Below are 171805 nucleotides of genomic sequence, written 5' to 3'. Positions count from 1 at the left end.
CACAGACGACGTTGTCAATGGATGATACCGCCGGTGTCATCTCTGCCTTGCGCGAGCGTTTCCCCAATATCGTGGGGCCGAAGAAAGACGATATTTGTTACGCCACGCAAAATCGCCAGGAAGCGGTCAAGAGTCTCGCCGCGAGTTGTGATGTAGTGCTTGTCGTCGGTAGTCCTAACAGTTCCAATTCCAATCGCTTGCGTGAGGTTTCCGAGCGACTGGGAACGCCTGCCTATCTAATAGATGATGCTGGTGAGATAGATCGCGCCTGGGTAGAGGGAAAAAATCGTATCGGTGTTAGCGCCGGTGCGTCTGCTCCCGAGATTTTGGTCAAACAGGTTGTCGAAAAACTCCAGGAGTTTGGCGCTGAAGTCGCACAGGAGGCAAGAGGCAAGGAAGAAAAGGTCACTTTCCCTTTGCCGAAAACCTTACAAAGCGTCTAAGCCAGGTAAACTAGTGTTTCATATCACTGGCTGATTTGCATTTCCGATTTCTTTTTGAATTCGTGATAGCTTTATAACTCTCTGTAAATAAAATTCTTTTAGAGAACGCGTCGCCTACATTCTGGCGTTTCTTTTTGTCTTCGTTTCATTCTTCGAACAAATCAAGTTTTCCATATTCACTGTCGATACCACCTGTGATGATGGCTCTACACGCATTTTCTGGGAACCATCTTTATCAAAACAAAAGGTTGTTTTTTTTGTTGGATAAACTGCATCAACTTTACACGCAATCGGATTTACGGTGACAAGATGGACGCTACTCCTAAAAAGATGACGGTTATCAACTGCGAACCCACGGTGGATATCAGCATCGTCGAAGAATTGCATGGTCACTTGAAAAAGGCTTTTGACGAGCGACATGTAGTGGAGATTGAGGGAGCACTGATTGAAAGAGTTGACGGAAGCGTATTGCAATTGTTCGCTGCGTTTTTCAGGGATGCAAAACAGGAAGGTCTGAAAGTGAGCTGGAAGACCACCTCCGAGGCATTGTGTAAATCGGCATGTTTGTTGGGTTTGACAGAAATTCTGGAATTACCTGCGACGGCATAGTCGGGGTTATATGTTGTTGGCTTATATAGGAGACAGGAGATAACAATGGCCAAAATACTTGCTGTAGATGACTCTGCGTCTATGCGACAAATGGTGGCTTTTACTCTTCGCGGCGCTGGCCACGAAGTTATAGAGGCTACTGATGGCGTTGAAGCGCTAGCGGCGGCTAAGGGTAATAAAGTAGATCTGGTTTTAACAGATGTGAACATGCCGAACATGGATGGAATTTCCCTTATTAGAGAACTTCGCGCGCTCGCAGATTACAAATTTACACCCATTCTTACGCTGACGACCGAATCCGGTGGCGAAAAGAAAACGGAAGGAAAAGAAGCAGGGGCAACTGGCTGGATAGTAAAACCTTTTAGTCCAGACCAGCTATTGGCAACCATTCAAAAGGTATTGGGCTGATAATTCATGACAGTCGACATCTCGCAGTTCTACCAGACATTCTTCGAAGAAAGTTTCGAAGGTCTGGACGTTATGGAAGCGTCTCTGCTCAACCTGGATGTGGGCGATACCGACGCTGAGACAGTAAATACGATATTTCGTGCTGCGCATTCTATTAAAGGTGGTAGTGCGACGTTCGGCTTTACCAATGTTTCCGATTTTACGCATGTGATGGAAACATTGTTGGACGAAATGCGAAGTGGGCAACGACAGGCGACACAGGATAGTGTCAATACCTTGCTGGAGTCCGTAGACGTACTGCGTGAAATGTTGACGGCTGTTCGTGATAGTACAGACGTCGATCTAGACCATGTCGCTGCTACCAAAGGTAAGTTGGATGCACTCCTACATGGGCACGCTGTCAGTTCGGCGCCAACGAAGTCGGAACCGCCAATAGTGGCACAAGCGGCTACTACCTCGGCAGTCAATTCCAATGCTAGTCCAGAAAGTGAAGGCTACCGAATTCGGTTCATGCCGCACGAACATCTTATGAGTACTGGAAATGATCCGGTACGTATGTTTCGTGAATTGGAAACGCTCGGGGAAGTTAAATCGATTGCGCTATTGGATAAGCTGCCTCCTTTTTCAGAAATGCAGGCAACCAGCACCTATCTTGGATGGGAGTTACATCTGATAGGCAATGTTACGCAAAAACAGATAGAAGAAGTTTTTGAATGGGTTGAGGGAGATTGCGATCTTGAGATTTCTCCGTTGGGAGCGGAGTCGGCTGGTGTTTCTGACGATGATGAACCGTCGCTAGATGTCTTGTCGCTGCTTGCGCCACAAGCCGAAGCATTTCCAAAACGTTTTTATGAGCAACTTTTTTCTGAATATCCTGGTGTGAAGCCACTGTTTGCCAAGACGGATATGGCGCAACAGCAGTTGAAACTATGGCAAGTGGTGAAAACGCTGGGTGAGCATCTGGACAATCCGGAAGCACTGAGGCCGGCACTAATTGATATGGGTAAGCGTCATCAGAAATATGGTGCAAAGACAGAGCACTATGTCGCGGTTGCCAATGTCATGATGGATAATCTTGCCCATTTCCTTGGTGAACATTTTACTGATGCAGTAAAAAATACCTGGCAACAAGGTTTGAATTTCGCTGCAGAAGTGATGCTCGGCGCATATGAACAAGTTGCGCCTGCTCCAACGCCAGCTGCCAGCACAAGTTCTACTCCACCTAAGCCGGCGAGCGCTCCCGTCGTTGAGCAGTCGAAAGCCACAGTCGCAAAGAAGGCGCCAGTCTCCTCTGGTGAAGCCACATCAATACGCGTAAGCATCGACAAGGTAGACGCACTTATCAATATGGTTGGAGAATTAGTCATCACCCAGTCCATGCTCGGACAGCTCGGTGATGATATTAATGTCGACAACGTGGAAAAGTTAAAAGACGGACTCGTCCAGTTGGAACGCAATACGCGTGAACTACAGGAAAGCGTCATGCGGATACGCATGCTACCTATCAGCTTTGCCTTCCAACGCTTTCCTAGAATGGTCCGTGATCTCTCGCAGAAATTGAATAAACACGTCGAACTGATTTTGTTAGGTGAACAAACAGAACTTGACAAGACGGTAATGGAAAAAATCGGTGATCCACTTGTGCATCTGGTGCGCAATTCTGTCGATCACGGTGTCGAAACGCCAGACATTCGCAAAGCCAATGGTAAACCTGAAACTGGAACCGTGACGCTCAATGCCTATCATCAAGGTGGTAATATTGTTATCGAAATTAACGATGATGGTGCTGGCATAAATAAAGAGCGCGTATTGGCGAAGGCGCGTGAGCGTGGACTGATTGCGCAAGAAGAAACGCCAAGTGATGAACGTATCTATGACATGATTTTTCATCCGGGGTTCTCTACGGCAGAGATTGTAAGCGATGTCTCAGGGCGTGGCGTCGGAATGGATGTCGTGAAAAAGAATATACGCGCGTTGGGCGGAACGATAGAAGTAAAAAGCACTCCAGGTTTGGGCAGTACGTTTACCATCCGTCTGCCACTAACGTTGGCAATTCTTGACGGGCAGCTCGTGCGTGTAGGTGAAAATACCTACATCGTTCCGCTGGTGTCGATTATAGAATCCGTGCAGGTAAAACAGGAACGCATAAATGCGATTGCTGGAAAAGCGGAATTATACAAACTTCGAGATGAGTATATTCCCATCGTCAGACTCTACGAGGTCTTTGATGTAGACCCCGACTCAACAAAACTTTCCAACGGCTTGCTGGTTGTTCTCGAAGGTGATGGACAGCGCGTGGCGCTATATGTTGACGACTTGCTCGGTCAGCAACAAGTCGTTATCAAGAGTCTTGAAACCAATTTTCGTCGAATCGAAGGTGTTTCCGGCGCAACAATACTCGGTGACGGTACTGTCGCATTGATATTGGATATCAGTGGTTTGATTAAGTTGTCCAAAGAGTATGAGGGTGGAGACGGCTCTCCTGACGGACGGCGTAGGATACGTGAAGAGAATTCGACGAGTGTTCCAGTTGACACCAAGGCCGAGGTTTCAACAGATTCTGACTCAGGCGACGCAATAGATGAAAACGACGCCGAAGCAGAAAAAGCGGCATAAAACTCAGGAGACTGATAATGAATAATGTTCAGACAGCCGACGGTGAGATAAATCTGGGCGCAGGAAGCGAAGGTCAGTTTCTCACATTCATTATGGCAAACGAAGAATACGGCGTTGACATATTGAGAGTACAGGAAATACGTGGATGGGATTCGGCCACGCCTATACCAAATACTCCGGCTTATATCAAAGGTGTAATAAATCTTCGCGGAACGATTGTGCCGATAATTGATTTACGCCAACGCTTTGGATTGAAGGCACAAGCATACGACGCAACAACAGTGGTCATCGTACTCAAGGTTTTGCGTGACGACCGTGAACGTATCATGGGAATCGTGGTGGATGCAGTTTCTGATGTGTACAACGTCGGAGAAGATGAAATGAAGCCACCACCAGACTTCGGAAGCGTAGTCAGCGTGGATTTCGTAAAGGGACTAGTGACGGTCGATGAGAAGATGTTGATCATCCTTGAGATCGACGAAATGTTGAACTCTGGTGAATTGGCAATCGCCGACAAAGTTAACGAGTAATCGAGGTGTCGATAGTGAGAGTCATAGCAGTTATTAATCAGAAAGGTGGTGTTGGAAAAACCACAACCGCGATGAATGTCGCACATGCTTTATCACTCGAGGGAAAACGAGTTCTACTGATTGATCTTGACTCGCAAAGTCATCTTACCGCCAGTCTTGGTCTCCTGAAGAGAGGCCAGCAGGGAATGGATGCGGTGTTAAACGGAGAAGCAGACATAGAAGATGTTATGCAGGAAGTGCGGAAGAAAATGTTCGTAATTCCAGCTGGTGAAAAGCTCGGTGAACTGGAGTTCGTGTCTGATGCGGACAAGAAACGAGGATTTCGCCTTACCGAGGCACTGGGCACAATAACGATGCGCTTTGACTTCATTATTATCGATTGTCCTCCTTCTGCTGGTTTGTTGGGAATGAATGCGTTGTTGGCGGCCAAAGAACTGCTGATTCCTGTTTCCAGTGACTTTCTTTCTTTGCAGGGACTGGCGCGATTGATGGGCATCATAAAGCACATCGAACAACGTCTAGATCTTAAGTTAAAAAAGTGGTTGGTAGTCACTCGATTCCAGTCACGTCGCAGATTAGCGCAAGACGTTGTATACAAGTTAATGGAGCATTTTCCAAAGCAGGTACTGCAGACACCAGTGCGCGAGTCTGTGTCTTTGGCGGAGAGTCCAAGCTTCGGCAAAACCATTTTTGATTATAAGCACAATAGCACCGGTGCACGCGACTATGGATCGCTTGCTCTAGACTTGGCCAAACGTCGAGTGATGGAAGCATGAGTTCTGTATTGGCGAGAAAAGTTAATAAAAAGCCCGCAGGCGTGATGCGCTGGATTGAGCAGATGTTGGCCGGCATGGCGTATCTGGGATAGCAGTTTGAGGAGTTAAAGATGTCTGACAGCGACAAGAAGTCGGAAAATGAAAATGGTGGACTGGGGTTTGATCCACTGGCATGGATGAATGACGACACGGTAAATTCGGCAGGTACTTCGGCAAGTCCGGCACAAGTGAAGAAGCCAGCCAAGAAGACAGGTAATAAAGACATGGGACTAAACGTAGAGTTATTAGAAAGTAGTTTTCAGGCGCTGGCGCCTATGGGCGAGGAGTTGACCAGACGTTTTTATAATGAATTGTTTGAACAATATCCGGGAGTGAAGCCGCTGTTCGCAAATACTACTATCGAAGAACAGCACAAAAAATTGCTCGCTGCGATAAGTCTTGTCGTCAACAGTCTTCGGAAACCCGCGGAATTACAAAAAGCGCTGAAGGCATTGGGTAAACGGCACAAGAATTACGGAGCAGTGGCTGAGCACTATCCGGCAGTCGCCAAAGTCTTACTTGGCGTAATGGAAGAACTGGCAGGCGATCTTTGGTCGGAAGAACTGGAAGACGCCTGGACGCAGGCATTAAACGTAGTAGCAGAGACAATGTTAAAAGCTTATAAAGAGGAAAAACCGATGGCAGCGAGTGCGAAAAAGATGATGGGTGTTTCAGGACCAGGAGGCGCAATATTTAGCGATCTTGGTGTGCTGAAAGGCATTATGGAGCATGCGCCACTTAATATCATGATTGCAGACGAAAACGAAAATATTGTTTTCGTCAATAGACGCGCTGTCGAAGTTCTCACTGAAATTGAAGGAGAACTCGCTTCCTATCTGCCAGGCTTCAGTGTTGGTAGCGTTATCGGTGGCAGTATTCATCGGTATCACAAAAATCCTCAAGCGATCAAAGATATTCTTCACGGGCTGCGTCCGGGAGAAAAGCGTAAAGGCGAGATTAAGCCAGGACGCTTTGTGTTCGAACATGAAACACGTGTTCTCTCGGATAATGACGGAAATCGTCTAGGATATGTTGTCCAGTGGCATGATGTTACTGAGCGTCGTATGAAAGAAGAAGACGCATTCCGTCTGCAGCGAGCTGTTGATGGCGCACAGACAGCGATGATGATGATAGATCGTGATTTCAATATCACCTATGCCAACGAGTCAACAAAGATTTTATTGTCCGAGCATGAGGCAACGTTGAAGACAATTTATCCGGGATTTAGGGTAGAAAAAGCTGTCGGTACCTGTATTGATACCTTCCATAAAAATCCTGCGTATCAGCGTCGCTTACTTGATGATCCACGCAACCTCCCTTATGAAGCCGATATTCAGGTAGGACCGCTGACTTTCCACATCCGCGTAGGCCTAATGCAAGATCTGGATGGAAACTATATAGGTAATACACTTGAGTGGTCAGATGTTACTGAGCTGCGCCGCAAGGAAATCGAAGTCGCACGTTTGACCTCAGCGGTTCAAGGTGCAACTGCAAATCTAATGTTGTGTGATGAGAATTTAAATATCACCTACGTTAACCCGGCCGTTGTCAATATGTTCCGTCTTCGTCAATCAGATTTGCGCCAGACCTTCCCTGGTTTTGACGTAAACAATATTGTTGGTCAGTGTATTGATCAGTTCCACAAGAACCCAGCCCACCAGCGTCAATTGCTTGCTGATATGTCACGCCTGCCTGCTTCAGCCGAAATGGAAGTGGCTGGACTAAGTTTCCGGGTAAATGCATCTGCGATCAAGGGACCAAGCGGAGAGTACATGGGTAACATGGTTCAGTGGGAAGACATCACTGAACAGAAAGACGCAGAACGTCAGATTGAACACTTGATTGGTTCCGCAATGAACGGACAATTGAATGAGAGATTGAGTGTTGACGACTATCAAGGATTTATGCGTAATCTCGGTACAGGTATCAACGAGCTACTAGAAACAGTTGTAAAACCGATTCGCGAGTCTACCCGCGTAATCAAATCACTTTCAGAGGGTGATCTGCGCGCTATGATGACGGGCGAGTATGAAGGTGAGTTCGCAGACATGCGCGATTCTCTGAATCAGTCGATGTCAAACCTGAAAAACATGGTTTCTCAGATACAATCTTCATCTGTCAATATCGTGAATGCTGCGGGTGAGATCGCACAGGGCAACTCAGATTTGAGTCAGCGTACAGAAGAGCAGGCATCTTCGCTTGAAGAAACAGCTTCAAGTATGGAAGAGTTAACCGGTACGGTTAAGCAAAACGCAGATAATGCGCGTCAAGCTAATCAGCTCGCTGCGGGTGCAAGAGAGCAGGCAGAAAAAGGTGGCGATGTGGTAACGAGAGCCATCTCTGCCATGACTGAAATCAATAGTAGTAGTAAGAAGATCGCAGACATCATCGGCGTAATCGATGAGATTGCCTTCCAGACCAATCTGCTTGCACTTAACGCCGCTGTGGAAGCTGCACGTGCGGGTGAGCAAGGACGTGGTTTTGCGGTAGTTGCGGGAGAGGTTAGAAATCTTGCGCAACGAAGCGCGGGTGCTGCGAAAGAAATCAAAGCATTGATTCAGGATAGCGTGGAAAAAGTCAGCGATGGAAGCAAGCTCGTCGATCAATCCGGGCAAACGCTACAGGAAATTGTTGCCGCAGTTAAGAAGGTAAGCGACATCATTGCCGAAATCGCTGCTGCAAGTCAGGAGCAGAGCTCAGGTATCGAGCAAGTCAACAAAGCTGTTACCCAGATGGATCAGGTAACTCAGCAAAACGCGGCGCTTGTTGAAGAGGCGGCAGCCGCCAGTGAGTCAATGGATGAACAGGCACGCGGTCTGAGTGATCTGGTTTCGTACTTCAAGATAGATGAGAGCTCATCGTTACCAGGCAGGATGGGATCAGCGCCTACGGCTAAACCTAAGGTTGCCAGCACACCACGACCCGCTGCGGCACCTGTAGCACGAGCAGCAGCCAAACCAGCAGCGCGTCCACGTCCGCAGGCTAGTGGCGATGATGATGGGCAATGGGAAGAGTTCTGATCCAAGTGAGTAGAATGCAATGTCAAATCAAGCACACGCCCTTAACGGGGACCGTGAATTTCACTTCACGGAGTCTGATTTCGCGAAAATAAGGACGTTTGTTAAAGAACAGACAGGAATAAATCTTTCTGACGCAAAAAAGAATCTCGTATACGGCCGCCTCACGAGGCGGCTACGAGAACTCGATATGCGGTCGTTCAAAGACTATCTTAAATTTGTACAAGGTGATACGACCGGCGAGTTAGTCAATTTCATAAATGCAATAACCACGAATCTCACCTCGTTCTTTCGCGAAAATCATCATTTCGAATTTTTGAAGAAAGTAGCCATTCCGGGTTTGATACAGGCAAATCAGCACTCGCGTCGATTACGAATTTGGTCGGCAGGTTGTTCCACAGGAGAAGAGCCTTATTCAATTGCGATTGCCTTGAAGGAGACGATTCAGGATATCGCAACCTGGGATGTGAAAATACTGGCAACAGATCTGGATACCAATGTACTCGCAAAAGGTAAGAGCGGTGTCTACGACGAAGAACGCATTGCCGGTTTAAGTGATCAGCGTAAACGTCGTTGGTTCAGAAGAGGTCGAGGTGATCACTCTGGTACAGTGCGTATTGCACGCGAACTTGGCGACCTCATCACGTTCAACCAGCTCAATCTGATGAAGGGCTGGCCAATGAAAGGGCCTTTCGATCTGATTTTTTGTCGTAATGTAGTGATCTATTTCGACAAGGAGACACAGCGTGGCCTGTTTGATCGTTACGCTGAAATACTTCGTCCCGATGGTTACATATTCCTTGGTCATTCAGAGTCAATGTTCAAAGTCAGCGACCGATTTAATCTGATAGGGAACACTATATATCAGAGAATTCGCTAATGGCCAATATGATACCTATGCCCACATATGATATGCCGAGAGTCCTGCGCGGATTCGAGCACATCAATCGTTACTGGGATAAAACGCGTGGACTTTGGGGCGCCAAGATTATGCCCGGACAATACTACGTAACAATTTCGGACGAAATCATTACAACTGTTTTGGGGTCTTGTATTTCGGCGTGTATCAGAGATAGGAAGCTAGGTGTAGGTGGTATGAATCATTTCATGTTGCCGGCGTCGGGTGATGATAGTGCCGCTCTGGGAAAATCGACTGATGCGGCGCGCTATGGAAACTATGCGATGGAACATCTCATAAACGCCATACTCAAGAATGGTGGGAAACGCGAAAATCTGGAAGTAAAAATATTTGGTGGCGGAAAAATTCTCACGAATATGACGGATATCGGACTGCGGAATATAGAATTTGCACACGAATATATCGCGACAGAGGGTATGAATCTTGTCGCAGAAGACACTGGCGATGTATATCCACGAAAGGTTGTATACCATCCTGCGACGGGTAAAGCACATATTAAGCGCTTGCGTTCCATGCACAACGACTCCGTTGTTTCACGCGAACGCGATTATATGCAGGATATCAACAAGAAACCTGTACAGGGTGATATTGAACTGTTCTGATGATTTCGTACTGAGGGTTTATGAGCAAGGTAAAAGTTCTAATTGTCGACGATTCAGCATTGGTCAGACAAATGCTGACCGAGATGCTAGAAGGCGACCCGGGTATAGAAGTGGTTGGTTCCGCGTCGGACCCTTTTATTGCGCGAGACAAAATTAAAAAGTTAAATCCTGACGTGTTAACACTAGATGTGGAAATGCCAAAGATGGATGGCGTTACCTTTCTTAGCAATATTATGCGCCTGAGACCGATGCCGGTCATTATGGTTTCTTCTCTGACGGAGCAGGGTGCGGATGTTACTTTGCAAGCATTGGAATATGGCGCAATCGATTTTGTCACCAAGCCGAAAATTGATTTAGCACATCAGCTCGCTGAATATGCCGAAGAGATACGCGCCAAAGTTAAAATGGCGGCCGGTGCGAACATCAAGGCGCGTGATTTGCAAATGCTTAATGCGCCAAAACGACATAGCGCAGATGCGGTCATCAAAAAAGCGCCGCCTCGTAACATCAAGCTGACGGACAAAATAATTGCGATAGGCGCTTCAACCGGCGGAACCGAAGCGATTAAGGAAGTATTGCAACGCATGCCAGCTGACGCGCCTGGTATCGTGATAACGCAGCACATCCCGGAAAATTTTAGTCGACCGTTTGCTGAGCGTATGAATCGGGAATCGGCAATGGTTGTGTGTGAAGCGGAAGATGGGCAACAAATTTTACCCGGACACGCCTTTATCGCGCCAGGGAGTAAACATTTAATCGTTGAGCGAAATGGTGCGCGATATATTTGTCGGCTCAGCGATGGCCCACCAGTGAATCGTCATCGACCATCAGTTGACGTTTTATTCCGATCAGTCGCTCAGAGTGCTGGAAAAAATGCTATCGGTGTGATACTAACTGGTATGGGCAATGACGGTGCCGAAGGTCTCAGGGAGATGAAAGAGGCTGGCGCATCAACGATTGCCCAAGATGAAAATACAAGCGTGGTATGGGGAATGCCCGGTGAAGCTGTTAAAGCAGGTGGCGTTGATGTCATCCTGCCTTTGGGTAAGGTAGCCGGTAAGATTCTCCATTTTGTATCAGAAAAATCGTAGGAGTCCGCTTAGCCTATGGATAATGTGCTGGACTTACAGGCACTCGAAGAGCTTAGGGAAGTCATGGAAGATGATTTCAGCCTTCTTATCCAAACGTTTCTTAATGATGCACCGGTCAGGATAGACGAATTGAAGTCTGCACTCAGTGCGGGAGACGTCCTTGGCTTGGAAAAGCCAGCCCACACGCTAAAGGGTAGTAGTAGTAACATAGGGGCGACCGCTTTGTCCCGAGCGTGCGCCAAATTGGTAGACGATATACGCGCAGGTACGGTGGAAAACCCTTCGGCAGACATCAAGAGCATCGAATCCCTCTTTGAACTCACCAACTCAGCTTTACAGCATTATCTATAATTTCTCTTCCAGGTCCTTGCTAAGGTTTGATTTAATTGTTTATTAAATTATGATAGCCGCTATACAGACGGCAGCTTGTGGACATATGTTGGAAAACCAGATCAGCACCAAACAAATACTGACTCGTGGGGAGCATAATATTTCGCGTTCGCGAATTAGCGAGAATGCGCTCAAGGTCTTGTATAGGCTTAAGAATGCCGGATTCGAAGGCTTTCTGGTTGGAGGGGGCGTCAGGGATTTATTGCTTGAACGAACGCCTAAGGACTTTGATGTTTCCACCGATGCGACGCCGGAGCAGGTTAAGGACTTGTTCCGTAATTGCCGTCTGATTGGACGGCGTTTCCGCCTGGCCCACGTCCATTTCGGACAGGAAATCATTGAAGTCGCGACCTTTCGCGGAGGGCAGGATAGCGAGGAGCCTCACGAGGAGCGTGAAATCGTCGATGGCATGATCGTGCGTGACAATGTTTTCGGCTCGATGGAAGAAGATGCCTGGCGCCGCGATTTTACGATTAATTCACTGTTCTACAATATCCAGGATTTTTCCGTCGTTGATTACGTCGGTGGCGTACAGGATCTGCGTGAACGTCGCATACGCATTATCGGCGACCCGGAATTACGCTATCGCGAAGATCCAGTGCGTATGTTGCGCGCTATCCGATTTGCCGCCAAGTTGGGATTTCACATCGAAGGTGAGACTGAAGAGTGGTTGTATAAACTGCAGTCATTATTGGAGGGCGTGCCTCCCGCTCGATTGTTCGAAGAAGTGATCAAATTGTTTTTGTCCGGCCACGGTGAAAACACCTTTCTTCTCGCGCGTAAATACGGCATGTACGTACAACTGTTTCCACAAACTGATGAGTGCCTGGAGACAGACGATGACGGAATCATGCATCGCTTCGTCATCAAGGCACTGCAGAATACCGATTTACGTGTTCAGGAAGGAAAGCCGGTTACGCCCTCATTCATCTTTGCCGTGTTTCTATGGGGGCCGATATCCCGTCTGAAGGCTCGATATCTGGAACGAGGTATGAGCGAAAGCCAGGCCATTTTTGCCGCTTCTGACGCGGTACTATCGGGGCAAAGCCTGCGTGTAGCAATTCCTCGTCGTTTTCATTCAGCCGTGCGTGAGATCTGGCAATTACAGGACAGATTGGCCAAACCTGCACCCAAACGCTCGCTACGCTTGTTAAAGCATCCACGCTTCCGTGCAGCCTATGATTTTATGTTGTTACGCGCGGATGCCGGTGATGTCGACGCGGAACTGGCCAGTTGGTGGGTGAATTTTCATGACGCCAATGAAGAGTCGCGCGAAAAAATGCTGTCCGGGCTTGATAAGGGGCGTCGCCGTCGCAAGCGCAGACGTCGCTCCTGATGTCCGCTAGTACTGTTTTCCTGGGGATAGGCAGCAATCTTGGTGACTCTATCGAGACATTACGTCGGGCGCTCGCTGAACTTGCCGCAAATCCTAAAATCAACATCATTCAATGTTCACCTATCTATCGCAGTCGCCCTCTGGCAGACATGGATCAACCGGATTATGTGAATGGGGTTGTGGAATGCGCAAGCACACTAACGCCACTGGAGATGCTGGATGCCTGCCAGTCGGTGGAAGAAAAACTTGGTCGGGTACGCACCGCCGAGCGTTGGCAGCCACGTACCCTGGATATTGATATACTCGCCTTCGATGCCATGCTCATCAAAAATTCTCGCCTGAGCGTGCCGCATCCAGGTATCGTTGAACGAGATTTTGTGTTGTACCCCTGGAATGATATTGCGCCGGATTTTCAGGTGCCCTTGTTAGGGACAGTCCGCGAGCTTAAACAGGCTTGCGAGGACAGAGGTTTGGAAAGGCAAATGGAGCCGCTAATATGATGACGACAATCAAGTTGCGCGAGAAGAAACAGGCAGGTGAAAAGATTACCTGCTTGACCGCTTACGACGCGAGCTTTGCCGCGATTGAAGAGAGCGCCGGTATCGACGCCATACTGGTAGGTGATTCATTGGGCATGGTGCTGCAGGGCCATACTTCCACCTTGCCTGTAACGATTGAAGACATGGTGTATCACACCTCATTGGTCAGACGTGGGGCACCCGCCAGCTTTCTCATTGCCGATATGCCTTTCATGGCGGATGCCTCAGTTGAATCCGCTTTGTTGAACGCCGGACAATTGGTTAAAGCCGGCGCCACCTGTATCAAGTTGGAAGGCGCACAAAGCTTTACCCTGGAAATTGTGACGGGGCTGGCGCAGAGAGGCGTGCCAGTGTGTGGCCATATTGGTCTGCAACCGCAATCGGTGAACAAGCTCGGCGGTTATCGCGTGCAGGGCAAAGATTCGCATCAGGCCATAAAATTGGTGGAAGATGCCCATGCACTAGAGCAAGCAGGCGCTGATATTATTGTGCTGGAGTGCGTTCCTGCCACGCTCGCCCAGGAGATCACGCGTAACCTGTCGATTCCGACGATAGGCATAGGTGCCGGTGCGGGCTGCGATGGCCAGGTGCTGGTGATTTATGATTTGCTCGGTATCACGCGTGGCAAGCGCGCCAAGTTCGTTAAGGATTTCCTGCAAGGTTGTGACAGCATTGAACAGGCTGTTTGTGCTTATCGGGACGCGGTAAAAAGCGGTGAATTTCCTTCGGTAGAACACAGCTTTCAGGCCTAAATGGAAATTCTGCAAGACCCACTATCCATGCAGTCGTGGTCGCTGGAGCAAAAGGCCAGAGGGCAGATTCTTGGTTTTGTGCCGACGATGGGAAATCTTCACGATGGACATTTGAGTCTGGTGGAAGAGGCCAGGCGCAGATGTGCCAGAGTCGTAGTCAGCATCTTTGTTAATCCACTGCAGTTTTCCGCGGGCGAGGATTTCGATAAATATCCGCGGACCTTTGAACAGGACCGCGACAAACTCGCACCATTTGGTGTGGATGCCATTTTTTTTCCAGACACGCAGGCCATGTATCCCGCCGGCAAGGAAGTTTCCACCCAGGTATATGTGCCCTCTCTTGGTGATATCTTGTGTGGCGCTTCCCGACCAGGACATTTTCAGGGCGTAACCACCGTCGTGGCCAAGCTTTTCACTATAGTCCAGCCCGATGTGGCGGTGTTCGGCGAGAAGGATTTCCAACAGCTCTTCCTGATTCGCCGCATGGCGGAAGATTTGTTTATGCCAGTGGAAATTGTTGGTATGCCCACGCATCGGGAGAAATCGGGGCTGGCCATGAGTTCCCGCAACGGGTATTTGAGCGAGGAACAGCGCCATGTGGCGGAAATAATTTTTCAGACCTTGCGTAGTGCGAGTGAGTCGATCAAAGAAAGTGACACACCGATCGAGCAAATTCTGGCTAACTCGCTGAGCGATATAGCGAATCGTGGACTCAAACCCGAGTATTTTGAGCTGCGATCGGCAGAAACCTTGCAAACTGTGAGCGCGCGCGGACAAGAACAGGAGCTTGTCCTGCTGGCGGCGGCAAAACTGGGTAATACCCGCCTCATCGACAACCTGCGCCTGTCGTTGAAGATACAGGCCTAAATAGGCATACTTACGCCTTTTTCAGGATACTCGGAAAGCAGATGCGACTTCACATGCTCAAGACCAAGTTACACCGTGCCTGTGTAACCCACGCCGAACTCGACTACGAGGGTTCTTGTGCGATCGATGGCGATTTGCTCGATCTGGCCGGCATCATGGAATACGAGCAGATACACATCTATAACGTAAGCAATGGCGAGCGGTTTATCACCTATGCCATCCGCGCGGAGCATGGTTCACGCATTATTTCCATCAATGGCGCGGCGGCCCATAAGGCCACCCCCGGCGATCGCATCATTATTTGCGCCTATGCGGAGCTGGAGGAGAGCGAGGTTTTGCATTTCAAGCCCAATATGGTCTATCTTGATGCTGACAACCGCGTGACCGGCCAACGTGATCATATTCCGGTGCAGGTTGCCTGTGGAGTCTCTGAATAATTCAAAAATCTGGTTGCACCCGAAAGCGGGAAAACAGTTGTTTGTGCAGCTGTCTGCTTTTTGAGAGGTTGAATCTGAGATTCCCAACAACAAGAATCAGTGAAATGGGAGGTCGTTTATGCCAAAACACTTATTTTTTATTCTATTAGGATTGTTAGCCACGTCGGTGGAAGCCAGAGAAGCGGAGCTGGAAAGCCGATATTCGGTGGATCAAACCCTGGAGCGCTATATCGCAGGCCTACAAAAAGCCGGTGTCCAGGTGTTTCGTAAAGAAGTTGCCACCAATCCCATCACGGGCAAGCCCGAGGCCAAAGTGGTTTTCGCCAACCCGTTTTATGGGACGCGTATCGGTGAGTGTCATAAAGGCATGCGCAAAGATGAACCGTTGCAAACACTCATACGACAGAATGGCAACGGTGAGGTCGTCGTGTTCTATCAGATTCCTGATACCCCTGTGAATTCGTTTGGCGTGATTGAGTGTGGTCATGAGGCCGACAATATCACCAGAACCCTTAACGATTTTGCGGCTGTAGCAACACACTAAATTCAGATATTCAAAACAGCCCCGGTACCCTGCCGGGGTTTATATGCGTAAAAAAATCTTTTAAATCGAAATTTCTTTTTTTTGTTCTATACTTTTCAAAAACGCTTCACGGTCTTACAGAATAACATCACTGTTTCTATTTAATCATTCAGATTATCGTTTCATAACAATTAACTAAAAATCAGGACACAAGCGCGACGCTGTGTGGAGAGGGATGGGATTTTGTATTCGCTTAGGGATGGCGAGTCTATGTATTTGTGGGCTCAGTTTCTTCACGTCTTGTGAATCGCCGCCGTTGTTTACTTCTGGATCAGATACTCGTGATCGTCAAGTTGGCAGATCCGATGATGATGCGGAGGTCGCTTCTGATGGTGAAAGACGTATAACCTTTATTCATACCGGTGACTTTCACGGGTCACTACACCCTCATCCCAATTTTCGCGCTGATAGTAATGGTCTTTTGGAAGGTGGACTGGCGCGAGTCTATACCGTGGTTCAAAACATTCGACGAAGTACAGCTTTCAGTTTTCATGTGCATACCGGAGACACGATTGCCGGTGGTCCTGAGGCGACATTCACGCGAGGCCAAGCACTCGTTGATGTCGTAAATCGTTTCGGAATCGATGTGTTCACGCCGGGGAACTGGGAATTTGCCTACGGCGTTGATCGCTTTTTGTATTTCTTTGGTGGCGAGAATCCTCGAGCAAATTGGAACACGGTTGCAGCGAATGCGTTTTACACAGGCGGTGAACCTTATAACAACAAAGTGGTTGGTGAAAATCTGGTGCAGCCATTTCGTATCTTTACGGTTAATGGTGTGAAGCTAGGTATATTTGGTTGTACGACGAACCGCGGACCGACGATAGTGAGTTCTGATATTACCAAAGGCGTTGAGTTCAGTGCATGTAAGGGTACAACTATAAATGCCGGCACTCCGGAAGAAAAAGTGATTCCGCCGGAGATTCCTTACTATGTTGATTTACTGCGCAATGAAAGAAATGTCGATTTGGTGATTCTGTTATCGGAAGCCGGGCTAGCCGAGAATATCTGGAATGCCGAACGCTATGACGGCATCGACATTATTTTTTCGTCTGATATGCATGAGGAAACGGCAGTCCCAATTGTGGTGAATACGCCTAATGGTGGAAAGACACTGATTGTGGAAGAAGGCGAAGATGGTAACCAGGTAGGTGAATTAACCGTTGAGTTGGACAATCGGCGCATCAGTGAATGGAAATGGGTAGCGCACAAAATCGATGAGCGAATTCGAGAAAATGAATTCATTGCCGATTTGATTGAGGATATTAGTGAGCCGTTTCTGAGTGAAGATTTTGAGCCGGGACGTTTCGTTAATCCATATAACGGCGCACGTTTGATGGAGCCACTGGACAAAGTGATTGGCTATACGGATATACCAATTGAGCGAAATGCATTTTCTAATGCGGCAAATCCCGCACTGCTTGAAGGTACGGGACACGATCTTATTGCCGATGCTTTCCGCGTGATGACGGGCGCGCAAATCGGTGCGATTCGTGGGTTTCGTTATACAAATAGCATAGCGCCTGGTCCGATCACCTATGGCGATTTATATCACTACATTCCGATTGGTCCGATGGTGGCGGTCGCGGAAATTCGTGGCGCGCAATTGAACGGGCAAATTGAAAACTCCGCCAACAGCTGTATGGACCCGGATGTAACAAACTGGCTTGGCGGATGGTTGTTCAATTTTAGTGGGATTACTTTTGACATAAACCCTTATTTGACACTTGAGCGCAGTCCGATCAGCGCCGGTCGTGCGTTTAATCTGATGCTTGATAATAACAGCGATGGCATAGGTGATGTGCCGGTGTCTGATAGCGATGCGTCTACGTATTACAGTTATGCCTCATATTTTTACTTGAACAGCCCCGATATGGTGAATCGCATTTCCATCGATGAAGAGAAGATTGCCGGAATCAAAGTGCTGGCAAAAGGAAACAATGATGAGCTTATTTTGCTGTCACCTGCTGAAATTACACCCGAGAATGTGGTTGGCGCGGTAGAGGTAGTCGCACGCTATCTGAAGACTTTGCCCGATCGTCGTATCACAAGTGAAAACCTGCCATTTCCGCGCATCAAACTTGTGGGTGATTTGCCCCTGCCGGATACCACTAAAAAATTTGGATTTCCTGTAATTGAACCATTGTATGGAATGGACCCGAGCAAATACTGAGTATGCCCTTCTGGAGGGATAGACGATGACTAAAGAGTTGATGGTGGTGTTGCAATTGATTTTGATTTCGGCATGTGGTGTCGGCGCCGACACGATATACAGCAATAATACCGACGAACCAAATGCAAGAAATCTGATACAGCCTCTGGATGATGATCGAAACTGCCCAGTGGGATTGGTGAGTGGTATACCACTGAATGAAGAATTCGGACCGGGCACGATGGTATTAACGCGTTGCCTGAATAGTCGGCGCATCCGTGTTGTCTATCAGATTAACAATACCTGCGCGAATCCAGACTGCTCAAAACCTTATGCTCTCGGCAATATCAATAATGCTATCAAAGACTACACGATAACGCATGGACTGGAGATGCGGGAAGAAGTCGATGTGGTTGCAATCGTTCTCGGTCCGGGTTATTCCCTGGTGTTGAACAATAATGCGGAACAAGCCTACACGGAAGAAAACCCATTTCAACAACAAGTGGAAGACCTTTTGTCGCAAGGCGTCAGAATATTTTTCTGTCAAAACACTGCCAGATCAAAAGGCATCAAGACGGCCAATTTGATACCGGGGATTCGTTATGTGACATCAGGCGTGACGGCTGTTGCCGACTTTCAGGATATGCGGTATTCCCTGGTCGTGCCGTAGCGGGCTTAGCAACCGTCGGAATGAGAAAAACAAAGCGGCGGCTCTTCTGCTGTTCGCAAAATCTAGTTGTTGTTTGCGTTCGCTGAAAATGGCCTAAAAGACAACGCCGAAATTCATCTGTACTAACGCAAATGACGGAAAGTACTTCAGGATATTTTCCGTTGTTCGTATGGTGTCCGTATTTGATGGGCTGCTGGCAAATTGAGATGAGCTGGTAATCACCTCACCGCTAAACGGGATGTCGAGAATTAGCCAGTCAACCGCAAAGGTATAGTGTTTTTTGAAATGCCATTGATTGCCAACGCCGATACGGGCATATCGGGTCTGTAACTCAGCGGCAGTCAATGAGTATTCGGTTGTGGCCAGGTCCAGCAGGTTATTAGGCAGTTTAGCGGTCAGGGTGCGTTGTCCAGCGCCAAATAGCAGGTTGAAACTATTGCCGAAAAAGCGTCGTGCAAGCAAGGTATGGCTGTTTTCGCTTATTTCGCCGACTTTGAAAGAAAACAGTCCAATGGCGCGTCCGCTGGAAAGATAATCATATCCAAGCTGCCATTTCTCATTAGCAATGAAATAGACATTCGCACCTAAGGCGTTAGGAAAAGGTATGTGGGCGGGTGACCAATACACATGGGCTGCAATCTTTCCCTTGCCACGTATGTCCTGAGAAGTTTCCTCTTGAGCCTGCGCAGTAAAACAAATGGAAGACAAAATCGCCAGGCCTATCCAAAGTCGTTTCATAAGGTAAATCCTTTTGCCCAATTGCTGCACGTTTTTTAACCGGTATTACGCATACCTGATGCAATCGCATTGATACTGCGCAGTAGCGGCGCCAGCCAGATGTCGCGATCGTCAGAATCTTCCGCAAGTTTACGATAACGCGCAATCATTTTAACCTGAATATGGTTAAGCGGGTCAAGATATGGGTTGCGGCGCGATAGTGATAGCGAAAGCGTAGGATTTTCCTCGATCAAATGTGTATTGCCAGTTACATGCAGTACCTGTTCGACGGTTCTAATATACTCGTCACGAATAATGACATAGATTTTTTTACCTACGCTCGGGTCTTCACATAGCTTGCTATATTCCTTCGCAATATCCATGTCTGCTTTAAACAGCGCCATTTGGGTGTTGCTCAGGAGGCTGCGGAAAAACGGCCATTCCTGATACATCTTCTGTAGTTTCGCCAAGTGTGAAGGATCGTTTGCACGCCAGCTTTCCAGTGCGGTGCCTATGCCAAACCAGGCGGGTAGAGTGTGTCGCGCCTGCGCCCAACCAAATACCCAGGATATGGCACGCACAGAACCTTTGGATCGATCACCTTTTTTGCGATGAGACGGACGCGAGCCGATGTTCATCATGCCGATTTCGGTAACCGGTGTGGCTTCATAAAAGTAATCCAGAAATCCCGGAGTACTTTCTGTCAGGGTGCGATAGGTTTTTTCACCCATTTTTGCGATGTCGTCCATGATACCGAGATAGTCCTTTCGGTCCTCGCGCAAGGTTTTGACAACGCCACGGCTGGCCATCATGAGTCCTGTTACGCCCATAGTCAGTTCGTATACAGCATTTTCTAAATTGCCATATTTAAACGACAGTACTTCACCTTGTTCTGTAAATTTTATTTGTCCACGCACGGTTCCAAGTGGCTGAGCAATAATGGAGTCGTGCGTTGGACCGCCGCCGCGTCCAACCGTACCACCGCGGCCGTGGAACAACCTAACCTCAACGCCTTTTTTGTCGGTGAGTTCGGTAATTTTTTTCTGGGCCTCGTAGAGATTCCATGCGGATGCGAGTATTCCACCGTCTTTACAGGAGTCGGAATAGCCCAGCATGCATTCCTGCCAGTTACCCGAAGCCTTAATCAAATTGGCGTAAACGCTGTCATCCAGCAGTTTGCTCATCACCGGTACGATGTGGGCAAGATCTTCTACGGTTTCAAACAACGGTGCGATGTGTATATGACAAAACCATTCGCCGCTGCTATAACCCGCAAGCCCGCTAAGTCTTGCCAGTAGCATGACTTCCATGACATGACTCGCTTCATGGGTCATAGAAATAACGTAGTTGCCAAAAGAGTTGGCGCTTAGTTCCTTGCGCAAGCGGTACATCACAAGAAATGTATCGAGAATTTCCTTGCTCTGCTCACTTAGCTCACTGGATTCAATTTTTGGTAAGGTGGATTCACTGATGTGCTGACCGAGAACAGCGAGTTTCTCGTCTTCAGATAAAGACAAATAGCCGCTGCGACCAAAAAACTTTTCAAAGATTTCGCTCACCGCCTCGGAATGTTTGGTGGACTCCTGGCGTAGATCAAGTCGATAGAGCGAGAATCCAAAGGACTCCACCAATCGGATGAGATCTTTGATGCGACCATCGGCACTGGCATTGTCACCATGACTGCGCAGGGATTGTTGCATGACGTGTAAGTCGTTTAGAAACTCTGATTCGTTGGCATAGATATACGGAGAAACCGTTTTGTCTTTGTCGTTTAAACGGTTCTTGATCGTTTCGAGATTGCGCTCCAGGCGATAGCGTATCATCGCCAGTTTACGTCGATAAGGTTCGCTACGATAGCGGTCCAGTTTGTTATTGAAGACGGTCTGTATAAATTCCGGATTGGCTTCTTCCGCCGCGAGCAATGCCTCAAGCGGCTCGCAAAAATGGCTGGAATGCGTGAGTTCTCGCATGAGCTGGCGGACGCGGTGAATATATTCGATTAATACCACCTGGGCGGCAAGGTGTACTGCAAATACAGTCGTCTCCGGTTTTACGAACGGATTGCCGTCTCTGTCGCCGCCTATCCATGAGCCAAAATGTATAAAGCTCGGTACGTTTATCGAAGGACTGCCGTCCTCATTTTCGCCATAACAATCGGCGACGGCGTTTTCCAGCGCGCGATAGACTTTGGGAACAGCATCGAAAAATGTGCGTCGAGCATAGTACAGACCCATGCGAATTTCATCGGCGACTTGTGGTTTCTGGTCGCGCACTTCGTCGGTGTTCCACAAGACGCGAATTTTATTTTTTAGTTTTTGCGTGGCGTCATCTTTTTCTTCGCGGCTTAGTCGCGGGTCGTCGATTAAATCATTTGCTTGATAAATCGCGCGTAAATTTTCCATAACGCTACGGCGTTTGGCTTCTGTCGGATGGGCCGTGATTACCGGGATATAGGCCAGGCGCGACAAAAGCGTACCGAGTTGTTCTGCGTTTACGCCGCTTTTGTGCAGTTGACGCACAATTTGTGGAAATGAACCGTAATGATCGACATGGCGACGCAATTGCGCGCGTCGCGTCTGGTGTTGATTTGATTCTTCGGCAATATTGACCAGATTGAAATAAATACTAAAGGCGCGAATCACTTGTGACAACGTGTCAGGGTCGAGATTGTCGATAATTCGGGCCAGTCGTTTGCGCTTGGACGAGCTTTCTGCATTACGCAGGCTGATATAGCCTTTGCGGAGTGTTTCGACGGCGGTGAACACATGATTGCCGGCTTGTTCACGCAGAACTTCACCTAACAGATTTCCAAAAAGTTTGACGCGTGAACGAAGCGCTTTGTCGCTAACTATCGACATTTTTTCTCTACCTTATTGAAACTCAAGGAGTTATTGCTCAAGACCGCGATTGGTCAACTTGATAGACCCAGTATTTCAGGGGGCATGTAGCTTGGAGCCGACACATTATACAGAAATTGCCAGATTACTGCCCGCTTTTAGATGCAGAGAGTCGTACAAACGAAGATAGTCTTCACTCGTTCGTTCCCAACTGTAGTTTGCCTGCATTCCTGTGCGCACCAATTGCCGCCACTTACGTGGTCTTCGATACAGTGCGAGGGCGCGTCTGACAGCGGCGATTAAAGATTCAGGGGTGGGTTGATAAAAATGAAAACCGCTTGCTGTGCCCGCCTGCAAGGTAAATTCATTGGTGTCGGTCACGGTGTCGATCAGACCACCTGTGTGGTGCACTATCGGCACGGTTCCATAGCGCTGGCTGTATATCTGGTTGAGACCACAAGGTTCATAGCGTGAAGGCATGAGAAAAATGTCTGCGCCTGCTTCGATTTGATGCGCAAGTGTTTCGCTATAACCTGTTTTGACAGACAATCGTCCGCGATATTTCTGCATGGCCTGTATGAGTCGAGCTTCAAGATACGGATTACCCGAACCGAGTATGACCAGTTGTATATTTTCTTCCAGTAGTGTCGGTAGGGCGTCGAGTATTAAGTCATAACCTTTTTGTTCGACGATGCGACCTATCGTGCCGATAAGAACGGTTTCATCATTTAATGGCAAACCAAAAATCTTTTGTAAGGCTATTTTGTTAATTTTTTTACGCGAGATGCTGCGATAGCTAAATATCTGCTCAATATGTTTATCCCGTTGAGGATTCCAGTTCTCATAGTCCACACCGTTGGTAATGCCACAGAGATCGTTTTGTCGATGGCGTAATAGTCCATCAAGACCATAACCAAATGCGGGCAAGGTGATTTCCTTGGCATAGCTTGGACTGACGGTGTTTACTTTGTCCGCGTAAACCAAGCCTCCCTTGATAAAGGAAAACTGACCATAAAATTCCAACGCATCTGGCGACCAGAACTCATCGGGCAATTGCAGCAGTTTAAATACGTCGTATGAAAATTGTCCCTGGTAGGCCAGGTTGTGTATGGTAAACAGGGTTTTTGGTTGCTGACTGTGTCGGTTCAAAAGTGCCGGTACCAAGGCAGTTTGCCAATCGTTGCAATGTACAATGTCGGGTCGCCAATCTGGTAGCAATTCACCAAGTGCAATCATCACGACTATCTTGCTGAACGCGCAATAACGTTGCGCATTGTCGGGCCAGTCGATACCGTCGTCGGTGGCATACGGGCCGCCACTGCGCTCAAAGCGCTCGGGTATATCTACTAAAATGACGGAAGGTCGGTGTTTGGTAGCAGGTACTTCGAGTAGCTTGCCTTTGAACGGAATATCGAACTCGGCAATAGTACGTAGTCTGCGGAACTGCCGTTTGACATCGAGATAGCCAGGTAAAATAACCTTGATATCTACACCTTTTTTAAACAACGCGCGCGTCAATCCATCGCTAACATCGGCCAAACCTCCGGTTTTTATCAGAGGAAACAGCTCGCTGGTTGCAAAAAGAATCTTGTCGTGTTGATATTGCATATAAGTTCTTGTGTAAACGGAATTATCCTTGCCTGTTTGTCTACTGGTGACAAACACATGTCATGATAACTTTCCGCGCCAACTGGCGTATATGTATTTCCGACAATACACAACTTTTGGTATTGCTAAAAGGTGCAACCATGGAACAAGGCGATATCGGTTTAATTGGATTGGCGGTCATGGGGCAAAACCTTGTCCTGAATATGGCCGATCATGGCTTTCACGTAGTGGTGTATAACCGTACCACTGCGCGCGTGGATGAATTTCTTAATGGCGCTGCGCAGGGTAAATCGGTCAGTGGCGCATATTCAATTAAAGAGCTTTGTTCCAATCTGGTGCCGCCGCGCAAAATTATGTTAATGGTGCAGGCCGGCCCCGTTGTCGATGATTTGATTGCGCAGCTCATGCCAAACCTCCAGGCAGGCGACATCATCATTGATGGCGGTAATTCCCTCTATACCGATACCCAGCGCAGAGTCGAACGCTGTCACCGCCAGGGCATACGTTATCTTGGGGTCGGTGTTTCCGGCGGAGAAGAGGGTGCGCGTCATGGTCCTTCTTTAATGCCTGGAGGTGATGCGAGCGCCTGGCCCGAGGTAGGACAGTTGTTTCAAACCATCGCGGCGAAAGCGGATGGCGAGCCTTGTTGCCAGTGGGTGGGCGAAGGAGGTTCCGGGCACTATGTCAAAATGGTGCATAACGGCATTGAGTACGGCGATATGCAGCTTATCTGCGAGGCCTATCACCTCATGCGTTTCGGTTTGGAAATAGAGCCGCATGAATTGTCGTCTATTTTCGACGAGTGGAACAAAGGTGAGCTGGATTCTTATCTGATCGAAATTACCCGCGATATTCTTGCGCACAATGATAGTGATGGTTCGCCTCTGGTAGACAAAATCGTCGACAGTGCCGGACAAAAGGGTACTGGCAAGTGGACGGCGATCAATGCACTCGAATTAGGCGTGCCGCTGACCTTGATCGGCGAAGCCGTCTTCGCACGATATCTGTCCAGCATCAAACTGGAGCGTATTGAAGCTTCGAGTATGCTCACCGGTCCGAAAAAGACAACTACGAGTGAAACGCGTGAGACCATGATTGCCGCCGTACACGATGCTTTGTATGCATCGAAAATCATCTCCTATGCCCAGGGATTTATGTTGATGCGTCAGGCGGCAAAGGAATATAACTGGCATTTGCACTATGGTGATATTGCGCTGATGTGGAGAGGTGGCTGCATTATACGGAGCCGATTTCTAAGTAATATCAAACAGGCATACACGAAAAATCCGGATATTCAAAACCTGTTACTTGATGACTTTTTCTGCCAGGCGATAAAAAAAACGCAGCATGGATGGCGTAAAACGGTGGCTTTTGCGGTGGAGCAAGGAATACCCGTGCCGGCATTTTCATCGGCGCTTGCATTTTACGATGGCTACCGTCATGACACCTTGCCGGCAAATCTGTTGCAAGCACAACGTGACTATTTCGGAGCACACAGCTATCGACGTATCGATAAGCCGATAGAGCAAAGTTTTCACACCGACTGGATCGGTACAGGAAAGGAGACGCCTGTATGAACGGTGTTACTAAACGGGTTGAACCCTGTACTTATGTTATTTTTGGCGCAACAGGAAATCTTGCGCAGCGTAAATTATTGCCAGCCTTATACCATTTGGAAGTGGATAAACGGATTCCCGATGGAACAATCATTCTGTCGTTGTCACGACGTGATGGTAGCGACGAGAGCTGGATTAATCAGGTTCGAGAAGTACTGGCACCGCTGGTGCGTGGTGGTGTTAAAGATGATGTTTTCTCGCGTTTCGCGGCACGACTACGCTATCTCAAAGGCGATCTAAAAGACGTCAACACCTATCACAATATTGGCAAGTTTCTGAATGATGATGATGACATGCCTTCAAACGCGGCGTTTTACATGGCAATACGCCCTGCGGAGTTTGGCGTTGTTATCGATAATTTGCGCGTTACTGGCTTGACCAATGAGGAACACGGCTGGCGTCGCGTTATCATTGAAAAACCATTCGGATACGATCTGGAAAGTGCGCAAATGCTGCAAACACGTTTGCATCGCTGTCTGGACGAACACCAGGTCTATCGTATTGATCACTACCTCGGTAAGGGTACGGTTCAGAACGTACTGGTATTTCGCTTTGCCAACGTCATGATGGAACCCTTGTGGAATCGCAATTATATCGATCACGTCCAGATCACTCATTCTGAGACGCTCGGCATAGGTGGACGTGCGGATTATTACGACGGCGCGGGTGCTTTGCGTGACATGATACAAAGTCACTTGCTGCAGTTATTGACCCTGGTTGCAATGGAACCACCCGCATCTATGGACGCGGAATCTCTACGAGATGAAAAAGTTAAAGTGCTGAAGTCAGTTCGTCCTATCCCGCAAAGTGCCGTACATGCCCATGCCTTTCGTGCGCAGTACAGCAGCGGGGTGGTCGAAGGTAAAAAAGTACAGAGCTATCTCGAAGAAGACGGTGTCGGTCATGATAGTGTTACCGAAACCTATAGTGCCTTGAGGCTGTATATTGATAATTGGCGCTGGCGTGGCGTACCGTTTTATATACGCACAGGAAAGCGCATGGCGGAAACCAAATCTGCCATTAGCATCCGTTTTAAGGAACCACCACAACATCTGTTTCGTAACACGCCAGTCGAGAAGCTCAAACCCGATTGGCTGTTAATGGGCATACAACCATATGAATGCGTGCGCATTGAAATGCAGGTCAAAGAGCCCGGCCTGGAAATGAAGACGCGTACCTCCAGTCTGGACGCCAGTTTTCGGCAAGACCACGAAGAGGCGTACGACGCGTATGAGGATCTCTTGCTCGACATTATTGAAGGCGATCGTACCTTGTTTCTGCGCTATGACGAGGTGGAATGGGCGTGGCGCGTGGTTGATCCGATACTGCGCGTGTGGGCGATGGAGCGAGATTTTATACATACCTATGCTGCCGGTACCTGGGGGCCGCAGGAGACCCGGAGGTTGTTCGAAAAAGAAGACCAGTTCTGGCGACATTCGCTTTTACCTGATCAGGATTGAGGGTTATCGGATCGCGCCCAAACCTTGCATGTGTTCATCTATTTTTCGATTGTGTCGATAGTATGTATGGTTTGATAGCGTGTGAAACCATGATTTTTTTCTGAAATTATGAAAGCTTTTATTAATCAAAAATTCAAACATCGTTTATCCGTCATACTGTTGTGTCAGTTCTTGGGATTCCATGCGTATGCAACTGGAACCCAACACCAACAGTTATTACCCGTGGATGAGGCGGATCGGGACCCTAGTCTTTTGCAGTTTCGTGAGCGCTTACTGACCGCTGCGCGTCACCACGAACCAGAACGTCTGGTTGAACTGGTCGATATTGGAATATTTAACGGTGTCAATCGACCTGCCGGGGCGCAAGAGTTTGCAGACATATGGCGCATTGATGCCTTCGAGTCGGACTTCTGGGATATTTTGCGCCGGGTGGTCAATTTAGGTGGTGGCTTTGTACGTTCTGAGAAAGGCGTGTTGTTTTGTTCCCCGTATATATTTACAGAATTTCCAGGGAATCTTGATGGACGACAGCATGGCGCGTTGATCAAAGAAAAAGCAGAATTGATGAGTCAACCGTCAAGCGCTTCTGATGTTGTGACCAGTCTGTCCTATAATGTTTTGAAAGTGCATGACTGGAATCCCGTGCCTGATCTAAACGGTACCGAGGGTTTGTTCTGGTTAAAGGTGAGCACCCTGGATGGGACGCCGGGATTCTTGCAGCGTGAAGATATCTACGGACCGAACGAACATTCTGCCTGTTTTTTACAGAATGACGCGGGGCACTGGAAAATGGTCTCTTTCTTTACACAGATTGGTCCGATGGCCGGCACACCCGGCGAGATGCCGAATTTTACGGCAACCGAAAATCACGTCGAGGAATAGGTTTCAGCTTTGCCGTTTCTTCCCTTTGCGAAATGAGTATTTCCTGGCGTTATACAGCTGGTGTAAGCACCGATATTTAAATCTTTGTACAGAAGAGTAAGTGTTGTGTGGGCTGTTGAATGCTACGGGCGATACCAGCGATCTCTCAACGCCGCCATTACCTTGTTCGGATAGCGATAACTGCCCAGACTACCGTTATAACGTCCCAGAGCGCGGATCAGATTGCCGTTTTCTTTATCGAGATAATGTTTGAGTATGGTGCAACCCATACGAAGATTGGTCTTGATGTGAAATAGATTGTCTTCAGGACGGCCGATCTCTTTTAACCAGAATGGCATGACTTGCATCAAGCCGCGTGCCCCTACTTTCGATATTGCCCACTGATCAAAATTGCTTTCAACCTGTATTACGGATAGGACGAGTTCTGGTGTCAGATCGACGCGGCGGGCTTCGTTGTAGACCATGCGTAAAAACGTCAGCCGGTCGTGGGTGTCCGGGAATTTCGTGCGTAGACGGTAAGACATATCGGTGAACCAGACTTCTGCCTCAAAACGGTCGCTGAAGGCCTCGGTCTGTTGAACGGCTTTTATCAAGGCATCACGTAGCTCGGGGTCTGGCGCATTGGCCAAGCTGTTTCCCCACATGAAAATACATATCAGACTTATGAGTAGACTACGCATCCGGCAAAGACTACCTTTCCAAGATTATTGTTTACTTAAATGGGCGATTTAATTGTTTATATGAATTTTTTGAATTTTGGAGGTCGTTGATATTTGTGTTATTTCGCCACCAGTTTTGAATGAGTTTAATACCCTTTCCAGCAATGGGCAACTACTCGGTAATGCCAGGCAAGAAGAGGTCTAAACGTTTAGACCTCTTCGATTGACAACTATGGACCCCATAGTGAAGTAGAGCGCTACTGAGTAACGACGGGGTTGGACGGGTCAAAGTAACCAACCAGCGTTACTGAATCGATGATGTGGTCCGCATAATCCTGAGCGAATTCTGCGCGAGTGATCAGTGTGCCAGCGACAACAGCAGGCATGGTGTCTTTGAGAGCGTAAAGAGTGAAGTTGTAATTATGGCCTTTTGGTGGGCACGGCCCGAAATAGCCTTGTGTGTTTGTGAGATTGTCGCCTTCGACTGCCCCCGCAATTTGCCCAATATCCTGTCCCGCTACGAAGGACTGCACACTCGCGGGGATGGCAAATACTGACCAGTGTTGACATGCTTGTGTTCCGGTTCCACAAGGAGAGTCTTCATCATCAACAACCAGTGCGAATTGGTCTGTTGTCGCCGGTTGGGCAGACCAGGATAGTGCAGGAGACAGATTGTCGCCTCCGAGCGTTGTACATGCGAACTTGAGAGGGATTTTGCCGTTTGATGTAAAGCTGGTGCTGCTGAGTTTGAATCCCGTCGCACTAGTACTTGTGTTGCCAGTGTCGTTTATGGATGTGAGACATCCCGATAAGGCGAGAGTGAATAGAAAATACTGTAAATGGGTTTTGTATTTCATTGTTTATGCCCTCGTTTGGGTGTCATCACACGTGATTTGAGAATCGAGAAAGAGCGCGGTTCAGTGCATGGATTGAGTAAATGCAGTCATCACCACTATTTTTCGAAAATACCAGGAAAAACTAGCATTTTTTATTCCACGTGAAAGACGCAGAATTCAAGGTGAATGACATAGGCCACGATAGAAGACGTTTACATGCAGACTATCGTGGCGTATGCCGAGCAGGCGCTGTTGAAAAAAATAATTTATTGCGCGAATTGAGCTAAAAGCGAAGCCACTAAATTATCCAGTGGCAATTCTTTTTTCGACATGTCTTTTCGATTGAGATACTCAATGACGCCATTGTCGAGGGATTTCTCACCCAGTGTCAGGCGATGCGGAATCCCTATCAGTTCCATATCTGCAAACATAACCCCAGGACGTTCTTTGCGATCATCGAACAAGACTTCTATGCCAGCGTCTTGTAACTGCTGGTATATGGCTTCTGCCGTGTCGCGTATGCGTTGAGACTTGTGCATATTCATGGGCAAAAGCGCGACGGTAAAGGGGGCGATGTTCTCTGGCCAGACGATGCCTTTTTCATCGTTGTTTTGTTCTATTGCAGAAGCAACGATACGGCTGACGCCTATGCCATAACAACCCATGGTCATGGTAACGCTCTTGCCGTTTTCGTCGAGTACTTGCGCCTTCATCGCCTCGCTGTATTTTTGTCCCAACTGAAAGATGTGGCCGACTTCGATGCCGCGACGTATGGACAGTGTTCCTTTCCCATCGGGGCTTGGATCCCCGGCAAGCACGTTACGGATATCGGCTGCTTGAGGCTCCGCGACATCACGTCCCCAGTTGACGCCAGTTAAATGTTTTCCGTCTTTATTTGCACCGCATACAAAATCACTGCATTGAACTGCGCTGTGATCGGCGACAACGGTAATCTTTAAACCGACAGGTCCTACCGAACCCGGGCGACAGCCCGTGGCCTGGATAACTTCCTCTTCGCTTGCCAGTGTGAATGGGCTGGCGACGCTGGCGAGTTTTTCCGCTTTGATTTCGTTGATTTCATGATCGCCGCGCACTATCAGTGCGACGAGCTGGCCTTTTTCAGCGCCTTTGACGATGAGCGTTTTAATAGTTTGTTCGGGCTTGATTTTTAACAGCGCACAAACCTCGTCAATACTGCGCTGATCCGGCGTGTCGATGGTTTGCATGGTCTGCGATGCTTCACCACGCGAGCGGGCAGGTGGCACCGCTTCGGCGAGTTCCACATTCGCGGCGTAATCACTTTCATTACTAAACGCGATATCGTCTTCGCCGGATTCGGCGAGTACATGAAATTCGTGCGAACTACTGCCGCCGATTGAGCCGGTGTCTGCGAGTACCGGACGATAATCAAGACCGAGGCGCTCGAAGATACGACAATATGTCGCATGCATTACATCATACGTTTCCTGTAGTGACGCCTGATCGACGTGAAAAGAGTAGGCATCTTTCATCAGAAACTCGCGTGCGCGCATAACGCCAAAGCGCGGACGAACCTCGTCACGAAACTTTGTTTGAATCTGATAAAAATTGGCAGGCAGTTGTCGATAGCTTTGAATTTCTCGACGAATCAAATCGGTAATGATTTCTTCATGCGTCGGACCAAAACAAAACTCGCGATCGTGGCGGTCGCGTATACGCAACAATTCTGGGCCGTATTTTTCCCAGCGTCCGGACTCTTCCCACAACTCGGCGGGCTGAACTGCTGGCATCAGGACTTCCTGTGCGCCGGAGCGATCCATTTCTTCACGGACTATACGCTCTACCTTGCGCAGCACGCGTAACCCCAGCGGGAGCCAGGTATAGAGACCGGACGCCAGTTTGCGAATCAGGCCGGCGCGCAGCATAAGTTTGTGACTGATAACTTCGGCGTCCGAAGGTGTTTCTTTGAGCGTGGCCAGTAGAAACCGGGAAGTACGCATAGTTTTCTCCAACAGTGGTTATTCGTAATCAAAGCGCATCGACAAGTCGATGGCTTTGATGTCTTTGGTGAGTGTCCCAACGGAAATAAAATCAACACCAGTCTCGGCGATCGCGCGTACAGTTTCCAGTGTTACACCGCCTGAGGCCTCCAGGCTGACACGACCGGCGTTAAGCGCCACCGCTGCACGTAGTTGCTCTGTTGACATATTGTCGAGCAACACGGCATTGGCGCCTGCATTGATCGCCTCTTCCAGCTCCATTAGGTTTTCGACCTCAACTTCGATCTTTACCTGGGTATTCAGTTGTCGCGCCTTTTGCATGGCCGCGGTGATAGAGCCAGCTGCCAGTATATGGTTTTCTTTAATCAGGATGGCATCAAACAGCCCAATGCGATGATTGGTGCCGCCGCCACAGGTAACCGCATATTTTTGCGCCTCACGCAGGCCGGGCAAAGTCTTACGCGTGTCGAGTATCCTGGCGTGGGTTCCTGCAATGGCATCAACATAGCTGCGAGTTCGCGTCGCCGTCGCAGAAAGTGTTTGCAAAAAATTCAGTGCTGAGCGCTCGCCGGTCAGAATCGGGCGGGCCAGTCCGCTGATTTCCACCAGGGTGGTATTGGCCTCAACGCGGTCACCGTCGCTTACTTTCCAGTCGATATCCAGTGTCGGGTCTAACAAGGCAAACACACCGCTAAACCAGGCCGCGCCAGCAATTACCGCATCTTCGCGGCAAATCACCCGTGCCGTCACCCTGGTGTCCTCAGGGACCAGGCCAGCCGTCAGGTCGCCCTTGCCAATATCTTCTTCGAGGGCCAGGCGCAATATGTGATGGAATTGGGTGCTTTGTTGGGACATGGCTGTCTTTCAAGGATTATGGCTGATTCAAAAGCGGCCTATTATCGGTGAATTGCCTCGGGGCGGCAATGGTTGGGCCGATAGCGGCTTAAACCCGGGAATGATCTGTATTAGAATGCGGCAACCTATGGATAACAGAATGACATTAATATGCTGACCGACAAAATCAGGAACCGGGAAAGCGGCATCATCGTATATGGCATTACGCCGCCGAAACAGGGCACCGATCCGGCGCAGGTGGCGGATATTGCCGAAAAGCAGATGGAAAGATTGCGCGAGCATCTTGTCGACGGTTTGATCCTCTACGATATTCAGGACGAAAAGACGCGCACCGATGATGAACGTCCGTTTCCGTTTATGGCCACGCTCGATGCCTATGAGTATAGTCGCGACTATCTGAACCAACTGGCCATTCCAAAAATCGTCTACCGCGCCGTGGGCAAATATAGCGCCGATGAATTGCGGGATTTTTTGCAAGTGCCATCAGCAAGTGATTTTCTGACGGTATTTGTTGGCGCTGCTTCAAAATCTCAGGATGTCAGCCTGTCACTGAAAGACGCCTACCAACTAAGAAGTAGTATGAGTAATCCGCTACTGCTAGGCGGAGTTACGATACCCGAACGCCACTTGAGCAAGGGTGATGAACACCTGCGCGTGATAGAAAAAATGAAACAGGGTTGTAGTTTTTTCGTATCGCAAGGCGTCTATGATGTAAACGCCTCGAAGAGTTTTCTCTCAGACTATTATTACTATGCGCAGGAGCATGATATTCCCCTGGTCCCGGTTCTGTTTACATTAACCCCGTGCGGTTCGGCGAAAACACTACAGTTTATGAAATGGCTGGGTATTAGTATCCCGCGCTGGTTGGAAAACGAAATGCTGCACGCGCACGACATTCTTCAACACTCCGTCGATTTTTCTGCACAGGCCTGGCGAGAACTCAAGGACTTTGCCGACGAAAAGCAAATCCCTATCGGCTGTAATATCGAAAGCGTTTCCATACGCAAGGTTGAGATAGACGCGTCCATCGAATTGTTAAACCTCGTCTCCCATACATGAATGCGTCTTAGACGCATTCATGTGAGTTTTGGGGCGATTTTCCCAATTGTTATTAAAACTGAGAACTCTGTCACAGGAGGATTTCGCTAAACGTCCGCTAACCTAGACATACATGGTTACAATTAGGGGTGCGTCATGTGGAGACAGTACATTTTCTACAGCATGGTTGCTGTTTTTGGGGTGGTTTTACTATTTACGTCGTTAACCTTGTACGGTGGTGATTCTTCTCATGTAAAGAAGGGATCAAACGGCAAGATGATTGGCTTTACCCATGTATGGGTTGCGAAATAATCTCATCCCGCCTTGCGTAATAGCATTTTCTGCAGGATTGTGGATGCTTTTTCGAAGTCGTAGCTTTTAATTGCCTTTTGCATTTCGTCAACATACCCTGCCAATCCATCAATATTGCTTGTGTTAAGCTGTTCTATCATGGCGCTGGCACGACTATCAGATTGTTCGAGTAATATCGAGAGTTCTTCGAGATGTGCGTTGATGTCTGTAATTGCCCCAGTCGAACTGTTGTCGTCATTATCAATAAATGATGGTTGATTCTTCACTAATACATTTATAGCGACGACGACATTTCTCAACTGTTCGCGTAACAGACTCTGGAAACTATCGTTTCGACAGTAGAACTCCAATGTGACCGCCTCCAAATAGACTTGGGTCGCGCCAACGTTTGCAGAGGCCCCTTTTAAGCTGTGTGCGAGGTGCATGGTCTCGTTTACATCACCTTTGTCCAAGGCCTTGCTTAGCTCACCCTCAAATCGTCTAATTCTTTCGTAGTATCGCTTTAACAGGCGTTTATAAAGGTCGACATTGCCCTCGCAGCGAGCGAGTCCCTCGCTGGTGTCGATGCCTTCTATTGTTTCTAAGGTTTGTTTAACGTCGTCATCGAAATAAATAGGTTCACTATGCGTGCTGTTGTCTTGGCCACTCTGAGATAAATCGCTCTGGTGGTATTTTGCGATGGTGAGATAGAGTTTCGCCGGATCAAGTGGCTTGGTAATGTAGTCGTTCATCCCGGCCTCCAGTGCGCGACGTCGATCCTGGCTAAGCGCGAATGCAGTCATGGCTATAATAGGCGTATGTTGAAACTGTTTGTTTTTACGGATTTCTTTCACGGCAGAAATTCCATCGAGTTTAGGCATTTCAATGTCCATTAGCACGACATCATAGTGCTGTCTGGTGAGAGCATCTATTGCCTCAAGGCCGTTGGATACCAGCGTGACATTTGCGCCACAGCGACTGAGAAGTTCGACCCCCAGTTCCTGATTGACCTCATTGTCCTCGGCAAGCAAAATGTTTGCTCCGCGAATCTGGCGGCGAGCATTCTTTATACGCGATTTGCTCCTGTTTTCCTTGTTTGCGGTGACTAAGGGCTTCCCAAGTAGCGTGAGAATATTGTCAAGCAATGTCGAAGGGGTGATTGGTTTAATTAGTATGGAATCTTCATCTTCTTTTTTGAAAAGATACTTTTCTCGCTCCGCTTCAAATCCATTCGACATTATCAGCACTTTGGGCTGTGTATCCAATTTTAATTCATTCAGCTGTGCTTTAAAAATATGGCTGCTAAAGTTCGTCGCGGACCAATCAAGCAAAATTAGATCGACTGGCTGAATAGCGCTTTTTTCCTTTATGGAGCTTAAGGCTTCCGAAGTTGAAGTGTAACACGATACTTTGTGCCCAAAGGCCTTCAGCATTTTTGTAAGTATGTCGCCGCTGGCAGTGTTGTCATCGACGATGACGGTATGAAATTTGTCAAACTCTTTAGGGATTTCGTTTCTAGTGAGCTCATGGTCTTTGTCGATCAAAAAAGGGAGTTCAAAAAAGAATTTGCTGCCTTTGCCTTCTTTGCTCTCGAATCCGATATTGCCATTCATTAACTCAACCAGGCTTTTGCAGATTGCCAGTCCCAGGCCAGTTCCGCCGTAAACTCGGGAAACGGAATTGTCTGCTTGAGAGAAGCTCTTGAATAATCGTGATGTAGCCTCTTCGGATATGCCAACTCCGCTATCCTCTATCTCGAAGCGTAGCCTGACAGTGGAAGCTGAAGAGTTAATCAATATCGCACGAACAATGATTTGGCCCTCTTTGGTAAACTTAAACGCATTTCCGCTAAGATTTACCAGGACCTGACCAAGTCGAAGCGGGTCGCCGACTAATCCATCGGGAATATTGGGATCCTTATCAAAGACAAATTCCAATTGCGTTTCATTCGATTTGATAGAGAGAATATTGTTGAGATTCTCGAATACATCGCTGAGCTCAAAAGGAATCTGCTCGATGGCCAATTGGTTGGCCTCGACCTTGGAGAAATCCAATATGTCATTTATTAGCGCCATTAACAGTTCTGACGACTGTTGAATGCGGCGTACAAATTTCTTCTGCTTTTCACTCAGCTCGCTCTGCAGTACAAGATAGGTCATGCCGGTGATTGCATTTAGCGGTGTGCGAATTTCATGAGACATATTGGCAAGAAACATGCTTTTTGCCTGACTTGCTTTTTCCGCCTCAAGTCGTGCCTTTTGTATTTCCTGTTTGGCGCGAAAATTCGCTAGATGTGTCTGTACCCTGGCGAGTACTTCTATTTCGTTAAAAGGCTTGGAGATGTAATCTACACCGCCTTTCATAAAGGCTTCGACTATGTCGACAGACTGATGCTTTTCGCTGATAAAAATAAGCGGAATCTCCGAAAGCGTCTTATCCTTTTTTAACTCGCGACTGAGATCAAGTTTTCCTGAGTTTAGTATGGAGAAGTCCATCAAAATAATATCAGGACGACTGTTTTGTATGTCTCGAAGCGCGCTCTCACTATTGGCTGTTGCCCTTACGGCATATCCACCCGTCTCCAATAAGCGTTGCAGAATCTGCAAGTACTCTGGATTTTCATCAATAATCATAGCCTGTGCAAGAGGTGGCATAGATTTACGGAAGCTCTATTCGTCTTTGTATTGGCTGGCAATCTTTATAAATTCATGTTCTTTAGCGACGAAGGCATCAACAACTTCTGGATCGAAATGCGTTCCCTTGCCTTCAAGAATTATGGATTTCGCCTTCTCATGACTGAATGCGGGTTTGTAGACTCGTTTGCTTATCAGCGCATCATAAACATCAGCCAGCGCCATTAATCGGCCACTAATGGGGATTTCGTCTGCCTTGAGACCGAGTGGATAACCGCTACCATCCCATTTTTCATGGTGTGATGCGGCAATTTCAGCGGCGATGCGTAAAAAGGAGTTATCCCCCAAACCCGTACTTGCTTTGAGTATGGCGTCTCTACCCAACACAGTGTGCGTCTTCATTTCAGTAAACTCATCGTCTGTCAAAGAGCCGGGTTTTAGAAGAATGTTGTCTCGGATACCGATTTTTCCGATATCGTGCAAAGGCGCTGACTGAAACAACATGTTAATAAAATCATCTGTAAGAACGCTATGGTACTTAGGAGCTCTCGACAGATGAATGGCTAAAACACGTACATAATTCTGCGTACGCAGAATATGCGCCCCAGTCTCCGGGTCGCGATACTCTGCCAGGGTACCCATGGCCTGCATGGTGACCTGTTTCATTACGAGTAGTTCTGAGGTTCTGTTTGCAACTTCGCGTTCAAGCTTGGCGGCATATTGTTTTTGCATGAGTTGATTGCGAATTCTCGTTTTTACGAGCCCTGGATTGAAGGGCTTATATATGTAATCCGATGCGCCAAGCTCCAGACCTCTACTCTGATCTTCATTGTTAGAGAGCGCGGTTATGAAGATTAAAGGAATATCACTCGTGGCAGGATTTTCCTTTAACCGTTTACATGCGGTAAAGCCGTCCAGATCGGGCATGATGACGTCCATGACCACGATATCTGGACTGTTCGGGCCTGTGCATATTTCAAGCGCTTTGACCGCCGACGTGGCAACAACGACGGTATAGTCATCCTCAAGAATTGAACATAGAAGGTCAATATTCTCCGGCATATCGTCCACCACAAGAACTCGATGGCGTACGTCCTCTTCGATCATTCTTAGATTGGCGTTTCTACTCATTTGTACCCCTATACTCCTCAAATACAGTACAGTTTCTTCCCTTCTCTTTAGCGCGATATAGTGATTTGTCAGCAAGTTGAATCAGTTCCGCAGGAGTGCAGGAGCTCGTGTCCGCACAATACGCACAACCGATACTTATGGTTAAACTGAAGTTTTTGGAAGTATCGAAGTCGCACTCGTGTGCACCGATGGCCCATATTTTTCGCCGTATAGACTCGGCTAACGTGTATGAATGATCCTGCGTCGGATTGCTTAGCATGATGACGAATTCTTCTCCACCGTATCTGGCAACAACGTCATCTGGACGATTTGTGCCGCCGACGTTTTTGATAGCCTCCGCTACCATCATTAGGCACTGGTCACCTTTCTGATGACCGAAGGTATCGTTGAATTGCTTGAAATGATCGACATCCAAGATCAGTACAGCAATATTCGTGTTATAGCGCTGACTCCTCTTCCACTCTTTTTGAATACACATATCGAAATGGCGGCGATTGGCCAAACCTGTCAGTCCGTCCGTTGTGGCGAGGACGTTTAGACTGCGATTGGCCATACTAAGTCTTTCTTTGGCTTCTTCGAGCTCTTTTTGTTTCTCCAATAGTGCTTCACGGTCGCTTTTTTCGAGAGTCATGTCTCTGATGTTGACGATGAATGCGATATTTCCCCGAATGATAGTCTGGCTAAGGCTCACCATAACAGGAATCAGTGTTTTGAATTTGTCGACAACCAGCGATTCAGCCTCGACAAGTTGGACACCACGCTGGAAACTGCCTTTTTTCAGAAAGTTTTGTATCATCATTCTGTGAGGGCTGGAAAACTCCTGGGGTAATATGGTGCTGATATTGCGATTGACGAGTTCCTTGGCCTCATAGGACAGTATGGTTTCAGCGCGGTTGTTGACTAGCTCAATATACCCATTACAGTCCGTCACAATCAGTGCACTTGAAGTACAGCTGACGATATCCTGAAGATATTCTCTAGATTCAAGCAAACTAACCATCGCGTTAGCATGCTGCCTGATTTCTTTGTTGAGCTTGACAGTTTCTTCATTGAGTCGATCCTCGGAAAGGCGCATACGACTGATTAGGCGATTGTTTCTTACTTCCAATATCAGGCGATGTTTTACCGAAAAATTCAATCGACGATGCGCAATTAGTAAAATCAATAGATAAAAGATAATGCATGTACCAATTAGCGCATTTAGGCTATCAGTAAGGCGAAAAAATAAAGCGCTGCTCAGAAGTAAGGGAGGTATCGAAAACGAGGGAAATACTTCGGCGCTGGAGGAAAACACTATGCAAGTGATTGAGCAGAAGCCAGCGGTAAATAGCGCATAGATAAGTGATAATACAGCATTGTTTTCGGGAACGAATAGGTAACCTCCCACACCCCAAATAAAACCCGCAACAGCACTGCCTAGCGCCAGTCGTGATTCCCAGGACCTGCTCTTTCGTGAGTTTCCCCTAATATCCAAAGGAAGTATTTCACTGAAATAGTACACAATGGCACCGTATAGCATAAGCAATAACGTCGCCCATGCGAGAGACATCAAGTCACTTGTCTCCCTATAAAGCAATATCGAAAATACCAGCGAGCTTAAGGCAATACCCTGCATTGAGAATGGCATATTTTTCGATATGTCACTCATCAGCAGAGGGTGAACAAATGGACGTGTAAAATTGGTTGTCATTTTGCCTTGAATTAAAAATGCGAATATTTAATAAGCTCTAGCGTCCGATTTGTGGCGTGGTTTATGGTTTAACAGAGATGGCTAGTTACAATTTACGACTGTTTACTTTTTTTAGTTGTTGTGCATTAAAATTATACAATTCATTGTTAATAAGCCGCTCTCACTTACGATAATTAACAAGAGCTGCGCATGGTTAATGTGCACGCGCTTATTTACACTTTCAATATAGTTGTTTTCTACTGCTCCATACGGTTAATGCCTAGGACGAATGCTAGATGAGTAAAGATTCACCTGTGATACTTGTGGTTGACGATAACCCTGACAATATAGACATATCGGTTAACACACTGCGGACACAATTCAGAGTAAAAGCAGCCACACGAGGCGAGAGAGCCTTAAAAATTGCGTTATCAAATGAGCCAGTGGATCTCGTGTTGTTAGATGTCGTGATGCCGGAAATGGATGGATATGAAGTTTGTCTCGCGCTTAAGAGTAACCAGAAGACTAGAGATATTCCCGTGGTATTTCTTAGCGCGCTCGGAGGCGATGGCGATTACAAAAAAGGACTTGAGGTTGGGGCAAGCGACTTTATCAAAAAACCCATAGTACCTTCTGAACTCCTGAAGTGCGTAAAGAAATTTGTCGCCTAGCAGAATTACAATGGTGAGAAAGCGCTATGAATGATCAAGTTCAACTACTTTCCATTCTGTATGACTTGAGTCAGGTCATGGGGTCGGAGATGAAATATCGCCCTATGTTGACGAAGGTGCTGCAGCGGTTGATGTTTCATACAGGATTCTCGACCGGACTAGTCGTACGTAACGACGAAGAGTTTGGTGACAGTGCCAATTGGTTGGAAGTGAGTATTGGTGATCCGATTGCCAAGGGAGCGCAAGGGCAGCCTTTTAAGACGCTATGGAAAGATAACGAATTTGTGCTTTCGTGTTTGCCTATCCGTCAGGACAGATATTCTATTCAACAAACGCTGAAAATTCCAGAGTACGGACATATTATCCTCCTTGGCGTGGGTGATAAGCGGGACACGAATATGTTTGCGCGAATATTTTCACCCATATTGTCAAATTTATCTAAGTCCATACGTCTTTGTTTGGCTAATGAGGCGTATACCGAAAGTCTTGTTGTCGAACAAGAGAAAATGCGAAACGTAAATGATCGTTTTCGTCTTGCACTGGATACGACTAGCGACTGTATATTTCTTATAGACCTGGTTTCCTATGAAATTGTCGATTGTAATCAAAGTGCACTAACACGATTTGGATACGAAAAAAATGAAATTCAACATATCAGGATTTCCGATGTGTTCGTCAATCACACGGATCACTCCATAGACAAGGTGGTTCAGCTATTGGAAGGGAAGTCCCTAGGTGAGACGCTGGAAGATGTCGCTTGCACAAGCTCAGGTAAACAATTTCCCATAGAGGCGAGATTCAGTATATTTTCCCAACCAAATGTTGCTCCTACGCTAGTAGCGGTAATTCGAGATATTACTCTGCGCAAACAAGAAGAGGAGAAATTGAAATCAGCTACTGACGCGATCGAGGCGGCGAATGAAGATTTGCGTCGATCTGAAACCTTTTTACGGAATATTCTACAAAATGCTACCGATGCAATTATTATAATCGATGAAGCTGGTACCATTGAGAGCTTCAATCATGCCGCAGAAGTTTTGTTTGGCTACACAGCCAAAGAAGTCACCAAGAAAAATGTCAGTATTTTAATGCCTGAATCTCATAGGACTAGGCACAATTCTTATATGGAACGCTACCTGACGACAGGGGAAGCAAGAATCATCGGGACAAGCAGAGATTTGATAGGGAGGAATAAGCAAGGTGATCAATTTCCAATCAGTCTTGGTATTAGCGAGATTGTGTATCGCGGCAGGAAAATGTTTACCGGTATGGTCCACGATTTGACGGAAAGGAGGGAATTCGAAGCGAATCTGATCAGAGAGCGCGAAAAGGCTGAAGAGGCTAGCCGTGCTAAATCAGAATTCTTGGCAATGATGAGTCACGAAATTCGTACGCCGATGAATGCTATTATCGGTATGTCTGCGCTTGCTTTGCGAACCGATCTTGATGCAAAGCAGCGCAATTATATCGAAAAAGTACATTTTTCCGCTGATTCTTTGCTTTCCATAATTAACGATGTCCTTGATTTTTCCAAAATCGAGTCGGGCAATATGGAAATAGAAAGTATTCCGTTTATGCTGGGCGATTTGCTGGAACGCTTAACCAACCTGGTGGGATTGAAGGCACAAGAAAAGGGGCTCGAATACATTCATCATGTGGCAGCGGATGTACCGTTGGAACTATTGGGTGATCCCAATCGCCTACTTCAAGTTCTTGTTAATCTCGGTGGCAATGCGGTGAAGTTCACTCACAAAGGCGAATTGCAGATACGAGTTTCGGTGAAGCGAACTGAAGAGAAGCAGGTAACGTTACTGTTCGAAGTGCAAGATACTGGTGTTGGCATAGATGAAGACAGTCGCAAGAAGCTGTTTCAGGCGTTCACGCAGGCAGATAGCTCTGTTTCACGCAAATTTGGCGGCACAGGACTGGGTTTGGTTATTTCACGTCGTCTGGTTGAGCTCATGCGCGGTGAGATCAATTTCGACAGCGAACCCGGACGCGGAAGCCGTTTCTACTTTACATCGGTGCTCGGCATAGGCGAGGCCGTCAACTCGGCACGTTCTGTTCTGCCTGCTGATGTACATACCATGCGGGTGCTCATTGTGGATGACAATGAAACTGCACGATTAACACTTCAAGAAGCTGTTGGAAGCTTCGGATTTAAAGTGAACACCTGCGAGTCCGGTAGAGAAGCAATTAAAGAACTGGCGTCAGCCGATGCAAGAGGGGAATTTTACAGCCTGGTATTGATGGACTGGAAAATGCCGGAAATGGATGGAATTGAAACCACAAAGGCCATTTTTCATGATGAGAATCTATTTCATGTTCCGGTTGTTATTATGGTAACCGCCTACGCGATTTCTGAACTTAAGAAACACATCGATAATCTCCCCCTGCGTGGAACATTGCTAAAACCTGTGAACCCGTCATCTCTACTCAATGCGCTGACTGACGCACTGGGAGGAGAGCATGTCGTTTCCGTAAAACAGGAAAAACAAGATGTGGTCTCATACGAAAATATTTTCGCCAGTCTGCGTGGACATCGTATTTTGCTAGTTGAGGATAACGAGATCAACCAGGAACTTGCCGTTGAGTTGTTAGAGGATGTGGGATTATCAATAGCGGTTGCCAATCATGGCAAAGAGGCCTTGACGTTTCTTGACAATTTGGAATTCGACCTGGTGTTGATGGATGTACATATGCCAGAGATGGACGGCTTTACGGCTACAGCAGAGATTCGCAAACAGCAACGTTTTTCAAAGTTGCCTATTATTGCGATGACCGCAAATGCCTTGGTTGGCGACAGAGAGCGTTGCCTCGCCGCGGGTATGAATGACTATATTTCAAAACCACTAGACATCGACAAAATGTATCAGGTTCTGGCGCGGTGGATTTGTCATACGGAAATTGACGCAAGTACGGTACAAAGGCGTCTGCAGTCTGTTGACGGCAGCTTGCTTCCAACGATTCAGGGAATTGATACGGCATATGGGCTACGTATTTGTAACAATAATCTTGATTTGTACAAAAAACTTTTGCTGAAATATAGAAAAAATTCCAGCTTTGTTAATGAGTTCATGGCGGCGTTCAACGTGGATGATATTGAGACTGCCCATCGTCTCGCGCATACATTAAAAGGCGTGTCAGGGAATATTGGCGCTTTAGAGGCGCAATCTCGCGCAGAGAAATTGCAAATGGCCTTTGCTGAACGTGTGGATACCGAGGAAATTCTCGTTCGTTTGAAATATCTGGAAGAAGAACTGAGCAGAGTTTTGGAAGCGTTATACCAGGCAGATCTGGATAGCGATGAGAAAGCGAATGACAATGTCATTTCTATCGATCAAGGGAAAAAGAATGTCGATTTGAAGGAGTTTGCACGAATGCTGGAATCCGGTGATACCGACGCAAGTGAAAAGATTGTAGAACTAAGGGCGCAATTCCAAAGAGACGTAATAGAGCCAGAAATTGTCGAGTTAGAACAGAATATCGCATCTTATGACTTCGATGCCGCGCTAGAGTCACTACACAAGATAGCCAAAAAAACCGGTACGGATATTTGAGATGATTTGAATGTGGGTAATTGTTTGTACAGTTTGTGATATTGATACAACAACCCCCTGATAGTCTCAGGGGGTTGTTGGTTTAAGGTCTTGATGAGTTCAGTGGAGTGGTTAACGCTGTGATTACATACCGCCGCCCATACCGCCCATACCGCCCATACCACCCATTCCGCCCATACCACCCATTCCGCCCATGCCACCCATATCTTTATCCTCCTCACATCACGTTGATGTTTTGTGTTGCTGTTTGAAAAACTCTCTCTATGGTTTTATTTAAACACCGCGAACTTAACCATAGCTGATAAATATTAGAGAATATTAATATACTATTTTGCTTAGTTATCTGAACGGTAATGTTTTGGAAATGTATTGCTAATATGTCTTTGTGTATCACAAATGTGCGCACCCTAATTTTATGGAGAAAAATCTCCGTCCCTTTGCAATACGTGGTTAAAAAATGAGATAAGCGATGAACTGCTCAAACGAAGCTCGCGACTCAAAGTGCGTTGAAAAACGTGTTAGCAATCTCATACCAGTTTCACGTAGCGTTGACATGCTTAAACGATCAGCGTTTTGTCGACGGGGAAAGGCGGAGCAATTTAGTTATGTAAGCTCGAAAACTATAAGGGAGTAAAAAATGGGAAAATTGACTTTTTTGATGTTTATTGTATTGGTGTCGCTGTTGAGTGCCTGTCAGCACACAGGCATGTATCGTCCATCATCGTCAAAAGCGGATGAGGCAAAGATCAACCAGGTGATTGCGCACTACCGCGACATGGTCAATCAAAGCAATGTCGATCAACTGGCAAAGCTCTATCGTGCCGAAGCAATACAGATTGCACCGCACGAGTCGGCGGTCATCAGCGCGGCCGATATCTATACAAGGGCACGTGCCCATCATGAGAGATACCGTTATGAATTGCAGTATAGCGAGCCTAGGATACGCATCTCAGGCGATATTGCGTATTTCAGATCCAATTATCGTGAAACCATGATGGAGAGGGATAGCAAAGAGGAGGCCTATACCGAGAGTGGCGTCTGGCTAGTCATCTTTCTGCGACAGGATGATGGAGAATGGCTGATAGACTCTGAGACGTGGAACGATGAAACACCGATGCAGGAACGCTTGAATCTGCTTCAATGAATGTTTATCCAGAAATTATCGTAAAAGAAGTGACTTAACAGAGTTTATGTATTGTCGTACAGTAAGCAAAGTGTATTGCAGCCATATGGAAGTGTCGTATGAAGGCCTTAGTCAAATCGCGGGCGGAGCAGGGCTTGTGGTTGGAAGATGTCCCAGAACCTAAACCTGGTACCAATGAAGTATTGATACGCATTCGTAAAACCGGAATCTGTGGGACGGATTTGCATATCTATAACTGGGATAGCTGGGCGCAAAGGAATATAAAAACACCACGTGTAATCGGGCATGAATTTGTCGGTGATATCGTCGAACTCGGCGAAGGCGTACACGGTTATGCGATTGGCGATCGCGTCACAGGCGAGGGTCATATTACCTGTGGAATTTGCCGGAATTGCCGTGCGGGCAAACGCCATCTGTGTGACCACACCGTGGGCATAGGCGGCGGCAGAGATGGCGCCTTTGCAGAGTACCTGGTGATGCCCGCACGCAATCTATGGCCGGTACACGATGATATATCCGACGATATCGCTGCTATACTCGATCCCTTTGGAAACGCCGTACATACCGCTTTATCGTTTGATGTTATCGGTGAGGACGTATTGATCACCGGCGCGGGGCCGATAGGTATTATGGCGGCGGCAGTCGCGCGTTTCGTAGGCGCTCGTCACGTTTTGCTGTCAGACGTGAATGATTTTCGTCTGATGCTTGCCCACCGCCTTGCCCATATCAATACAGTTAATGTCAGCAAGTCTTCTATCAAAACCGAAATGACCAACCTCGGCATGTCTAATGGTTTTGATGTCGGCATGGAGATGTCCGGCAATCCGCTGGCGTTTAACGACATGATCGCCAATATGTATAACGGCGGTCATATCGCGCTATTAGGTTTTTTGCCGCCGGAAACGGAAATTAACTGGGACCAGGTGATCTTCAAAGGTTTGGTATTGAAGGGCGTATATGGTCGTGAGATGTTTGAAACCTGGTACAAGATGACCCAGTTGATACGCAGTGGTCTCGATATCACTCCCGTGATCACCCATCGCTTTGGCATGCATGAATTCGATGATGGATTTCAGGTAATGCGTAGCGGCGAGTGTGGCAAGGTCATACTGGATTGGACGAGCATATGACATTCCGTGATTCGCGTTTTCAAACAACCTTGACGGAAATTGAGGCCGCCGGTCTTTATAAGCGCGAGCGCGTGATTACTACGCCCCAGGGCGTCAATATCGCCACACAGGTCTCGGGTGAGGTCTTGAATTTTTGCGCCAATAATTATCTCGGTCTCGCCAATCATCCCGATATCATCCAAGTCGCCAGCGATGCCTTACACAGTCATGGCTTCGGCATGGCCTCGGTGCGCTTTATCTGTGGTACGCAGGATTTACACAAGCAGCTGGAGCAGTCGATAGCCGGTTTTCTCGGGACTGAAGATGCCATACTCTATACCTCTTGCTTCGATGCCAATACCGGACTGTTCGAAACCCTACTCGACGAACAGGACGCAATAATCAGCGACGAATTAAACCATGCCTCTATCATCGACGGCATACGTCTATGTAAGGCGGCGCGTTTTCGCTATACCCATAGCGATATGAACGATCTGGAATCAAAATTGAAAGCGGCGCAATCCTATCGTACGCGGTTGATCGCGACAGATGGCGTGTTCAGCATGGATGGTGATATTGCCCGTTTAAACGACATCGTCGCACTGGCCGAAAAATATAAGGCGATGCTGATGGTAGATGACTCCCATGCCACCGGAGTGATAGGTAAAACCGGGCGTGGTTCTGCTGAATATCACAATGTGCTGGATCGTGTTGATATCTACACATCGACTTTGGGCAAGGCCCTGGGTGGCGGCTCGGGTGGGTTTACGGCGAGTCGCAAAGAGATTATCGATTTGCTACGTCAACGTTCGCGACCCTACTTGTTTTCCAATACGCTTACACCGGCGCTGGCAGCAGCAGGAATCAAAGCATTTGAAATATTGTCGACATCGACGAAGCTGCAACAGCGCTTGCGTGACAACACGCAGTATTTCCGTGAGCAAATCACCCGTGCCGGATTTGATATCAAGCCGGGCGAACATCCTATCGTGCCTATCATGCTTTATGACGCCAAACTTGCTCAGGCAATGGCCGCGGCGTTGTTGGAAAAAGGCATATACGTGGTCGGATTCTTTTATCCGGTTGTGCCTCAGGGCAAGGCGCGGATTCGTGTGCAGATTTCGGCGGCGCATACACGGGAACAGCTAGACACAGCGGTCAAAGCCTTTGTCGAAGTGAGAGCGGGTCTTGATGATAATTAATTGATCGGTAAGCTTAGTTTGGCAACATAGCCACTCACTTCCGAGCTGTCTGACCAAGAGTAGTATGCTGTAGCTGTATGAAGTATCTCGCCGCTTTTGTATTCCTCCTGTTTTCTAGTTTGTCATCTGTCATGGCGGCACCACTTGCGCCATTCGTCGAAATCGCCAGGAACGGCTCGGCCAGCTTATCCCAGTCTGCGTTTCTGCCTTCGCGCACACCGCCGTCTGCCGCGCCATTCGACTATCTCGAAGGGCAGGACATCGGTCTGGACCGGGGTTTTATGTACGGCATTCGAGACTATACCGATCCCTTCTGGTTTGGACGTGGCACCACTAGTGGTGATTATGATCGAGACGGTTGGCAGGATATTTTGTTGGCCGGTAACCAGGGCTTTTTTCTATATCACAATACCGGTGGAAAATTTGCGCGTGTATTACTTCCCGCGTCTATTGCAGATCGCCATGAAATATTCGCTATCGCCCTGGTCGACCTCAATCGTGACAACTGGCCAGATATCTTCTACACCACATTTGCCGACGGCAACTTTCTTGTTTTAAATCGTCATGGCGAATTTGATTTTGAGCACATACTCGCCGTGCCCAATCAAAAAGCGCTGTTGACCCTGAGCCCAGCCTTTGCCGATATTGATGGCGACGGTTTCGTCGACGTACTTAATGGCAACGTGGCGCTAGGGGTGGTTAGTGGTTTTCATCACATGAAAGCGGGGCGTAATAACTCCATCGTCTTCAATGGCAATTTGCAGTTTCGTGATGTGTTGATGGAATCTACTTCTGGCGAGACCATGGCGACATTGATTTCCGATATCAATAACGACGGCATCACTGATATCTACTTTGGTAATGACTTTTTTATCCCCGATAAAGTGTTGCTCGGCGATGGGCGTGGTTATAGCGAGGTCAAAGGCAATCGTCTGATTCCATTTACACCGTTTTACTCGATGGGTGCGGACACTGGAGATATCAACAACGATCTGGAATTGGATCTGGTGATGATGGGAACGATGTCCAGTGCGCGCAATGTTGGGAAATCGCTCATAGATAAGGTAAAGCCTGAAGTCTATACACAGTATCGCGGTGGTAAAGATAGCTGCGAAAAAATACGTCACGACGACTATCGGGAAAATTGCTCTGCCGTTCGCGCAAGTGGTTATGTGGAAAAACTGGACCAGCAAAATAATGTCGCCATGAAAGAGTGTCAGGCCATGTCTGGCGCGAAACAGGAGGTATGTTTGACTGAAGTGATGTGGCATCTCATTACCACGACGCCAACAATCGCAAACTGCCAAAACACCTACCACGGTGACAGACGATTGATACGCGTGTGCGAGGCCTTGAAACAACGGGACAGGGAATACGACAGGCGCAACATCTACGGCGCTATTCCGCAGGATGATCGTAATATGTTGTATCGCTTTGATCGGGCAACACAGGCATTTCAAACTGTCGAAGGGTTTCAACACCCGGGTGGCTGGACCTGGAGTACGCGTATCGCAGACCTCGACAACGACGGATGGCAAGATGTGTTCAACGCGGATGGCGCGGTCAGGAAAAGCGGCTATGGCTGGAATGTGCTTATGAAAAATCTCGATGGCAAACGCTTTGAACAAAGACAGTTTAGCGCGGGATTGCAGTCGGACTTTGGTTTGTACTCTTTTGTGCTGGTGGATTTCGATAACGACGGCGATCTGGATATTGTTGGCAATAGCGCCGAGGGCCCGGTTCAGGTCTTTCGAAATAACAACATTGATAAGCACCGCAGTATTGCGATCAGTCTTGATGATAGTCAGGGAAATAGGGCTGGCATTGGTGCAAAAGTCTTTATTCGCTATGAGCAGGGAAAGCAATCGCAAATGCGCGAGATAAAAGCCAGCGGTGGCTATCTGAGTTTTGATGCACCCATGGCCTGGTTTGGATTGGGCCGTCACGACAAGATCGAAGAGATACGCGTTCAGTGGCCAGATAAAAGCCAAACGTTATTCAGCGGCGAGTTTACCACGGGTAATCGTTTTCAGATCAGCCGTTGATCTACTCTAGCCAGGGCGCCATACACACAGGATTCTTTACGCAGGGATCGGTCAGCGATAACAGAAATGCGTGGAGTTGCTCCACTTGTGTTTCATTGTCATCAAACATCTCAACGAGCCCAGGGTTTTTCTTCACTAGCTGCTCAAAATGTTTTTGTACCTCGCGCGTATTTTCCCGTGCATGCCGGTTTATCACATTGGCGTCAAACTGTGTCAGGCGGAAGGGATAGCGGGCGATGGCGCGTATGGGGTTTAGCATATGGCGTATCATTTCGCGTAAGTCTTCATAGGCACCGTTATGTCCATATGGCCTGGTGACTTCGATATTAAGTAGCGTTGGCGTTCGAAAGGCGAACCTATCCTCGTCATTGCCAGTTTGTAGAAATCGCCCATAGTCGTGATCCTCGCGCGCACCGTCTTCCGTTCCTCGCCCAATTTGCGGCACGGCCATCACATAAAAATTCTCGTCGCTGAATAAATCCCCCCGATGACAGCGGGCGCAGCCGACGCCGCCTTGGGCCTTATCACGATAAAACAACAAGGCACCCCGTTTGGCATTTTGTTCTATCGCCTGGAGATTGCCGGCGACATATTTTTTCCACGGTGTATCAACAAAAACCTGGCTTTCCTCGTACGCCGCAATCGCAGCGGAAATGTTTTCGAATACGATAAGTTCAGACGCATTTCTATTGGACTTAAAGGCAATTTGAAAATCCTGTAACCAGTGTTCCTGTTTGTCACGCAGTCGTTTTGCCAACGCCTCACGCACCTCGTTACCGTGGGCGTCGCGCATGAATCGCGCGCGCATCTCGTCTTCCGCCGTAACAGGAAACCCCGCCTGCGCCTGTAATAAACTATCTGCGGGTGAAGCGGGCATGCCCCACATGGTATCCGGCGTACGCATAATGCTATTGTCCTGGCCGTTCATACCCGGAGTGGCACCCAGGCTTTCGATACGACAATCCCAAAACATGCAGCGGTTGTAAAAAACCGTATTAAACGTTGTCTGCGCGTTACGTGGTACGGTAGGCCCTCCATCAAAATCAAAACCCTTAGGCGAATGGCGTCTGCCGGGACCTATGACTGCGGGATCAATGGCGTTTACCCCGATAGAGAGTGAAAGATTGTCACCGCCACCTAACAGTGGGTGGTGGCAGGAGACGCATGCAGTGTCTTCCTGGCCACTTAAGGACATGGAAAAAAATAGGCGCTTACCGAGCTGTGCAAGCGGATCGTTGATTGTTGCTGTTTTCTTTGCGAGTAAGGGTTTACCAGTAAGCGCGTGCCGATCGATGACTTCACGCACATCACGGTCTAGTTTGCTGAGCTCTGCGGATGCCACTATTGGAGCAAGTGTTATGCATAATGCGCAAATTAAGTACTTTTTATAGTCTTGAAATCCTGTATTGATACGAAAAGAATATCCGATGGCGCTCGCGATATTTTGCGCGTAAGATTTTCTTGCCTCGGAAAGACAGGGATATGTCATGAATAGAAGAACCCTTTTACAACTTGCCGCATCATCGGCGTTTCTCACTATAAAACCATGGGCCGCATTTGCCGGCGTCTCGATGCAGCCGGATTGGCGACGCTATGAACTAACTTACGACATCAATCTCTCCGAGCACAAAGGCCCCGGACGTTTGTGGGTGCCGGTTCCTCATAGTGCCGGAAATTATCAGAAAGTGCAGTCCATAAATTGGGAAGGCAACGTCGATGCCGTTCTCTATCAAGATCCGCTTTATCACGCGCCAATAATCGTCGTCAACTGCGAAACACAGACGGCGCGCAAGGTGACAGTTACCTGCGTCGTCGATGTCGCTGTCAAGCGGATATCCAAAGAACGTGAGATGTTGCAAATCATCGACGAACAACACCTGTATTTGCGTCCGACCAAAAGTATGCCAACAGATGGCATCGTGTTGGAAACGTCTAGAGATATCGTCGGTAATCGCCTTGATGTAGACGAGAAGGCGCGGGCGATTTATGAGTGGGTGGTTGACAATACCTTTCGTGACCCAAAAGTGGAAGGCTGTGGCCTGGGCAATATTAAATGGATGCTCGAAACGGGAAACCTCAAAGGCAAGTGCGCAGACATCAATTCACTATTTGTCGGCCTTGCACGCGCCGCGGGTGTTCCCGCACGAGAAGTGTATGGCGTGCGGGTAGATGAATCCGTGCAATTCAAATCCTTGGGTCGTAAGGGCGACATCTCCACCGCGCAACACTGTCGCGCCGAGTATCTCTCGCCGCGCTTTGGCTGGGTACCCGTCGACCCGGCCGACGTGAGAAAAGTGGTATTAGAAGAAGGACTACCGGTGAACCATGCCGCCGTTAAACAATTACGTGAACGCCTATTCGGCAACTGGGAAATGAACTGGGTAGGATTCAACTATGCACGAGATTTTCATTTACCGAATCAGCGGGATGAGCAAGTACCGTTTTTGATGTATCCCTATGCTGAATTCGGCGGCACCAGACTAACCGGTCGTGATCCCGAAGCATTCACATACCTCCTGTCCAGCAAAAGAATCGCCTAATTCATGGAATTTTCCACAAATCCACACAAAAATCATTAAGCGTTTCGAAGGACTTTCCGCTACAGAAGCATATAGTGGGGAAAATTGTGCGCCTTATACGCGTGCTTTTCTAACGAGTCTAATAATTCTGGTAATGCGTTGAATCATGGGTACCAACAATAAAGGGGCCACTCAAAGCTATGAGGCTTTGGCGGAACAGGGGCGACGAATACGTGCGGTGCATGAAATTATTGCCCGCCCTGACCTGACGTTTGATCAACAGATTGATGAGGTGTTGCGTCTGGGGTGTAAGCTGTTCGGCACCGAGGTCGGCAAACTGGGGCGCCAGGATCCACAAAACAATCGCTCGGAATTTCTCAATACCATCGTCATGAGTGATCTCCCCGCACGCCGTGGTGTCGTGCTCCCGCTGGACAAGACGTTTTGCAATGTTACCTTCGCCTCTCCTGATACCATTTGTTTTCACGATGTCGACAACTCGGAATTTCGCGACCACCCGGCGGTGGAATTTCTTGGTATGAAGGTATATATCGGTTGCAGCATCAATGTACACGGTAAAAAGTTTGGTACGGTGAATTTCTCTAACCGAAAGCCACTGGAAAAACCGTTTACGGAAGAAGACAAAGAACTCGTCAGATTGATTGCGAATTGGGTCAGCATCATGATGGAGCGACATCTGGATGCAGAAGAGCTACGTGAGGCAAAAGAAAGTGCCGAACTGGCTAACATCGCTAAAAGTGCGTTTCTTGCCAATACCAGCCACGAAATTCGAACACCGCTGACGGCGATTATCGGCTTTGCCGAAATGGCCTTGGACGACGAGCATAGCGTGGAGCAAATGGCGTCTTCGCTGGAAGTGATACGCAATAGTGGAAAACATCTGCTAAATCTACTCAACGATATTCTGGATTTCTCCAAGATAGAAGCGGGCGAACTGGATATCTCGGAAGAAAACGTTGATGTGATGCAAATGCTCGAAGAAGTTAATGCGATTGTTGGCGGCCAGGCGCAACGCAAAAGATTAGACCTGGGTTTCGAGGCAATATTTCCCATTCCTGCGATTATCCGCAGTGATGCGCTTCGATTGAAGCAAATCCTTATCAACGTCATTAACAATGCCATCAAGTTCACCGACGAAGGTGGGATAAAGGTGTTGGCAAAATATGACAGGGATAAAAAGCAGTTTGATATTGCGGTAAGCGATACGGGCATTGGGCTCACCCAGGAACAACAGGGACGAATATTTCAACCCTTTAAACAGGCGGACTCCAGCACCACGAGAAAATATGGTGGTACCGGACTCGGCTTGTCTTTATCACGACGAATTGCCCATTTGTTGAACGGTGATTTGACTGTGGAAAGCACGCCGGGAAAGGGATCGACTTTTACCTTGTCACTCGGGCTGGGTGAGATACCGGAAATAGACATGCTTCAGTCCAAAAATTCAAAAGGCGAGGCGAATAAAAACAAAACGGATGCAGCACAATTGCCACAATTAAAAGGTAAGGTCTTGCTCGTGGATGATATCGATTTGAATCAGGCCCTGATACAACGTTACCTGGAAAAAATGGGTTTGAGTGTCACGATAGCAGCGAATGGCGCGGAGGCTGTGGAGATAGCGTCAAAATCGAATTTCGATTTGATCCTGATGGACATGCAAATGCCAGTGCTCAGTGGTGTCGATGCGGTAAAACAATTGCGTGGGCGCGGCTACGAACATCCTATTGTTATGTTGACGGCAAACGCCACCTTAGAGGATCGCACGCAGTGTGAAGAAGCGGGTAGCGACGGCTTTCTCACCAAACCTATCGTTAAGGGCGAACTCTATCAGGTCAGCGCCCATTTTGTTCCCCGCGCGTAAACCGGTTTCTCTCATCTGAAATAAATCCGATTAAATCGACAATGAAACGCCAATATTGATGGAGTCAAAATCATCGGCGAGTTTTTGTGGGGAATTGGTGTCTGGAATCTCAAACAGAGTTGCGTTCATCTGTAATTTCCAATAGTCGTTAATCGCGTATTGAACCGCCATCGCCGCGACAATATCACCGTAGTCCAATTGGTAACTACCGAAGCCAACCAGCATCAAAGTGTCGTGTAGAAAATTTTTTGACCAACGCAGGTTGACGCTAGTGCTCAGGGTTTGTACGCCGGGTAGTTGTGCGGTATCCGACAATACATATTGCGCACTTGCTTCAAGCGTGAGCGCGTGAGAATTTCCCGGGTTGTAATCGAATCCTAACGCGCCCTGGAGGACATCGGCTTTTAACGCAGTGCCCGGTGAAAGAGGCAAATCCTTTTTATAGGCACCTTCGCTCTTCCACAGAAAACTACCCCTGGCGATGTTAATACTCCCGGCTAGCATGTGATAAGCCGGGTAGGTGAGGGTGGTAAAGTTTTCCAGAACCGGATTGTCGCTGACCACACGTGCGGCATACAGCGCGACATCGCCAGGGCCGTAATTGTATTTTACGCGTGCGGCCAATTCATACTCATTGTCGACAGTGGATAAACTCGCAGCCGTTCCCGCAGGAAAAAGACTGGTCTGCGGAAACGGATTAAACACGACATTCAGGCGCGTATCCTTGAGATACAAATCGGTGCTAAGCAGGGCTTGTCCGATACGCGCATCTTCCGGCGCGGTAAATGCGTTCTCGGTATAGTCCCAGGGGCTGAGTACATCGACGATGCCGACAGTGTCCATCTCTCCCCAGGTGATCGTTTCAAACCCCAGCTTGGCGCTGAGCGGACCAAGATTGGTTTGCACCGAAAGCTTGTTCAGTTTTAGCTGCGCGTTGACGTCCTGGTCGGCTTCGAGTTGCTGGTCTCCCGGGCCACGTAACACGAGCTTGCCGTCGAGTTCGGTAAACAAACGCTTGCCGAGCAGGCCTTGCCAGATCAGGCGGCTGTCGAAGCGATGGCTGTTAATGTCTAGATCCTTGTTACTGCCCAAGCGAAAAGCAAAATCAAAACGCAGATTGTCCATCGCCTTGGCGACTGGCGTTGGCGTGCTTTCCGTTGGCGTGTCGGCAACAGGTTCTCCCGTCGGCACCTCGAAATCCAGCATCGCGTCCACCGGTTCATCCTGCGCTAATACGAGTTTGCTTCCGAGGAAAAAAGCCAAAACCACGACACCGGATATATTTGTGTAACTCATTTAGTGCTTCTCAGTGTCGACAGACGTTGTTCGCGAAACACGCCATCGGTCAAGGTTCGCTGCGACATCAGCTGGTCTTCGACCGGAATATTCAATGCGATGTTTTCCAGTTTCATGGTGCTGATGCGCTGGCTCTGCACGTTATTCATATTCATCTTGCGCGCTATCCAGATACCGTCTTGTTGCACAAAATCGGTCTGCACCATTTGTTTGATCAGTTGCCCGCGTCTGTCATACATATTGGCCTTGAGCATGAGCAAGCGTTCCTTGTCTATCCACTGTTCCGAGCGCGAGTAATTGCTTTTGCGCGCGTAACTCGCGGTGGGTCTGGACTCGATGACCCAACAGTCGCGTCCCTGGTAGCTTTCTTCTTTCACGATGGTGTAGGTGAAGTCATCGATGTGTCGCTGCTCGGTATCTTCGTAGCTGAACTCAGACCCGAATAAGGTGCCGGTTTTGGGCGCGTCCTCGTCGCCAGACACCACACGCTTAACCTTGCCCAATGCAGACAAATACATCCACTGATCGGAGTCCTTGCCAGCTTCGTCATAGTCGAACTGCAAGAATCCGATGCCCCGCTCTGATGGTGGTTCGAGGATAATCATTACCGACTTTTTGTCTTTACCGCGTTTGCCATAGTCTTTGCTGACGGCCTCAAGCGTTTTTCTGCGCGGTGATTCGACACAGCTAATACGGCGATCTTTGATCGCGTATTTACAGGTAGCAATCGTCTGTCGTGAGAACTGCGATTTTCCGTCGTCCCTATCGTTGGCCTGTTGTACGATGTCGCGCGCGCTCTGGGCATACGTGATCGGACTGATCAGAAAACTCAAAAAAACGATAGATATAAATTTCTTCACTTTATTCTCTCCTATACGGTAGCGCCTGCCGGTGATGCCCCGGTGCGCGTTTGTTTTCCCATGTCGGCATTCATTTTCACTAACAGGGCGGGCAACAGAAACAGTTCCGCCAGCAAGGCTGTAATGATAGTGATCGAGCTCAGTATGCCGAAATTCTTCAGGCCCTGATGATCGAGCCAGGCCATGGCCAGAAAAGACACCGCCAGTATGATGGAGGTAAAGGCGATCGCCTGCCCAACTTCGCGGAAAGCGATCTGTATACCTTTATACACATCACCGTGTTTTTGTACTTCAGCGCGATAATGATTCATAAAGTGTATGGTGTCGTCTACCACGATACCAATCATCAAAGGTGCGACGATAAGCGTGTCGACGTCTAGCGCGATACCGAGATACCCCATCAAACCAAACATCACCACCAGCGGGAAAATGTTAGGATAAATAGCGATCAAGCCCAGCTTGTAAGACGAAAACACAACAAACAGCAACACCGTAATCATCAACAGGGCGAGGCCAAAACCTTTCACCTGGGACCAGCTCAACATATCGAGCAGTTTGGCGTATATCGTCATGCCGCCGGTCAAGGTGATCTTCATGGAAGGATATTGCGCACGCAAGGGTTCGAACAAGGTTTCCAGTTCGGGCTCAATTGCGTTCAGGACTTCGATATAGCGTTTCGACCCAACATTGGCAAAACTCGCGCTGATGTGCGCCAGACGATAATCGTCGGAGACCACCAGACGTCTGTCCGAGGGATTGGCGTTATTAAACAGAAACAATGTTTGATCGAGCACACGCGGATCTTGTGGTATCACATAAAAATCCGAACGCCCTCCATTCAGCGATTTATTGGAATCGCGCACGATATTGACTAAGGAGTTAGTGCGTATCACCTCATCGGGGAAAGCCTGTACCAGGAATTCCTGATAGCCTTGCATGGCGTTCAGGACAACTGGGTCTTTCAAACCGTTTTCTCTGCCCATATCGATCATGACTTCGACGTTTTGGGTACCGCCCATATTGTCATCGACCAGACGGAAATCCTTAACGATGGATACTTCCGGGTCAAACAGACTCATGGGATTTGAGTCGACTTCTATCTTGCTCAGTCCAAAGGCGAATACGACAAGCAACACGGTGAACAAAGCGATATTGAGTCCCGGCCGCGCATGGCTATAGTGTTCGACCCGGCGCAATACACGTTGAATGATGTGGTGACGTGCGGTGTCGATGTCGCCTTCGCTGGCATCGAGTTTTTTATACGGACGCCAGATATCCAGCATCAATGGCAGCATGATTACCGATACGACAAAGGCAAACATCACCCCGACCGCGGCAGAAAAACCAAAAATCTGTATCGCGTCGATGGGCACCATAAACAGCGCCAGCATACCCATCGCGGTGGTGACGCTGGTTAACAAAATCGCGGTGCCCGCATTGCGGTAGGCAGAACGCAAGGCCTGTTCATGCGCCTGACCGTGATTGCGAAAATAGATATAGCCGGAGAGCAGGTGCACTGAGTCCGCGACACCAACCACCAGTACCAGAAATATTGTGATGTTGACCATCATGTTCATACGCAACTCAAACCAGCCGAGTGTGGCTAAGGTTAGCAGCGATGCGGAGCCAATAATCACAACCGGCCATATAACCGAAGACGCGGAGCGAAACAGCACCCACAACATCAGGATAATGAGCAGAACGGAAAAGCCCATCACGTTATTGATCTGTTCGAACATCACGTCCATGACATAGGTGTGCACAACAGCATTCCCAACGGGATGAAACTGCAGGTGCTCACGATACTGTGGTTTATCGAGATAGCTTTCAATGGTGTGAAAAAGTTCGACGTATTGTTTGGGATCGACAAATTCGAACTCGGGATTGGTAGGTAAGTCTGAAGGCGGTTTACTGCTTACTGCGTCAGTAATATCCAGCGCGTCGAGACTGACATCCAGATCATCCAGTGTTAACGGGCTTTCGTCCTGTTGCCCAGCCTGGACTACCGGTTTGCTGCCAAGATCGGTGCGTATCATGATCCCGCCATAGCTGGTGTCTTTCGACACATACAACAGCGGATAGTCGGGATGGGCAAGCGCGGCGCGACGGATCTCTTCCAGGGCTTGCTGATTCGAAGGAATATCTTCACCGATAAACTGACGTGAAATCAGGGCATCGGTTGATGCCTGCAGGTAGCTGGTATTGACGATGGTTTTGACATCGAGCACATGATCCAGCGGTGAGCTTTGTCCTGGCGCCAGCTGTAATCGATAATTGAGCAGCTCTTCCTGTAGCCCACGCACAGCCGTCAATGAGGCCTCAGAAAATACGTCGCCGTCTTTGGGTTTGTAGACGATGTAGATGTCGTCATTGCCACCGAATTGGGCGCGAAACTGATTAAAGGCCACCCGTACCGGGTCATCTTTACTGAAGAAACCCTCGTCTGTGAGGTCGAGTTGGAAGCGCCCGGCGCCTGAGCCATAACCTGCCAACACCAAAATAAAGGCTGTCCAGAATAGCCAGCGCCCACGGCGCACACGATCCGGAATAGTCTCGAAAAAGAGACTGAGGTGGGTGAGCAGATTTTTCATGTTGTGCCTCCGAAAGCGGCGTTAAGTTGTTTAATTCTCAGTAAATCGAATGACCGTTTTATTTAAGTTGCTGTGAAAATCTTATCTTTTTTCTTGAGTAAAACACGAATACGGGAGAAACCTGTTACCCGGCGCCGTCCTTGAGCCGGGTAAGATCGCCCATGATGATTGCACTGAGCGATTGAAAATACTTGTCCAGATCCATATCTGGATCGATGAGTTTCTGAAAGCCGATGCCATTGACCGTGGCAAATAGCACCTGCGCTGTGGCTCTTGGGTCGAGGGCTTTATTGGCATGTCCTTCACGCTGCCAGCTTTCCACCACCTGTTGCAGATGGCCAAGTATGGTCTCGTAATTGCGCTTGCCTGATTCACGCAGCCGTTCGTTGGTAAGCACCTCGGCGTGAAACATGATGTCGGCCTTGAGATAGGTCTCGGCCAGTGGGTCCTTGAGCATCTGGAGATAGCCGCCGAGGTTGAACTCGACCTGCTCGCGCATACTGCCGCCGAGTTTGCGCGTCTGTTCGAATAGCGCGCTGTTCTGCTCTTCGCCCATGCGGCAGACGGCCTCTACGATGTCATCCTTGCTTTCAAAATAATGATAGACGGCCCCCGGACTGAGCTGCGATTTATTGCAGATATCCTTCATCGACGTCTTGTGAAAGCCTTTCTCGGCGAAACAGGCAATCGCGGCCCCGAGTATCTGCTCGCGGCGGGCTTCCAGGTGTTCTTCGGTGACTTTAGGTGCCATATACCAACTTCATTTAAATCGAACGCTCGTTCTATTTGTAGACACTATGGCTTTAGATGTCAAGACGGGATTTTTATAATGGGCCTAGCTGCAAGGGCTAATCGGCATCTTTAAGTCGGATACCACGTTGATTGCATTCAAGTAAAAAGCTGGCCTGATGCGGTTCTTCGATACTGATATGGATCTCCACACCCTCGCCATAGTGTGTTGCCAATACTTCTCCGTTCACGCCGCTAAGAAGGTGGCGAACAAACTGCTCCTGCTGAAAATCCGCGTACAACTGCAATTCCACCCTGGCCCGGTGTTCCTCCAGCGCCAGGCCTGACACTACGGCCTCGGCCGCCGAGCTATATGCCCGCACCAAACCACCTGCACCGAGCTTGATACCACCGAAATAGCGGATCACCACCACCATGATGTCGCCGATGTGTTTGTGCTGGATGACGTTGAGTATGGGTTTGCCGGCGGTACCCCCTGGCTCGCCGTCGTCGTTCATGGCGGCGCTACAGGCGGCGTGAGGGTTGCCCAGGAGATAGGCCCAGCAATGATGACGGGCATCGGGAAAGTCGCGTCGGGCCTGATCGATAAAGGTCTTGGCTTCGGCCTTGTCGCGTACCTTGGCCGCTCGCGCAATAAAGCGGCTTTTCTTGACCTCGATACTGGTTTCGAGAAAGCTCTTGGGTGTGTAGTAAGACGGTTTCATTGGCGTAAGTATAACGCCGGTTGACGTAGAGTTTCTGAATCAAAGCGTACGACGACATATTTGAATTAAAAGGCAAAAGTGGCGAGTAAGACACGGATTAAAATGTATAAAAATGTAGCTGTGGGCCGATACTGTTACTTATTAATCAGTTAGCCGGTTTTTTATATGAAGTCAGGTGTGGTTGGAAAGGTATTGTCCCTCGTGGTCGGTGTCGCATTTGCGATGTTGCTGGTGGTGTTGGTTTCAAACTATTTAGGCAGTCAGAAGACTCGCCAGATTCTCGATGCCGACCGCTCCGCCACCTATAACAAAGTCTTCTGGGAGCAGGTGGAAAAAGATGCGGTATCTTTCGAAAAACTTCTGAGCATATTGACGCGGGACAAGGAAATCGTCGAGGCTTTTGCCGCCGAAGATCGCGATGCCTTGATTGAGGTCGCGGTTCCCAAATTTGAAGAACTCAAAAAGCTTTATGCGGTCACCCATTTCTATTTCATCAAGAGCGATGGCCACTCGCTGCTGAGGGCGCACAATCTAAAAAAATACGGTGATCCGATTAAACATGCGACCTATCAGCATTCGCGAGAGACTGGTGAGGTAGGCAAAGGCATCGAGATGGGAAAGAAATATTTTTCCCTGCGCGTGGTTATGCCGGTGCGCGTTGATGGTGAGGTCATCGGTCACTTCGAACTCGGCGAAGAACTCGACTATCTGGTTAGCGCCTTTCAGCGTGCGACCTCGGCTAATGTGAGTATGTGGATTAGTCGCCCTTATGTTGGCGAGAAAGGCGTCGAGGAGCACTTTCAGGCGACAGGTGACTGGTTCTATGTCATGTCGTCTGACGAAACATCGCACAAACAATTGATGGAGCAGTTCAGTCCAGAAATAAGCGATAGCACTGTATTTGAGGGCAATGCGAATATCGAAGGTGTGGGTTATCACGTCGCCACCTACCCGTTTACCGATGCGCGTAGCCAAACTGCGGGCGTGGTTATGATCACTTCCGACTCAAGTCACCTGAACAGTGTATTCAATTCTCACCTGTTTAGTGTGTTCGTGGTGTCCTTATTGATATTCGCTTTGGCAACCGGTGTTGCTTTCTATATGGTGAAAAACATCTCGCGACCACTACGCAATGTTAACCGTATGTTGGGCGAGATTTCGCAGGGACGTGGCGATTTGACGCGTCGCCTACCTGTCGAATCGAATGACGAATTTGGTGCATTCGCGACCAACTTTAATACGTTTATTGAGCACATCCAGCATCTCGTCAAGTCGGTGAAGGAAACAGTTGTAGATTTGTCTGCTTCTTCCAGCCACCTTTCCGATATAGCTTCTTCCGCAAAGAATAGCGTTGACTTACAACATAGCCAGAGTGCGGCGGTGACACAGGCGATTTCTGATATGAGCCGCATGGCGGGCGAGATCGATCAAAACGCGACATCGACGGCTTCATTTACTCGTGACGCCAACGAACAGGCATGTCAGGGACGTGAAGCGCTATCTGCCAGTATCGAGGCAATCAAGACATTGGCCACCAATATGGAGCACTCGGGACAAGTCATTGAGAACTTGCGTGTCAGCAGTGAAAACATCGGTGCGATGCTAGAGGTCATCAAAGCCATCGCAGAACAAACCAATTTGCTGGCATTGAATGCCGCGATCGAAGCCGCCCGTGCAGGCGAACAAGGTCGTGGCTTCGCCGTTGTTGCCGATGAGGTTAGATCACTGGCGCAACGCACCCAGGAATCCACTCGTGAGATCGAAGAAGTCGTTAGCAATATTCAGTCGGGTACCCAGGAAGCGGTAAACGTGATGTCTGTAAACCTGGAGCATACCCAGGTGACAGCAGGAAAAGCGGCCCATGCAGACGAGGTCCTGGATGCCATTGTTAGCGCTATCAGCCACATCGCGGAAATGACCATGAGCACCGCAAAAGCGGCGGAGATGCAGATCGACTCCACGCGCATACTTGACGACAACGTGAGTAGCTGGAGCAAACATGCAGATAGTGCCGCTAGCGACGCGCTGACAGTCTCTGAGGAAGGCGAGAAGTTGAGCAATATGTCCGGTAAAATCGAACAATTATTAGGACAATTCAAAGTTTGATTCGTGTTATGGCGTACATACACCGAGTACATTCGATACATAAAACACCGTTAGGTCATTGATAGCCCCCAAAATATCAAGTTAATCCATGCGATTCTTGTATCCGTCGACCAAGCACGGTTTGGATTGTAAAAAAATATCTCATGCCGCCGATACTGGTACTTGTAAACAAACCAGCAGGGTCGCTTCGCCGCCTTTAAAAACGGAATTGTCATGAGTGAACCCAATTTTAGTGAATCTCAACTCCAGCAACTCGTAAACACCGCGATTATCCGTCGTATATACGAACAAAACGGCGAGTGGGTGTTTGTGCATATGCCGTCGCTCATCAATGTGTTTGATCTCGGTTGGGATAGCGCCTTCTTCTTTCCCTGGTTTCCCTTTCGCAGTCTTGGCGACCATCTGGGCAGTCATGTTTTTCTGCAATATCGCATGTCTCAATACCTGGCTTCGAGCGGGGCGCGTGAATGGGGTACGTGGCAAGAGAAATATTTTCGATTCAAGCTGCCCTTTCGTACCCACGACAAAACCACGCGTCGCAATGTGGATGATTACAGCCAGTGGCAGAATTTGTCGACACTCGCAAAAGACGGCTATCCTGTCTTTTATACAACTCACACAACCCTGGACAGGCAAGACCTCAGCGATGCCCTGGCGAGTGGAGATTTGCTCGATAGAACGCCGGCGCTAGATGTGCGTGATGTTGTTTATCAACACGAGTTTGTTACGTTCACTGAATCCTCAAGCCATTTTCAGTTACACGGCAAGGCCGAACGCGTGGGCAAAAGCAGTTTGTCCGATGTGATTACGCGCAATTATGAATGGGAGTCGATCGACGATGCCAATACCCGTTTATTGCAAACGCTGGCAGTCTTAGGTGGTGAGGGTTCGTCGTTGTCGCGCGATGTAGAACGTATTCAACAGCAGGGCAGTGTGCAGTGCGAGAAGTTGCCAAAAGAAAAACTGCCTTATTTGATGCACGGCCTGATAGCGAGTGTGGTTCATAAGCATTTGGGTGCCAAGTTATTGTGGTTGCCAGCGGCGAACTGACACACCCATCCGTTTTATTTTCGAATTTTTCAAACAAAAAAAAGCGGCCAAGAGGCCGCTAGACATTTGGTAGTGAGAGTACCTGAAATCAGTCCGTGGCGCCGGTCTCGACAAAGACCGCGTGTTGTTTTTTGTGTTCCGCCATTCCTTTAAACAGCGCACCGAGTATCACCACGGCACCGATTACCAGAGCCAGTACCAGCGTGACAAAGCTTGCGCTGTCGAGCCATTGCGTCGTGTTTGCTGAAAGCGGTGCAATCCAGTGCATTTGATCAAGATAAACCGGTAGTTTGATCAGACGGCTCAGTAAGACGATGACCATGATGATGCCCATAACAAACTTGACGGTGTGTTCTTTTACATAGGTTGTACCGATTGCACCAACCTGTACGCCGAATAGTGAGCCGGCCAGAATAATCATCGCCAGTCGGATGTCGACAAATCCATCCCATGCGTACAGCATCGAACCGCCCATACCCATGATGAAAGCGACAACCAATTCTGTAGCGGTGGCCATGATGGCAGGTGCACCGAGCACATAAATCATTGCGGGTACACCGATGAAGCCGCCGACGGCGATGGTCGCGGCAAGCAGACCGGTGGCAAAGCCTAGTGGCGCGACGAACAATAGCGAGACTTTGGCCTTGATCGACGGGAAGTACATCATGGTGCCAGGGATGTGTATCGACTGTACCCAAAGCGCCAGTTTGCCGGCTTTGTGTTCCTCGTGGGAATCGGCGCTACGACGGCTGCGTATGGCATCGCGCAATACAAAGCCGCCAACAACGGCCAGCACCACGACGAATACCGCCGAGACATATAAGTCTGTTCCGACGTTGCCAAAGGCGTCGCGAATATCGGTCATGAAGTTCTTGCCTACCAATACACCGGCCTCGGCGAAGACGCCCATAACGATACCGAGCTTGATATCGACCTGTCCGTATTTGTTGCGTTTGATCGCTGCTACTAAGGCCTTTGGAAACTTGTGAGCCATATTGCTCGCCACTGCGACAATACCTGGCGCGCCGAAACTCATCATCGCTGGTGTTAGTACAAACGCGCCGCCCGATCCGATGAAACCGCTGACCATGCCGCCGACGAATCCGACCAGCAACAGGGCAATAATGTTGGTCCAGGTCAGATCTATAAAATTAATGATTTCCATTGATGCTTTCCTCGATTACTTCTTTTTGGTCGCAGCCTTAAAACCCAGCATGTCCCAGAACTTGCCGGTGAAGGCGCCGTGGACATACGAGAAGACGAAGGCAATCGCGATCGGCACCAGGAACAGGGTTTTATCGCCGTTGCGTACCTGTTGGGCAATGTTGAGTATCTCTTCGTTATAGGAATACAGGGCCCAATACAGCGCTATGCTGATAACCCCGAGGGTGACCACGCTGCTAACGCTTGCCTTGGATGTGCTCATATTGAAACCTCACTTTAGGGATAGATTTATTCAATTGCGGAATATACGAATCTTATTAACTTGATCGGCCGTTTTAAGAAAAAGTCGAGAAAATTAAAACATGCCAGTAAGTTGTGCCGGTATTATCGTTTGTAATGTGGAGGTTTTAAATTGAAAAAGTTTCCGCTAATATTCCTTTATGGAATATAGCAAGCTTCCGGATCTCAAATTTCTGGCTACTCTTCAGGCAGTGGTGGAACGTGGTGGCGTGAATGAGGCGGCACTGACGCTGAACATTGGGCAACCCGCGGTTACCAAGCGCCTACGGGCGCTAGAGGAGATTTACGAGGTTGAGCTAATGGAGCGGGTCAGCGGGCGATTACAGCTTACAGAAGCGGGTAAGCTGGTGTATCAGTTTGCAGCGCAAACCCTGGAATACGGCCTTGCACTGGAATCCGCTCTGGCCAATCTACGCCTTGGACGCAAGACCTTGCGCCTTGAGGTAACCATGGCGATAGGGGAGCACTTTCTTTCCGGCTGGCTGGTACGGTTTACAGATGCCTACCCGGAATATCGTGTCGAGAGTCGCCTCGCCTATGGTCGATTGATTGAGCCGCATCTGGCAACTGGTCAGACAGATTTGGCGGTTATGGAGAATGCGCCGGACCATCCGGACGTACTGGTGCAAAAGTGGCGGGACGATGAAATTTTGCTGGTGTGTGGGCGCAGTCACCCATACGCCCGAAGACAGGAAGTGAGTCAAAAAGAACTTGAGAGCCTGAGTTTTGTATTGCGTGAAAAAAACGCTGCCTTGCGTGAATATGTCGATAATATTTTCCGCACACTGACTAATTTTCGTCCCGAAGTGGCGATGGAGGTTGGTTCCACTGCGGCGATTATGAATATTCTATTGCGTGGACGTCATGTGAGTTTTCTTCCTCGGTTTGCTGTCACCGATCTTGTGGTGAAAGGCGATCTTGTTGTACTGAAAGTAGAGAATTTGCAGTTAAAGCGTACGCTGTGGATAGCGCGTAATCGCATGCATTTGGAACACCCCGTAGCGCAGGCTTTCATCGATATGCTGCATCAGGAATAGGTGAACGAATATGGATTTTGGGCTCATTGTTATCGGAGATGAAATTCTCAGCGGCTACCGACAGGATAAGCACCTGTCGCAGACTATCGAATTGCTCAATCGCTATGGACACCATCTCAAGTGGTGTTATCTGGTGGGTGATGAGCCTGAGCAGATAATTTCCACGCTACGAACCGCGCGCGAGAATGCTTCTGCGGTCTTTTGTTGTGGCGGGATAGGCGCAACGCCGGATGATTATACTCGGCAATGCGCGGCAAAAGCTTTTGAACTGCCATTGGTGACACATGCGCAAGCGTTGGTGGAAATTGAGGCGCAGTTTGGTGAAAAGGCCAGACCCAAGCGCATACTCATGGCTGAATTGCCAGAGGGCGCTAGCTTGATTCCGAATCCGGTAAATCGCGTGCCGGGATTTTCAGTAGGCCATGTTCACTTTCTTCCAGGCTTTCCAGAAATGGCAAATCCCATGCGTGAATGGATATTAGCGCAATATGTTGGTCGCGAAGATGTGCCAAGTGCGAAAAAAGTGCTGCGAGTCATCGCTGGACATGAAAGTGATTTTATCGACTTAATGGCGTCGCTTATAGAACAGGGATTAAAAGTCGCCAGCCTTCCTCATCTCGGCAAACCTGAGGGATATGTCGAATTTGTAGTCAGCGGTAATGCCTCGACAGTCGAGCAGGCTTTTTCAACTTTGAAGGATCATGCGAAGTCGCTCGGCTATCGCCTAGAGTATCCATAAGGCTAGTTACGCGATTTGCTTTAGAGGGAGTTCCACAACCAGACTGGCGCCGCCGCCTTGCGCATCTTCACACCAGATTTTACCGTGATGTGCACGTACAAGTTCCCGCGTAATCGCCAGACCTAACCCAGTGCCGCCGCTGCCACTGGGGTTCTTCGGGCTTTGAACGAATTTTTCAAAAATACTTTGTTTTTCTTCGTCCGCTACGCCCGGTCCCTGGTCATCTATCGTAAAAACCAAACTGTCCTGTGCCGTGTTTGTCGTGGCACTAATATGTATGTGTCCGCGGTCAGGGGAATACTTAATAGCATTGCTCAACAAATTCATGATGATTTGCCCGCAGCGATTTCTGTCGCAATCAATAGCCGGTAAATTTTCATCGAAATCATATTCAATAATGAGGCGATGCCCGGTAATCAAGACTTCTTGTTCCGCGACACACTCCTGTATGATTTCGCGGATATCATGTTGCTGAAAATTCAGCGACATTTTACCGGCTTCCAGTTTGCTCAGGTCGAGCAAATCATCGACTAGCGTCTTTAATCGTTCACCGCTGCTTTTTATTTGATGAAAAAATTTATTTAATTTTTCGTCGGTGGATTCGCTGCTGCGCAGAATACCCATTTGCGCAAAACCGAGTATGCCATGTAGAGGCGTTCTGAATTCATGAGACATATTGGCCAGAAACATGGATTTGGCGAGGTTGGCTTCTTCGGCCAGATCTTTTGCCTTTATCAGTTCACTTTCAAAATTCTTGCGTAAGGTAATGTCCTGGTAAGTCCCGAGCACGCCGTAAACAGTTCCGTCAGACTTGCGCAACGGAATTTTGCTGGTTTCCAGCCAGATGGTTTTTCCATCAGGCGTCGTCTGAGGTTCCTCGAAGTTGAGACGGGATTCGCCGGTTTGCATGACGGATGCATCGTCTCGTCGATATAGAGGCGCCTCTGATTTCCACGGCATATCGAAATCATCTTTGCCTATCATTTCAGACGGGGATTGTTTTCCTGCGTCGCGGGCGAAGGCGCTGTTACATCCCAAATAATTATTGTCCAGATCTTTCCAGAAGACGCGTGACGGTATGGTGTCGACTACCGCCTGAAACAAGAGATTCGACTGTTTCAATTCGTCGGCACGTTTTGCGACTTCCTCTTCCAGGTTTTCCCTGTAGCGACGAAGCTCCGACTTGGATTTGCGCAATTTGGCGGTGTAAATAACAAAGGCAACCAGTAGCGTCGTGGCGAATACCGCTATACCAAGAAAGGTGAACTCCATTTTTGTATAGCCTGAAATCAGTGGCGAGCCAAACCACTTGCTATAAATTCGGTCGTATTCTCCACTGTGTTTAATGGCAAGAATGCCTTCATTGAGTTTCTCTAGTAGCTCGGTATTGCCTTCCTTTACTGTCATCGACCAGCTTAAGCGACGCAATGGTTCACCGGTAATCTTGACTTCTCTGATGCGATCAAAGGTGTGCAGGAAATACAGTACAATTTCTTCCGGGTAGATGAAGGCATCAACGCGTCCGTTTATCAAGGCGTGTACACCTTCAGCCGGGGTGTTGACGATATGGCAGTTTATCCACGGGATTTGCTGGAGATAGAGATGCGTAATGTGTTTATTAACGCAAGCGACGCGTTTTCCCCTCAGTGACTCCAGATTTTGAATATCGAAACGATGGCTCTGTACAAAAATACTTTCGTTCATTTCAATAATGGGAACAGTATAGTCGAGAAATTTATCTCTATCCTCTGTGTAACCCGTATCATGAATGATCTGCGCCTGACCTTTTTCCAGCCAGCTAAGAACCTCAGTCCAATTGCCGCTGTGCAAACGTTTTGGGGTAATACCGATAGAGGCAAACACCGCATCTGACAGCTCACGACCAAATCCGGTCAGATTTTTATCCTTATCGAGAAAATTCAGTGGTGGAAAATTATTGCTTGAGGCGACGACAAAAGATTGTCTGGGGTGAGTTTCCCCAGAGCCGTGATCGGCGTATACCGGTATGCCGGTTATCAATGGGTAGATAAGCAGGGTGAGAAATATACTTTTTCTGTAGCGGATAAAATAGTCCATACGGATAGGTCTAACGCCAGTTCCTTCTGTTTGCAGTAACTGGAAAAATCACAAGCCTCAAACGAGCAAGGTTTACTATACAATTATCGGCTGTTTATGTAATACGTTTGTAAAAATAGATTGCCATTAGCGCATTTTTTAATAATGCATATTGATGGTCACGGTGGAATCTTCTGACACCTCGAAGGCGGCGTCTTTGAAACTGGGTGGGCCAAAACTGCCTTTGGCATCTTTTGAAACACCCAGACCTTCATCCGGTATCCCCAGCCAATTGGTGTCCAGCTGATTGTTCCCGTTTTCGTCGTGATAAACAGAGATCGCATAGGTGCCAGAGGCCAGTGCTGAAAAGCGAATTCTGCTTGTGCCCTGGCGAATATAATTGAGTGCCGATCTCAGTGCCATGTCCTGCTTGGTCGGGAAGGCATTAGCATTCGTCGCTTCGAATAAATGGACGGAAACCTGACCGTTGTCGGATTTCAGGCCTTGTATGTTAACGATGAGAGTGGATTCAGCCAGTGCGGTCTGAAATATGACGAAAGACAATATTATTGGCAAAATGAATACACGCATTTCAGACACCTTTAGACTGTGGTAATTGGTTTTCAATAAACAGACTTGTTCAAGAAATTCAACAAAACTGTCGCTATAAATAGTATGAATGTCAAGGTTAAGTCTACACTATTCGTGCTGGCAGTTTTGTTCCAGGCTTGGTGGTCGTCAAGCGTATTGGCGGTAACTGCCAATGATGTTTTGCTGCTGGCTGCCCGTGCTGGCGATATTCCACGTCTGAAATCGGCGCTCATGGATGGCGCGGATGTCAATTTTTCCAATGCCGCAGGTCGAACGGCACTTATGGCGGCACTACAGCTTAGAAACCCGCGCACGGTTGACTACCTGCTTACCGAAGGCGCAGATGTGGATAAAGCCGATGGTCGTGGGTCAACTGCATTGATGCAAGTCATCGCACGTGGCGACAAGAAAAATTTTGATCGTTTGATGAATGAAGGCGCGGATCCGACCATTCAAGACAAAAATGGCGAATCGGCGCTGATTACCGCTAGCTATTACGGTCATACGGAAATGGTGAGGGCACTGCTTTCGAGAGGCGTGGATACACGCGCCGCCCGCAAGAACGGTTTGACCGCTTTACACCATGCCGCGTATTTTGGGCACAAAGACATCGCCAATCTCCTGCTGGTCCATGGCGCAGACATCAATGTGGCGGCAGAAGATGGTTCAACGCCGTTAATGCTGGCCGTGTCCCAGGAGAAACTTGAGGTCGCGCAACTCCTCGTTAGTAATGGCGCTGATATCAAACTTGAGAGCAAGCTTGGCGGGAATGCACTGGCCAGGGCGAAAATTCTTGCCAATGACGATTTGATTGATTTGATCGAAGAGCGTGCTTCAGAACTCGAGGCCGAAGCGGCGGCAGCAGAGGCGGAAGCCGGTGGCAGCAAGAAAAAGAAATAAGACAGTCGCTAGCTATCTTCGTTACACTACGTAAAACAGTTTATCTTTCTGACGCATGTGGCCTTATATCGCCGGTTTTTTTGTTGTTTTTTCCATGTTCGCCGTTAGTCGTTTCTATCGCGCGTCGCGTAATGCCATTGAAGTGGACTGGGGCCGTCCGGGTTTGAATCTCATTGATGGCGCCCTGCGTCTGTTTTTGTATCGCTATCATCGTCTCGATGCGAATCAATACATCGACCTCCCTGAACATGGGCCGGCGATTATCGTTGCGAATCATATTTCCGGGCTTGATCCTCCCTTACTGATTGGTTTGAGCAAACGGCCTTTGCGTTTTTTAATCGCGCGTGAGGAATACAATCGTCTACCTTTTTTATTTAAGGCTGCTGGATGTATTCCCGTTGATCGTGAAACACGCCCTGAAAAGGCCTTGCGTGAGGCCTATGATGCTTTGGCCAATGGCGAAGTCGTTGTTGTTTTCCCGCATGGTGGCATACATTGGCCAGCAGACAAACCGCGTAAGGTAAAAGGCGGCGCCATTCGTATGGCGATGAAAAGCGGGGCACCGATTTTTCCGATTTTTATTACTGGAATCGGTCTGCCAGGATCGACCTTGCGAGCACTGCTCGTCAGAAGTCATGTGAAAGTCGAAATCGGTAGCCCGTTTTATTGTACGGATACAAATGGCTACGATGAGTACGTTAAAACACTGGATCAGTTATTAAATAGTGTTAAGCATACAACCTAATTAGCCGTTAGTAGTCAAAGAGGGTATTCGTAACTGGGATCGTAATGGACGAATTATTTTCCACTTTATCGACCATCATAACCATCATGGGCTGGTTAGCCGGCATTGTGATGTTGTTCCTGTCAGTGGTTTTTTTCTACGACATTTTCCAGAGTAAACATGCTGTTTTGAGAAATTTCCCGGTCATCGGGCATATGCGTTATTTTCTCGAACGTCAGGGTGAATTTTTTCGCCAATATTTCTTTGCCCACGATCGCGAGGAAATGCCGTTTAATCGCGCCACTCGCAGTTGGGTGTATAAAACATCGAAGGGTTTGGGCGGTGTCATCGGTTTTGGTTCGACGAATGATTTACGCGAACCCGGGACTATCATCTTTGTCAATTCTCCCTATCCCATGCTCGAAGAGGAATGTACGCCCTCACCTCAAATGACGATAGGCGAAGGTTGTGACAAGCCATTCGTCGCGCGACAGATCTTTAATATATCCGGCATGAGTTATGGCGCGATTTCCGGCCCGGCGGTCAAGGCACTGACGATGGGCGCCGCCCAGGCCGGCGTCTGGATTAATACCGGAGAAGGTGGATTATCGCCGTTTCATTTAGCTGCCGATTGTGATCGCATCTTTCAAATCGGAACCGCCAAGTACGGCGTGCGAGACGAACATGGCAAACTCAGTGATGAAAAACTGATTGAGATGGCGCAACACGTGAAAGCATTTGAAATCAAGATTTCTCAGGGCGCCAAACCGGGACGTGGCGGCGTTCTCCCTGCAGTCAAAGTATCGCCCGAGATCGCGCGCATCCGCGGCATACCCGTCGGCGTTGTTTCCAGTAGCCCTAACCGCCATCGTGAAATCAAGAGTCCGGATGATTTGTTGGACATGATTATGCGGATACGCGAAGTGACTGGACGACCAGTAGGATTTAAGGTCGTGATATCCAATCGGACATTTACCGATACGTTGTTTGAAGCCGTGATACGGCGAGGTTCGGATTCTGCGCCGGATTTTATTACCGTTGATGGTGGCGATGGGGGAACAGGCGCTGCCCCACAGATTCTTGCTGACCATGTCGGTTTGTCTTTGCAGGAAGCCTTGCCTATGCTGGTGGATTCTCTCATCGAGGCCGGCTTACGCAATCGCGTCAGAGTGATTGCCTCAGGTAAATTGGTCACCTCGGCGAAAGTGGCCTGGGCACTGTGTGCCGGCGCAGACTTTGCGACTTCCGCTCGCGGATTTATGTTTTCCCTAGGCTGTATACAGTCCATGCAATGCCATATGGATACCTGTCCGACGGGCATTACCACGCACAACAAACGACTTCAGCGTGGCCTGGTGGTGACGGAAAAATTCAAGCGTGTCGCTAACTATGCCCATTGGGTAAATGTCGAAATCGACAAACTTGCCCATTCCTGTGGCTTGAGCAATGCCAGGGAATTCCGTCGCGAACATGTGCGACTGGTAACCGCAGCCGATCAAAGTCTTCCTCTTGATCAACTCCATCCCTATCCCGTCGAGGGTAAGGGATTTGATACGAGTAACGTAAAAATCCTTCGTGAAGGGTAGTGGGTAATCGCTCACTTATCGTAATTACAATTCCTGAAATTTAATTCAAAGCATTCGGACGATAGGATTAAGTGCGTGGTTCCAAATCCATGGCCTTGAACTGAACGTCGATTTGCAGGCCGCCGAGTACGGCTTCGTCGAGGGTGATATTCAGACCGTAGAGATCTATGATGCGGGAGACGATAGACAGACCCAGACCACTGCCTGGTGACTTGGTGCCGAGGCGTCTGTAGAAGCGTTGGAAAATACGCTCTCTGTCTTCTGCAGGAATTCCTGGTCCGCTATCGGATACGCGGAACGTGATTTTGTCGTCGAAGCGTATGATGGAAACTTCGACCACGCCGCCTTCAGGCGTATAACGTATGGCGTTATCGATGAGGTTGCGCATCATCACGGCGACGGCGTCGCCATTACAATGTACGAATTTGCCGCGTGTTCCATTCAGGCTGATCTCAATGTCTTTTTCGATGGCAATCGCCGCTTCATCGCTGATGACCTGTTCGGCGACTATGAACAAGTCAAAACGTTTTACATTGGCCTTCCCCGTATCCGGATCGAGTCTGGCGAGAGTAAGTAATTGCTCCACCAGTCGTGTAGCGCGATCAACGCCACGCACGACCTGGCGCAAGGCCTGTTTTTTCTCTTCCTCGGTTGCGGCTTGCAAGGCCACTTCCGCATGAGTTTTCAGGGCGGCTAATGGGGTGCGTAATTCGTGCGCGGCGTCGGCAGTAAATCGTCGCTCCGTTTCCACGGCGCTTTGCAACTGGTCGAAGACATTGTTGAGCGAAGCCGCCAGCGTCTTGGCCTCGTCGGGCAGGTAGTCTGCGTCGATATGACGCAAGTCGTTGGCGCGGCGATTTCGCATTTCTTCTGCGATACGTCGCAAGGGACTTATGGCCTGACCAACGCCGTACCAAAGCACAAAGCCGGTTAGCGGCAAAATCATAATCATCGGTGCAAGCGTGCGCATCACAACGCCGTTAGCCAGTTTGTGGCGTATATCATTCATCTCGCCAATGTGTATGGTGATATCGCCGTCTTCGCTCTGAAGCGTGAACATACGCCAGGTATTGCCGCCAACCAGCTCTTCAGAAAAACCCTCAACACTGCGTGTCATGTGAACATCGGGGGCGTTATCTGAACGCATGGCGAGAATGTCGTCATTAATCCAGATCTGAAAGGCGAGCTTCTTTTCGTAGTTGTGCCCGAGTTGCCAGATACCTTCGCGTATGGTTTCTGTCACCGTGCCGGACAATTTGCCGAGCAGGCGTTGTTCCATGACTTCATGCATACTCAGGGCGAGCATGACGCGTCCGGATTGGGCCAGCTGGGCGTCAAAGAGTTTTTCGACTTCTATACGGGTATCGAGGTAACTGAACACAGCCGCAAGCAACCACAATCCGATAGACGCGGAAAGCAGTATCAGCAGCAAGCGGCGGCGTATCGAGTGGAACATAGGCCGCGGGTATTTTATTTCGAAGTGGGTTTGTCGATGATATAACCTACGCCACGTATAGTGCGTATCAGTTCAGCGCCTAGCTTTTTACGCAGGTGATGAATGTGTACCTCGACGGTGTTACTTTCGACCTCGTCATTCCACGCGTACAAACCTTCTTCCAAACGGCTGCGCGACATGACTTTGCCGCGATTGTCCAGGAGTAAGGTCAGGATGGTGAATTCGCGAGGGGAAATATCCACACCTCTGTCATCCTTGGTCACGGTATGTGACGCAGGATCGACGATCAGATCATAGTGTTCGATAACTGGCGATGTGCGACCACCACGGCGACGCAGCAAAGCACGGATACGCGCGGATAGTTCATCCAGATCGAAAGGTTTGGTCAGGTAGTCATCCGCACCGGTGTCGAGTCCTTTGATGCGGTCATCGATAGTGTCCTGGGCAGTCAGGATAATGACAGGCAGATCGTTGCCCCCGCCGCGTACATGCTTCAGGACTTCAAGCCCGGATTTTTTGGGTAAACCCAGGTCAAGTACCATGAGTTCGTATTCATTCGTCATCAGCGCGGTTTCCGCTGCCTGGCCGTCTTCCACCCAGTCTACGGCGTAGCCGTGTTGTGCCAATCCGGTGCGGATACCGTCGCCCAGTAGCGTGTCGTCTTCAACGATTAAAATGCGCATGCCTGTTCCTCCTGAAAAGTAACTATGCCTCTTCTCCTTTTTGGCCGTCGTCTGGCCGTGAAGAGGCTAAGTTACTTATCGGCTTAAGAACGGGGGTCTTAAGCTATCAGGCGAATTTTTTCAGGTTTTTTTCAATGCTTTAACCAGGAGAAATATGCCCGCGAGGATGAAGGGTACGCTTAGCCATTGCCCCATGCTCATGGCTAGCGGGGCATCGAACGAGGCCTGTTTGGTTTTAAAGCTTTCGAGGAAAATACGCGCACTAAACGCGATAATGAGATAACTGCCAAACAGCAAACCGGCGGCCGGTTTGCGCTGTTGTTTACGATACACAAAAAACAACAAGGCAAAAATGGCGAGATAGGCCATAGACTCATACAACTGTACCGGGTGGCGCGGAATCTGATCGATGCGGGAAAAAATAATTGCCCAGGGCAAATCGGATTTATTGCCCAGAATTTCCGAGTTGAAAAAATTACCTAAACGGATCAGGCTAGTGGTTAAGGCGATAGGAATCACCAGTCGATCCAGCAGCCATAAATAGGAAAACTGATGTTTGCGTACGAATAGAAACAGTGAAATCAGTACGCCCATGGCACCGCCGTGACTGGCAAGACCACCTTCCCAGATTTTGATGATTTCCAGAGGATTGGAAAGATAGTATCCAGGTTCGTAAAAGAGCACATGGCCCAGGCGGGCACCAATAACCGTGCCTAAAACCAGATGTATTAACAAGCTATCAAGTTTTTCCTCAGGCTTGTTTTCATGTTTGAATACATCGCGCATGATGTAAAAACCGGCGATAAAGCCGGTAGCAAACATCAGGCTATACCAACGTATTCCAAATGAACCGATGGAAAAAATGATGGGGTCGATGCTCCAAACAAAATAGTCAGTCATATGATGTTTTCGGGTTTGGGTGGATGAGGCATCATAGTATCAAACATGGTGCCGGAATGATAAACCTGATTGAAACTCTGCGGATTTAGTGCAGTAGCGACATGACTTGAACTCAAAGAGAGTGGCCCCATATAGGAAACAATTCAAATTCAGCCAGCAAGGTATTGATCCCATGAGAATGGACAAACTGACCAGCAAATTTCAGATGGCACTCGGTGACGCGCAGAGTCTTGCCGTTGGACGAGATCACCAATTTATCGAACCTGTACACGTGATGAGCGCGCTGTTGGATCAAGATGGTGGCACTGTTCCTTATCTTTTGACGCAATCCAGTGTCGACGTTAAGTCATTACGCTCAAAGCTTGGCGAAGCGCTTGACCGTCTGCCTTCGGTACAGGGGGCAGGAGGTGATGTGCACATCTCCAACGACATGGGACGACTGTTAAACCTCACGGACAAACTGGCGCAGCAACGAAAAGATGCCTATATCTCCAGCGAATTGTTTGTATTGGCAGCAGTGGAAGACAAAGGCCCATTAGGCGATTTGCTGCGTAAAGCGGGTGCCACCAAAGGTGGTTTGAGTGAGGCTATCGATGCACTGCGCGGAGGGCAAAAAGTTGAGAATCCGGACGCGGAAGAACACCGACGTGCTTTGGAAAAATACACCATAGATCTTACCGAGCGTGCCGAACAGGGCAAGCTCGATCCTGTCATCGGACGTGACGATGAAATTCGTCGTACTGTACAGGTTTTGCAACGTCGCACCAAAAACAATCCGGTGCTCATTGGTGAGCCAGGCGTGGGTAAAACGGCAATCGTAGAAGGACTGGCGCAGCGCATCATTAATGGCGAAGTGCCCGAGGGCCTGAAAAACAAACGATTGCTGTCGTTGGATATGGGCGCTTTGATTGCCGGTGCAAAATTTCGTGGCGAATTCGAAGAACGTTTGAAGTCCGTATTGAATGATCTCTCCAAGCAGGAAGGTCAGGTAATTTTATTCATCGACGAACTACATACCATGGTTGGCGCGGGTAAAGCGGAAGGGGCTATGGATGCGGGCAATATGCTCAAACCGGCTTTGGCGCGCGGCGAGTTGCATTGCGTCGGGGCGACAACCTTAGACGAATATCGACAATACATCGAAAAAGATGCCGCGCTTGAAAGACGTTTCCAAAAAGTGTTGGTCGATGAACCGAGTGTGGAAGACACCATTGCTATTTTGCGCGGGCTGAAAGAAAAGTACGAAGTGCATCACGGTGTGGATATTACCGATCCTGCGATTGTTGCCGCTGCGACCTTGTCTCACCGCTATATCACCGATCGTCAATTGCCAGACAAAGCTATCGATTTAGTCGACGAAGCGGCAAGTCGCATACGCATGGAAATTGATTCCAAGCCAGAGCAAATGGACAAGTTGGATCGCCGACTGGTGCAATTGAAAATTGAACGCGAGGCGCTCAAGAAGGAAAAAGACGAGGCATCAAGCAAACGCCTCAAGAATCTCGAAGACGAAATTTCTCGCCTTGAGAAAGAATATGCCGATCTCGATGAAGTGTGGAAATCAGAAAAGGCTTCGGTGCAGGGTAGCCAACACATCAAGGAAGAGATTGATCGTGTACGCCAGGAATTAGAAGCGGCTCGCCGCGCGGGTGATCTTGGCCGCATGTCTGAACTGCAATATGGCAAATTACCGGAGCTGGAAAAGCAACTCAGAGCAGCAGATGCCAATGCAGAAGAGGGTAAGGAAATGACCTTGTTGCGCAATAAGGTCACAGATGAAGAGATCGCCGAAGTTGTTTCCAAGTGGACAGGTATTCCCGTTAGCAAAATGCTCGAAGGCGAGCGCGAAAAACTGTTGCGCATGGAAGAGGAGCTTGCGACTCGCGTAGTTGGGCAACAGGAAGCGGTGGTCGCTGTGTCCAATGCCATACGCCGTTCACGCGCCGGACTTTCTGATCCTAATCGTCCTAATGGTTCGTTTCTATTTCTTGGCCCAACAGGTGTCGGTAAAACTGAACTGACGAAAGCGCTGGCGCAGTTTCTCTTTGATACCGAAGAGGCCATGGTCAGAATCGATATGTCTGAGTTCATGGAAAAACATTCCGTGGCGCGTTTGATAGGCGCACCTCCGGGATATGTTGGCTACGAAGAAGGCGGATATTTGACTGAGGCCGTGCGTCGCAAACCGTATTCGGTAATATTGCTCGATGAGGTGGAAAAGGCGCATCCCGATGTTTTCAATATCTTGCTACAAGTGCTCGATGATGGTCGTCTGACTGATGGTCAGGGGCGTACCGTTGATTTCCGCAACACTGTGATTGTGATGACGTCAAATCTTGGGTCTCAGCTGATACAGGAAATGGCGGGTGAAGAAAAGTATGAGGAAATGAAATCCTCGGTGATGGAAGTGGTTGGTCAACATTTCCGACCTGAGTTCATCAACCGTGTCGACGATGTCGTGGTGTTCCACCCGCTGGGACGAGAACAGTTGCGTTCAATTACCAGTATCCAAATCGATTATCTGCGTAAGCGTCTGGCTGATAGAGATATGGCGCTGGAATTGAGTAAGGCCTCGCTGGATTTTCTTGCGGAAGCGGGCTACGACCCTGTTTACGGGGCGAGACCGTTAAAACGCGCGATACAAACACGTATCGAAAATCCGCTGGCGCAGAAAATTTTGTCGGGTGCCTTCGGACCTGGTGATGTAATTGTAGTCGACAGGTCCGGGGAGGATCTGTCCTTTGTAAAAAAGCTTGAACAGCAGGCCGCCGTGGCCTGAATAAAAAAAGAGGGTGTCTCTCATAAGACACCCTCTTGTCTATCTGCTGTAGTCTATCGCGCGATAATGGCGCCCACTACGGGTTAATGCTAGTTTGCATCGACACAGAACATTGTCGAGAAAACGAATGTGGCGTTAAAACCAGGCTCTGAGTTCTCAGAAATTAAATTCAATTCCCGTTAACAATTTCATATCAGTTTGCTTTACTGTCGCCGGTGGCCGACTATCTTGACGCAATTCAAGGCTGATTTTTAACGCCAGGCGTTCCAGTATCTTTGCGCTCAGTGTCGCGGTTTCGAGTAGGCGATAGTCCGATAAACTGGTGGCATTGGGTTGCCAATAAAGTGTGTTAACGAAAGATGCATGATTCGACAGCGAGCGTTTGAATAAAAGATAGATGTTTCCTTTGACTTCTTGCGCCACTGTTTTCGTCGTATCGTTTATGAGTTCATGGCTATAGAAGGCCCCCACGCCAAGGAAGAAAGCCTGTTGCGGACGCTTTTGTCCCAGTTGTATGCGTACACCACTGCCACCCAGAGTGCGAAGGTTTAATCGTGCAAACTCTTCTCTCTCTAACTGCGCAAACACCTCCCAGGCAAGCATGTCCGAGATGTTCCCAATGCGACGGCCGTGCATAAACCACTCATTTTGATCACGAACGTTTTTACTTTCCCCGTAGGCCGCCGAGATAGACGAATAATAGATCGAACGAGAACGATTCCACTGCAGGGTTAGACCTCCTTTGGCGCGCATGCGCTCGGCATTGCCCCTGGCGACATCTATTGACAGGCTGCTACTGCCAAGAAAGCCCGGATTTTCATCACCAAAGTGAAGGCTTTCCATGCTTACAATAGCTTGCGCATTGGCGCTTAGCAGCATGAAAAAAATCGGACCCAGCACACGTTTTTTCATTTCCCAACTCCCTGTCATTATCAAGTTTCACTGTCTTCGTTCGTTACATCTATCTGATACGAACTGACGAACAGCGGAATTGCCTAGTTTAGCAACGTTTGTGGAAGACTTCTAAGTTCTGACGTACACTTACAACCACATTGGATACAGGGAGCATCGCAATGACAGCAGGCGGTAATTTGCCGGATTGGGGACAAATTGCAGAAAAGTTTGATCTGTGGTTACCCCACCTGGAACCTGTGGGTCATACCATGCTCAATGCGCTGGCCGTGGGCGCAGGCAATAAGGTACTGGATGTGGCAACCGGAACAGGAGAGCCCGCCCTGATGCTCGCACGTCGCACACGGGGCAACGCTGACATTGTAGGGGTAGATGCGTCCGAGGGCATGATCGCTGCCGCGAGAGCCAAGGTCGAAAAAGAAAACCTGAGCAATGTGCAATTCGACGTCATGCCAGCGGAAAAGCTGAGTTTCGATAATCACAGTTTTCATCGCATCATGTGTCGATTTGGCGTCATGCTATTTGACAACCCCGCACGTGGTCTAAGTGAAATGTCTCGCGTACTCAAGGTAGGCGGGCGTCTGGTTGTCGTAGTGTGGAGTCAGGCAGACCGTATGCCGAGTATGCGATGGTCGTACGAGGCATTCAAAGATCGTTTGCCAGAAGAAAAACACCCGCCATTAGTGCGCGGCACATCATTAGGCGACCCAGATGTATTGGAAAAACTGCTACAAGATAGCGGCCTGCACAGCGTTCGCGTAATGACCAAACAATTTAACTACTCATTTGATTCTTTCGAAAGTTATTGGGAGTTGGTGGATGCAACCGGCATATTAAAAGCCCAGTTCGATGCCTTGCCGGAAAACCAGCATGCGCAGATAAAGAATGAAATCCGTCAAATGGCGGAAGAATTCATGTCTGCAGATGGTCTGGTGGTGCCGCACGAATATCTAATCGCCTCCGGCGTCAAATAATCATCGAATTCTCTACTTAAGTCTTCTAGCAAGCGATAACTGCGCTAAAAACAATTTCGAAATGCTCATTTACTCTGTGTAAACAGTGCTTACTCATTTGTTTTTGCCTTGCTCTTCTCCCTCGCTAGCTAACATAATCAGTGGATTCCTTTTTAAGTAATACCTATCGATTTTCCCTGCGCGAAAGCGATAACAGAAAATTGTCGAGAAAACGATTCGTCGTATAACGGCGTAAAAATGCAAACATATATGCAGGGAAGGTTACCGGGTATCTTATTTTTGGTTTGCGACTTTCCAATGCATGTATCAGTTTCTTCAAGACCGCTTCCGGTGGCAGCGTAAACGGCTGCGCTGGCCCCTGTTTGGTCAAACGGCTTTCCATTCCTTCATATATCGCTCGATGCGGGCTCTTTTCCTTGTCGATATGTTTACGATACATGGCAAATGCATTGGCACGAAAACGACTGGAAATTGGGCCTGGCTCAATCAGGCTGACGAAGATGTTGGTGTCGCTCAATTCGAGACGCATGGCATCGGTGAGTCCTTCTAACGCATATTTGCTTGAATTATAGGAACCTCGATAGGGTAAGGATACATAGCCTAGAAGCGAACTGTTTTGAATGATGCGGCCATAGCCCTGTTTGCGCATCACTGGAATAATTCGACAAGTGAGTTCATGTGTGCCGAAGAAATTGGTTTCAAAGTTCTCGCGTAACATGTCCCTGCTTAAGTCCTCTACGGCACCAGGCATGGCGTATGCGCCATTGTTAAACAGGGCGAACAGCGTGCCATCAGTGCGTTTCAGGACTTCATCCACCGCGTTTTCGATGGAGGCACTGCTGGCAAGATCAAGTTGCAGACTCTCAAGCCCTTGTTGTTGCAAGTGTGCAACATCCTCGGTCTTGCGCGCCGTGGCGAAGACGCGATAACCACGTGTTTGCAATCCTTTTGCGCAACACAGACCTATGCCGCTGGAGCAGCCTGTAATCAAGATAGTTTTAGATTCTTTATTCGCCATGTCATCAACTGAGTAGGGCGGCAACAATGCCGGTAATAAAAATGCCGTCGAAAGTGCCCGCACCACCGATAGAGGCAACGGGCGCACCCATGTGGCGGATGTCTTTTAAGCGTAAAAGATCGGCGCCAATGAGAACACCAAAAGTACCGCTAATATACGCGACCGGCGCACTATACTCGGGCGTCAGTGTCAGCGCAATTATGGCTGCGGAAAGTGGCGCGATGAAGATCGGCATGCCTATGCCTAGCCCATGAATCGGACGACTGAAAAAAAATGAAATGCTTGTCATTAATATAGTGGCCAGTGCAACCGCGCGAAGATCGAGCTGGAGATGTTGGAGTAGAAACAGTGACACCGCAACAGGTGTGACGCAACCGCCGAAATTGGCGTATACGCGAGTATAACCCTGAAACGGTTGTGGCGCGTGGCGAAGTATGCCGCGAAAATAGAAAGGGAGTGTCTCGGGTTGGGACTCGTTGGCTTTTATACGGAACAGCGGGATGTTGACCAGGCTGCCAAAAATCGATAGCCCAATAATCAACAGCGCCATCTGTGGCGAAAGTCCGAGTTTGTCATAGGCCAGCGATAGCGCGCCGAATTGAATAACGACAATGAGTATCGCCAGTAAAATCAGAAAAAACAGCAATTGCCTGGGGGAGTACATGGCTAGTTGATTTTACGTATTGCTTCGGCGAGCAAATCGGTGAGCGCGATGTGATTTGTATGATGGGAAATACTGTCGCAACTGATGACAGTCGGTACACCTGCCGCCACGATATTTTTTTCGTCATCCGGGGAGCACAGACAATGGGTAACGATGCATGCTTTAATTTGCGCTTTTCGCGCCGTTAACTGCCTGGCGATATTTATGATGGTTCCCCCTGAACTGATCATGTCGTCGACAAGTACGATGTTACGTCCAGCATAGTCTTCTGAGGGGAGTTCGATCTCCACCTTCCGGTCTCCCATGCGAATCTTGCTTGCGACGCAATAATCAAGTCCCGCAATGTTTGCGGCAACAGACACCCACTGTTCAGACTCCTCATCCGGGCCGATCAATAAACATTTTGGAAAATTCTTCTTGAGATATGCGCCAATCAATTCGGCTGCGCTGAGACTCAATGCATGTTGTAAAGGATAGGCCTGGTGCAGATCATGTATGCGGTGTAAATGTGGATCGACAGTAATGATGTCGTCGATATATTCACTCAATAATTCACCGATAATAGACTGGCTGACGACTTCTCCCGGATGATTTTCTCTATCCTGGCGCATGTAGCAAAGGTAAGGCGTGATCAAGCTAATTCGCTGTACGCCTTTTTTTCGCGCGCTGGCACAACACAAAATTAATTCAACAATTTTTTCATTAGGGTGATCTAAGCCGCGATACATTAACAGATGTTGTGGTATTGCAGTGCTTAAGGTCAGAAGGCTTTCACCATCAGGAAAGCGATGTAAGTCGATCTGCGCACTCGAACATCCCAGCGCGTTTGCCAGCGCTAACGCTTGTGATTCCTCGTCGCGGAAATAAAACACACTTTGCTGCATAAGTCGGATCTCTTAGAAGGCCACGAAGGACGCAGGAATATCCTCGGCGTTGCCTATGTTGTAACCGTTGTTTTGGAGGCATAGGGTTTGCGAAAATTTATAGTCAGACTGAAACTCTGCATGTACGCGATACAGGATTTCACCTTGTCTTACCTTGTCACCGAGTTTTTTCAGCAGGTCTACTCCTGCGCGTTTGTCCATAGGCGCGCCTGCCAGTCTGGCGATTTTGGCTAATTGGTAATTATCGATATTGGTCACGACACCATCGTGTTGCGCGGCAATTTCGAAGGACAGTTTGCCGGGTTCTAAGCTGTATTCTTTTCGGCCTTGTGCATCAATCAGGGCGTCCATTTTTGCAATCGCTCGACCGGAATCGAGTATATCTCTGGCGATGGCATATCCCTGTCCGCCACGTACATCAGGGTCGAATTCAATTATACGTCCCGCCAGCTGCAAGGCTTTTTGGCGCAAATCATGGGGTGCCGCAGGATCGTTTTGTAAAACCTGCATCACATCTCTTGCCTCCAGTACCGGACCGATGCCGCGCCCTATCGGCTGTCGTCCATCGGTAATGACAACTTCAAGATGTATATTGAGTTGATCACCGACATATTCGAAGAGTTTGCGTAGCGCCAGCGCCTGTCGCATATGTCTGACCTTGGCTGTCGGTCCGACAGGGATATCGATCAGCAAATGGGTAGAGCCTGCGGCGAGTTTTTTCGACAGTATTGAGGCCACCATCTGGCCTTGTGAATCGATTCCAAGAGGGCGCTCAACCGAAATCAGCATATCGTCTACTGGCGCCAGTTTGGCGGTGCCTCCCCAGGCGAGACAACCCCGTTGCGTTCGCACCAGCTCCAGCAGATGTTGCGGTGGCAGATTTACTTCGGCCATTAACTCCATTGTATCTGCCGTACCAGCAGGGGAGGTTATGGCGCGACTTGAGGTTTTAGGAATTAACATGCCGTGGGCAGCGACAATAGGCACAACCAGCATAGAGGTGCGATTGCCGGGTATTCCGCCTATGCAATGTTTATCCGCAACCAGATGTTCCTTCCAGTCGAGTCGATCACCGGATTCGATCATTGCGCGTGTAAGAAACAGGATTTCGTCGCGGTCCAGATTCGACTGACCCGATGCAACTAGAAACGCCGCCATTTCCATCTTGGAATAACGACTATCGACAATGTCTCTCGCAATAGTGCTGAAGTCTTCCTGATTGAGTCGTTCACCATCTATTTTGCGACGAACGGCATCCATGGAAATCGGCGGCTCCGCGTGTCGAACCGTAACCATGGTTTGTTCGCCCGCGTTTAATTGTTCGTAGGCTTGCTCGCTAAGTCCAAGCTCGCCGGGAGACACCAGGCCGGGATCGTCTACAACATTAAGAACCGCGAGAATATGGTGTCCATCGGTAGATACTTCGATTTTTGATAGTGCCTGGAATCCTTCAGCACGATAAATGGCGCAGTCACGATGTAGATAGGCGACGTTTTCATGATAGGTATCGATTGCGACGCGTTTAAGGCAGAGCTGTTCCTGGTTGGTCACGGCACTCCTCCTTGTAGTGTGTTTCTATTGTGGCATATACCATTGCCGGGTGAAACAGGAAAAAAAACTGAGTTTATTCACCATATTCTTGCAGTGATTTACTTAGGTATTCTGATCAAAAGCTGTCTCACGCAAGCGGCTCATATTTTGCCACTCAGATAACGGTGTCTCTTTGTTTCCGGGAATTTTTCAATCGCGTATCGTAGCATGGTGCGAGGCATGGTCTGGTATCGAGGCTTCAGGAATTCTTCTTCCGTTTTCATGTGGCGGTTGCCAATTTCGCGCAACATCCAGCCGGTGGCCTTGTGTATCAAATCCTCGCTATCATGCAGAAGAATTTCAACCAGTGACAAGCTATCTTCAAAGTCATTTTGTTTGATGAAGTAAAAAGTTGCCATGATGGCAATTCGTCGTTCCCACAGGTTTTTGGAACGAGCCAGTTTATACAGCGGTTTGCGTGAGCGTTCGTAGAGATACTGCCCGACGATGTAGTGCGCCGAGCAATCGACTAGATCCCAATTGTTGATATGGGCCACATGGTCCAGATAGCTTTGATAGATCTGGCTCTGCCGGGCTGTGTCTCCTTTGTCAAATTGATGGCGCCAGATAAACAAGCCCAACATGCGTTCTTCGTGTATGGGTGATTGGATTAAGGTTTCCGCTTCTTGATCAGATAAAGATTTAGCCTTTTTCGCCAATGCGCGGATTTGCGGTACGCGCACGCCAATAAATGTGTCGCCTTCACCGTATTCACCCTTGCCGGTTTTGAAAAAGCGCAAGGCGTGCGTAGCGATTTTCTCGTCAGCAGTTTTACGTAGCTCTCGTTTTACGTCCTCTAACTTCATATGGGTACTCTACTAACAGTACATACTGCCGTAAAGTTTTTGTTGAACGACTGTTGGAGTTAGTGTACTTATATTCTGCCAAGTGCAAGAGTCACTATCATGGAAACCTTGACAGAATTGGCGTCACACATACACGAGCAACGTATGAGTCCTTCCGAACTGCTCGAACGAACATTCACACGTATTGAAGAACATAAAGAACTCAATTCCGTCGTCGCGTTGAATCGGAAACATGCGCAGGCATCCGCTGCTATCGCAGACAGGCAGATACGCGATTCCTATCGGGGGCCGTTGCACGGAATCCCCGTCACAATAAAAGACACCTTTGCCACGACACATATACCCACTACTTTTGGTATGCCGATACGTTATCGGTGCAAACAGAATGCAGAAGTTGTCACGCGATTGCAGAATGCAGGTGCAATCATAATCGGCAAGACCAATTTACCTGCTATGTCTTTCGATTGGCAGGCGCGTCATCCGCGCTATGGTCAGACGCGACACCCCAGTCACTCCGCTTTTAGTCCTGGTGGAAGTTCTGGCGGATCTGCCGCAGCATTGGCAGCAGGTATAGTCCCGTTTGAAGTTGGTAGCGATATTGCGGGATCATTGCGTGTGCCTGCCGCTTTTTGTGGTGTCAAAACATTGCGTCCTACCGAAGGCACGATTTCACTAGAAGGACATATGGCAGTACCGATGAGCAGACCGACAAAAAGTCTGCTTACTGCTGGCCCTATGGCGCGCAACTATGAAGATCTAAAGCTGGTATTTAGTGTTATTAGCGACCTGAAACCGCCCGAGGCACTTTCACCGCTAAAGCGTATTCTGGTGCAAACTGAATTTCCAGGTGTGCGTGTAGAGAGAGCAGTGCTTGATTCTATACAAGCGGCGATCGCAAAGCTAAAGGATGCGGGCATTGAAATTGTAAATGCAGAGTCGGGGATAGATTTCGAAGAAGCCTTGCGCTTGTGGAGTTTGATTTGCGGATATGAGTTGAAGGCATCTTCGCCGCTTTACATGCCGCGTTTTCTAAAGCCCATGTACCGTGCATTCTTTGAAAGACGTTACAGCCGACATCTCTTTTCCAGTGCCATCGGCGATGGCATGGCGATGTCACATCGGGAATATTTGTCGGCCCTGGAGCGGCGCAAACATTTCATGGCTGACTTCGATCGTTTTCTTGAAAGCGCGGATTTGTTGTTGACGCCGGTGAGCGGCATTAAGGGCATGCCTCTATGTAAAACAGGTTCAGATCTGACAGTGAACGGAGTGCCCGTACCCTACGCTGAGCCGCTGGCGCTGCTAAACTGTAGCTTTGCGCTATTCGGACACCCGGTTGCGATTGCGCACGCCAAAGAAACGCCTGACGGATTTCCTGTCGGAATGCAATTACATGGTCGTCGTTTTAGCGATTACCAATTATTGGAACATGCGGCTCGCGTGGAAAAAATTTTACGGAGAGATTAGGTTCAAAACCTTGGGTGTCGTAGTCGATTACGTTAATTCGGAGGTGTGTTTTTTTTCCTGTTGCAAGGCCCACATCTGTGCATACTGTTCACCTTTGTCGAGTAATTGCTTGTGACTGCCGCTTTCGACAATGCGGCCGTTCTCCATTACCAGTATGGTGTCGGCGTCTATGATCGTAGAAAGCCTGTGAGCGATGACCAGGGTGGTATGATTTTCGGCAATCTCTTTCAATGCCTTGAGTATGGCCTTCTCTGATTTTGAATCCAGTGCTGAGGTGGCTTCATCGAAGATGAGTATGCGCGGGTTTTTCAATATGGTGCGCGCTATGGCAACGCGTTGTTTTTCACCACCGGAAAGTTTGAGTCCGCGTTCACCAACCAGCGTGTCGTAAGCCGCAGGCAGGCTAGTGATAAAATCATGGATATGTGCCATACGCGCTGCCTGGTAGACTTCCTCGGCGCTGGCATCCGGTTTTGCATAATGAATGTTGTAGAAAATGGTGTCATTGAACAGCACGGTGTCTTGCGGCACGATGCCAATGCAACTGCGTAAGCTGTCCTGAGTGACTTGACGAATATCCTGCCCATCAATTTGGATACTGCCGCTGTCGATTTCGTAAAAGCGAAATAATAAACGGGACAAGGTGGATTTTCCCGCGCCACTCGAACCTACAACGGCCAGTTTTTGTCCCGGTTCGATAGTAAAGCTGACGTCTTGAAGAATCTGTCGTTCCTGTTCATAACTAAAACTTACCTGTTCAAAATTAAGTCGACCACCCTTGACCACTATCGCCTGCGCATCAGGACTGTCCTGGATTTCGCGGTTTTTGTACAACAGGCTGAACATCTTTTCCATGTCTGCCAGTGAGTGTTTGATTTCGCGATACACAAAGCCAAGAAATCCGAGCGGCATATATAGTTGCAGCAGAAAGGCATTGACCAGCACCAGGTCACCCATAGTCATTACCCCTTCAACGACGCGTTGAGAGGCAAGTATCATCAGCAAGGTCATGCCGATCGCAATAATCGCGCCTTGACCGAAATTCAAAACCGACAGCGCATACTGATTTTTGATTGCGGCCCCTTCCAGCTCCTGCATGTTCCGGTCATAGCGTCCGGCCTCAAATTCTTCATTATTGAAATACTTCACCGTTTCATAATTGAGCAGGCTGTCGATGGCGCGGGTATTGGCTTTGGAATCGAGTTCATTCATGACGCGGCGAATACGGATGCGCCACTCGGTTGCGCCAATAGACCAGGCAACATACAAGGCAATCGTCGTCAGGGTGATCACAGCGAACCAGGCATCGTACTTCACAAACAAAATGACGGTGACGAGGAGAATCTCGGCGATGGTAGGCAGGATATTGAACAGCATGAAGTTCATCAGAAAGGTAATGCCGCGTGTTCCTCTTTCGATGTCGCGCGACACCCCTCCGGTCTGGCGTTCAAGGTGGAAACGCAAGGAAAGGGAATGAAGATGACGAAAGACCTGGAGTGCGACCTGGCGCACGGCGCGCTGGGTGACATTGACGAACACGACATCGCGTAATTCACCGAAGAGGGTACTGGTCAGGCGCAAGCCACCATAGGCCAGCAATAAGGCCAGGGGTAAAACAATCAGGGTGGTCTGGGTGGTGTCCAGGCTATCGACGATATCCTTCAAGATCAGAGGTACGCCTACCGTGGCCAGCTTGGCAACAATGAGTAGACCCATAGCGATAATGACCCGCCACTTATAGACCCATAGGTAGGGGAGTAGGGTGCGTAATGTATTCAAGTCTCCGGGCTGAGACGAAGGCGAGGTTTGTGGCATATGGATAGGACTTGTTCTTGCTGATTCAGGCCCCATTCTATACGAAATCCGTGATTTTATGGGCTTCGTGCGATTATGCCTAAATGTAGTATAATGCGCGCCCCTGGATGGCAGAGGTTTGGCTTGATATCCCTCGGAAAACTGCTTGGAGCGGATATTAACCGGTTGTTTTGCTTATGTTTTATGGTTATACGTTGGTGAGAGTTTAGCAATGCCAATTTACGAGTACGAATGCAAAAAATGTGGTCACACTCTGGAGGCCATCCAGAAGATGAGTGATGCACCGTTGGTCGATTGCCCCGAGTGTGGCGACGCGGCCCTGAAAAAATTGATATCTGCGGCCGGTTTTCGCCTCAAAGGTGGCGGCTGGTACGAGACGGATTTCAAGAGCGGCAGTAAAAAGAATATTGCCGGAGACAAGAGCAAAAGTACCGAGAGCAAGAGCTCCGAAAGCAAAAGCTCGGACAGTAAGTCTTCGGCGTCCTCCTCGAGCAAGGCTTCAGGGGATTAGCCGGATAAATTTGACAACAGAAGTGGTCGGGGCAGATGTGTCCCGGCCATGTTTTTTATTTTTAGCACAATAACACAACAGGATGAGAGTCCATGCGCAGCCATTACTGTGGTGAGGTCAACGAGTCGTTGATCGATGAAATCGTCGAACTAAGTGGATGGGTCCACCGCCGCCGTGACCATGGTGGGGTGATCTTTCTCGATATGCGTGACCGCGAAGGTCTGGTACAGGTCGTGTTCGATCCCGATGTTCCCGATGTATTTTCCACTGCAGAGCGGGTACGCAGCGAATACGTATTACGCATTACTGGAAAGGTTAGACATCGTCCCGAAGGCACGATCAACGAAAATCTGCGTTCCGGTAAAGTGGAAATTCTGGGCAAGACTCTCGAAATTCTCAATGCCTCGGCAACGCCTCCGTTCCAGATAGACGACGAAGATGTCTCCGAAGAACATCGCCTGCGCTATCGCTATATCGATCTGCGTCGTCCCGAAATGCTGGAACGTATGAAATTCCGTTCTCAAGTGACTCGCTATCTGCGCAATTATCTGGATGAGCAAGGTTTCTTCGATATGGAAACCCCTATGTTGACCAAGGCGACGCCTGAAGGCGCGCGTGATTACCTGGTGCCGAGCCGTACCCACAAGAATTCATTTTTTGCACTGCCACAGTCGCCACAAATCTTCAAACAGTTGTTAATGGTGGCAGGCATGGATCGTTACTATCAGATCGTCCGTTGCTTCCGTGACGAAGATCTGCGCGCCGATCGCCAACCGGAATTTACCCAGCTCGATATTGAAACCTCGTTTCTTAACGAAGATCAAATCATGGGTACGATGGAAGAGATGATACGCAGCGTGTTCAAGAAGACGATGGATGTGGAATTGCCGAATCCTTTCCCACGTATGCCGTATGCGGAAGCGATGGACCGCTACGGTTCGGACAAGCCTGATCTGCGTATTCATCTGGAGCTGGTGGACGTTGGCGACGTGATGAAAAATGTTGAGTTCAAGGTGTTTTCTGGACCAGCCAACGATGCCAATGGTCGCGTTGCAGCCCTGCGTTTGCCAAACGGTGGCGAATTAACGCGTAAGGAAATCGACGATTACACCAAGTTTGTTGGCGTCTACGGTGCGAAAGGCCTGGCCTATATCAAGGTCAATGATTTGTCCCAGGGGCGTGAAGGTTTGCAGTCACCGATTTTGAAATTCCTGCCGGATGAATCGGTTGATGCGATACTGTCTCGCACAGGTGCGGAAAACGGTGATTTGATCTTCTTTGGCGCGGACAAAACCAAAATTGTTAACGAGGCGCTCGGTGCATTGCGCGTGAAACTTGGTCACGATCGCAGTCTTATGGATGAAGGTTGGCGCCCGCTATGGGTTGTCGATTTTCCTATGTTTGAATGGGATGAAGGCGCGAAGCGCTGGGTTTCATTACACCACCCGTTTACCTCTCCCAAGGAATCCGATCTGGATAAACTGGAGAGCACACCGGGCGAATGCACTTCACGCGCTTATGACATGGTGCTCAACGGTACTGAGATTGGCGGCGGTTCTATGCGTATCTATCGTCAACACGTTCAGGAACAGGTTTTCCGCGCACTCGGTATCGATGATGAAGAAGCCAAGTCTAAATTTGGATTTCTGTTAGACGCACTGAAATACGGATGCCCTCCACATGGTGGAATCGCATTCGGTCTGGATCGACTGGTTATGCTGATGGTTGGCGCCGAGTCCATACGTGATGTAATGGCGTTTCCCAAGACCCAGTCAGCGGCGTGTCTGCTCACAGGCGCACCATCCGAGGTGTCTTTTCAGCAGTTGCGCGACGTCGGGATCAAACTTGCGGCCTCTCCTAAAGCGGAGTAGATTGACAGCCACAAGACAAGAATCCGGTGCTCGGTTGTTAGTGGTTTAGCGTTGGTAACGGGGAAGTAATATGGCGGTTTCAGCAATTCATCTTCAGCCTTATGCGACTCTGGATGACAAAGAGTGTGAATCCAGAATTAAGGCAGCCAAAGAGGCCTTAGGGGATAGAGTCATTGTTTTGGGGCACCATTATCAGCGTGAAGAAGTATTCCGACACGCAGATTACTCTGGAGACTCTCTCAAGTTATCGCGTCTGGCCGCGCAATCCAAAGCCGAATTTATTGTATTTTGTGGCGTGCACTTTATGGCCGAAGTCGCTGATATTCTTTCTGGTCCAAACCAGGTTGCCATTTTGCCTGATCTGGCTGCCGGTTGTTCGATGGCTGACATGGCCAATCTTGCAAAAGTCGAAAGATCCTGGAAAGAGCTTGGTGAGGTGCTGGAAGATGTTGAATCCAGTGTCACGCCGGTAACCTACATAAATTCAGCCGCCGATCTGAAGGCATTTTGTGGTCGTCATGGCGGTATTGTGTGTACTTCAACCAATGCGCGTAATGTGCTCGAATGGTCTTTTTCGCAAGGCGAAAAGATTCTATTTTTCCCTGACCAGCACCTGGGGCGTAACACAGCGTATCGCATGGGCATACCGCTCGATGAAATGGTCGTGTGGGATTACGATCAACCCATGGGTGGTTTAACACCGGAACAGATCCGTAAAGCAAAAATGATTTTGTGGAAAGGCTTCTGTTCTGTGCACCAGATGTTTCGCCCGGAACACATCGACAACTTCAAGGCTAAATATCCCGATGCGAAAATCATTTCTCATCCAGAGAGTTCGTTTGAAGTCTGTCAGAAATCGGATTATGTCGGTTCGACCGAATACATAATTAAAACCATTGCAGACTCGGAACCTGGTACGCGATGGTTGGTGGGAACCGAATTGAATCTGGTCAATCGCCTTCATGAGCAGTTCAAGCATCAGGGCAAGCACGTGCACTTCATGTCGCCAACAGTGTGTATGTGTTCAACCATGTTTCGCATCAGTCCGCAACATCTGGCCTGGACGCTGGAGAATCTGGTGGAAGGCAATGTCGTTAATCGTATCCAGGTGGAAAAGAGCGAGGCGGCTGAGGCATTGCTGGCGCTGCAACGTATGTTTGATGTATCCCCTTAACGCAATCCCCGTTTTTGTAATTCCTTTTGTTGCCGCTCGTGAACTTTTGCTAGCGCGTCTTTAGCCGTGAGAGATAAATCTTCGGGCTCTGAAAGTTGTGACAGGCGGTAGTGTGGGCGTTTATTCTTAAATCGGCGGCGTGTCAGCATCAACGCGAAACGGCCGTTGAAAACCAATCCGAATATACAGGCGATACTGAGTAGCAGTACAAAGTGGTAGACCGGGCGAGGCATTATCGTGGGTAGAACCACCATTGCCGCAGATACGGCAATCAACATCACGCCAAAAACCGGTTTACTCCATTTTTTGTGGTGAAACTGATCCGCGCGCATTTCTTCTAATGCCATGATTTCACTACTATTATCCATTTATACCTCCTCATGGAAAGCGGTGATTTTAACAGAAAATGGGCTTCAGCAGGCGGGGGTTTTGAACGATAAATACCCTGAAGGACCGTGTTTATACAGGAAAAGTGGCTTGAAATTCCAAAAAATCATCTTCGAACGCGAGATCGAAAAAATTATGCGCGATCTCCATCATACGCGAGCAAGGCTCGTCGTAAGGTTTGAGGCGGGTAAGGATAGCTGTCGTTCGGAGGTGGTTGCCATTGATTCCAAGAGCGGTGTTTTAGGCGTATCGCCCTTCGTGGATAAACACAACGGTGAGCGTATCATGCCGCCGCGTGACAAGTTGACGATTGCAACAGTCGTTGGCGGGATGGAGTGTTTATTTGAAACCAGCATCGCCTATAAGGCTACAACGCGTGCGGCGCACGAAATCAATTTTCCAAAAGTCCTGCAGTACCAACAAAAGCGATCGGCTTATCGCGTCGATACCAGAACAGCCCGGTTACAAATCAATTGTGTTATGGACCAGAAGTCCCGTTTTGGTGGGAAGGTAATTGATATATCGGCAACCGGCGCGCGATTCATATTTGAGAACAAGCGTTGGGTAGAACTCGTCCCGGAGGGAAGTTTGATTAAGCAGTGTCGAATTGATTTGCCAATGGTTGGCACTGTGGAGTTTTCCGCCAAGGCGCGTTTCAAGGGAGAGATTGGTGAAGGTGAACCGTTTCTAGGAATCGAAATCCAGAATATCGACAACGCCAATCAAACGAAACTGGAGCGCTACATCCGTATGCGTGATATAGAATTGCGTCGCGAATCGATCGATATTGACGACGACTAGAGACCAAGCGCTTTGCGAAATTCTTTCTCTAATGCCTCCTGGTCTTTCTCTCTAAACCCTGCATGTTTTTTTATTAACTTTCCTTTTTTATCTACCAGGTAAGAGCTAGGCATTGCGCTAACGCCGTACGCTTCGGCGCTTTTTCCATCGGGGTCAAAGGCGATGGTAAAGTTGGCGGGATATTTTTGCAAAAAACGAGCAATATTTTTTTTGTCTTCGTCGAGATTAATTGCCACGATTTTCAAACCATTATTTTTGTACTTTTTTTGCATGTCGTTCATCCACGGAAAGGACTTTCGACAGGGCGTGCACCAGGTGGCCCAGAAATCCACATAGACCACCTGATTCTTTAGAGACTTGAGTGAGACCTTCCCGTTATCTGTTGGCAGATCAAAAGCGGGTGCGGTTTGCGCCGCGTAAGAATAGCTGACACTAACGAACAAAAAAATACCAAAGATATAGCGCATGCGTAAACTCCGGGAATAATAGGTTCTGCCTGGGTGGCAAGATATATACCGGCTTGGCGACTATCCCTGGTGTTACTTCAGTCGTCGTAAATGAGGCGACTACAGGTGATACTTTTTCATGCGATACAGAAAGGTATCGCGACTGATGCCAAGCAGGCGTGCAGCTCGCGACTGATTACCATTAGCCGTTTCCAGTGCCTGTTCAAACAAGCTGCGTTCAAGATCATTGAGAGAAATACCGCTCTCTGGCAACTTGAACAGTTTTTTCAAGCCATGTTCTGGTGCAGAAGACTTCATCTCGGCGGGTAAATTGCCAGGCAAGACTTCTCTTCCAGAAAATAATATCAGCATACGTTCTGCAAAGTTGCGTAACTCGCGTACGTTTCCAGGCCAGTTATATCGCTGAATTATTTTCAACGCTTCTTTGGTATAAACAGGTTCAGCCAACTGGTGTGTCTGTGCATGTTGTTGCGTTAGGTGACGGAGTAATACCGGTACATCGGAGCTGCGTTCTCTTAAAGAGGGAAGCTGTACGGGCACGACGCTCAGACGATAATATAGGTCTTCACGAAAATATCCGGTCTTGACCATGTCTTTCAGATTTCGATTCGTGGCCGTGAGAATACGGGCATCAACTGATATAGCGCGGGTATTGCCCAGCGGCTGAATTTCACGGGATTCGAGAAAGCGTAACAGCTTGGACTGGACAGGCATTGGTAGTTCGCCAATCTCGTCGAGAAACAGCGTACCCCCGTGGGCCTCTAAAATACGACCACCAAATTGTTTGTCGGCCCCCGTAAACGCACCTCGGCTGTGGCCAAAGAGTTCCGATTCGGCAAGATTCTCCGGGATTGCAGCGCAATTAATACTGACAAATGGCGCGTTGTGGCGCGGACTGGCGTCGTGTATGGCGCGCGCAATCAGTTCCTTACCCGTGCCGCTTTCACCCATGATGTGTACTGTGACATCAGTAGCGGCAATGAGAGATGTGGTGTTTACCACACTTTGAAAGGCCGGATCGTTACCAATCAGATCACGGCTGAATATGTGTTGGTTCATGTTCTGTTCCCCACGTAAATTCGCTGTTTTTATTATGATTATGGTGTTCCGGTCCAAGAGCGTAATAAGGGCTGAATATCGCGAGTGCAATCAATAACAGACCTGCCAGTCGTCTGAAATTGCGCTGTTGCGTCAATTCGCGCAGCCAGTTGGTTAAGATACCAGCTGTTACCACGGTCGGTAAAGTACCCAGTCCGAACATTAACATTAATAGTCCAGATTGCAGCGAATTGCCAGCTGACGAGGCCCAGATAAGGGCGGAATATACAAGTCCGCAAGGCAGCCAGCCCCAGATTGCGCCAAAAACAAAGGCCTGGGGCAAACTCTTCACCGGTAACATACGACGACCAACAGGTTCCAGAATGCGCCACAGTGGTTGGCCTAGCCGCTCAATAAGATTCAGTCTGGAAAACCAGCCGGACACATGCATCCCTATCAGCAACAAAACGGCTGCAGAAATCCATTGCAATACCTTGTGCCCATATTGTGGACTGATAAAACTGAACAGCTCCTTGGACGCGATTCCGAGTATGGCCCCGGCGATGGTGTAACTGAATATCCTGCCAAGATTGTAACTGAGAATAAAAGGAAACAGACGCTGGCGGTTTTGTTGCACGTCAGCGGGGAGGCTAAAACTTAACGCTCCCACTATACCGCTGCACATGCCAAGGCAATGCACGATACTGAGTAGGCCTATGCTGAATGCAACAAAAAAGGTGTAATCCAAAAGTTAGTCCACACGTTTTGATGGGAAGTATATCGATATTGTTTGATCGTTAGCTTAACAGACATTTGAGGGCGAAATAAAATGGGAGGGATAGAATCCCTCCCTAAACACACACCTTAACGCGGTGGGAACAATAACCGACAAGCGGTCGATCCATGGGAGCAGGATTCAGGCCAAAGAATTTGTGGAAAAGTGCGTCTATGGAACAGTGAGTTATCGGTTTCGTGCGACATAAGAGAGTGAGGAATTTGCCGCATGTGTGTGAAATGCAGCAGTTTGCAGCTTGGTGTCAGACGCGTCGGATACAACGTTTGATGACGGCTTCGATCTCATCGCGATCGATAGGTTTGGTGATATAAGCTGCTGCCCCTGCCTCGCGCCAGGCGCTTCTATCTTTGTCCATCATCGACAACATAATCGCGGGTATGTTTTTTAAATCGGAATCCGTTTTTAGCTTTTCAAGTACGCTCCAGCCATCCATATCAGGTAATTTGATATCGAGCGTAATGACATCCGGGCGGATTTCTCTGGCAATGGCAAGACCTGTCTCGCCTTCTGCAGCTACTGCCGTGTTGAATCCCTTACGGCGCAGAAAACGTTGCAACAGATCACGAGTTGCTGGGTCATCATCAATGATTAGTACAGTACTGATATGGGTGCGACGTTCTTGGCCTTGCCAGTTATTGTCAGTTCTTGGGATCACTTGTTCCTGTTTAATATGGGTATTGTCGAACGTGTTTGATTTGGGTCTTGATTTATGCGCTAGTCCGGCAGAAGCATCCAGGTCATACTGCGAAACCTCGGCCGGAAGCATGATTGTGAAGGTACTGCCTTCTCCCGGTACGCTATCAACTTCTATTTTCCCCCCCATCATGTGACAGAACAGGCGGCTAATAGTCAGACCCAATCCGGTTCCACCAAATTTGCGCGTTGTGGAGGCATCAGCCTGAGAGAATTCTATAAACAGTTTGTCGATCTGTTCTTTGCTTAAACCTATCCCGGTATCATGTACTTCAAAACAGACCCACGCTCTGTGGCAGTGCGTTTTTTTCTTTACGCGCAAGGTGATTTTGCCATCAGTCGTGAATTTAGCTGCATTGCTCAAAAGATTGAAAAGCGCCTGTCTGGTTTTTACGAGGTCGGCGTGTAGATTTCCAATGTCTTTCTCCATCACTAGTTCAAACTGGTTTCCCGATTGTTTCAATATGGGAGTTAGGATAGTGCTTATGTCTTGTACAAAGCTGGCAATCTCAAATGTTTCCAGAAAAATATCCATCTGACCCGCTTCGATTTTCGAAAGATCCAGAATATCGCTTATCAGAGAGAGAAGATGCTTGCTGGCATTCTGGATTTTTTCAATATCGCCTTGATATTCAATATGCCCGTTATGAATCGATTCTTCGTGAAGAATATCGCTATATCCAATAATTGCGTTTAAGGGTGTACGTAATTCGTGACTCATGTTCGCTAGAAAACTGCTTTTGGCGCGACTGGCTTGTTCGGCATCATCTACAGCTTGTTCAAGCCTGATATTGCTTTCTCGTAGTCGCTCGGTTGCCGTTGCTATTTTTTCCTGAAGAGATGTATTCAGGTTTCGTACTTGTGTGCGAGACGCGTTCAGGCCAGTGGTCAGAAGCGAAAGTGCATGACTTAATTCGACTATTTCGTAGGGCTCATTACCTAACGTGGGAGGGAGTCTTCCTTGAAAATCATTATTGATCAAGGCGTGCGTACCAGAGGCCAGCTTGCGTATCGGATGTACAACCCAACGCGCTATGGAAAGTCCAAGTATCATTGCCAGTAAAAGACCAAATGAGCCCCAAATAAATTGTGAAAACAAAAGCGCATTTACCTGGCTTTCCACTTCACTTTTTGGTTGTGGCACCATTATTCCCCAGCCTAATCCTGGCACTGAAGTATAACCCACGACCATATTTTCTTTGATGAATGGGGAGTAGAACTCTGTCGTTCCCGTTTTGCCCTGCATCATAGCTTGGACAACTTCAAGATGTGAGAGATCTTTGGCGGCTTTGGCCCAATCAGGATTAGGGTGAGCGATGACTCTGCCAAGTTCATCGACAAACGCTGAGTGTCCTTTTATACCAAATTGAATCGACTTGCGTAAATTCTCCAGAACATCGGCATTTAATTCAGCAAACAGAAATCCCTGGTTTTTTCCTGCATCGGAATGTACAGGCTGTAACATCAGCACCGCTTGCTTTCTGGAAATAGGGCTGTCGACAGAGTAGGCGACGCCCCAGCGATTGCTTGATAGGGTTTTTGAATAGAGTGGTAGCTCGCTGATAGTGTCCACGCCAGTTTTCAACTCACCGTCTCTGCTATCGGTGTGCGTGACTTTCCCTTTGATGTCGACCCAGCTGAGGGAGAGAAAATTGTGTTGTGCGCGCACTGTGTTGGAGAGTAGACGGGTATGTGTCGCATTCTCTTTCTGAAAACCCTGGGCGGAATATTCATATGAAAGTGAGGCAAGTAATGAATGCAGGCTTTCAATATAAATGCTGACGGGTTGGGCGAGATTTTGCGCAAGGAGTCGATGTTTTTCATCGATTTCACGCCAGGCATTGTCCCACGCCATGTGGTACAAGCGAAATCCGAGTATCGTGACTGGCACAATTGCGGTTAACAGAAATCCACTCAGCACAAGTTGCTTAATTGGTCGGGATGAAAGTTTCCGCAGCAATTTCATGTTATATGTTGAGAACGATAGCGTAGCAATTCAAATGTTGTTTTCGGTTCTTTTGGTGTAAGACTTTAAGAGGAATACATGCACAACTATTTTTCTGGTCCTCTGACAAGTCTGAGCGCGATTTGCGTACTGCCTTTGTCGTGGGTTTCGCTATACCCCGCCTGAAAGTGTACTTCCCACGCATCCGCGCCGGTATAAGTGCCATCGTCGGCTTCTATCAAACTGGTTTGTGAAGACCAGTAATCTGCGGTACTGGTATTTGGAAAGAAGTTTGTGTCTATCATGGGTGTGCCGCGCGGCATGCCATAGTGTATGAGTGATCGTAGTTCTTCGCGGGTCGGAACTCGCCAGTCTGACTTTCCGCACAAACCGGTTCCGTTCAGTGCATTGATTGCGGTTAAATAAGCCGCGGTATTACATTCGGTGAGTGTTAATTCACAGGTACTTCCGCTGCCAAGAGCGCCGGCATTGCCACCATTCTCCGTAGGATCAGGGTTATACCAGGTATATCGGAATCGCGTGTCCTGAAGACCAGAATAGGTTTTTACTTCCCATGTGAGTCCAGTGACCTTGTCGCTCACGCAGTACCAAGGTGTGCTGGCGTAATCGCTTTGTTGGTCACTTAAAGCATTTCCGTTACTGTCCAGTTTACTGAAATTAAATCCCAGGCTTCCGTCTAGATTGCCTGCGTATTCGACATCCCGGCCAGATTTGCCATCCTGCCCGGGTAAGCCGGTATCACTGGTTGAATCGGTTACGTAGCTGTAAGTGCCATCACCGTTGTTAATTTCTTCGAGAAAAAGGGCAACACCAGTGTCGTTGAGTGAAAAATTGCTGCTCAATTCATCGTTGGTTTTTGGTGGCGGCGTGACGTGGTAACAAGAAGTCGTTGCCAAAACTAACAGAACAATTCCGGCGGTAGCTTTTATCCATTTCATTGTGTTGTACCAGCGTTTCTAACCAATCTGGCAGCAGATAGCTGACTGATGCCCAGGGCTTGTTCCTGTGCGGTAAAGCTGAAATTTACATTCCAGGCTGCGTTTTCGAGAATAACTACGCCATCGACCAGGGACTGAACGGTGTTCGACATATAGGGCGTTGAAGACCAGTAACTACTCGCAGCATCGGGAAATATCTCGGTGTCGATAGATGGTGTAGCGCAATGCATACTAACGATAGACGTCAGCTCTTTTATATTCGGTAGTCGCCAGTTGTTATCACGTCCTAGCGCCAATTGCTCTTGATTGAAAAGTACAACAGAGAAAAGTGTGTCCCGCCAATTGGCTTGTTGGGGGTAGCCCAGGCATTGTTGTAGCTCTTCACTCCACGATTCGCCCAAACTGCACCGTTGCCATTCCAGGCCAGTAACGGTGTCGAATACACTACCATTCTGTTGAATTTCAAAACGATTTGGCACATAACCCGGAATCGAATAATCGCAACGATGCTGCGCATCGTGGCTGGCAAGCGCAGTCATTGGAATAAGCAGTAGCAAGCAGAGTGTTTTCACACAGATTTTCCAGGATAGTCTGTTCATCACAGTTAATCGGAAAAATCGGCGGAATCTTCAGTATTTCTCCTGCGGCTGAAGGCATAGAGGAATGATTCGAATAACTAAAACAACTGAATTTACAGGTGGTTGTTGGAGCTAATGCAAATGGCCTCCTGGCAAAAAGGAAAACAGGGATTCACCTGCTGGAATTAGTCCACGCGCGAATTGAGCCAGGCGGCACCTCTCACCCCGCTGGCGTCACCAAATCGGGCTTGAAGCAAGGGAGTATCAAACCCTTGGCTGAACACATAGCGATGCCAGCGTTTTGGGATTTCGTTGTATAGTTCCTGGATGTTGGACAAGCCCCCGCCCAATACTATCGCGTCAGGATCGAGAATATTGATGATATGCGCGAGTGATTTGGCCATACGTTCGTAGTAGTCGTCCATGCATGCGACAGCGACTTCGTCGCCTTGTCTCGCCAAAGCAATGATGTTTTCGGCCTTAGATAATTTGCCTGTTCGGTTTTGAAAATCCCTACTGATTCCTGGTCCCGATAAAAAGGTTTCGATACAGCCACGTTTTCCACAGTAACAGCTATTACCTGGAACTTCGTCGCTTCGTGGCCACGGCAACGGATTATGTCCCCATTCGCCAGCGAGGCCATTGCGACCGCTAATAACTCTTTTGTTCACAACCACGCCTCCACCCGTTCCAGTGCCAATGATTACGCCAAAGACGACCTCGCAATCAGCGGCGGCGCCATCAGTCGCTTCGGACAAAGTGAAACAATTTGCGTCATTGGCAATCGCTATCGTTTTGCCTAAGCGCTGTTGTAGATCTGCTTTGAAGGGTTTGTTGTTGAGCCAGGTAGAATTGCTATTCTGAAGTAAGCCGCTGAGTTGATTGACACTGCCCGGAGTGCCGATGCCAATGCTGCACTCATTGTGCAAACGGTTTTCGCACTCCGCTACCAGGTTCGCAAGCATCTCTATTGTTGCCGGGTAAGAATTCTGTGGTGATGACACTCGTTTACGAAACAACGTTTCTCCACCTGGATCGAGAGCAATGATTTCCGTCTTGGTGCCTCCCAAGTCTATACCGATATGTATCGAGTCTTTTCCCATAGTCCCACATGAAATCGTAGCTGATCGTTGATTTTTCAGGCCTGATAGAAATTATCCATCTTTTTTACCGTTTTGGATACGTTCAAGTATCCCGCGTGATTAGTCGATAATTTGTCGATGACACACCGCTTTTATGACTAAGACTTAGTAAAAGCGCACTCTTGGTTAGGTTTTCGTGCAAACAGCAAGAAACTACTTTTTTGCCCTAATAGCATGCGGTGCAGGTAGCAGCGGCGTGTGGGTATACCTGTTCGGAAATGTCTCCCAGCCATTTGCCTGGCTTGTTCCAGCGTTAGGTGTGCTTGGTGGCCTGGGAGCAGCGATAGCCTATTTGCGGGCAATGTCGAGTCGCGAAACCTCACGTCGAGACACAACCGAAATGCAAGAGCTTAAAGTGAATACCGTGGAAAATCTCAGCGAATATTTGTTTAGTAATGGGGAATTACTCACCCGTATGTTGCCCGTGCTTCAGCGACAGATAGATACATCCAAAGTCCAGACAGAAGAAGCTATCTTGTCTATGTCTCGCCGCTTTTACACCATAGTTCAGGGGCTGAACCAATCAGTCCACGCCTCGAATGCCGCAGTGGGTGGTGAGGGTGTGTCAGGAATCTATGAAGCCATCGCGCATAGTGGCAGGGATTTGGGGACTATCGTGAATGCGCTAGAGCATTCCAATGATGTAAAGCGTGAACTGAATGTAAAACTTTCACAACTGCGTGAATACGTATTGGAAATGGAGGAAATGGCGTCCGAGGTGGGCAAGGTGGCGGAGAAGACAAATCTTTTGGCCTTAAACGCGGCTATCGAAGCCGCTCGTGCAGGAGAGCATGGAAGAGGATTCTCAGTGGTGGCCGACGAAGTAAGGAATCTCTCGGCTATGTCCGGGCAGACAGGCGCAAAGATCGTACAACGTAGTGAGATATTGTTAAAAACCATGGAACAAGTGCGGCAAGCGGCTGAATTGAGTAGCGAACAGGATACCAAAGTGATGGCCTCGTCTAACGAGACCATTTCATCGGTTCTCCACCGCTTCGAAAATCTTGCCCGGGGACTGAGTAACTCAACAGAAATTCTGCAAAAAGAAAGTGAAGGAATTAAAACTGAGGTCGAAGATATATTAGTCAAATTACAGTTTCAGGACAGAGTCAGCCAGATACTGGCCCACGTCATGGATGATCTGGCTGAGCTCGAAGATTTAGCTATTGATCAGAAACAAAAAATTTCGAACGGCGAAGAAATTGTGCCAATTGATGTGAACGCATGGTCTGATCGAATGATGGCGAGTTATACCGTACAGGAGGAACGCATCAATCTGTCTGGTGGAAGATCTGGTGACGACGGTGGTGTGAAAGATATTGAGTTTTTTTGATGAAGGAGAACTAAACGATGGCCAAAACGATATTAATTGTTGATGACTCTGCTTCCTTACGGCAGGTAGTAAACATCGCACTTACAGGTGCGGGTTATGAAGTCATTGAGGCTGCCGACGGGCAGGAAGGACTGAATAAGTTAGATGGACGCAAAATTCACCTCGTCATTAGTGATGTGAATATGCCCAATATGGACGGCATCACTTTTGTTACGGAAGCCCGTAAAAAGAGTGAATACAAATTCACTCCTTTTATTATGCTAACGACAGAATCACAGCAAGATATGGTCGAAAAAGGAAAAGCTGCTGGCGCGAAGGCGTGGATGGTTAAGCCGTTCAAACCTGATCAGATGCTAGATGCCGTCTCGAAATTGGTGATGCCCTAATTAACAGGTTGAATGCAATATGAGTGATCAATATCGAATATCAGATCTCACCATCGCTAGCGCTGCGGCGAACAAAGAAGTTCTATTGCGCGCGCTCGAAGAGGACGTTGTAGAAGTTGATTTCTCTGACGTCAGTGAGATTGATACCAGCGGACTGCAATTGCTCATCGCAATGAAGAAACAGGCTGATGCTGAAAACAAGCAACTACGCCTGGACAACATCAGTCACCCAATTAAAGAGCTTTTCGAACAATATCAGATGTCTGGATTTTTCGACTAAAAGATGTAGTTTCAAAGTATAGAGGTTAAGATATGTCATCCATGGATCAGGCTGTACGCGCATTTCAGGTAGAAGCGACGGAACTGCTGGAAAATATGGAAGAAGGCTTGCTTCTTCTGGAAACAAGTCCAGACGATGAGGATGCGATAAATTCAATCTTTCGCGCTGCTCATACTATTAAAGGAACGGCAGGTATATTTGGGTTTGACTACGTCGAGTCCTTTACGCATATCGTCGAAAATCTTCTCGATGAGATTCGCGGCGGTAATATCAAGATAAATGAAACATTGATCGCAGCGCTATTGCAGTCACGCGATCATATTGGTTCTCTCGTAGAGTTCGCCGTTTCCGATGAAGATCCTGATGATCAGACGCTTCTGATTCATGATGATATCCTCTCACAGTTAAAGACATTTTTAGGTAAAGACGACGATGCGTCGTCTAAAGCAGCATCAAAACCCGAACCGGCTAAAGCGACCAAATCCGCTGAGCCTCGGTATAGTGGCCCTGAAGAGTGGATTATTGATCTGCGTTTCAGTCGTGATGTTCTGCGTAGTGGTATGGATCCCATTTCCTTCTTTCGCTACCTCACCAAACTGGGAGAAGTAAAATCAATAGAGGTCGACCACGACGAAATTTCCTCTCTGAAGGAAATGGACCCGGAAAGTTCCTACCTGAACTACCTGGTGAAATTTCACGCCGAAAATGTAAACAAGGAAAAAATTGAAGCTGTTTTCGAATTCGTTAAAGAAGACCTGGAATTATCGATTCTTCCTCCTGTGCAACGCGTTTGGGATTATATCTCATCGATAGAGCACTTACCCGACGAAGTCTATTCCTTGGGCGAAATGTTACGAGAATCTGGCACGCTTACCCAGGCAGAGTTGTTAAAGGCGCTGGAAAAACAACATGTCTTGCGCGAAAAAGGCGTCCCGGTTGACGACACCGTGTTAGGTAAGATTTTGGTCTCAGACAACCGCGTCCACGAGGAGGTTGTCGAGGCAGCACTAAACAAACAAAAACAGAGTAGTAGTCGTAAAGTGTCTGGTCCGCGTCAACTGCGAGTCGATGCGGACAAATTGGACGGATTAATCAATCTTGTCGGTGAATTGGTTATCGCGGGGGCTACCGCTAATTTGCAGGCTGAGCGTAGCGGCGACGCAAATTTGCTCGAATCTATTGCCTCAATGTCGCACCTGGTCGAAGAAATTCGTGACAGCGCCTTGCGCCTGCGCATGGTTCAAATCGGCGAAACCTTCAACCGTTTCCAACGTGTCGTTCGCGATGTCAGTCTCGAACTCGGGAAAAATATTCGATTGAAATTGAATGGTGGCGACACCGAACTTGACAAGACTATGGTCGAAAAAATCGGTGACCCATTAATGCATCTCGTTCGCAATGCAATGGACCACGGTATAGAACCTTCTGGCGAACGTTTGAAACAGGGAAAATCTCCCGAAGGGAATTTGACTCTTAATGCGTATCACGACTCGGGAAGTATTGTCATCCAGGTAATTGATGACGGACGCGGTCTGAATGCCAAAAAAATCTTTTCCAAGGCAGTCGAAAAAGGAATTGTTGAAGCCAATGCCGTGTTGACAGAACAAGAGATGTACCGGCTTATATTTGAGCCAGGTTTTTCCACCGCCGAAGCGGTTACAAACTTGTCGGGGCGTGGTGTCGGTATGGACGTGGTAAAGAAAAATATCGAGGCACTGCGCGGTACAGTCGATGTAAGCAGTCGCCCGGGTGCGGGTACGACTATCAATATCCGACTGCCTCTCACGCTGGCCATAATCGACGGCTTTTTGGTCGAGATTAATGGTCTTTCCTATGTCATTCCACTCGATATGGTCGTCGAGTGCATAGAAATGAACGAAGATGACGAGGAAATCTCTGTCCATAGCAATTACATCAATCTGCGTGGAAAAGTGCTTCCCTTCCTAAGATTGCGAGACCTGTTTGGTGACGCAGATGAATCTACCGGGCGCGAAAATATTGTCGTTGTCCACAATGGAAGCCAGACAGCGGGTCTGGTGGTGGATGAATTATTGGGTGAATTTCAAACTGTGATCAAGCCGCTGGGCAAAATGTTTCAGCAGCTTAAGGGGATTAGCGGGTCGACGATTTTGGGTAGTGGTGAAGTCGCCGTGATATTAGACGTGCCTGGTCTGATGCAGAAAGCGATTTCCCAAGCAAGTTTGAGTAGCAGTAGTTTTGTTCAAATGGACGCTGGTAAACAAGGGCCTCAGCCGACGCTGCACTAATAGGGATACGTATGTTTAAGAACATGAAAATCAGTACTCGATTGACCACGCTAGTGGTAGTTGGATCATTGATGTTGGTGTTGACCGGCGTACTCGGTGTGCGTGGCATGTCTCTTATTGTTGATGAGCTGGAATCAGTTTACCAGAATCAGGTCGTCCCGCTGCATGCGTTGAAGACTGTTGCTGACGAATATGCGGTAAATGTAGTCGATACAGCGCATCAGGTGCGTAACGGAAATTTTTCCTACGAAAAAGGACTGGCTAATCTGGAAAAAGCCCGTAGCGTGATTTACGAGAAGTGGACAGCTTACCTTGGCACGCGATTGACAGTGGAAGAGAAACGTCTGGTCGAAGAAATATCGCCACGTATGGCCATGGGCGATCGGGCAATGAATGAGATCGAAATTTTGTTCCGTGAGAAGGACGCAAAAAACCTGGCGAAATACACTGTTGAAAGTCTCTACCAAAATATTGACCCCGTGGGCGAAAAAATTTCGGAATTGATCGAGCTACAACTTTCAATGGCAAAAACGGAATTCAACCAGGCTGAAGCGCTTTATGCGTCTAGCCGATTCACCACGCTGTTGATACTCGTGCTGGGTGTCGGTGGCTCGTTGTTGTTTGGCACGTTTATAAGTCGCAGTATCAGTGTACCTATGCGTGAGATGCTGATCGCCGCGCGCGAACTGCGTGACGGCGATGGCGATATGACGCGCCGCCTGCCGGATTTCGGTAGGGATGAAGTAGGGCTCACCGCAAGCGCATTCAATGGCTTTGTCGAAAAGATTCAAAATGTGCTGATTGAAGTGCGGTTGGCTGTGGAAAATATGTCAAACGCTGCCACGCAGGTCAACTCGACTGCGCAATCATTGAGCCAGGGCGCGAGTGAGCAGGCAGCGAGCGTGGAGGAAACCAGCGCGTCACTAGAGCAGATGAGTGCATCAATCAACCAGAATACAGAGAACGCGCGTGTCACGGATGATATGGCCACGTCGGCTTCCAGTGAGGCAAGAAAGGGCGGCGAAGCAGTGTTGGAAACCGTGGAGGCAATGCGTCGCATTGCGGACACTATTGGTCTGATCGAAGACATTGCATACAAAACCAATCTTCTTGCTTTGAACGCAGCGATTGAAGCGGCGCGTGCGGGAGAACACGGTAAAGGCTTCGCTGTCGTCGCCGATGAAGTGCGCAAACTCGCCGAGCGCAGTCAGACCTCGGCACAAGAGATCGGCCAGCTCTCAAACAATAGCATGAAGATTGCGGAAGACGCCGGGCGTTTGCTGCAACAGATAGTCCCATCCATACAGAAAACAGCTGACTTGGTTCAAGAGATTTCCGCTGCCTCGATAGAGCAGTCATCCGGCGTACGCGAAGTCAATTCGGCAATAGGGCAACTGGATAAAGTGGCGCAGACGAATGCCGCTTCTTCGGAGGAGCTGGCTGCGACATCAGAAGAGCTAACGACTTATGTAGAAAGTTTGAAGCAAACCATAGGGTTCTTTACTCTGGAGAAGGGAAAGACAAATACCGCACCAGCGAACGAAAAAGAAAACAAGATAAAACCTTCTGTGTTTAACAAGCGGAATTCGGTGCCTAAAGTCGCTCCAGAAAAGTTGTCCAAGCAGAAAACTGAAAGTACCGTCAGGCACATTGCTAAGCCTGTAAGCGCCAAGCGCGGCCAAGATGTTGCGTCAAAACCAACCGTGAGAAATGAAGTTGTCAAGCCAGTCGAAAAGCTAAAAATTAATCGTCATGTTGTTGTAGATGACTCCGACTTTATACCGTTTGGCAACGAAGACAAGTAAGAGACTAAACCTATGCATAGCAAGAAAGAATTGACCAGGGAAGGCGAATTGCACAAATTCCTGTCTTTTCGTCTAGGGAAAGAAAATTTTGGCATAGCCATACTGAATATTAAGGAAATCATAGAGTACGGGTCGATCACGGAAGTGCCCATGATGCCAGAGTTTGTGCGCGGCGCGATAAACCTGCGTGGCCATATCGTTCCGGTTATGGATCTGGCTATTAGGTTATCTCGTCAATCAGATGAAATCAGCAAGCGTACCTGTATTGTCATTGTCGAGGTGGAGACCAACCAGGTTGTGTTGGACGTTGGCATAGTTGTGGATGCGGTAAATGAGGTAATGGATATACATCCTGAGGATATCGATCCAGCACCCTCATTTGGCGGCTCTTTACGTACGGATTTTATCCGTGGCATGGGAAAGATGGGTGAAAAATTTATCATCCTATTGGAAATCGACAAGGTTATTTCACTCGAAGATATGCATGCCCTGCAGGCTGCTGCAGGCGATATGATTGATGCAACCGACAAACACGACGGTAGTGCCTTGGCATAATGGCGAAAACGCTAATTCCTGGTGTGGTCAAAGGCAAACGATAATATTTACAGCGAGGTTAACAGATGGAAAGTGCGGCACGAGACAAATTAGTGAGTCAGGCACTGGAAGATGATGCTGCCGACGATGCGAAAAAGTATCTTTCTTTTACTGTTGATAATGACTCCTACGCTTTTGATGCGCTATCAATAAAAGAAATCATCGAATATGCGAACGTTACTCGCATACCGATGGTGCCTGATTTCGTACGCGGAGTCACCAATCTGCGGGGTAGCGTGGTACCAGTCATTGATCTCTCTGCAAGAATGAGTAAGCCTTCGTCTCCTGTTACAAAGCGCACATGTATTATCATAGTCGAAGTAGCAAGTGATGAAGAAAAGATTACCGTTGGCGTGGTAATCGATGCAATCAACGAAGTATTTAACTTGCGCGAAAATGACATCGAGGCCGCGCCAAGTTTTGGTGCAGGGATACGGGCGGACTTTATCAGCGGCATGGGCAAGATTAATGGCCGTTTTGTGATTCTGTTGAATATTGAGCGGGTGCTGGCAATAGAAGAGCTTGCTGAACTGATTGGTAAGTCAAGCAAGCATTTCGAGCGTAAACTGAGCAGCAAAATGAAAAGTGATGCAGAAGAAAAGATGCGTCAATCAGCGCAGGAAAGGCAAACGGATGCATCTGAATAAATCCGACAAGTATTCTTACACGCAAAGCCGTTGGAGGATACTCGACGGCTTTTGTGTTTGTATCAAAGTATATACGGGGCATGAAAGGTTAGTTTCCTATGGCGGCAAGTGAAGTCCGTGTTGACAGTATTGGAATCGTTCAATTCTCCATCACTGATGTTGAGTTTGAACGGTTTCGTAAACTGATATATGAACTCGCAGGGATTAGCTTGAGTGATGCGAAGCGTTCGCTGGTGGTGTCGCGTTTGAGTAAGCGTCTCCGTCATCACGGATTGACCAAGTTTATGGATTACTATCGTATGATCACCGATGGAGGCAATATCGGTGAACAGCAAATTATGGTTGATTTGCTAACTACGAACGAAACTTACTTTTTTCGTGAGCCCAAACATTTTGAATTGCTCGAAGAAATTGCGCGCAGCCACCAGAGCTGGAGTACGCCATTCAGAGTCTGGAGTGCTGCCGCGTCTTCTGGCGAAGAGGGTTATACCATTGCCATGGTTTTGGACAATGTTATCGGCGATAAGCCATGGGAAGTCTTGGGGACCGATATAAGTACACGGGTATTAGAGGCGGCAAGATTAGGTCTGTATACAGAGCAACGTACGAGTAGAATTCCGTCAAACTATTTGTATAAGTATTGTTTGAAAGGTGTACGATCTCAGCAAGGTATGGTGCTCGTCGACAAAAAGCTACGGGATAAAGTGACGTTTAAACACATGAACCTGTTGTCGGAGTGGGGGCATATGGGGGAGTTCGACGTCATTTTTCTACGTAATGTGATGATCTACTTCGATCTCGAAACAAAACAAAAATTAGTCAATAAAATTTCGTCACAGCTAAAACAAGGTGGTTACTTTCTCATAGGGCATTCTGAATCGCTGAATGGTTTGCACCACACGCTTGAAACAGTGCAGCCATCGGTATATCGGAAGAAAGTGTAGAAATCCAGCGAGGCAGGGGATGAAAAATGTCAGCTGTTAAGGTACTGGTAGTAGATGACTCAGCCGTAGTGCGTAATGTGTTGAGTGAAATCTTTAATTCAGCTCCGGGTATCGAGTTGCTCGCGGCCGTACCCGATCCATTGTTTGCCATGAAGCGCATGGAAATGCAATGGCCGGATGTCATTGTGCTTGATATCGAAATGCCTCGAATGGACGGGCTAACCTTTCTTCGTAAGATCATGAGCGAACGCCCCACACCGGTGGTTATTTGTTCCACTCTCACGGAGAAAGGCGCGGAAACGACAATGAGCGCGATGTCGGCCGGTGCGGTAGACATAGTGACCAAGCCTAAGCTGGCCCTGAAAGAGTTTTTGCAGGAACAAAAGTCGCACCTCATCGAGGTCGTTAAGGCTGCTTCTCATGCGCGCATGAGCCGTGTAACAATACCCTCGTCGACAGTGTCAGCACCGTCGAACAATACCCGGCAAATACAAAAGCCCGCTGGGAAATTCAATGCCGATGTCGTCCTGCCACCGCCTGTCGGTAGCGCAATGCTTAAGACCACGGAGTCCATCGTCGCCATAGGGACATCGACGGGCGGGACTCAAGCTTTGGAATTAATCTTGACCCGGCTCCCTCGCGTCTGTCCCGGGATTGTGATAGTGCAGCATATGCCCGAAAAATTTACGCGGGCGTTCGCGGATCGATTGAACACTATCTGTGAAATCAAGGTCAAAGAAGCAGAGCATGGTGATAGAGTAATACCCGGTCAGGCTCTTATTGCCCCCGGGGGCAAGCACATGGTAATACAGCGTAGCGGAGCCCATTATTGCGTGGAAGTGGTTGATGGGCCTCTGGTTTCTCGTCACAAACCTTCGGTTGACGTGCTTTTCCGTTCGGTCGCCAAGGCCGCTGGAAAGAACGCGTTGGGTGTTATCATGACAGGCATGGGTGATGATGGAGCCAATGGTCTGTTGGAGATGCGCCAGGCAGGCGCCGATACTATAGCTCAGAATGAAGACAGTTGTGTTGTCTTCGGTATGCCCAAAGAAGCGATTAAGCGGGGTGCTGCTTCGAGAATTGTCGGATTGGATGAGATTCCATCTGAGATCATTAATCGATCCAGTCATTTAGAAGACAAGCGAGCCTCTTAGAGGTTAGATGTACACAGGGGGCCGGGTTCCAATATGCTTCGATCTGAAATTTCAGTACGCAGGATTGCAAGTATGCGATTGCGCCTTGCGGCGTTATGGCTATTATTTTGGGGCAGCGCCTGTTTTCACTCTTCAGATGAAGGCAAGCCCGTCGCGTTACAGGTGGAAACCGAGAGTCACCTGATCTGGAAACTCGAAGAAAGCGTACAGCTATCGGCCTATACCGTCGACGCAGGGGGTAACAAGACCGCGGGTCAGGCTACGCCGGTGTGGACGAGTTCCGATGAAAGCATTGCCAGCGTAGATGCGAATGGACTGGTGACTGCCCACAAAGTGGGGCAGGTTACCATCAATGTTTCGACGGGAGATTTTAAAGAGTCCGTCACCATTCTGATTGATTTAAACGTCAAAGAAGTCAGTGTCAAGGTTAGCTACGAAGACCGTCTCTATGGCGCCAACGGATTTTACGCCAACGCCTACAAAGTGGTTCGGTATGCGGAAGTTGAAATTTTGAACGAGGGTTCATTGCTTATCAGCAAAGGCGTTCTGGATGGAAGTGGCACGGTTAGCGCGACCGTTCCAGTCAAAGGCGACATAGGTATACGCGTCAAGTCTCAAATCAATAATTCCACCATCAAGCTTAGCGTACACGATTTAAGCAAGAATCTTTTTTCGGTATACAAACCGCTTGCTGCCAGTAGCGAAAGCCAAACCAGTTTTGAAGTGAATATTCCACTGAGCGTAGAGGTGACTGGCGCTTTCAATATTCTTGACGTGTTTGCTCTGGGTTCTGAATTTGTACAAAGCTTTAACAGTACCGCAGTCACTGATCTGAAAGTCTATTGGGAGCCAGGGAGTTTAAGCGGCACGTTTTATTGCGCAAACATCGGTGATCCGGCGTGCAGGAATGGAAACGGTATTTATGTATTGAGCCAAACCGGCGCAGATACCGACGAGTACGACGATGATGTTTTATTGCATGAGTTTGGTCACTACGTCGCCACACTGGTGTCGCGCGACGATTCACCCGGCGGTTGTCACTTTTTTGCCAATAACGACCTGGATTTGCGTTTGTCCTGGAGCGAAGGTTGGGGAGATTTTTTCCCTATGGCGGTAAAAAACTGGGCGCGACAGGATGCGTCGCGTGCCTCATTGCTTTCTATGAATCCGGATATCACGGCTTCAAATTACATTGATACTTACCAGGATCAAAGTCAGCTTAGCTTTGATGTGGCGAATCTCCAAAACACAGTGATCGACGAAAACACGCATGAAACACTCGCTGCCGTACATGTGTATTCCAGTAGTGAGTTAGCCGTGAACAAGATTTTGTGGGAACTGCAGGAACAGTTTGGCATGTCCGCGATATGGCAAGTTGTTGATGATTACCTCCCTGCGCTAGGCCCAAATCTTTATGTCAATCTTGAAAGCTTTTGGGACGGCTGGCTAGAAACTCAGACGCCGGATGCATCGGCATTGACCGCGCTACAAACTATATACGATGAACGCAAAGTGTATTTTCGCGACGACGATTTTGAAAACGATGATACTACCGGTCTTGGACGCAAACTCGCGTTAGACACGGCGGAATCCCATACCCTGTATAACTCCGGCAAAGCCTTTGATATCGACTATGTTGGTTTTGATGTCGTTGCCGGCCAACGATACGAGGTGCGCACTGATAAACTGAGTAGCGGCGCAGATACCTTCATAAGAGTTGTAGACGACGCGGGTGTGACGGTTTCCATCGCGGGTGCTGTTCTGGAAAACGATGATTGGCAACCGAAGAACGCATATGAATTTAGCGAGCCAGGTTGTGGCTATGTGGTATCAAATAATGACATTGCCTTGTCCTCGCGCCTCGAATTCGTCGCGGAGCAAAATAAGTCTTATCACGTCGAAGTTCAAAACACAGCCGCCCGCGACACGGAATATTATCCCTCCGCCGGACGCTATGGCTCGTATGAATTGAAAGTGAGGAAACTACAATGAAATTGCTTCGACTGTTAGTGTTGGGGTGGTGTAGTTTGATGGTTGCCGGGGTTGTACATGCGGCCAAACCCGTATCGCCTATTCAGGTTTTTATACTTCCGAATGCCGAGCCTGTCGCTGGCGCCTCCATGGAGTTGAGTATCGGTGTTCGTTCCCATGTTTCGCTTTCGCGCCTAACAATGACATTCAAATATCCTTCGGGCGCGGTATTGACGACAGGTAAGGCCCAGCAGCAGCTCTCACTCAAGGCTGGCGAATATGTGGAGTTGCCCTATAGTCTGCAGCTTCCGCAGACCTTGTCCGGGCAAATCAGCGTTGAAATCATCAGCGACGATGGCGCCGGGGTGAGCTACGCGGCGAGGGATGTGTTGCCGCTTGGACGCCGCACTATCAGAGGTTATGCGCGTGGCGTTGAGATTAGCCCCTATGTGATTCGAGAGCGCAATGGTACGCATTTGCGCGAATATCCTCTTCCATAATCACGGCAATCCTGTATTGTCATGTTTCTTTCGGTATAATACTTGCCTTTTCAGTATCTTGCTTTTAGGACTTTCGAGCGATTTGTGGATAAACTTTCACCGCTCAAGACTGTCATAAGCAATTCGAGTCGTTCCGCCAGGGTTTTACGGCGTTATGCGCATGTTAAAAAGAACGGAGTTCGCAGACCAAGTTCATGTTTTCTATTGATATTCAGCGCCTGAAGTTACCATCGGACTGGAGTCCCCATCTGGCTCGTCTGCCATTGGCTGCGAATGTGCTGATGGTTGTCATCATTGCAGGCACTTTTGCGGAGTTGACATGGAAACTGATTCCCCAGCCTTCATTGCCCGACGTTCCTGGCGCCCTGTTGCAGTCGCCTCGTTCCCCCTCGCCTGATACCAACGTGGTATCAAGTGTTCAGCACAATATCGCCAGCTGGCATTTGTTTGGCGAGGCCCAACAGCAAATTGAGGCACCGACAGTCGAAGACGTGCCGGAAGAAGCCCCTGACACCACGTTGGCGCTAACCTTGCTCGGCGTTATCGCAGGTGGTAGCAGTTCCTGGGCGATAATTGCTGATCGTGGCGGAAACGAGGATACGTATGGAATCAATGCGCCGTTGCCTGGTGGCGCGGTAGTCAAAGAAATATTTGCGGACCGCGTGATACTCCTTCATAACAACCGATTTGAGACTTTGCGTTTGCCCGAGGACAAGGAAGCTGGCACCATGGATTTCGGTAGTCGAAACATCGCGCGGACAGCTCCGTCCCCGAGGCAGTCGTCACGTCCGGATCGTCCCCGAGGAGCGGTCACCAGAGTAGGGCCCGAGGTGACCACGGTTGTAAAGGAATACAAACAAAAGCTCATGAGCGACCCTCAATCTGTAATGGGCGTCGTACGCGCGGAGCCTTACCGTCGTGGGGGCAAACTCTCAGGTTATCGAATATTCCCCGGACAGGATAAAGAATTGATGAACCGCGTGGGCTTACGCCCCGGTGATGTCGTCACTGCGGTCAACGGCATCGAGCTCGATAGCCCATTAAAAGGGCTGGAAATCATGCAACAAATTACCGATGCCACCGAGGTATCTGTGGACGTGCTACGAAACGGCTCGACCCAAACCTTCGTGGTACCTATGAATTAACGGAAAAGGCGGAACACAACAACAATGCAAGGCGATATGCGAGTAATGGTAAAGAGACAGGCTGTCGCGCAGGCCTGGCTAGGAAGACGAACGAAAAAGCTGGCGGCGTTATCCCTGTTTTTGCTGCTTGTCAGTCCTATGGCATCGGCGCTGACCCTCAATCTCAAGGGCGCGGATATTTCATCAGTCATCAGCACCGTCGCAGAGGCGACAGGCAAAAACTTTATTATCGACCCGCGAGTCAAGGGCAAGGTGACGGTAATCTCTTCCCGCGAGTTGAACAAGAACGAACTGTATCAGGTATTTCTTGCGATATTGGAAGTGCACGGGTTTACGGCAGTACCTGCCGGAAAAGTGATAAAGATACTTCCCGATGCGGATGCCAAACATAACGGCGTACCTTTCGATGGCGTAGGTCAGGAAGTTGTCACGAGAGTTCTCGATATCAAACATATCGCTGCGGCGCGACTGGTGCCGATACTTCGCCCTCTCGTACCTCCACAAGGTCACCTCGCCGCGCACGCGGAAACCAACACCCTGATTATTTCTGATCGCGCGGCGAATGTGGATCGCCTGGTGCGTATTATCGAGCGTATCGACGAGTCGAGTGGCGCGGAAGTTGAGGTGGTGCAACTGGGGAATGCATCGGCTGCGGAAGTCGTGCGTATTCTGCAAAGTCTTGAGCGTAGCAACAAAGGTAAAGAGCCACAGAGCGAAGGCGTTACCATGGTTGCAGATGAGCGAACCAATAGCATTATCCTTGGTGGCGAGAAGAGTTCGCGTTTACGTATTAAAACCATTATTGCCCATCTCGATACGCCGTCTGAAATGACTGGTAACACGCACGTCATCTATTTGAAATATGCCAAGGCCAAAGATCTGGTGAGTGTATTGACCGGCGTGGGCCAGACTGAAGCCAAGGAAAATGCCAAGGGCAAGGCAGCAAAAGGGGGATCAAAGGGAAATAGTGATTTCAATATCCAGGCCGACGAGAGTTCGAATGCACTGGTTATTTCCGGCCCGCCCGATATATTCCGTTCCCTGGAGGCGGTTATCCATAAGCTGGATGTGAGACGCGCTCAGGTTTTGGTAGAAGCGATTATTACCGAGGTTTCAGCCTCGAAGCAGTCGGAAATGGGTGTGCAGTGGTTTGGTAATGGTGCCTCGCTAGGTCTGCCTATCGGGATGACCAATTTTGGCAATCCGTCAATTACCCAGGTTGGCCAAAATGTGGTCACAGCTGGCGGTGGGGATCCTACCAAGTCTCTGCTAGCAGGTGTGGGTGCCATGGGTGAAGGATTGTCCATCGGCGCAATGATTGGTGATGTTACCCAGGACGTTTTATCTGTTGGCGGCTTGATCAAACTGTTGGCCAGTCACAGCGGCACCAATGTTTTGTCCACGCCTAACATTGTGACCATGGATAATCAGGAAGCGGAAATCTTTGTCGGTGACGAGGTGTCCGTACCTACAGGAAGTTTTACCTCTACCGGTACAGGCAGCACGCCTACCAATCCATTTACGACATACAAGCCGAAACAAGTCGGTATACGTCTCAAGGTCAAGCCACAGATTAACGAAGGTGATGCGATCAAGCTGGAACTTGATGCCAGCGTGGATTCCATTACTTCAGGTTCTGCGGGTACTGCTGGTCTGGTAACCAGCCAGCGTACACTCAAAACATCGGTCATGGTTGATGACAAACGCATCGTCGTACTTGGTGGTTTGATTTCCGACCAGGAAGACGAAATCGTTTCCAAAGTGCCTTTGCTTGGTGATATCCCATTGTTAGGCAGTCTGTTCCGATATAAAAACAAGCGTAAATTGAAAAAGAATCTGATGGTGTTTTTACGCCCGACGATTTTGCGTGACGCGGCAGTTACAGCGCAAATCTCCGGTGGCAAGTATAACTTTATGCGAGGCATACAGGCCGACGCGCGCAATATGGATGATGAGGATATACAAAAAATTATGCCCTTTATCGAGATACCGCCAGATCGCGTAAAAGACAGTAGTGCAAGTGAATAACGAGCGGGCGCGAGCGTGAACATGCAGCAGACCAGTCAACCCAGTAGCCATTTCAGCGAGTTTGAAGAAGAGCATCCTTCGGAGGCAGCGCAATTTGATGATGGGGCGCATAAGAAAATCAGCTTCGCTTTTGCTCGGCGGCACCATATCGTGCTGGGCGATGAGGAAGATGGGCAAGTTGTAGTTTTTTGTGGCCCCAAAGTCAGCTCGCAAACCCTGATCGAAATTCGCCGATTTCTACAGCAACCGGTACGTCTGCAACGTCTGGATCTCGAAGAATTTGAACGGCGTCTGCAACAAAAATATGAACGCGCAGACAATCAATCCATGGCCATGGCCGATGCAGGTGACGAGTTAGATCTGCAAAGCGTGGCGCAGGAGCTGGCCGAACCCGAAGATCTGCTAGAGACGGCCGATGATGCGCCGATTATTCGTCTCATCAATGCGCTGCTAGCCGAAGCTATTAAGGAAGGCGCATCTGACGTCCACATTGAACCCTTTGAAAACCGGCTGGTGGTGCGCTTTCGCGTCGACGGCGTGTTGCACGAAGTACTGGAACAGAAGAAGGCGGTTACGCCGCTCATTGTTTCGCGTATCAAGGTCATGGCCAAACTGGATATCGCTGAAAAACGTATCCCTCAAGACGGCCGTATTTCCCTGCGTATCGCCGGACGCGCGGTAGACGTGCGTGTTTCCACCATGCCTTCTGGTCACGGCGAGCGCGTGGTATTGCGTCTACTGGATAAGCAGGCCGGGCGTATTGATCTCGAACAATTGGGCATGGACAAGAAGTCTTTCGAAGTCATGCAACGCATTATTCTTCGGCCACACGGGATTATTCTGGTAACTGGGCCGACCGGTTCAGGTAAAACCACCTCCTTGTATGCGGTGCTGTCAAAACTCAATGATCGCCGCCGTAACATCATGACGGTGGAAGACCCTATCGAATATTTTCTCGATGGCGTCGGTCAAACCAACGTCAACACCAAAGTGGATATGACCTTCGCGCGCGGACTGCGCGCCATACTGCGTCAGGACCCGGATGTGGTGATGGTCGGTGAGATACGTGATCTGGAAACCGCCGAAATCGCGGTGCAGGCGAGTTTGACCGGACACCTGGTGTTGTCCACCCTGCATACGAATACCGCTGTTGGTGCGGTTACGCGTTTGCGCGATATGGGCGTCGAGCCCTTTCTTATATCGTCGAGTTTATTGGGCGTGGTCGCTCAGCGACTGGTGCGTTTGTTATGCCCGGATTGTAAGGAAGCGGTTACTGCGAGTCATTCCGACTGTGAATTGCTCGGTGTTGCTACCGACAATCCTCCGACGATTTATCGTCCCAAGGGATGCAAAGTCTGTAGCTATCTTGGTTATCGCGGACGTTCCGGTATTTATGAAGTCGTAGAAATCGACGAGTCGATCCGCGGCATGATTCATGACGGCGACAGCGAACACCGCATGGAACAGCAGGCCAGAACCCGTACGCCGGGTATACGTGATGACGGGATGCGTCGTGTGCTCAGTGGGCATACGTCGCTGGAAGAAGTTTTGCGCGTTACTCGTGAAGGCTGATAACAGTCATGGGTGCGTTTGAATACAAAGCGCTAAACGAGAAAGGCAAAGAGACCAAAGGCGTACTTGAAGGCGACACCGCGCGTCAGGTACGTCAGCAATTACGTGATCGCGGCTGGATGCCTTTATCTGTCGAGGAAGTGCGCCAGAAAGAGGCGCGCGCAGGGAAACGTCAGTTTTCATTGACTCGCGGAATCAAGGCAACCGATTTGTCACTCATCACCCGTCAGCTCGCAACGCTGGTGCGCTCCGGACTACCTATTGATGAAGCGCTCATGGCGGTCTCGGAACAATCCGAGAAAACGCGTATACGCAATATGGTCATGGGTGTGCGTTCGCGAGTTCTCGAAGGCCATACCATGGCCTCTGCTCTGGGCGACTACCCTCATATCTTTAACGAACTCTTTCGCAGCACGGTTGAGGCCGGAGAGCAGTCGGGTCATCTTACCGGTGTGTTGGGGCGATTGGCGGATTACACCGAAGCGCGTCAGAAGCTCAACCAGAACATTGTCATGGCATTAGTCTATCCGATCATGATTGTGTTGGTGGCGATAGCGGTTGTAATGCTTTTGCTGGCCTATGTCGTACCGCAAGTGGTACAGATGTTCGAAACGATTGGCCAGGAATTGCCGCTGCTGACACAGGGCTTGATTATGGTCAGCGCCTTTGTCTCAGGTTTCGGGATTTATGTTTTCATTTTGCTGGTGATGGCGGCCGCGCTGTTTAGCTACATGATGCGCATAGAATCCTTTAAACGTCAGTTTCACCACCTGCTGCTGCGTATTCCTATAGTGGCGCGGCTCACCCGCGCAATGAATACCGGGCGATTTTCTCGCACCTTTAGCATACTCACCGCCAGTGGCGTGCCGGTACTGGAGGCGATGCGTATCTCTGGACAGGTTATCGTCAATCTCCCCATGCGTGACGCCGTCAATGAAGCAGCGCGTAAGGTTCGCGAAGGTACCGGTATCAGCAAGGCCTTAAACGCTTCCGGTTATTTTCCGCCGATGGCGATACACCTGATTGCCTCAGGTGAATCATCGGGAAATCTTGAAGAGATGTTAGAACGCACCGCGGAAAACCAGGAACGGGAGGTTGAAACCATGATTACCGGCATGATGAGTCTGTTCGAGCCCTTGATGATACTGATCATGGGTGGCGTGGTTGTCACTATCGTATTGGCGATCATGTTGCCGATACTGGATATGAACACCCTGGTTAAATAAACCTGCTTTTTTCGCGATAATGCGTTTCCCTTTCTTCGCTGACTAATAGATTCGATTTTTACGCCGATATATCAACAAAGATTATCGGTGTAATGACCATGCGTATAGACCAGCCTCGTAAGCAAACAAACTCAGATCAGCCCCCCAGTAAGCGGGTATGCCCGCATTGTGATGTGGTTTGCCCGAGTTGTGGCGCGAAAAGCTGTGACTGTCAATGCAATATGGATTGCAGCGGCATAGCGCGTGCCATGGTGGCCGAACCCGACCGTTTTCCCATCGAGTCGCAGGTGTTGCCGTTAGTCTATGCAATAGCAACAAATTCGCCCTGGCAACCGATCTGGTCGTGTGAGGGGCATGCGCAGCAGGATGGTGAATTACTCCGCCACCCGCAAGTCTGGTTTTATGCCGAAAATCACATCCGTATTGATTCGGTCAAACAAGTGCTTGATCAGCTGGGCGCTCAATTAAAGGCGAAGTGGCGAGTCGAGTTCTCCGAGCTACGCCAAAATACCCCGGTTTATATCCTTGAAGCCTATGACAGTGAAAGCGTAGCGCTTAAGGACATGCAGCGTGATATACAGCTATTGGCCAAACATCTGGATAACAGTTCCAAGTCTGCCAAATAAGTCTAATACCTCTCTTTATCCTCATGAATAAATGATAATTATCGCGTGTCTATATCGCGTTTTACGTTCTGTGACCCAGATCGCAGTTTTTCGATGAATCCCCTTTTTCGGCGTGTCGATAGCCTAACAGGAACAGGGCGGTATCCCGCGACTTGCGGGGAAAATCGAGCACCGGCTCTATCGGTCTATTCCTCTTTTTTTACACATGCATTTCTCAAGTGTGGGGAATATGAGGGAAAGGAAGAGAGGGTATGGAAATAGCGGTCACTTCAAGGTCTCCTGTGTAGAGGAGCCTCTGGCGACCCTGCGTTTAGGCAGGGCCGCCAGTGAAGTGGCAATACGCGCGAGTCTTCGCTTGCGCAGTCGGCCCTGAGCAAGGTGGCCGATATTATGCTCCGTGTTCTAATTTTACTGCTAAGCGTTTTCTTTTTTACCTCCACCTATGCCGACTCTCATCCGCCCACGCGCCTGATCATTAAATTCAAAACCGAAACCGGTCAAAGCCAGAAAATACTCAAGCGTGATCATCTTGCTGAACTTGGATTGCGTATGGGGCTGGCGTTTTCCAAGATACGCACCATGAGTGATGGCGCGCAGATTGTTAATCTTGATAGCAAGGACTCGTACGGAGTGGAAGAAGTTATCGCGCAGCTGAATCGCGATGATGAAATCGAGTTCGCTGAAGTCGACCGCTGGGTGCGTATTGCCAAAACGCCTAACGACAGTCGTTTCGTTGACCAATGGAGCCTGAGAGATAGCGATGTCGGTGGTATTGGAATGCCTGCGGCATGGGATATCACAACGGGTAGTAGCGATATCGTTATTGCCGTTGTTGATACCGGAGTGCGCGCGCACGCGGATTTGAGTGCGCGACTTCTGCCAGGTTATGACTTGATTTCAAGCACAACGGTTTCCAATGATGGCGATGGTCGTGATGCCGATGCCAATGATCCCGGTGATTGGAGTAGCAGTGACGATTTTTGTGGCGCGGGTTATAGCACGTGGCACGGCACTCATGTTGCGGGCATTATCGCCGCTGCAAGTAATAATGAAAAAGGCATTGCCGGCGTTAACTGGGTTTCGAAAATCTTGCCTGTGCGCGTTTTGGGACGATGTGGTGGATACATGTCGGATATTGCCGCAGGTATCCGTTGGGCTGCTGGAGTACATGTCAGTGGTGTTCCCGATAATCCAAATCCCGCGCAAGTTATAAATTTGAGTTTAGGTGCCGCCGGTGCGTGTGGATACACAGAGCAAAACGCGATTAACGATGCAGTAGCGGCAGGCGCTTTCGTTGTTGTTGCAGCAGGTAACGCTGGCGGTGACGTCGCATATGGATCACCCGCATCGTGTGATAACGCCTTTACTGTTGCGGCGGTAACGCGAGACGGCAAACTGGCGTCTTATAGCAATACGGGTGAAGAGGTCGCCATCGCCGCACCGGGTGGTGGCTATAGCGGCGCGATCGTATCGACATATAACAGTGGCCTGAAAGAAGCGGGGGACGATTCCTACTACAGCATGCAAGGCACCAGCATGGCCGCGCCGCATGTTGCCGGTGTTGCATCTCTTATGCTGTCAGTGTCGCCATCGTTAACACCTGCAAAATTGCGTGAACATTTGTTAGCGAGCGTGAAAACATTTCCAACGGGAACGAGTAGCGACTGTACAACGAATAAATGCGGCGCAGGCATATTAGATGCGGCCGCTGCCTTACGCGCGGTAAGCGGAAATCAGGCACCACAAATCAGTGTCATGGCGAATAGACGCGCGAATCCAGGGCAGGTGTTGAACTTGACGGCAACGGCTTCTGATCCGGAAGGCAAGGCGATGAGTTATTTATGGACTCAGGTTTCCGGTCCGTTAGTTTCTATTTCCCAATCGACCACGACGAATGCTGTAATCACGGTCCCTGCGGCAACAGGCAGTATGGTTTTTCAGTTCAGTGCCAGCGATGAAAAACTGTTGTCAGCAAATGCCAGTGTGACGATAAGCATTAACCAGGCACCCATCGCACACGCGGGAAGAGATCGCGCAGTTGCGACTGGGCAAACGGTATTTCTCGATGGAACTGAGAGTGGTGATGATTTGGGTATCGCTTCGTATTCGTGGCAGCAAATTGAAGGCATCGCGGTCAGTCTTTCTAACTCCGCAACGGTATCGCCGCAATTCCTGGCGCCCGCTACATCGCAGGTCTTGCGATTTCGTTTAACCGTTAGCGACGGCGATGGTTTGCAGTCGGGTGCGACGGTGAGCTTGAACGTCAATCACGCCCCTGTTGCCGTAGCGGGGCCCGATGTCGTGGTCAATCCCGGTGATACGGTCACGCTGAGTGGCGCGGGTAGTTATGATACCGATGGTAGTATTCGATACCATGTATGGCAGCAAGTAGCCGGTGAAACCGTGGAACTGTCGACATTTATCGCGCCGGTTTCCTCCTTTGTTGCGCCGCAATTGCCAGGCTGGTTAAGTTTCGATTTGTCAGTACAGGATGACAGCGGGCTTGTGGCTACCGATCGTGTAAGTGTCTATGTCAATGAGGCACCACATATTCAGATCGTGGGTGACTTGATCGGCAATGTCGGTGACCAGCTCACGCTTATCGCTGACGTGCAGGATGCGGATGGCAGTGTCTCAAGTATCGATTGGCTGCAGTTGGATGGACCAGGCGTGGCTTTGTCGGCTTCGAGTGGCGACCGGCAATCTTTTGTCTTACCCAGCGATACTCGCGATGTCGTATTACAGGTCACAGCAACCGACAATATGGGGCTCACAGCGACTCATGACGTACATATACAAATCAATCAGGCGCCCCGCGCATTTGCGGTTTTTCCGGCAAAAATAAATCCCGGCGCAAATATTTCACTTGATGCAGTCATCAGTGAAGACCCTAATAACAATATTACACAATACCAGTGGCAACAATTGAGTGGACCCCCGATTACTCTTCTCGATGCGGATAAAGTGCGCGCTAATTTTGTTGCGCCAACAGGTGAAGGACATCTAGATTTCTTACTTACGGTAAGCGATGCGCTTGGCCTAACAGATGAAACGACAATATCGCTTTTAATCAATAAAGGGGTTGTGATAGCGATAGATGCGCCAACGACAGTGAATATGGGAGACTGGGTAAATCTTGATGCTGCGCAAAGCGCCGACCCTGATGGTTATATCACGCGCTTTGAATGGACCCAGTTAAGCGGCACGCCGGTGGATTTCGTAGGGAGAAATAGTATGCTGGCCGGCTTCTATGCACCGTATAAGGCGCAGTCATTGCGATTTCGTTTACGTATCACGGACGACAATTTTTATGCCGTCGAACGGGAAGTGTCAGTCAATATCAATCAAGCGCCAGTGGCGAAAGCCGGAGCGGATATTCGTGTTACTCCGGGCTCGCGAGTTACACTTGATGGCACGCGTAGTCTGGATGTCGATGGATCTATTGCATCCTATCAATGGCAGCAGTTTCTTGGTGAATCCGTGGTGGTGAATAATGCATTGTCATCGCAGCCGTGGTTTATCGCGCCGGCAATCAATGGTGTATTGCGTTTTCGTCTTACAGTGGCAGATGACAATGGCGAATTACATGAAGATGATGTATCCGTCGTCGTCAGTACAAACAATTTCGCTTCCGCCGGCAATGATCAAACGGTTTCACCCGCGGCGACGGTTAATTTAAGGCCTGCGATATTGCCCTCGCAATACAGCGTAGAATGGACGCAACTCGACGGTCCGGTTTCCACTCTTCACCGCGATGGCAATAGCGTCAGTTATGTCGCGCCCGCACGTAGCAGTCAGCAGGTATTTCTAATGAAGGCGAGTGACGGACAAGGACGTGTTTCGTTTGACGTGGTGGAAGTTACCGTGACAAACAAAGCGCCGGTATACGATATGCCGTCCTTTGTTACCGTGAACGCTACCGAAGACGTGCGCATAAGCGTGAATGCCCAGGATGACAACCAGACCAAACCCGTTTTCAAGGTGATAGAAATTCCTGCTGGCGCGGGTTTTGATGAGCAACTGGGCGAGTTTTACTGGAACGGTCATAAGTCATCCGGCGCATACCGTTTTGTATTCTCGCTAAGCGATGCAGATGACCCCAGTTTGTTCAGTGTGCATACGATGGACATACGCGTCATTCAACCGGGTGAAATTCGTTTTAGCAACGACGCAATGACGGTGAACGAAACCGATGGCAATATTATGATACCGGTAACGCGTCAGCGTGGAAGTGAAGACGAATACAAAGTGAAGGTCAGAATCCATTATGATCTGTCCGGCCCCGAAGATGCGATGTCTTTGAGTCGAGAGTTACGCTGGCAGGATGGTGAAGACGGATTACGCTATGTGTTTATGGCGATCATTGATGACCTGGTTGGTGAAGGCACAGAAAAATTGACCTTGCAACTATTGCATAGCGAGGATGATCGCTTGCTGGATGAAATGGCTTTATACATTGTTGACGACGACGTAGATGACACGGGCTTGATTGATTTTGAAGTGACTCAGCTCGATATCAACGAAGGTGATGGCAAGGCCATAATTAAAGTGCGACGCAAGGGCGGCGCCCATGGGGAGGCGCGCGTTTTATTCCATACCGAGGCAGGTAATGCTGATGCCGGTACTGATTACGTCGAAACAACGGGAGAGTTGTTCTGGTCTGAAGGTGAAAACGACGACAAGATTATCGCCGTGGAAATCTACGACGATGACATTGGCGAAAACGATGAGGCCTTAAAAGTACATCTCAATTCTTTCGGCACTATCAATGTATTGAGCAACGCCTCGACGGTCGTGATTAAAGACAATGATCCAACCTGTTTTATTGCAACCGCGGCTTATGGCACAGGTATGGCCCCTGAAGTTCGTTATCTACGTGCTTTCCGAGACGAATTTCTACTAAGTAATTACCTGGGAAGAAAATTCGTCGAGTTCTATTACGACGTCAGCCCGCCCATTGCCGACTATTTACGACAGCACACGTCACTGCGCGAAACCATGCGTACTTTACTTGAGCCGCTAATCGCGTTCAGCAAGTATGTCGTGTCAGATGAAGCGTATGTCGCACAGACGGATGATAAACGTTAGTATGCGACGCAGGTACTTTGATGGGTTACTCATCGTGTTTTGCGGTGTTTTTTAAACGACTGTAGTCGATAAACATTCGGTCCGTTTGCAAAAGAAAACCAATAGCAAGGTTTGAGATTGATTGTCTGAATATGGTTCGTGCGATAAGCGCGTATATCTGAAAGCTAAGCTCGAATTAACTGTCTGCTTGTTCTAAATCGGTAGAGCGTTTTAGAAGCCTATTTACATTCCCCAACAGACCCAGGTCGGCAGCGTTTGCGGTTCACCCAAATTGCATTATCGAGTATCGCATTGTCAAAACGGGCATTGGTGATGTCAGCGCCGTGTAAATCGGCGCCACTGAGATTGGTATTGGTAAAATCCGTATCGCTCAGATTGGCATTACTGAGTTTTGCCTTTTGTAGCGAGGCGTCTTTCAAACTAGCCCCTTCGAGATTGGCCTTGATTAATTCCGCTTTGTCCAGAATGGCTTTACCGAGATCGGCTTGACCTAAGTCCGTCTGTTCCATCAATGCGCCGGTGAGATTCGCTTGCTGCAACTGCGCCTTATGAAAATTGGTGTTATACATCCTGGCCTCAGTCAATTGCGTCCCTTTCAATGTGGCAGCACTGAAATTGGCGCGATCGAGGCGTGCGTAATTCATGCGCGCGCCGTTCAAATCTGCATGCTGCAAATCGGCGCCGATCAGACGAATATTATTTGCACGCGCGTTGCGTAGATTGGCTTTCTGCAAAGAACTATATCCCATGTCCGCGTCATCAATTAAGGCCTTCTCGAATTTTGCCCCGTCCAGATTCATGCGTGTCATCACGGCATGTCTCAGGCTGGCGCCACTGAGATCGGCTCCCGCCATATTGCAGCCCTCCCACATAACGCGGTCCTGCGCCGGTGCTTCACATTGGGCATGGGCATGGAAAGAAACCAGCATCGCGCACAGCAATACCATCGTGTGTGGTGTGAGGAAAATCCGCTTAACTTTCATATTGCCACTATGCTTGAGATAACCATGTCGGATTCTAGCACAGTCGATGAAATGCGCTAAAAATGACTGAAATTTCAGGCTGTTTGTTTTGTCCATACCCCTTATAATGAGCACACAAAATTCGCCAGAATGTACGGAACACTTTTTGCCGTCTAATGTCACACATTACACCCGGCGCGGCATCGGATTTGGAATAGGAGCAGGAATGAGAAGCAAATCAGCAGGATTTTCCCTTATAGAATTAATGGTCGTTATCGTCATCCTCGGTATCCTGGCAGCGGTGGTGGTGCCACGAGTCATGGATCGCCCGGATACCGCGCGTATCGCCAAGGCCAAGCAGGATATCCGCACCCTGGAAGCTGCGCTAAATCTCTATAAGCTGGACAATTTCAACTATCCGTCGACAGATCAGGGTCTGGAGTCGCTGGTGCAGAAGCCTTCCGGCACGCCGGAACCTCGCAATTGGAAAGATGGTGGCTATATCGACCGCCTGCCCAAAGATCCCTGGGGAAATGAGTATCAATACCTGATTCCGGGCGTGAACGGCTCGTTCGACATTTACTCTTTTGGCGCGGATGGCGTTGAAGGGGGCGACGAGATCAACGCTGATATCGGGAACTGGAATCTGGACGAATCCTGATATCCCCGTCTTAGGTTCACATGACCAGTCAGATTATGAAGCCACGTGGACGCAACACCCGTGGCTTCTCGCTTTTAGAGTTATTAGTGGTCATTTTCATCATTGGCATGATCATGACCTTTGCCGCGCTGTCTGTCGGTGGCAACGCCGACCGCAAGGTGGAGGAAGAGGCTCGGCGTTTGACGGCCTTGCTGCGCTTGGCAACGGAAGAATCGGTCATGAACTCACGCGATCTGGCGGTGCAGCTCACTCGCAAGTATTACGATTTTATGACCCTCGGCATTGATGGAAAGCTGGTGCCTATGGACAAGGACGAAGAAACGTTTCGTCGACGAGAATTGCCCGACGACATCATGATTAAAGAGGCCGAGATCGAAGGTGAGAGCGTTGCGCTATCACTCGACCCGGGTGAAACCGATGAAGTGCCGAGCATCTTTATACTTTCCAGTGGTGAGATGATTCCTTTTGCCTTGAGCATCGGGCGTGACGAGGGCACGGATTATCAGATCGAGGGCGATTACAGCGGCAAGGTTGAATATGCCACCAAGGAAAAACAGTAATCCCATAGGCCAACAGGGCTTCACACTGATGGAAGTGCTGGTGGCGCTTGCTGTATTAGCGATTGCGCTGGGTACGATTATTCAGAGCATCGGCACCAATGCCTCCCACGCCAGTTATTTGCGCGAGAAAACATTTGCTCATTGGGTGGCGATGAATCGCGTTGCCGAGATACAGATCGAAAATAAATTTCCTCCGGTGGGTTCAAATACTGGCACTGAAGAAATGGCCGGGCATGAGTGGCACTGGAAAGTAAACGTCGTAGCCCTGAACGACGAAATGGCCAATATCCGCCAGATACAGGTTGAGGTGCGTACCAATCGGGAGAGCAAGAGTCCGGTCGCCACGGTATTGGCCTTGATAGGGAAGCCGAATTCATGATTGCGTTAAAGCGTCAAGCGCGCGGTTTCTCGCTCATTGAACTGTTGATCTCGCTGGCGGTGTTTTCCATTCTGTCTGTTATGGCCTATTCCGGTTTGCAGATTGTGCTCGATTCCAAAGGTCATACCGAACAACAGGCGGATCGATTAGTGGAAGTTCAACGGGCCATGACGATCATCCAGCGCGACATCGAGCAAGTGATAGGACGAAGTATTCGGGATAGCTATGGCGATCGTAAGCCTGCCCTGGAAGGCAGCTTTTTCGGCGAGTTTCCATTGAGTTTCACCCGCGCAGGCAAACGTAATCCTATGAAGCGTGTCCGCAGCACAATGGAGCGCGTCAGTTATCGCCTGGCCGAGGAAAAACTGGATCGACTGTCAGTGGAAATGCTCGATCAGCCGCATGTAGTTGAACCACTGGAACGGCATTTGCTCAGTGATGTTAAGGAATTAAAATTTCGCTATATGGATAAGGACTTACAGTGGCAAGATGCGTGGCCGCCGCAATTCGGTGAACAGGCCAATCCCAGTGCGCTTCCCCGTGGCGTGGAAATGACGATTAAAGTCGAAGGAATCGGTGAGATCAAACGGCTGTTTCGTGTGACGCCAGGGGAATACGCTGGAAACAAGAGACAAAAGCAGTCAACTCAGACGAATGGCGGCAATAATGCCCAAGGGAATCAGAATACTGGTGACAATCAAAATACCGACCAGACTCCCGACAACTCGGGAGACACTAACAACACAGACACTAGCGGCACAAATAGTGGTGGTACAGACACTGGCGGTACAGATAGTAATGGTACTGAAGACGCTGGCGGTACAGACAATACCCCATGAACAAGATATTTAGCCCAAAACAGACACCGATACGACAGCAACGCGGCGTGGCCTTGATCACTGCGATGCTGGTTGTGTCGATTGCAACGGTAACCGCAGTTGCACTTTCTTCACGTCAGGGCCTGGACGTACGCCGCACTGCAAACGTGCTGGAATCTGATCAGGCATATCTGTATGCATTGGGAATAGAAAGTGTAGCCAAAGAGCTGTTGCTGCAGTACACCAAGCAGGGTCCTAAATACGATGACCCGGAATTATTGTTCGTGCCCTATACCTATCCTGTTGAGAACGGTACGGTAAGTGGTAGCCTGCTCGACCTGGAAGGGCGCTTTAATGTTAACAATTTGGTCGACGATAAAGGAAAGCCGGTACCGCTTGCGGGAGAACGTTTTCGTCGGCTGATTTCAATCGTTGCCGACCAGTTGCGTTTGTCCATATCGGCAGAGGCTCTGGTCAATGCTACCCTCGACTGGCTGGACGAGGATCAGGAGCTTCGATTCCCTGGCGCCGAAGACAGCGAGTACCTGGCCAAACTTCCGCCGTATCGTGCGGCCAATCGCATGTTAAGCAGCACCTCCGAGTTGGCTTTGATCGAGGGGTTTACCCCGGAGCTGCTCAATGGCGCAACAATAGAGGATGAACAGGTACCGGGTTTGCTAGAATACGTGTCCGCTTTGCCTGAGCATTACTCGACGATTAATCCAAATTCAGCGAATAAGCTGGTTTTACAGGCGTTGTCTGGCTATCTGGATGCGCGCGTGGTGGAGCAGATGTTGGCGAGCCGTCCGTTTAAAAGCGTGTCTGATTTTACAGAGCACACTGAAATCAAAAATATCAAGGACGGCTTGAAGAACAACAATACGCAGAAGACTTCATTTGAAAATGACTTGCAAGGACTGGATGTGCAGAGTAGCTATTTTATGATCAGGGCAACCACACAGGTGGGCAAGATCACCTTGCTTTACAACAGTATTATTTATCGCGATACCGGCGGCCGTAGTGAGTTGCTCACGGTGTCGCGCGCATTTGGAACCGATGGAATCTGATTATGGCGACTCAATTAATCATACAACTGGCGCGTGAGCCCTTTCAGAGTGTGCACTGGGTGCGCATCGATCCCGGCGTTGGCGCGACGCCTGTCGCCAGCGGTTCACTTTCAGATCTGGCTTCTCAAACCAGTGGTGCACAAATCATCGTCATGGTGCCGGGAACGGATGTTAATCTGACTCGCGTGAACGTCCCGACCACTAACAAGCAACGCATGCTCAAGGCCATACCTTTTGCAATTGAGGATCAGGTTGCCGACATCGTCGAGGATACGCATTTTGCCGTAGGCGCCCGTGGTAGTGATGGCGCGGTGAACACAATCGTGGTGGCGCGCCACAAGATGGATGAGTGGATGGCGGCCTTGAGCGAGGCCAGTATTTATCCGCATGCATTGCTAGCAGATATATTGTCTTTGCCCTCAATGGATGATACCTGGGCCTTGTTTGCCGACGGTGATTTACTCTATGTGGTGAGACCGGATCAGCAGAACATGAGTTTCGACATCGATAACGCAGCCTTTATGTTGAGTTTGATGCTGGAAGAGGCTGAAGATAAAAAGCCTGCGCAATTGATTTTTTATGGTGCCGAGTCGATGGTGGAGTTGGTGCGTCCCGATGTGGAAGACGTGGCATTTGAGCAGCGGGAATCCACCGGTGGAATTCTGGATTATTTGGCGCGGGAACGAAAAGGCATTGCGCTGGACAAGAATATTAATCTGCTTCAAGGCGATTATAGTCGTCGCGAACAAATCGGAAAAATTTTACGCCCGTGGCGTTTCGCTGCGTCCCTGGCCGGGGCATGGTTTGTTTTGCAATTGGGTATTTCCATTTACGACGTTTCAGTGCTTGATGCCGAGAAAGAGCGACTCAACGCGGAAATTGAAAAGACTTATCGAAGCGCATTCCCCGACGCCAAAAAAGTCGTCAATCCCAAAGTGCAGATGCAGCGACAACTCGAAGCTTTAAAAGGTGGCGGTACGGTAGAAAACGGTTTTCTAAATCTGCTCGGTGATACTGGCAGTGCTTTCCGTCAGACCAGCGGGCTGGTATTGCGCAGTGTGCGTTTTAAAAACGACACGCTTGACGTTGAACTTGAAGTAAACAATTTGCAGGTGTTAGACGAATTGAAACAACGACTGGGCGCCGACGGTAAACTTAAGGTGGAAATTCAATCTGCGGCTGCACGTGATAACAAGGTGCAAGGCCGGATCAATATCAAGAAGAGTTAGCGTATGGATGAGATCAAGCAGTATTGGCAGCAACTTAATCCGCGCGAGCGTCTCTTGCTTGGCGTTGCCGGAGTCGTGCTCGGGCTGATGATTCTTTTTCTTGGTATCCTCGAACCCGTCATGGACGAGGCCAAAAGTCTGGAAAAACAGGTGGAAGAGCAGCGTAAATTGCTCAAGTGGATGGAGGATTCAGCGCAGGAGGTCAAGCGTTTAACGCGTTCTTCCGGTACACGCAAGGCCGCGGTCGGCGCCGGTGGTCAGTCATTATTGGGTGTGATTGATCGCACTGCCAAGGCCGGTAATCTTGGCGACGCCATGAAGCGGGTTGAACCCGATGGCGGCGACAAAGTGCGCGTGTGGTTAGAGCAGGCCTCTTTCGATGACGTCGTTACCTGGCTGGAAAATCTTGAGCGCAACTACTCTCTTCAGATTGAATCCGTAGCCGTTGATAAAGAGAATGCACCTGGTCGCGTAAATGTGCGTCTGGTCTTCGCAGGGGGAGCATCGTGACGCAGTACTGGAAGCGCTACACACTTTTTGGCGTCGTTCTTTATCTGGTCTTTCTGATTACTCAGATTCCTGCCACATTGGTTTATGGATTGTTTTCGGACACCTTGGAGGCATTGCCTGCAAAGGTAAAGTTGTATCGCGTCAGTGGTACGGTCTGGTCTGGAAAAGCAGCTTTTGTCAGCGCTTCAGGTAATACCTTACGGGATTTAAGTTGGGAGTTATATCCAAGTTCTCTGCTGCTTGGACGCGTCGGACTGGGTTTGAATTTCAAGCTGGGTGACGGTAGCGTCAAGGCGGAACTGTATCGCACCTTGGGTGGCGATATGCTAGCTAAAAATATCCGCGCGCGTATGCCGATGAGTGACATCGTCCGTATGGCGAGATTGCCGGCGATAAAACTCGAAGGCGATCTTGGTTTAAACCTGGAATCACTGGTTCTGAGTGACGGTCTTGTCAGTGAAGCACAGGGCCGCGTAGTTTGGAATAGCGCTGAAACCCGCTTTCCTCAACGCATAGTGCTCGGCGATTTAAGTGCAAACCTGCAGACGACCGATGCCGGTATTGAAGCCACGCTTGGCGACGGTGGCGGGCCTCTTGAAGCTAGCGGTAAATTAACCCTGGCGCCGGATGGTGCATATAATTTCGATGGCGCATTCGCCTCTCGAGAGGGTAGCAATTCGCCCCTGGCCCGTTCTCTGAGCATGATGGGACGGCCGGATGCACAGGGCAAGGTTCAGATTAAGAACGCTGGAAATATCAAAACCTTGGGATTTCTTTTCAAATAAGCCACATTCTATCGTGCGTTTGAAATTTGTATTCTAAGTGTGGACCGTGCCTGGTTCACATTTCGCCTCTGCATGGTTCACAACTCAGTCTTTTCCCCCTTGGATGATTTAAGGTTTTTCCGATAATTCTATTTATAGATGTTTCAATTGCGAAAACCCCGGATGTTACGGACGGCATCAGATAGTTGTAACAGGTCTGAGTATGCGCCGAAACCAAGGTGTTACCACCTTAGTTCTAGTTAGCTTTTTTCTGAGTGCTTGTTCCCTGGTCGGGGAACCAGAGCCTTTTCAGAACGTACTGCGATATTCCAAGCCTATTGCTATTTCAGGCGAATTGGATGGTGCGCTTGTGGGTGAGGTGCCCCTGCCACTCGGCGGTGCCGAAGTTATCTTGTTCAAGGTTCAAGGTAAGCAGCGCGAGGAGCTCCAGCGTGTAGTCAGTGATGCCTCCGGCATGTTTGCTTTCTCGGATGTGGAAAGCAGCGTCATGACCAATGGTATTGGGTACGACTATTACTACGAGTTTGAAAGTTCGCACCGTGGCTTCCACCTGATGGCCTCTATTGCACCGCGAGAATCGGCGTACATACGAATCGATATCCTCAGTACAGTTCATACACACCTGTTACGCGAAACAATATCGCGCTTACCTGAAAACCGTTGGGCATTACCGTCTCCCGAAACGTTTGATCTCGTTTCGCGGATGGTGAATGAAGAATTACGCTACATGAAAGGCGATATTGAAAAACTGTCAGCAAAGCGTTCCAGATCGCATCGATTGGAAAAGTTCGGTCAGGGCTTGCTACACGCGGCGAACAATAGCGCGCTCGCGGCGCATCGGTTTTACTTTGAAGCCTGGTGGTACGGCTTGCGCAACAATGAGGCGACAGTGGATGAGTGGGCGGTATATATGCGTGACATAATGCAGACTGCCTGTGCGCCGCTAGACGATTTTGTGGCCTTACCATTTGGCATTGCGCAGGCGGTTGGTGCGTCGGCACAGGCAGGGCGGACATTTAGTGTGCAAGAGGTGATAGATGCCTATGTCAGTGCCAATCAAAATCAGATTGATCGTCATCCCGAAGAAGTGTTGGCGGATTTTCAGGCGCAAATTCAACAGGGATACGCCGCCCTGAATGATGAAGGTGTCGACTATCGTCATGTTGAGCGTATGCAAAAATTGTTTGTTTACTCACTGAGACGGCTGGGTGTAAATGACATAGATTTTTATACGCGCCTCGACCCGGATCAGGCAGTGGTGTTGTGGATGTATCTGGAATCAGGTGGGGAAACCATCCGTTTGTGCAAGCCTGCAACGAAAATGCTGGCCCATAGTTTTTTTCTGTTAACACAGGATGCGCGTCTCGACAGACCCGCCGTGATGGAGGCTCAGATTTATCATGTCGACAGTCAGGACTGTAGACGGGTTAAGAAAGTCGCCTTGCAAGCGCGTGTTTTTGTAAATGCACCCGCCCACTCCGACGAGGACAGATTACATTCCGTGCGAGTGAAATCCTCTGATGAAACAGCATTGATAACCAATAGTACGCACCAAGCATCCATGTTTTTAAAGGACGGTGATAGAGACAATATGTATGCGGAAGAACTGGATGATGCCTGCGTTTCACCGGACAAGGACGTAAGCTATACCGTTGAGGCACGCATGTTCGCCATGGACACACAACAACGTCAGTTAAAGGCTGCGACCCACACGCTAAATACCCGACACTGGACACTGAAAAAACCGCAAATCAGTTATGCCGACGGAGCGCCTGTCAGTTATTCCTACTCCAAACCGACGCGGGTTGATGAAAAACGTCCGGTGATGCATTTGCCTGCGCAGGACGAAATGCTTTCGGGATTAGAAGGCGTGCCAGAAGGGGCGAAGATAAAATACAGTTATCGCTTTCGTCTGGAGCGCCTGATTCGTTATTACTCCTCAGGTACCAGCGAATGCGAAACACCAGCCACCTCCACATTGTTTGAAGGTGAGAATGTTCTCATCTCCGATGTGTGTGACACGCAACGGTGTGCCGATCTAAACTCCATAGCCGATAGCATGGTGCAGTGTCGCATCGATGTGTATGCGCATTTAGTGGACAGGGAAAATCGCATTTTGTCTCGTTCTCCTCTTAGCTATGGCTATTTTCGGGTGAAACCGGAATAAGCTTGTCACATAAGCATGGCTGGATTACCCTTGGCACATGCACAAAGACAAGCTGCCACACGATAAAGATCCTGTTCTTCGATTAATGCCTATGCCTCGGGATACCAACTCCGCAGGCAATATTTTTGGTGGGTGGATTATGTCGCAGGTGGATATCGCCGGAAGTGTAGTGGCGATACGTCGCGCTAAAGGACGCGTTGTCACCGTTGCTGTCAGTGAGTTTCAATTTCACAAACCGGTTTTCGTTGGCGATCTGATTTCCTGTTATGCCGATGTAACGAAAGTCGGCAATACCTCGTTGACGGTGTTTGTCGAAGTGTTTGCCGAACGCGGCCGGATGTCTGAGATTATCAAAGTTACAGAGGCTACTTTGACGTATGTGGCTGTTGACGACGAGGGCAAGCCTCGCCTGGTGGAACAGGGATCCTAGGCCGCGCCATACCTTAACACCTCGTTCACATCATTCCGAGACGATCTATGGTGAATAGCGTTTCCCGCCAATGACTGATTGATTCTGTCTGAATCAAACGAATACAACGACCGACTTCGTTTTCATACCAGGAAATATCGGCAATGTGGGGCTCGGCTTCAAACGCCCACCAATACCCATCTTCGTCCTGTGCGACCCAGTTTGCCCAATCCGGCACCAGGGAATTTATCAGTGTATTTATATCTTCACTCATGCAAGACAACCATCACGCTATTGAAATCCTCGCCTCTCTAAAAAATAGTCGAATTTGACTATCGTTTCAGGCACAGCGGGTTTATTCCTGATCTCCATTACACTATGATGACACAACCAAGAAAAATCCAGAATGGTGAGGGACGCAGGATGATAAGGCGGTGTGTTTCAGCAGCAATGCTGTGGGTATTGTTCGGTTTTTTTTCCGCGAATCTATGGGCCGCAAAGGCCATGCATACAGAAAGCGAGTTTGTCTATTCGGCAAATCAAGGCAGTAACACGCTTTCCGTGTTCAAAGTCGCTCCAGACGATGGTCGTTTGTTGCCAGTCAAAGGCTCTCCATATAAAACAGGTCGCTATCCGGTTTCAGTTTTTTCGGGCCGGTCCGGGCGCTTTGTGTATGTAGTCAATCAGGGTTCAAAGAATATATCTGGATTTGAAGTCAGGAATAACGATGGCGAGCTAAAAGAGATTGCGGGTTCGCCTTTTGATGTTGGTACTTATCCTGATGCCATTGTTGTCTCGCCTGATGGTCGCTTTGCCTATGTGACGCGAGAAGACGATGACAAGGTAAACGTCCTGAGTGTTTCCGAGCAAGGTGAACTGAAGACCACGTCTATGTGGGCGCCAACAGGCAAGCACCCGATTTCGATTAATATTAGCCCTGATGGCCGTTTTGCCTATGTCACAAATTTTTATGGCCATTCTGTCAGTTGCTATTTGATAGACCCGAAAACCGGCGAGATTTCTTTACAAGGCAAGGAAGTGGGTGCGGACGAGCGTCCTATCTACGTAAAAGTCAGTCCAGATAATCGTTTCGCCTTTGTGAGTAACTATGGCTCGACGACAGTGTCAGTTTATAAAATCAACCAACATACCGGAACCTTGCGAGAGGTAAAAGGCTCACCCTTTTTCTCTGGCGCCCAACCCTATTCGGTTACCATAGACGCGTCACAGAAGTATGTCTATGTTGCCAATTGGGGAAGTCATAATGTGACAGCGTTTGAGCTGGATAATGAGACCGGTGTCTTGGCCGAAGTGCAGGGCTCACCCTACGATGCAGATTGGTTTCCCTACGCAGTCGTCGTCGACCCCAGTAATCGCTTTGTTTACGTTATTAACAATGGTTCGGATACTGTTGTGGCATATAACCGAAACGCAAATAACGGAACGCTGGCACGCATAGAAGGTGAACTCGCCAAGACGGGAGAAGGACCTTATGCGATGACAGTAAGCGGTTTTGCCGAACAATAGCTCATGACCACCTCCCTAATAAGGGAGTGTGGTCATATATACATAGCTTAACGTCGTGGTGGACGAGAAGGACGACTCTCACGAGGTTTAGCTTGATTCACCTTTACATTGCGACCGCCAAGTGGCTTTTCATTTAACCCGTCAATTGCCGCCTGGGCTTCCCTGTCATTTGGCATTTCGACGAATGCAAAGCCTTTTGACTGACCGGAAAATTTGTCTTTGATGATGCTTGCACTGCTGACTTCGCCATAAGCTCCGAACGCCTGACGTAAATCTTCTTCTGTGGCCGAATATGCCAGATTTCCAACGTAAATATTCACTATAGTTACTCTCAAAAAAGTGACCTGTCGAACATTCGCATTTTCGAATAACCGGGCCACTTAATTACTCGAAAATGTCGACCCTTCTGGGTCAAATTTAAAACTGTGCTCTATAGCTTTTCGATCTTGGCCAGCTGTTCTCTGAGGCTGTCCATAGATGCCTGCAATTCGGCCAGTCGGGTACGCTCCTTGTTGACCACGTCCTCGGGCGCACGATCAACAAAATTCTTATTACCCAGTTTACCTTCTATCCCCGCGATGTTCTTCACAAGTTTTTCTATTTCCTTGTTCAGACGCGCCGTTTCCGCATCCTTGTCGATCAGGCCAGCCAAGGGGATTAAGACCTTCATATTGCCCACTAGCGCCGTTGCCGACTCCGGGGCGTCTTCGCCTACCGGGTTAATGCTTTCCAGTTTGGCTAGACGTTGTACAAACAGACTGTTGCTGCTGATGAATTTCTCATCCTGCGCAGACATGTTTTGCAACAATACCGGCAATGGTTTTCCCGGTGCGATATCCATGCCGCTTCGTATTTTACGTACACCGAGGATGAAGCTCTTCACCCAATCCATTTCGGTTTCTGCCGTCTCGTCTACAAAGCTTTTATCATATTGAGGATAAGACTGCAGCATAATCGTTTCACTATCCACCCCGGCAAGTGGTGCTACGCGTTGCCAGATTTCCTCAGTGATAAAAGGCATAATCGGATGCGCCAGGCGCAATGTCTGATCAAGAACTCTTACCAGAGTCGCACGAGTACCGCGTTTTTCCGCTTCGCGACTCTGTTCACTTTGCAAGACTGGCTTGGATAATTCCAGATACCAGTCACAATACTCATGCCAGATAAATTCGTATATCGCCTGGGCCGCATGGTCAAAGCGGTATTGACTCAAGGACTCATTTACCTGTTTCGCGGCCTTCTGAAACGCCGAGCTAATCCAGCGGTCAGCAAGTGAAAATTCGAGCGCACCGCCGGATTCACCACAGTCCTGACCTTCCGTATTCATGAGCACGTAGCGTGCCGCGTTCCATATTTTGTTGCAAAAATTGCGGTAGCCATCGACGCGATTGAGATCGAAATTCACATCGCGTCCGGTAGAGGCGAGTGCGGCAAAGGTAAAGCGTAAGGCATCTGTGCCGAATGCAGGTATGCCATCGGGGAATTCTTTGCGCGTTTGCTTTTCGATTTTTTCGCGCAGATGGGGTTGCATCATGCCGCTGGTGCGTTTTTGCAATAAGGCATCGAGCTCAATTCCGTCAATCAAATCAATCGGGTCAAGGACGTTGCCTTTGGACTTTGACATCTTCTGGCCCTGCGCGTCGCGCACCAGACCGTGGATGTAGACCTCGTGAAAAGGAACGTCGTCCATGAATTTCATGCCCATCATGATCATGCGTGCGACCCAGAAGAAGATGATGTCGAAACCGGTGACCAGAACTTGCGTTGGATAAAACGCTTTGAGTCTATCGGTGTTTTCGGGCCAGCCGAGGGTCGAGAACGGCCATAGCGCCGAAGAGAACCAGGTGTCGAGGACGTCTTCGTCCTGACGCAGCGCGACTTCCGCACCAAGTTTGTGCTTGCTGCGGACTTCCTCTTCGGAACGACCGACAAAGACATCACCGTTTTCGTCATACCAGGCGGGGATGCGATGGCCCCACCAGATCTGGCGTGAAATACACCAGTCTTCGATATTGCGCATCCATTCGAAATAGGTGTTCTTCCAGTTGTCCGGGATAAATTTAATTCTGCCGTCTTCAACCGCCTTGATCGCCGGTTCGGCGAGAGGTCCAGCCTTGACGTACCATTGATCGGTTAAGAAGGGCTCAATTACTGCGCCGGAACGATCCCCTCTGGGGACCATGAGTTTGTGATCGTCAGTTTTTTCGAGCAGGTTTTGCGCGTCTAGCGAGGCGACAATTTTCTTACGCGCCTCATAGCGATCCAGGCCATGAAAGTCTTGCGGGATGAGATCACCGTGTTCGTCTGTCGCACCGATAATGGCGGCGTCCTTGGTAAAAATATTGATCAGACCGCCATTGGGTAAGCTCGCGATATCGGATTCATCGCGATGGCGATTCCATACCTGATAGTCATTAAAGTCATGGGCCGGGGTGATTTTTACACAACCGGTCCCGAATTCGGGATCGACATAGTCGTCGGCAATGATAGGAATGAGGCGGTCGGTAAATGGCAGTTTCACCTTCTGGCCAATCAAATGCTTGTAGCGATCGTCGCCGGGGTGAACGGCCACTGCCGCATCACCCAGCATGGTCTCTGGCCGGGTGGTGGCAACGACTAAATACCCTTCACCATCGACGAGAGGATATTTCATGTGCCACAGAAATCCGTTTTCCTCTTCCGATAATACTTCGAGATCAGAAACCGCCGTATGCAGCACCGGGTCCCAATTGACCAGGCGTTTGCCGCGATAAATCAGACCTTCTTGGTGAAGACGTACGAAGACTTCTTTGACCGCTTCCGACAAACCATCGTCCATGGTGAACCGTTCATGCGCCCAGTCCAGTGAAGAACCGAGGCGGCGTAGCTGACGGGTAATATTGCCGCCGGATTCGCCTTTCCATTCCCATACGCGCTTGATGAAGTCTTCCCGTCCCAGGTCGTGGCGGGTTTTTTTCTGTGCCGCGAGTTGACGCTCGACGACCATTTGGGTTGCGATCCCGGCGTGATCGGTGCCCGGCTGCCACAGGGTTTTCTTACCCAGCATGCGGTTATAGCGGGTCAGCGTATCCATCACCGTATTATTGAAACCATGTCCCATGTGCAGGCTGCCGGTCACATTAGGTGGTGGAATCATAATGCAATAGTGATCAGTATTCGCTGCATTGGCTTTGGGCTCGAAATAGCCTTTATCCTCCCAGGTCTTGTACCACTTTTGTTCTATGGCTTGGGGGTCGTAGGTTTTATCCATGGAATCCTTCAACAGTGTTCTTTTGTATACAGAAAATAGCCGCGATTATAGCCCAGTTTGTCCGGACATGCTCTTTTGCCGCGTCACTTTTCGGGCTCGGGTGGAAACCTTGTGGAAAAGAAGGCAAAGACATTGAGGGCGGGGTGGATCTATTTTTCGGTGATAACCGCGGATGCCCGGTACGCGAGACTTATTTACGCGTCTTCAGCCAGAACACCATTTTCTTTTTCGATTCCTGGTCTTCATCAATCTCTTTCCAGGTGAAAAAGGTATGCAGTTCGGGGTGTTTGACGTAACCGCGGTGATTCCAGAAATCATCGAGCGGCGCGAAATCGGCTGGTCGTCGAGGATGATCAACAGGACGATCGACTGCGCAAAAAGTGTAGATGGGAAAATCACCAAGGCTTTGGGCGTGTGCTTCACGGGCCGTGAAAAACGCCACCCCCAGACCCTGGCCGCGATATGATCGGCGCAACACGGATTCACCAAGATAAAATACCTGCGGGATATCGTATCCGTGCTGACGAAACGGTTGTTGAAATTCTATCGTCTCATCGCGCAGTGGAAGTGCGGTAGAGGCGCCAATCGCCTCTTCGCCATCAAGGGCAACGACTATCACGCTGTCGGGAGACTGTATATAGGTCTTCAGATATTTTTCTTCATACGCCATGCTTCCATCATACAAATAGGGAAATTCGCGGAAGACTTCGATACGGAGTTTTGCTAATGCCGGTAGGTAAGAGAGTGCTTCTTCACCCTTTAGTGAAAGTATGCGTATGGATGACATATCTCGTCTCAGAAAACTATTTTAATCGCTTGGTTTGAGTTAGGTAGTTTGCAATGCCTGCTGGAGATTTTCAACGTTACAACTCAGTTAGGCTTATGAATTAGTTAGCTAGCCGGGAGGCGCGTTGTCACATATCTCGAATGTGGGAGATTGCAGGGCAAAAAAAGACTCCTCTTCGTTCAGATGATTACTCTTTTGTTGAACGAAGAGGAGTATATAGGGGCCACTACGCTGAAATGGCCCTCCGTCAGGAGAAGTAAAAGCGTAAAACCGTACATCCTTCAACCGAAGACAGGGTGATGTGGCCACCCTCCCGGTGAAGTATGTCCTCCAAAGAGAACATGGCAGTGTGACGTCCCATCTCGGTTTCGCGATAGTACGGCTTGAACAATAAAGGAATGGTGCTTTCCTCTAATTGTTCGCTTGAATTATCTTCAATGTCGATGACAAACCACTTACCGATTATGGCCTGCTGACAACAACAGCAACGGTCGTCGACCTTGGCTAGTTTGGCTCTTATGCGTATGCGCCCGAGCTTGCCTATGGAGTGGACGGCGTTGCCAATGGCTATCGTCAATAAACGATCAATCATGCCTATCGGCACGAGAATAGATGTGTCTGTCGTATCGATGTCCGTTACAAACTCAATGTCTTCACTGATATGGCAAATGGTTGCTGATAGTGAGGACTCAATCGCTTTTATAATATTTATTTTTCGGGTTTGAAAATTTTCAGATGTGGTGCTCAACATGTTGCACAATTTGTGTAGAAGCTCATCAATTTGCACACTTTTTAATTGCGCGCGAAAGATCTCATTTTCCGCGCTGTTGGTATCGCTTCGGAGAAAATAGCGATTGGCTAGAAACAGGTTGTTTTTTATCGCTTGAAAACAATTGTTGATTTCGTGCGCCAAACCCTTCGCTCGACGGCTGTGAATTAAGTTGTCTGCGTTGTTCTCTGTTTCTATGGTTGTATTGTCAGTCACTCTTTGCGCTCTTTTTGATTTTTGTCGTTTACAGGTGAGTGATAGCCATACCAGATTGCGTGCGTGGGGACATGCGATGTGCGAGCAGATTGCTCCTGGAGAGTTGCCAGATTGTCTTCCCGATACGCGGGAGCCCCATTTGTTCCACAAGCGCGTAGGATACGGTTATCGAATACCAGCCATTCAAATCCATTGGCAAGCTGGTCGAATTGTTGGATAGCCTTTTTTGCGTCCATGAGATAAAAGATATTGCTTCGCTCGGTAATCACTTCCCGTAAAGAGTGATGGGAACGAGTGTCTCCAACAAATAGTATTTTCATGTTAGTTTCCTATGCCGCCTTTCTTGGATAAACCACGTTGTGGAATTGTTCGTTGATGTCTACCCAGCAGGCAACGGACAGCACATTTCCTATGCGTGTAGCTTTTCCGTCGCCGAAGCGTCGAACGGGTAGACCGATTCGGTGTACCAGCTTTTCCATTGATACGCTGGTCACTACAATGTAGTGCGAGATATTGTGTTCTACTGCATAGTCGTATGCGTATTTGATTAAACTTATCGTTGACTCATTGGCGTATGCTTGCGCGCGCCGGTTGCTTGGACAGGATACCGCTGCCCAGCGGCTGATCTCCCAAATGCCGGGAGAGCGCGGTATTTCTTCGCCCCGAAGCAGAAAGGGAAACACATTGGCCAGCATATAGGGGCCATCTGTTGGGAGCATGCGCCAGCTCGCTTCCAGTTGTTTCGAGGAATTTGTCGCCATCATGTAAACAGGGTTGAGATCGTCGAACCCATCGATTTCCAAGCCATCTTTGGATTGGACATCCCATCCCAGTCGTTCTTTAAACACTGTATTACGCAATCGAAACATTTCCTGAAGTTGGTTGTTTTGTCCGTCGTTTTTCAAATGTATTGAAATATTGATCATTTGTGTTGTCCCCCACACTGAAGTTTTGTTTTATTAGAAAGACATATAAAAGCGGATTGAAGCGAAAGGGGGTACTCCAAGAAAATACAGGTCCGAGTGCGAGGGACTCGAGATAAACTAAGGTGTTTAAAGTGAGAAAGGTGAGATTAAATTCTCAACAACGGCTCTTGCCACCGCCTGAGACTTGTTTGCGACATTGAGTTTGCCGACCGCATTGCTGAGGTGAAAGGTCACGGTGCTCTCGGCAATATTTAGAATCTGGGATGTTTCCCAGGTGGTTTTTCCTTCGGCAGCCCAGAGTAAACATTCTTTTTCTCGGCGAGTCAGTTGTCTTGGGGTCTGTTCGAATCCTTCCAGAATAATAACCCGGCGCACGGTTTCATGAACAAAGCTTGCAAATATCAGCAGGCTACCCAATTCGGCATTGAATAGGTTCGTGCTGGGTTTGCTTTGATGCTCGCATGCGACACTAAAAATGGCCTTTTCGCCAGTTGCGCCATGAACAGGTACGCTAATGCCTTGGTGCAGTCCAAATTCACGCGCCTCGTTGATGACTTTGTGTCGAGAGCCGCTCATTTGTTGCCAGAAAAATGGCGTTACATGGTTAGCGCAATGTATGACGGTAGGATCTTCATAGAGATAATTGTTTTGGGTGTAGCGTTCCCACCAGGGATCCGGATATCCGCTGACAAAAACAAAAACCGGTTTCGAAAAACTAACCGGGATTTGCGCGCCATAGTGAAAATAATCGTAATTAATAGACTTACAGAACTTTGTGCAAACCGCATGAATTTCTTTGAGCGAGTAGCATTCGCCGAGTTCTTCAATAAAATCGTATACCGAGCTCAATATATCCCTCCAGTGTCAGTGGTGACTGAAACGGATAGTTCTATTTGAATTATCTGAGCTGAAAAATACTATGTGTTAGGGAGGGTTTAGTCAATCCTTCCACTTGGTAGTTAATTGGAGTAAGTTAAAATTATTATATACCAGTTTGTTTTTAAAGTTTTTTTGAGATGTAACTAGTCGACTTCCTCAGTTAAACGGGCATTGGCCAGTACGTCTTTTATCATCTGTGGAATCTGGGCTTTTACTTTTGACTTTACTTCCGTGCGTAAACCTTGGGCCAATTGCTCCATCAGACTGGGGAGAACCGATTCGACCGCTTCGGTCAGTAATTTATCCATGCGTTGGGTCAGTTGGTGGTGAAGCTCGTTCGTGATAGACGTGGTGGCTTCCACTACCAGATTGTCGATTTTGCGTGAAAGCTGGGCGTGGAGCTCTTTTGGCAGATTAATATCGAAGGTGCCAGGATGGGAGAGGCCAACACTATGTTCAACTGTGCGTGCAATTTGCGACAGTTGTTCCGCAAAACCACTCTCATTGTTTATCGTGCTAACCTGAAACTCTGATGCTTCCGGTCGGGACATGGGATCTTCGTGTTGTGCGATAGTGGATTTATCCATAGGCATTTCCAACAAATGTTCACTGATCTGACTCGCCGATACATTTCCGCTTGAAATCGCATCGTCCATGTTCAGTAATGAGCTCGCCAGATCATCCAGGTCGCCGTGTGAAAAGCCCGTTTCTCCAGCAATGTCTTCCAGGACTGGAATCGAGCCGTCCATGTCTAAATTGTCATGCTGTTGCCGGTTGAATTCGATCACCGTATTGGTCAGGTCTACGGCATCATCAAGGACAGGAATTTCATTTTCGTCACCCAAATCATACGGTGATACTTCCGAAGAAAGATGAGATCCCAGTTCTTCCTCATCTGCTTCGGTTTCCAATTCGGCGATGGCCTCTTCCAGGAGGGAGATATCACCCAATATCTGGCTTTCTTCCTCGTTTTCCTGAGGCGATGAACGGCCTACGCTAGGCGTGCTTTTTTGATCGAGATCAAAGTCGTCGAGATCTCCCAGAGAGGGTTCAAATTCTGCCATGTTATCTTCCTTTGCGACGGTCTTTTTGCAATCACACCTGGTGAGTATGGAGGTCGTGTCCCATTTCCCGATAGTCACGGTATCGTGTCCTCGCCGTGGCGCGGCGTTCGGGAAGGTTGCTGACAATTTCCATCACTCTTTCGTTGTCAGGCGATGTCTGTGGCAGCTTGTCGGTGAGATTTATCAAAATGGCGCTATCGCGAATGCCATCTTCGTGACTGATAAAAACAGGCGTCTCTGACTGAGATGGATCGACAGTATGAGGCACGAAGCTACCTTGTGAAAAAGTCCACAACAAGTCATCAATACGTTTGCTCTGCTGAGCATCACGGGTTTTTACCTGAATTTTGTAACCCTGCTTGTAAGCTTTTTCGGTCAGGCGGCAGGCCAGGATATCGCAATCTCTTTCACTATCGCTGTTCATTAGATAAAAGTCGACGCGCGCCATAGCTTCGTCACCTCGTGTGTTTCTTACTGGAATCAAGCAATGTGTATGCCCCGGGTTGCTTATAAGTTGTTCAATGCGTATTGCACCAATAAGCTTACCGGACGACCTGTCGCGCCTTTTTCGGCGCCGGTGTTCCAGGCCGTGCCAGCGATATCCAGATGAGCCCATTTATAGCTCTTAGTATAGCGTGCGAGAAAACAGGCGGCGGTAATCGTACCTGCCTGTGGGCCGCCGACGTTTGCCATGTCAGCGAAATTACTCTTCAATTGTTCCTGATAGTCTTCCCATAACGGTAATTGCCACACACGGTCGTAACTGTCTTTGGCTGCCTTACGTATAGCGTCGGCAAGATCGTCGTCATTACTCAACATCCCGGTCGCGTGTTTACCCAGGGCAACCACACAGGCTCCCGTGAGCGTGGCGATATCAATGACGACTTTCGGGTCATAACGCTCGATATAAGTCAGCGCATCACAAAGTATCAATCGGCCTTCAGCGTCGGTATTGAGAACCTCGATGGTTTGGCCGGAGAGGCTGGTGACGATATCACCAGGTTTGTTGGCGTCGCCATCCGGCATATTTTCAGAACTGGGAACCACGCCGACGACGTTGATGGGTAAGCCAAGTTCTGCAATCGTATACATCGTGCCCAATACTGAGGCGCCACCGCACATGTCGTATTTCATTTCATCCATAGAGGGTGAGGGCTTGATGGAAATGCCGCCTGAATCAAAGGTCAGGCCTTTGCCCACATAGATAATAGGCTTGTCGCCTTTCTTGCCGCCTTTGTATTCCATAATGATGAGTTTGGCAGGCTGTCGACTGCCACGACTCACGGACAATAAGGCTCCCATGCCCAGTTTTTCCATGTCGGACTCTTCGAGCACGGTGGTGTCGATTTTGTCGTAACGACTGGCAAGATTAATGGCAGTCTCCGCCAGATAGGACGGTGTGCAAATGTTTCCCGGTAAATTGCCCAGTTCGCGCGCCAGATTGATACCTTTGCCCAGTGCAATTCCCAAGGCAATAGTGTCAGTCATCATGGCGTGTTCCGCGTCTTCGGCATACCAGTTTACTGTGCCGATGTCTTGTTCTGTATTGTCTTCCTTTTTACTTTTCAGGTGGTCTGCGCGGTACGTGCTTGCCTGGAAGGCAATGGTGCCAGCGCGTACCGCCCAGGCCTTGTCTTTACCTTTGATTTTGACATCGCCGAGATATACCGTGCATTCATTAGCGGCACTGGCCTTGAGGGTTTCTACGGCCTTGTTGACGGCCTTGTTAAACTGTCCTTCGTCGATACCTTTTTCATCGTCGCCACAACCTACTAGCATTACGCGTGGCGCCTGGATGCCAGGCACTTTGTGTAACATGGTTACCTGACCGATCTTGCCCTTGATATCCCCATCCTGAACGATGGAGGAGATATGGCCATTGCTGGCTTCATCTATTGATTTCGCGATTGCGCCGAGCTTGCCTTTCTCGAAGACACTGACGATCAGGCAGGCACTTTTCTGATGTTCAGCTTCGGTCGACGTCACATTGAAATCCATATTTACTCCTCTTTTAGACGGTTTGCCGTTGACAGTTTTTCGTCTGTGGATAATAAACCACTCATGTTAGACTTGATTGTCCGTTAGCGCGCTTAACTTGATGAATCGACTTAATGTCACCAGGTTGTTGGTGAAAGTCGACCATTTTACTCGCTTCCTTATCGGTGTAAACACACCTTGGCTTACGACTGGACGATGACCCTGCGTGATCATTGAGCGATACCTACTAAAAGAAATTACCCTGAATTTCTTGTCTGTATTGGCGGTAATCTTGTTAATCTTCGGTGGACATCATTTCGTCCGCTTTATGGAGCATGCGGCTAGCGGCTCTCTTCCTGTTGAGTATATCTTCAAAATTCTTTTTGTATTTATTCTGGCGCAGATGATGTTGCTGCTGCCAGGTGCGATGTTTATTGCCTTTCTTGTCAGTTTGGGGCGATTTTATCGCGATTATGAAATGACGGCGATGTTTGCCTGCGGTGTCGGCTTGCCTCGTCTACTGCGATCGTTGGTGCTGTATGCGCTCGTGTTTTCACTTATTGTGGGAGTGATGTCGATATGGGTAGCGCCCTGGGCGGAACGCACCACACGGGAACTGCGCTTTGAAGCAAGTCTGGTGGCGGAATTTAATGCGCTGACGCCGGGGAGATTTCATCCGATCAGCAAGAATCGGGGAGTATTTTATCTCGAAAAGACAACGGGTACAGAAGGCCTGGAACGTGTGTTCGTTTTTCTGGAAACTGAACGCGGGATGGAGGCCTTCTCCGCGAAGCGCGGCCGAAGAGAGAATAATGCGCAGGGTGACTTCCTGGTATTAGAGGATGGGAGTTTGTTACAACGCAACGCCAAGGAAGATAGTTGGGCACTGCTACGCTATGGGGACGCGCAGTTGCGGCTGCAAACACCGATGGACGCCGGTCAGCTTTATCGCGTGCGAGAAAAAAGAATTGAAAGCCTGTTCGATGAATTTAATCGAAAAAATATTGCTGAGTTGTACTGGCGTTTTTCGATTCCATTCGCCAGTGTGATTCTTTTGATTCTGGCAGTTTTCGTCAGCAAGAGTGAGCCCCGGCAGGGGCGTTTCGGCAAATTGTTTTTCGCCATACTCATCTACATTTTTTATATTTACGGCATGATTATGAGTAAGAACTGGTTGCGGTCAGATACCGTGCCTTTATTGCCAGGCATAGTTGGACTGCACATGATTTTTGTCGTTGCGACGATCACGATGGCCTGGCGGCAATTAGGCATTCGATTGCGTGGAGTAGCGTGATGCGCTTGCTGAAGATATACGTCGGCCAGGAAATCATTAAAGCCAGTTTACTTGCCGCGCTAGGGTTATTGAGTTTTATTTTGCTGATTATTTTCGTCGACGAGATGGGGCGAACTGGCAAAGGTCAATACAGCAGTAGCGAGGCATTACTCTATGTCTTGGCGACTGTGCCTAGACATATCTACCATATTTTTCCCCCGGCGGTGCTCATCGGAACCATGTTAGGGCTTGGGGTATTGGCATCAAACAGCGAGTTGGTGGCAATGCGCGCCTCCGGTATTTCTCGTTTGCAGATTGTCCGAATTGTTATCAGTGCGGCATTGTTATTGATGTCGGTCAGTATCGTTCTGGGAGAATTTATTGCGCCCGGTCTGGATAGTTATGCTGAAACGCGACGATCGCTGGTTATGAATGATGGCAAATCCCTAAAGACAAACAAAGGTATTTGGGTGAGGGACGGCAATGATTTTATTCGTGTTGATACGGTGTTAAATCATGGCGAACTTAAAGGCGTGCAGGTGATTCAAACCAGTGGAAAAGCTCAGTTGCGTCGCTATCTGTATGCCGAGTTGGCAAGCTACCGCTCTCCAGGAGATTGGCTATTACAAAACGTTGATGTGGTGACTGCCGACGGGGACGATTTGCGAACCGTGCAGATGGCTGAGATGGTGTGGCAAAGTCATCTAAATCCGGATGTGATGCAAGTCGTGGTGGTCAGGCCAGAAGTGATGGCGGCCGATGACCTGTTTGAGTACAGCCAGTATCTCGAACAAAATGGTATCGACGCACGCAAATATCAGTTGGCTTTTTGGAGTAAGCTGGCTACTCCGTTTGCGACGCTGGTCATGGCGATACTGGCAATACCCTTCGTGCTCGCCTGGCGTAGAAATGTTTCCACCGGAAATCGCGTACTTGTTGGTACGATGTTGGGCGTGACGTTTTATATTCTCAATCAGTTTGCGGGCAATGCCAGCATGGTATATAACATTCCGCCCGTCTTGGGCGCATTTCTTCCGTCTTTATTGTTTTTCGCCGTAGCGCTAGTCTTGTTTAGAAAATTAAATTGACGTCGTCGATTTTTCCAGTGATGTTTCGATATTTTCCGTGAGATTCAGTCCGAGATGTGTATGTGCGTGTGGGAAAAATTTCTGCATGATAGGGATACGAGCTTCTGCGTTTCCCGTTGTACATAGCGTGATCTGACCGACATTGGCTGTTGACCAGGTATGTCCGGCGTTTTTTAGGCGCCGTTCCGTTTCTTTGGCAACGGCAGCTCCCGTGTCGATAATATTTAGCGTCGGGGCCGTGGCGCGAATTTGATCTAAAATTAAAGGGTAGTGGCTACAGCCCAATACAACCGTATCAACGTTTTTTTCGACTAACGTCGGCATAATTTCTAACAGGCGTTGACGAATATTGAGGGCATCTGGATCACCTTGTTCGATCATTGATACCAGGTCAGTGCACGCCTGAACCAAAACGGTTTTCTCTGCGGCAAATCGCGCGGAAAGCTGTTCGAATTTTTTACTAGCCAAGGTATTATCGGTTGCCAGTATGGCGATCACGTCACTGCGTGTCTGCTCAATGGCGGGCTTTACTCCGGGTTCCATTCCGATGATCGGGATAGCGGTATGTTGACGAAGTTCTTCGATGGCCGCTGCTGTTGCGGTATTACATGCGACAACGATGGCATCGACGTTTTTACCAAGCAAGTAATCGACAATGCTGAAGCATCGTTGGCGAATTTCCGCAGCAGGCCGTTTACCATACGGGGCGTAGGCGTGGTCAGCGATATACAATAGATCGGCATTGGGTAGTCGTTCGTGGATGTGTTTTAGAACAGACAAGCCACCGACGCCAGAATCAAATACGCCGATACTCAAATTTTTTAACACGTCGCGGTAGACCCTTTAAGAAACCAGATTCAAGCCTATGCAAAAAGTGTAGCGGTATGTTGGCGACGAAGCTGTGGCTTCGTCGCCCTGCATATTAGGCGTCTGCCATTCCGGGATTGCCAGACATATTTTTTATTACCGGCATATTTAATTCAGGAACGCTGGCAACTTTCTTGTGGCGAAGATATTCTGCGACGACATCCCAAATAGGTTTGCCCTCGACGTTCTCCTGTACACTGGCCCAACCAGCGACCGCATATTTTTTCTTGGGGTCTATGGGCTTGCCATTCAATTCCATGTCGGTAATGCGCTCGCCGATCTTTTTGTTCGGATCGATCGCATACTTCAATCCACCCACGCGTACCATATCGCCACCTTGTTGGTAATACGGATCATCATTGAAAAGATTGTCCGCCACGTCCTCCAGTACTTCTTTGATAAAAGAACCTTCCATATGATTCAACGTGGTTTGCGGGTAGGTGATAGCGGTTTGTGTCATCACGTCTTCAAAGGTAATCGCTTCACCTGGCAGTTTACTAATGCCCCAGCGGAAACCTGGCGAAAATGCGATCTCAGCGCCTTGTACTTCCAGCATGGCGTTCATGATTAATTGGTCAAACGTACCGTTGAAGTTGCCGCGTCGATACAGTAATTCATCAGCAACGGCCAATTTTTCCTCCAGTTTGGCTTTGAATGGCGCGCGAACGTCAGTAATGAATTTCTCCATCTCGGCATCAGCGGCCAGCAGGTTAGAGAATACTGGCAACATGCGGAATTGATGTCCCTTTACTTTGCCATTCTGGACATTGAAATCGAGTACGCTGAGGAATTTTCCATTGGAACCTGTATTGACTACCAGCGTAGTGCCCTTGGCGTTTTTAACTTCTATCGGCGCTGGAATCGCATCGTGTGTATGTCCGCCCAAAATAGCGTCTATACCAACAACGCGGCGGGCCATCTTTAAATCAACATCCATACCATTGTGAGAGAGCACAATGACGACTTGTGCACCTTCTGCGCGCGCTTTATCAACCTGGTCCTGCATGCGTTGATCACGAATGCCAAAACTCCATTTCGGAACCATGTGGCGCGGATTGGCAATCGGAGTGTAAGGAAAGGCCTGTCCTATTATCGCTACCTGAATGCCGTTTTGTTCTTTCATCGTATAGCCTTTGAATACAGGCTCTTCCCACTCATTGTCGATAACATTCTGGGCGACGAAATCGATGTGTCCTTCCAGATCTTTCTCGATGATTTCTTTGACGCGCTCCTCGCCGTAGGTAAATTCCCAGTGAGCTGTCATTACGTCTACGCCAAGCAACTTACAGGCGTCGACCATGTCCTGGGCGTTTGTCCAAAGAGCAGTTGCTGAGCCCTGCCAGGTATCGCCGCCGTCTAGCAGTAATGCGTGTGGGCGCTGGGCTCTAAGCTGCTTGACCAAGGTTGCCAGGTGTGCAAAGCCACCAACTTTTCCATATTGACGTGAAGCCTCGACGAAATCGAGATGGGTGAAGGCATGAGCATTGATCCCACCCGCGGGAATGTTGAAATGATCGAGAAAATTCTTGCCCACCAGATGAGGGGGGTGACCCGCCATACCCGCAACACCAATATTGATGTTCGGTTCTCTAAAGTAAATGGGAAGCAATTGTGCATGGCAATCCGTGAAGTGTAGGAAAGACACATTTCCATAGTTGGGAACTTCGTAAAAGTTGGAGGGGGCTGCAGCCATTTGTCTCTTAGGCGCCACAGAACAACCTGGTAGTGATAAACCTGCTGCTCCGGCCATTGCTAACATCTGAATGAATTCTCGACGAGAAATGCTCATTTTTCCATCACCTTATTTAAAAGCTTGACACAAAAGAATATACGTCGACTTCGAAGGTCGATCTTTACGCAAATTGCGCTAATACTTGCATGTATATATAGGTCTTTCAATAACAAAGATTTAATGGATACTTATGCGGGATTAATGATATCGGAAAAGGTTTTGAAAACAAAAAGAAAAACCCGGAGCTGCTTCACCGCAACTCCGGGTTTTGTAGGCGCATCTATTTACTTACGAGAACCAGGTCCATTCCACTCCAGACCGTTGCTCATATAGGTCAAGAAATATTCGAGATTGCGATATTCCTTGCTCTGAGCCTTGAATGGCTTGGCGCGTACCTGCTTGTTACAGCCGCCAAAGCGACGATGCAAGGTACCCAAACCACCCCATTTTGAGCGATATACCGGGAAGTGAGTTGGATGTCCAAGTCCTGGGCTTAACAAGTCTGCACGAATACGCATACCGGCATTGTCAATATGACAGTGAGCACAGGCCATATTCAGCTGACCGCGACGAGTATAGTAGAACTTCTTGCCATCCTCGTAGGCCGCTTGCGCTGCTTCATTAGGAACTTTAACATCGACTTTCTTACCGCGAGACTGATATGCCATATATGCAGTCAACTGGGCTATTTTACCTTTCTCATACTTCATAGGTTCCTTGCCAGCAGCCTGAAGGCAGTTGTTAATGGCAAGTGGCAAGGTGATAACTTCACCTTTGCTTGTGTCAAAGTACGGATACTTGTGTGCAACGCCACTCGGTGCATCAGGAAAACAGCTCTTTAGTTCTGCACTCTTGTTATAGATTTCCTCGCCTTCTGATATATCCAGCTCGTACGGTGGAAATTCTTCGATGGTTTCCCACTGCTCGCGAGATGCCGCATCAATCGAATAAACGCCGTTTGCGAAATCAGAAAACTTGGTTTGAGGAAATTTATTTTTGTAGTAGTTCTGAAAAGCCTTTTTGTCGCTTTCTGGGGAAGCAGAGGCAATGTTCACACTGCCAAGTATTCCAACCAGAGCAACGGCAACTGCCATCATCTTTTGCATGATTTTCTCCCTAGCTTCTATGTCAGTGATAAGACAAAATCAGTCGATCTTGCCTTCCGCAGTATCACTATCACCTTTGTTGTCTGTCCAACTAATCTTGATTGTGTCCCCTTTGCTTGCACCAGAGAAGCGGAAGGAGATGTAGGGGTTTTTCGAAACTGCAACACCCCAATTGGCAGTAAGAACCTTATTGCCATTGTGTTCACATATTACTTCCTGGATAAAATGCGCAGGGATTTTTTCCCCTGTTTTTTTATCTTTCGCCAGGCCGGTTTCCATTTCGTGTTTGAAGAGTGCTTTGACATTGGCTTTGCCGCCTTTCATCTCAGCTCTGATCTTAATGGTGTTTTTTGCCATCTGTGTATACCTTTGCTATATCGTGTTACGACACTGTTTGCTACGGTGTATTAACCGCCGCAACCGCCGATAGTGACCTTGATCTGCTTCTTAGCCATATAGTTTTTGCCGCCTGCTCTTACAATCGCAGTTACGTCAGATGTCTTACGCATCTTGATACGGGCAGCGATATAACCATCGCAGTTGCTGGTCAACAAATACTGACAAGCTAGAGGAGAAGGGTTGTTCTCAACAAGTACGGATATAGCCTCGATGTCACTCAGGCTGGTTTCGATGTTTATAGGTACTACGTTACCGTTCTCCGCGATTTCTGGAGTTTTTACAAATTTGATTTTGTCGGTTTCAGTAGCGCCACCACCATCAACGGCGGAAATTGCGCCATCCATTGAGTCAGCCTTGAACGCGGCCTCTGGCCACGCAGCGAGCACCGTATTCGGCTTTAACAAACCGGCGCCGACAGCGACACCTAGTGCGCTGGTCATCAGGCTGCCTTTCAAGAAGGTTCTGCGTTTCATACTCACAGTGTTTCTCCTGTTAGATTCAAAAAAACTTAGAGCGAATAGATGAATTCAACAACTTTATCCAGCTCACCGCCTGACAGAATGTTGTGTCTGCCAAAAGGTGGCATGATGGTGTTTGGATTGTTTACCGTGGCGTCATAAATCTGCGCACGTAATTTTTCCTTGCTGGCAAATCTATCTTTGATGTTTTTCAATGGCGGGCCGATATTGCCTGGCAGGCTGGCGCCCTTTGCATCAATGGCGTGACACGCCAGACAGTTCCCCTTCTTACGGTCAAAAGCGATCTCGCGACCTTCTTCAACCACATCCGCAACAGCCGATTGTGCCCCCAAGCTACCGATAACGATAGCAACGGCGCTGATCGCTGAAACGAGCGTTCCCTTGGATTTCATGCATCACCCTCCTCGATCATATAAAAACCAGAGATTAGTTTTCTTTGGTAGCAGATTTGCATTCAGAAAAATTTGGAATTACTGCAACCTAGTTTGACTAAAAGACTCTAGTACCAACGTGTTATCAGGGCACACTAACTCTTTTAATTATAATTCTCAAGTGATTTTAGCTTATTGGCCCATAAAGAAAGTGGAGAGAAAAATAAGCATTCGGTGAATTACCGAAATTCTTTTTCGATAATTGCAATGCGCTTCAGTTCGGCGATACGTTGCTCGATTCTGTTGGCTTCAGACGCGGAAACATCTTTCTGGCGTAGGGCAAGACTCAATTGTTCAATGGCAGTATGAATCTGACCAAACATAAAATAATATTCAGCAAGCATCGCCAAGGCGGCGCCAGGTCTATCATTTTCACCTTCAGCTTTAGCTAAAAGCTCGAATACAACCGGTGATGGGCGTTGATCGAGCTGGGTTTTAAGGAGATTGATTGCTTTCGCTGCCTGGTTGGAGGCGAGTAGCATCTCTACATAATATTGCGTGACGGTGCGATTTCGAGGATAGAGCTGCCATGCGTCGTGGAAAATCTTTTCACTCAAGGCCTGGTTGCCATCGGCAAACTCGATTTGGGCAAGCAATACGCGGTAGCTAATGCGCTCCTTGTCATTCTTGATGAGTTGATTGAGGATGTTGCGCGCCTTTTTAAACTGACCATCGGCATGTAGTGCGAGGGCGTAGCCATAATCGTGAGCAAAACGGTGTTCTGCAATTCCAGCCTCTTTATTGGCAGAATAAAATTTCACCAGTTTGCCAGGATTGGTGCTATTGGCGACACGTAACTTTTCTCTTATCAGCTGATATTGGATATCCGAGCTTTTGGGCTTAAGTAAATACTTACTTGCTCGATCTTTCGATTCAGCAATGCGATTCGTTGTCACTGGGTGAGTGCGTAGAAATTCGGGTAGTTGATCATCATATAGCCGATCTTGCTGTTGGAGACGCTCAAAGAAACGCGGCATCGCATGTGGATCAAATTCTGACGCGACAAGAATCTGCATGCCAATATGGTCGGCCTCCAGTTCATGTTTGCGCGTAAAATTGAGTTGTGTCTGTATGTTGGCGGCGAGCGTGGCGGCAAGAGCGGCCTCTGCAAGATTAATATCTTTCCCGCCCAGTAATATGGCCGCAACAATGGCGGCGGCTGTTGGTAGCGTGAGTTTCTCCGCGGCACTAAACGCACGATCGAGGTGGCGTTGCGCGATGTGCGCGATTTCGTGTGCAATGACGCCAGCCAGTTCGTGTTCATCCCGTGACGCCAATATTAGTCCTGCATTGACACCAATATAGCCGCCAGGACCTGCAAAAGCGTTGATGATGGATTCATTGACGACGAAAAAATAAAAGGGACGGGTGTTGAAATTACTGCTGGAAACCAGTTGAAAGCCAAGATTCCATATATAGTCGATAACTTCAGGGTCACTGGAAACCGGCAAATGTAGGCGAATACTACGCATGAAGGCCGCGCCAAGCTGCTCTTCTTCTTCTACCGATAGACGTGTGTTGGCTTCGGTGCCAATCGTCGGCAAATTAATATCGTTTGCAGACACTAGTGCGGACGGCAGGGACAATAGCAAAATTCGGAAAATCAAATACCAGTGCTTCAAAGGGTACGTCCGTTTCCTATCTACGATCAGGAGATACTATATTCGCTACCTTAGCATGATTCCTTTAGTGTCGGCCAAATGTTGGTTTCCAGTAATTTGTCGATTATTTTCCAGCGTGAGACATGGATGAATAGTGAATTAGCTCTTCGCGTTCTTTCCAGTGTTTCTCGTCAAGTAGCGCAGCCGGCATGTGATAGCGGTTTTGTTCCGGGACCGGGTGTTTGGCAACAATCTTGACTACATTCTCGTAAGCGATCTTGCGTATGCCGCCGTCACCGTCGGTGAAGCGAACTATCATATTGTCTTTGTGGCATTTCAATAAGTAGAACTTTGCAGGCCGAACTTTACCCGCGTTGTCTTTAAGGCTTACCACGTAGCGAGTATCTTCTTGAAAATCATCTTTTTTCATAAATTTCTCCTGGTTGCGTTGGCAGGTAGATAGATGTTGGTGCCCTGTATAGTGTCGAGCGATTTCGCAGAAAATCAAGCTCTTCAATAGTTGGGTTTGAATATAGGTTAAATATTCGTATATTTTAATATTAAGTTTTTGTGATATTCTTCACGGCTGTTGGGATGAGTTTTGGATCGTGTATCACTTCTTTTGTAACTTATTGTGAACTTAGCATAAGCTACTGAACGGGTGTGTTAATCTTTTCTCTACCCGAACGATATAAAGTGGGTGATGCATACGACCTATGGGTTATGTTACCTTTGACTCTCAACAAATTTTCTATAATCTATCTTTAAAGTATAAATATTGGAGTAAGGAGCTGAAGCATGGCGAATTTTGATCAGGAACTGGATGCATCGGGTTTGAATTGTCCACTACCTATCTTGCGTGCCAAGAAATCGCTGGCGACGTTATCTGCAGGGCAGGTATTACACGTTATTGCCACCGATCCGGGTGCGGTAAAAGATTTTGAGGCGTTTGCAAAGCAAACCGGTAATGAGTTGATGGAGTCACGTGAAGAAGGTGGCAAGTTTTACTTTCTGATCAAAAAGAGCTAAGGACGCAGCGGCTTTCAGTTTGGTTTTACCACACGGAAGCGGTGGCCCAACGCCAATAGTACGAGGCTATCAAAGGGGTACCGTGTATGGACGAAAAAAAACTCGCGATTATCGCAACCAAAGGCTCGCTTGATTGGGCATATCCCCCATTCATTCTCGGGTCAACGGCGGCCGCGCTGGGTTATGAAGTGCAGATATTCTTCACTTTTTATGGGCTGCAATTGTTAAAGAAGAAGCTGGATCTGAAAGTGACATCGCTGGGAAATCCTGCGATGCCTATGCCTATGCCAGTCCCAGTAATGATGCAGGCTTTGCCGGGCATGCAAGCCATGATGACTTCCATGATGAAGGCAAAGATGAAGAAAAAGGGTGTCGCAGATGTGCTCGAACTGCGCGATCTTTGCATAGAAGCAGACGTAAAGATTATTGCCTGTCAAATGACAGTCGATTTGTTTGATTTCAAACATAGCGATTTGATTGATGGGATTGAATATGGCGGCGCAGCAACTTTTTTTGAGTTTGCCGGCGAATCTGACGTCAACCTTTATATGTAGTTTCGGCCGTAGAAGAAAGGGTGATGATAAATCGCCCTTTTTTATCGGTGTTATTATCAGAATATAATCATATAGTGGATGAGTTGGGATGGTTTGTTTTCGGTATTAACTGAACGGAAGGAGCAATCTAAGGCATGGCTACCTACGCACAAATGCAGCAGATATTCGACGATATCCGCAGCGATTTCCGCTATGATCACGAACTCAATGGGTGCTTAAACTGCGGTATTTGCACCGCCACCTGTCCTTCCGCGCAATTCTACGACTATAGCCCAAGAGAAATTGTCCAACTGCTTTGGACAGAAAACGTCGATCAGATTTACGATGCAATGCAGGAAAAAATCTGGGCATGCGCGCAATGCATGACTTGCGCCGCACGTTGTCCGTTTAAGAATTCTCCCGGCGGTCTGGTGGCTATCATGCGTGAAGTCTCCATCAAACACGGCATGCAATCGGCAAAAGATGTGTTGCGTCCGTTTGGCCGCGTCATGCTTAAATTGATTACCACCGGCAATCAGCTTTCCCCCGACATGATACAACCCGATCACTTTCCCGATTGGGGTCCCAATATTCAAAAAGTTGAAGGCAATCTCAAAACGCTGCGCAAAGCGATTCCAGTAAAAACACTGCAGACGACGGATACCGCTTGGGAAGTCAGTCTCAAGACATCTGTCGAAATGTATACCATTTGGGAAATGACAGGCGTACTGGACGCGCTGGAGTTAATGGATGAGAACCTCTTCGATGTCATCGAAGATTTCATCGATGAAAAACGCGAAGAATACGAAGAATGGCTTGAAGAACAGGAAGAAGACGACGATTGAGTCGTCGTTTCTTTTCGTACTAAACGTTTTATAACGTGGAGGTTTTGCCATGAGCAACGACACCAACAAACCTGGTAATCACAATACTGGCCCCGATGGCGCCGGTCCTGGGACCATGAAGCCAGGGTTTCATAACACCGATGGCCAAGGTATTGCTGGCCATGGCTCGTTCTTTCAGGCATCGAATCTTTCTGGCGAAGATGCGATCAAGGCGACAGAGTGGGTGCGAAAACATGTGGACCGTCGCACCGTCGATCTTGGTGAGCGTATGGATGATATACGCGAACACATGTGGGAACTGGAAAAAGATGGCGAAATCATAGTTCATCGCATAACCGATGATCACAAACCTGAAGTCGTAAAGACGCTTTTTGGCTGGGATAAAAAAGTCCCGGTTACTCAGTTGTGGCATCACAAATCTTGCGGCCAGTGCGGCAATATTCCCGGTTATCCGACTTCGTTGATGTGGTTCATGAACAAGTTTGGTTTTGTCCCCGGTAAAGATTATCTGGACGAAACAGATCAGACCTCCTGTACGGCATGGAACTATCACGGTTCAGGCATAGGCAACGTTGAATCACTCGCTGCCGTATTCTTACGCAACTTTCATCAGGCCTATGTCTCAGGTAACCGCATGGGTTACAAACCAGGTCATTTTTATCCACTTGTCCACTGCGGTACTTCTTTCGGAAATTATAAAGAAATTCGCAAGTATCTGGTCGAGTCGAGTGCACTCCGTGAAAAGGTAAAAAAGATACTGGGTAAGCTTGGTCGTCTGGTTGACGGCAAGCTGGTGATACCGGAAGAGATTATTCACTATTCGGAATGGGTTCATGTAATGCGTAATCGTATTGCCAATGAATTACAGACCATCGATGTTTCCAATATTCGTACAACCGTGCACGCGGCGTGTCACTACTACAAGATGGTACATGAAGATGCGATTTACGACCCAGATGTACTCGGTGGTAATCGTACTGCACCGGGTACTTCCATCGCTCAGGCGCTAGGCGCTGATGTTATTGATTACTCAACCTGGTATGACTGTTGTGGATTTGGTTTCCGTCACATCATTTCAGAGCGCGAATTTACCCGTTCTTTCACGATGGATAGAAAAATCAAAGTCGCACGCCAGGAGGCAAATGCTGACGTGATGTTAGGCATAGACACCGGCTGTATTACAACAATGGATAAGAATCAATGGATAGGTCGTTCTCATAATCAGGAATTTAATTTACCGATTATGGCCGATGTGCAATTTGCCGCACTCGCATGTGGCGCCGATCCGTTCAAGATTGTACAACTGCAATGGCACGCCTCACCATGTGAAGAAGTCGTGGAGAAAATGGGAATTAGCTGGGGTGACGCCAAGGTTAAATTCGAAGCCTATCTGAAAGAAGTTGAAGCAGGCAAAATCGAATATCTCTATGATCCAAAACTCGCGATTGGGGGCTAACATCAATGTCTGATACGGTACTGATAGTAGGTGGTGGACCGGCTGGTTTGTCAGCAGCGGCAGCGGTAAGCGCAGCGGGCAAGAAAGCTGTTCTGGTTGAAATGGAAGACAAACTGGGTGGGGCGCCAATACTATCCGGCTACGCCAAGCTAGTACCGTCTGGTGAATGGGCCAAAGACGCAATAGGTCGCATGGTCAGTCGTGTAGAAAATGATGGCAACATCGCAGTCCACAAGGGAAGTAAAGTTACTAAGTTAGACGGGGACGTGGGTAAATTTACCGCAACCTTGAGCAACGGTAAGACAGTCAATGCAGGGTCAGTGGTGTTAGGCACAGGGTTTACACACTTTGATTCGATAAATAAGCCCGAGTGGGGTTTCGGTACATTTCCAGATGTGTTGACGACGACGCAAATGGAACAAATGGTGAGTGCAGGCAAGATTGCCTGTCCATCTGATGGACGAGTACCTGAGCGCGTGGCAATTCTTTTATGCGTTGGTTCGCGCGACCGTCAAATTGGTCGCGAATGGTGTTCAAAGATTTGTTGTACGGTGTCCGCAAATCTGGCCATGGAAATAAAAGAGATGTCTCCGCAAACCGATGTCTTTATCTACTACATGGATATTCGCACCTTCGGTTTATACGAGGATCGTTTTTACTGGCGTTCGCAGGAAGAGTTTAAAGTCAAATACGTCAAGGCGCGTATTGCCGAAGTTACACGTTCTGCGGATGGTCGTTTGCTGGTTAAGGGTGAAGACACCCTGGTTAAACGTCCCATTGTTATCCCGTTTGATATCGTTGTTCACGCGATAGGCATGGACCCTAATGAAAACAATCCCGAAATCTCCAACGTGTTTGGGGTTGGTCTCGAAAAACATGGCTATATCGAGCGCGCAGAGCATTATACCAACACCTGCGGGACGACACGAAAAGGTGTATATGCGGCAGGTGCTGCTTATGGTCCGGAAACAATAGATGATTCGATTTCGCAGGGCGCGGCTGCGGCTATGCGCGCTATTGCGGATCTAAAATAGGTTTCCAAAGGCAAACGCGCATGCTGTGGTTCAAGAAAAACTCTGCGGCACTTCATGATGTCAATGGCGATCGTGTTGCTCCTGTGCCACTACAGGTTGAGCTCGATAAGAACATTTGCGCTCATAAATTAAATCAACTGATCGAAGCGGCGGAAGAACGTGGTGGACTGGAACAATATATTGAAGCGCTGAATACCAAGCACCACTTGTTTCAAGATGCCTTGTCCGCAAGTGAATTGCCGGAACTTGATGCTGAGGGATTTGCGATTTTGTTGGACGCGGTGTTTCCCGCGCGTAGAAAATTGCCAACTGGAACAGACGCCGTTTCTCATGAAGCGTTGTTAAAGCAGATGTCGATCCTGATGCATGGAAGAGAAAACGTTAGCGAACGTATGGGGTCATTTGCCGATTTGTTTGCTACCGACAATCGCAAAATAAAACGGGCCGCCTGGGATTTTGCGGCGGAAGCCCTGCATTTTTTTGCGCCAGGTAAATACCCGTTAATGACACGCTGGGTATGGGATAGCGGATCGGTGAGCGGTGCCTTGCGAGAATTTATTCGCAGCAATGATGGGATGTCTGATGTTCCCATTAGTAATGAGCCGGGACAGTTTGAAGCCGCACGGGTCTGGTTGGCGGAACAAATTGCCGAGCAAGGCTATTACCGGGATGTACCATTCATGGTCGATCTCTTATTGGCTCAGGCATACGCCGACTATTTTATTGCGATGTCGAGTGGTGTCGGCATGATGGCGGGTGAGTTTGGTGGAAGAATAGAACCGATAGATTTTATTTGTAAGTTGTTGGGTATAGAAGCGGGTAAACGGAGTGGCAGGCTGCGGGTCAAACAAAACGTGATTCACTAGCGAGACCGGCAGCGTAAACAGCGGAAAACGTAAGTAACGGAGAAATGCATGGCTATCCATGAAAAATCCTTGATTGATGCGGAACGTTTGCATACCAAAGATAATCTGGTCATCGAAGGCGTGGATGTTTCCGGGCACTGGAACACTATGATTACGCCACGCACTCTGCGTGACTACAATGAACATTTCGAGAAAACCATACAGGCCTACGGCGGCGGAGAGAATGTACATCGCTGCTGGCAATGTGGTTCGTGTACCAACTCCTGTACCATGTACGCGCAAAACGTGAACTTCAATCCACGCTACTGGATTTATCTGACACGACTCGGTCTGACCGACGAAATCATCAAAGACAAAGACATTATCTGGCAGTGTGTTTCCTGTAACAAATGTACGCATATCTGTCCTAAAGACGTACGCCCCGAAGGTGTGATGAAGGCACTCTCTCATTGGATGGAAGATCAGGGCATTACCGAAAAGAGTCCGGCCGCGCACTTCGATGAAGAATTCTGGGATCAAATTCAAAAACGCGGACGCATAGAAGACAGCGCGGTATTGAAAAACTTTTTTGCCAAGACAGGCCAGGCGCTGATGCAGGACTGGTTTGTGGAAATGGTTAAGCGCATGATTAAGCATCTACCGCTAAAGCATTTGATTCATTCCGGCTTGCATGTGTTGTTTCCACCCAAGACCAAATCCTGGGGTAAGACAGGCGAAGTGCTAAAGCAATATGTGAAGGAACAAAAGGAGGCTGCACATGGCTAAGGTGGCATATTATCCCGGCTGTGCATTGGAAGGTACCGGTGGGCCTTACGACAGATCTACGCGCGCGATTGTAGGTGAGTTAAAGCTGCAAATGGAAAACCTGCGCGACTATAACTGTTGCGGTGCTATGGAAGTAAAAAATGTGCACCCCATGTTGCAGACCTATTTGTCGGCACGTAATCTGGCGATCGCCACTGAGCAGATGGGTTTCGATACGGTGATGGCGCCATGCAACGGTTGCTATCACAATCTCAAAAAGGCTGAGTATGAACTGGCCACCTCGCCGGACGCATTGAACACGGTTCAGGACTTGGCCAAGAAGGCCAATGACCCGGTATATAAAGGCGATGTGCGCACCGTGCATTTACTCGAGTGGCTGATGGAGGAAATCGGCTCTGAGGGTATTAAGGAGCGCATGAAGAAATCGCTCAACGGAATTAAAATCGCCAATTACTACGGTTGTATGTATACGCGACCACGCCAGATCTTTCCCGAGAAAGATGCCGGCCCAGGATCGGAGTCTACTTATAAGCCACATTATATGGATGATTTGCTCGGTGCCGCCGGTGCTGAAAACGTGGATTATCCGCTCAAGACTGCCTGTTGTGGTGGTGCGCACACTTTGTCTGATGCAGACACGTCTACACAACTGGTTTTGAACCTCCTGCAAGCCGCAGAAGACTCCGGTGCGGAAGTGATTGCAACCGAATGTCCTACCTGTCACTCTGGCCTGGAAATGCATCAGGTGCGAGCGGAGAAGGTGTTTGGTATTAAAACCAACGTCAAGATACTCTATTTTACTCAATTGCTGGGGCTTTCCCTGGGGATGTCCGCACGCAAATTGGGTATACACGAGAATGTCAGCGATTCGATCGATTTCCTGAAGCAAAAAGGTGTGTTGTAATTACTCACTCTGGATTGCGCGCAGAGAGAGCGTTCTAGTTCTCTCTGTTTTGCCTGTCGAAAAGGGAACGTTTTAAATGATCGAATGCAACGGATGCGAATTTATTCCCGAACTTTACTATGATGATCAATACCAGATCTGGGTATCTGTCGATACTGACGGCACGCTCAAAGTTGGTATGACCGATATCTCCCAGTCTATTGCGGGAAGAATTCTGCATGTTCGGGTACGTAAACCTGGCACCCTCCGCCCCGCAGGAAAACCTGTAGCCACTGTGGAAAGTGGCAAGTGGGCAGGCCCCGTGCCCAATCTGATTGATTGCGAAATTCTTGAGGGCAATAGCGCAGTACTGGATGCTCCCGGCTTGTTGAACTCTGATCCTTATGGTGCCTGGATTGCCCGCGTTAAACCGGCGTCAGGTCAACAGGATTATCTGTCGGTTTTTAAAACCGGTGATGAAGCGAAACAGGGTTATTGCGCACGGGTGGCGAAGGAAGATATACAGTGTGAGAGAAAATAGCGATGGCTGACTCCCATTATATTGATAGCGATGAAGAACAAAGTGTCATGATTATGATGACGAGCGGACCAAGTACGCCGCATCGATGTGCGACGCCATTTTTTGTAGCGACAGTATTAGCGGCGATGGATGCGGAGGTTAAACTCTTCTTCACCATGGAAGGTGTGAATCTTTTGCGTAAAGGTATCGCCGATACGCTGGTCGCAATGGATGGTGGCAAGCTGATAATTGATTTTTTGCGCGACGCCAAGCAGGCCGGTGTTAAAATCGTTTGCTGCATGCCTGCGCTACCGGGTTATGAAATCGATCCTGATATTGATTTAATCGACGAAGTAGATGAAGTCGTTGGCGGCGGTGTGTTTGCGGACTTGATACTCAGTGCCGATAAGGTATTATCCTTCTGAACAGTAGACGCACGATCGAATAATTTGCTAAAGAAAAATAGCGAGGGGCGTGGAAATCATTTCTGCGCGGAAACGGGTTTTACCACATTTATTTTGTATATTAATCCGGGAGGAGTGCATCATGGGTGCAGTTCGAGGCTGTGAAATACCTGAAGATCTGAGTTACAACGTGGACAATAATGTATGGGCGCGCAAGGAAGATGACGGCACCATCACGGTGGGCATGACATCATATGCAGCGGCGCTTGCGGGTCAAATCGTTTCTTATACCCCGAAGAAAGTAGGTAAGGATGTCAAGAAAGACAAATCCTGTGCTACGGTCGAATCCGGCAAATGGGTAGGTCCGGCGAAGTCTCCTGTAGCGGGTGAAGTCGTTGCAATCAATGACGCGGTTTCTAGCACTCCCGGCTTAATCAATAGCGACCCGTATGGCGACGGTTGGCTGGTAAAGATCAAACCTGAAGATTGGGATGGCGATTCCTCCGATCTGGTTACCGGTGGCGCAGCCACAAGTGCTTTCGAATCGAAGATGAATTCGGAAGGTTTCGACGGTTGTAATTGATGCATTGTTGTCGTCTTGTGTCACTGGAAATGGTGGCACAAGACCGCAATATCTCTCCGCTGTTTTCAAGTCGTGATTAACGAGGTTGGGTATGTTTGACTGGATGGGCGCCGCGCAACGTGTCGAAGCCTTAGAAGATATCGAACTGGACTCGGATCTCATTCAATATATGGAATCACACTGGTCGGGATTACCTGATTCGGCCAAATTAAATGGCATAAATTTCTATACCCCGACGTTTAAAACCTATCTCAGCTCGGAACTCAGTGCATGCAGTAGCAGTAGTGCCTGGCCAGCGGTATCGATTACTGGAGCCAAGTGCAAACTGCAATGCGATCACTGCAAGGCGAAAATACTCGAGCCGATGATAGCGGCGGAAACGCCGGAAGAATTATGGCGCGTAGTCAATCGCGTGATTGAACAGGGTGGCCGGGGTATGTTGATAACCGGCGGTTCAAATCACCGTAATGAAGTCGAATACGACTCGTACTATTCCACAATACGACGCATAAAAGATGAATTTCCGTTTTTTAAAATAGCCATGCACACCGCCCTGGTGAATGATGATATCGCCTTGTCCATGGAGCAATCCGGCATAGACGCTGCGATGATGGATGTGATTGGCGCTCAGGAAACCATTACGCAGGTTTATCATTTAAAACGTACAGTTGATGATTTCGAAGCGACGCTGGCTTCACTGGTCAACACCAAAATGAAAGTCGTTCCCCATATCGTCATCGGGTTGCACTATGGACAATTGCTCGGTGAATGGCAGGCCCTAAAAATGTTGCAACGCTATACACCTGATGCGGTCGTGCTGGTGGTGGTCATGCCACAGTATGCGCCTGAAAAGCGTCCGTTTAAAACACCTGATACTACCGAGGTGGGTCGCTTTTTTATGGATGCTCGTGAGGCATTGCCAAATACACCCTTGTTACTGGGATGCGCACGTCCGCCAGGACTGGCCAAGGTTAAAATCGACAGCTATGCGGTTATGGCGGGAATGAGCGGTATTGCGCATCCAGCCGAAGGCGTTGTTGAACTGGCGGCACGTCTGGAACGACAGGTAAAGGTTACGCCGGCATGTTGTTCAATCGCGGTGGGCGAAGAAGTTATGTCCATGGACGAAACTGCGGATACGCTTGAACTCAATTTGGAGCAAGTGCTTGCACATGAGCGTGCGAATAAACGGCCTGCTTTTTTTAATCGCGGCCATGCACTACAAAATATAAAGATAGTCTCGGGATAACTCTTGGGCGCAACCCGAATAGATTTTGTATATTGCATCCAGCCGATGTTCACGGATGCGGACTAAAATTAGATGAGTATAAGGAGAGTAGGGATGAGAGATCAAAAACGCTGGAGACTCCTGGATACCGGCTTGCGTTCAGCGGCCGAAAACATGGCTTTAAATAAAACCTTATTGGAGTTGCATCAGGAAGGTTTTATACCCAATACACTGCGGTTCCTGCAATTTCCCCCCAGCGCCCTGATAGGCTTTCATCAAAGCGTCGAACAAGAATTGCGTGAAGATTATTGCAAAGAGAACGGTATCGAGATCCAGCGACGTATTACCGGAGGTGGCGCGATCTATTTCGATCAGACACAAATAGGCTGGGAGTTGTATCTCGATAAACAAACCCTCGGCACCGCCGATATGGGCGAAATTGCCAAAAAAATCTGCACAGCGGCAGCGAAGGGGATTAGCGCACTCGGTGTGAATGCGGAGTTTCGTCCGCGCAATGATATTGAGGTGGATGGTAAAAAGATCTCAGGAACTGGTGGCGCATTCGACGGTAATTCGATTCTTTACCAAGGTACCTTGCTGGTAGATTTCGATGTTGAGCGTATGCTGCGCGTTTTGAAAATCCCTGCAGAAAAACTCAATGACAAAATGATTGAATCCGCACGCGAGCGGGTTGCCAATCTCAAAGATTTGCTTGGTGAAGCGCCGGCTCTGGATAAAGTTAAGAGCGAAATGATGAAGGCCTTTGCTAAAGAACTCGACCTGGAATTCTTTGTAGCGGACGAATTGAGTGAAGTTGAAAAGAGACGTTTCGCCGAAAACCTGACTGATATCGATACGTCGGAATGGGTTTATCTGAATCAAAAACCTGCATCGGCTTCGGTCAATATGGACGGAATCAGTAAAACCGCAGGCGGCTTGATGCGCGTCACCGTCGGGTTAGACACGGAACGCAACCACATCAAACAGTTGTGGATTACGGGTGATTTTTTTGTAAATCCACGTCGCATGATCATAGATTTGGAAGCGGCATTGAAAGACACGCCCGTCGCGGATTTGCGTGTGAATGTGAATCGCTTTTTTGATAATTACCCGGTTGAAATGTTGATGTTGTCGCGCGCAGATTTTATTGCAGCGATCGAGTCAGCATTGCAGCTGGAAACCTTGGAAGAATCTGTTGGCTGAGACATTTGGTGTTCGCCTGGATCGTCGGCATATAGCCGTTGATGTATTAGTGGTTGGCTTGGGACCGGCAGGGAGTAGTGCGGCCTGGGCAGTAGCCAAGGCGGGCTTATCGGTTATTGGAATCGACAAAAAACGCCACCTGGGTGAGCCCGTACAATGCGCAGAGTTTATTCCCATGCCCTTAGGCGCTTATGCAGCATCGTCGCCGGTGCGCGTACAAACCGTTGAAGGTATGAAGACATACCTGCCCTCAGGCGCGGTAGAAGAGTCTCCCTTTCCTGGGATTATGATTGATCGCGCCCAGTTTGATCGCGCGCTCGCGGCCAAGGCTCGGCAGGCAGGTGCAACGTTATATGACGACACACGCTTAACCGATATTGATCCCGTTGGACATTCCGCAACGATATTGTTTCGCGATCACATGGCCGATGTACATTATCGCTATCTGGTTGCCGCCGACGGACCGCATTCGATTGTTGCGCGTTTTCTTGGTCTCGATGCATTGGACACGGTGAATACGCGCCAGTATACCGTGCCCTTGTTAAAGCCATACTTCGACACCGATATCTGGTTATCCGATAATTTTCCGGGCGGCTATGCCTGGTTGTTTCCCAAGGGCGATGTGGCCAATATCGGAATGGGTGCAGACAAACTTTTCCAACCGGATTTGAAAATTCCCTTGGATGATTTGCATCGCCAACTAGTGCTTGAAGGGGTGCTAGGTGAAACCATATTATCGCGCACAGGCGGTGCCATTCCTGTTGGCGGCATACGCAAAACCCTGGTGGAACAAGATGTGGTTTTCGTAGGAGATGCGGCAGGTTTAACTCACCCGATCACCGGGGCAGGTATTGCATCGGCAGTGCAATCCGGCGAGTGGGCAGGTAGTGCCATCGCCGACACCATTAATGGTGATACCGAAGCGTTAGGTGAGTATGTCGACGAGGTGTTTGAACAATACGGTACGACAATAGGCCGAGCGGTAGAGCGTCGACTATGGTTGAAACATTTCTGGCGCGGCGATCGGGCCAATGATGATGAAATCATGCGTCGTGGATGGATCGCCTTCGACGAGTATTTTGAAGAACAGCATCAGGAACTGGCGGCAGTTTTATAGACATACGGGTAAATCGTTTAAACAGAACGCCAAACAGAGCAACAGTGTTGAGTGAGGGTATCGAATGAGTACGACGGCGGAAAACGTTACAGCACCACTGAATTTTTACAAACCAGATTATTTTGTAAAAACTCCGAACATGCGCTCGCCAGAATATGTGCAAATGTCTACAGCGGCAGCCATAACCCTGGGCCTGGTGCCGGGTAATATGCACCGAACCTCGTGTACTCATTGTCTTAATTTGTTAGTTACCTATCCTGAGGGTTGTCGTGCCAATTGTTCTTACTGTGGTCTGGCGCGACATCGTGAGGAATCGCGAGACTACGCGGATAGAAATTTCATACGCGTTGATTGGCCGACCGCGAAATATGATGAAGTCATCGAAAGAGTAAAAGCCGGCCAGGACAAGGCCGCGTTTGAACGTATGTGTATTTCCATGATCACCCATCCGAACTCCGATGATGACTCGATGGAAATGTTGAAAAAGTGGGTCAAAGAAGTGCCGCATATTCCGGTATCGATATTGTCCAATCCCACTACCATGTCGTATGAATATATTCGCGAAATGAAAGAGGTCGGTGCGGATATTTTTACCGTTGCCCTTGATGCAGTCACGCCAGAGATATTTGAACGTACCCGAGGCAAAACCGTAGACAGTCCCCATACCTGGGAGCGTTATTGGCAGGCAATTGAGTGGGCCGCGGAGATATTTGGTCCCGAAAAATTCGGTGCACATTTAATCTGTGGTATGGGCGAAACCGAACAAGAGATTCTTGATATCTGCCAACGCATACGCGATATGGGCGGGCATAATCACATGTTTGCCTTTTTCCCCGAGCAAGGTTCGATGATGGAAGACTGGGAAGCGGTCTCTCCCGATCAGTGGCGACGTGTACAACTGGCGCGTTTTATTATCGATTATCGCGGCGGCAATGTGCGTAATATGACGTTTAATAGCGCCGGTCAGGTCGTCGACTACGGAATCGAAAGATCCGAGCTGGAAGAGCTAATCAGTACCGGCGTACCTTTTCAGACCTCGGGTTGTCCAGGTAAGGACGACGAAGTGTCGGCCTGTAATCGACCCTACGGTGATTCCTCACCTACCAATATCTATTCTTTTCCTTTCGCGCTAAATGACAAAGATGTCGATGTCGTTCGGCGACAAATGGCGGGAGAGCAAATCGGAACCTTTCACGAAGATCTCGATGATTAGTTGAAAAAAAAGGGCCTCTCAAAGGCCCTTATTAATTTGTTCGGCTGTATGCTTCGCGTTTATCGAGCGAGTAGGTTTGTTGGGGCGCTCGACAACTTCGAAAATTACTAGCCTTTAGACTTTAATTAAATCAGTTTAGTTAAAGTCGTAGCGGTTCTTCATATTGTCTTTGATGATATTTCCGATCGATGCAGACACGCTTTCACACTGCGTCCCTTCATCCAGGGTAATGTGATTTTTGCTATCCATCAAACCTGCTGAGGCAATACAACCTGTCAGATCAATCTTGGTGCCAGCGTTAGCTGCATCCGGATCTTCCAACCAGTCTGTAACATTAAATGTCAGCGTCACATTCGCGCCAGCATCGGTATCAACAACAATACCGTTCGTGGGCTCAAAGCGAATGTCTTCTGATACTTTTACCGTCAGCGTGAAGGTGCCATCGGTGACACCGTTGTAGTTGTGGGTTCCCTTTACCACCAGGGCATTGCCCAGTAATGCGTCGCCCGTCGTAACCACGCCATCTTCAATATTTGATTCGTCGAGGCGTATATCGACGCGTTTATAGTTGCCAGTTGGCGCGTCAAACGAAATATTTTGCGGTAAAGCAGTTCCGTCGATTAGATTCATGACATATGGGCCGCCGGGAACAGTGTAGTCTTCGGCGTTTCCAGCTGTCGTACTGGTATTGAATCGGATGTCGCGGATATTCATACGTGCTTCGGTAATGGTGAAAGTAGTGGCTCCATCACTGAATTCGATAGTGTGCGAAGTGCGCGGCTGTAACTTGGCACTAGCCGCACTGTCACTCAGCATCATCTTGAGTGATGAGGAACTACCTGTACCGGCGTCGTGTTTACAGGCAAGAAAAATACTCGAACAGGCAACGAGGGTAACCAGTCCTTTTGCGATGTTGTTCATTTCCAGTGAGCTCCTTGTATTGGGGTGTGAAAAGTTACCCAAAAATTATCGGTATCAGATCGGTATTCTTTATTTTCAAATCCACAGAGTCATAGTGGAAGAATGTAAAGGATGCTTGACATATCTGTATTGCCAACTATAATGTAAAGCATGCTTTACATTAAGGTTTGGGATGAAACTCGAAAACAGACTCAAGGAAGTGCGTAAGAACAAGGGTTTAACCCAACAGGACCTCGCTGAGCAGGTGGATGTGAGCCGGCAAACTATCATCGCGATTGAGAAAGGAAATTATGAGCCCTCAGTAAAACTAGCCTTACGCATTGGTGAGTCGCTGGGCTTGCACGTGGAAGAAGTCTTTTTCTTGGTGGTTTAGGGAGTAATCGGATGAATAAATCTTACCTTGTCAGAAATATTGTGATTGCACTGTGTCTAGTGGCAATAGTTAGCTTAGTTAGCAAGTCCTTGCTTGCTGGATTGGCCGTGGGATTGTTGCCACTGGTTATCGCGCTTGCATGGTATCCACGGCGTAATCGGCTTGATAATGAAGGTAGGCCAAAGTTTGATGAGCGGGAAATTCTCGTACACTATCGAGCGGCACGGATATCGTGGGCCTTTTTGTGTATCTCGCTGGCCTCAATTATTCTGTACCAGGATGTGTATATCCAGCAGAATCACGCACCAACGTCGGCATTGAGTGGGATACTGATGGCAAGTATCGGAATTTATACGGTTCTGAAATTTGTATTTAAAAGAACGTAAATTCACCCCGACAAACATTGAAATTCAAAAAATACATATTTTTTCTGGTTTCTAAACCTTTCTGAGTCCAGCAACTGCATCTGCTCCTGAAGATGTTTAATCTTTTTGCGAAATGCCCAATTAACCAGGCTATAAATGCGTGGATGCCGGCGTTTGGGCTTCTCCGTCAGAATTTCCAGCGCGATCTTTGCGCGGTCCGCAAACTGTCTACCAAGGTCGAGAGTCTTGATGGTGCTGTGGGTATAATCCAGCTCACGTAAAATTCGGAACCCGGTATTGTTGGCGCTCTCTACGAATTTTCGATAATTGTGGCCGCTTTTGGCAAAGATGCCCTGGGCATGGTCATTAATAAAATAGTCGAATACCAGTAGATGCCCGCCAGGAGCGAGGTGGGTTCGCGCATTATCGAAAAGCTGTTTTAACGGAATATATTGCGCCGATTCGCTCATAATCAGGCAATCATAGGTACGGTTGGTCGAGAAATTTTCGAAACGGGTGTGATGAAATGGCACCTCCAGCGTGGACGTGAAAAGGTCTTTCTGCGTCTGGTCCGGTGATAATCCCTCAACCTCTAGACCTCTATCCAGCAGGCGCTTGGTCAAGGCAGATGTGCCACAACCGACGTCCAGTATGGATTTGGCATTTGTCGGGATGTTGTCCACCAGAAAGTCTTCATACCGCTGTTGGGCGCGTTTCAAATTCTCGAACGTGAGGTCGTCATCATCGTTCCAAAGACCATAATGCAAATGATCTAATCCCAGGACCTCGTGATAGAAGCGCAGTGCGTGGTCATTTTCACGGGACATATGAAGACTCCATTATTGTTGTGGCCGTCTTCATCTTACCCTTATCAGGAAGCCATCTTCAAGCAATAGAACCCAGGTTGACGATGCCTTTTCCCAGGGCTTGTACAATCGCCTGAGATCGTGAGCTGACCCCCATCTTGCGATAGATGTTAGTAAAATGAAATTTGACTGTCCGCTCCGTAATACCGAGTATTGTGCCGATTTCCCATGCACTTTTTCCTTCCATAGCCCAGCGCAGAACGGTTTTCTCGCGAGAAGTCAGTAGTGATTTTGGCGTCTGTTGTTCCATGTGTTTGCAACCTCTGGCATAAAAGTATTTTTGCCAGGATTGTGCCAATGATTTGACTATTGCTTCACCGGATACAGAAACCTGTACTCTCGTTCAGTAAACGAAGTGTATTCACACAAAATGATCAATTTGAATAACTAGATAAACGGCAATAAGACGCGTAACGCGGCAAAACTTTTCCTAAGCTCGCGGTATGAAGCAAATCATGTTGAGTATGTCCGACAAATTGGATTCTATATATCCCGCAGTATTTTGCTATACACGCACCTGTACGTCCGAACATATTTTGATCAATTGGGAAGTGGTGTTGCATAAACCGTCTCCAGGCAAACCAGACAGGAGAAATTGTATGTCATCTGAAATGCACTGCTGTTGCGATATGAATAGTATGAGTGTTACTAAAACGCAGTATACTCATACCGTGGTGAGTACGCAGATATCTGTTTCCAGTTTTAACCAATCGCTTGCCACCGAGCTATTGAAACCTGAAGCCGATATGGATAGCGTTGCTCAAACAAACCGACAGATGAAATATCGTATTGGCGAGCACAAAGGAATGCTGGATTTGATTCCCGTAAGTTCATCGCCATGGGCAAAGCAGGGACTGGAGCGCTTTTTTCTTTTAGCCAGCATGAGCTCGGAATCTACCGCTGAAACCAAGGTAAATCATTTGGTTAAAAATAGCCATGCAAATTGCGTTCTTGAGTATCTTGCGCAAAGCGGACAAAAATGTCACGCAGAAGATGTATAAACGTGGTTTTTCACGCTGCGCATTGCGTGGCCAAAGACGCGTTGGGAGTGTAGCTTCAAATCATGTGGAGTGAACGGTAATGAAAGATATCAAGGTTACAGATATCGGCGCAATTAAGAATGAATTGCGCAAGTATAAAGCTGGGGCGAAGCTGGATATCAATCAATTTAACCAGGTGGCGAGAATTGCCTGGCTGGGCAAGTTAGTGATGCAGCCTTTAGACCCCATGGATGCTAACGCGAAGTCGTTTCTTGTTTATGTAGATGATAGCGGCGAATTTATCGAGCATTTTTTGCGGACAGATCAGGATTTGCTCGGGCGTATGCATATCGTTGATGGCGATCAGGCGCAGGCATTGATAAAGGTGATGGAGCAGGGCTTTGCGGAAAGAAGTTTGTTATATCAGGATCTCAAGCAGCGTGATTTTTATTTCGAACATTTCTACCAGCAGGATGCCGGGGATTCCGACGGTGCGTGAGCTATGCAGTATGGTCCAGCTTGAAGGTTCGAATAATAGTGTTGAAGTCCTCTATATGCCTGGTTAATGTTTTACTTTGATCCAGGGTTTCGTGACTGCCGGTATTTGTGGCTTCAAGTATGGCTTCAATTTCCTTGACCTTATCGAAGATGTGTAAAACGGCTGATTTTTGTCTGTTACGAGCGCTTTCCACGACTTGTTTCAATTTGGAAATATCATTTGTGTTGTCATCTTGATTGTGATTTTGTAGTGATGCCAGCGCATTTTCGGAATGCTTACTGAGAATCGCACTATTGCTGAGAACATCGTTTGTCGCTTGCTGGGTTTTACCGGCGAGTTGACGGATTTCTTCCGCCACTACCGAAAACCCACGCCCCTGTTCACCAGCGCGCGCCGATTCAATAGAGGCGTTAATTGCCAGGATATTGGTTTTACTTGTGATTCGAGTGATATTTTCCAGCATGTTTGAAATGTCTACGGTATGGGAAGCTAGCACCCCAACAGAGGAAGACATTTCGGACATTTTGCTTTCCAGAAAATTTGCGGATTGTTCGGCTGCCTCCAGCGAAGATTCCGATATAGCCTCTATACCACGGAGTTCCTGATTAATATCCTCAATTTCACGTAGCTGAGACGCCACGCCGTCACTGGTTAGCTTGGCTTTGTCTGCCAAGATGCTAGAGACCGATTGCAAGTTTTTAGAAAGCTCGTTGATTTCGGACACCACTTCATTCAGGCTATCCGCCATGCCATTCA

157 protein-coding genes and 2 pseudogenes (1 of these 159 running past the window's edge) are annotated in these 171805 nt (G+C 48.6%); 96 read left to right on the top strand and 63 right to left on the bottom strand.

The features are described 5' to 3' along the window. The 20 genes and pseudogenes from ispH to OEZ43_09370 all read left to right on the top strand — a co-directional run. On the top strand, window positions 1-443 hold a 443-nt coding region (gene ispH, locus OEZ43_09465; GenBank protein MDH5545809.1), incomplete at its 5' end, for a 4-hydroxy-3-methylbut-2-enyl diphosphate reductase. 309 nt (window positions 444-752) lie between these two features. Continuing rightward, window positions 753-1052 carry an STAS domain-containing protein gene (locus tag OEZ43_09460; GenBank protein MDH5545808.1) on the top strand — a complete coding sequence of 100 codons (300 nt, stop codon included), beginning with the start codon at window positions 753-755 and terminating at the stop codon, window positions 1050-1052. A 45-nt stretch (window positions 1053-1097) separates the two neighbouring features. Continuing rightward, on the top strand, window positions 1098-1460 hold the full coding sequence (locus OEZ43_09455) for a response regulator (GenBank protein ID MDH5545807.1): 363 nt from the start codon (window positions 1098-1100) through the stop codon (window positions 1458-1460). A gap of 6 nt (window positions 1461-1466) precedes the next feature. Then, entirely contained in the window at window positions 1467-4076 is a 2610-nt protein-coding gene (locus OEZ43_09450; GenBank protein MDH5545806.1) for a chemotaxis protein CheW, read from the top strand. Between the two features lie 17 nt (window positions 4077-4093). Beyond that, window positions 4094-4606: a chemotaxis protein CheW gene (locus OEZ43_09445; GenBank protein ID MDH5545805.1), complete on the top strand. Its 513-nt coding sequence runs from the start codon at window positions 4094-4096 to the stop codon at window positions 4604-4606. Window positions 4607-4620: 14 nt separating this feature from the next. Beyond that, on the top strand, window positions 4621-5382 hold the full coding sequence (locus OEZ43_09440; protein MDH5545804.1) for a ParA family protein: 762 nt from the start codon (window positions 4621-4623) through the stop codon (window positions 5380-5382). A gap of 263 nt (window positions 5383-5645) precedes the next feature. After that, window positions 5646-6251: pseudogene (locus OEZ43_09435) on the top strand (globin domain-containing protein). A gap of 1074 nt (window positions 6252-7325) precedes the next feature. Continuing rightward, window positions 7326-8276 (top strand): annotated as a pseudogene (locus OEZ43_09430) (methyl-accepting chemotaxis protein). 184 nt (window positions 8277-8460) lie between these two features. Then, window positions 8461-9318: a protein-glutamate O-methyltransferase gene (locus tag OEZ43_09425; protein MDH5545803.1), complete on the top strand. Its 858-nt coding sequence runs from the start codon at window positions 8461-8463 to the stop codon at window positions 9316-9318. After that, window positions 9318-9959, top strand: coding sequence for a chemoreceptor glutamine deamidase CheD (cheD, locus tag OEZ43_09420; protein ID MDH5545802.1), 642 nt, complete (start codon window positions 9318-9320; stop codon window positions 9957-9959). Before OEZ43_09425 ends, cheD begins: the two co-directional genes overlap by 1 nt. 20 nt (window positions 9960-9979) lie before the next feature. Continuing rightward, window positions 9980-11050 (top strand): chemotaxis response regulator protein-glutamate methylesterase, encoded by a 1071-nt coding sequence (locus tag OEZ43_09415; protein MDH5545801.1) that lies wholly within the window; start codon window positions 9980-9982, stop codon window positions 11048-11050. A gap of 15 nt (window positions 11051-11065) precedes the next feature. Further along, window positions 11066-11401: an Hpt domain-containing protein gene (locus OEZ43_09410; protein ID MDH5545800.1), complete on the top strand. Its 336-nt coding sequence runs from the start codon at window positions 11066-11068 to the stop codon at window positions 11399-11401. A gap of 49 nt (window positions 11402-11450) precedes the next feature. Further along, a complete protein-coding gene (pcnB, locus tag OEZ43_09405) occupies window positions 11451-12776 on the top strand; it encodes a polynucleotide adenylyltransferase PcnB (GenBank protein MDH5545799.1) in 1326 nt (441 codons plus the stop codon). Beyond that, window positions 12776-13276 carry a 2-amino-4-hydroxy-6-hydroxymethyldihydropteridine diphosphokinase gene (gene folK / locus OEZ43_09400; protein MDH5545798.1) on the top strand — a complete coding sequence of 167 codons (501 nt, stop codon included), beginning with the start codon at window positions 12776-12778 and terminating at the stop codon, window positions 13274-13276. The genes pcnB and folK overlap by 1 nt, the downstream gene beginning before the upstream one ends. Next, window positions 13273-14067, top strand: a complete 795-nt coding sequence (gene panB / locus OEZ43_09395) for a 3-methyl-2-oxobutanoate hydroxymethyltransferase (protein MDH5545797.1) — start codon at window positions 13273-13275, stop codon at window positions 14065-14067. Before folK ends, panB begins: the two co-directional genes overlap by 4 nt. After that, on the top strand, window positions 14068-14934 hold the full coding sequence (panC, locus tag OEZ43_09390) for a pantoate--beta-alanine ligase (protein MDH5545796.1): 867 nt from the start codon (window positions 14068-14070) through the stop codon (window positions 14932-14934). Window positions 14935-14975: 41 nt separating this feature from the next. Next, window positions 14976-15371, top strand: coding sequence for an aspartate 1-decarboxylase (locus OEZ43_09385; protein MDH5545795.1), 396 nt, complete (start codon window positions 14976-14978; stop codon window positions 15369-15371). A 118-nt stretch (window positions 15372-15489) separates the two neighbouring features. Further along, entirely contained in the window at window positions 15490-15915 is a 426-nt protein-coding gene (locus OEZ43_09380; GenBank protein ID MDH5545794.1) for a hypothetical protein, read from the top strand. A 214-nt stretch (window positions 15916-16129) separates the two neighbouring features. Then, window positions 16130-18127 (top strand): 5'-nucleotidase C-terminal domain-containing protein, encoded by a 1998-nt coding sequence (locus tag OEZ43_09375; protein ID MDH5545793.1) that lies wholly within the window; start codon window positions 16130-16132, stop codon window positions 18125-18127. A gap of 25 nt (window positions 18128-18152) precedes the next feature. Next, window positions 18153-18776 (top strand): DsrE family protein, encoded by a 624-nt coding sequence (locus OEZ43_09370; protein ID MDH5545792.1) that lies wholly within the window; start codon window positions 18153-18155, stop codon window positions 18774-18776. Window positions 18777-18869: 93 nt separating this feature from the next. Here the strand turns inward: OEZ43_09370 and OEZ43_09365 are convergent, their stop codons facing one another. From OEZ43_09365 to glgA, 3 genes are all read right to left on the bottom strand, one after another. After that, complete coding sequence (locus OEZ43_09365; protein ID MDH5545791.1) at window positions 18870-19514, bottom strand: hypothetical protein; 645 nt, start codon at window positions 19512-19514, stop codon at window positions 18870-18872. A gap of 35 nt (window positions 19515-19549) precedes the next feature. Then, the gene (gene ppc, locus OEZ43_09360) at window positions 19550-22351 is read right to left on the bottom strand and encodes a phosphoenolpyruvate carboxylase (protein MDH5545790.1); all 2802 of its coding nucleotides are present in this window, start codon (window positions 22349-22351) and stop codon (window positions 19550-19552) included. A gap of 105 nt (window positions 22352-22456) precedes the next feature. Further along, window positions 22457-23938: a glycogen synthase GlgA gene (gene glgA / locus OEZ43_09355; GenBank protein ID MDH5545789.1), complete on the bottom strand. Its 1482-nt coding sequence runs from the start codon at window positions 23936-23938 to the stop codon at window positions 22457-22459. Window positions 23939-24078: 140 nt separating this feature from the next. On the opposite strand from glgA, the gene gnd reads away from it, so the two are divergent. The 3 genes from gnd (at window position 24079) to OEZ43_09340 (ending at window position 27896) form a co-directional block, all read left to right on the top strand. Next, window positions 24079-25515, top strand: a complete 1437-nt coding sequence (gene gnd, locus OEZ43_09350; GenBank protein MDH5545788.1) for a decarboxylating NADP(+)-dependent phosphogluconate dehydrogenase — start codon at window positions 24079-24081, stop codon at window positions 25513-25515. Continuing rightward, entirely contained in the window at window positions 25512-27014 is a 1503-nt protein-coding gene (gene zwf / locus OEZ43_09345) for a glucose-6-phosphate dehydrogenase (GenBank protein MDH5545787.1), read from the top strand. Before gnd ends, zwf begins: the two co-directional genes overlap by 4 nt. Before the next feature lie 108 nt (window positions 27015-27122). Continuing rightward, a complete protein-coding gene (locus tag OEZ43_09340; GenBank protein MDH5545786.1) occupies window positions 27123-27896 on the top strand; it encodes a hypothetical protein in 774 nt (257 codons plus the stop codon). Window positions 27897-28018: 122 nt separating this feature from the next. Here the strand turns inward: OEZ43_09340 and OEZ43_09335 are convergent, their stop codons facing one another. From OEZ43_09335 to nadC, 4 genes are all read right to left on the bottom strand, one after another. Further along, window positions 28019-28540 carry a lytic transglycosylase domain-containing protein gene (locus OEZ43_09335; protein MDH5545785.1) on the bottom strand — a complete coding sequence of 174 codons (522 nt, stop codon included), beginning with the start codon at window positions 28538-28540 and terminating at the stop codon, window positions 28019-28021. Between the two features lie 272 nt (window positions 28541-28812). Then, complete coding sequence (locus OEZ43_09330) at window positions 28813-29412, bottom strand: YbhB/YbcL family Raf kinase inhibitor-like protein (protein MDH5545784.1); 600 nt, start codon at window positions 29410-29412, stop codon at window positions 28813-28815. A gap of 245 nt (window positions 29413-29657) precedes the next feature. Then, the gene (locus OEZ43_09325; protein ID MDH5545783.1) at window positions 29658-31370 is read right to left on the bottom strand and encodes a proline--tRNA ligase; all 1713 of its coding nucleotides are present in this window, start codon (window positions 31368-31370) and stop codon (window positions 29658-29660) included. Between the two features lie 18 nt (window positions 31371-31388). After that, on the bottom strand, window positions 31389-32225 hold the full coding sequence (gene nadC, locus OEZ43_09320) for a carboxylating nicotinate-nucleotide diphosphorylase (protein ID MDH5545782.1): 837 nt from the start codon (window positions 32223-32225) through the stop codon (window positions 31389-31391). Between the two features lie 150 nt (window positions 32226-32375). On the opposite strand from nadC, the gene OEZ43_09315 reads away from it, so the two are divergent. Both OEZ43_09315 and OEZ43_09310 read left to right on the top strand, forming a co-directional pair. Next, on the top strand, window positions 32376-33284 hold the full coding sequence (locus OEZ43_09315) for a methylenetetrahydrofolate reductase (GenBank protein ID MDH5545781.1): 909 nt from the start codon (window positions 32376-32378) through the stop codon (window positions 33282-33284). Between the two features lie 135 nt (window positions 33285-33419). Next, window positions 33420-33575 carry a hypothetical protein gene (locus OEZ43_09310; GenBank protein MDH5545780.1) on the top strand — a complete coding sequence of 52 codons (156 nt, stop codon included), beginning with the start codon at window positions 33420-33422 and terminating at the stop codon, window positions 33573-33575. Between the two features lie 2 nt (window positions 33576-33577). Here the strand turns inward: OEZ43_09310 and OEZ43_09305 are convergent, their stop codons facing one another. From OEZ43_09305 to OEZ43_09295, 3 genes are read right to left on the bottom strand one after another with little or no spacing between them, the layout of a single operon-like run. Further along, on the bottom strand, window positions 33578-36208 hold the full coding sequence (locus tag OEZ43_09305) for a response regulator (protein ID MDH5545779.1): 2631 nt from the start codon (window positions 36206-36208) through the stop codon (window positions 33578-33580). A 15-nt stretch (window positions 36209-36223) separates the two neighbouring features. Further along, window positions 36224-37318 carry a response regulator gene (locus OEZ43_09300; protein ID MDH5545778.1) on the bottom strand — a complete coding sequence of 365 codons (1095 nt, stop codon included), beginning with the start codon at window positions 37316-37318 and terminating at the stop codon, window positions 36224-36226. Next, on the bottom strand, window positions 37311-38867 hold the full coding sequence (locus OEZ43_09295) for a sensor domain-containing diguanylate cyclase (GenBank protein ID MDH5545777.1): 1557 nt from the start codon (window positions 38865-38867) through the stop codon (window positions 37311-37313). Before OEZ43_09295 ends, OEZ43_09300 begins: the two co-directional genes overlap by 8 nt. Before the next feature lie 416 nt (window positions 38868-39283). Between OEZ43_09295 and OEZ43_09290 the strand changes: the two genes are divergently transcribed. The 6 genes from OEZ43_09290 to OEZ43_09265 all read left to right on the top strand — a co-directional run bounded on the left by OEZ43_09290 (window position 39284) and on the right by OEZ43_09265 (window position 48718). Next, window positions 39284-39658: a response regulator gene (locus tag OEZ43_09290; GenBank protein ID MDH5545776.1), complete on the top strand. Its 375-nt coding sequence runs from the start codon at window positions 39284-39286 to the stop codon at window positions 39656-39658. 26 nt (window positions 39659-39684) lie between these two features. After that, window positions 39685-43218 (top strand): response regulator, encoded by a 3534-nt coding sequence (locus OEZ43_09285; protein ID MDH5545775.1) that lies wholly within the window; start codon window positions 39685-39687, stop codon window positions 43216-43218. A 637-nt stretch (window positions 43219-43855) separates the two neighbouring features. After that, entirely contained in the window at window positions 43856-44362 is a 507-nt protein-coding gene (locus tag OEZ43_09280) for a nuclear transport factor 2 family protein (GenBank protein ID MDH5545774.1), read from the top strand. A 98-nt stretch (window positions 44363-44460) separates the two neighbouring features. Continuing rightward, window positions 44461-45492 (top strand): L-threonine 3-dehydrogenase, encoded by a 1032-nt coding sequence (tdh, locus tag OEZ43_09275; GenBank protein ID MDH5545773.1) that lies wholly within the window; start codon window positions 44461-44463, stop codon window positions 45490-45492. Further along, complete coding sequence (kbl, locus tag OEZ43_09270; protein MDH5545772.1) at window positions 45489-46673, top strand: glycine C-acetyltransferase; 1185 nt, start codon at window positions 45489-45491, stop codon at window positions 46671-46673. Before tdh ends, kbl begins: the two co-directional genes overlap by 4 nt. A gap of 77 nt (window positions 46674-46750) precedes the next feature. Next, entirely contained in the window at window positions 46751-48718 is a 1968-nt protein-coding gene (locus tag OEZ43_09265) for a CRTAC1 family protein (GenBank protein ID MDH5545771.1), read from the top strand. A gap of 1 nt (window position 48719) precedes the next feature. On the opposite strand, the gene OEZ43_09260 is transcribed toward OEZ43_09265, so the two are convergent. After that, window positions 48720-50207 carry a cytochrome-c peroxidase gene (locus tag OEZ43_09260; protein MDH5545770.1) on the bottom strand — a complete coding sequence of 496 codons (1488 nt, stop codon included), beginning with the start codon at window positions 50205-50207 and terminating at the stop codon, window positions 48720-48722. Here OEZ43_09260 and OEZ43_09255 point away from each other — a divergent pair. Together OEZ43_09255 and OEZ43_09250 are read left to right on the top strand one after the other, a co-directional pair. Next, a complete protein-coding gene (locus OEZ43_09255) occupies window positions 50206-51258 on the top strand; it encodes a transglutaminase family protein (GenBank protein MDH5545769.1) in 1053 nt (350 codons plus the stop codon). The two genes, OEZ43_09260 and OEZ43_09255, sit on opposite strands and share 2 nt — an antisense overlap. A 145-nt stretch (window positions 51259-51403) precedes the next feature. Continuing rightward, window positions 51404-53119, top strand: a complete 1716-nt coding sequence (locus OEZ43_09250) for an ATP-binding protein (GenBank protein ID MDH5545768.1) — start codon at window positions 51404-51406, stop codon at window positions 53117-53119. Window positions 53120-53149: 30 nt separating this feature from the next. Here OEZ43_09250 and OEZ43_09245 read toward each other — a convergent pair whose 3' ends face one another. The 5 genes from OEZ43_09245 to OEZ43_09225 all read right to left on the bottom strand — a co-directional run bounded on the left by OEZ43_09245 (window position 53150) and on the right by OEZ43_09225 (window position 59320). Next, a complete protein-coding gene (locus OEZ43_09245; GenBank protein MDH5545767.1) occupies window positions 53150-54415 on the bottom strand; it encodes a hypothetical protein in 1266 nt (421 codons plus the stop codon). Continuing rightward, a complete protein-coding gene (locus OEZ43_09240) occupies window positions 54412-55275 on the bottom strand; it encodes an outer membrane lipoprotein-sorting protein (protein ID MDH5545766.1) in 864 nt (287 codons plus the stop codon). Before OEZ43_09240 ends, OEZ43_09245 begins: the two co-directional genes overlap by 4 nt. A gap of 11 nt (window positions 55276-55286) precedes the next feature. After that, on the bottom strand, window positions 55287-57866 hold the full coding sequence (locus tag OEZ43_09235) for an MMPL family transporter (GenBank protein ID MDH5545765.1): 2580 nt from the start codon (window positions 57864-57866) through the stop codon (window positions 55287-55289). A 124-nt stretch (window positions 57867-57990) separates the two neighbouring features. Then, the gene (locus OEZ43_09230; GenBank protein ID MDH5545764.1) at window positions 57991-58617 is read right to left on the bottom strand and encodes a TetR/AcrR family transcriptional regulator; all 627 of its coding nucleotides are present in this window, start codon (window positions 58615-58617) and stop codon (window positions 57991-57993) included. A gap of 97 nt (window positions 58618-58714) precedes the next feature. Next, window positions 58715-59320 carry a YigZ family protein gene (locus tag OEZ43_09225; protein MDH5545763.1) on the bottom strand — a complete coding sequence of 202 codons (606 nt, stop codon included), beginning with the start codon at window positions 59318-59320 and terminating at the stop codon, window positions 58715-58717. 165 nt (window positions 59321-59485) lie between these two features. Here OEZ43_09225 and OEZ43_09220 point away from each other — a divergent pair, with 165 nt between their 5' ends. Both OEZ43_09220 and OEZ43_09215 read left to right on the top strand, forming a co-directional pair. Continuing rightward, window positions 59486-61426 (top strand): methyl-accepting chemotaxis protein, encoded by a 1941-nt coding sequence (locus tag OEZ43_09220; protein MDH5545762.1) that lies wholly within the window; start codon window positions 59486-59488, stop codon window positions 61424-61426. 213 nt (window positions 61427-61639) lie between these two features. Continuing rightward, entirely contained in the window at window positions 61640-62476 is an 837-nt protein-coding gene (locus OEZ43_09215; protein ID MDH5545761.1) for a hypothetical protein, read from the top strand. A gap of 88 nt (window positions 62477-62564) precedes the next feature. Here OEZ43_09215 and OEZ43_09210 read toward each other — a convergent pair whose 3' ends face one another. Both OEZ43_09210 and OEZ43_09205 read right to left on the bottom strand, forming a co-directional pair. Beyond that, window positions 62565-63641, bottom strand: coding sequence for a sulfite exporter TauE/SafE family protein (locus OEZ43_09210; GenBank protein ID MDH5545760.1), 1077 nt, complete (start codon window positions 63639-63641; stop codon window positions 62565-62567). A gap of 15 nt (window positions 63642-63656) precedes the next feature. After that, the gene (locus OEZ43_09205) at window positions 63657-63902 is read right to left on the bottom strand and encodes a hypothetical protein (GenBank protein MDH5545759.1); all 246 of its coding nucleotides are present in this window, start codon (window positions 63900-63902) and stop codon (window positions 63657-63659) included. 178 nt (window positions 63903-64080) lie between these two features. Here OEZ43_09205 and OEZ43_09200 point away from each other — a divergent pair, with 178 nt between their 5' ends. Next, on the top strand, window positions 64081-64977 hold the full coding sequence (locus OEZ43_09200; GenBank protein MDH5545758.1) for a LysR family transcriptional regulator: 897 nt from the start codon (window positions 64081-64083) through the stop codon (window positions 64975-64977). 10 nt (window positions 64978-64987) lie between these two features. Beyond that, complete coding sequence (locus OEZ43_09195; protein MDH5545757.1) at window positions 64988-65716, top strand: competence/damage-inducible protein A; 729 nt, start codon at window positions 64988-64990, stop codon at window positions 65714-65716. A 6-nt stretch (window positions 65717-65722) separates the two neighbouring features. Here OEZ43_09195 and OEZ43_09190 read toward each other — a convergent pair whose 3' ends face one another. Continuing rightward, on the bottom strand, window positions 65723-67792 hold the full coding sequence (locus OEZ43_09190) for a transporter substrate-binding domain-containing protein (protein MDH5545756.1): 2070 nt from the start codon (window positions 67790-67792) through the stop codon (window positions 65723-65725). 138 nt (window positions 67793-67930) lie between these two features. Continuing rightward, on the bottom strand, window positions 67931-68362 hold the full coding sequence (locus tag OEZ43_09185; GenBank protein ID MDH5545755.1) for a DUF2141 domain-containing protein: 432 nt from the start codon (window positions 68360-68362) through the stop codon (window positions 67931-67933). Between the two features lie 84 nt (window positions 68363-68446). Between OEZ43_09185 and OEZ43_09180 the strand changes: the two genes are divergently transcribed. From OEZ43_09180 to OEZ43_09170, 3 genes are read left to right on the top strand one after another with little or no spacing between them, the layout of a single operon-like run. Beyond that, on the top strand, window positions 68447-69262 hold the full coding sequence (locus OEZ43_09180) for an ankyrin repeat domain-containing protein (protein ID MDH5545754.1): 816 nt from the start codon (window positions 68447-68449) through the stop codon (window positions 69260-69262). 55 nt (window positions 69263-69317) lie between these two features. Next, window positions 69318-70007: a 1-acyl-sn-glycerol-3-phosphate acyltransferase gene (locus OEZ43_09175; protein ID MDH5545753.1), complete on the top strand. Its 690-nt coding sequence runs from the start codon at window positions 69318-69320 to the stop codon at window positions 70005-70007. 44 nt (window positions 70008-70051) lie between these two features. Then, window positions 70052-71572 carry an FMN-binding glutamate synthase family protein gene (locus OEZ43_09170; protein ID MDH5545752.1) on the top strand — a complete coding sequence of 507 codons (1521 nt, stop codon included), beginning with the start codon at window positions 70052-70054 and terminating at the stop codon, window positions 71570-71572. Window positions 71573-71639: 67 nt separating this feature from the next. Here OEZ43_09170 and OEZ43_09165 read toward each other — a convergent pair whose 3' ends face one another. From OEZ43_09165 to lgt, 3 genes are all read right to left on the bottom strand, one after another. After that, the gene (locus OEZ43_09165; protein ID MDH5545751.1) at window positions 71640-73028 is read right to left on the bottom strand and encodes an ATP-binding protein; all 1389 of its coding nucleotides are present in this window, start codon (window positions 73026-73028) and stop codon (window positions 71640-71642) included. A gap of 14 nt (window positions 73029-73042) precedes the next feature. Beyond that, the gene (locus OEZ43_09160) at window positions 73043-73711 is read right to left on the bottom strand and encodes a response regulator (GenBank protein MDH5545750.1); all 669 of its coding nucleotides are present in this window, start codon (window positions 73709-73711) and stop codon (window positions 73043-73045) included. Window positions 73712-73831: 120 nt separating this feature from the next. Next, window positions 73832-74611: a prolipoprotein diacylglyceryl transferase gene (gene lgt / locus OEZ43_09155; protein MDH5545749.1), complete on the bottom strand. Its 780-nt coding sequence runs from the start codon at window positions 74609-74611 to the stop codon at window positions 73832-73834. Between the two features lie 178 nt (window positions 74612-74789). Between lgt and clpB the strand changes: the two genes are divergently transcribed. Then, the gene (gene clpB / locus OEZ43_09150) at window positions 74790-77390 is read left to right on the top strand and encodes an ATP-dependent chaperone ClpB (GenBank protein ID MDH5545748.1); all 2601 of its coding nucleotides are present in this window, start codon (window positions 74790-74792) and stop codon (window positions 77388-77390) included. A gap of 156 nt (window positions 77391-77546) precedes the next feature. On the opposite strand, the gene OEZ43_09145 is transcribed toward clpB, so the two are convergent. Further along, window positions 77547-78302, bottom strand: coding sequence for a DUF481 domain-containing protein (locus OEZ43_09145; protein ID MDH5545747.1), 756 nt, complete (start codon window positions 78300-78302; stop codon window positions 77547-77549). Window positions 78303-78463: 161 nt separating this feature from the next. Between OEZ43_09145 and OEZ43_09140 the strand changes: the two genes are divergently transcribed. Further along, window positions 78464-79276 (top strand): class I SAM-dependent methyltransferase, encoded by an 813-nt coding sequence (locus tag OEZ43_09140; protein MDH5545746.1) that lies wholly within the window; start codon window positions 78464-78466, stop codon window positions 79274-79276. Between the two features lie 163 nt (window positions 79277-79439). On the opposite strand, the gene OEZ43_09135 is transcribed toward OEZ43_09140, so the two are convergent. From OEZ43_09135 to OEZ43_09115, 5 genes are all read right to left on the bottom strand, one after another. Beyond that, the gene (locus tag OEZ43_09135) at window positions 79440-80294 is read right to left on the bottom strand and encodes an SDR family oxidoreductase (GenBank protein ID MDH5545745.1); all 855 of its coding nucleotides are present in this window, start codon (window positions 80292-80294) and stop codon (window positions 79440-79442) included. A 4-nt stretch (window positions 80295-80298) separates the two neighbouring features. Next, window positions 80299-80958 carry a DUF1614 domain-containing protein gene (locus OEZ43_09130; GenBank protein MDH5545744.1) on the bottom strand — a complete coding sequence of 220 codons (660 nt, stop codon included), beginning with the start codon at window positions 80956-80958 and terminating at the stop codon, window positions 80299-80301. 2 nt (window positions 80959-80960) lie between these two features. Continuing rightward, on the bottom strand, window positions 80961-81842 hold the full coding sequence (locus tag OEZ43_09125; protein MDH5545743.1) for a ribose-phosphate diphosphokinase: 882 nt from the start codon (window positions 81840-81842) through the stop codon (window positions 80961-80963). Window positions 81843-81854: 12 nt separating this feature from the next. Further along, window positions 81855-83393, bottom strand: a complete 1539-nt coding sequence (locus OEZ43_09120; GenBank protein MDH5545742.1) for a thymidine phosphorylase family protein — start codon at window positions 83391-83393, stop codon at window positions 81855-81857. A 140-nt stretch (window positions 83394-83533) separates the two neighbouring features. Beyond that, on the bottom strand, window positions 83534-84238 hold the full coding sequence (locus tag OEZ43_09115; GenBank protein MDH5545741.1) for a DNA alkylation repair protein: 705 nt from the start codon (window positions 84236-84238) through the stop codon (window positions 83534-83536). 99 nt (window positions 84239-84337) lie between these two features. On the opposite strand from OEZ43_09115, the gene OEZ43_09110 reads away from it, so the two are divergent. Beyond that, on the top strand, window positions 84338-85705 hold the full coding sequence (locus OEZ43_09110) for an amidase (protein MDH5545740.1): 1368 nt from the start codon (window positions 84338-84340) through the stop codon (window positions 85703-85705). Between the two features lie 27 nt (window positions 85706-85732). Here the strand turns inward: OEZ43_09110 and OEZ43_09105 are convergent, their stop codons facing one another. Continuing rightward, a complete protein-coding gene (locus OEZ43_09105; protein MDH5545739.1) occupies window positions 85733-87520 on the bottom strand; it encodes an ABC transporter ATP-binding protein/permease in 1788 nt (595 codons plus the stop codon). Between the two features lie 211 nt (window positions 87521-87731). Between OEZ43_09105 and OEZ43_09100 the strand changes: the two genes are divergently transcribed. The 3 genes from OEZ43_09100 (at window position 87732) to nadA (ending at window position 91076) form a co-directional block, all read left to right on the top strand. Beyond that, window positions 87732-88031 (top strand): zinc ribbon domain-containing protein, encoded by a 300-nt coding sequence (locus OEZ43_09100; protein ID MDH5545738.1) that lies wholly within the window; start codon window positions 87732-87734, stop codon window positions 88029-88031. A 92-nt stretch (window positions 88032-88123) separates the two neighbouring features. After that, complete coding sequence (aspS, locus tag OEZ43_09095) at window positions 88124-89902, top strand: aspartate--tRNA ligase (protein ID MDH5545737.1); 1779 nt, start codon at window positions 88124-88126, stop codon at window positions 89900-89902. A 70-nt stretch (window positions 89903-89972) separates the two neighbouring features. Beyond that, window positions 89973-91076 (top strand): quinolinate synthase NadA, encoded by a 1104-nt coding sequence (nadA, locus tag OEZ43_09090; protein MDH5545736.1) that lies wholly within the window; start codon window positions 89973-89975, stop codon window positions 91074-91076. Here nadA and OEZ43_09085 read toward each other — a convergent pair. Further along, window positions 91073-91444, bottom strand: a complete 372-nt coding sequence (locus OEZ43_09085) for a hypothetical protein (GenBank protein MDH5545735.1) — start codon at window positions 91442-91444, stop codon at window positions 91073-91075. The two genes, nadA and OEZ43_09085, sit on opposite strands and share 4 nt — an antisense overlap. Window positions 91445-91553: 109 nt before the next feature. Here OEZ43_09085 and OEZ43_09080 point away from each other — a divergent pair, with 109 nt between their 5' ends. Next, on the top strand, window positions 91554-92264 hold the full coding sequence (locus OEZ43_09080) for a flagellar brake protein (protein MDH5545734.1): 711 nt from the start codon (window positions 91554-91556) through the stop codon (window positions 92262-92264). On the opposite strand, the gene OEZ43_09075 is transcribed toward OEZ43_09080, so the two are convergent. The 7 genes from OEZ43_09075 to OEZ43_09045 all read right to left on the bottom strand — a co-directional run bounded on the left by OEZ43_09075 (window position 92261) and on the right by OEZ43_09045 (window position 99843). Further along, window positions 92261-92731: a TlpA family protein disulfide reductase gene (locus tag OEZ43_09075; GenBank protein ID MDH5545733.1), complete on the bottom strand. Its 471-nt coding sequence runs from the start codon at window positions 92729-92731 to the stop codon at window positions 92261-92263. The two genes, OEZ43_09080 and OEZ43_09075, sit on opposite strands and share 4 nt — an antisense overlap. Before the next feature lie 99 nt (window positions 92732-92830). Further along, window positions 92831-93790, bottom strand: a complete 960-nt coding sequence (locus OEZ43_09070) for a sigma-54 dependent transcriptional regulator (protein ID MDH5545732.1) — start codon at window positions 93788-93790, stop codon at window positions 92831-92833. Continuing rightward, window positions 93765-94517, bottom strand: a complete 753-nt coding sequence (locus OEZ43_09065; GenBank protein MDH5545731.1) for a sulfite exporter TauE/SafE family protein — start codon at window positions 94515-94517, stop codon at window positions 93765-93767. Before OEZ43_09065 ends, OEZ43_09070 begins: the two co-directional genes overlap by 26 nt. 289 nt (window positions 94518-94806) lie before the next feature. After that, entirely contained in the window at window positions 94807-97224 is a 2418-nt protein-coding gene (locus OEZ43_09060) for an ATP-binding protein (GenBank protein MDH5545730.1), read from the bottom strand. Between the two features lie 86 nt (window positions 97225-97310). Continuing rightward, window positions 97311-98162, bottom strand: coding sequence for a DUF1566 domain-containing protein (locus OEZ43_09055; protein MDH5545729.1), 852 nt, complete (start codon window positions 98160-98162; stop codon window positions 97311-97313). Then, the gene (locus OEZ43_09050; protein MDH5545728.1) at window positions 98159-98734 is read right to left on the bottom strand and encodes a DUF1566 domain-containing protein; all 576 of its coding nucleotides are present in this window, start codon (window positions 98732-98734) and stop codon (window positions 98159-98161) included. Before OEZ43_09050 ends, OEZ43_09055 begins: the two co-directional genes overlap by 4 nt. A 191-nt stretch (window positions 98735-98925) precedes the next feature. Next, window positions 98926-99843 (bottom strand): ROK family protein, encoded by a 918-nt coding sequence (locus OEZ43_09045; GenBank protein ID MDH5545727.1) that lies wholly within the window; start codon window positions 99841-99843, stop codon window positions 98926-98928. Between the two features lie 175 nt (window positions 99844-100018). Here OEZ43_09045 and OEZ43_09040 point away from each other — a divergent pair, with 175 nt between their 5' ends. The 17 genes from OEZ43_09040 (at window position 100019) to OEZ43_08960 (ending at window position 123448) form a co-directional block, all read left to right on the top strand. Beyond that, window positions 100019-101215 (top strand): methyl-accepting chemotaxis protein, encoded by a 1197-nt coding sequence (locus tag OEZ43_09040; protein ID MDH5545726.1) that lies wholly within the window; start codon window positions 100019-100021, stop codon window positions 101213-101215. Between the two features lie 17 nt (window positions 101216-101232). Then, window positions 101233-101601, top strand: coding sequence for a response regulator (locus OEZ43_09035; protein MDH5545725.1), 369 nt, complete (start codon window positions 101233-101235; stop codon window positions 101599-101601). A 19-nt stretch (window positions 101602-101620) separates the two neighbouring features. After that, entirely contained in the window at window positions 101621-101881 is a 261-nt protein-coding gene (locus OEZ43_09030) for an STAS domain-containing protein (protein MDH5545724.1), read from the top strand. A gap of 32 nt (window positions 101882-101913) precedes the next feature. Further along, window positions 101914-104148 carry a chemotaxis protein CheA gene (locus tag OEZ43_09025; protein MDH5545723.1) on the top strand — a complete coding sequence of 745 codons (2235 nt, stop codon included), beginning with the start codon at window positions 101914-101916 and terminating at the stop codon, window positions 104146-104148. A gap of 11 nt (window positions 104149-104159) precedes the next feature. Next, window positions 104160-105953, top strand: coding sequence for a methyl-accepting chemotaxis protein (locus OEZ43_09020; protein ID MDH5545722.1), 1794 nt, complete (start codon window positions 104160-104162; stop codon window positions 105951-105953). 12 nt (window positions 105954-105965) lie between these two features. After that, entirely contained in the window at window positions 105966-106508 is a 543-nt protein-coding gene (locus OEZ43_09015; GenBank protein MDH5545721.1) for a chemotaxis protein CheW, read from the top strand. A gap of 65 nt (window positions 106509-106573) precedes the next feature. After that, window positions 106574-107194 carry a chemotaxis protein CheW gene (locus OEZ43_09010; GenBank protein MDH5545720.1) on the top strand — a complete coding sequence of 207 codons (621 nt, stop codon included), beginning with the start codon at window positions 106574-106576 and terminating at the stop codon, window positions 107192-107194. A 98-nt stretch (window positions 107195-107292) separates the two neighbouring features. Beyond that, window positions 107293-108138: a protein-glutamate O-methyltransferase CheR gene (locus tag OEZ43_09005; GenBank protein ID MDH5545719.1), complete on the top strand. Its 846-nt coding sequence runs from the start codon at window positions 107293-107295 to the stop codon at window positions 108136-108138. Between the two features lie 26 nt (window positions 108139-108164). After that, window positions 108165-109292, top strand: a complete 1128-nt coding sequence (locus OEZ43_09000) for a chemotaxis response regulator protein-glutamate methylesterase (GenBank protein ID MDH5545718.1) — start codon at window positions 108165-108167, stop codon at window positions 109290-109292. A gap of 72 nt (window positions 109293-109364) precedes the next feature. Continuing rightward, the gene (locus tag OEZ43_08995; protein MDH5545717.1) at window positions 109365-111284 is read left to right on the top strand and encodes an Ig-like domain-containing protein; all 1920 of its coding nucleotides are present in this window, start codon (window positions 109365-109367) and stop codon (window positions 111282-111284) included. Continuing rightward, the gene (locus OEZ43_08990) at window positions 111281-111763 is read left to right on the top strand and encodes a hypothetical protein (GenBank protein ID MDH5545716.1); all 483 of its coding nucleotides are present in this window, start codon (window positions 111281-111283) and stop codon (window positions 111761-111763) included. Before OEZ43_08995 ends, OEZ43_08990 begins: the two co-directional genes overlap by 4 nt. A gap of 194 nt (window positions 111764-111957) precedes the next feature. Further along, window positions 111958-112908 (top strand): type II secretion system protein GspC, encoded by a 951-nt coding sequence (gene gspC / locus OEZ43_08985; GenBank protein MDH5545715.1) that lies wholly within the window; start codon window positions 111958-111960, stop codon window positions 112906-112908. Window positions 112909-112944: 36 nt separating this feature from the next. Then, on the top strand, window positions 112945-114936 hold the full coding sequence (gspD, locus tag OEZ43_08980) for a type II secretion system secretin GspD (GenBank protein MDH5545714.1): 1992 nt from the start codon (window positions 112945-112947) through the stop codon (window positions 114934-114936). 21 nt (window positions 114937-114957) lie between these two features. Continuing rightward, entirely contained in the window at window positions 114958-116508 is a 1551-nt protein-coding gene (gene gspE / locus OEZ43_08975) for a type II secretion system ATPase GspE (GenBank protein MDH5545713.1), read from the top strand. Window positions 116509-116516: 8 nt separating this feature from the next. Beyond that, a complete protein-coding gene (gspF, locus tag OEZ43_08970; GenBank protein ID MDH5545712.1) occupies window positions 116517-117734 on the top strand; it encodes a type II secretion system inner membrane protein GspF in 1218 nt (405 codons plus the stop codon). Between the two features lie 98 nt (window positions 117735-117832). Next, on the top strand, window positions 117833-118360 hold the full coding sequence (locus OEZ43_08965; protein ID MDH5545711.1) for a hypothetical protein: 528 nt from the start codon (window positions 117833-117835) through the stop codon (window positions 118358-118360). 390 nt (window positions 118361-118750) lie between these two features. Continuing rightward, window positions 118751-123448: a S8 family serine peptidase gene (locus OEZ43_08960; GenBank protein MDH5545710.1), complete on the top strand. Its 4698-nt coding sequence runs from the start codon at window positions 118751-118753 to the stop codon at window positions 123446-123448. A gap of 218 nt (window positions 123449-123666) precedes the next feature. On the opposite strand, the gene OEZ43_08955 is transcribed toward OEZ43_08960, so the two are convergent. Then, complete coding sequence (locus OEZ43_08955; protein MDH5545709.1) at window positions 123667-124431, bottom strand: pentapeptide repeat-containing protein; 765 nt, start codon at window positions 124429-124431, stop codon at window positions 123667-123669. A gap of 205 nt (window positions 124432-124636) precedes the next feature. Between OEZ43_08955 and gspG the strand changes: the two genes are divergently transcribed. The 10 genes from gspG (at window position 124637) to OEZ43_08905 (ending at window position 133016) form a co-directional block, all read left to right on the top strand. Then, window positions 124637-125071, top strand: a complete 435-nt coding sequence (gene gspG / locus OEZ43_08950; GenBank protein ID MDH5545708.1) for a type II secretion system major pseudopilin GspG — start codon at window positions 124637-124639, stop codon at window positions 125069-125071. 35 nt (window positions 125072-125106) lie between these two features. Next, on the top strand, window positions 125107-125631 hold the full coding sequence (gspH, locus tag OEZ43_08945) for a type II secretion system minor pseudopilin GspH (GenBank protein ID MDH5545707.1): 525 nt from the start codon (window positions 125107-125109) through the stop codon (window positions 125629-125631). Beyond that, entirely contained in the window at window positions 125609-126010 is a 402-nt protein-coding gene (gene gspI, locus OEZ43_08940) for a type II secretion system minor pseudopilin GspI (GenBank protein ID MDH5545706.1), read from the top strand. The genes gspH and gspI overlap by 23 nt, the downstream gene beginning before the upstream one ends. Next, window positions 126007-126849, top strand: a complete 843-nt coding sequence (gene gspJ / locus OEZ43_08935; protein MDH5545705.1) for a type II secretion system minor pseudopilin GspJ — start codon at window positions 126007-126009, stop codon at window positions 126847-126849. Before gspI ends, gspJ begins: the two co-directional genes overlap by 4 nt. After that, window positions 126846-127895 (top strand): type II secretion system minor pseudopilin GspK, encoded by a 1050-nt coding sequence (gene gspK, locus OEZ43_08930; protein MDH5545704.1) that lies wholly within the window; start codon window positions 126846-126848, stop codon window positions 127893-127895. The genes gspJ and gspK overlap by 4 nt, the downstream gene beginning before the upstream one ends. Window positions 127896-127897: 2 nt before the next feature. Further along, window positions 127898-129124, top strand: coding sequence for a type II secretion system protein GspL (gene gspL, locus OEZ43_08925; GenBank protein ID MDH5545703.1), 1227 nt, complete (start codon window positions 127898-127900; stop codon window positions 129122-129124). A 3-nt stretch (window positions 129125-129127) separates the two neighbouring features. Then, window positions 129128-129634 carry a type II secretion system protein M gene (locus OEZ43_08920; protein ID MDH5545702.1) on the top strand — a complete coding sequence of 169 codons (507 nt, stop codon included), beginning with the start codon at window positions 129128-129130 and terminating at the stop codon, window positions 129632-129634. Next, window positions 129631-130419 (top strand): type II secretion system protein N, encoded by a 789-nt coding sequence (locus OEZ43_08915; protein ID MDH5545701.1) that lies wholly within the window; start codon window positions 129631-129633, stop codon window positions 130417-130419. Before OEZ43_08920 ends, OEZ43_08915 begins: the two co-directional genes overlap by 4 nt. 202 nt (window positions 130420-130621) lie before the next feature. Next, the gene (locus tag OEZ43_08910; protein ID MDH5545700.1) at window positions 130622-132586 is read left to right on the top strand and encodes a hypothetical protein; all 1965 of its coding nucleotides are present in this window, start codon (window positions 130622-130624) and stop codon (window positions 132584-132586) included. 37 nt (window positions 132587-132623) lie between these two features. Next, a complete protein-coding gene (locus tag OEZ43_08905) occupies window positions 132624-133016 on the top strand; it encodes an acyl-CoA thioesterase (protein ID MDH5545699.1) in 393 nt (130 codons plus the stop codon). Between the two features lie 25 nt (window positions 133017-133041). Here the strand turns inward: OEZ43_08905 and OEZ43_08900 are convergent, their stop codons facing one another. Next, entirely contained in the window at window positions 133042-133269 is a 228-nt protein-coding gene (locus tag OEZ43_08900; protein ID MDH5545698.1) for a hypothetical protein, read from the bottom strand. Between the two features lie 230 nt (window positions 133270-133499). Between OEZ43_08900 and OEZ43_08895 the strand changes: the two genes are divergently transcribed. Next, a complete protein-coding gene (locus tag OEZ43_08895; protein MDH5545697.1) occupies window positions 133500-134522 on the top strand; it encodes a beta-propeller fold lactonase family protein in 1023 nt (340 codons plus the stop codon). 47 nt (window positions 134523-134569) lie between these two features. On the opposite strand, the gene OEZ43_08890 is transcribed toward OEZ43_08895, so the two are convergent. From OEZ43_08890 to OEZ43_08840, 11 genes are all read right to left on the bottom strand, one after another. Further along, window positions 134570-134842: an RNA-binding protein gene (locus OEZ43_08890; GenBank protein ID MDH5545696.1), complete on the bottom strand. Its 273-nt coding sequence runs from the start codon at window positions 134840-134842 to the stop codon at window positions 134570-134572. A 110-nt stretch (window positions 134843-134952) separates the two neighbouring features. Next, window positions 134953-137772 (bottom strand): valine--tRNA ligase, encoded by a 2820-nt coding sequence (locus tag OEZ43_08885; protein ID MDH5545695.1) that lies wholly within the window; start codon window positions 137770-137772, stop codon window positions 134953-134955. A 190-nt stretch (window positions 137773-137962) separates the two neighbouring features. After that, window positions 137963-138559: a GNAT family N-acetyltransferase gene (locus tag OEZ43_08880; GenBank protein ID MDH5545694.1), complete on the bottom strand. Its 597-nt coding sequence runs from the start codon at window positions 138557-138559 to the stop codon at window positions 137963-137965. 247 nt (window positions 138560-138806) lie between these two features. Continuing rightward, a complete protein-coding gene (locus tag OEZ43_08875; GenBank protein ID MDH5545693.1) occupies window positions 138807-139544 on the bottom strand; it encodes a hypothetical protein in 738 nt (245 codons plus the stop codon). Further along, on the bottom strand, window positions 139541-139864 hold the full coding sequence (locus OEZ43_08870) for a hypothetical protein (protein MDH5545692.1): 324 nt from the start codon (window positions 139862-139864) through the stop codon (window positions 139541-139543). Before OEZ43_08870 ends, OEZ43_08875 begins: the two co-directional genes overlap by 4 nt. A gap of 9 nt (window positions 139865-139873) precedes the next feature. Further along, complete coding sequence (locus OEZ43_08865; GenBank protein ID MDH5545691.1) at window positions 139874-140470, bottom strand: autoinducer synthesis protein; 597 nt, start codon at window positions 140468-140470, stop codon at window positions 139874-139876. A 126-nt stretch (window positions 140471-140596) separates the two neighbouring features. Beyond that, window positions 140597-141319 carry a LuxR family transcriptional regulator gene (locus tag OEZ43_08860; GenBank protein ID MDH5545690.1) on the bottom strand — a complete coding sequence of 241 codons (723 nt, stop codon included), beginning with the start codon at window positions 141317-141319 and terminating at the stop codon, window positions 140597-140599. Between the two features lie 173 nt (window positions 141320-141492). Then, window positions 141493-142413 carry a hypothetical protein gene (locus OEZ43_08855; GenBank protein MDH5545689.1) on the bottom strand — a complete coding sequence of 307 codons (921 nt, stop codon included), beginning with the start codon at window positions 142411-142413 and terminating at the stop codon, window positions 141493-141495. A gap of 31 nt (window positions 142414-142444) precedes the next feature. Beyond that, on the bottom strand, window positions 142445-142861 hold the full coding sequence (locus OEZ43_08850; GenBank protein ID MDH5545688.1) for a DNA polymerase III subunit chi: 417 nt from the start codon (window positions 142859-142861) through the stop codon (window positions 142445-142447). 59 nt (window positions 142862-142920) lie between these two features. Then, a complete protein-coding gene (locus tag OEZ43_08845; GenBank protein ID MDH5545687.1) occupies window positions 142921-144411 on the bottom strand; it encodes a leucyl aminopeptidase in 1491 nt (496 codons plus the stop codon). Window positions 144412-144477: 66 nt separating this feature from the next. Further along, window positions 144478-144624 (bottom strand): hypothetical protein, encoded by a 147-nt coding sequence (locus tag OEZ43_08840; GenBank protein ID MDH5545686.1) that lies wholly within the window; start codon window positions 144622-144624, stop codon window positions 144478-144480. Between OEZ43_08840 and lptF the strand changes: the two genes are divergently transcribed. Together lptF and lptG are read left to right on the top strand one after the other, a co-directional pair. Then, on the top strand, window positions 144617-145684 hold the full coding sequence (gene lptF, locus OEZ43_08835; GenBank protein MDH5545685.1) for an LPS export ABC transporter permease LptF: 1068 nt from the start codon (window positions 144617-144619) through the stop codon (window positions 145682-145684). The genes OEZ43_08840 and lptF overlap by 8 nt on opposite strands. Beyond that, the gene (lptG, locus tag OEZ43_08830) at window positions 145684-146751 is read left to right on the top strand and encodes an LPS export ABC transporter permease LptG (GenBank protein ID MDH5545684.1); all 1068 of its coding nucleotides are present in this window, start codon (window positions 145684-145686) and stop codon (window positions 146749-146751) included. The genes lptF and lptG overlap by 1 nt, the downstream gene beginning before the upstream one ends. Here the strand turns inward: lptG and murI are convergent. The 8 genes from murI to OEZ43_08790 all read right to left on the bottom strand — a co-directional run bounded on the left by murI (window position 146743) and on the right by OEZ43_08790 (window position 153796). Continuing rightward, window positions 146743-147579 (bottom strand): glutamate racemase, encoded by an 837-nt coding sequence (gene murI, locus OEZ43_08825; protein MDH5545683.1) that lies wholly within the window; start codon window positions 147577-147579, stop codon window positions 146743-146745. The two genes, lptG and murI, sit on opposite strands and share 9 nt — an antisense overlap. 94 nt (window positions 147580-147673) lie before the next feature. Continuing rightward, window positions 147674-149407, bottom strand: a complete 1734-nt coding sequence (soxB, locus tag OEZ43_08820; protein ID MDH5545682.1) for a thiosulfohydrolase SoxB — start codon at window positions 149405-149407, stop codon at window positions 147674-147676. Window positions 149408-149634: 227 nt separating this feature from the next. Continuing rightward, complete coding sequence (gene soxA / locus OEZ43_08815) at window positions 149635-150456, bottom strand: sulfur oxidation c-type cytochrome SoxA (protein MDH5545681.1); 822 nt, start codon at window positions 150454-150456, stop codon at window positions 149635-149637. Window positions 150457-150495: 39 nt separating this feature from the next. Next, the gene (gene soxZ, locus OEZ43_08810) at window positions 150496-150813 is read right to left on the bottom strand and encodes a thiosulfate oxidation carrier complex protein SoxZ (GenBank protein MDH5545680.1); all 318 of its coding nucleotides are present in this window, start codon (window positions 150811-150813) and stop codon (window positions 150496-150498) included. A gap of 50 nt (window positions 150814-150863) precedes the next feature. Then, a complete protein-coding gene (gene soxY, locus OEZ43_08805; protein ID MDH5545679.1) occupies window positions 150864-151328 on the bottom strand; it encodes a thiosulfate oxidation carrier protein SoxY in 465 nt (154 codons plus the stop codon). A 35-nt stretch (window positions 151329-151363) separates the two neighbouring features. After that, window positions 151364-151726 carry a sulfur oxidation c-type cytochrome SoxX gene (gene soxX / locus OEZ43_08800; protein ID MDH5545678.1) on the bottom strand — a complete coding sequence of 121 codons (363 nt, stop codon included), beginning with the start codon at window positions 151724-151726 and terminating at the stop codon, window positions 151364-151366. 218 nt (window positions 151727-151944) lie between these two features. Continuing rightward, a complete protein-coding gene (locus OEZ43_08795; GenBank protein ID MDH5545677.1) occupies window positions 151945-153387 on the bottom strand; it encodes a M48 family metalloprotease in 1443 nt (480 codons plus the stop codon). 103 nt (window positions 153388-153490) lie between these two features. Next, on the bottom strand, window positions 153491-153796 hold the full coding sequence (locus OEZ43_08790; protein ID MDH5545676.1) for a hypothetical protein: 306 nt from the start codon (window positions 153794-153796) through the stop codon (window positions 153491-153493). Window positions 153797-154164: 368 nt separating this feature from the next. On the opposite strand from OEZ43_08790, the gene OEZ43_08785 reads away from it, so the two are divergent. From OEZ43_08785 to OEZ43_08715, 15 genes are all read left to right on the top strand, one after another. After that, a complete protein-coding gene (locus tag OEZ43_08785; GenBank protein MDH5545675.1) occupies window positions 154165-154395 on the top strand; it encodes a sulfurtransferase TusA family protein in 231 nt (76 codons plus the stop codon). 86 nt (window positions 154396-154481) lie between these two features. Continuing rightward, window positions 154482-154949: a DsrE/DsrF/DrsH-like family protein gene (locus tag OEZ43_08780; GenBank protein MDH5545674.1), complete on the top strand. Its 468-nt coding sequence runs from the start codon at window positions 154482-154484 to the stop codon at window positions 154947-154949. 152 nt (window positions 154950-155101) lie between these two features. Next, window positions 155102-155773, top strand: a complete 672-nt coding sequence (locus tag OEZ43_08775; GenBank protein MDH5545673.1) for a 4Fe-4S dicluster domain-containing protein — start codon at window positions 155102-155104, stop codon at window positions 155771-155773. A 49-nt stretch (window positions 155774-155822) separates the two neighbouring features. Then, window positions 155823-157229: a heterodisulfide reductase-related iron-sulfur binding cluster gene (locus tag OEZ43_08770; protein MDH5545672.1), complete on the top strand. Its 1407-nt coding sequence runs from the start codon at window positions 155823-155825 to the stop codon at window positions 157227-157229. 5 nt (window positions 157230-157234) lie between these two features. Continuing rightward, complete coding sequence (locus OEZ43_08765; GenBank protein ID MDH5545671.1) at window positions 157235-158263, top strand: FAD-dependent oxidoreductase; 1029 nt, start codon at window positions 157235-157237, stop codon at window positions 158261-158263. A 20-nt stretch (window positions 158264-158283) separates the two neighbouring features. Then, complete coding sequence (locus tag OEZ43_08760; GenBank protein ID MDH5545670.1) at window positions 158284-159129, top strand: hypothetical protein; 846 nt, start codon at window positions 158284-158286, stop codon at window positions 159127-159129. A 48-nt stretch (window positions 159130-159177) separates the two neighbouring features. Beyond that, a complete protein-coding gene (locus OEZ43_08755; protein MDH5545669.1) occupies window positions 159178-159894 on the top strand; it encodes a 4Fe-4S dicluster domain-containing protein in 717 nt (238 codons plus the stop codon). Beyond that, window positions 159887-160798: a CoB--CoM heterodisulfide reductase iron-sulfur subunit B family protein gene (locus OEZ43_08750; protein ID MDH5545668.1), complete on the top strand. Its 912-nt coding sequence runs from the start codon at window positions 159887-159889 to the stop codon at window positions 160796-160798. The genes OEZ43_08755 and OEZ43_08750 overlap by 8 nt, the downstream gene beginning before the upstream one ends. A gap of 79 nt (window positions 160799-160877) precedes the next feature. Beyond that, window positions 160878-161318, top strand: a complete 441-nt coding sequence (locus OEZ43_08745; GenBank protein MDH5545667.1) for a glycine cleavage system protein H — start codon at window positions 160878-160880, stop codon at window positions 161316-161318. A gap of 2 nt (window positions 161319-161320) precedes the next feature. Beyond that, entirely contained in the window at window positions 161321-161722 is a 402-nt protein-coding gene (locus OEZ43_08740) for a DsrE family protein (protein MDH5545666.1), read from the top strand. A 121-nt stretch (window positions 161723-161843) separates the two neighbouring features. Next, window positions 161844-162284: a glycine cleavage system protein GcvH gene (gene gcvH / locus OEZ43_08735; GenBank protein MDH5545665.1), complete on the top strand. Its 441-nt coding sequence runs from the start codon at window positions 161844-161846 to the stop codon at window positions 162282-162284. Between the two features lie 91 nt (window positions 162285-162375). After that, a complete protein-coding gene (locus OEZ43_08730) occupies window positions 162376-163533 on the top strand; it encodes a radical SAM protein (protein MDH5545664.1) in 1158 nt (385 codons plus the stop codon). 93 nt (window positions 163534-163626) lie between these two features. After that, entirely contained in the window at window positions 163627-164715 is a 1089-nt protein-coding gene (locus OEZ43_08725) for a lipoate--protein ligase family protein (protein MDH5545663.1), read from the top strand. Next, window positions 164708-165832 (top strand): NAD(P)/FAD-dependent oxidoreductase, encoded by a 1125-nt coding sequence (locus tag OEZ43_08720; GenBank protein ID MDH5545662.1) that lies wholly within the window; start codon window positions 164708-164710, stop codon window positions 165830-165832. The genes OEZ43_08725 and OEZ43_08720 overlap by 8 nt, the downstream gene beginning before the upstream one ends. 64 nt (window positions 165833-165896) lie before the next feature. Then, window positions 165897-167045 (top strand): radical SAM protein, encoded by a 1149-nt coding sequence (locus OEZ43_08715; protein MDH5545661.1) that lies wholly within the window; start codon window positions 165897-165899, stop codon window positions 167043-167045. A 135-nt stretch (window positions 167046-167180) separates the two neighbouring features. On the opposite strand, the gene OEZ43_08710 is transcribed toward OEZ43_08715, so the two are convergent. After that, the gene (locus tag OEZ43_08710) at window positions 167181-167966 is read right to left on the bottom strand and encodes a hypothetical protein (protein MDH5545660.1); all 786 of its coding nucleotides are present in this window, start codon (window positions 167964-167966) and stop codon (window positions 167181-167183) included. 172 nt (window positions 167967-168138) lie between these two features. Here OEZ43_08710 and OEZ43_08705 point away from each other — a divergent pair, with 172 nt between their 5' ends. After that, window positions 168139-168339: a helix-turn-helix transcriptional regulator gene (locus OEZ43_08705; GenBank protein ID MDH5545659.1), complete on the top strand. Its 201-nt coding sequence runs from the start codon at window positions 168139-168141 to the stop codon at window positions 168337-168339. Window positions 168340-168350: 11 nt separating this feature from the next. Then, window positions 168351-168725: a hypothetical protein gene (locus OEZ43_08700; GenBank protein MDH5545658.1), complete on the top strand. Its 375-nt coding sequence runs from the start codon at window positions 168351-168353 to the stop codon at window positions 168723-168725. Between the two features lie 2 nt (window positions 168726-168727). Here OEZ43_08700 and OEZ43_08695 read toward each other — a convergent pair whose 3' ends face one another. Continuing rightward, complete coding sequence (locus OEZ43_08695) at window positions 168728-169531, bottom strand: class I SAM-dependent methyltransferase (GenBank protein ID MDH5545657.1); 804 nt, start codon at window positions 169529-169531, stop codon at window positions 168728-168730. 58 nt (window positions 169532-169589) lie between these two features. Then, complete coding sequence (locus OEZ43_08690; protein ID MDH5545656.1) at window positions 169590-169820, bottom strand: helix-turn-helix transcriptional regulator; 231 nt, start codon at window positions 169818-169820, stop codon at window positions 169590-169592. 349 nt (window positions 169821-170169) lie between these two features. On the opposite strand from OEZ43_08690, the gene OEZ43_08685 reads away from it, so the two are divergent. Next, the gene (locus OEZ43_08685) at window positions 170170-170571 is read left to right on the top strand and encodes a hypothetical protein (GenBank protein ID MDH5545655.1); all 402 of its coding nucleotides are present in this window, start codon (window positions 170170-170172) and stop codon (window positions 170569-170571) included. A 79-nt stretch (window positions 170572-170650) separates the two neighbouring features. Continuing rightward, window positions 170651-171049: a hypothetical protein gene (locus OEZ43_08680; GenBank protein ID MDH5545654.1), complete on the top strand. Its 399-nt coding sequence runs from the start codon at window positions 170651-170653 to the stop codon at window positions 171047-171049. Between the two features lies 1 nt (window position 171050). Here OEZ43_08680 and OEZ43_08675 read toward each other — a convergent pair whose 3' ends face one another. Then, window positions 171051-171805: the 3' portion of a methyl-accepting chemotaxis protein gene (locus tag OEZ43_08675; protein ID MDH5545653.1), read on the bottom strand. 310 nt of this gene lie beyond the right edge of the window; the window shows 755 of its 1065 coding nt (coding positions 311-1065); the start codon falls outside the window, past its right edge; the stop codon is at window positions 171051-171053.

Source organism: Gammaproteobacteria bacterium, from assembly GCA_029881255.1.
Classification (GTDB): Bacteria; Pseudomonadota; Gammaproteobacteria; order S012-40; family S012-40; genus JAOUMY01.
Note: the sequence above shows the minus strand (reverse complement) of the source record. Positions and strands in the feature narration are given on the sequence as shown.

Bases quoted from the DNA above. Each gene is read 5' to 3' on its own strand.
- OEZ43_09145 (MDH5545747.1), bottom strand. From the start codon at position 78,302: ATGAAAAAACGTGTGCTGGGTCCGATTTTTTTCATGCTGCTAAGCGCC.
- gspK (MDH5545704.1), top strand. From the start codon at position 126,846: ATGAACAAGATATTTAGCCCAAAACAGACACCGATACGACAGCAACGC.
- OEZ43_08790 (MDH5545676.1), bottom strand. From the start codon at position 153,796: ATGAAAAAAGATGATTTTCAAGAAGATACTCGCTACGTGGTAAGCCTT.
- OEZ43_08965 (MDH5545711.1), top strand. From the start codon at position 117,833: ATGCGTATAGACCAGCCTCGTAAGCAAACAAACTCAGATCAGCCCCCC.
- panB (MDH5545797.1), top strand. From the start codon at position 13,273: ATGATGACGACAATCAAGTTGCGCGAGAAGAAACAGGCAGGTGAAAAG.
- OEZ43_09285 (MDH5545775.1), top strand. From the start codon at position 39,685: ATGAATGATCAAGTTCAACTACTTTCCATTCTGTATGACTTGAGTCAG.
- OEZ43_09185 (MDH5545755.1), bottom strand. From the start codon at position 68,362: ATGCGTGTATTCATTTTGCCAATAATATTGTCTTTCGTCATATTTCAG.
- OEZ43_08700 (MDH5545658.1), top strand. From the start codon at position 168,351: ATGAATAAATCTTACCTTGTCAGAAATATTGTGATTGCACTGTGTCTA.
- OEZ43_09160 (MDH5545750.1), bottom strand. From the start codon at position 73,711: ATGCGCATTTTAATCGTTGAAGACGACACGCTACTGGGCGACGGTATC.
- OEZ43_09045 (MDH5545727.1), bottom strand. From the start codon at position 99,843: ATGGGAAAAGACTCGATACATATCGGTATAGACTTGGGAGGCACCAAG.
- OEZ43_09210 (MDH5545760.1), bottom strand. From the start codon at position 63,641: ATGGAAATCATTAATTTTATAGATCTGACCTGGACCAACATTATTGCC.
- soxY (MDH5545679.1), bottom strand. From the start codon at position 151,328: ATGAAACGCAGAACCTTCTTGAAAGGCAGCCTGATGACCAGCGCACTA.
- OEZ43_09085 (MDH5545735.1), bottom strand. From the start codon at position 91,444: ATGGATAATAGTAGTGAAATCATGGCATTAGAAGAAATGCGCGCGGAT.
- gspH (MDH5545707.1), top strand. From the start codon at position 125,107: ATGAAGCCACGTGGACGCAACACCCGTGGCTTCTCGCTTTTAGAGTTA.
- OEZ43_08905 (MDH5545699.1), top strand. From the start codon at position 132,624: ATGCACAAAGACAAGCTGCCACACGATAAAGATCCTGTTCTTCGATTA.
- OEZ43_09290 (MDH5545776.1), top strand. From the start codon at position 39,284: ATGAGTAAAGATTCACCTGTGATACTTGTGGTTGACGATAACCCTGAC.
- OEZ43_09425 (MDH5545803.1), top strand. From the start codon at position 8,461: ATGTCAAATCAAGCACACGCCCTTAACGGGGACCGTGAATTTCACTTC.
- OEZ43_09300 (MDH5545778.1), bottom strand. From the start codon at position 37,318: ATGAGTAGAAACGCCAATCTAAGAATGATCGAAGAGGACGTACGCCAT.
- folK (MDH5545798.1), top strand. From the start codon at position 12,776: ATGTCCGCTAGTACTGTTTTCCTGGGGATAGGCAGCAATCTTGGTGAC.
- OEZ43_09070 (MDH5545732.1), bottom strand. From the start codon at position 93,790: ATGAACCAACACATATTCAGCCGTGATCTGATTGGTAACGATCCGGCC.
- OEZ43_08900 (MDH5545698.1), bottom strand. From the start codon at position 133,269: ATGAGTGAAGATATAAATACACTGATAAATTCCCTGGTGCCGGATTGG.
- OEZ43_08840 (MDH5545686.1), bottom strand. From the start codon at position 144,624: ATGATCACGCAGGGTCATCGTCCAGTCGTAAGCCAAGGTGTGTTTACA.
- OEZ43_08995 (MDH5545717.1), top strand. From the start codon at position 109,365: ATGCGATTGCGCCTTGCGGCGTTATGGCTATTATTTTGGGGCAGCGCC.
- OEZ43_08855 (MDH5545689.1), bottom strand. From the start codon at position 142,413: ATGGCAGAATTTGAACCCTCTCTGGGAGATCTCGACGACTTTGATCTC.
- OEZ43_09055 (MDH5545729.1), bottom strand. From the start codon at position 98,162: ATGAAATGGATAAAAGCTACCGCCGGAATTGTTCTGTTAGTTTTGGCA.
- pcnB (MDH5545799.1), top strand. From the start codon at position 11,451: ATGATAGCCGCTATACAGACGGCAGCTTGTGGACATATGTTGGAAAAC.
- OEZ43_09100 (MDH5545738.1), top strand. From the start codon at position 87,732: ATGCCAATTTACGAGTACGAATGCAAAAAATGTGGTCACACTCTGGAG.
- OEZ43_08765 (MDH5545671.1), top strand. From the start codon at position 157,235: ATGTCTGATACGGTACTGATAGTAGGTGGTGGACCGGCTGGTTTGTCA.
- OEZ43_09165 (MDH5545751.1), bottom strand. From the start codon at position 73,028: ATGTTCCACTCGATACGCCGCCGCTTGCTGCTGATACTGCTTTCCGCG.
- OEZ43_08880 (MDH5545694.1), bottom strand. From the start codon at position 138,559: ATGTCATCCATACGCATACTTTCACTAAAGGGTGAAGAAGCACTCTCT.
- gspI (MDH5545706.1), top strand. From the start codon at position 125,609: ATGCCACCAAGGAAAAACAGTAATCCCATAGGCCAACAGGGCTTCACA.
- OEZ43_09305 (MDH5545779.1), bottom strand. From the start codon at position 36,208: ATGCCACCTCTTGCACAGGCTATGATTATTGATGAAAATCCAGAGTAC.
- OEZ43_09130 (MDH5545744.1), bottom strand. From the start codon at position 80,958: ATGTACTCCCCCAGGCAATTGCTGTTTTTTCTGATTTTACTGGCGATA.
- OEZ43_09015 (MDH5545721.1), top strand. From the start codon at position 105,966: ATGCATAGCAAGAAAGAATTGACCAGGGAAGGCGAATTGCACAAATTC.
- OEZ43_09195 (MDH5545757.1), top strand. From the start codon at position 64,988: ATGGATTTTGGGCTCATTGTTATCGGAGATGAAATTCTCAGCGGCTAC.
- zwf (MDH5545787.1), top strand. From the start codon at position 25,512: ATGAACGGTGTTACTAAACGGGTTGAACCCTGTACTTATGTTATTTTT.
- OEZ43_08730 (MDH5545664.1), top strand. From the start codon at position 162,376: ATGTTTGACTGGATGGGCGCCGCGCAACGTGTCGAAGCCTTAGAAGAT.
- OEZ43_09010 (MDH5545720.1), top strand. From the start codon at position 106,574: ATGGAAAGTGCGGCACGAGACAAATTAGTGAGTCAGGCACTGGAAGAT.
- OEZ43_09135 (MDH5545745.1), bottom strand. From the start codon at position 80,294: ATGGCGAATAAAGAATCTAAAACTATCTTGATTACAGGCTGCTCCAGC.
- OEZ43_09230 (MDH5545764.1), bottom strand. From the start codon at position 58,617: ATGGCACCTAAAGTCACCGAAGAACACCTGGAAGCCCGCCGCGAGCAG.
- OEZ43_08705 (MDH5545659.1), top strand. From the start codon at position 168,139: ATGAAACTCGAAAACAGACTCAAGGAAGTGCGTAAGAACAAGGGTTTA.
- OEZ43_09460 (MDH5545808.1), top strand. From the start codon at position 753: ATGGACGCTACTCCTAAAAAGATGACGGTTATCAACTGCGAACCCACG.
- soxA (MDH5545681.1), bottom strand. From the start codon at position 150,456: ATGCAAAAGATGATGGCAGTTGCCGTTGCTCTGGTTGGAATACTTGGC.
- OEZ43_09220 (MDH5545762.1), top strand. From the start codon at position 59,486: ATGAAGTCAGGTGTGGTTGGAAAGGTATTGTCCCTCGTGGTCGGTGTC.
- OEZ43_08870 (MDH5545692.1), bottom strand. From the start codon at position 139,864: ATGAAAATACTATTTGTTGGAGACACTCGTTCCCATCACTCTTTACGG.
- gspD (MDH5545714.1), top strand. From the start codon at position 112,945: ATGCGAGTAATGGTAAAGAGACAGGCTGTCGCGCAGGCCTGGCTAGGA.
- OEZ43_08740 (MDH5545666.1), top strand. From the start codon at position 161,321: ATGGCTGACTCCCATTATATTGATAGCGATGAAGAACAAAGTGTCATG.
- OEZ43_09200 (MDH5545758.1), top strand. From the start codon at position 64,081: ATGGAATATAGCAAGCTTCCGGATCTCAAATTTCTGGCTACTCTTCAG.
- OEZ43_09315 (MDH5545781.1), top strand. From the start codon at position 32,376: ATGCTGACCGACAAAATCAGGAACCGGGAAAGCGGCATCATCGTATAT.
- ppc (MDH5545790.1), bottom strand. From the start codon at position 22,351: ATGTCGATAGTTAGCGACAAAGCGCTTCGTTCACGCGTCAAACTTTTT.
- OEZ43_09365 (MDH5545791.1), bottom strand. From the start codon at position 19,514: ATGAAACGACTTTGGATAGGCCTGGCGATTTTGTCTTCCATTTGTTTT.
- gspC (MDH5545715.1), top strand. From the start codon at position 111,958: ATGTTTTCTATTGATATTCAGCGCCTGAAGTTACCATCGGACTGGAGT.
- OEZ43_09190 (MDH5545756.1), bottom strand. From the start codon at position 67,792: ATGGACTATTTTATCCGCTACAGAAAAAGTATATTTCTCACCCTGCTT.
- OEZ43_08715 (MDH5545661.1), top strand. From the start codon at position 165,897: ATGAGTACGACGGCGGAAAACGTTACAGCACCACTGAATTTTTACAAA.
- OEZ43_09110 (MDH5545740.1), top strand. From the start codon at position 84,338: ATGGAAACCTTGACAGAATTGGCGTCACACATACACGAGCAACGTATG.
- OEZ43_08850 (MDH5545688.1), bottom strand. From the start codon at position 142,861: ATGGCGCGCGTCGACTTTTATCTAATGAACAGCGATAGTGAAAGAGAT.
- panC (MDH5545796.1), top strand. From the start codon at position 14,068: ATGGAAATTCTGCAAGACCCACTATCCATGCAGTCGTGGTCGCTGGAG.
- gspG (MDH5545708.1), top strand. From the start codon at position 124,637: ATGAGAAGCAAATCAGCAGGATTTTCCCTTATAGAATTAATGGTCGTT.
- lgt (MDH5545749.1), bottom strand. From the start codon at position 74,611: ATGACTGACTATTTTGTTTGGAGCATCGACCCCATCATTTTTTCCATC.
- OEZ43_09170 (MDH5545752.1), top strand. From the start codon at position 70,052: ATGGACGAATTATTTTCCACTTTATCGACCATCATAACCATCATGGGC.
- OEZ43_08990 (MDH5545716.1), top strand. From the start codon at position 111,281: ATGAAATTGCTTCGACTGTTAGTGTTGGGGTGGTGTAGTTTGATGGTT.
- nadC (MDH5545782.1), bottom strand. From the start codon at position 32,225: ATGTCCCAACAAAGCACCCAATTCCATCACATATTGCGCCTGGCCCTC.
- OEZ43_08865 (MDH5545691.1), bottom strand. From the start codon at position 140,470: ATGATCAATATTTCAATACATTTGAAAAACGACGGACAAAACAACCAA.
- soxB (MDH5545682.1), bottom strand. From the start codon at position 149,407: ATGAGCATTTCTCGTCGAGAATTCATTCAGATGTTAGCAATGGCCGGA.
- OEZ43_08895 (MDH5545697.1), top strand. From the start codon at position 133,500: ATGCATACAGAAAGCGAGTTTGTCTATTCGGCAAATCAAGGCAGTAAC.
- soxX (MDH5545678.1), bottom strand. From the start codon at position 151,726: ATGAAATCCAAGGGAACGCTCGTTTCAGCGATCAGCGCCGTTGCTATC.
- OEZ43_09245 (MDH5545767.1), bottom strand. From the start codon at position 54,415: ATGAGTTACACAAATATATCCGGTGTCGTGGTTTTGGCTTTTTTCCTC.
- OEZ43_09310 (MDH5545780.1), top strand. From the start codon at position 33,420: ATGTGGAGACAGTACATTTTCTACAGCATGGTTGCTGTTTTTGGGGTG.
- OEZ43_09335 (MDH5545785.1), bottom strand. From the start codon at position 28,540: ATGTGGGGAAACAGCTTGGCCAATGCGCCAGACCCCGAGCTACGTGAT.
- OEZ43_09060 (MDH5545730.1), bottom strand. From the start codon at position 97,224: ATGAAATTGCTGCGGAAACTTTCATCCCGACCAATTAAGCAACTTGTG.
- lptG (MDH5545684.1), top strand. From the start codon at position 145,684: ATGCGCTTGCTGAAGATATACGTCGGCCAGGAAATCATTAAAGCCAGT.
- OEZ43_09325 (MDH5545783.1), bottom strand. From the start codon at position 31,370: ATGCGTACTTCCCGGTTTCTACTGGCCACGCTCAAAGAAACACCTTCG.
- OEZ43_08755 (MDH5545669.1), top strand. From the start codon at position 159,178: ATGGCTATCCATGAAAAATCCTTGATTGATGCGGAACGTTTGCATACC.
- OEZ43_09260 (MDH5545770.1), bottom strand. From the start codon at position 50,207: ATGACATATCCCTGTCTTTCCGAGGCAAGAAAATCTTACGCGCAAAAT.
- gspL (MDH5545703.1), top strand. From the start codon at position 127,898: ATGGCGACTCAATTAATCATACAACTGGCGCGTGAGCCCTTTCAGAGT.
- gspJ (MDH5545705.1), top strand. From the start codon at position 126,007: ATGATTGCGTTAAAGCGTCAAGCGCGCGGTTTCTCGCTCATTGAACTG.
- OEZ43_08680 (MDH5545654.1), top strand. From the start codon at position 170,651: ATGAAAGATATCAAGGTTACAGATATCGGCGCAATTAAGAATGAATTG.
- gspF (MDH5545712.1), top strand. From the start codon at position 116,517: ATGGGTGCGTTTGAATACAAAGCGCTAAACGAGAAAGGCAAAGAGACC.
- OEZ43_08920 (MDH5545702.1), top strand. From the start codon at position 129,128: ATGGATGAGATCAAGCAGTATTGGCAGCAACTTAATCCGCGCGAGCGT.
- OEZ43_09175 (MDH5545753.1), top strand. From the start codon at position 69,318: ATGTGGCCTTATATCGCCGGTTTTTTTGTTGTTTTTTCCATGTTCGCC.
- OEZ43_09410 (MDH5545800.1), top strand. From the start codon at position 11,066: ATGGATAATGTGCTGGACTTACAGGCACTCGAAGAGCTTAGGGAAGTC.
- OEZ43_08760 (MDH5545670.1), top strand. From the start codon at position 158,284: ATGCTGTGGTTCAAGAAAAACTCTGCGGCACTTCATGATGTCAATGGC.
- OEZ43_08775 (MDH5545673.1), top strand. From the start codon at position 155,102: ATGCAGCAGATATTCGACGATATCCGCAGCGATTTCCGCTATGATCAC.
- soxZ (MDH5545680.1), bottom strand. From the start codon at position 150,813: ATGGCAAAAAACACCATTAAGATCAGAGCTGAGATGAAAGGCGGCAAA.
- OEZ43_09075 (MDH5545733.1), bottom strand. From the start codon at position 92,731: ATGCGCTATATCTTTGGTATTTTTTTGTTCGTTAGTGTCAGCTATTCT.
- OEZ43_09450 (MDH5545806.1), top strand. From the start codon at position 1,467: ATGACAGTCGACATCTCGCAGTTCTACCAGACATTCTTCGAAGAAAGT.
- OEZ43_09415 (MDH5545801.1), top strand. From the start codon at position 9,980: ATGAGCAAGGTAAAAGTTCTAATTGTCGACGATTCAGCATTGGTCAGA.
- OEZ43_09445 (MDH5545805.1), top strand. From the start codon at position 4,094: ATGAATAATGTTCAGACAGCCGACGGTGAGATAAATCTGGGCGCAGGA.
- OEZ43_09005 (MDH5545719.1), top strand. From the start codon at position 107,293: ATGGCGGCAAGTGAAGTCCGTGTTGACAGTATTGGAATCGTTCAATTC.
- OEZ43_09385 (MDH5545795.1), top strand. From the start codon at position 14,976: ATGCGACTTCACATGCTCAAGACCAAGTTACACCGTGCCTGTGTAACC.
- OEZ43_09340 (MDH5545786.1), top strand. From the start codon at position 27,123: ATGAAAGCTTTTATTAATCAAAAATTCAAACATCGTTTATCCGTCATA.
- OEZ43_09025 (MDH5545723.1), top strand. From the start codon at position 101,914: ATGTCATCCATGGATCAGGCTGTACGCGCATTTCAGGTAGAAGCGACG.
- nadA (MDH5545736.1), top strand. From the start codon at position 89,973: ATGGCGGTTTCAGCAATTCATCTTCAGCCTTATGCGACTCTGGATGAC.
- OEZ43_09125 (MDH5545743.1), bottom strand. From the start codon at position 81,842: ATGCAGCAAAGTGTGTTTTATTTCCGCGACGAGGAATCACAAGCGTTA.
- OEZ43_09330 (MDH5545784.1), bottom strand. From the start codon at position 29,412: ATGAAATACAAAACCCATTTACAGTATTTTCTATTCACTCTCGCCTTA.
- OEZ43_09020 (MDH5545722.1), top strand. From the start codon at position 104,160: ATGTTTAAGAACATGAAAATCAGTACTCGATTGACCACGCTAGTGGTA.
- OEZ43_09205 (MDH5545759.1), bottom strand. From the start codon at position 63,902: ATGAGCACATCCAAGGCAAGCGTTAGCAGCGTGGTCACCCTCGGGGTT.
- OEZ43_09180 (MDH5545754.1), top strand. From the start codon at position 68,447: ATGAATGTCAAGGTTAAGTCTACACTATTCGTGCTGGCAGTTTTGTTC.
- OEZ43_09105 (MDH5545739.1), bottom strand. From the start codon at position 87,520: ATGCCACAAACCTCGCCTTCGTCTCAGCCCGGAGACTTGAATACATTA.
- OEZ43_09455 (MDH5545807.1), top strand. From the start codon at position 1,098: ATGGCCAAAATACTTGCTGTAGATGACTCTGCGTCTATGCGACAAATG.
- tdh (MDH5545773.1), top strand. From the start codon at position 44,461: ATGAAGGCCTTAGTCAAATCGCGGGCGGAGCAGGGCTTGTGGTTGGAA.
- OEZ43_09255 (MDH5545769.1), top strand. From the start codon at position 50,206: ATGAATAGAAGAACCCTTTTACAACTTGCCGCATCATCGGCGTTTCTC.
- OEZ43_08770 (MDH5545672.1), top strand. From the start codon at position 155,823: ATGAGCAACGACACCAACAAACCTGGTAATCACAATACTGGCCCCGAT.
- OEZ43_08845 (MDH5545687.1), bottom strand. From the start codon at position 144,411: ATGGATTTCAATGTGACGTCGACCGAAGCTGAACATCAGAAAAGTGCC.
- cheD (MDH5545802.1), top strand. From the start codon at position 9,318: ATGGCCAATATGATACCTATGCCCACATATGATATGCCGAGAGTCCTG.
- OEZ43_09140 (MDH5545746.1), top strand. From the start codon at position 78,464: ATGACAGCAGGCGGTAATTTGCCGGATTGGGGACAAATTGCAGAAAAG.
- OEZ43_08685 (MDH5545655.1), top strand. From the start codon at position 170,170: ATGTCATCTGAAATGCACTGCTGTTGCGATATGAATAGTATGAGTGTT.
- clpB (MDH5545748.1), top strand. From the start codon at position 74,790: ATGGACAAACTGACCAGCAAATTTCAGATGGCACTCGGTGACGCGCAG.
- OEZ43_09250 (MDH5545768.1), top strand. From the start codon at position 51,404: ATGGGTACCAACAATAAAGGGGCCACTCAAAGCTATGAGGCTTTGGCG.
- OEZ43_09235 (MDH5545765.1), bottom strand. From the start codon at position 57,866: ATGAAAAATCTGCTCACCCACCTCAGTCTCTTTTTCGAGACTATTCCG.
- OEZ43_09265 (MDH5545771.1), top strand. From the start codon at position 46,751: ATGAAGTATCTCGCCGCTTTTGTATTCCTCCTGTTTTCTAGTTTGTCA.
- glgA (MDH5545789.1), bottom strand. From the start codon at position 23,938: ATGCAATATCAACACGACAAGATTCTTTTTGCAACCAGCGAGCTGTTT.
- aspS (MDH5545737.1), top strand. From the start codon at position 88,124: ATGCGCAGCCATTACTGTGGTGAGGTCAACGAGTCGTTGATCGATGAA.
- OEZ43_08695 (MDH5545657.1), bottom strand. From the start codon at position 169,531: ATGTCCCGTGAAAATGACCACGCACTGCGCTTCTATCACGAGGTCCTG.
- OEZ43_09380 (MDH5545794.1), top strand. From the start codon at position 15,490: ATGCCAAAACACTTATTTTTTATTCTATTAGGATTGTTAGCCACGTCG.
- gspE (MDH5545713.1), top strand. From the start codon at position 114,958: ATGCAGCAGACCAGTCAACCCAGTAGCCATTTCAGCGAGTTTGAAGAA.
- kbl (MDH5545772.1), top strand. From the start codon at position 45,489: ATGACATTCCGTGATTCGCGTTTTCAAACAACCTTGACGGAAATTGAG.
- gnd (MDH5545788.1), top strand. From the start codon at position 24,079: ATGGAACAAGGCGATATCGGTTTAATTGGATTGGCGGTCATGGGGCAA.
- gcvH (MDH5545665.1), top strand. From the start codon at position 161,844: ATGGGTGCAGTTCGAGGCTGTGAAATACCTGAAGATCTGAGTTACAAC.
- OEZ43_09215 (MDH5545761.1), top strand. From the start codon at position 61,640: ATGAGTGAACCCAATTTTAGTGAATCTCAACTCCAGCAACTCGTAAAC.
- OEZ43_08725 (MDH5545663.1), top strand. From the start codon at position 163,627: ATGAGAGATCAAAAACGCTGGAGACTCCTGGATACCGGCTTGCGTTCA.
- OEZ43_09295 (MDH5545777.1), bottom strand. From the start codon at position 38,867: ATGTCTCTCGCATGGGCGACGTTATTGCTTATGCTATACGGTGCCATT.
- OEZ43_09035 (MDH5545725.1), top strand. From the start codon at position 101,233: ATGGCCAAAACGATATTAATTGTTGATGACTCTGCTTCCTTACGGCAG.
- OEZ43_08955 (MDH5545709.1), bottom strand. From the start codon at position 124,431: ATGAAAGTTAAGCGGATTTTCCTCACACCACACACGATGGTATTGCTG.
- OEZ43_08960 (MDH5545710.1), top strand. From the start codon at position 118,751: ATGCTCCGTGTTCTAATTTTACTGCTAAGCGTTTTCTTTTTTACCTCC.
- OEZ43_08780 (MDH5545674.1), top strand. From the start codon at position 154,482: ATGGACGAAAAAAAACTCGCGATTATCGCAACCAAAGGCTCGCTTGAT.
- OEZ43_09375 (MDH5545793.1), top strand. From the start codon at position 16,130: ATGGGATTTTGTATTCGCTTAGGGATGGCGAGTCTATGTATTTGTGGG.
- OEZ43_08750 (MDH5545668.1), top strand. From the start codon at position 159,887: ATGGCTAAGGTGGCATATTATCCCGGCTGTGCATTGGAAGGTACCGGT.
- OEZ43_08885 (MDH5545695.1), bottom strand. From the start codon at position 137,772: ATGGATAAAACCTACGACCCCCAAGCCATAGAACAAAAGTGGTACAAG.
- OEZ43_09370 (MDH5545792.1), top strand. From the start codon at position 18,153: ATGACTAAAGAGTTGATGGTGGTGTTGCAATTGATTTTGATTTCGGCA.
- OEZ43_08690 (MDH5545656.1), bottom strand. From the start codon at position 169,820: ATGGAACAACAGACGCCAAAATCACTACTGACTTCTCGCGAGAAAACC.
- OEZ43_09225 (MDH5545763.1), bottom strand. From the start codon at position 59,320: ATGAAACCGTCTTACTACACACCCAAGAGCTTTCTCGAAACCAGTATC.
- OEZ43_08785 (MDH5545675.1), top strand. From the start codon at position 154,165: ATGGCGAATTTTGATCAGGAACTGGATGCATCGGGTTTGAATTGTCCA.
- OEZ43_08910 (MDH5545700.1), top strand. From the start codon at position 130,622: ATGCGCCGAAACCAAGGTGTTACCACCTTAGTTCTAGTTAGCTTTTTT.
- OEZ43_09280 (MDH5545774.1), top strand. From the start codon at position 43,856: ATGGGAAAATTGACTTTTTTGATGTTTATTGTATTGGTGTCGCTGTTG.
- OEZ43_09030 (MDH5545724.1), top strand. From the start codon at position 101,621: ATGAGTGATCAATATCGAATATCAGATCTCACCATCGCTAGCGCTGCG.
- OEZ43_09000 (MDH5545718.1), top strand. From the start codon at position 108,165: ATGTCAGCTGTTAAGGTACTGGTAGTAGATGACTCAGCCGTAGTGCGT.
- OEZ43_08710 (MDH5545660.1), bottom strand. From the start codon at position 167,966: ATGAACAACATCGCAAAAGGACTGGTTACCCTCGTTGCCTGTTCGAGT.
- OEZ43_09115 (MDH5545741.1), bottom strand. From the start codon at position 84,238: ATGAAGTTAGAGGACGTAAAACGAGAGCTACGTAAAACTGCTGACGAG.